We start from the raw sequence: 230,686 nt of genomic DNA on the forward strand, positions 1-230,686 counted from the left end.
GTCATCCTTCAGGAACTGCACCAGATCGGTTTCGCGGTTGATCAGAATCGGGGTAATGTGCTGGCGCAGGTACTGTTTAAAGTAGTGGCGCAGCCAGTTTTGTTGGTTAACGGAAAGCTGACGTTCGTTAATCAGGAAGATTTGATTGCGCGCCATCTCCAGCAGCAGTTCGTTATACAGGCCGTCAAATTCCTGATCGGCTTTCAGCACGCGGGACTGGATTTTGCCCAGCAGATGCCGCGAGTGCGAGTTTAAGCCCTGTTCTTCGCTGATGATGATGCGTCTTTTCAGCTCGGCAAAGCGAACCTTGTAGAACTCATCCAGGTTGTTGGAATAAATGCCTAAAAAACGCATGCGTTCGATCAGCGGGTTACTTTTGTCTGCCGCTTCCTGGAGTACACGTTCGTTAAATGCTAACCAGCTTAGCTCTTTCTCGATATATAACTTTTCCTGACCCATTACAGCTCACACTCCAGTTCAATCACAGGACGTGGTAAATCCGTCTCGTCCTTATTATGGCGAGCATTTCCACGATATGTCCAACAGTGCCAGAAAAGTATGACAGTTATTTTTTTTGTTGAGGAATTTAGCGGGTTGGGGGAGGGAATATCGGGTAAGCGAAGCGCCACCCGACATAGCAAACTACTCTTCGGCCGCATAACCCTGCGGGGGCAACTTCACGCCGTCCAGCCAGGCTGCGCCGTCGCGCATCTCCAGACGCCCGTCGACAAACCAGCTTACCACCAGCGGATAAATGGCGTGCTCCTGCGTCTGCACGCGTTCGGTCACGTCGTCTTCGTTGTCGCCGTCAAAGACCGGGACTTTCGCCTGCAGGATCACCGGGCCACCGTCCAGCTCGTCGGTCACGAAATGGACGGAGGTACCGTGCTCCTCGTCACCGTTTTCCAGCACCTGACGATGGGTATGCAGGCCGGGATATTTTGGCAGCAGGGAAGGGTGAATATTCAGCAGTCGACCGGCGTAGTGTTCGACGAAGGCCGGGCTCAGAATACGCATATAGCCCGCCAGCACCACGAGGTCGGGCGCGTAGGCGTCAATCTCCTGCACCAGCTCGCGGTCAAAGGCTTCACGTCCGGCGAACTGGCTGGCTTCCAGCGCGTGAGCGGGAATGTTCGCTTCCCGCGCGCGCTCAAGGCCGAACGCGTCGGCCTTGTTGCTGAAAACTGCCCGAATGGTGCCATTGATTTTCTTCTGTTTGCAGGCGTCAATGATGGCCTGCAAATTGCTTCCGTTACCGGAAATGAGCACCACGATGTTTTTCATTCAATGACCACACGCTGTTCGGAATCGGAGGCTTTAATCGTACCGATTTTCCACGCGTTTTCACCTTTCTCGGTCAGCAGCTTAACCGCTTTATCCGCTTCGCTTGCCGGCAGGGCGATAACCATGCCCACGCCGCAGTTAAAGGTGCGGTACATTTCGTGAGAGCTCACGTTGCCTGCAGTCTGCAGCCAGTTAAAGACGGCTGGCCACTGCCATGAGGATTCGTCGATCACCGCCTGGGTGTTGTCAGGCAGCACGCGCGGGATGTTTTCCCAGAAGCCGCCGCCGGTCAGGTGGGCAATGGCGTGCACGTCGACGTTCTCGATCAGTTCCAGCACGTTTTTCACGTAGATGCGGGTTGGGGCCAGCAGGTGGTCGGCCAGCGGTTTACCGTCCAGCTCGGTGGTCAGCGGGTCGCAGCCGCTTACTTCGAGGATTTTACGCACCAGAGAGTAGCCGTTAGAGTGCGGGCCGCTGGAGGCCAGCGCGATCAGCACATCGCCATCGGCCACTTTGCTGCCGTCGATAATTTCTGATTTTTCTACTACGCCGACGCAGAAGCCCGCGACGTCATAATCTTCGCCGTGGTACATGCCCGGCATTTCAGCGGTTTCACCGCCCACCAGCGCACAGCCGGACTGCAGACAGCCTTCGGCGATACCGTTAATGACGCTGGCTGCGGTATCCACATCAAGTTTGCCGGTCGCGTAGTAATCGAGGAAGAACAGCGGCTCTGCGCCCTGAACCACCAGGTCGTTCACACACATCGCAACCAGATCGATACCGATCGTGTCGTGACGTTTTAAATCCATCGCCAGGCGCAGCTTGGTGCCTACGCCGTCAGTACCCGAGACCAGAACAGGTTCACGATATTTTTGCGGCAGCGCGCACAGTGCGCCGAATCCACCCAGACCACCCATCACTTCCGGGCGGCGGGTTTTCTTCACCACACCTTTGATTCGGTCAACCAGCGCATTACCTGCGTCAATATCAACACCGGCATCTTTGTAGCTGAGAGAAGTTTTGTTGGTCACGGCTTAAATCCCCACGCGATTGCATAGCTAGTAAGAAAAATCGGCGCAATTCTAACAGTCCAGGCAAACGTTTGCGAGCCTATTCTGGACGTGGGGATCTTTTTTTCTGTATAGCCCGTAAATGCAGCCAAACTTGACTCCGTTCACGAAAATGAAACCGGTTTCGGCGATCTGCTTGCAACGAATATCCCCTTTGCACATCATCGAACTGAAACCGGTTTCTGTAATTGTTTTTGCAGAAAATAACGCAGAATGAGGGAAAGCGAATGTCAGGATTCAAAGCAGATTTTCTGTGGGGTGGGGCCGTTGCGGCGCACCAGCTTGAGGGCGGCTGGAAAGAGGGCGGTAAGGGCGTAAGCGTTGCCGACGTCATGACCGCGGGCGCCCACGGCGTGCCGCGTGAAATCACCAACGGCGTGCTGGAGGGGAAAAACTACCCTAACCATGAGGCTATCGATTTCTACCACCGTTATAAAGAAGACATCAAACTCTTTGCCGAGATGGGGTTCAAATGCTTCCGTACCTCTATCGCCTGGACGCGTATCTTCCCGAAAGGCGACGAGCTGGAGCCGAACGAGGCGGGCCTGAAATTCTATGACGATCTGTTCGACGAATGCCTGAAGTACGGCATCGAACCGGTTATCACGCTTTCCCACTTTGAGATGCCGTTCCACCTGGTGACGGAATACGGCGGCTGGCGCAACCGTAAGCTGATCGACTTCTTCGTGCGTTTTGCAAAGGTCGTTTTTGAGCGTTACCAGCACAAGGTGAAGTACTGGATGACCTTTAACGAGATCAACAACCAGGCTAACTTCCACGAAGACTTTGCGCCATTTACCAACTCCGGGCTGAAGTACGCGCCTGGTGAAGACCGCGAGCCGGTGATGTTCCAGGCGGCGCACTACGAACTGGTGGCCAGCGCCCTGGCGGTGAAGGCGGGCCGCGAGATTAACCCGTCGCTGCAGATCGGCTGCATGATTGCCATGTGCCCCATCTACCCGCTGACCTGTGCGCCGGACGACATGATGATGGCGATGAACGCCATGCACCGTCGCTACTGGTTTACCGACGTTCACGTGCGCGGCAAATATCCGCAGCATCTGCTCAACTACTTCGAACGTCGCGGCTTCGTGCTGGATATTACCGAAGAAGATAAGGCGGCGCTCACGCAGGGCTGCGTGGATTACATCGGGTTCAGCTACTACATGTCTTTCGCCACCAAAGCGACGGCAGATAACCCGGCGCTGGACTACGACGAGAGCAAGAGCCTGGTCTCCAACCCGTACGTGCAGAAATCCGACTGGGGCTGGCAGATTGATCCGGTCGGGCTGCGCTACTCCCTGAACTGGTTCTGGGATCACTATCAGCTGCCTCTGTTTATCGTTGAGAACGGCTTTGGCGCGATCGACGTGCAGGAGAGCGACGGCACGGTGAACGACCAGTACCGCATCGATTACCTTTCCGCACACATCCGCGAGATGAAAAAAGCGGTGGTGGAGGACGGCGTGGATCTGATGGGCTATACCCCGTGGGGCTGTATCGACCTGGTGTCTGCCGGAACGGGCGAAATGAAAAAACGCTACGGCTTTATCTTTGTCGATAAAGATAACGAAGGTAACGGCACCCTGAACCGCAGCAAGAAGAAATCGTTCGACTGGTATAAGCAGGTGATTGCGAGCAACGGCGACAACCTCTAATTGTCGGGTGGCGCTAACGCTTACCCGACCTACAATACACGTAGGCCAGCGTAAGCGCAGCGCCACCGGGCAAGACCCCGCACCCAAGCCGGAGCCCAGCCTCCGGTTTTTTTGTTTTTGATTGATATACGTCAAGCAAGTTGGGTATGGCGCAATCCGAAAAAAGCGGTATAATCCCGCGATTTTTTTGCGGATGCCACCTCAGAGGAGAAAGAGAATGAAGATTGTGGAAGTGAAACACCCACTCGTTAAACACAAGTTGGGCCTGATGCGTGAGCATGACATCAGCACGAAGCGTTTTCGCGAACTGGCTTCTGAAGTGGGCAGCCTGCTGACCTACGAAGCAACCTCCGATCTGGAAACGGAAAAAGTGACCATCGAAGGCTGGAACGGCCCGGTGCAGGTTGAGCAGATCAAAGGTAAGAAAATTACCGTAGTGCCTATCCTGCGTGCCGGTCTTGGCATGATGGAAGGCGTGCTGGAGCACGTACCGAGCGCGCGCATCAGCGTGGTCGGTATCTACCGTAACGAAGAGACGCTGGAGCCGGTACCTTACTTCCAGAAGCTGGTCTCTAACATCGACGAGCGCATGGCGCTGGTGGTTGACCCAATGCTGGCGACCGGCGGTTCAATGATCGCCACCATCGATCTGCTGAAAAAAGCGGGCTGCAGCAGCATTAAGGTGCTGGTTCTGGTTGCTGCTCCGGAAGGGATCGCGGCGCTGGAAAAAGCGCACCCGGACGTTGAGCTGTACACCGCCTCTATCGACCAGGGGCTGAACGAGCACGGGTACATCATCCCGGGGCTCGGCGATGCCGGCGATAAGATCTTTGGTACGAAATAATCGAATAACGATAAATAAGCCGACTTTGATAGTCGGCTTTTTTTTGAATAAAAACCAACAATACTACACAGAGGAAAACACTATGACGCGCCGTGCTATCGGGGTGAGTGAAAGACCGCCGCTTTTACAGACTATCCCGCTTAGTTTGCAGCACCTGTTCGCTATGTTTGGCGCAACCGTGCTGGTGCCAATCCTGTTTCACATTAACCCGGCTACCGTGCTGTTGTTCAACGGCATCGGTACGCTGCTGTACCTCTTTATCTGTAAAGGCAAAATCCCGGCGTATCTGGGGTCGAGCTTTGCTTTTATCTCGCCGGTGCTGCTGCTGTTGCCGCTGGGTTATGAGGTCGCGCTGGGCGGCTTTATCATGTGTGGCGTGCTGTTCTGCCTGGTCTCCTTCATTGTGAAGAAAGCCGGTACCGGCTGGCTGGACGTGATGTTCCCGCCTGCGGCGATGGGCGCCATCGTTGCCGTCATCGGCCTGGAGCTGGCAGGCGTGGCGGCGAATATGGCTGGTCTGCTGCCTGCTGATGGGCAGTCGCCGGACTCCAAAACCATTATCATCTCACTGGTGACGCTGGGCGTGACGGTATTTGGCTCCGTGCTGTTCCGCGGTTTTATGGCGATTATCCCGATCCTGATCGGCGTGCTGGCGGGCTACGCGCTCTCCTTCGTCATGGGCGTTGTGGATACCACCCCGATTGCCGAGGCGCACTGGTTCGCGCTGCCAACCTTCTACACCCCACGCTTTGAATGGTTCGCCATTTTCACCATTCTGCCTGCCGCGCTGGTGGTAATTGCGGAGCACGTTGGCCACCTGGTGGTGACGGCGAACATCGTGAAGCGCGACCTGATCCGCGACCCCGGTCTGCACCGCTCCATGTTTGCCAACGGTTTCTCCACCATCATCTCCGGTTTCTTCGGCTCCACGCCAAACACCACCTACGGTGAAAACATCGGCGTGATGGCGATTACCCGCGTCTACAGTACCTGGGTTATCGGCGGCGCGGCGATCATCGCCATTCTGCTCTCCTGCGTGGGCAAGCTGGCGGCAGCGATTCAGATCATTCCTGTGCCGGTGATGGGCGGCGTTTCTCTGCTGTTGTACGGCGTGATCGGTGCCTCCGGTATTCGCGTTCTGATTGAATCCAAAGTGGATTACAGCAAGGCGCAAAACCTGATCCTGACCTCCGTTATCCTGATCATCGGCGTGAGCGGCGCGAAGGTGCACATCGGTGCGGCCGAGCTGAAGGGCATGGCGCTGGCGACCATCGTGGGCGTGGGCCTGAGCCTGATTTTCAAGCTGATCTCGGTGATCCGCCCGGAAGAGGTGGTCCTGGACGCTGACGAAAGCGAAAAAGCCCCACACTGATCCATTAACTGGGCGAAGGATCGCCCGGTTCTCTCCTGGCGGGTTCCGTGTTAAACTCATCGCCGATTTTATGTAAGATCTCTGGTTGAGGTATTTCTGAACGGACCGGCACAGCTCTCTCTGCCACTCTATCTCCCTGACGACGAAACTTTTGCGAGTTTCTGGCCGGGTGATAACCCCTCTTTACTGGCTGCACTGCAAAACGTGCTGCGTCAGGATCACAGCGGATACATCTATATCTGGTCACGCGAAGGCGCGGGGCGCAGCCACCTGCTGCATGCCGCCTGTGCCGAGCTTTCGGCGCGCGGCGATGCGGTCGGCTATGTGCCGCTGGATAAACGTACCTGGTTTGTGCCTGAAGTGCTTGAGGGCATGGAACATCTCTCGCTGGTCTGCATCGATAATATCGAATGCGTGGCGGGGGACGAGCCGTGGGAAATGGCGATCTTTAACCTCTACAACCGCATTCTGGAGTCGGGCAAAACCCGGCTGCTGATCACCGGCGATCGTCCGCCGCGCCAGCTTAATCTTGGGCTGCCGGATCTGGCGTCTCGTCTGGACTGGGGACAAATCTACAAGCTCCAGCCGCTATCAGATGAAGATAAGCTGCAGGCGTTACAGCTGCGAGCAAAGCAGCGCGGCTTTGAGCTGCCGGAAGACGTGGGCCGTTTCCTGCTCAAGCGTCTGGACCGCGAGATGCGCACCCTGTTTGATACGCTCGATCAGCTCGATCGCGCCTCCATTACCGCCCAGCGCAAGCTGACCATTCCGTTTGTGAAAGATATTCTTAAGCTTTGAGTTTTTTGCCCGGTGGCGGCTACGCCTTACCGGGCCTACGAAAACCGCTCCCCTTGTAGGCCGGGTAAGGCGCAGCCGTCACCCGGCTAAAGATCCCCCAGCAAGTGCTCCACCAGCAGCGGAATCGGCCTTCCCGACGCCACGCTCCTGCCATTCTCGCGCCACAGCGCCGTGCCGCTGATGTCCAGATGCGCCCACGGGATCGTCTGCGGGCAAAAATGGTGCAGCAGCCACGCCGCCGACGCGCTGATTGCCGCGTTGTTTGTCGGGGTGTTGCACAGATCGGCAATCGCGCTGTCGGTCTGCTTTTTCAGCCGCGCGTCCAGCGGCAGGGACCACACTTCGTCACCGCTCCGCTTACCCGCCTGCGTCAGCGCGGCGCGCAGCGGCTCGTCCTGCGTCATCAGCCCGCTCAGCTCATACCCCAGCGCTTTCACCACCGCACCGGTTAAGGTCGCCATATCAATGATATAGCGCGCCTGCGGATGGCGCTGGCTGGCCCAGGCGATGGCATCCGCCAGCACCAGTCGGCCTTCGGCGTCGGTGTTGTTGATTTCAACCGTCATGCCGTTGCAGGCCGTTGCTACCGAGCCGGGCTGCATGGCGTCCGGTCCGATGGCGTTTTCCGCCAGCGCCAGCACGCCCATGATGCGTACGGGCAGCGCCAGCTCTGCTACGGTCAGCACCAGCCCCAGCACGTTGGCCGCACCGCACATGTCGTATTTCATGGTGTACATGCCTGCGCCTTCCTTCAGCCACAGGCCGCCGGTATCGAAGGTGATGCCTTTACCTACGTAGCAGCGCACCGGGCCGTCAGAAACGCCGTCATAATGAATAGCCAGCAGACGTGGCGGACAGGTCGCCCCTTTGCCGACGGCGTTCAGCAGCCCAAGACCTTGCTCAACAATAGCCTTTTCGTTCAGCACCTCGCAGCGCAGGGCAGGGTAGGCGGCACACAGTTTTTGCGCCTCTTCGACCATAAACTGCGGCGTACAGCGATCGGAGGGTATATCCGCCAGGCGACGCGCTGCGACCATGCCGTGAGCGATGGCCTGCTGCTGGCGGAAAATTGTTTCCAGCTTCGCCTGCTGTTCCGGCAGGCAGAGGGCGGTGATGTGCTTAATACGAACGCACTCACTGGTTTTTTTCAGCTGTAAATCGCTCAGCCTGTGCGCCTGATTAAAGAGAAAACGCAGCACCTGCGCCAGCACTACCTCGTCGATATTTGTTGCGTCCAGCACGATATCTGCGCTGACGGGAGAGGCAAACAGCGGTCGCAGGGCGGCAAGCAGGCCTTCAGTGAGCGCGTCATGCCAGAGCGCATCCGGCAGCAGGGTGATGCGCGCAAAGGGCGCGCAGCCAAAGCGGGTGTCTGCGATGCCGTCAGAGTCACGCATTTCCGCAACAAGCGCGGTTTGCGGCAACTGCGCACAGGAGACGCGGGCGATTAAATGGCTTCGCGGCTTCGCGTCAGAAAGCGCGGTGATAAACTGATACGCGATCATCATGACTCCTCAATCGGTGCGCGGATCCGCGCGGCGTAGGCCTGCATCCACTCTTCGTCCACGGCGTGATAGTGCGTTTTCTCCCGCTGGCGCTCGGTACGAAAAACGGTGATGGGCTGACGGGCCGTCGCCACCACAAACGAGAAGGTTTTGATGTTAGTGGCGGCGCCAAATTCGCCCCTGTTGTTCATGCACACCACGGAGAGATCGCCCACGCGACCGAAGCGCGACATCAGCTTGTCTTCCAGCTCGAACACCACGGAGTCTGCCGCCTGCTGCGGCGTCATACCCTGCGCCATGCGACGAACGATTTCGTAGCTCGTGCAGCCTTTCATCAGATCTTCACCGACGCCCGTAGCGGTGGCCGCGCCGGTTTCGCTGTCGCAGTAAAAGCCGGAGCCGATAATCGGCGAATCCCCAATGCGGCCGCGTTTTTTCATAAACAGGCCGCTGGTGGAGGTGGCAACGCTCATCGACCCCTGCTTATCGAGGCCGATAATGCCGACGGTGTCGTGTCCGTCGTACGGGCTTAAGCCCTTATCCAGCGTCTCGCGGCAGCGTTTGCGGTAGTGCTGTATAGCCCGTTCGGTAAGCATGCTTTTGTCGGCAAAGCCCTGACTTAGCGCCCATTCACGCGCGCCCTGGCCGACCAGCAGGCTGTTGTAGCGCTGGCGGCTGAGCGCGTGTGCCACGCGCACCGGGTTGGCGATATCCACCAGGTTCCCCACGGCACCGAACGCCAGCGTGTCGCCGTCCATGAATGCCGCGTCCAGCTCGACTTCGCCGTTTTCGGTCGGCAGTCCGCCGTAGCCGACGGATTTATAAAACGGAAAGTCTTCGACGGCGGCGACGGCATCAACCACCGCCGTAGCGACCGGTTTTCCCGCCGCCAGGGCAGACGCAGATTCCGTTACCCCTTCAAGCGCCATTCGCCAGGTTGCGATAATTCCCCACATGCTTTACTCCTGTTTTGCAAGGGTGGTGTCGGTTTGCGTAACGGTGGCAATTTCCGCCGCGCGGTACTGTTTGTCCACGATACGCATGAAAGGCAGGTACAGCATGGCGCCAATCAGCAGGTTGATCAGCTGCATCACGCTGCCGCTCAGGTGTCCGGTGACGATAAAACCGCTGATCACCGGCGGCAGCGTCCAGGGGATAAACACCCCGGTGGTGACGGCGACCGCGCCAATCTTCATCGCCGCATACTGCACGGTGACCAGCACCAGCGGCACCAGGTTGAACGGAATAAGCATGATCGGGTTCATGATCACCGGCAGGCCAAACAGAATCGGCTCGTTGATGTTAAACACCGACGCCCCGGCGCCGAGGCGCGCCACTTCGCGCATGTTTTTGCTGCGGGCGAAAATCAGCATCGCAATTACCAGCGACAGCGTGGCACCCGCGCCGCCCATCCAGATCATGTCAAAAAACTGTTCCGTGATAATGTGCGGCGGCGTCGTCCCCGCCTGGATCGCGGCGATGTTGTCGGTCTGGTTTTCCATCCACAGCGGACGAATGATGCCGTTAATCATCGAGCCGGAGTTAATGCCCACTGACCAGAGAATGGTGATGCTGAAGACGGTCATCAGCGCACCGAAATAGGAGGTGCCGTAGTGGCGCACCGGGGTAGCAACCACTTCATAAATAAACTGGTGGATGGTGTTGTAGTGAGTGTTTTCGAAGACGATGCGGATACCCAGTACCAGAATCATCACCAGCAGGGCGGGGATCAGCGCCGCGAACGACTCCTGCACCGCAGGAGGCACGCCGTCCGGCATTTTAATGACCAGATTTTTGCGCTTCAGCCAGCAGAACAGCTCCGTCCAGAGCAGCGAGCCGATCATCGCCACGAACAATCCTTTGCTGCCAATCCACTCCACCGGCATCACGGTAATCCCGCCATTTTCCGCCACCTTAATAAACGGCGTCAGGATCAGAAACGCGACCAGCGCCAGAATGCCGCAGGAGATGCGGTCCTCGCCGTAGTGTTCCGCCAGGCGGAAGGCGACCAGGAAGCTGATGAACAGCGACATGGTAGAGAACACCGCGTTGAATGGAATTTCAATAATCGCGCTCCAGCTCTCACCAAAGGCCTGAGACATAAACTGCTGATAGGCCTGGTTAGGGAAGGAGGAGATAACCAGCAGAATGGAGCCGACGATAATAAACGGCATGAATGACACGTAGGCACCGCGAATGGCCCCGAGATGACGCTGCTGGGCCGTTTTCGCCGCCAGGGGCATCAGTTTTGCTTCAAGAAATCCCAGAACATTGTTCATTGTGAACTCCGTACAAGATTGAGGGGTGTTGTTTATGTTATGTCTGTGGATTATCAGTGAAGCGCGGCGAGCGAAAGGTGAAATCGGTCACAAAGCAATCGCCTGTGTTATATAAATCTCATATGATTAGTTAACGGAATTGTTGCGATGGAAATTAAACTTCACGCCAATGCGACCACCACGCCGCGTATCCGCCGCTATCTGCAACAGTCAGATAAAAGCGACAGAGAGCTTGCTCTTGAGCTGGGGATCTCGGTCACCACCGTCAGGCGCTGGCGCAACCGCGACCAGGTTTCGGATAACCACACCACGCCAAAAGTGATACACAAAGCGTTGAGACAGGAGCAGGTGGCGCTGGTGAATGCGCTGCGCGACATCTCAGGGGCGCCGTTAGATGAACTGCTGCAGATGGTTAACGACGTGCTGGGGATCCGCGTTTCAAGGGCAACGCTGAATCGCTATCTCAAACCGGCCTCCGCGAAGCTAAAAGGGGGGCCGTTGCAGGGAATAAAAGCGCTGAAGGCTGGCATGCGGCCGCATACGCTGATGCTCTATCATCTGCCTTTATCCCTGCACATGGACGATGGGGGTGAACAACACCTGCTCTGGGCGCGCGAACCGGTGAGCGGCTGGTGTTATGCCCGGCTCTATGCGGGACTGTCGCCCCAGTTGCTCAATACCTGGACGCGGGCGCTGCTTGATGACTGTCCGGCTGATATACAATCTATTGAGACTTTTGGTTTTGAGCTGACGGAGGCTGCAAAAGATGTGGCTGTAAAAACGCATCCCCAAAAACACAACGCGCTTCAGGTAGCGGTGCCATTAGGCGATGTTATTCCTCGCGTGAATGATGAACCGGCGGGAGAGGTGTTGATCGCGCTGTGCGAGTTTTATAACCGGGGCAAAACGCAGAAAAAGCTGGGAGAGAGTACGCCGCAGGCGTTTCTGGAAGCGCTGCGGCGTAGGGACTAGAGAATTTCGAGCACATCTTCCGGCGGACGGCCAATGCGCGCCTTGCCGTTCGCCACCACAATCGGGCGCTCAATCAGCTTTGGATTGTCGACCATCGCCTGTACCAGCTCAGCCTCGGTGAGGCGGTTGTCATCCAGATTAAGCGATTTATACAGATCCTCTTTCTGACGCATCAGTTCGCGCGCGCTGCCCATCCCCAGCATGTGCAGCAGCTCGCGGATCGTCTGCGCGTCCGGCGGCGTCTCCAGATACAGCACCACTTCCGGGTCGATGCCGTTAGATTTCAGCAGGCTGAGGGTGTCGCGGCTCTTGGAGCAGCGAGGGTTATGGTAAATTTGTACCGCGTCTGTCATGACTTCTCCTTTATTACATCTTCTCGTACGGCTTAAAGCGTTGTTGCAGGCCGCGCAGCTGGTCGATACGCGCGTCGTAGCGGGCCTGCTGCAGGCTGCCGAGCTTCACCTGCGAGCTGGCGCTGCTGAGCAGGGAAATAGCCTGATCGAGACGGCCCGCCAGCGCCAGCCCTTCAGCACGCGCCGCCAGTTCCTGATCGCGGTTACCCAGTTGCCCCTGCGCCTGAGCGAGCAGCTCCCAGCCGTTCTGGTCGTCTTTATTGTTAAACGTGTAGCGGTTCAGAATGGTTACGGCCTGCGCAGGCTGACCGCCCTGCAAGTAAGCGTTCGCCAGGTTAAGCTGCAGCACCGGGTTGGTCCGTATGTCTTTCGCCCCTTTCAGGCGGTTAATCGCATCAGTGGCTTTCTTCTGCCCCAGATCGATATCCGTCGAGAGATCGAGATACCACGGATTGTTCGGGTCGGCTGCCAGCAGCGGCTGCAGCGCTTTACGCGCCTCGTCGTATTTACTGGCTTCCATCGCCTGTAGCGCCTGACTATACTGCGCGGCATTTTTTTCCCGCACGTTGCCTTTCGCCAGGGTATCCAGCAGATCGCTGGTGAGCTGGTTACGTCCGGAGTTGTACATGCCGAGCGTTCTTACTTTCGCCATGTAGAAGTCCAGCGAAGACTGCACGACCACCGGGCGCATCTGGTTGGCACGGTTGCGTGCATCCGAGAGACGGCTTTCCGGCAGCGGGTGGGTGAGCAAAATTTCCGGCGGACGGGAAGAATACCGTGCCTGGTCGAGCAGTTTTTCCAGGAAGCTCGGCATGGCCTGCGGGTCAAAGCCGGAGCGCTGTAAAACCTGAATGCCGATGCGGTCAGCTTCCTGCTCGTTTTGCTGGGTGAAGCTGATCATCCCCTGACGCGTTCCCGCAAGCGTACCGGTCAGGGCCGCCATCCCGGCCTGCGGGCTGGCCATCGCCAGCAGAATAGAGCCCAGTGCGCCCACCCAGGTGAGCGGGGCGTTACGCTTCTGGTCTTCCATTGCACGCGCGAGGTGGCGCTGGGTAACGTGCGAAATTTCGTGCGCCATTACCGAAGCCAGCTGGCTTTCGTTGTCTGAGTAACGGAATAACGCCGAATGCAGCACCACGTTTCCGCCGAAGAAGGCGAAGGCGTTGATTTCGTCGTTATTAATCAAATAGAAGTGGAAGGGCGTTTTTACCGAGTCGGCGTGCGCCACCAGGCGCATCCCCAGCCCGTTAATGTACTGCACCAGCAAAGGGTCGTTGATCAGCGGGGCGCTGCCGCGCAGCTGGCGCACATAGTAATCACCCATCTGCATCTCTTGCCCGATAGAGAGCGTGCTTCCTGCCGTGGTGCCCATGTCCGGCAATGAATCGGACGAGTCAGCGAAAGCGGGCAACACCTGACCGACCGTCACTGCGGAAATCAGTGTTGCAACCAGTGTTTTTCTCAACTGCCTGAACATAACCACTGTCCTGTATGTTGGAGGTGCTAATTTGACCGATGAACCGGCATATCGTTCATCTCTGCTGCCCTGCGAGTGTAGCCGTGTTGCCGCATGAAGAAAATCCCATTCATCAGGCTTTTGCGGATTGTGACAGGGATACAAAAAGCGAAAGTCTTTTTTGTGACAGTTAGATACAATTCACCGTCTCACTCCCGCCAATCGATTCAGGGAAGGGTTGTATGCTCGAAATGTTAATGCAGTGGTATCGGCGTCGGTTCAGTGACCCGGAAGCCATTGCTTTGCTGGTTATTCTGGTTGCCGGGTTCGGTATTCTGTTCTTCTTCAGCGGCCTGCTCGCCCCTCTGCTGGTGGCGATTGTGCTCGCATACCTGCTGGAGTGGCCAACGGCGCGCCTGGAACATATCGGCTGTTCGCGCCGCTGGGCAACGAGTATCGTGCTGGTGCTGTTTGTCGGCATTCTGCTGCTGATGGCATTTGTGGTGATGCCGGTTGCCTGGCAGCAGGGGATCTACCTGATCCGCGATATGCCCGGCATGTTGAACAAGCTGTCTGATTTCGCCGCCACGCTGCCGCGTCGTTACCCCGCGCTGATGGATGCTGGGATCATAGATGCGATGGCCGAAAACATGCGCGCCCGCATCATGACGATGGGCGATTCGGTGGTGAAATACTCTCTGGCCTCGCTGGTGGGTCTGCTGACGCTGGCCGTCTATCTTGTGCTCGTGCCGCTAATGGTGTTCTTCCTGGTCAAGGACAAAGAGCAGATGCTGAACGCGGTACGCCGCGTGCTGCCGCGCAATCGCGGGCTGGCCGGGCAGGTCTGGCAGGAGATGAACCAGCAGATCACCAACTACATTCGCGGCAAGGTGCTGGAGATGATAGTCGTGGGAGTCGCCACCTGGATTGGCTTCCTGATCTTCGGCCTGAACTACTCGCTGCTGCTGGCGGTGCTGGTCGGATTTTCGGTTCTGATCCCGTATATCGGCGCGTTTGTGGTGACCATTCCGGTGGTGGGCGTTGCGCTGTTCCAGTTTGGTCTGGGTACGGAGTTCTGGAGCTGCTTTGCGGTATACCTGATTATTCAGGGGCTGGACGGTAACCTGCTGGTGCCGGTGCTGTTCTCCGAGGCCGTGAACCTGCATCCGCTGGTGATTATCCTGTCGGTGGTGATTTTCGGCGGGCTGTGGGGGTTCTGGGGCGTGTTCTTTGCCATTCCGCTGGCGACGCTGATTAAAGCGGTGGTGCACGCGTGGCCGGATGTGCCTGCGGTGGAAGAGAAGTAGTTTTTGTGCGGCCTGATGCCCTCACCCCGACCCTCTCCCACAGGGAGAGGGGGAAAACACTAAAAACGGCAACCTGGGTTGCCGTTTTGCTGTTTATCAGGCGCTTTGTTTCAGCCAGTTCAACACCACGTCGTGGTGGTTGCTGGTTTTGAAGTCGTCAAACACATGTTCAACTTTACCGTCAGCGTCAATCAGGAAGCTGATGCGGTGAATGCCGTCGTAGGTTTTACCCATAAAGGTCTTTTCACCCCAGACGCCGAACTGCTCGCAGACCTGGTGGTCTTCGTCGGAAAGCAGCGTGAAGTTCAGCAGCTCTTTTTCCGCAAATCGTGACAGCTTTTCTGGTTTATCCGTGCTGATTCCCAGCACTTCCACGCCGACTTTCTTCAACTCGTCCATGTTGTCGCGTAAGCCGCAGGCCTGTACGGTGCAGCCGGGGGTCATGGCTTTCGGGTAGAAATAGACCAGAACACGCTGTCCCTGGAAGTCGGTCAAATTTACTTGCTCACCGTCTTGATCCGGTAAGCTAAATTTCGGTGCGATGTCACCGGCTTTCAGTGGATTCATTACTCAACTCCATCCTGTTCGTGCTGCGAATAATTGACGACGCTTATACTGCCCTGCGCGTTTAATTCTGTACAGAGGGCTTTGAACGCTTGCTCGATATTTGACGCATCCTGCGAGGCAGGGCTGTGTGCGGTAATTTGAATAAAGAGCGTGGGAACGGTGCTTTCGTCGCCCGGCTGCGTGCGGGAGACGAGTTCGGCAATGTTCATCTGATGGCTGTCGAACAGCGCGGTAAAGCGCTCAATCAGATGCGGAGAATCAGGGACTTCAACCTGCACCCAGACGGTCGCGGGCATGGCCGGACGCGGGCGCGCGGTGGTGCGCTTCATGACGATCAGCAAATCCAGCTCCGCGCCTTTCAGCGGCAGGGTGGATTCAATAAGGGTAATGGCATTCCATGTTCCGGACAGCAGCATGATAAACGTGAACTCTTCGCCGAGCATCGCCAGGCGGCTGTCTTCGATGTTACAGCCGCAGCTGCTCACGTGACGGGTGATGGTGTTCACGATACCCGGCCTGTCGGCACCCAGCGCGGTGATAACCAGGTAATGTTGTGATGAGGTTGTCAAACCTGTTCTTCCTTTGCATGGTTAAGTCTTCCTAAGGAAAGCATAAAAAAAACGTGCATACAACCGCCAGAGGGCCTCAGGTCGCTTGCTTTTATTACAGTTCCAAACGTACCATTGAGGCTCTTGTTCGCACAGAGGATGGCTCATGTTCACGGGAAGTATTGTCGCGCTTGTTACACCGATGGATGAAAAAGGTAATGTCTGCCGGTCCAGCATGAAAAAGCTGATTGATTACCATGTCGCCAATGGAACCTCGGCGATCGTTTCGGTAGGGACTACCGGTGAATCTGCAACGCTGAGCCACGAAGAGCACGGCGATGTGGTTATGCTGACCCTGGAACTGGCTGACGGACGTATTCCGGTCATTGCGGGGACAGGTGCTAATGCGACCGCAGAAGCGATCAGCCTGACCAAACGTTTTAACGACAGCGGCATCGTAGGCTGTCTGACGGTCACCCCTTACTACAACCGTCCTACTCAGGAAGGTTTGTTCCAGCACTTCAAAGCCATCGCTGAACATACTGACTTGCCACAAATTCTGTATAATGTGCCGTCCCGTACCGGCTGCGATATGCTGCCGGAAACCGTTGGTCGTCTCTCGGAAGTAAAAAATATTATCGGTATTAAAGAGGCGACAGGGAACTTAAGCCGCGTTCATCAGATCAAAGAGCTGGTTTCAGACGACTTTATCCTGTTGAGTGGTGATGATGCGACCTCGCTGGACTTTATGCAGCTTGGTGGTCATGGCGTGATCTCCGTAACGGCGAACGTTGCGGCGCGCGATATGGCTGAAATGTGCAAACTGGCCGCAGCCGGTCACTATAATGAAGCGCGTGTCATTAATCAGCGTCTGATGCCGTTGCACAATAAATTATTTGTCGAACCCAATCCGATCCCAGTGAAATGGGCGTGTAAGGAGTTGGGGCTTGTAGCATCCGATACGCTGCGTTTGCCAATGACACCGATTACCGACCACGGTCGCGACATCGTCAGGGCTGCGCTGAAGCATGCCGGTTTGCTGTAAAGTTTAGGGAGATTTGATGGCTTATTCAGTACAGAAGTCGCGCCTGGCGAAGGTTGCGAGTGTTTCGCTTGTTATGCTGCTCGCTGCCTGTAGTTCAGACTCGCGCTACAAGCGCCAGGTGAGCGGTGATGAATCCTATCTGGATGCGACCCCGCTTGCTGAACTTCATGCACCGGCTGGTATGATCCTGCCGATTCAAAACGGCGATTATAATATTCCCGTGACCAACGGCAGCGGCCTGGTTGGTAAAGCGCTTGATATTCGTCCGCCAGCACAGCCTCTGGCGCTGGTAAGCGGGGCGCGTACCCAGTTCACCGGTGATACGGCGTCTCTGCTGGTTGAAAGCGCGCGTGGAAGCAATCTGTGGCCACAGGTCGTCAGCGTTATTCAGGCGAAGAATTACACCATTGATAAGCGCGATGACGCCAGCCAGACGTTAACCACCGACTGGATCGAGTGGAACCGTCTTGATGAAGATCAGCAGTACCGTGGACGCTATCAGGTCTCCGTGAAACCACAGGGTTACCAGCAGGCAGTTAACGTTAAGCTGTTGAACCTGGAGCAGGCGGGTAAACCGGTTGCGGATGCCGCCTCTATGCAGCGTTACAGCACTGAAATGCTGAACGTGATCGCCGCAGGTCTGGATAAGACTGCTACCGATGCCGCCAACGCCGCGCAGAACCGTAACGGCGTCACTTACGACGTTCAGAGCGGCGCGGATGACACCGGCCTGCCAATGCTGGTGGTGCGTGCACCGTTTAACCAGACCTGGCAGCGCCTGCCAGCGACGCTGGAAAAAGTGGGCATGAAAGTGACCGACAGCACCCGTTCAACCGGCAGCATGACGGCGACCTATAAGCCGCTGTCCGACAGCGCGTGGCAGGAGCTGGGCGCCAAAGATCCTCAGCTTGCCTCCGGTGATTACAAGATTCAGGTAGGTGATCTCGATAACCGCAGCAGCCTGCAGTTTATCGATCCAAAAGGTCACACGCTGACCCAGGCGCAGAACGATGCGCTGGTCGCTGTCTTCCAGGCAGCATTCAGCAAATAAATACGAGGGCGGGTTAATCCCGCCCTTTTTATTTTCGTGCTACGCAAACGTGTGCGTGGCATAATATACCCCGTTTTGAACGCAAATTATCACACCAGGAGTAATGAAGATGCAGAAGCAAGCTGAGTTGTATCGTGGCAAAGCGAAGACCGTATACAGCACGGAGAACCCGGATCTGTTGGTGCTCGAGTTCCGCAATGATACGTCAGCAGGGGATGGCGCCCGCATTGAGCAGTTCGATCGTAAAGGCATGGTGAACAACAAGTTCAACCACTTCATTATGACCAAACTGGCCGAAGCGGGTATCCCGACCCAGATGGAAGCGTTGCTGTCCGATACGGAATGTCTGGTGAAAAAACTGGATATGGTTCCGGTTGAGTGCGTGATTCGTAACCGTGCGGCAGGCTCCCTGGTGAAGCGTCTGGGCATTGAAGAAGGTATCGAGCTGAATCCACCGCTGTTCGACCTGTTCCTGAAAAACGATGCCATGCACGACCCGATGGTCAACGAATCCTACTGCGAAACCTTCGGCTGGGTGAGCAAAGAGAACCTGGCGCGCATGCAGGAACTGACCTACAAAGCCAACGACGTGCTGAAAAAGCTGTTTGATGACGCGGGCCTGATCCTCGTCGACTTCAAGCTGGAGTTTGGTCTGTTCAAAGGTGAAGTGGTGCTTGGCGACGAGTTCTCCCCGGACGGCAGCCGCCTGTGGGATAAAGAAACCCTGGATAAAATGGACAAAGACCGTTTCCGTCAGAGCCTGGGTGGCCTGATTGAAGCGTACGAGGCGGTAGCTCACCGTTTAGGCGTTAAGCTCGACTAAGTTCCTCAGTTGCCAAAGGATGTTCGCATCCTTTGGCGTCTTACCTTTGTTTCCTATGGTAATCTTGCCGTTAACCGCCTACGATCATAGCTATTATTAATGGAATAGTTCGAGGTGGTTATGCGCTGGCAAGGGCGTCGTGAAAGTGACAATGTAGAAGACAGACGCAGTGATGGTGGCGGCGGTCCTTCAATGGGCGGGCCCGGCTTCCGCTTACCCAGCGGCAAGGGCGGTATCATCCTGCTGATTGTGGTGCTGGTCGCAGGTTACTACGGGGTCGACCTCACCGGTCTGATGACCGGTCAACCGCTGCAGCAGCAACAGTCTCAGCACTCCATCAGCCCGAACGAAGATGAAGCGGCCAAATTTACCTCCGTTATTCTCGCCACAACTGAAGACACCTGGAGTCAGCAGTTCGAGAAGATGGGGCGCACCTACCAGCAGCCGAAGCTGGTGATGTACCGGGGCGCAACCCGCACCGGATGCGGTACCGGGCAATCTGTTATGGGGCCGTTCTATTGCCCGGCAGACGGCACCGTCTATATCGATCTCTCTTTTTACGATGACATGAAACGCAAGCTTGGCGCTGACGGTGATTTTGCTCAGGGCTACGTTATCGCGCATGAAGTCGGCCATCACGTGCAAAAGCTGCTGGGGATTGAGCCCAAAGTGCGCCAGCTTCAGCAGAACGCGTCTCAGGCCGAAGTGAACCGCCTTTCCGTCAAAATGGAACTGCAGGCGGACTGCTTCGCGGGCGTCTGGGGCCACAGCATGCAGCAGCAGGGCGTGCTGGAATCCGGGGATCTTGAAGAGGCATTAAACGCGGCTGAGGCCATCGGCGATGACCGTTTGCAGCAGCAGAGCCAGGGCCATGTCGTGCCGGACAGTTTCACTCACGGTACGTCACAGCAGCGCTACAGCTGGTTCAAGCGCGGCTTTGACAGCGGCGATCCGGCCCAGTGTAATACCTTCGGCAAAGCCATGTGATGGTGTCGTTTGAACATCTGACGCGCGAGCTTGAGCGTACCGGGCACCGCCGTCTGGTGGTGCTCACTGGCGATGAACAATGGACGTTGAGCCAGGCGGCTGGCCTGCGTGATGCCTTGCCGGGAGACTGGCTGTGGCTGGAGGAGAATCCCTCAAAAGCCGTTAGCGGGCTGCTGGGACGCGAATACCTGCACGCCGTTTTTGACGCGCATGCCGGGTTTGATGTTTCAGCCTTTGCCGCACTCAGCGGGACGCTGCGCGCCGGAAGCCTGCTGGTGCTGCTGGTGCCGCCTCTCGCTGACTGGGCCGACAAGCCCGACGGCGATTCCGTGCGCTGGAGCGACAGCGCGGAACCCATCGCCACCCCGCGCTTCGTTCACCATTTTTGCCGGACCCTTGCCGCCGATGCGGATGCGATCGTCTGGCAACAGCATCGTCCTCTCTCTCTTCCCGCTGCGCCGGATTCGCCCGCCTGGCAGCCAGCCAGCGGCGAGCCGCAGCGCGAGCAGGCGGAGATCCTCGACGCGCTTCTGACCATGCCTGCGGGCGTCGCTGCCGTGACGGCGCCGCGGGGGCGCGGAAAGTCAGCCCTGGCGGGGATGCTGCTCAACAGCATTCAGGGGAGTGCGGTGGTCACTGCACCGGCCAAAGGGGCAACGGATGTCATTGCGCGCTTCGCTGGCGAGCGTTTTCACTTTATGGCCCCGGATGCGCTGCTGGCCTCCACGACAGAAGCCGACTGGCTGATTGTTGATGAAGCCGCAGCCATCCCCGGCCCGCTGCTGGACAAGCTGGTGTCGCGCTTTCCCCGCGTGTTGCTGACCACCACGGTCCAGGGTTATGAAGGCACGGGCAGGGGGTTTCTGCTTAAGTTCTGCGCCCGGTTCAGCGGGCTGCGGCGCTATACCTTAACCACCCCCATTCGCTGGGCGGCCGGGTGTCCGCTTGAGCGGATAGTGGCGAATACGCTGCTGTTTGACGACGCGCTTATCGAACGCAAACCGGAAGGTGACGTGCGTTTACGGTCGCTAGAGCCGCAGATGTGGGAGAGCGACCCGGCGCGCGTGGCAAGCGTGTATGAACTGCTGTGTGCCGCGCACTACCGGACGTCCCCGCTCGATTTACGCCGGATGATGGATGCCCCCGGCCAGCACTTTGCGGTTGCACACGCGGGTGCGGATATGGCGGGCGCGCTCTGGCTGGTGGAAGAGGGGGGATTGCCCTCCGATCTGAGCCGCGCGGTGTGGGCGGGCTTTCGTCGTCCTCGCGGGAACCTTGTGGCGCAGTCACTGGCGGCGCACGGCGGGTCGCCTCTCGCGGCGACGCTGAAGGGGCGGCGGATTAGCCGCATTGCGGTGCATCCCCACCGTCAACGGGAAGGCATCGGCCAGCGGCTTATTCGCAGCGTCAGCGGTGAAGATTATCTCTCGGTAAGCTTTGGCTATACCGACGAGCTGTGGCGTTTCTGGCGGCAGTGCGGGTTTGTGCTGGTGCGCATGGGCAGCCATCGGGAAGCCAGCAGCGGGTGCTACACGGCGATGGCCTTACTCGCGCTGAGCGAGGCCGGGCACCGCCTGTGCGCGCAGGAGCACCAGCGCCTGTGTCGCGATATGCGCGTTCTTTCGGCCTGGAACGGCGAAAAGATCCCGGTGACCGATGCCTGGGAAGCTACCCTTAATAGTGACGACTGGCTGGAGCTGGCGGGGTTTGCTTTTGCGCACCGGGCATTTTCAACCTCGGTTGCTGCCCTGACGCGGCTGGTGTTAGCCACAGACATGCCGCTCCCGGCGCTGCGCGGGAAAATAGAGGGTAAGACGGAGGAGATGGGGCGAAAAGCGCTGCTGGCTAAACTGCGGAGTGAAACCGCGCAAGCGCTTGAGAGCCTTGATTATTCCCGCTGCCAGCAGGTGAAAGCCGACATTTTGCAATGGCAATTTTTTCAATGACTTCTTCAGTAAAGTGGCATGGTCATTACCCCGCAGAGGCGTAAAATCCTGCTCATCAATTAAGGAGACCGCCATGAAACACGACCATTTTGTTGTTCAAAGCCCTGACAAACCGGCTAAACAGTTACTGCTCCTGTTTCATGGCGTGGGCGATAATGCCGTCAATATGGGACAGATTGGCCGCTGGTTTGCGCCCGTTTTTCCGGAAGCATTGATCGTCAGCATCGGCGGCGTGGAGCCGTGCGGTCCAGACGGACGGCAGTGGTTCCCGGTTCAGGGAGTGACGGAGGAGAACCGTCAGGCGCGCATTGATGCGATCATGCCCACGTTTATCGACATCGTGCGCTACTGGCAGCAGCAGAGCGGCGTAGGCGCTGACGCAACGGCGCTGATTGGCTTCTCGCAGGGGTCAATCATGTCGCTGGAAAGCGTAAAAGCGCAGCCCGGTCTGGCTTCACGCGTCATCGCCTTTAACGGGCGTTATGCAACGCTACCGACAAGCGCGACCACGCAGACCACCATCCATCTCATTCACGGTGGTGAAGATCGGGTGATTGAGCTTTCGCATGCGGTAGCTGCCCAGGAAGCGCTGGTGCGCGAGGGCGGGGATGTGACGCTGGATATTGTTGACGATCTGGGCCACGCGATCGACGACCGCAGCATGCAGTTTGCGCTCGACCATCTGCGCTATACCGTGCCGAAGCACTACTTTGATGAAGCGCTCAGCGGCGGTAAGCCGAATGATGATGATATTGTTGAGTTTATGTGAGGTTATCCCCTCTCCACAGGAGAGGGGATACAGACCGATTACTTCTTCTGGTCTTTCTTCGGCCAGTCGTCGTCATCGTCCCACTTGTCGTTAAAATCACGGTGCGGCGGGAGATCCGGCTTATTCGCGAGAAACTTTTTGTGGTCAACGCGCTTAAGGTCTTTAATCACGTTCAGCAGTACGCCGACCAGAAACACCAGCACCAGAATCCACCAGTACTTTGCAAGCCAATCCATTCGCTATTCCTCTCTGAGCGCTCGTCAGGCGACGAGTTGCTCCATAATACGTTGATACATGCGGGCCAGTAGTTGTAAATCGGCTGCGTTCACACACTCGTTGATTTTGTGAATCGTCGCGTTAACCGGACCCAGTTCGACAACCTGTGCACCCATGCGGGCGATAAAGCGTCCGTCTGAGGTGCCGCCCGTCGTCAGCAGCTGCGGCTTAATTTCATTATAGTGCTCAATGGCGTTCACCACCGCATCCACTAGCTTGCCGCGCTGCGTCAGGAACGGCTGGCCGGAAAGCCACCAGTCAACGGTGTAGCGCAGGTTGTATTTTTCCAGCAGAGCGACAACGCGCGCTTTGATCGTCTCGTCGGTCAGTTCGGTACTGAAGCGGAAGTTGAACTGGACAAAGAAATCTCCCGGGATGACGTTGTTGCTGCCGGTTCCGGCCTTGACGTTGGCGATCTGCATGCTGGTCGGCGGGAAGAACTCGTTGCCTTTATCCCACTCGATGCCTACCAGTTCGTTCAGCATTGGCGCGGCACGGTGGACCGGGTTATCGGCCAGATGCGGGTAGGCCACGTGCCCCTGAACCCCATGTATGGTCAGGTTACAGGTCAGCGAGCCGCGGCGACCATTTTTGACGACATCACCCACCACTTCGGTACTGGACGGCTCGCCGACCAGACAGTAGTCAAGACGTTCATTGCGCGCCATCAGCGCCTCAACGACCTTCACGGTACCGTTATGGGCGCTGGCTTCTTCATCGGAGGTGATCAAGAACGCGAGACGGTTTTTGTGGTTCGGATGCTGAGCCACAAAGCGCTCTGCCGCCACAACCATTGCCGCCAGCGAACCTTTCATGTCTGCCGCGCCGCGGCCGAAGAGCATGCCATCGCGGATGGTCGGCTCAAACGGCGGATTAATCCAGCGATCGGCGTCACCCGCGGGAACGACGTCAGTGTGCCCGGCAAAGGCCAGCGTTTCGCCCTGGCCACGCCACGCCCAGAAGTTCTGGGTGTCGCCAAAATCCATGCGCTCAACGGTAAAACCGATGGCGCGCAGGCGCTCAATCATTAATGCCTGACAACCTGCGTCGTCCGGGCTAAGGGAGGGACGGCGAATAAGCTGTTGAGTCAGCTCAATGACCGGGCATGACATACACTACACCTCTACGAAAAAGTCAGAATAAAGGGTTTCACTGAAACCCAGCAGCATAGGCTGACCTGGCTTGCAGAGCAATGGGCGTTTGATAATTGCCGGCATGTCGAGCATCAACTTTGCCGCGCTGTCGGCGTCTTTGATGCTGGCGCGCACGGATTCGTCCAGCTTACGCCAGGTGGTGCCGCGGGTGTTCAGCAGCGCTTCCCATCCCAGTTCGTTAATGGCGGTATGCAGAAATTCTGCATCAAGCCCGTCGGCACGATAATCGTGGAAGCGGTACTCGACGTTATTAGTTTCCAGCCAGCGGCGTGCTTTTTTGATGGTGTCGCAATTTTTAATGCCGTACATCACAACCATGTTGAATCCTTTTGCTCTTATGGCGATTAAACGTTCAGTAAATTCGAAGATATATCTTTAAGTGGAATATAACACACTCAGGAATGCTCTGGATTTACACTTCTTCTTAATTCAACTCACACTTGTACGCTGAATATACTTTCACCATTTAAGCATAGATGTCCACCGTGTTTAAATTCTGAATAAACTCAGCGCCTAAAATAAAACTCACCCGTTCGTAGGGTTATTTCAAAATATTGCTGGCCGTCACACAAAATTTAAACTCCTCCGTTCATATTTATCATAAATCCCCAACGGTGGCGGGGTACAATCACAGCGATTGGTTAAACAGTCTTCACAATGATGATACGTTTTCGTAGAATGCGCATAATAATAAGAGAGGTTGTTATGATTGAACGTGAACTGGGGAACTGGAAAGATTTTATCGAAGGCATGCTTCGTAAATGACATTCAGTAAGAATTGCAAGAGCACTAAAATAAGTAAAATAACCATAGTGTGAATTAATCACACAATAAAAAGGCGGCCGATTAAGCCGCCTTTTTTATGACTGCGGGTTATTCCTGTCGCTCCCGGAGCGGGAAGCGACGACGCACCAGCACAAAGAACAGCGGCACAAAATAAATCGCCAGGATGGTGGCCGAAATCATCCCACCCATGACGCCGGTACCCACCGCATGCTGGCTGCTTGAGCCTGCACCCGTGCTGGTTGCCATCGGCAGTACGCCAAAAATAAACGCCAGTGAGGTCATCAGGATCGGACGTAGGCGCTGGCGGCAGGCGTGCAGCGTGGCGGCCATCAGCTCGTGGCCTTTGGCATTCATCTCGTTGGCAAACTCAACGATCAGAATGGCGTTTTTCGCCGACAAGCCGATCACCGTAAGTAGCCCCACCTGGAAGTAAACGTCGTTCTCCAGGCCGCGCATCCAGGTCGCCAGCAGCGCACCGATAACCCCAAGCGGCACCACCAGCATGACCGAGAACGGAACCGACCAGCTCTCATACAGCGCGGCAAGGCAGAGGAAGACCACCAGCAAAGAAAGCGCATAGAGGGCAGGGGCCTGCGCCCCGGAGAGGCGTTCCTGGTAAGACATGGCCGTCCATTCCAGACCAAAACCGGCGGGCAACTGCTGCACCAGTTTTTCCATCGTGTCCATGGCGGTACCGGTGCTGACGCCCGGCGCGGCTTCCCCGACGATTTCAACTGCCGAATAGCCGTTATAGCGCTCCAGGCGCGGCGAACCGCTCTCCCAGCGCGAGGTGGCAAAGGCGGAGAAGGGGACCATTCCGCCAGAATTATTGCGTACAAACCAGCGGTTAATATCATCCGGCAACATGCGGAACGGCGCGGCTGCCTGGACATACACTTTTTTCACGCGGCCGCGATCCATAAAGTCATTTACGTAGCTTGAGCCCCATGCGGTTTGCAGGGTGTCGTTGATATCCTCGATCGACACGCCCAGCGCCTGCGCCTTACGCTGGTCGATATCCACCTGAAGCTGCGGGCTGTCGTCAAGACCGTTGTGACGAACGCGGGTCAGGCCGGGGTCTTTCCCTGCTAGTTCTAGCAGCTTATCGCGCGCGGCCATCAGGGCCGAGTGGCCCGCGCCGGCGTGATCCTGTAGCTCCATATCAAACCCGGCGGAACTGCCCAGGCCGCTGATCGCGGGCGGGCTGCTGGCAAAGACGCGCGCCTCTTTAATGCGGGCAAACGCTTTGGTTGCGCGTTCAATGATGGCGAACGAGGTTCCCGTTCTGGCATCGCGTTCGTCCCAGTCTTTCAGGCGGACAAACATGCGGGCAACGTTCTGCCCGTTCCCGCCCGGGCCGGAGCCGACGGTAGAGAAGACCGAAACAACGTTATTTTTCTCTTTGGTGAAGAAGTACTGCTCAACGTTCTGAACCACCTTCAGCGTCTGCTGCTGGGTGGATCCGCTCGGGAGCTGCACCGAGGTGATGAACATCCCCCGGTCTTCCTGCGGCAGGAACGAGGTGGGAAGATGCAGGAACAGCCACACCATGCCGCCCAGCAGCACAACGTAAATCATCATCCAGCGCAGGCTGCGGTGTAGCACTTTACCGACGGCAGATTCATACCGCTCGGCGTTGCGGTTGAACATGCGGTTAAACCAGCCGAAGAACCCTTTCTGGCCGTGATGTTCCCCTTTGTGCAGCGGCTTAAGCAGGGTGGCGCAGAGCGCGGGAGTGAGGATCAGCGCCACCAGTACGGAGAGCACCATCGCCGAGACGATGGTGATTGAGAACTGACGGTAAATCGCCCCGGTTGTACCGCCAAAGAAGGCCATCGGGATAAAGACCGCCGACAGCACCATCGCGATACCGACCAACGCCCCCTGAATTTGTCCCATCGATTTACGCGTCGCCTGACGCGGGGAAAGCCCCTCTTCGCTCATGATGCGCTCGACGTTTTCGACCACCACGATAGCATCGTCCACCAGCAGGCCAATCGCCAGCACCATAGCAAACATCGTCAGGGTGTTGATGCTGTAGCCGAACGCGTAAAGCACCGCAAAGGTGCCCAGCAGCACCACCGGGACGGCAATGGTGGGGATCAGCGTGGCGCGGAAGTTTTGCAGGAACAGGTACATGACCAGGAACACCAGGGCGATCGCTTCCAGCAGGGTTTTGACTACGTCCTCAATCGAGGCTTTAACGAAGGAGGTGGTTTCATAGGCGACCTTGTACTCCAGCCCGTGCGGGAAATACTGCGACAGCTCATCCAGACGGTCCAATACCAGCTTCGCCGTCGCCATTTCGTTTGCGCCGGAGGCCAGCTTAATTCCCAGTCCAGAGGCCGGGTTGCCGTTAAAGCGGCTCAGGTAATCGTATTTCTCCGCACCCATTTCCACCTTAGCAACGTCGCCCAGACGCACTTCTGAACCATCCTGATTCACGCGCAGGGTGATGTTGCGGAACTGGTCCGGGGTCTGAAGCAGAGATTGCGAATTAATGGTGGCGTTCAGGGCCTGTTTATCGACGGAAGGCGTGCCTCCCAGTTGCCCCACGGCAATTTGGGCGTTCTGTGCTTTGATGGCGTCCGTCACGTCGGTCGCCGTCATCTGATAGCTGTTCAGCTTGTTGGGATCGAGCCAGATACGCATCGAGTACTGTGAGCCATAGGCGTCGATATCCCCCACGCCGTTAATACGGCTGAGCGGGTCCTGAATATTACTGGCGACGTAGTCCGCAATGTCCTGTTTATCCATTGAGCCATCGGTGGAGACAAACGCGATGGTCAGAATGTTGGTATCACCGGTTTTACGCACGGTGACGCCCTGGTTCTGCACGGCCTGGGGCAGTTTACGCATGGCCGACTGCAGCTGGTTTTGTACCTGCTGCACCGCTTCGTCCGGGTCGGTGCCCGCCTCAAAGCTCAGGGTAACCGTAGCCTGTCCCGTGGCGCTGCTTTGGGAGGACATGTACATCAGATTATCCAGACCCGTCATGTTCTGCTCGATAACCTGCGTCACGGTATTTTCCAGCGTTTGTGCGGACGCGCCGGGGTAGTTTGCTGTGACACGCACGTTCGGCGGTGCCAGATCGGGATATTGCTCAACGGGAAGAGAAGTAATCGCCAGGACACCTGTCAGACACAACAGGATGGCAAGCACCCAGGCAAAAATGGGGCGATCGATGAAAAAATTCGCCATGAAAGTGTGACCTCGTTTTGCTGCACGTCATTATTGTTTATTGCCCGCATCACTTTAGCGGTAAGGCCCAGGCCAAACGTGGAGAAATAAAGGAGATAATGTAAATTATCATGCGCTTTTCCCGGCGCTTCACCCTTTACCGTTATTTACCTGTTAACGGCGCGGGTGCGGGGAACGTCACGCTGACCTGCGTGCCGCCGTTTTGCGGCTGCGAGAAGTGCAGCATTCCGCCGAGCCGTTGCGCGCGTTCTCGCATAATGTTCAGCCCGTAGTGTCCCGGCGGCTCGCTGGCCTCGCCAATCCCGATGCCGTTGTCGCGAATGCTGACGCTGTGCGTGCCGTCCACGGCGGTCACGCAACTGACGGTGATCTCGCTGGCCTGCGCGTGCTTAATTGCATTCAGGACGGCCTCCCGCACGATCTGCAGCAAATGCACTTGCTTCTGCGCGTCAAGCGCCAGGGTGGAGAGGCGGCAGTCGAGGTGCAGCTTCGCCTGCGTCTGGCTCTGCAGGGCATCGAGAGACTCCTGCAGCGCCGCGGGTAAATTCGCATGGTTTAGCGTCAGGCGGAAGGTGGTCAGCAGCTCGCGCAGCTGCTGCCAGGCGTTGTTCAGCTCGCGGGAGAAGTCGGTGATGATCGTCTGCGCGGAGGCATTTTCCGCCGGCACGGCGTGTTTAAGCAGCGTGAGCTGGATCCGCAAATAGGAGAGTACCTGCGCCAGCGAATCATGCAGCTCGCGGGCGATGGTGGCGCGCTCCTCCATCAGCAGCAGCTGCTGGTAATGCTTCTGCGCCTGGTTAAAGTACAGCCCACGCCCGAGCATGGTCGCCACGCTTCTCATCAGCGGAAGAGGAACGCTGCCCGTCTCGCTTTGCCAGCGCAGCTCGCCGTAGAGGGTATCCTGCATCAGCACCGGCAGGGTTTGCAGAGAAATGCCGCTCACCTCTGTTCCTTCACACAGCCGCCAGTCGTCGCTGGTGCGTAGCTCCAGGTAATTCATCTGCGTGTATTCATGCACAATCTGCAAAATATGCCGGAAGCACAGGCTGTCTATCTGCCCGGTATTCAGCGCCTGGGAGCATTTGAACAGCATGTCGAGCTGCTGGTGGGCTTCATGCAAATGCCGCGTCTTTTCCGCGACGGAGGCTTCGAGCGACCGATAGAGAGTATGTAGCTCGCCCGACATATGGTTGAAGGCGCGGGAGAGCTGGCCCAGCTCGTTGGGGAGCGCGGTGTCCGGCGCCGGGGTGGTAAATTCCCCTCGCTCAATGCGTTCGCTGGCGGCCACCAGGTTGTTCAGCGGCAACACCACCTGGCGACGGATGCGCCGCAGGGTAAACAGCGTCAGCAGCAGGATCCCGAGCGCGCCAGCCAGAGAGAGGAGCGTCACCGTCTGGATTTTATTTTCGGTGTAGTGCTGGAGGGCGAGCACAAAGGCATCAATACGGCCGACAAAATCCTCAATGTGAGCGTCATACCATGCGCTGTCGCCGCGGGCGATGTGCTTGTCCATGTCCAGCCAGGCCACATGCAGCTGCTGATAGCGCGCCTTGACGTTGTCCGGGACGTACCAGCGGTTCAGCTTCTCCAGGGAAGGCGCGCTTAACGTTCGCTGCCAGTTCTCACGATGCGCCATAAGGGAGGGGCTGTTGCGCTGCATCTCGTAGCCGAGGCGGTAGCTCTGCATGCGCAGCGATCCCGCAATGTTGATAGCTTCGGCGTCACGCTGGCTGCTGGCAAGCGTCAGCAGCGCGACGGTGCTGGTCAGCACGGACAGGGCAATGATCGAAAAGAAAGCCCAGGCAAGGCTTCCGGAAACGGGGCGTTTAACGGTCACGGAACGGATCTCTGCATAAAATGGCTCAGCCACAGGTCATGGGCAGTTGTACATTGCCTGATAACGCGGTGGCGAGCAAATAGCTTATTCATACTAAAGATAAGGTTATTGATCCAAAAGCCGCTTTGGGCATTAACCTGAAATCTGGCGAGAAGTAACGCGCCGCCTGAGCCGACGGACGACAAAGCGGGCTTCACGGGGTAGTATAAACAGACTCATTTAGCCGTGGAGCCCGTATGTCCCTGAACATTACCGTTATCAAAGACAAAATCCTTTCTGAAAATTACTTTGTCCTGCGTAACATCACTTACGATTTAACCCGTAAGAACGGTGACGTGATTCGCCACAAACGCGAAGTCTACGACCGGGGCAATGGCGCAACCATTCTGCTGTATAACCGTGAAAAGCAAAGCGTAGTGCTGATTCGCCAGTTTCGGGTCGCGACCTGGGTCAACGGCAATGCGGACGGGCGCCTGATTGAAACCTGCGCCGGCCTGCTTGATGACGATGAGCCGGAAGTCTGCATCCGCAAGGAGGCCGTTGAGGAGACCGGTTTTGAAGTGGGCGAGGTGCAAAAAGTCTTTGAGCTTTTCATGTCCCCTGGCGGGGTGACCGAGCTGGTCCATTTCTTCATTGCGGAATACACCGATGCCCAGCGCACGCATCGCGGCGGCGGCGTGGAGGATGAAGACATTGAAGTGCTGGAAATGCCTTTCACCCAGGCCGTTGAGATGGTGAAAAGCGGCGAGATCCGCGACGGTAAAGCGGTGATCCTGTTACAGTATCTGCAAACCAGCGGCGTAATGAACCCTAAACCGATGTCGTGATAAGGTGTATTTCAGATAAATCTATCCGATAAATCCGATTGAGCCCGCCCGCCCTGGGCACGAAGATACGCCCCAGATTGACCTTTTCGTTTCCGGGGCTGTGCCATTCATGCGCTACTGCGTTTTGCTTTTCTTCTTTTTCTGCGTGCTACCCGCACCTCTGGTGTGGGCTGCGCCCGCGCAGCAGTCTTTTTCAGACTGGCAGGTTACCTGCAATAACCAGAATTTTTGTGTTGCCCGGAATACCGGCGAGCATCGCGGTCTGGTCATGACGCTGAGCCGTAGCGCAGGCGCGAAAACGGACGCCAGCCTGCGCATCGATCTCGGCGGGCTTTCGGCCCCGCCGGTTAAAGAGCCTGACATTGCCCCGCGCCTGCTGCTCGACAACGTTCCGTTAAAGCTCAATTCGCAGCACTGGCAGTTAACCCCCTGGCATCTCAAAACTGACGATGCGGGTACCATCACCACGTTTCTGAAAACCATTCAGGAAGGGCAGGCGCTGACCCTGCGCGGGGGGAAGCAGACGATCTCGCTGGTCGGTCTGAAGGCGGCGCTGCTGTTTATCGACGCCCAGCAGAAGCGCGTTGGCAGCGAAACGGCATGGATTAAAAAAGGAGATAGCCCGCCGCTGAGCGTGCCTCCTGCACCGGCATTAAAAAAGGTGGCCGTGGTGAACCCGACGCCGACGCCGCTGACGCATAGCGAGCTGAACGATCTGCTGGATTATGGGACGTGGCGGATGAACAATAGCCAGTGCTCGCTGGATCCTAACCGTCGTGAAGTACGCGTCACTGCATTAACGGATGACAAAGCGCTGTTGATTGTCAGCTGTGAAGCGGGGGCCTATAACACGGTCGATCTGGCGTGGCAGGTCTCACGTAAAAAACCGTTCGCCGCCCGTAGCGTCAGGTTACGTCTGCCGTTCACCCCCTCCAGCCAGAGCAGCGACATGGAGCTGATGAACGCCCGCTTCGATGAGAAAACGCGCGAGCTGACGACGCTGGCGCTGGGACGCGGTATTGGAGACTGCGGGATCCAGACGCGCTGGCGTTTTGACGGCCAGCGCTTCCGCCTGGTGCGCTATGCGGAAGAGCCAAGCTGCGATAGCTGGAATGGGCCAGACGCCTGGCCCACGCTGTGGATCACTCGCTAGTTTTGCCGGATAGCGCTGTCGCACTACAACACGCTCAGCGCTTTCTCCACCACGTTCTCAACGGTAAAGCCGAAATACGGGAACAGTTTGTCGGCAGGAGCGGATTCACCGTAACCCCGCATGCCCACAATTGCCCCTTTCAGCCCCACGTACTTATACCAGTAGTCGGCAATACCCGCTTCCACCGCCACGCGCGCCGCAACGCTGGAAGGCAGCACCGATTCCCGATACGCCTCGTCCTGGGCGTCAAAAATATCCGTTGAAGGCAGAGATACCACGCGCACCGCGTGACCTTCGGCGATCAGCTTCTCCGCCGCTTTCACCGTGATTTCCACCTCGGAACCGGTGGCAATCAGGATCACGTCCGGCTTACCGCCGCTGTCCTTGAGAATATAGCCGCCGCGGGCGATGTTTTTTACCTGCTCCGGCGTGCGCTCGATCTGCGCCAGGTTCTGGCGCGACAGGATCAGCGCCGTAGGTCCGTTATGACGCTCAACGGCCAGCTTCCAGCCCACCGCGGCTTCGACCTGATCGCACGGACGCCAGGTGCTGAAGTTTGGCGTCAGGCGCAGGCTTGCCAGCTGCTCTACCGCCTGGTGCGTTGGGCCATCTTCCCCCAGCCCGATGGAGTCGTGGGTGTAGACCATGATCTGCCGGGCCTTCATCAGCGCCGCCATACGCGCCGCGTTTCGGGCGTACTCGACGAACATCAGGAAGGTGGCGGTGTAGGGTATGAAGCCGCCGTGATGGGCGATGCCGTTAGCAATCGCGGTCATCCCGAACTCGCGCACGCCGTAGTGGATGTAGTTCCCGGCAATGTCTTCCTTCAGGGATTTAGAGCCTGACCAGATGGTCAGGTTGCTTGGCGCCAGATCCGCCGAGCCGCCGAGCAGCTCAGGCAGGAGAGGGCCAATCGCGTTCAGGGTGTTTTGCGATGCCTTACGGGTAGCGATTTTCGCCGGGTTGGAATGCAGATTTTCTATCAGCGCCTGGGTTTTATCGTCCCAGTCTTCCGGCAGGCCACCGCTCATGCGGCGGGAAAACTCGGCGGCCAGCTCCGGGTGCGCTTTTTTGTAGGCGGCAAATTTTTCGTTCCAGGCCTGCTGCGCTTTTTCACCCGCTTCGCGCGCGTCCCATGCTCTGTAGATCTCTTTCGGGATCTCAAACGGCGGATATTTCCAGCCCAGTTTCTGGCGGGTCAGCGCCACTTCCTCTTCGCCCAGCGCCGCGCCGTGCGCCTCTTCTTTGCCCGCTTTGTTCGGCGAGCCGAAGCCAATGGTGGTACGGCAGATAATCAGGGACGGTTTGTCCTTCACGCTCTGCGCTTCCTGAATCGCTTTTTTTACCGCTTCCGGATCGTGGCCGTCAATCTCGTGCACCACGTGCCAGTGATAGGCCTCGAAGCGTTTTGCCGTGTCGTCGGTAAACCAGCCCTCGGTTTCGCCGTCGATGGAGATGCCGTTGTGGTCATAGAAGCCAATCAGCTTGCCGAGCCCCAGCGTGCCCGCCAGCGAGCAGACCTCGTGGGAGATCCCTTCCATCAGGCAGCCGTCGCCCATAAACACGTAGGTGTAGTGATCGACAATCTCGTGGTCGGGCTGGTTGAACTGCGCGGCCAGCGTACGCTCGGCAATTGCCAGGCCGACGGCATTCGCCAGCCCCTGGCCCAGCGGGCCGGTGGTCGTTTCCACGCCCGGCGTATAGCCGATCTCCGGGTGGCCCGGCGTTTTGGAGTGCAGCTGGCGGAAGTTTTTTAACTCCTCAAGCGGCAGGTCGTAGCCGGAAAGGTGCAGCAGGCTGTAGAGCAGCATCGAGGCGTGGCCGTTGGAGAGAATAAAACGGTCGCGGTCGTACCAGGTTGGGTCAGTGGGGTTGTGCTTCAGGAAGTCGTTCCACAGCACTTCGGCAATATCGGCCATCCCCATCGGGGCGCCAGGGTGGCCGGAATTGGCTTTTTGTACGGCATCCATGCTGAGGGCGCGAATGGCGTTGGCGAGCTCTTTACGGGACATAGTTCACTCCGTGGCAAGGTTAAAGTTTGGCGGCGAGAAGATCTTCGAGTTTGCGCTGGTCGACGGCGAACTGGCGGATGCCGTCCGCCAGTTTTTCCACGGCCATAGGGTCCTGATTATGCTCCCAGCGGAACTCCGCTTCGGTCATGGCTTTCGGTTTTGGCAGTACGGTAGAGGTCGGCACCAGCTTGCGGATCACCGTTTCGTCGCTCTCCTGCAGCTTTTTCAGCAGGTCAGGGGAGATGGTCAGACGGTCACACCCTGCGAGCGCCAGGATCTGCTCGGTGCGGCGGAAGCTGGCCCCCATCACAATGGTCTCGTAGCGGTGTTGCTTGTAATAGTCGTAGATATTACGCACCGACTTCACGCCAGGGTCTTCCTCTACCACGTACGGGTCCATCGGCTGTTTCGCCTGATACCAGTCGTAGATGCGCCCGACAAACGGCGAGATCAGGAACACGCCCGCTTCGGCACAGGCGCGCGCCTGGGCAAAGGAGAACAGCAGCGTCAGGTTGCAGTGGATCCCCTCTTTTTCCAGAACCTCTGCCGCGCGGATGCCTTCCCATGTGGACGCGAGCTTGATCAGAATGCGTGACTTATCGATCCCCTGTTCCTGGTAGAGCTCCACCAGGCGGCGCGCTTTGTTAATACTCTTTTCCTGATCGAATGAGAGGCGGGCATCTACTTCGGTCGACACGCGCCCCGGAATGCTTTTCAGAATTTCCGCACCAAAATTAACCGCCAGCTTGTCGCTGGCTTCAGCAACCTGCTGCTCCTGCGTTTTCCCGCGCTGTTTACCGTAGGCAATCGCGTCGTCAATCAGATGGCTAAAATGGGCAAGCCCCGCCGCTTTCAGAAGCAGCGAAGGGTTGGTGGTCGCGTCCTCTGGCTGATAGTGGCGAATCGACTCGATATCGCCGCTGTCTGCAACCACGGTGGTGAATTTTTTGATGCCGTCTAGCTGGTTCATAAATAATTACTCCTTGGAAATAAAAGAGTTAGATGAGTGCGTTAGTTCACACTTCTGAGAAAATCATGATGGACTTAGCAAAAAAGCATAGCAGACGGGGCAGGCATTGCTTTTGAGACGGGTAACATGGCTGTTATAAATTGATAACAATTTTTAATGTGTGATGGTGAGAGTTTGGCAGCCTTCAAAGTTTATGCGCTGCTCAGCGGCGATACTATCTGACCGATACGTAAAAGGAATAACAAGATGGACGATCAGTTAAAACAGAGTGCCCTCGATTTTCACGAGTTCCCTGTCCCCGGTAAAATTCAGGTCTCCCCAACCAAGCCGCTGGCGACCCAGCGCGATCTGGCGCTGGCCTACTCGCCGGGCGTGGCTGCGCCGTGTCTGGAGATCGAAAAAGATCCGCTGGCGGCCTACAAATACACCGCGCGCGGTAACCTTGTCGCTGTTATCTCTAACGGTACGGCGGTGCTGGGCCTGGGCAATATTGGTGCCCTGGCCGGTAAACCGGTGATGGAAGGGAAGGGCGTACTGTTCAAGAAATTCGCCGGTATCGACGTGTTCGATATCGAAGTGGACGAACTCGATCCCGATAAGTTCATCAACGTGGTGGCCGCGCTGGAGCCGACCTTCGGCGGGATCAACCTGGAAGACATCAAAGCGCCGGAATGTTTCTATATCGAGCAGAAGTTGCGCGAGCGTATGAACATTCCCGTGTTCCATGACGACCAGCACGGCACGGCGATTATCAGTACCGCTGCCATTCTCAACGGCCTGCGCGTGGTGGAGAAAAATCTCTCCGACGTTCGCATGGTGGTCTCCGGTGCGGGCGCGGCGGCCATCGCCTGTATGAACCTGCTGGTGGCGTTGGGCATGCAGAAACACAATATCGTGGTCTGCGACTCTAAGGGCGTTATCTACAAAGACCGCGAGCCGAACATGGCGGAAACCAAAGCGGCCTACGCGGTTGAAGACGACGGCAAGCGCACGCTTGAGGACGTGATTGACGGCGCGGATATCTTCCTCGGCTGTTCAGGCCCGAAAGTGCTGACCCAGGAAATGGTGCAGAAAATGGCGCGCGCGCCGATGATCCTGGCGCTGGCGAACCCGGAACCGGAAATCCTGCCGCCGCTGGCGAAAGCGGTGCGCGAAGACGCCATTATCTGTACCGGCCGTTCGGACTACCCGAACCAGGTGAACAACGTGCTCTGCTTCCCGTTCATCTTCCGCGGGGCGCTGGACGTTGGCGCGACGGCGATCAACGAAGAGATGAAGCTTGCCGCCGTTCACGCCATCGCCGAGCTGGCGCACGCTGAGCAGAGCGAAGTGGTCGCCTCCGCGTACGGGGATCAGGATCTGAGCTTTGGCCCGGACTACATCATTCCAAAACCGTTCGATCCGCGCCTGATTGTCAAAATTGCGCCAGCCGTTGCCAAAGCGGCGATGGACTCCGGCGTGGCGACGCGTCCGATTCAGGATTTCGACGCGTACGTCGATAAGCTCACCGAGTTCGTCTACAAAACTAACCTGTTTATGAAGCCGATCTTCTCTCAGGCTCGCGCAGACGCGAAGCGCGTGGTGCTGGCGGAAGGGGAAGAGGCGCGCGTGCTGCACGCCACCCAGGAGCTGATCACCTTAGGGCTGGCGAAGCCGATCCTGATTGGTCGTCCGAGCGTGATCGAGATGCGCATTCAGAAGCTGGGCCTGCAGATTAAGCCGGGCGTCGACTTCGAGATCGTTAACAACGAATCCGATCCGCGCTTCAAGGAGTACTGGAACGAATATTACGCGATCATGAAGCGTCGCGGGATCACCCAGGAACAGGCGCAGCGGGCGGTGATCAGCAATACTACGGTCATCGGCGCGATCATGGTCCATCGCGGCGAGGCAGATGCGCTGATCTGCGGCACCATCGGCGATTACCACGAGCATTTCAGCGTGGTGCAGGAGATCTTCGGCTATCGCGACGGCGTCCATACCGCCGGGGCGATGAACGCGCTGCTGCTGCCGAGCGGCAACACCTTTATTGCCGATACCTACGTGAACGACGATCCAACCCCGGACGAACTGGCGGAGATCACCGTGATGGCCGCCGAGACCGTGCGTCGCTTTGGTATTGAGCCGAAAGTGGCGCTGCTGTCGCATTCAAACTTTGGTTCGTCTAAATCCGCGGCGGCGTGCAAAATGCGCCAGACTCTGGAACTGGTGCGCGAGCGTGCGCCGGAGCTGATGATTGACGGGGAAATGCACGGTGATGCCGCGCTGGTGGAGAGCATCCGCAACGAACGTATGCCGGACAGCCCGCTGAAGGGATCGGCGAACATTCTGATTATGCCGAACGTGGAAGCGGCGCGTATCAGCTACAACCTGCTGCGCGTCTCCAGCTCTGAAGGGGTGACCGTAGGACCGGTGCTGATGGGCGTGGCGAAGCCGGTGCATGTGTTAACGCCGATTGCCTCCGTGCGCCGTATCGTGAATATGGTGGCGCTGGCGGTGGTTGAGGCGCAGACGCAGCCGCTGTAAGGGCGCGTGTGCTTACCCGACCTGGGGATTGAGTAGGCCGGATAAGCGCAGCGCCATCCGGCAGTTAAATCCAGTCGCGTACTTTAAGGAACTCACTCAAGGCAGCCTCCGGGCTGCCTTCTTTTGGCTCGTAGCTGTACTCCCAGCGCACCAGCGGCGGCATCGACATCAGAATCGACTCCGTGCGTCCGCCGGTCTGCAGGCCGAACAGCGTCCCGCGATCCCACACCAGGTTGAACTCCACGTACCGCCCGCGACGATAAAGCTGGAACTCACGCTCGCGCACGCCGTAGTCGGTGTTTTTACGGCGTTCGACAATCGGCAGGTACGCATCGGTGAACCCTTCACCCACCGCGCGCATAAAGCTAAATGCCGTATCAAAATCCGGCGTGTTGAGATCGTCAAAGAACAGCCCGCCGATGCCGCGCTGCTCGTCGCGGTGCTTCAGGTAAAAATAATCGTCGCACCACTTTTTATATTTCGGGTAAACGTCCTCGCCAAACGGCAGGCAAAGGTCCCGCGCGGTGGTGTGCCAGTGCACGGCATCCTCTTCGAAGCCGTAGTAGGGCGTCATGTCGAAACCGCCGCCAAACCACCAGACCGGATCGGCTCCTGGCTTCTCCGCGATGAAAAAGCGCACGTTGGCGTGGCTGGTCGGAACAAACGGGTTATGCGGGTGGATTACCAGCGAGACGCCCATCGCTTCGAAGCTGCGGCCCGCCAGCTCAGGGCGGTGCGCGGTAGCGGACGCGGGCATGGCGTCGCCGTGAACGTGGGAAAAATTCACGCCCGCCTGTTCGAAGATGCCGCCGTTACGCAGCACGCGGCTGCGCCCGCCGCCGCCCGCTTCGCGCTGCCAGCTATCTTCCTGGAATTCACCGCCGTCTGCGGCGGCCAGTTTCCGGCAAATCTCATCCTGCAGCTGCAGCAGGAACGTTTTGACCAGCTGTGCATTAGGTTTCATCAGCGTTTCCTGGAGTGCGCTTTCTGGTTATCGAACCAGTTGAAGTAACTGATAATGCCGGAGGCGATGGCGTTGGCGATCTTCTGGCGAAACGCCGTGGTGCCGAGCAGGCGCTCTTCTTCCGGATTGGTAATAAAGGACGTTTCCACCAGCACGGACGGGATAGACGGTGACTTCAGCACCACAAACGCCGCCTGTTCGGTGCTTTTACTGTGCAGACGGTGCACCGGCTTAATCCGCTTGAGGATATGCGAGCCGAGCGTCAGGCTGTTTTTGATGGTGTCCGTTTGCACGAGATCGAACAGCACCTGCTGCAAGAGATGATCTTTATCCGTGGCCTTCTTCCCGGCCACTTCATCCGCCCGGTTTTCGCGATCGGAAAGGTATTTCGCCATGGCGCTACTGGCGCCGCGGTTGGAGAGGGCAAACACCGACGCGCCCGCGGCGGAAGGGTTTGTGAAGCCATCCGCGTGGATCGACATAAACAGATCCGCGCCGTGCTTATGGGCGATCTCGACGCGGTCATACAGCGGAATAAACGTGTCGCCCGTACGCGTCAGGCGGGCGTCAATGCCGTTGCTGCGTAAAATCGATCGCACATTTTTTGCAATTGCCAGCACGACGTGTTTTTCTTTCGAACCGTTTCGGCCAATGGCACCGGTGTCGATTCCGCCGTGGCCCGGATCGAGCATCACCAGACGCTTTGCGCCCGGCTTTTTGGTTTTCGGTTTGCTGTGTCCGTTACTGGTTTTGAGCGTGCTCTCGTCTTTTGCCTGAGCCTGCTTAGCGATGCCCGTTAACGTTAAGGCCGCCAGCCCCGCTTTGAGAACCTGACGACGCGATGTGAGTGCTTTTAATGGTTTGAATGTGCTCATGCGGCCTGAATACTGAAAAATGGGGTCCTGGTGTTATATCGTATCGTGTTTCCCGTTACGACAGTCCTTATTGAGAATTGTTTTACTTTTCATTTCAATACGTGACAAAGTGACATTATGCCAAATTTTGGCGAGATTTTCCCCGGTTATTGGCTAAACGCCCCGTTCACGCCATAATCACTGTTTTTAAACCCGAAAAGGCGGTTAATACCATGGAGATACGCGTTTTTCGCCAGGAAGATTTCGAAGAGGTGATCACCCTTTGGGAGCGCTGCGATCTGCTGCGTCCGTGGAACGATCCGGAAATGGATATCGAACGTAAGGTGAATCACGACGTTAGCCTGTTTCTGGTCGCGGAAGTGAACGGCGAGGTGGTCGGGACGGTAATGGGTGGGTATGACGGCCACCGCGGCTCGGCCTATTATCTGGGCGTCCACCCGGAATACCGGGCGCGCGGCATCGCCAACGCGCTGCTCAATCGTCTGGAAAAGAAACTCATCGCCCGCGGCTGCCCAAAAATCCAGATCATGGTGCGGGAAGATAACGACGTGGTGCTGGGCATGTATGAGCGTCTGGGCTACGAGCACGCCGACGTGCTGACGCTGGGTAAGCGCCTGATCGAAGATGAAGAGTACTGAGATCCACCCGGCTGACTATGACGCGCAGGGCCGCGTCAGGCTGCCGTTTTTGTTCTGGTGCGTTTTGCTCCTCCAGGCCCGTACCTGGGTACTGTTTGTGATGGCCGGTGCGTCGCGCGGGCAGGGCGATACGCTGCTGAATCTCTTTTATCCCGACCATGATGCCTTCTGGCTCGGCTTACTGCCGGGCGTACCGGCGGTGGTGGCTTTTTTGTGCAGCGGTCGACGGCATGTAATCCCGCGTCTGTGGCGTGCGCTTCGCTGGCTGCTGATCCTCGCCCAGATCGCGCTGCTGTTCTGGCAACCCGTGCTCTGGTGGCTGGGTGAACCGCTTTCCGGTATCGGCATCGCGCTGGTGGTGGCGGATATTGTGGCGCTGATGTGGCTGCTGACGAATCCCCGCTTACGCGCCTGTTTTACGCATGAGTCAGATTAGCGCGGCACTTTTTGCCGATGCCGCACTCCAACAAGCGTTGATTTAATTAGAAAGGACGTTTCAATGAAATCGCTGCGTTTACTTTTATGCGCTCTCCCGCTGGCGTTAACCGGCTGTTCGACGCTCTCCTCCATTAACTGGTCCGCCGCGTATCCGTGGAACTGGTTTGGCTCTTCCACCGAAGTGACCGAGCAGGGCGTGGGAAAAATTACCGCGTCAACGGCGCTCGATCAGGACGCCATTCAGGATGCCCTGAGCAGTGACTATCGCCTGCGTAGCGGGATGAAAACCGAGAATGGCAACATTGTGCGTTACTTTGAAGCGCTAAAGGGTGACAAGCTGGCGCTGGTGATTAACGGTGATAAAGGGACGGTGAACCGCATTGCCGTGCTGGACGAAGATATTCCGACCGCCAGCGGCGTAAAGGTGGGCACCCCATTTAGCGATCTTTATAAACAGGCCTTTGGCAACTGCAGCAGCGCCCCTTCAGACGATGGCGTGGCGGTGGAATGTAAGGCGGAAGGCAGCCAGCACATCAGCTATGTCTTCACCGGAACCTGGAGCGGTCCGGAAGGATTGATGCCCTCTGACGACACGCTGAAGAGCTGGAAAGTGAGCAAAATACTCTGGAAGCAGTAATTTGCGCCTGAACAAACCGCCTCGCTGAAATCCGGGTATAATAGCCGCCATCAATGCCACGCTGACGTGGCATCTTTATTTCAGGAGGAGCGATGTCTCAGGTTCAGAGTGGCATTTTGCCAGAACATTGCCGCGCGGCGATTTGGATTGAAGCCAATGTTAAAGGGGACGTGGATGCCCTGCGCGCGGCCAGCAAAGTTTTCGTTGATAAACTGGCCACCTTCCAGGCCAAATTCCCGGACGCCCATCTGGGTGCCGTTGTCGCTTTCGGCAATAACGTCTGGCGTCAGCTGAGCGGCGGCGAAGGCGCGGAAGAGCTGAAGGACTTTATCCCTTACGGCAAAGGCCTGGCGCCAGCCACCCAATACGACGTGCTGATCCACATCCTCTCTCTGCGCCACGACGTGAACTTCTCCGTTGCTCAGGCGGCGGTTGAAGCGTTTGGCGACAGCATCGACGTGCAGGAAGAGGTTCACGGCTTCCGCTGGGTGGAAGAGCGCGATCTGAGCGGCTTCGTTGACGGCACCGAAAACCCTGCGGGTGAAGAGGTTCGTCGCGACGTGGCGGTCATCAAAGACGGCGTGGACGCGGGCGGCAGCTACGTGTTCGTTCAGCGCTGGGAGCACAACCTCAAGCAGCTTAACCGCATGAGCGTGCACGACCAGGAGATGATGATTGGCCGCACCAAAGAAGCCAACGAAGAGATCGACGGCGATGCGCGCCCGGTGACCTCGCACCTGTCCCGCGTTGACCTTAAGGAAGACGGCAAGGGGCTCAAAATTGTTCGTCAGAGCCTGCCGTACGGCACGGCAAGCGGCACGCACGGCCTCTACTTCTGCGCCTACTGCGCGCGGTTGCACAATATTGAGCAGCAGCTGCTGAGCATGTTCGGTGACACTGACGGCAAGCGCGACGCCATGCTGCGCTTCACCCGCCCGGTCACCGGCGGCTACTATTTTGCGCCGTCCGTTGAGCGCCTGCTGGCGCTGTAAAACGCTCCCCATACGTAGGCCGGGTAAGCGTTAGCGCCACCCGGCAATTTTCCCCGCACCCTTATTCCCTTTTCTGCTTGTAAATCACCAAACGGTATATAAAACCGTTACTCCTTTCATCCCCGTTATAAATATTATGACTATAAGATAGTCATCACATTTATAAGGGTGCGCAATGGCCGTTACTGTACTGAAAAAAGGAACTCTGGCGCTGGCAGGTTTACTGCTGGTGGCCCAGGCGCAGGCGACCGAGCTGCTGAACAGCTCGTATGATGTCTCCCGCGAGCTGTTTGCCGCCCTTAACCCACCGTTCGAGCAGCAGTGGGCGAAAGAAAACAATGGCGATAAGCTGACCATCAAGCAGTCCCACGCCGGTTCATCCAAGCAGGCGCTGGCGATCTTGCAGGGGCTGAAAGCAGATGTCGTGACCTACAACCAGGTGACTGACGTGCAGATCCTGCACGACAAGGGCAAGCTGCTCCCGGCTGACTGGCAGAGCCGCTTGCCAAACAATAGCTCGCCGTTCTACTCCACCATGGGCTTCCTGGTGCGTAAGGGCAACCCGAAGAACATCCACGACTGGAGCGACCTGGTGCGTTCCGACGTGAAGCTGATTTTCCCGAACCCAAAAACCTCAGGTAACGCGCGCTACACCTATTTAGCCGCGTGGGGCGCGGCAGACAAGGCTGACGGTAAGGATAAAGCGAAGACCGAGCAGTTCATGACCCAGTTCCTGAAAAACGTCGAAGTGTTTGATACCGGCGGCCGCGGCGCGACCACGACCTTCGCCGAGCGTGGTCTGGGCGACGTGCTGATCAGCTTTGAATCCGAAGTGAACAATATTCGCAAGCAGTACGAAGCGCAGGGCTTCGAGGTGGTTATTCCGAAAACCAACATCCTGGCCGAGTTCCCGGTGGCGTGGGTGGATAAAAACGTGCAGGCGAACGGCACCGAGAAAGCGGCAAAAGCCTATCTCAATTACCTGTACAGCCCGCAGGCGCAGACCATCATTACCGACTACTACTACCGCGTGAACAATCCGGACGTGATGAACAAGCTGAAAGATAAATTCCCGCAGACCGCACTGTTCCGCGTGGAAGATCATTTCGGCTCCTGGCCTGAGGTGATGAAAACGCACTTTGCCAGCGGCGGTGAGTTAGACAAACTGCTGGCGGCGGGGCGTAAGTAATGTTTGCAGTCTCGACTAAACGCGTGCTGCCGGGCTTTACCTTAAGCCTCGGGACCAGCCTGCTGTTCGTCTGCCTGATCCTGCTGTTGCCGCTCAGCGCGCTGGTGATGCAGCTTGCTCAGATGAGCTGGGCGCAGTACTGGGACGTAGTCACCAACCCGCAGGTGGTGGCGGCCTATAAGGTGACGCTGCTGTCGGCGTTTGTTGCCTCCATTTTTAACGGCGTGTTTGGCCTGCTGATGGCGTGGATCTTAACCCGCTATCGCTTCCCGGGCCGTACGCTGCTTGATGCCCTGATGGATCTGCCGTTTGCGCTGCCGACGGCGGTTGCGGGCTTAACCCTCGCGTCGCTCTTCTCCGTGAACGGGCTGTACGGCGAGTGGCTGGCGAAATTTGACATCAAGGTGACCTATACCTGGCTCGGGATCGCGGTGGCGATGGCCTTTACCAGTATCCCGTTTGTGGTGCGTACCGTGCAGCCGGTACTGGAAGAGCTGGGTCCGGAATACGAAGAAGCGGCGGAAACGCTGGGCGCCACGCGCTGGCAGAGCTTCCGCAAAGTGGTTCTGCCGGAGCTCTCTCCGGCGCTGATGGCGGGCGTCGCGCTGTCCTTTACCCGCAGCCTGGGTGAGTTTGGCGCGGTGATTTTTATCGCCGGGAACATCGCCTGGAAAACGGAAGTCACCTCGCTGATGATTTTCATCCGCCTGCAGGAGTTTGATTATCCGGCGGCGAGCGCGATTGCCTCGGTGATCCTGGCGGCCTCGCTGCTGCTGCTGTATTCGATAAACACTCTGCAAAGTCGCTTTGGTCGACGTGTGGTAGGTCACTGATGGCGGAAGTTACGCAATTGAAGCGATACGATGCGCCCCGCATCAACTGGGGTAAATGGTTTCTGATTGGCGTGGGCGTGCTGGTGTCCGCCCTCATTCTCGTCGTGCCGACGTTTTATATCTTCGTCCAGGCGTTCAGCAAGGGGCTGATGCCCGCGCTGGAGAACCTGGCGAACCCGGACATGCTGCACGCCATCTGGCTGACGGTGCTGATTGCGCTGATCACCGTGCCGGTGAACCTGGTCTTCGGTACGCTGCTGGCCTGGCTGGTGACGCGCTTTAACTTCCCGGGACGTCAGCTGCTGCTGACCCTGCTGGATATTCCGTTTGCCGTGTCGCCTGTTGTTGCCGGTCTGGTTTACCTGCTCTTTTACGGCTCCAACGGCCCGCTGGGCGGCTGGCTGGATGAACATAACCTGCAGATCATGTTCGCCTGGCCGGGCATGGTGCTGGTGACGATCTTCGTGACCTGCCCATTTGTGGTACGTGAGCTGGTGCCGGTGATGTTAAGCCAGGGGAGCAACGAAGACGAAGCGGCGGTGCTGCTTGGCGCATCCGGCTGGCAGATGTTCCGCCGCGTGACGCTGCCGAACATCCGCTGGGCGCTGCTTTACGGCGTGGTGCTGACCAACGCCCGCGCCATCGGTGAGTTTGGTGCGGTGTCGGTGGTATCCGGCTCGATTCGCGGTGAAACGCTGTCACTGCCGCTACAGATTGAATTACTGGAACAGGACTACAACACCGTCGGTTCCTTTACTGCCGCAGCGTTGCTGACGCTGATGGCGATTTTGACCCTGTTTTTGAAGAGTGTGGTGCAGTGGCGTTTAGAGAATCAGGAAAAACGTCAGCATCAGGAGGGAAATCATGAGCATTGAGATTGCCAATATTAAGAAGTCTTTTGGTCGCACCCAGGTGCTGAATGATATCTCACTGGATATCCCTTCCGGACAAATGGTGGCGCTGCTGGGGCCGTCTGGCTCGGGTAAAACCACGCTGCTGCGGATCATCGCCGGGCTTGAGCACCAGACCAGCGGGCACATCCGCTTCCACGGCACCGACGTGAGCCGCCTGCACGCCCGCGATCGTAAAGTCGGCTTTGTCTTCCAGCATTATGCGCTGTTCCGCCACATGACCGTTTTCGACAATATCGCCTTTGGCCTGACGGTGCTGCCGCGTCGTGAACGCCCGGATGCAGCAACCATTAAGGCGAAAGTAACCAAACTGCTGGAGATGGTGCAGTTGGCGCATCTGGCGGACCGTTTCCCGGCGCAGCTTTCCGGCGGGCAGAAGCAGCGCGTGGCGCTGGCGCGCGCGCTGGCCGTTGAGCCGCAAATACTGCTGCTGGATGAACCCTTCGGCGCACTGGATGCGCAGGTGCGCAAAGAGCTGCGTCGCTGGCTGCGCCAGCTGCATGAAGAGCTGAAATTCACCAGCGTCTTCGTGACCCACGATCAGGAAGAGGCGATGGAAGTCGCGGATCGCGTGGTGGTCATGAGCCAGGGTAACATTGAGCAGGTTGACGAGCCGGAACAGCTCTGGCGCGAGCCGGCGACCCGCTTCGTGCTGGAGTTTATGGGCGAGGTGAACCGCCTGCAGGGCACCATTCGCGGTGGACAGTTCCACGTCGGCGCGCACCGCTGGCCGCTGGGCTACACCTCCGCGCATCAGGGGCCGGTCGATCTGTTCCTGCGCCCGTGGGAAGTGGACGTCAGCCGCCGCACCAGCCTGGATTCCCCGCTGCCGGTGCAGGTGCTGGAAGCTAGCCCTAAAGGACACTACACCCAATTGGTGGTACAGCCGCTGGGCTGGTATACCGAGCCGCTGACCGTGGTCATGCGCGACGACGTCCCGCCGCACCGGGGTGAGCGCCTGTTTGTCGGGCTGCAGCATGCGCGCATCTATCACGGTAAGGAGCGCATTGAGACGCGCGAGGATATTGCTCTGGCGGAGTCAGCCTGATAGGTTATTGAGTATGTTTTTCGCCCGGTGGCGTGATGCTTACCGGGCTTTTTATTGAGTAAAAATCGTGAATACACTCGAACACACCATCGGCAACACCCCTCTGGTCAAACTTCAGCGCATGGGATGTGCCAACGGCAGCGAAATCTGGGTCAAACTCGAAGGCAACAACCCGGCAGGGTCGGTGAAAGACCGTGCGGCGCTGTCGATGATTGTCCAGGCCGAGAAACGCGGTGAAATTAAGCCAGGCGATGTGCTGATTGAAGCCACCAGCGGCAACACCGGTATCGCGCTGGCAATGATTGCGGCGCTGAAAGGCTACCGCATGAAGCTGCTGATGCCGGACAACATGAGCCAGGAGCGCCGCGCCGCGATGCGCGCCTACGGGGCCGAGCTGATTCTGGTGACCAAAGAGCAGGGGATGGAAGGGGCGCGCGACTTAGCGTTAGCGATGGCCGAGCGCGGCGAAGGTAAACTGCTCGATCAGTTCAATAACCCGGACAACCCGTACGCGCACTACACCACCACCGGGCCGGAAATCTGGCAGCAAACCGGCGGGCGCATCACCCATTTTGTCTCCAGCATGGGCACCACCGGCACCATTACCGGCGTGTCGCGTTTTTTGCGCGAGCAGGAGAAACCGGTCACCATTGTTGGTCTGCAGCCGGAAGAGGGGAGCAGTATTCCGGGCATTCGCCGCTGGCCTGCGGAGTATATGCCGGGCATCTTTAATGCGCAGCTGGTGGATCGGGTGCTGGATATTCATCAGCGCGAGGCGGAGAATACCATGCGTGAACTGGCCGTGCGTGAAGGCATCTTCTGCGGGGTCAGCTCGGGGGGCGCGGTAGCGGGGGCGTTGCGCGTGGCGCAGGCAAATCCCGGTGCGGTCGTGGTGGCGATTATCTGCGATCGCGGCGATCGCTATTTGTCTACCGGCGTCTTTGGTGAAGAGAGTTATTCGCAGGGGGCGGGGATTTAAGCGTCATGGAGATGATTCTATTCCGGGATAACACCCGGGCGCAGCAAACCGACATTGTCGCGGTGCAGTCGCAGGTGGTTTACGGCAGCGTGGGGAACAGCATTGCTGTGCCAAATATTCGTACCCACCGGCTGAACGTGACCGCCGTGCCGACGGTGCTGTTTAGCAACACGCCGCACTACGACACCTTCTACGGCGGGGTGATCCCCGACGAGTGGTTCAGCGGCTACCTGAAGGCGCTGGAAGAGCGCGAGATCCTGCGCGAGCTTAAAGCGGTCACTACCGGCTATATGGGCAGCGCCAGCCAGATCGCGCTGCTGGCGCAGTGGCTGAGGGCGGTCAAAGCGCAGCATCCTGACCTGCTGGTGCTGGTCGACCCGGTTATCGGCGATATCGACAGCGGAATGTACGTGAAGCCGGATATCCCGGAAGCGTACCGGGAACACCTGCTGCCGCTGGCGCAGGGGATTACGCCAAACGTCTATGAACTGGAAGTGTTAAGCGGTAAGCCGTGCCGGACGCCGGAAAGCGCTATTGCCGCCGCGCAGGGGTTGCTTTCTGACACTCTGAAATGGGTGGCGATCACCAGCGCGCCGGTGGCCGATGACCCGCAAAACATCCACGTGGTGCTGGTGACGCGTGAGGGCGTGACCGTCAGCGCGCATCCGCGCGTAGAAACCGATCTGAAAGGGACGGGGGATCTGTTCTGTTCAGAACTGGTGAGCGGAATTGTTGAGGGGAAAACCGTTGCCGACGCCATTCGCATGGCCGGCGATCGGGTGACTGACGTGATGCTTTATACCCAGTCGAAAGGCTACGACGAGCTTATCCTCCCTGCATAAACAAAAATGGCGCCCGAAGGCGCCATTTTTCTGTGCGGCAAGAATTACTTCTTGATGCGGATAACCGGGGTTTCGCCCACGGTGACGCTGCCAGACAGTTTGATCAGTTCTTTGATTTCGTCCATGTTGGAGATAACAACCGGCGTCAGGGTAGACTTGGCTTTTTCTTCCAGCAGTGGCAGATCGAATTCAATCACCGGGTCGCCAACTTTAACACGCTGGCCTTCTTCCGCGATACGCTTGAAGCCTTCGCCTTTCAGTTCAACGGTGTCGATACCGAAGTGAACGAACAGTTCGATACCGCTATCAGATTCGATAGAGAACGCATGGTTGGTTTCAAAAATTTTACCGATGGTGCCGTCAACTGGAGCAACCATTTTGTTGCCAGTTGGTTTGATAGCAATGCCATCACCAACGATTTTCTCAGCAAACACTACATCCGGCACGTCTTCGATGTTGACGATCTCGCCGGAGAGCGGAGCAACAATCTCAATAGTTCCGGAGTCTTTCTTATCATCAGAAACCAGAGATTTCAGTTTATCGAACAAACCCATGATCTTCTCCTAAGCAGTAATTTGGGCCGCATCTCGTGGATTAGCAGATTGTTTTTTCTTCAATGAACTTGTTAACCAGCGTCATTAACTCGTCCGTTGTCGGTTGAGCAAGAGCCTGCTCTGCTAACACCTTCGCATCTTCGAAGTTCGTGTTACGGATAATCTTCTTAATGCGCGGGATGGAAATGGCGCTCATAGAGAATTCGTCCAGACCCATACCCAGCAACAGAAGTGTAGCACGTTCGTCGCCTGCAAGCTCACCACACATGCCAGTCCATTTACCTTCTGCATGAGAAGCATCAATAACTTGCTTGATCAAGTTCAGTACGGACGGTGACATTGGCTGGTAGAGATGTGAAATCATATCATTACCACGGTCAACTGCCAGGGTGTACTGCGTTAAATCATTGGTACCGATACTAAAGAAATCAACTTCTTTGGCTAAATGACGCGCAATGGTCGCCGCTGCTGGTGTTTCCACCATCACGCCGATCTCAATTGACTCGTCAAATGCTTTACCTTCGTCGCGCAGTTCCTGTTTGTAGATTTCAATCTCTTTCTTCAGTGCACGCACTTCTTCAACAGAGATGATCATCGGGAACATGATGCGCAGCTTACCGAAAGCGGAGGCACGCAGGATAGCGCGAACCTGGTCACGCAGGATCTCTTTACGATCCATCGCGATACGCACGGCACGCCAGCCCAGGAACGGGTTCTCTTCTTTCGGGAAGTTCATGTACGGCAGCTCTTTGTCGCCACCGATGTCCATGGTACGGACGATAACCGCCTGTGAGCCACACGCTTCTGCGACGGCTTTATACGCAGCAAACTGCTCTTCTTCCGTAGGCAGCGCGTCGCGGTCCATGAACAGGAATTCTGTACGATAGAGACCAACACCTTCCGCACCGTTGCGCTCAGCGCCATCAACGTCGCGTACGGTACCGATGTTTGCGCACACTTCTACCTGATGGCCGTCCAGGGTGATGGCTGGCAGGTCTTTCAGCTTAGCGAGTTCCGCTTTTTCAGTCGCAACCTGCTCCTGAACCGCGCGCAGTTTTTCGATCTCTTCGTTAGTTGGGTTGACGTAAACCAGATTGTTTACGGCATCCAGAATCAGATAGTCGCCGTTTTTCACCTGAGAGGTGACGCTACCGGTGCCCACGATGGCAGGCAGTTCCAGAGAACGCGCCATGATTGAGGTGTGGGAGGTACGGCCACCCGCGTCGGTGATGAAACCGAGAACCTTTTTCAGGTTCAGCTGTGCGGTTTCAGACGGGGTGAGGTCAGCGGCAACCAGGATCACTTCATCCTGAATCGCGCTCAGGTCGATAATGGCCAGGCCCAGGATGTTGCGCAGCAGGCGCTTACCGATGTCACGTACGTCAGCCGCACGCTCTTTCAGGTATTCATCATCCAGCTCTTCCAGGGCAGTTGCCTGACCTTCGATAACTTCATGCGCAGCCGCGTCGGCCGTCATGCCTTTATCTTTAATCAGGGCTATGATTTCCTGCTCCAGCTCCTCATCTTCGAGCAGCATGATATGCCCTTCGAAGATGGCTTCTTTTTCTTCACCGAAAGTTTCGCCAGCTTTAGTTTTGATCGCTTCCAGTTGCGCAGATGCCTTGGCACGACCGCTCAGAAAACGTTCAACTTCCTGATCAACCTTGTCGGCAGAAATTTTTTTCCGGTCGATGACGATCTCGTCTTCTTTCAGCAGCAGTGCTTTGCCGAAAGCGATACCCGGGGATGCTAAAATGCCTGAAATCATAACCCTACCTTACTTGTGACTGATATTTAAAAGAACCCGGAAACTTACTCGAGCTCAGCCATCAGTTTAACCAGATGCTCAACTGCTTTCTGCTCGTCTTCACCTTCAGCAGAGATGGTAACAACGGTGCCCTGAGTCAGGCCCAGAGTCTGCAGTTTGAACAGGCTTTTTGCGCTAGCGCTTTTGCCGTTGGAAGTTACAGTGATTTCAGAAGTGAAGCCTTTCGCTTCTTTAACAAACTGAGCAGCAGGGCGGGTGTGCAGACCGTTCGGAGCGGTAATGGTAACTTCTTGCTGGAACATTGTATTTCCCCAACTTATAGGTTTAGTGTTGTGGAACTAAAGTCTAGCCTGGCGGCTTAACTTTAGCCTGTATTGTTAGCGCTGACGTTTCAATCGTCATTAAACATTATGCAGCGAAAGGAAGACTTGAACCAAATCATAAAATCGATTCAGCAAGGGTATTTCGTTCACTGATTAATTTCACGCTTCAAAATAATTGCTGGTTTAAATACCAGACACATCGGGGTGAAGCAATGCCAGGAGGGGCAAAAGTCTGAAGCAGGTCACAAAAAAGCACCCGAAAAGGTGCTTTTTTACGCGTTATTAACATACTGGCACTACTGTTGCAGCTCTTTTTCCGTGAACAGATCGGCAAACAGCGCGGTGCTCAAGTAACGCTCACCCGAGGAAGGAAGGATAACCACAATATTCTTATTGGTAAAGGCTTCATCTTCCTGAAGTTTGAGCGCTGCCGCAACGGCCGCACCGGAAGAGATACCCGCCAGAATGCCTTCTTCATCCATCAGACGACGCGCGGTAGAGATGGCTTCTTCGTTCGTGATGGCAACGACTTTATCGATCAGCTTCAGATCCAGGTTACCCGGAATGAAGCCAGCGCCAATCCCCTGAATTTTATGCGGGCCGGGCTTCAGCTCTTCCCCCGCCAGCGCCTGGGTGATAACCGGTGAGTCAGTCGGCTCAACGGCAACGGTAATCAGGTCATTTTTACCCTTTGTGCCTTTAATATAGCGTGACACGCCGGTCAGCGTACCGCCGGTACCCACGCCGGAGATAAAGACGTCAACCTGGCCGTCGGTATCTTCCCAGATTTCCGGGCCGGTGGTCTTCTCGTGAATTTCCGGGTTAGCCGGGTTGCTGAACTGCTGCAGCAGCAGGTATTTCGCCGGATCGCTGGCCACAATCTCTTCGGCTTTCTGAATGGCACCCTTCATGCCCTTCGCGCCTTCGGTCAGCACCAGGTTCGCGCCCAGCGCTTTCAGCAGCTTACGACGCTCGATGCTCATGGTTTCAGGCATGGTCAGCGTGAGCTTGTAGCCGCGCGCGGCAGCAACATAGGCCAGTGCGATCCCGGTATTGCCGCTGGTCGGTTCTACCAGCTCAACGCCAGGTTTCAGTACGCCACGTTTTTCAGCATCCCAAATCATGTTTGCACCGATACGGCATTTTACGCTGAAGCTCGGGTTACGTGATTCGACCTTCGCCAGGATGCGTCCATTACCGATACGGTTCAGTCGAACCAGGGGCGTATGACCGATAGTCAGCGAGTTGTCTTCATAAATCTTACTCATGGCCTGTCCTTAACTGTATGAAATTGGGATACCAACCCAGCATACCTGCTAAGCAGGTAGGGGGAAGTAAGGAATTCGCATATCTATATACTGCAAGGAAATAATGGGGATCAGTATGGAATAAGGGGCGGCATAAGCCACCCCTGTTTTACACATTTTTGCATTATTTCCATAACGCGTGCTTAGCACGGTAGCAGTCCACCCACATTGCCGTTGCGCCGCAAACGGCAACCGGCATGATGAACAGATTCAGGACTGGAATCAGGGTAAACAGGCTGGTCAGCGCCCCAAACTGCATATTGGCAACCTTCTGGCTGCGCAGGGCGGTGCGCATCTCTTTAAACGGCACCTTGTGGTTATCAAACGGATAGTCGCAGTACTGGATGGCCAGCATCCAGGCGCTGAAGAGGAACCACAGCACCGGTGCCACCGTCTGGCCAATGCCGGGCACAAAATAGAGGATAAGCAGCACAATCGCGCGGGGCAGGTACCAGGCAAACTTCTGCCACTCGCGCTTCATAATGCGAGGGAGATCTTTCATGATCCCCCATATGCCGGTGTCCGGCGGTGTTGCACCGGTAAGGCGCGCTTCCAGCTGTTCCGCCAGCAAACCGTTAAACGGTGCGGCTATCCAGTTTGCAATCGTTGAGAAGAAGTAGCCAAACACCAGCAGCACGGAAATCACCGCCACCGGCCATAGCAGGTAGTTAAGCCACTGCAGCCAGTCTGGCACATGGCTCATCAGCGACGGGATCCAGCTCTCCAGCTTTGTGAACAGCCACCAGAACGCGCCGCCCATCAGAATAATGTTGATCAACAGCGGCAGAATGACGAAGCGTCGAATCCCCGGCAGGGAGACCAGTTTCCAGCCCTGAGAAAAATACCAGACGCCGCTGCGCGTGGGGGAAGAAGATGTTGAAACCATAGTCAGGCTGTACTCCTTTTTACACAACCAGTGGAATTGCCCGCCTATATTATCCACTTACGAACCAATGACCAGTTCGGAAATGTTCGAAAAACCAGCAAAAAGCACGATTTCCTTCATCTTTATGCTGTGAATGCTCTGCACACACTTGCACTTGACGTAAACGGCAAATACTCTTAGTGAGTAAATGTTTGCCGTGGTGGCAAGGTGTTAGAACAACAGAGAATATAATGATGCAGGATTTGCGTCTGATATTAATCATTGTTGGCGCGATCGCCATAATCGCTTTACTGGTACATGGTTTCTGGACCAGCCGTAAAGAGCGTTCCTCGATGTTTCGCGATCGCCCACTGAAGCGCATGAAGTCCAGTCGTGATGATGATGACACTGAAGATGACATCACCGGTAGCGACGACGACGGCGTGGGTGAAGTTCGTGTTCATCGGGTCAATACTGCGCCCGGCGCGGCTCATGGGGAGCATGAAGCCCCCCGCGCTCCGCAGCACCAGTATCAACCGCCGTATGCCTCTGCCCAGCCGCGCCAGCCAGCGCCGCAGCCAGTGGAAGAACCTGTACGTCAGCCGCCGCAACCGCCTGTCCAACAGCAGCCCGCTGCGCCACAGCCGGTTCAACAGCAACCTGTGCAGCAGCCCGTGCAACAGCAACCTGCTCAGCAGCCGCAGCAGCCTGTTCATGTACAGCCTGCGCCGCAGCCCGCTCCGGCTCCGCACGTTGAGCCAGAGCCGGTCGCCGAGCCTGAACCGGTTGTTGAAAAGCCGCAGCGTAAGGAAGCGGTGATCATCATGAACGTGGCCGCGCATCACGGCAGCCATCTCAACGGTGACGTGTTGCTCAACAGTATTCAACAGGCAGGCTTCAAGTTTGGCGATATGAATATTTTCCATCGCCACCTGAGCCCTGACGGTAGTGGTCCGGCGCTGTTTAGCCTGGCCAATATGGTCAACCCAGGCACCTTTGACCCGGAAATGACCGGTGATTTCGTGACGCCAGGTGTCACTATCTTTATGCAGGTGCCGTCCTACGGCGACGAGCTGCAAAACTTCAAGCTGATGCTGCAGTCCGCTCAGCACATCGCTGATGAAGTGGGTGGTGTGGTGCTCGACGATCAGCGTCGAATGATGACCCCGCAGAAGCTGCGCGAGTATCAGGACCGCATCCGCGAAGTAAAGGAAGCCAACGCGTAATTGTCGCGTTTACTTCAACTCCTCCTCAACCCCCGCCTGTCGGGGGTTTTTTCTCATTGATGGTGCGATATGGACTCAATCGAACAACAACTCACTGAACTGCGAACCACGCTTCGCCATCATGAATATCTCTATCATGTTATGGACGCACCGGAAGTGCCGGATGCGGAGTATGACCGGCTGATGCGCGAGCTGCGCGAGCTGGAGGCGCAGCACCCGGAACTGATTACGCCAGATTCTCCGACCCAGCGCGTCGGCGCCGAGCCGCTGGGGGCTTTCAGCCAGGTGCGTCACGAAGTGCCGATGCTGTCGCTGGACAACGTCTTTGATGAAGAGAGCTTCCTCGCGTTTAACAAGCGCGTGCAGGACCGTCTGAAAAGCAGCGATTCCCTCACCTGGTGCTGCGAGCTGAAGCTCGACGGCCTGGCGGTCAGTCTTCTCTATGAAAACGGCGTGCTGGTGCGTGCCGCCACGCGTGGCGACGGTACGACGGGTGAAGACATCACCACCAACGTGCGAACCATCCGCGCGATCCCGCTGAAGCTGCAGGGAGACAACATTCCCGCGCGTCTGGAAGTGCGCGGCGAGGTGTTCCTGCCGCAGGCGGGATTCGAGAAAATTAACGAAGAGGCGCGTCGCACCGGCGGGAAAGTGTTTGCTAACCCGCGTAACGCGGCGGCAGGCTCTCTGCGCCAGCTTGACCCGCGCATCACCGCGAAGCGACCGCTTACTTTCTTCTGCTACGGCGTCGGTATTCTGGAAGGTGGTGAGTTACCGGATACGCACCTCGGGCGTCTGCTGCAGTTTAAAGCCTGGGGCCTGCCGGTGAGCAACCGCGTTCAGCTCTGCGACTCGCCGGAAGCGGTGCTGGCGTTCTACCACAAAGTGGAAGAGGACCGTCCGACGCTCGGCTTTGATATCGATGGCGTTGTCATCAAGGTCAATTCGCTGGCGCTGCAGGAGCAGCTGGGCTTTGTGGCGCGTGCACCGCGCTGGGCGGTGGCGTTTAAATTCCCTGCCCAGGAGCAGATGACCTTTGTCCGCGACGTGGAGTTTCAGGTGGGCCGTACGGGCGCTATTACCCCGGTCGCTCGACTGGAGCCGGTGCAGGTCGCAGGCGTGCTGGTGAGTAACGCTACGCTGCACAACGCCGATGAAATCGAACGCCTCGGCCTGCGCATCGGTGACAAAGTGGTGATTCGCCGCGCGGGCGATGTTATCCCGCAGGTGGTGAACGTTGTTGAGTCAGAACGTCCTGATGATACGCGCGAGGTCGTTTTCCCGACCCACTGCCCGGTATGCGGCTCTGACGTAGAGCGTGTGGAAGGCGAAGCGGTGGCCCGCTGTACGGGCGGCCTGATCTGCGGCGCGCAGCGTAAAGAGTCGCTTAAGCACTTTGTTTCCCGTCGCGCAATGGACGTTGACGGCATGGGCGACAAGATTATCGATCAGCTGGTTGAGAAAGAGTATGTCCATACGCCAGCGGATCTGTTCAGGCTCACGGCGGGCAAACTGACCGGTCTGGATCGCATGGGGCCGAAGTCAGCCCAGAACGTGGTTAACGCGCTGGAAGCAGCGAAAGAGACGACCTTCGCCCGCTTCCTGTACGCGCTGGGCATTCGTGAAGTCGGCGAAGCGACGGCGGCAGGTTTAGCCGCGTACTTTGGTACGCTGGAGGCGCTGGAAAAGGCAAGCATCGACGAGCTGCAGAAAGTGCCGGACGTCGGCATCGTCGTCGCCACGCACGTCTTTAACTTCTTTGCCGAAGAGAGCAACCGCGAGGTCATCGGCAAGCTGCTGGAAGAGGGCATTAAATGGCCTGCGCCGGTGGTGGTCAACGCCGAAGAAATTGATAGCCCATTTGCCGGTAAAACCGTGGTGCTAACCGGTAGCCTTAGCCAGCTTTCACGCGACGATGCAAAAGCGCGTCTGGTGGCGCTGGGGGCCAAAGTGGCGGGCAGCGTGTCGAAGAAAACCGACCTGGTGATTGCCGGCGAAGCTGCGGGTTCGAAGCTGGCGAAAGCCCAGGAGCTCGGCATTGAGGTTATCGACGAAGCGGAAATGATGCGCCTGTTAGGAGAGTAACGTGGAGAAAGAGCAGCTCGTTGAGATCGCCAATACGGAAATGCCGTTCGGTAAATATAAGGGCCGCAGGCTGATCGATTTGCCGGAGGAGTACCTGCTGTGGTTCGCCCGCAAGGACGAATTCCCCGCCGGGCGTCTGGGCGAGCTGATGGCTATCACGTTACTGATCAAAACCGAGGGGCTGACCCAGCTGGTGCAGCCCCTGAAGCGTCCTTAAGCCTTCGCGGCGCGGGTCTCTTCCTGCGCCAGCTTTTCCGTCTGGCGCTTGTAGCGACGCGCCAGCACCGCGCAGACCATCAGCTGGATCTGATGGAAAATCATCAGCGGCAGCACCATCATCCCGATCACCGAGGTGGGGAACAGAATGTTCGCCATCGGGATGCCGTTCGCCAGGCTCTTTTTGGAGCCGCAGAAGACGATAGTGATCTCATCGGCTTTGCTGAAGCCGCATTTGCGCGCCACAAAAACGTTCACCGCAATGACAATTGCCAGCAGAACGAGGCTGACCACCACGATAAACAGCAGCGAGCCTGCGCCCACCTTATGCCAGATCCCGTTTACGACCGCTTCGCTGAAGGCGGAATAGACCACCAGCAGAATCGACGACTGGTCGGTTTTGGAGATCCATTTCTTATGCTTCGCCACGAACGCCCCGGTCCACGGACGCGAGAGATGGCCCAGGACAAACGGCAGCAGCAGCTGCAGGCAGATTTTGCCGACTTGCTCAAGGTTACCTTCCGCGCCGTGCATGTTCATCAGCAGGCCCACCAGCAGCGGGGAGACGAATATCCCTAACAGGCTGGATGCCGAAGCGGAGCAGACCGCGGCTGCAACGTTCCCTCCGGCAAGAGAGGTAAAGGCAATGGCAGACTGCACGGTGGCCGGGAGAATACAGAGATACAGGAAACCGGTGTAGAGCGCCGGATCGACGTTAACCGGTGCCCACCAGGCAAACAGCACCCCGAGGATCGGGAACAGAATAAACGTGCTGCACATCACCCAGAGGTGCAGTCGCCAGTGGCTACCGCCAGCGATAATCGCTTCGCGGGAGAGCTTTGCGCCGTGCATAAAGAACAGCAGCGCGATGGCGGCTGTCGTCAGTCCCTCAAAAAGAGGGACGAAACCGCCGCGAGCAGGGAAGAACGAGGCCAGTAAAACGGTGGCCACCAGGGTAAGTGTAAACGGATCAAGAATACGAAATAGTTTCATAATGACTCCTGAAAACAGATGTCGCTATTGTGCTTTTTTCCATTTGAGAAATAAAATTGATTTATTGCATCCATTCATGAATTAAACAGATGAATTATTCCCTACGCCAGCTTCGCATTTTCGTCACCGTCGCCCATGCCCGCAGCTTTAGCCGGGCAGGTGAAATGATCGGCCTGAGCCAGTCGGCGGTCAGCCACAGCGTGAAGGAGCTGGAAAACCAGACCGGCGTTAGATTGCTTGACCGCACCACTCGCGAAGTGGTCCTGACCGAAGCCGGGCAGCAGCTGGCCCTGCGTCTTGAACGGCTGCTTGATGAGCTGAACAGCACGCTCAGAGACGTGGGGAGGCTGGGGCAGCAGCTGTCGGGCACCGTGCGGGTTGCGGCCAGCCAGACGATATCCGCGCACCTTATCCCGCAATGTATTGCTGAGGGTAACCATCGCTATCCTGATATTGATTTTGTCCTGCATGACAGACCGCAGCAGTGGGTGCTGGAGAGCATCCGCCAGGGGGATGTGGATTTTGGTATTGTGATCGATCCTGGCCAGGTGAGCGATCTGGAATGCGAAAGCGTTCTTTCTGAACCTTTTTTACTGCTCTGTCGTGACGACGACCCGCTGGCAGCGTTGCTCGAGGTCAGCTGGCAGTCCCTGCAGGGGGCGAACCTGGTTTTACAGGATTATGCCTCAGGCAGCCGCCCGCTGATTGATTCCGCGCTGGTGAATCAGGGCGTTAAGGCAACGATCGTGCAGGAGATTGGTCATCCGGCCACGCTGTTTCCGATGGTGGAAGCCGGAATTGGCATCAGCGTGTTGCCCGCTCTGGCGCTTCCCCTGCCGCAGGGAAGCCAGCTGGCGGTGAGGCGGCTGACGCCCGTTGTCGAACGAAAGCTGATGCTGGTGCGGCGAAAAAATCGTTCGCTCTCGGGTGCGGCGCAGGCCATCTGGGAAGTGGTGCGTATCCAGGCACAACGATTAACCGAGGCCCGCATACGCGATCCACTGTTTAACGCATCAGACGATTAGATGTAGATATCAATCTGATTAGTGTCTGACGGGCTATTCACGCCTTCTACTTTGCCCAGTTTTTGATCCTGCTTCTTCTGAGCTTCTTCGGCCTGCTGGCGCTGCAGTGCGGCGAGCTGCGCCTGCAGCACTTTGATCTGGGTCTGAATCAGTTCCTGCTGCTTCTTCTTCTCATCTGCACTGCCGGGGCTGTTTGCCAGCTCTTTTAACTGCTGGGTCAGCTTTTTGATCTTGTCGAGAATGCGGGTGATTTGCGCAGAGACATCGTTACTGCTCGAAGAGCCACTCGCGCCGCTGGTTTGAATCTGTTGGGTTGAAGCCTGAATGGTCGTCATACTTTTTCCTCGCGTTATAAAACAGAGGTATCGGCACCGACGGGATTAGCTTGAGGAAAATGCGGCAGGTTCACATTTTTATATCGCAGATAGCAAAAAAGCGCCTTTAGGGCGCTTTTTTACATTGGTGGGTCGTGCAGGATTCGAACCTGCGACCAATTGATTAAAAGTCAACTGCTCTACCAACTGAGCTAACGACCCGAAATGGTGGGCGATGACGGGCTCGAACCGCCGACCCCCTCCGTGTAAAGGAGATGCTCTACCAACTGAGCTAATCGCCCAATCTCAATTCTTATCTACACTGCGAGTCTACCGAAGTAGATGGTGGGTGATGACGGGCTCGAACCGCCGACCCCCTCCGTGTAAAGGAGATGCTCTACCAACTGAGCTAATCACCCCCGCTGTGTGGAGTCGCATTATAGGGAGAGTTGAAAATGAGTCAACGCATTTTCTAAAGTTTTTATTCGTTCGTCGTAAAATTAAACAAAACGATCGCAAAACGGGCGGTGGCGCATGATTTCTAAACAAAAACAGCAAACTCCGCCACGATAAAGGGATCGACATTGAGGAATCCCCCCACAGTGATAGAATATTGCCCATCGTTTTTTCCCCGGGATTTGCCGATTGCCGGCATCTTTATAACGTAAGGCCATTTCATGAAAATCAAAACTCGCTTCGCGCCGAGCCCGACAGGCTATCTGCACGTCGGTGGTGCTCGTACTGCTCTCTATTCCTGGCTTTTTGCACGCCACAACCAAGGTGAGTTCGTGCTGCGTATAGAAGATACCGATCTTGAGCGCTCCACGCCGGAAGCAATTGAAGCCATTATGGATGGTATGAACTGGCTGAACCTGCAGTGGGACGAAGGCCCGTATTTCCAGACCAAACGTTTTGACCGCTATAACGCTGTTATTGATGAGATGCTGGTCGCGGGCACGGCGTATAAGTGCTACTGCTCCAAAGAGCGTCTGGATGCGCTGCGTGAAGAGCAGATGGCGAACGGTGAAAAACCGCGTTATGACGGCCGCTGCCGCCACGACCACAGCGAGCATGCCGCTGATGAGCCATGCGTGGTGCGTTTTGCTAACCCGCAGGATGGCTCGGTGATTTTCGACGACCAGATCCGTGGCCCGATCGAATTCAGCAACCAGGAGCTGGACGATCTGATCATACGCCGTACCGACGGTTCCCCAACCTATAATTTCTGCGTCGTGGTTGATGACTGGGATATGGAAATTACCCACGTTATCCGTGGTGAAGACCATATCAACAATACCCCACGCCAGATCAACATCCTGAAAGCGCTGAATGCACCTGTTCCGGTCTATGCGCACGTCTCCATGATCAACGGCGACGACGGTAAAAAGCTGTCTAAACGTCACGGTGCGGTCAGCGTCATGCAGTATCGCGACGACGGCTATCTGCCGGAAGCGCTGCTGAACTATCTGGTGCGTCTGGGCTGGGCTCACGGCGACCAGGAGATCTTCAGCCGCGAAGAGATGATCGAACTGTTCTCTCTGAGCTCTGTGAGCAAATCTGCCAGCGCATTCAACACCGACAAGCTGCTGTGGCTCAACCATCACTACATCAATACCATGCCGCCGGAATATGTGGCGACTTACCTGCAGTGGCACATTGAGCAGGCAAACATTGATACCCGCACTGGCCCTGAGCTGGCGGACCTGGTAAAACTGCTCGGCGAGCGCTGCAAAACGCTGAAAGAAATTGCCGAAAGCTGCCGCTACTTCTATGAAGAGTTTGATGAGTTCGACGCTGACGCCGCGAAGAAGCACCTCCGCCCGGTTGCGCGTCAGCCGCTGGAAGTGGTGCGTGACAAGCTTGCTGCGCTCACCGAGTGGACCGCTGAAAATGTGCATCACGCCATTCAGGCGACCGCAGACGAACTGGAAGTGGGCATGGGCAAAGTCGGTATGCCGCTGCGCGTTGCGGTGACCGGCGCGGGTCAGTCTCCGGCTCTGGATGTGACTGTCCATGCCATCGGCAAGTCACGCAGCGTGGCGCGCATCAACAAGGCGCTGGATTTTATTGCAGAACGTGAAAATCAGCAGTAATTAAGCCATCTATAAGAAAAACGGCAGGGTATCCTGCCGTTTTTTTTGCCTTTTATTCGGCAATACCCAGACGAGCAAGAAAACCGCGTATGCCTTCGCGCTTCAGTAAGGTATCCAGACGCTGCTGTTCAAGCTCAGTCATACTCTCCAGCGTTTCGATAATGCCCGGACGCAGACGTGAAGGCTGTTCATTGTAGGATGAGGCCACCTCAGCCAGATGATAAACCGCCTGGCGGTTACGGATAGCCGGGAGGCTCATAATATGTTCCTTCACGCGTGCATCAACGTGAATGAGCCGCGCCCGACCGCCTTTTACGCCATTGAGTCCTTCGGTTTTCCACCCCTGCTGCCGTATCCAGCGATTTACCGTTTGTCTGGCAACACCCAAATTCTCCGCCAGCTCTTCCGTGGTCATTTTGCTACGTAGTCTTTTCATATTAATTCTGGTCGCGAATCCCTAAACGTTGCAACAAACCGGTAATCCCTTCCCGCAATAGCAGCGATGTCAACTGCTTCTGCTCTTCCGGCGTCATTTCATTGGCCAGCGTCAGGAGTAGGGTATGAAGTGAACCGTCAGTGCTGATGCCGTCAGGCACAGCGGATGTTTCCGTTGCCCGGCGTGCGCTGCGGATAAAGTCACGCACCTTTTCGTTCACATGCACCAGACGCGCTTTACCCCCCTGGACACCGGGCTTAGGCGACGTTATCCAACCCTCTTTGCGTACCCATTTATTGATGGTCTGTCGGCTATAGCCAGTGAGCAGGGCTAACTCTTCCGGCGTCATTCGTTCCTTGATCATGCAATTTCCTGAATATTCGTGGGGTTAATTAACGGCTCATTTTATAGCACCGTTTTACGTGAAAACGTGACAGGCTTAACTCATGACTGCGAGCAGGCTCGCAAAGTGATTCATTTGCATGATTTTTCGGCGATTGAACCGCGGCTATTGATTTTGCCGTTGACACTCCGCGGCGGAATTCATATTATGCCGCCCGTCAACATGACAGCTTTACGATGGGGCTATAGCTCAGCTGGGAGAGCGCCTGCATGGCATGCAGGAGGTCAGCGGTTCGATCCCGCTTAGCTCCACCAAACTCTGAACCCAACAGAGTGCGGTTAGTAAAGTAACATGTGGGGCTATAGCTCAGCTGGGAGAGCGCTTGCATGGCATGCAAGAGGTCAGCGGTTCGATCCCGCTTAGCTCCACCAAAATTTTAAACCCTCGTCAAAAGACGAGGGTTTTTTTTATGTTTTTGTAACACCCCTAAACGTATTTTGTTGCCAAAATGGTTTTTTTCCATATCCCACCTCAACCGAAATCAATAAATCAGTCTATAAATAGACTTCAACTTGATTCGCGTAATTAATAAACCTATTATCCATGCGGTCAATGATATGAATGGATAATAATCTCCCCAGCTTAATGAATAGAAAATCGTATAATAATGTAAAGATATTTATAATTGCTCTGGCGATCTGTCTGATTGCGGTTCCCGTTTCCCGTTATCTCTCCCCGCGTGCAATTGTTAATGAACACGACGTTTATTTAGCGTGGCTCCCGTTAAGCGTTATGCTGGCGATTATGCTGTTATTGGGGCGCCGCGGTATTCTGCCTATTCTGATAAGTTTTATGGTTGCTAATATATTTAACGTTAATTTAGCACCGCTACAATATTCAGTATTACTGTTCTGTCAGACTTTCTCCGTATTCGCTGCCTGCGGTGTTCTGCGCCTTCTGCTGGGCCGGCGCTGGCGCTACTGTATGCCCAACAGGCACATTGGGTTACGCATATTTTGGCTCGGCTTTATGGTGCCGATAGGCATTAAAATGTCGATGTATCTCGCTGGCTATTTCTTTGATTTTCCGGTCACAATCTCAACTTTCTTCGGCGAAGGAACGGTAATTTATAACGTTGTTGATATTCAAAGCCTGATATGCGCGGCGATGATTTTTACCATGATGTTCTATTATCCTTTAAGAATGATTATTAATCCTCGTTATGCCATCAAGTTCTGGCGGCGAAGTGTGAAGCCCGTGTTTTTACACAAGAAATCATTATATATATTCGTCTGGCTGATGCTGTTAATCGCCATCATCGCAATTTTATGTGCGCCTTTTGAGTCGCCTGTTATTGCGGGCTATTTGATGCCGATTATTTTCATTCTCTTTACGTTAGCGATTAGCCGTCTGAGCTACGCGCTTATCTCTCTGCTGTGGGCCACCTCTGCGCTTCTGCTGTTGACCTACAACTACAACTTTCTAAACGGAGTGGAGTCGGGCCATTCGCTCTCCTTTATCCTGTCGGTACTGATCTCTTTTGCTATCTGCCTGCTTTATATGTCGCGTATCTATCAGCGAAGCGAATGGTTGAAGCAGGGCTGGCAGGACAGAGCGCTCACCGATCCGCTGACCGGATTACCCAACATTCGTGCGCTGGAAGATTTTCTCCTCGACCACCCGGATGCCAAAGTGTGTTGCCTGAGAATGGATAATCTGGAGTTTTTAAGCCGCCATTACGGCATTCTCATGCGGGTGCACTGCAAACGAATGATCACGTCCTCTCTCCAGCCGCTGTTGCAAAAAGATGAGACGCTTTTCCAGCTGCCGGGAAGCGAGCTGGTGCTGGTATTGCTTGGGCAGGGAACGGCCGAGCGCCTCCAGCATATGGTTGATCGGCTGAACAGCCGTAAGATTTTCTGGAACAATACCGGGCTGGATATCGAATTTGGCGCGTCCTGGGGAATGGTCGAAAACGGTGAGAAACTGCACCACACGCTGGGGCAACTGAGCTGGCTGGCCGAGCAATCCTGCGGAGCGCACAACGTTCTTGCGCTGACGAATAGCCTGGAAGCTGCATCAGGACAAACAACGGAGCGTGTCCTGATGCTGGCGCGGATTAAGCACGCCCTGGAGGCGGGGCAGTTCCATTTGTATGCGCAGCCGATCCAGAAGGCGGACGGTAGCGGGTACTACGAAATTCTGGCGCGTATGGAGAGCGAGGGCGAGATCATCACCCCTGACCGCTTTATTCCGCTGATTGCCCAATTCAACCTCAGCCACCGGTTTGATATGTGCGTCATGGAAAAATTACTGCTGTGGCTGCGCGATCACCCAGCGACGCAGGCTGGCGCCCGTTTCTCTGTCAATCTGATGCCGCTTACGCTGATGCAAAATGAGGTGGCGACTGAGATTTGTGCGCTCTTTGAACGGTACGGCGTTGCGCCTCAGGCTGTCGTGATTGAGATCACCGAAGAGCAGGCCTTCTCCAATTCCGGCTGCAGCATCCACAATATTCAGCAGCTGCGGGATTACGGTTTCAGGATTGCCATCGATGATTTTGGTACCGGCTACGCCAACTACGAGCGTCTGAGACGCCTGCAGGCAGACATCATTAAAATTGACGGCTGCTTCGTGAAAGATATTTGTACTGATGATATGGACGCAATGATCGTCCAGTCGATATGTAATCTGGCGAAGACGAAATCACTGTGCGTGGTGGCCGAATATGTTGAGACGCCAGCGCAGCGGGAGATGCTGTTACGCTTCGGCGTGGACTATCTCCAGGGCTACCTGATAGGCAAACCCAAACCGCTGGAAGAATTGCGGGCATAAAAAAACCGGGAGCAAGTCTCCCGGTTTTTTTTACGGTAAACGTTACAGAACCAGCGCAGCAATAGAAGCTGACAGGACGCTCACCAGGGTGGAGCCGTAAACCAGTTTCAGGCCAAAGCGAGAAACCACGTTACCCTGTTCTTCGTTCAGGCCTTTAATCGCACCGGCGATAATACCGATGGACGAGAAGTTCGCGAAGGAGACCAGGAATACGGACAGAATGCCTTCCGCACGTGGAGAGAGCGTGCTGGCGATTTTCTGCAGATCCATCATCGCAACGAATTCGTTAGAAACCAGTTTGGTCGCCATGATACTGCCCACCTGCAGCGCTTCATGAGCCGGAACACCCATCACCCATGCGACAGGGTAGAAGATGTAGCCCAGGATGCCCTGGAAGGAGATGCCCAGCACTGCGGCGAACAGGGCGTTCAGTGCGGAGATCAGGGCGATAAAGCCGATCAGCATCGCGGCTACGATAATCGCCACTTTGAAACCGGCCAGGATGTACTCACCCAGCATTTCGAAGAAGCTCTGACCTTCGTGCAGGTTAGACATCTGGATGTTCTCTTCGCTGGCGTCAACGCGATACGGGTTGATAAGCGACAGAACGATAAAGGTGCTGAACATATTCAGAACCAGCGCTGCAACCACATATTTTGGCTCCAGCATGGTCATGTACGCGCCCACGATAGACATGGAAACGGTAGACATCGCGGTTGCCGCCATGGTGTACATGCGGTTACGGGACATTTTGCCGAGGATATCTTTATACGCGATGAAGTTCTCAGACTGACCGAGGATCAGGGAACTTACGGCGTTGAAAGATTCCAGCTTGCCCATGCCGTTTACTTTGGATAACAGGAAACCAATGCCACGAATAACGAACGGCAGAACGCGGATGTGCTGCAGAATACCGATCAGCGCGGAGATGAAGACGATTGGGCACAGTACCTTCAGGAAGAAGAATGCCAGACCTTCGTCGTTCATTTTACCGAAGACAAAGTTTGTCCCTTCGTTGGCAAATCCGAGCAGTTTTTCGAACATTTCGGAGAAGCCTTTCACGAAGCCGAGGCCTACGTTGGAGTTCAGGAAGAACCACGCAAGTAAAACTTCAATGACCAGCAGCTGGACAACATAACGAATACGAATTTTTTTGCGGTCTGTGCTGACCAGCAATGCGAGTGCAGTAACGACAACAAGTGCCAGGACAAAATGAAGGACGCGGTCCATATTTGCTCCAAATATGAGGCAGGTTTAATTTTCGTGCACATTCTATGTAACAACCGAAAAGAAAACGAGATCAGGGACACACTATAGTTACATCCTGTGACGAGTCTCAAAATTAGTGATCCACAATACATTTTTGTTATGTTAGGTAAATGAGTGAAAAGTTAAGTTTGTGTGCTACGCTTCACAAATGACCGCGCATTTTCACATTCTGTGATGTCGCACCACCTGCCCATCTATTGTTCTTAGCTATCAGAGAAATCATTTTAAACTCTCTAAATGATCTTGATAATCATTATCACTTTGATAGCATTAAACATAGCAAAGGCTATATTTCCAGAGGCAGATAATGACAAACAGTCGCGTAGAGGGTAGCAGTGGTAGAGCCGCGCGCAAGTTGCGGTTCGCATTAATGGGACCTGCTTTTATTGCTGCCATCGGCTATATCGATCCGGGTAATTTTGCGACCAATATTCAGGCCGGGGCCAGTTTCGGCTATAAGCTGCTGTGGGTGGTCGTCTGGGCAAACCTGATGGCGATGCTGATTCAGATGCTCTCTGCAAAACTGGGGATTGCCACGGGTAAAAACCTGGCGGAGCAAATTCGCGACCATTATCCTCGTCCGGCGGTGTGGCTCTACTGGGTTCAGGCGGAAATTATCGCCATGGCAACCGATCTCGCTGAATTTATCGGGGCAGCGATCGGCTTTAAGCTGATTCTGGGCGTGTCGCTGTTACAGGGAGCGGTGCTGACCGGGATTGCCACATTCCTGATCCTGATGTTACAGCGTCGGGGGCAAAAACCGCTGGAGAAGGTCATTGGTGGCCTGCTGCTGTTTGTTGCTGCGGCGTACATCGTCGAGCTGATTTTCTCACAGCCGAATCTGGCGCAGCTCGCAAAAGGCATGGTGATCCCAAGCCTGCCAACCTCGGAAGCGGTTTTCCTGGCCGCCGGGGTACTTGGGGCGACCATTATGCCGCATGTCATTTATTTGCACTCCTCGTTAACCCAGCATCTGCACGGCGGGACGCGTAAAGAACGCTACTCGGCAACCAAATGGGATGTGGCAATCGCCATGACCATCGCGGGTTTTGTGAATCTGGCGATGATGGCCACCGCAGCCGCCGCTTTCCACTTTAACGGTCATACTGGTGTCGCCGATCTCGACCAGGCTTACCTCACGCTGGAGCCGTTACTGAGTCATGCTGCTGCCACGATATTTGGTCTGAGCCTGGTTGCAGCCGGTCTCTCCTCCACGGTGGTGGGGACGCTGGCAGGGCAGGTGGTGATGCAGGGATTTGTTCGCTTCCATATTCCATTGTGGGTGCGTCGTTTTATCACCATGCTTCCGTCGTTTATCGTGATTCTGATGGGGCTCGATCCAACGCGAATTCTGGTGATGAGCCAGGTGCTGCTGAGCTTTGGTATTGCGCTGGCGCTGGTGCCGCTGCTGATTTTCACCAGCAATAAAACTCTGATGGGCGAACTGGTTAATACGACGCTGGTGAAACGGGCCGGGTGGGCCATCGTGGTGGTCGTCGTGGCGCTGAACTTGTGGTTGTTGGTGGGAACCGCGCTGGGTCTTTAACAAAAAAGGAGCCGCAGGGGCTCCTTTTGGATTAGTGATGATGGCCGTGACCATGACCTTTGCCGCGACCCCAGCCGCGACGGTCGTCACGATCCCGCCAGCCTTCACGGTAACCGCGCTCATAGGCGTTGTCTTTATACCAGCCGCGGTGTCTGCCGTTGTCATGTTTCCACCAGCGATCGCCGCGCCACTCATAGTGACGATGCCAGTAATCACGGTCGCGCCAGTAGCCACCGTCCCAGTATCTGCCGTAGTCGTCACGATCGCCAATTTGTAATTTTACTGATGGCAACAGGGTGATTTCGCCAGCAGTGGCGACCAGCGGGGCTGAAGCCAGTAATACCGCTGCAAGAATCAGTGACCTGAACATACTCTTTCTCCTTCACGATCGGGGCCTTCGTGGGGCCTGTTAACGCAATATTACGAGTTGGTAAAGGCTCGTTTCATCGCCTCAACTCCGAATTCCCGAGGAAGAGCACTTTTTGCTAAAAGTGGTTTTATTTTGAACTGCTCAGGATCTGGTCAATTAGAGAAAGTTCTTCTGCGGTAAACTGGCGGTTTTCCAGCATACCCACGGCATCATCAATCTGAGCCGTTTTGCTGGCCCCGATTAGCACCGACGTGACCTCCTCATGGCGTAACACCCAGGCAAGCGCCATCTGCGAGAGTTTCTGGCCGCGGCTTTCTGCCAGGGCGTTTAGCTGGCGCACCTTCTCAAGCTTCTCTTCGGTGATCTGTTCAGGGTTAAGGAATTGACTGCCGCTTGCCGCACGGGAATCGGCGGGAATACCATTAAGATACCGGTTGGTCAACTGTCCCCCTGCCAGCGGCGAGAAGGGAATACAGCCGACCCCTTTTTCCTGCAGAACATCCAGCAAACCCTCTTCCGGCGCACGTTCGAACATCGAGTATTTCGGCTGGTGGATCAGGCAGGGCGTGCCCAGGTCATTCAGGATATCAATCGCTTTTCGCGCCAGCTCGGCAGGATAGTTGGATAACCCGACATACAGGGCTTTGCCCTGGCGCACCAATTGGTCAAGCGCTTTCATGGTTTCCTGCAGCGGTGTTTCCGGGTCAGGACGGTGATGATAGAAGATATCGACATATTCCAGCCCCATACGCTTCAGGCTTTGATCGAGGCTTGCCAGCAGATATTTGCGCGATCCCCAGTCGCCATAAGGGCCGTCCCACATGGTATATCCCGCTTTCGTGGAGACGATCAGTTCGTCGCGCCAGGGCAGGAAATCCTCCTGTAAAATACGGCCGAAATTACGCTCGGCGGACCCCGGCGGGGGACCATAGTTATTGGCAAGGTCGAAATGCGTAATACCCAGATCGAACGCGCGCTGTAAAAGTTGACGGCTATTTTCGATAAGCGTGGCGTCACCAAAGTTATGCCACAGCCCCAGCGAGACCGCGGGCAACCTGATTCCGCTTCGCCCACAGCGGCGATACTCCATTGTCTGATAACGATTTTTGTCCGGCTGATAACCCATTCGTATGACCTCTCGTGCTGAAGAGAAAAATCAGTGTATACGTTTACATTAACGTGAAAAAAAGCAGCATAGCCCAGCATTTTTTGTAAAGCATTCTTTCCATATCCTTCTTATCACCAATTCTGGACAGCCATCACGCTTATTTAATACTCAAAGTGAGGTCAACATCAGAAGGATACCTGTTTATGCGTACCCCGTACTGCGTCGCCGATTACCTGCTGGACCGTCTTACAGATTGTGGAGCCGATCATCTGTTTGGCGTGCCGGGCGACTATAACCTGCAGTTTCTCGACCACGTAATAGACAGCCCGGATATCTGCTGGGTGGGCTGTGCCAACGAGTTAAACGCCTCTTATGCCGCTGACGGATATGCCCGCTGTAAGGGCTTCGCCGCGCTGCTGACGACGTTTGGCGTCGGCGAATTAAGTGCCATGAACGGCATTGCGGGCAGCTATGCCGAGCACGTTCCGGTGCTGCATATTGTTGGCGCGCCGGGTATGGCGTCTCAACAAAGGGGGGAACTGCTGCACCATACGCTGGGCGATGGTGAGTTCCGTCATTTTTACCAAATGAGCGAGCCGATCACCGTTGCACAGGCGATCCTGACCGAACAAAACGCCTGTTATGAAATCGACCGGGTACTGACGACGATGCTCCGGGAACGTCGCCCCGGCTATTTGATGTTACCTGCCGATGTGGCAAAAAAAGCCGCTACGCCGCCTGTAAACGCTCTCACGCTCAGGAATGCCCATGCCGATAGCGCCTGCCTGAAAGCGTTCCGGGATGCTGCGGAGCGTCAACTGGCAGCGAGTAAACGTACCGCGCTGTTAGCGGATTTTCTTGTCCTGCGCCATGGGCTGAAGCACGCGCTGCAGAAGTGGGTGAAGGATGTGCCGATGGCGCATGCCACGATGCTGATGGGCAAAGGCATATTCGACGAACGTAACGCCGGTTTTTACGGTACATACAGCGGTTCAGCCAGTGCCGGTCCGGTAAAAGAGGCGATAGAGGGAGCGGATACGGTGCTGTGCATCGGCACGCGTTTTACCGATACTCTGACGGCCGGGTTTACCCATCAGTTAACGCCTGCACAGACGATAGAAGTCCAGCCTCATGCCGCCCGCGTCGGCGATATCTGGTTTACCGGCATCCCGATGGCCCAGGCCATTGAAGCGCTGCTGGAGCTGTGCAAACAGCATATTCACGATAAGCCTGTCCCGGCATCGCACAGCGCGATGAATTTCCCTCAGCCGGACGGCTCGCTTACTCAGGAGAATTTCTGGCAAACGCTGCAAACGTTTATTCGCCCGGGAGACATCATCCTGGCCGATCAGGGCACCTCGGCCTTCGGCGCGATTGACCTGCGTTTGCCTGCCGACGTGAATTTTATCGTCCAGCCGCTGTGGGGCTCGATCGGCTACACCCTGGCCGCGGCGTTCGGTGCGCAAACGGCATGCCCGAACCGGCGGGTGATTGTGCTGACGGGGGATGGCGCGGCACAGCTGACCATCCAGGAGCTCGGGTCAATGTTGCGTGATAAACAACATCCCATCATTCTGGTGCTCAACAACGAAGGATACACGGTTGAAAGGGCAATTCACGGGCCGGAACAGCGTTACAATGACATTGCGCTATGGAACTGGACGCAAATCCCGCAGGCCCTGAGCCTCGATCCTCAGGCCCAGTGCTGGCAAGTCAGTGAAGCGGAGCAGCTGGCGGACGTGCTGGAAAAAGTGGCGCATCACGAGCGGCTCTCGCTAATTGAGGTGATGCTGCCAAAAGCCGATATCCCGCCGCTGCTGGGGGCGATTACCAAAGCGCTGGAAGCGCGCAATAGCGCCTGATTATTTGTCGTTTCGCCAGGCCATCATCATCGGTTTGCCCGCCAGCAGGAGCCAGGCGGGCAACATCACGATGCAGAGCAGCGGGAACAGCGTCGAATCCGGCACCACCACCGCCGCCATAAACAGGCTCAGCCATGCATCGCGCGTCACCACCAGTACCAGCCCCAGAATAGAGCAGGATACGGTAATCGCCGCCGGAACCGCGTCGACATGCTCGTGCAGCATCAGCCCCAGCGCCACGCCGACAAACACCGCCGGGAAGATACGCCCGCCGCGGAAACCGCACGCTGCAGCAACGACAAGCGCCGCCAGCTTGATGACGGCAAACAACAGGTAATCGGACACGCTAAACACCTGGCTGAAGGCCAGCTGCTGCATTTCGTCCAGACCTTTGAACAGGGTCACCGTTCCGCCAATTGCGCCTAAAACACCGAGGATTAGCCCCCCTGTTCCCAGAATCAATACCGGATGTTTGAGTTTATGCACCAGCCGGTGCAGGCGCGGAAGACACCATACCGCCACCATGCCCAGCGCGATGGCGATCGCGACGACGATGGCGCCGCTGAATATATCTGCAATCTGCATCTCTCCGTAGTGCGGCAGAGAGAGGGAAAAATGGGGATGGAAAAACAGGCTTGTCGTCAGCGCGCCGGCAGCCGCGGCCATCAGTGGAGCGAACAGCTTATCCCAGAGCGGGACGTCGTTATCACTTGCCAACGTCTGAGAAAAGATCAGGGCAGCAGCGACAGGCGTGCCAAAAAGCGCCCCGATGGTGCCTGCGGAGGCGAGGATGGTCCAGTCCAGCGCGCCGACGCGAGGCAGAATGCGTGCGCCGAGGAACACCGCCAGGCCAATATTCACCGCCATAATCGGATGCTCGGGACCCAGGCTGACGCCGCCCGCCAGGCCCACGATCAACGCGACGATCAGCCCCGGCAGTGCAGAGGGGGGAACCGGAGCGCCAATCAGGGGTTCCAGCGCCGGGTCCGGTCCGGCGTGGCCGGGACTGAAACGGATCGCCAGACCCACCGCAATACCGGTTAACGTCAGCATCAGGATGATCCACGCCGAAGAATCCGCGGTGACCCCCAGTTTTGCCGGAAGCGCTGTCCATAAGAGAGTTTGCAGCACCGACGCGATTTTCATCACGACGATAAGGACCAGGCTTGAGGCCACGCCAATGATCAGCGCCGGAATTGCCAGCAACAGCATGGTTCTGGCTCGCGGGTGGAGCATGATGATTTCCTTGTACAAAATGCAATGACGTTACTTTGCATATTAAGCCTTATGGCAATAGTGCAAAAGGTGCTGAAACGGTAAAGTTATTCTGTGACGAAGATCGATAATCCACGGGCATTCACCTTCCGGTCGTTGTTGTTATCACGCCTTGAATTTACAGTGTCCGAAAGATTTATTCTGACTTTAGCGGAGCAGTAGAAGAATGACAAAGTATGCTTTGGTAGGCGATGTGGGCGGCACGAACGCGCGTCTCGCATTATGCGATGTAAGTAGCGGTGAAATTTCTCGGGCGAAGACCTACTCAGGGCTGGATTACCCAAGCCTTGAGGCCGTTGTTCGCGTCTATCTGGAAGAGCATCAGGTGAGCGTCGAAGACGGCTGCATCGCCATTGCCTGCCCGATAACCGGCGACTGGGTCGCAATGACCAACCATACCTGGGCATTCTCCATCGCAGAGATGAAAAAGAATCTCGGTTTTGCGCATCTGGAAATCATCAATGACTTCACCGCGGTGTCCATGGCGATCCCGATGCTGAAGCCGGAGCACCTGATTCAGTTTGGCGGCGCTGAACCGGTCGAAGGCAAGCCGATTGCGGTTTACGGCGCCGGTACCGGCCTGGGCGTGTCGCACCTGGTGCATGTTGCTCAGCGCTGGGTGAGCCTGCCGGGTGAAGGCGGCCATGTGGACTTTGCGCCAAACAGCGAAGAAGAGGGCATTATCCTCGAAGAGTTACGCGCGGAGATCGGCCACGTTTCCGCCGAGCGCGTCCTGTCAGGGCCGGGGCTGGTGAACCTGTATCGTGCGATTGTGAAATCGGACGGTCGTCTGCCGGAAAACCTGCAGCCGAAAGACGTCACTGAACGCGCGCTGGCGGACAGCTGCATCGACTGCCGTCGCGCTCTTTCGCTGTTCTGCGTTATTATGGGACGGTTCGGCGGCAACCTGGCGCTAACGCTGGGCACCTTTGGCGGGGTCTATATTGCGGGCGGGATCGTGCCGCGCTTCCTCGACTTCTTTAAAGCCTCCGGTTTCCGCGGCGGGTTTGAAGATAAAGGGCGTTTCAGAAGCTACGTACAGGACATTCCCGTTTATCTCATCGTGCATGATAACCCAGGCCTGCTGGGTTCGGGTGCTCATCTGCGTCAGGTTCTCGGTCAAATTCTCTGATGTATCATTACCCTCTCCCGCGGGAGAGGGCTCTTTCGTTACAGGTGCATCAGCTGGCGGAATTCTTTCACTTTGCTGCGGCTCACCGGCACCTGAAAATCCAAATCCTTAAGGCGCAAAATATAGGTGTTGTTAAACCACGGTTCGATCTCGCGGATCTTATTTAAATTGACGCAAAACGAACGGTGGCAGCGGAAAAAGTGGGCTGCCGGAAGCTTGCTGCAGAATTCGGTAATGTTCATCGCCATGACATACGATTCCCGCCGCGTATAGACAAACGTCATCTTTTCGTGCGCTTCGGCGTAGTAGATATCGTTGACCGGGGTCACGATGATGCGCTCATCTTTGACCAGATTAATGGTGTCGTTTTCCCGTATCGTCGGGCTGGCGGTAGCCGGAGCGCTCTGTTGCTGCCATGCGGCCTCCAGCTTTTGCAGCATGCTGACAATTCGCGACTCCTGGTAAGGCTTCAGAATATAGTCAAATGCCTCCAGCTCGAAGGCTTCCACGGCATGCTCTTTCCATGCGGTAACGAACACAATAAACGGCTTATGGGCAAACTGATTGATATTTTGCGCCAGCAGCACGCCGTCCAGCGAGGGAATATTGATATCCAGAAAAATCGCGTCAACCCGGTTATGCTGCAGAAACTTCAGCACGTCCAGACCATCATCAAACGTACCCACAATCTCCATCTGGCTGTGGGTTTTGATAAGCCAGGTTAGCTCCTGTTGAGCCAGGAATTCATCTTCAACGATGATGACTTTCATATTACTCACCCTGAGGTAATAAAGATGTCGACGCATGAACAGGGGAGCGCTCATTCGGGACGTAAAAAGCGATTTCAGTGCCTGGTTCAAGACGATGAATATGCAGCCCGTCGCCGTAGAGAAGCTTGACTCTGTGGTGCACGTTCAGCAGCCCGATTTTATTCCCGGGCATCTCGTTAGACTCCACGCGCTCAATGACTTTTGGGTCAATCCCGTGGCCGGTATCGCGTACCGCAATTCGCACCCGGTTGCCGCTTTCGGTGATGCTGATGGTGACCACACCTTTGCCTTTACAGGGCTGAATACCGTGAACAATCGCGTTTTCAACCAGCGGCTGGATCAGCAGGCTCGGGATCACGCAGTTGACCTCTTCATCAATATCGTAAATCACCGTGAGCTTGTCGCCAAAGCGCGCCTGTTCAATCGCGATATAGTCTTTGATCTGATAAAGCTCTTTTTTAATGTCGATCTGCTCGTCATCTTTCAGTTCGATGTTGTAGCGCAGATAGCGCGACAGGTTAAAAATCAGCTGGCGCGCGGTGTCCGGATTCAAACGAATGGAAGAGGAGATAGCGTTGAGCGCGTTAAACAGGAAATGGGGATTAATTTTGCTCTGCAGCGCGCGCAGCTCTGCCTTATTTGCCATCTCACGCAGCTGTTCTGCCCGGGAGACCTCAAGCTGAGTAGAGATAATCTGCGACAGGCCAATGGCCATCTCCTGCAGCGTGGAGGTGATCTGATGCGCGTGGCAGTAATAAATTTTCAGCGTGCCCGTCACAACGCCTTTTTCCCATAGCGGGATCACCAGCATCGAGTGAATTTCCGGCGTTCGGTGAGCTTCATCATTGTTTTTAATGATGATTTTTCCGTAGTTAATCGCCTGTCTGGTGGTCGGACTAATGGTGTCATCACTGTCGCGATAGTTGTGCTCCCCGACGCCTACGTAGGCCAGCACGTGGTCGATATTGGTGATGGCGACGGCGTCAGCGTGAATGTCGTGGCGGATAATCTCGCAGACCTGGCGCAGCGACTCCGCGTTAACGTGGCGAAAGAGCGGCAGCGTTTTGTTGGCAATATCCAGCGCCAGCTTGGCCTGACGGGCGGCGCTGGCCTCTTTTTCCCCTTCAACGCTCTGCACCAGCAACACGATAAAACCGATGCAGACGCTGCCCAGGATCATGGGAATACCGATTTTCGAGACGATATCCAGCCCCAGCGCGGTGGTGGGGGCCCAGACGACGACCAGGATCATGGTCAGCGTTTCGCACACCATGCCCGCAGCAATCCCGGCGCGCCAGCGCTGTTTTTTGGGGATCTTGCGGCCGATCCAGCCGGAAAGCACCCCGGCGATAATGCTGGTGATAAAGCATGGCACTGCCGTTACGCCACCGATATCAATCAGGTAGCGATGGGTCCCGGCAATCACGCCGGTGATGACACCCACCCACGGGCCAAACAAAATTCCGCCGGACATGACGGCGATAATGCGCACGTTAACCAGCGAACCCTCTACCGGCACCCCGGACCAGGTGCTGAACAGTGCGAACAGGGAAAAGATGGCGGTAACCGCCAGCAGCTCTTTCGGCGAGTGTGCGGATTTATGCAAAAGCTCGCGAAACAGGCGAATGCGAATCAGGAAGAACAGGCAAATCAGCATTAATGCCGCACGGTCAAAAACCGCCAGCAGCATAGTGAATATCTCGTGCACGGAGCAGACCTGGGCAAACGGGAAAGAACCATGATAAAAAACCTGGGGCGTATTGACCAGCTATCCGTCGGGTTTATCAAATGAGGAAAAACCATAGTTTACAAAGGGGATTGTCAGGTGAGGATTGATGCTACCCGATTTTTTCTCAGCGCCAAATCACCAGGTAACTGTTTTGATATCATTGTGTTAAATAACGGCTAACGGAAAGCCAATATCAGAACCCTGTTTCCATTTTCAGGCATTGCAGTGTTCCGGTTTTCACGCGGGCGCTTTTTTTTCATTTCCCTCTCGACAGGGTGTTTTTTTTCAGGTTATTTTCTAAGCACGCCACATCGGTGGCAGCGTCGCTCGGACGGTCCGGGCGCTAACGTTAATCTGAGGAATCTATGGCTGAATTCAGTCCTGAACGCCGTTTTACGCGTATCGATCGTCTCCCCCCTTATGTTTTCAATATCACTGCTGAACTGAAGATGGCTGCGCGTCGGCGCGGCGAAGATATTATCGATTTCAGCATGGGTAACCCTGACGGCCCAACGCCACCGCATATCGTTGAAAAGCTCTGCACGGTTGCCCAGCGTCCGGATACGCACGGCTACTCAACCTCGCGCGGTATTCCCAGGTTACGTCGCGCGATCTCGCGCTGGTATCAGGATCGTTATCAGGTTGATATCGATCCTGAAAGTGAGGCGATTGTCACCATCGGCTCGAAAGAAGGGCTGGCACATCTGATGCTGGCCACGCTGGATCACGGTGATACGGTGCTGGTACCCAATCCAAGTTACCCAATCCATATCTACGGCGCGGTGATTGCCGGGGCGCAGGTTCGCTCTGTTCCGCTGGTGGAAGGCGTCGATTTCTTTAACGAACTGGAACGTGCCATTCGCGAAAGCTACCCGAAACCCAAGATGATGATCCTCGGTTTCCCGTCGAACCCAACGGCCCAGTGCGTGGAGCTTGATTTCTTCGAGAAAGTTGTCGCTCTGGCCAAGCGTTATGACGTGCTGGTGGTTCATGATTTAGCCTACGCCGATATCGTCTATGACGGCTGGAAAGCCCCGTCGATAATGCAGGTTCCCGGGGCGCGTGACGTGGCGGTGGAGTTCTTTACCCTGTCGAAAAGCTACAACATGGCGGGCTGGCGTATTGGCTTTATGGTGGGTAACAAAACGCTGGTAAGTGCACTGGCGCGCATCAAGAGTTACCACGATTACGGTACCTTCACGCCGCTGCAGGTTGCCGCTATTGCCGCTCTGGAGGGCGATCAGCAGTGCGTTCACGACATTGCTGCTCAGTATAAACGTCGCCGCGACGTACTCGTAAAAGGGTTACATGAGGCTGGCTGGATGGTGGAGATGCCGAAAGCGTCCATGTACGTCTGGGCGAAAATTCCGGAACCGTACGCAGCGATGGGTTCGCTGGAGTTTGCTAAAAAGCTGCTGCAGGACGCGAAGGTGTGTGTGTCCCCGGGTATCGGCTTTGGTGATTATGGCGATACCCACGTGCGCTTTGCTTTAATCGAAAACAGCGACCGTATTCGTCAGGCGGTGAGGGGCATCAAGAGTATGTTCCGGGCCGATGGCCTGCTCTCAGCAAAGAGCGTTGCTGAAAACCCCGTGTCCTCATGACAAAAAAACAGGAGCCAAATGGCTCCTGTTTTTTTGACTGCATGTTCTCACTAGATCATCAGGGCAAAGGTTCCGGCCCAGACTAAAACGATCACCGAAATGCCCATAAAGAAATATTTCACGTTTCATCGCTCCGCGTATCTTGTGGTACGCATTTAAAAACAGAGTCCAACTGATTATAGAGAACTGAAATCCCGGCTAAACAGAAATGAGAATTTTCCCGTTACGCCGATGATTCCCGCTCAGAATTCTGTGCTTTCCTGGTGCCAGACGGCGCTAATGTACGCTTAAAAATGAGGGGTGACAAGAGGGATTTTTTTAAATAATTTCCGCCACTTACGAGTGTCGTGGAACGGCGACAGTTTGATTTCACAGCGCAATAAATTCACTTTGGGCGACGCCATCAAAGACGGTTTTGCAGTGAGATGACAGGTGGTTGAAAAGGCTAGTTTCTTAGCGAAACTAACCTTCATGCAGGGCTTAAATATAGAGGGAGGCTTCACCAAGAGGACGCGTTTTGAAACGGCGATGCATCCAGAGATATTGCTCCGGTGCGCGCATGATTTCAGTTTCGATGACCTTATTGATAAACGCTGCCGCTTCACACTCGTTTTCCGGATAGTTAGCCATTTCCGGAGAGATGTGCAGACGGTAGCCTGACTTATCCGCTTTTCTCACCATCGTCACGGTCAGCATGGAGGCACCTGACAAACGCGAAATGACGAAAGTCCCGTTGGTCGTCGCTACATCCTTCACGGCAAAGAAGGGGGCAAAGCTGCTGCCTTTGCGTCCGTAATCCTGGTCAGGAGCAAACCAGACGGCCTCACCTTTCTTCAGGGCACCGACCATACCGCGCAGGTTGTTACGGCTGATCATCGCTTTATTGGAGCGCATGCGGCCTCGCGTCTGAACCCACTCCATCAGTGCACTGTTGTGCGGTCTGTAGGTCGCCATCATCGGCTGACAAAGGCCCATCACGCGCCCGCCCAGCTCCAGCGACATAAAGTGCACGCCAACAACCATCACGCCGCGTTTTTGCAGCTGAGCGCGTTTAAGGTTGTCCAGTCCTTCTACATCAAACCACTTGCGGACGCGTTCATCCGGCCAGAACCAGGCCATGCCGGTTTCAAGCAGCGCCATGCCGATGGATTTAAAGTTTTCAGAGATCAGTTTTTCGCGCTCTTCAGCATTGTACTGAGGAAAGCAAAGCTCGATGTTTTTACGCGCGATAGATTCGCGACGCTTCAGGAAATAGCGGGATGCGCTGCCCAGTTTCGACCCCAGCATACGCAGCACAGGGTAGGGGAGCTGTACCAGCAGCCAGAGAACGCCAAGACCAAACCATGTAAACCAGTAACGCGGGTGTAAAAACGCGCGTTGAAATTTGGATTGAGACAAAATAGAGAAACCTATGTGAAGCCTGTAAAGGTAGCGCAGCGTGTGCGATACGACGTGCCGATAAGACCGTTCTTCAAGGTGATGGTTGCAGGCTTTACCGAACTTTACGGCGTTACCTGGCCACTGCTGATTTGGGTGGGCGGCGTAATGTAGCACCGTTATACGTTATGTGCTATGACTCGTTTTTGATTAAAAAAGCGACGATTCAGGAGGTGTTTGATTTTACAGATTTTATAAACAGCCGCATTGAGAGCACCCCTCCTTCTTGCGCGGCGAGCAGAAGCCTCTGCGCAAGGATAAAGTCAATTCACGAACAAGCACGGTATTAATGATTGACGACTCCTTAAGTATCCGAAAATGAATTTTTTACTACATATAATAAATAAGAATTTTCATAAGGAAAAATCTTATATATTATTCATGCCATCAATAAAATATTCACTTTTCATACTTCTTTCGTCTCTTCTTTTTTGCGTCCCTCAATAGCTTCTTTCAGTTAATTCATGCTTTTTTGACAAAGTGTCGTGATGCAAATCAAAATAAGTTGTTTTTATAAGTATCTCACTGGCTGCGATCCTTTTAACGACATAAATATTTGGTTTGCTCGTAAAGAGTAGTTTCTTTTTCTGGCTTGGCAGGGCATTACACAATAATGGTTTAGCGGAAAATTCTTAAGAAATTTCTCATTGCGGGTTAATGATCTGCGTATTTGATTTTCTGTCGATCATTATTCTATGATTGCGCATCAACGCGATACCGTGAAGTTGGCATAGCAAAACCAAAGAGGGATGATGAGATGGCTGACAGTTTTCAGAATGAAGTGCCTAAGGCACGTATTAACCTAAAGCTTGACCTGCATACTGGCGGAGCAAGCAAGAAAATGGAATTACCATTGAAATTGCTTGTTGCGGGTGATTTTAGTAATGGGCAGGACACAGCGCCAATATTTGAGCGCGAAAAGGTTAATATCACGAAGAACAATTTTGATAGCGTTCTTTCCGAATATTCCCCAAAAGTTAATCTGACCGTTAAAAATACGCTGGCTGATGATGGCGGTGAGGACAACATTCAGCTGACTTTCCAGAGCATGAAAGATTTCACGCCAGAGCAGGTGGCAGCTCAGATACCGCAACTGAAGGCGATGCTGGCGATGCGCAACTTGCTCCGTGATTTGAAAGCCAACCTTTTGGACAACCAGACTTTCCGAAAAGAGCTGGAAAAAATCGTTCTTGACCAGTCGCTTAGCGCTGAGTTGCGAAATGAATTATCCGCACTGGCGTCAAAAAAATCCTAACCATCAGGCTGTTTTAACGGATTAATCAAGGAATGCTCATGTCTGTACAAAATAATATTACTGGCGGTGAAAGCGTGGTGCTGGAGCGCCCAGCAGCGGGTGGGGTTTACGCTTCCCTGTTTGAGAAAATCAATCTGAGCCCGGTCTCTGAGCTGAGCGCGCTGGATATCTGGCAAGATGCGCAGGCGATGTCGGATGCCACCGCCGATGAACGTCTGACTGCAGGTATGCAGGTCTTTCTGGAGTGTCTGACCAAAGCAGGCTCGAAAGTCGAAAAACTGGATAAAAGCCTGATTGATCACCATATCGCTGAGCTTGATTTTCAGATCAGCCGCCAGCTGGACGCTGTAATGCACCATGATGAATTTCAGGCGGTTGAGAGCCTGTGGCGCGGTGTGAAGTCGCTGGTGGATAAAACCGATTTTCGCCAGAATGTGAAAATTGAGCTTCTGAGTATGTCTAAAGAAGACCTGCGCCAGGACTTTGAAGACTGTCCGGAGGTGATCCAGAGTGGTCTGTATAAACACACCTACATCGACGAATATGATACCCCGGGCGGCGAGCCGATTGCGGCGCTGATTTCCGCTTACGAGTTCGACGCTTCAGCGCAGGATGTCGCTCTGCTGCGCAATATCTCTAAAGTCTCTGCTGCGGCACATATGCCGTTTATCGGCTCGGCAGGCCCGAAATTCTTCCTCAAGGAGTCAATGGAAGACGTTGCGGCGATTAAAGATATTGGTAACTATTTTGACCGCGCCGAGTACATCAAGTGGAAATCGTTCCGCGATACGGACGACGCGCGCTACATCGGTCTGGTGATGCCCCGCGTACTGGGTCGTTTGCCGTATGGTCCGGATACCGTTCCGGTTCGCAGCTTCAATTATGTCGAAGAAGTCAAAGGTCCGGATCACGACAAATACCTGTGGACCAACGCATCGTTTGCTTTTGCGTCCAACATGGTGCGCAGCTTTATCAATAATGGCTGGTGTGTACAGATCCGTGGGCCACAGGCTGGTGGTGCGGTTCAGGACCTGCCTATCCATCTGTACGATCTCGGTACTGGCAATCAGGTAAAAATCCCGAGCGAAGTGATGATTCCTGAAACCCGTGAATTCGAATTTGCGAATCTGGGCTTCATTCCTTTGTCCTACTACAAAAACCGCGACTATGCCTGCTTCTTCTCGGCTAACTCCACGCAGAAACCGGCGCTGTATGACACCGCAGATGCAACGGCGAACAGCCGCATCAATGCGCGTCTTCCGTACATCTTCCTGCTGTCGCGTATCGCCCACTACCTGAAGCTGATTCAGCGCGAAAACATTGGCACCACTAAGGATCGCCGACTGCTTGAGCTGGAACTGAATACCTGGGTCCGCAGCCTGGTGACCGAAATGACCGATCCGGGCGATGAACTTCAGGCGTCTCACCCACTGCGTGACGCGAAGGTAGTGGTGGAAGACATTGAGGACAACCCGGGCTTCTTCCGCGTGAAATTGTACGCTATCCCGCACTTCCAGGTGGAAGGGATGGACGTCAATTTGTCGCTGGTTTCCCAGATGCCGAAAGCGAAATCGTAAAAACAGGCAGGAAGCCGATGAAAACGGAACAACCGTTATGGGGTAGGGGCATTATGGTTTCTCCCCAGCATTTTCAGCAACAGGTCGCGTATGCGGCCTGGTCTGCCGAATGTATTGCCCGGCTGGGACTCATCTCACCCTGGGGGGTCATTGACGCCACTTTCGAACCGGAATCTCTCAAGCTTGGACGTCTCCAGGCCCGTCATCTGCATGTCCGTTTTCAGGACGGAACGCTGATTGATACAGACAATGCAGATTCTCTGCCGCCTGTGTTGTCGCTTGAAAGTGAATCGCAGGAAGTGACGGTGATGCTGGCGCTTCCGCTTCTGCGGGCGAATGGCGGTAACTGCCTTAAACCCGATGAAGTGGCCGAGCGCCCGGTGCGTTATCGCCAGCGCTGGCGGGATGTGCGCAATGCATTTGGGGAAGACACCCGTCAGATTGCGGTGATGCAACCGGAACTGACGCTGCGTTTTGACCATCAGAACAACAGCGATTATCTGACTTGTCCGGTCGCCCGCCTGCAGCAAGATTCGCAGGGTGCATGGCAATTAGATGAGACGTTTCTCCCCCCTCTGTTGACCATTCATGGCAGCCGCTGGCTGGTGACGCAACTGGAACAGCTAATGACCCAACTGCGGGCTCGACTCTGTCGTCTGATGGCAATGCGGCGCGAAAGCAATGAGCGTATGGCTGACTTTGCCGTGGCAGATGTATCGCTTTTCTGGCTACTCAACGCGCTGAACAGCGCAGAGCCCGTGCTTGGTCAGTTCCAGCGTAACCTGCAAAGCCCACCGGAACGTCTGTATCCGGAGCTTTCTCGCCTGGCGGGGAGCTTGCTGACATTTTCTCTGGAGCACCAGGTGAACGCCATTCCGGTCTGGCATCATGAGCAACTCAACGCGGTATTTCCGCCGTTGTTTGATTTACTTAGCGATCTGCTTGAAGCCAGTCTGCCGTCCCGCGTGGTGGCTCTGACGCTCGACTATGACCCACGACTGCACTTCTGGCAGGCTCGCCTGCATGACCCGCGTCTGCGCGAAGGAGCGGATTACTATCTTTCTGTACGGTCGCCGATACCGGTGGCGCAGTTGCAGGAACAGTTCCCGCGCCAGTGTAAAGTGGGCAGTCCTGACCATGTGCGTGGGATCGTCAACTCATCCCGCGTGGGTGTACCGCTGATGCCGCTGCGTCATGTGCCAGCCGCCATTCCGCTGCGCCTGGAAAATCAGTATTTCAGTCTCGACCTCTCGCATCCTTTGGCGGCCGAAATGCTCCAGAGCGGGACATGCATGTTTTACGTCCCGGGCATGCTTGGTGAGCCTGAACTTGAACTCTTTGCGGTACTGAGAACATGAGTGAGCGTAAACGCGGCATTGCCGTGCCTGTTGATATTGACGCACTGCTGCAGGATACCTGGCTTCAGGTCATCAGCCTTCGCCATGGCCCGCTGTTTCAGGAAGGTGAAGGTCGGGTCTTATGGGAACGCTGTATCGCTGATGTAGAGCGCGTTCAGCGTGAACTAAAAGCGAGTGAGCTCGATGAAGCCAGCTGTAGGCATATCCTCACTGCACAATGTGCATTGCTTGATGAAGCGGTAAAAGGCCGCGGTGTAGAGGATGATGCCTGTGTGCAGTGGTATGACATTCCTTTGCAGGGACACTTCCTCGGCACGATGGATGCCGGTGACACCTTGTGTGACAGGATGCGCGATGTGCTGCGTGAACCTGCACCAGACAATGCCGTACTGACCTGCTTTCAGCGGGTAATGATGCTCGGTTTTCTGGGTAGTTACCGCTCGCTAAGCGATCCTGAGCGTCAGAAGCTGGTCAGCGCCCTCAATGAACGTGTTACGCCGTTCAGCTATCCGCAGACTCACCCTGTTCTGGCAGAGAGTCGCACCGGACGGGGGACGGGAGGCTGGCTGGCGTCATGGCCCGCTCGTATCGGCCTGAGCGTGATTGTTCTTGCCGCGCTCTGGTGGGGACTGGATCAATGGCTCGATCAGATGCTGCTGACCCTGTTGCCGGGAGTCATAAAATGAGTCCTGTACAACAGCGCGGGCTTGCGCTGTGGGCCGCCCTGCTGAGTGCTGTGGTATGCCTGGCTTTTTTGCCGTTATCCCGGCTGGCTTCAGTGCTCGTTCTGCTGGCGATGATCGGGGTTATCGTCGCGTTCTGGTATATCGCCAGACCTCGTGCGGAGCATGACGCCAGCCTGCGTCTGGATGACCTTCCTGAAACCACTTACCGTCAACCTGTGGTGCTGGTTTGTGGTGATATGCCTCTGACCTGGCCGCAACAGTCACCGGTACTGACCGTCACGCAGGGATGCTGGATCCGCGTTGAGGATCATCAGGATCTGGAGCAGGTGGCCCGTCAGGTACTGTTGCAGCGCCCGGACTGGGGGCGTCAGCTGTCGGTGATGGTCAGTGTCTGTCCGCAGAAACATGTCGACAGCGAAGCCCTGACAAGTCGTCTGTTGGCTTTGCGCTGGCAAATTAGTCAGTTGCGTAAAGAAACGGGACATTCTGTGCCATTGATTCTGAATGGTCAGATAGGCAGTGCGATGACGGATGACATGCTCTGGCAGGCCGCTATTCCGGGTGAAGGGTGGACTGTCTGGCGTGAGTCGAATGCGCCTTGTTCAATTGCCGCATGGGTCACCACCGGCGGTGCGCCTGTGATGCAGCAGCAGGTGCTGATGAATAGCCTGATGAGTTGGTTCCATCAGCATGTCCAGGCGGTATTCATCGATGATAATCCTGATGTTCCGGCCATTGCACCTGCAGCAATGCTGTGGGGAATGGGGCCGATTCTTGCCGGAAGCCTTGCGTCATCGGCCTGGACGGCGTGGTTGTCGCGTCATACCGCCATGCAGCAGGTGTCTGGCTGGCACCCAGTGGGAACGGACAGTACGGTGATCTCCCCACTTCCGGATTTCATCCTGCCACAGCTACCGGAAGGGGGAGGACTCACTCCCCGTGCCCGGACCTGGCGCTGCGTCCTTGGCATTTTCACCCTGGCTGCTATCACCGCGCTGCTTTGTAGTGGCTGGAATAATCGCCAGCTATTGCATCGCGTGAGCTTCGATATTGTCCGTTACGATCGCATTTCTATGGATGACTACGGTCCGAAAGCCGACGCCGTTGCCGTCCTGCACAAGGATGCGGCATTGCTGGATGACCAGGCGCGTAACGGCGTACCGGCCCGATTAGGCCTGGGGCTTTATCAGGGGGAGCGACTCCGGATGCCGGTGCTGGAGGCCATCCGTTCGTATGTTCCTCCGCCCCCCAAACCTCAGCCGCAGCCCAAACCAGTACCGAAAATTGTGCGCCTCGACAGCATGTCGCTGTTCGATACCGGCAGATACGACCTTAAACCCGGTTCGACGAAGCTGCTGGTCAATTCCCTGGTCGGTATCAAAGCAAAACCGGGCTGGCTGATTGTTGTGTCAGGGCATACCGATAACACCGGCAATCCACAACTGAACCAGACGCTGTCCCTGAAACGTGCCGAAGCGGTACGCAACTGGATGCGTGACACCGGCGACGTGCCGGAAAGCTGTTTTGCGGTACAGGGCTATGGCGAAAGCCGTCCTGCCGCAACCAACGACACTCCGGAAGGGCGGGCGCTCAACCGTCGTGTCGAAATCAGTCTGGTACCGCAGGCCAATGCCTGTCAGATACCCGGCAAACACCCGGCGTCATCGCAGGATGATGGCGTCTCAGAAAATAAAACGGAGTAATTAACATGGCAATTCCTGTTTATCTTTGGCTGAAGGACGACGGCGGCGCGGACATTAAAGGGTCTGTGGACGTTCAGGATCGTGAAGGCAGCATCGAAGTGGTGGCACAGCAGCACAACCTGTACATCCCGACCGATAACAACACCGGCAAGCTGACCGGGACCCGTATCCACACGCCGTTCCTGTTCACTAAGGAAATCGACTCCTCCAGCCCGTACCTGTACAAGGCGGTGACCACGGGTCAGACCCTGAAATCCGCTCAGTTCAAGTGGTACAAAATCAACGATGCGGGCCAGGAAGTGGAGTACTTCAACACCAAACTTGAAAACGTCAAGGTGGTGAAAGTGAACCCGGTAATGCACGACATCAAGGATCCTTCTTTCGAGAAGCATAACCACCTTGAGCAGATCGAGCTGCGTTACGAAAAAATCACCTGGACCTACAAAGACGGCAACATCATTCATTCCGATTCCTGGAACGAACGCGCCACCGCGTAATCCTGATGCGGGCAGGTTTTTCCTGCCCGCAGTTTTTTGCTGAGCGCCTGAGACGCGGGCGCTCAGCAAAGAAAATACAACCTGCCTGCCTGACCTTATGCGCTTTGGTGAACAGCGAGGGGCGGTAGCGTGTCCAGGAACCGACAAAGAGAGAATCTCATGGAAAATCCAGCCATCCTGTTACGTCGTCTGAACCCTTACTGCGCCCGCGCGATGGAAGGGGCGGCATCGCTCTGCCAGACCCGTGCCCATGCCGAAATTCTGCCGGAGCACTGGCTGCTGAAGCTGCTGGAGCAAGGCGAGGGGGATCTCACTGTGCTGGCACGCCGCTACGAGTGGGATATGGATGGCATCTGGCAGGATCTGCTCGGCTGGCTGGATAAACAACCTCGTTCCGTGCGCCATCGGCCCCAGCTCTCAGAAGACATCCAGACTCTGATGCAGCAAGCCTGGCTACTGGCCTCACTCAATGGTGAAGAGCACATTCGCAGCGTCCATCTGCTGATGGCGCTGGTGGAAAAACCAAAACTGGCTCGTTGTGACGGCCTCTGGCCGTTGTTAACGCTTGGGCAGAGCCAGCTGGAGCGCCTGAGACCGTTGCTGGATGCGCAATCGGATGAGCGTCCGGAAATGCAGCGCGAAGCTGAACTGGCACAGAACCACGGCGGTGAGGTGGAGTTTGTCGGGCGTCCGGCTGGTGAGGAAATGGAAGAGGGGGAACTGAGTCCTGCGCTGCAGAACGCGCTGGATAAATTCACCCTTGATGTCACCGCCAAAGCGAAGGAAGGAAAGATCGATCCTGTGTTTGGCCGTGACACAGAAATCCGCCAGATGGTAGACATCCTCTCTCGTCGCCGCAAAAACAACCCGATTCTGGTCGGCGAGCCGGGCGTGGGGAAAACCGCACTGGTTGAAGGTCTGGCATTGCGTATTGCCGAGGGCAATGTGCCTGAATCCCTGAAAACGGTCACTCTGCGTACCCTCGACCTGGGCCTGCTACAGGCCGGCGCGGGCGTGAAAGGTGAGTTTGAACAGCGCCTGAAAAACGTCATTGATGCTGTGCAGCAATCGCCTGTGCCTGTCCTGCTCTTTATTGATGAAGCGCATACCATCATTGGCGCAGGCAACCAGGCAGGCGGCGCCGATGCAGCGAACCTGCTGAAACCAGCGCTGGCGCGTGGCGAACTGCGGACCATCGCGGCCACCACCTGGAGTGAGTACAAGCAGTACTTTGAACGCGATGCCGCACTGGAGCGCCGCTTCCAGATGGTAAAAGTGGATGAGCCCGACGATGACACCGCCTGCCTGATGCTACGCGGTCTGAAATCCCGCTACGCCGAGCACCATAGCGTGCACATTACCGACGATGCGGTGCGCGCGGCAGTTACGCTTTCTCGCCGCTATCTGACGGGTCGCCAGCTGCCGGACAAGGCAGTTGACCTGCTCGACACCGCCGCAGCGCGCGTCCGCATGAGCCTCGACACCGTGCCGGAGCAGCTGACCTGCATTCGCTCGCAGATCACCTCTCTTGAAATGGAGAAGCAGGCACTGCTGGAAGATATTGCTGTCGGCAATCAGAGCCATGGTGAACGCCTGACCGTCATTGAGCAGGAAGAGAACGATCTTATCGTTGTTCTCGACGAGCTTGAAACTCAATACGGGCAGGAACTGAAACTCACCGAACAACTGCTGGAAAGCCGCCAGGACATCTCCCGTCAGAGCGAGACGCACGCGCTGCAGCAGGAACTGCACGGCATGCAGCACAGCAACCCGCTGCTCTCGCTAGATGTGGATGTGCGCACCGTTGCCAATGTGATTGCTGACTGGACAGGCGTTCCGCTGTCATCACTGATGAAAGATGAGCAGACCGAACTGCTTACCCTGGAAGATGAAATTGGCAAACGTGTGGTCGGGCAGGATGTGGCGCTCGCGGCCATCGCGCAGCGCCTGCGTGCGGCAAAAACGGGTCTCACCTCCGAGAATGGCCCTCAGGGCGTGTTTCTGCTGGTGGGCCCGAGTGGGGTGGGGAAAACCGAAACCGCCCTGGCTCTGGCGGACGTGATGTACGGCGGTGAAAAATCACTGATTACCATCAACTTGTCCGAGTACCAGGAGCCTCATACTGTTTCCCAGCTGAAGGGCTCCCCTCCGGGCTACGTTGGCTACGGTCAGGGCGGTATTCTCACCGAAGCCGTGCGTAAGCGACCGTACAGCGTGGTGTTGCTGGATGAGGTGGAGAAGGCGCACCGCGACGTGATGAACCTGTTCTACCAGGTGTTCGACCGTGGCTTTATGCGTGATGGCGAAGGGCGTGAAATCGACTTCCGTAACACCGTTATTCTGATGACCTCCAACCTCGGCAGCGACCATCTGATGCAGCTGCTGGACGAACAACCTGAATCCACCGAAGGCGATCTGCACGAACTACTGCGTCCGATCCTGCGTGACCACTTCCAGCCCGCGTTGCTGGCCCGCTTCCAGACCGTGATTTACCGTCCGCTGGCGGAAGCGGCCATGCGTACCATCGTGGAAATGAAGCTGTTACAGGTTAGCAAGCGCTTGCATCGCCACTACGGCCTGACCACGCAGATTAATGAGAGCCTGTATGACGCCCTGACCGCCGCCTGCCTGCTGCCGGATACCGGGGCGCGCAATATCGACAGCCTGCTGAATCAACAAATTCTGCCGGTGCTGAGCCAGCAGTTGCTGACCCGTATGGCCGACAGACAAAAACCACGGTCGTTACACCTGAGCTGGAGCGAAGAAGAGGGCATTGGCCTGGAATTTGACGTTCAGGAGGGAGTGGACGCATGAGTAATAATCCTCCGTTAAGGTTCAGCCATAACCACCACCTGCTGGCGGTGAAAGGCTGTGAGTCCGCGCTCGACGTGCTGGCGTTTGAAGGCGATGAAGCCCTGAGCACACCGTTCCGCTACCGTATTGAATTCACCAGCGGTAACCACGCCATCAGCAAAGAGATGATGCTGATGAAAGGGGCTTCCCTGACGCTGCAGGCCCCGGTAGACCAGGGTTACGGCATCAGAGTGCAGCAGGCCGTGCGCACCCTTCAGGGGGTGGTGACCGGCTTTGAACGCCTCAGCACATCAAAAGACGAAACCCGTTATGCCCTGACGCTCCGGCCACGCCTGGCGCTGCTCGACCGCTCGCACCAGAACGCCATTTACCAGGACATGTCGGTCCCGCAAATCGTGGAAAAAATCCTGCGCGAACGTCACGGTATGCGCGGCCAGGATTTTCTGTTCTCGCTCACTAAAGAGTATCCGCGCCGTGAGCAGGTGATGCAGTACGGCGAGAATGACCTGCACTTTATCACCCGCCTGCTGGGTGAGGTCGGTATCTGGTTCCGCTTCACCACCGACACGCGCCTGAACATCGACGTGGTGGAGTTTTACGACAGCCAGCAGGGGTACGAGAAAGGCCTGACCCTGCCGTCGGTGCCGCCGTCAGGCCAGCACTCGCATGGCGTGGATTCGGTGTGGGGGATGGAGAGCCATCACAACGTGGTGCAGAAGCAGGTCAGCACCCGGGACTACAACTACCGTCAGGCCACAGAGGATATGAATACGCTGGTTGACGTCACCCGGGGGGACGCGACCACGTACGGAGAAGCGTATCACTATGCCGACAATTATCTGACGCCGGGTAGCGCGTATGAGCGTAATCCGGCACCCGAGTCCGGGGCGTTTTATGCCCGCATCCGGCACGAGCGCTACCTGAACGGCCAGACGCGGACCCGGGCCATCACCAGCAGTCCGGCGCTCTCTCCGGGGATGCTGCTCAAAGTCACCGGCGGGTATGAAGTGGCGGAGGTATTTGCGCAGGGCGTGGTCATCACGGCGATGCAGACCCACGCGCGGCGGGATGAAGACTTCAGCCTTCGTTTTGACGGTATTCCGGACAGCCCGGATTTCAGCTTCCGCCCCGAGCCGGGAGAACGTCCGGTGATGGCCGGTACGCTGCCGGCCCGCGTCACCAGTACCACTGAAAATGACACCTACGGCCATATCGATAAGGACGGGCGCTACCGCGTCAACATGCTGTTTGATCGTGACAGCTGGGAGACGGGATTCGAAAGCCTGTGGGTGCGCCAGTCACGCCCGTATGCCGGGGACACTTACGGCCTGCACCTGCCGCTGCTGGCGGGCACCGAGGTAGCGGTCGGCTTTGAGGACGGCAATCCGGACCGGCCGTACATTGCCGGCGTGCTGCATGACTCGGCGCACGGCGACCACGTCACTATCCAGAATTACAAACGCAACGTCCTGCGCACCCCGGCGAACAACAAAATCCGCCTCGATGATGAGCGCGGAAAAGAGCATATCAAGGTCAGCACGGAGTACGGTGGCAAGAGCCAGCTGAATCTGGGTCACCTGGTCGACAGCGAAAAACAGCAGCGCGGTGAGGGGTTTGAGCTCCGGACGGACAGCTGGGGTGCCATCCGTGCGCAGAAAGGGATATTCATTTCGGCGGACGGTCAGACGAAGGCGCAGGGCCAGGTGCTGGATATGGCAGCGGTTAAGCGCCAGCTATCCGACGCCCTGTCTTTGGCTGAATCACTCTCCAGTCTCCTGGAAACTGCAAATATCGATTCACTGGATAATGACACACAACAAAGTTTCTTACAGCAAAGTGTGGATACCCTGCAACAGCCTGTGATTGTGGCGGGTGCACCAGCGGGAATTGCACTTTCCACGCCTCAGCATATTCAGTTCAGTGCTAACCAGAATCAGATATTAACTGCAGGTGGGAATACGGAAATATCAGCGCTAAAACGTATTGCCTTAGTTGCTAAAAAAGCAGTGGTGGTGTTTGCACATGAGATGGGAATGAAACTGATTGCGGCGGCAGGGAAAATCGAAATGCAGGCCCAAACTGACGGGGTTGAAATTACAGCAGCGAAAGGATTAACCATTACCAGTACAGAAGATGAAATCCTTATCTCGGCGAAAAAGAAAATTACCGTGCAGTGCGGTGGTTCTTATCTGACGATTGAACCGGCCAAAATTGAACACGGCACCAATGGTTGCTTTAAAGTAAAAAGTGCTGATTTTGACTATGCGGGGCCAGCGAAACTGGACGTTCCCTATCCGAAATTTACCGCCTGCGAATCCATGGCTTCAGAAGCTTCAGGCAAGGGTGATGCGACCATACCGTTGAGCTAAGGACGACTGATGATTAATTACCTGGAGCAGCCTTTGCAATTGGCGGACCATCAATATGCAGTTATTGACCGTATGCGGGTGCCAGAACTGCCGGAAAGCTGGCCGCTTATCGAACTGGTTTCGCCGATGCTGGCACCACAAGCCCATCTTTACCCGTGGCTGATACCGTTGCATGAGCTTCCATCTGTTGAGTGGAGGACGTTGATGGCTGACCTTTCGCGATGCGCAGATCCAACTTCACCGCCGACGAGTGTCCTTTTACTGTCCAGCCCACGCCCAACAAATATTGTACGTAATCTGCTGGTGAATGCGCTGTTTTTAAAGGATACAAACCAACAGGGACATATCCTGCGTTATTACGATCCACGAGTGTTGTTTCATCTGCACTGGATGTTGAGCCCATGGCAATTGTTTAACCATCTACCCGCCCAGGAAATACCGTACTGGACATTCTGGCTGGAGGGAGAGTGGCACACACTGGCTTTCCCGGCTCGAGTTTCTTGCCAGCCCGGAGACCAAACAGAAATTCCGCTGGCGCAATTACAGCGTTGTGGGCAGATAAACCTTGCCCTGGAAAAATTGCCACCCAATGTCGATATGGCGCAGCGCCAGGAGAGCAGTCGCAAAATAGATGCATTGCTTGTGCAGGCGATGATATGTGGACTGCCGACCCAGGAAGATCGTATTGCATTTGCGCTGCATGGATTAGTGCAGCCAGAAGGTTTCTGGATGGCTCCGAAGATGGCTGCATTCCTGGCACTGTCCCAACAGGCTCCTGACTATTATCGTGATGTAACCAGTAACTGGGATGAAAATCTCTGGCAGGAGATGACCCAAATGCAGCCCTATAATAATGCATGGAACAATTAATATGAGTACACAAAAAGGCTGTAAATTCTGTATTCGCTATGGGTTGCCAATTTTACCCGTTCGCCCGGCGGTTGTGGCAAAGGATGATGCATTACCTCTTTTGCCAGGTAGCGTCACCCTACCTGCAGTAGCAAAGGGCGAAACTGCATGGACGGGACGCTTGCTGCGTGAGGGCTATTTATACATCTGGTCTGAGTCAGGTAACCGCTGGATAAATTATTTTGTCACTTGCGAAGGATATTATTACCCTCTGCCTGAAAATGGAGATGTGCCTCCTGATATTGCAAATGGCAAGTCTAAGCCATGCGTTACTCAGCCAGAAGAACTGGCGAGTGCATCACTGATAACGCTACCGGTAAAGCCCTTAGGTATGAAAAACGGCGTGTTCTGGTTCTGCTGGTCCGAAGTGGAATGGACACCTGCGGTTCGCACAAAACATGAAGATGTGTCATATCGCATCCAGTATATGCAACGTTTTGACATGGATGCCTGGATTAATAGCGGCAAGGCTGACCAGACTATTGCAATGTCAGCGCTGACAGAAACAGTGGCGGAATACAGTAAATCAGGAGAAAGCTGCAGTGCCAGAATATGGTCCCGCGCCCCCTGGAAAGCGGCCACGACATTTGAAGCCCGTTTAATCAAAAAATCGGCGGACAAGCTTTACCCAAATAAAGGCGCAATGATAGTGCTGCAGGATCCACCTGCAGTGTTGCAGGATCTCTCCGCCCTTATAGACTATGAGCTGCATAAAAATATCTATAAAAATGCGAAATATCAACGGGAGCTTGCTCTGGCTTCTGCAATTACTGGTTTGAAAGAATCGATGAATCGCCAGTTTGAGCGGGACTCTATAGAGAAGAGTGAGAGCGAAGAGCGTGTGGCGCTTTATGGTCCCTTTGGCTACGCCGGGAATAGCGATGTTCCGGATAATATGTACACTTCGATCGGCGACAAAAAAATGAAGTCTGAAGCAGCCAGGAAGTGGGCGAAGTATGAACAATACTATGAACCATCAAAAGTAGCTGACTTTCAGAAGAAATTTAATAAAATTTTACAGCAATATAACGACAGTGTCGTAAGTCCACGCACCGAAATGTATCTTGAGTGGATAAAGGGCAGCGTATTGCTCGAATATTTTAAGCATAATTTTGATACCCAGGAATTGAAAAGCGGTATTGAATATGTCCAGACGCTGAATTACTGCATTGCCGGGATGCAGGACAAAGTGGGGGTCATTCGTCATTTTAATGATTTGTTGTCAGGGACACCTACAGATGTAAAAAATATACTGGCTCGTGCTTTAATATTAAATCAGGATGTTCTGGCTGAAAAGTTAGCTAAAGCTACTGAAGGCTTTTCGGACTGGTTTGCCATTCCCTGGAATGGGATCGCCGATGCCTTTAAAGATGGTATCGAAAAAATGCGTGATAATGCTGCCGGAGTGGCAGGAATATTCATTGGGTTACTTTCAGGTATATTAACAAAACAGATCGCACAGGCATTAGAATCAAACAAAGTCTACGGCTGTTTAGTTGCGATGGGTGCAATAACAAATAAAGCACTGGTTCCTTTAGAAAAAACAGGGAAATATAAAGAGTTTGTTTCTGAAGTGGTCACGCAATTGGCTAAGGAAAGCGGACTGGACAGCAGAGCAAATAAAGACAGCTTACGACATTATGTCAGACGGGAGTTAAGACGACTCAGAATCGACGGGTTGCCAATGGAAGTTGAGGAAACAAAAAAATTTCTGGTCATGGTTGATATTGACAAAGTACACGAGATGGCATCGCTGCCACCCAAAGAGCGTGCTATTGCAATGAGTAAATTACTTCGAACCTCGGCAGATGTTGAGGCTCAGCAATTTAGCCGCTGGCAGGGGGCTGTCCAGCGTGGAGTCACAAAAGCCGGACAGGCTATGCCATTTACATTGGGGGTATGTTCCGGGATTCTTCAGGTTGCAGCACTTTTTATTTCTGCTGATATTCACAATAAAAAAACGCTCACTGCCGATCAGGGAGAAGCGCATTCCCGATTTTGGGCGGGCGTATTAGGTCTTGGAAGCACGACATTAGGCATTATCGAGACCGGTATTAAACAGTTTCAGTTATTTGCCAATGCTGCGTCGAGGCTCCGGGTTTTCAGCTCCGAAACCTTTCGTAGATGGGTGTTTGGTTACCTGGGGAAAGCGTTAGGCGTGGTGGCAGGTGTGATTGCTGTAGGATATGACTTATATCATGCCCTTAACGAATTTAATAAAGGACATACAGGGTTGGCTATTGCTTACGGTCTTTCCGCAGCGGCTGGTGTCTGGTTAGCGGTGGCAGTAGTTGCCGCTATACCTGTCGTAGGAACGTTTATTGCAGTTGTGTTTTTAATTGGTACAGCACTTTATCTGGCATTTCACAATCGCGATAACATTCAAAAATGGCTGGTGCAGTGTTTATGGCGAAGAATACCTGTTGATATAGATGAACCAAAGGTAGAACAAGAAAAATATAAGATGATAGAGGCTGCCGAACTGCCTATATGGCCAACCATGAAAATGGAAATGGATGAACTTAAATTAGCGTTGGGAGTGGAGGGATAAAATGGATTATTACGGTCTTTTCCCTAAATTTAAATTAAACCGGTTTCTTAGTGATGAAGAGAGAACGCATCAGCTAAAAAAAGACGAGACAACTGAACTGGATGGACAATCTTTAGTTCCTGATATGAAAGTGATAACACTAAATTCCCATTATCTGGAGTTGGTTGACAAATATTACTCAGCAAAAGGATTTCTTAGTTTAATCGCTGCATTTGCTTTTTTTGGATTTTCATTGCTCTATGTTACTGTGCTAATTAAGAGTGTTCCCTATATTGATTGGAAATTTTCGACTAGTGAAAAAATGTTTCTGTCGATGAGTTTGATTTGTATTCCAACCATTATAATGACATTCAAAGTCCTTAAAACAGAATGGTTTGCCTGGACACATTACCCCATTCGCTTTGACAGAAAAAACAGACTGGTGCACGTATTCCGGTTAAATGGTTCAGCCTACAGCGTTCCCTGGGATAGCGTTTTTTTCACCACAGGACTGAGCCACAGAAAAGATGCGAACAAAGACTACTACATCAGCGGTCATGTGCTGGCGGATGATAATGAAACCGTGATTGACACCTTCTGTCTGCCGGCCACGCATTCGGACAGGAAACAGCTTGAAAGGCACTGGGAGTTTGTCCGACGTTACATGGAGGAAGGGCCCGAGTCCGTCATTGGGGTTGTTGATTTTTGCCTGCCCATCGCAAAAAAACGCGAGGGCTATCGCTTTGGTCTGCTCTATCTTTTATCCGGCTTTAACGGCGCACCGTTATTTCTGTTCCCGCTCCTGTTTGTGCTGTCCTTTATTTTCAGCGTTCCGCGCTACCTGGCGATGGTGACAAGCAGGTTGCCCGTCTGGCCCGAGAGTATTGAGTCACTGTGCCGGGTTGATAAAGATGACCCTTATCGGGTCGATGCTTCTGGTAATCCTGAACATCTATGGCGGAATCTTTTCAGGAAACCATCAGCAAACAACAGGAAATAAAGATGAAAGGTATAGTGGAAATGGATGACCATAACTTAGCTCCGGGAGCTATGAAGGATAGTGCTGTTCCTGTGCTTTTCATGGCTATAATTATAGTTGCAAGCTAACATCATTACTGAATGATGCAACAACAAATAAATAATGAGTTCTGTATAAACACTGGCGAATGGCTGTAACCAAAAATGAAAACACAAAAAGGCTGCAAATTCTGTATACGCTATGGGTTACCATTTTTACCCGTTCGTCCGGCGGTTGTAGCAAAGGACGACGCATTACCTCATTTGCCTGACAGCATCACTGTACCTGTAGTAGCAAAAGGTAAAACTGCATGGACGGGGCGCTTGTTGCGAGAAGGCTATTTATATATCTGGTCTGAGTCAGGTAACCGCTGGATTAATTATTTTGCCACTGGTGAGGGATATTATTACCCGCTGCCAGAAAATGGAGATGCGCCTCCTGATATTGCAAATGGCAAGGTTAAGCCATGTAATACTCATCCAGAAGAGCTGGCGAATGCGTCACTGATAACGCTGCCGGTAAAACCCTTAGGTATGAAAAACGGTATATTCTGGTTCTGCTGGTCCGAAGTGGAATGGACACCTGCGGTCCGCGCAAAGCATGAAGACGCGTCTTATCGCATCCAGTATATGCAACCTTTTGACATGGATGCCTGGATTAATACCGGTAAGGCTGACCAGGTTATTGCAATATCAGCGCTGACTGAAACTGTGGCGGAATACTGCCAGGGTGCGTACAGCAGTGGTGTCCGCCACTGGTCCCCATCGTACTGGAAGAGGGCAAAGGCGCTGGACGGTTCGAATCTGGTGCTGGCAGCAGAGGCGCTGTCCCCGGGTAAGGGCGGGATTATTATTTTGTCAGACCCAGTGGCGGTAGCGCAGGAACTGAGTGCGTTAGTCAACTATCGCCTGAAAACCCGCTTTGCCGAAGATCCTGAATTTTCCCGTGGCATCGCGTTATCTGCAACGTTGTCTGGTCTTAAACAGGCCATGACCGAACAATTCAGAAGAGATCTAATTGCTGAAGATAAAACAACGGAACAATGGCCAAAGACGGTGGGAAGCAGGGTTATCGCAGGTATCCCGGTGCCATCGGAAAATGCTGAACAGGAAGCAGAAGAGGCGAAAGACTGGCATAACCGCACTTTTGATGAACGGTTTGAAGTCCGGGCGAAGCAGCGATGGGATAATTATGAAAAATATATTGACCGGGATAAAGAGAAAGCGTTCCTGACGAAATTAGATGCGGCCGTAAATACATACAACGAAAGCGTCATTATTCCGATGACAGAAATGTATCTTGCCTGGCTACAGAGCGAAGCACTTCCCACTTACTTTGAACATAACTTCGACACAAAAAATATCCCATGCGGGGCATTCTATCTGCAAAGCGTAACTGACTGTCTGGAAGGTATGCAGGATCAGAAGTTGGTGTCACAGTGGCTTTATAGTCAGCTCGTTGCGGAGGCTTTCAGTGCTAATAACTATATACTCCAGGCTCTGGTTTTTAATAACGATGAAATAGCGAAGCAGATCCAGGAAAAAGTCAGCAAGGTTTCTGTGGTTGATGCTATTTCGTGGGAAAATCTGATGGATGGCATCAAAGACGCCACTGAGGATTACAGTAAGGTACTGTCTGTAAAGATGGAGAGCTACCTGAGCTGCATCAGTAGTGGTTTTGTGCGCCTCTTGCAGGATATGGCATATAGCAAACCAGCAATCAGTATTGTCGCGATGGTTGCGAACAGCGGCTATGGGTTAAAAACGGTGGTGCTGACGGGTAAGCGCAAATATTTTCTTCGGGCGACTTTGCGTGAAGTCGCCCGGATGACAGATATTCATGATCGTGTTTCACAGGACAAGCTGCACCATCATCTGGATACGGCAATGCGGCGAATGGAGCTGGATGGGGTTCCGATGGAGGACACGCAGGAGCGGCGATTTATGGTGCTGATAGACCGTAATGAAGCCAGAAGAATCAGCGCATTGCCAAAAGATGTGCGTATTCAGGAAACTACCCGGTTTCTTCGTTCTGCTGACGATGTGACAGGCAGTGTGTTCCCTCGTTTTTACAGTACGAATATGTCGGGTCTGAGAGGGGCTACGGTGAATCGCCTTGCGGACACGGCGGGAGGAAGCATCCCGTTTGCAGGGTGTATGGCTTCGTTGATTTTTCAGGGGGGCGCATTAATCGGCGCGGCAGGCGAAAAAGATCTGCTGACCTGGGAAAAAGGTACACGCTTTGGTGCGAATGTGGTGGGGGCATTTGGGACTTCGCTGGAGGTGGCGGAGCGGGCGCTGAATGATCTGAGGGTGCTGAGGCTGAAGGCGATTATACGCAGTAACTTGGGAGCAAATGCGCTCAGAAAGACGACCGGGTTTATTAGTCAGGGGATTAAGGTGTGCTCAAGGGCGGCAATGATTGGTGTTTTTTGGGATGGATTAAATGGTATTAATTATTTTTTCCAAGATAATTATGGAATGATGATAGCCAGTTTTGGTTCTGCTATTGGTGGAGCGTTATTGTCTGGTATTATCACCGGTTTAGTTTTGGGGCCATTAGGAATAGCCTGGGCGTTGGTGCTGGTTTTTGGTTGTGCTATTTATATGGCGTTAAAAGGGGGTAACGATATTCAGAAATGGCTGAAAAGTTGTCTCTGGCGGAAAGTCCCGGAAGGGTTGTATGGTGCCCCAGCTATTTATCCTACCGGGATAATGGAAATGGACGCATTTAATGATGCGATTAAGTCAGAGGATGACTGAATATGACAATGTATGGCCTGTATCAGCCTTATAAAGTAAATCGTTTGTTGACTAGAGAAGATAAAAATAACCGGCTCAGGCAGGGGGGGGGCAAAAAAGTTAAATATTTTAACTGCGCGAGGTCTGTAATTCGCATGAATTCGACTTATCTTGAAACTGTGGATAAGTTCTATAAAAATAAGGGGGTGGACAGTCTTTGGGCTCTGATGATTTTTGTGGGGTTTATTGGAATTCTACTATATGTGATTTTTAGAGGGGTTACAGATTTAATTGCTATACATGGACTGGGTAAATTTTCTCTTGCTTGTTTGATGGTTCTTCCGTTTATAGCTTTTGGTGGTTATTTTGTCTTTAAAGAATGGTTTAAATGGACACATTATCCCATTCGTTTTAACCGCTGGAATGGAATGGTTTATGTATTCCGTACAAACGGAACGGTGTTATGTGCTCCCTGGAAGGAGATATTCTTTACTCAGGAGAAAGAACCGGGTCCCCTGCGTGAATGGTGCATCCGTGGGCACATTCTGGACAAGGATGGGGAAACGGTACTGGAAACCTTCAGTCTGGGATTTTGTGAAAATAAAGCATCATTGCCGGAGTATTGGGAGTTCATCCGTTGTTATATGGAAGAAGACTGCGTTGAGGATCTGGCTGAACTGGTAGTCATTTGCCCACCAGTCGAGAACAGAAAAGAAGGTTTTGTCTTTGGTCTTCAGAATCTGTTTTATATGGAGTCCCGGCTGGAGTGGTTATTTTTGCCCGTAACGCTGCTTCTGAATATTGATGGCAGCGTTGCTCGTTATATTGCGATGCAGACCAGTAAAATCCCGCAATGGCCGCAGGAGGTACAGGATGCCTGTAAGCCTGATATTGATGACTCCGTGAATGTCAGCGCTGATAACAATCCGAAAGATATGTGGCGACTGATATTTGCGAATCAGAAGTATGAAGACTGGAAAACACTGTATGACAAAATGGAAAGTGCAACGAACAGAATTCATGCGGCGCTGGCGGAACGTTATAGCGTGTGAATAAATTTTATAAAAAAATGACAGGATAATGTAGAGCGGGAGTATGGATTTCATTCTACCCTCCTGAAGAGGGGATAAAAGCAATGCTGACTGCATATTATGAGGGAAGAAATGGATAATGATATAATTGAACTATGGGAAAAAATAGAACAGCATTCTGTCAATGATAAAGAAAAGTCAATTAATGACTTCCTTGAAAAATTTACACTTACGGAATTCTGGGTTGAGTGTGAAGAATATGGTGAGAAGTTAGGTTTTGTGCTTAATGAAGCAACTGAAGATGATCTGAAATCGTTGCTATTTGTATATCCAGTGGATGGAGAAGAACCGCCGGATATGTTAACTAATGCAATAAATAAAGGAGGTAGAAAATTTCATAAATTTGATGGCGCTTCATTGTTGGGGATTTTACATGGTATTGGATGCTCTTTGATGATTGTATCCTCGGCACGGAAATTTGTTTGTATTAAGAAAGATATTATAAATAAATTTTATATTACTTTGACCGGTAATGTGAATTCTGGAAATAGTACTGGTGGTATACCCAAGAAATGGTTTTGGGTTGGTGTCGCTGCAATTGTATTGCTGTGTATCCTGGGGGGGAGGTTTTATCAGAAAAATTACTCCCAGGTATCAATGACTAATTTATCTGAGATATCGTGGCGAACAGTAAAAATTGACATTGCAAAAGGTAATTTCTCGGTAGATCTACCATTTAATTATGAAACTGATAGCTGGAAGAAAGATTTGGCTTATGAACTTCAGTCAGGAAATGTCTTTAGAGTCTATAAGAGCAACGATGCTGTCTTTCGTAATCATATTATTAATATTGGTTTTATCCCCTCCGGAACATCACTTTCTGAATCAATGACTGATTTGGATGCTGAAACCAGTTTGATGCTGTCTGCAATGCAGAAAAGATTGGGAGAAATAAAAATAAGCAGCAGAGAACATGTTGATATTAACAATAAAGATATGCTTATGGTTAAGGGGAATATGAAAGTAAACGGCGATGATGCGAGACTTACTACTGTTGTTGCGTTAACAGGGATGGGGGTTATGTGGATACAAGTGATCTCTATAAGAGGAGATTCTGAAGAACATGACTTTTTTGCAAATAAAATAATTAACAGTGTTGAGATAATGAAATGAAAGGCATTATCCGTAAAAACGACAAACTTTCCAGCGGTGGTTATGTCGCAGTAGGTTCTGAAACTATGAAATTTGGTGGTATCGGTGTGGCGCATAAGGACGACCCGGTGAGTTGCCCACTGAAGGGGCACAGTCCTTCTTTTATTGCAGAAGGCCATCCGACATTTAGGGATAATGGCAGACAGGTTGCCTTTCACGGCTATAAATGTACCTGCGGATGTACACTGATCGCTTCTTTAAGTAATGCTACTACGAGTAAATAATGCCCGTTGATCTTACCTGTATTCCACCACGTGCAAAACGACGATCTGCACCTGCTTTTAAGCGCTGGGTGATACTCCTGGTTGTACTTATTATGGCCGGAGCGGGGATCACCGCCTTTTTCTGGCCTACCAGTTCGCCCACTCATACGGCTACGTTCTGGTTTTGTTTTCTTGGAATCCCCTCAGTCATTGGTGGGGTTGCATTTGCGTTTCGCTGGCTGATTTATCTTGCTGGGGAATGGCTGGCAGATGGCTGGGATGCGACCAGGGAGTGGGATCTTGCTCAGGACATTCGGTCCGGTCAGCGTAGTCTCGGTATGTTAGGTTACGTAGTTCACCTGCCGCATGTCATTTCCTCTGAATCCATTTCGCAACAGATGCAAGTACCTGAAGGTATTATATTGCCTACAAAGGTGGACGAGAATAGCGAGTTGCTTATCCACCACGCCAGTTTTAGCGATATGGGATTGCCTGTACTGGTGAGAGTAAAAGAACGGATAAACTCCTTGCTAAGGGAGACTGCGCTACAAAACGTATTTCAACGTATGCCCCAAAAGTCCCCCCTGGCTGTGTTATTTCAGTTCAGCCCGGATATATCTTTATTACCCGAAGAGCTCGCCGTGATAAAGCAATTGGTGCAAAACAGCATTGGTTTCCCTTTCAATATTACTTTTATCAGCGGGGAAGGATTACAGGCGATTGATGCGTGGCTTGATAGGCCAGATGCGATGCAGACCCTGCTTGTTATTACTCTGAACCTTACTGAAAAAATCATAGATGGTACCGGGGAAGCGGCGGCAGCACTATTGATGAGTTCACCTGAAAGACCTGAGGTAAACCGGAACGTTGTGGCTCAGGTCCATCGACCTGAACAGATGAAGACTACGCAAGATATGAGTAGCGCGCTTATGCAGTCATTACACTGGGGAGAGTCTGCTCCAGAAGAGATAAAACACGTCTGGTTAACGGGCACGGGTGTCAGCAATAAAGCAACAGCCTTGCTCTCAACCTCTGGTGTTCGATTTCCTGTTGCCGGACAACCATGTGATATTGATTTAAAAACAGGACTGACGAGGAATGTTTCACCCTGGCTTGCGATAGCTGTTGCCGCTGACCAGGCTGGACAGTCTGAATCATCACAGCTTGTTATGTACGTTCCGGACGAAAGTAAATATCCCTGGTTTATGATTGTTTGCCCTGTAGCGAAATAACTCACCAGCATTATCCATTGTCTGTGAACCGATGAGTTTACTTTCGGTTCCAGTTTTCCCACGACTGATAAAACTGCCATCAGCTTTTTGATCGGAGTGCACTGAAGTGACGCGTCTTTTGGCAATATTTAAAAATACAACGTTCCAGCTATGGCTGATTCTTTTGTTTCTTTTTGTAGTGGGAACGACAGTTTTCTGGTTACTTGAATTCTCTCCCGAAACGCTGGGAGTGACGGACGGCTCTGTACAGCAAGGATATTGGCTTTTTACCTGTGCGTTGCTGACTGGTGGTTTGGTGTTATTTATTATTCTATTTTTTATTGTCACTCGCCTGTTCGGTGAGAAAAACTATAAAGCTATTAAGGCTGCTTCAACCGGAAAAGAAGTAATGGCTCAGGTTGAAAAGAAAAAGGATAATACATACTGGAATGAGTATTTAACTCTCAGAACCTCCCTCCGCCGTAGATATACCTTCTTCTGGCACCATAAAATCCGTCTCTTGCTAATCTCTGGTGATGATGCCGCGATCGAACAGCTTGTTCCAGGCCTGCAACAGCAGCAGTGGCTTGAAGGCAACCGTACCGTGCTGATTTACGGCGGAAGTCTGACCTCTGAGCCTGACCGAGAGAAATACACCGCGCTACGTAAACTGCGCCGCGGACGCCCGCTGGACGGGATTGTTAGGGTGATGCCCCAGTCGCTTAATCTGACTCCACAAATCAGCGATAACGATTTACGCGGGCTTGAAAAAATCAGCGAACTGCTGCGCTATTCCGCGCCGGTTTGGTTATGGCAATTTTGCGACAGTAAATGGTCGCAGGCTAAACGCACTGAACAGCCGGTCGGGGCCAGTTTCCCGATCCGTGCCAGAGCCGACGACATTACCCGACAGCTTGAAATGATGCTGCCCGAACTGCGGGCGCAGGGCGTGAACCAGATACTGGAGAATAACAACCACGATTTCCTGCTGCGTCTTGGCCAGCATCTCAAAGACGGCGGTATCGCCCGCTGGGCTCAGCAACTGCTGCCATGGCTCTACGACGCTCAGCAGCGCGTTCCGCTGCGCGGCCTGATGTTCAGCCTGCCGGAGAATAAATCTGCTGATACGTCAGGGGGAAAAGCCGACGCTGAGAAATATGTTCCGGAGTCACAACGCCATGCCCTGACTCTGCCGGTGACATGGCAGGGGATCGTTGACGACTGCACCCGTATACGTGGCCGCCGGGTCGGTATGGCATGGGAACAGACGCTCGCCTGGACGCTGGCGGCCATCATTGGTCTCTGGGGGGCGGGGCTGTTGATCTCGTTTATGCTGAACTATGGACAAATTACCTCTGTAGCAGGAAAAGCCCGCAACCTGGTTGAACATCCTTCGGTATCCGACTATCAGCTGACGGCGCTGCATGCACTGCGAAACGACGCCGGGCGCATGTTGCACAATATTCAGGAAGGCACGCCCTGGTATCAGCGCTTCGGTCTTGACCATAATCAGCAACTGCTAAACGCGATGCTGCCCTGGTACGGCGTGGCGAACAACCGGCTCATAAGCGACCCGGCAAATGCTGCCCTGGCGCAAAAGCTCACAGCGCTGGTCAGTTCAGCGCCAAACAGCGACCAGCGGGCGCAGCTGGCGAAACCGGGTTATGACCAGCTGAAAGCCTGGCTGATGATGGCTCATCCGGATAAAGCCGACGGTGCATTTTACGCGCAAGCGATGAAAACCGTGCAGCCGACGCGTATGGGCATCTCAACCGGGCTATGGCAGAGTCTGTCGCCGGATTTATGGGCCTTCTACATCTCTGAACTGCCAAAGCAGCCACAGTGGAAAATCACCCCTGAGGCGCAGCTGGTCAGCCAGAGCCGTCAGGTGCTATTGCAGCAGATTGGCCGCCGCAACGCAGAAAGCACGCTGTACGAAAACATGCTCAAATCTGTACGCCGTAACTTTGCCGATGTGTCTCTGGAGGACATGACCGGCGGTACCGATGCCCGTCGCCTGTTTACCACCGATGAAGTCGTACCGGGCATGTTCACCCGCCAGGCATGGGAGGGGGGGATTCAGCAGGCCATTGAGAAAGCGGCAAGCTCGCGCAAGGATGAAATTGACTGGGTATTGAGCGATTCCCGCAAAGCCGTATCGGCGGATCTCTCTCCGGAAGCGCTCAAAGCGCGCCTGACAGAGCGTTACTTTACTGACTTTGCCGGCAGCTGGCTGAACTTCCTCAACAGCCTGCGATTAAATCCAACAAACAATATTGCCGATGTCACCGACCAACTGACGCTGATGAGCGATGTCCGCCAGTCGCCGCTGATTGCCCTGATGAATACCGTCGCCTGGCAGGGGCAGACCGGCCAGAAAAGCGAAGGCCTTTCGGACTCCATCATCAAATCGGCTAAAGACCTCGTAGGCGGGAAAGACAAACCGGCGATTGACCAGTCAGCGTCAGGCCCACAGGGACCTCTGGATGAAACCTTCGGCCCGCTGCTTCAGCTTCTGGGTAAAAACAACGGCAGTAACGTCATGTCGGCTGACAACTCTCTGAGCCTGCAGACCTATCTGACCCGTATTACCCGCGTGCGCCTGCGCCTGCAGCAGGTGGCCAGCGCCTCAGACCCGCAGGAGATGATGCAGACCCTGGCGCAAACCGTATTCCAGGGCAAAAGCGTGGATCTGACCGACACCCAGCAGTACGGCAGCCTCATTTCGGCAAGCCTTGGCGAAGAGTGGAGCGGTTTTGGCAGCACGATGTTTGTGCAGCCTTTGACCCAGGCCTGGGAGACCGTGCTTCAGCCGTCGGCAGCAAGTCTGAATGACAAATGGAGTCGCTCAGTTGTGGCTAACTGGCATACGGCATTTGACGGGCGCTTCCCGTTCGCCGCGAGCAAGAGTGATGCCTCTTTGCCCATGCTGGCCGAATTTATACGTAAGGACAGCGGGCGTATTGAACGCTTCCTGACGACTGAACTCAGCGGTGTGCTGCATAAAGAGGGCAGTCAGTGGGTACCGGATAAGGTTAACAGCCAGGGGTTGAGCTTTAACCCAACGTTCCTGCGGGCGATTAATCAACTGAGCGAGCTGTCAGACATTCTGTTTACCGATGGCAGTCAGGGCATTAGCTTCGAGCTGCAGGCGCGCCCGGCACCGCAGGTAGTGGAAACTCAGTTGACCATTGATGGTCAAAAGCTGCACTACTTTAACCAGATGGCCGACTGGCAGTCCTTCCGCTGGCCGGGAGACACATACAAACCAGGAACAATGCTGACCTGGACCTCGGTCAACGCCGGAGCGCGTCTGTTTGGGGATTACAGCGGGACCTGGGGCTTTATTCGCTGGCTGGATCAGGGCAAGCGGCAGCAGCTTGACCGCAGCCAGTGGATGGTAAGTTTCACCGCCCCGGATGGTCGTACTCTGCAATGGGTACTGCGTTCACAGCTGGGCAGCGGGCCGCTGGCATTACTGGCACTGCACGGCTTCACGCTGCCGGATCAGATCTTCAGCGTCGACAGCGCGGCTACGGCTCAGGCGCTGATGGCCAACACGGAAAATAGTGACATGGATGGAATCGAATAATGACCACTCTTCAGAATCTGGTTGCCGCCTGCCAGGCGGACGAAATTGAACTACGACAGCAGGCGCAGGTACGAACAGAAAGCTGGCGGCCCTGGCTTGCCCCTGTCAGCGACACCAATCCTACAGGGGAAGATCCGGGTTATGACGATGATTTCCAGCGTATCAGAGAGGAGGTGAATAAACTCTCCGGCATCGATACCGGGCTGATTTGTACGCTTGCCGAAAAACTGCTGACCACCACCGCCAAAGATATCCGGATTGCCACCTATTACTGCTGGGCGCGTCTGCACCAGGACGGGGAAACCGGCTTTGCCGAAGGGCTTGAACTGCTGGCAGGATTGCTGCAGCGCTACGGAGTGCAGCTTCATCCGCAGCGGGAGCGAAGCCGTAAACCGGCGCTGGAGTGGCTCGCAGGCTCTCGTCTGCTCGATAGCCTCTCCCTCTGGCCGGAAGTAGTGCGCAGCGATGCTCAGCGCACTGCCGGTGCGCTGTTGCTCATCCGCGACAGTCTGGAGACAGAGCCGGAAACGTCACGGCCAGAACTGAATGCGCTGTTCAGCGCGCTGGAATCCCGCTTGATGAAGGCTGGTGGCGTAGATGCTTTGGTTCCTCAGAACGCCAGTGACTCGTCTCAGCCACAGATCTTATCGCACGTGACAGAACATGATGCGCCCGTCCTGAGCCGCATTTCGTCCGGTCAGGATTTATTGGCTCAGGCCCGTACCCTGGCAGGGTATTTGCGTGAACAACCGGATGGATGGCTTCCCGCACACCGGCTGATGAAAAGCCTGCGGCATGACACGCTGAGCGCTATCCCGGCTCCTGATGCAGAAGGGAAAACGCGCATCGAACCGCCGCGGGCTGACCAGCGGGCCATGCTCAAACGCCTTTACCTGCAGCAGAGTTGGCTGGAGATACTGGAGCACGCGGACAGCACCTTCTCGCGTGGCGCCAACCACCTCTGGCTGGATTTGCAGTGGTATATCCATCAGGCCCTGGTGAAATTGGGTCAGAATGTGCTGGCCGACATCATCGCCTCCGACCTGAAAGGGCTACTGCGTCGCCTCACCGGGCTTGAAACGCTGGCCTTTAATGACGGTACGCCGTTTGCTGATGAGGTCACGCTGAACTGGATAAATCAGAGCGTGCTGGACGATATGTCCTGCTGGCGTGATGAGCGAGTCAGTACTGCCAGTGAGGAGGACAACGATATTCTGACCCTCGAACAGGAAGCGCTTGAGAAGGCGGACACGGATGGCCTGGATGCCACGCTTCACTGGCTGCAGACTCTCCCGGGCAACGACTCCACGAAAGAAAAATGGCTGCTGCGCCTGCTAATGGCCCGCGTGGCGGAACAAAAGGGTAAGAACGAACTGGCCCTGCATCTGCTGGGGGAACTCGATGGCGCTGCACAGTCCATCACCCTCACGCAGTGGACCCCAGCGCTGCTATTTGAAGTCAAATCGCGCCGTCTCAGACTGCTGCGCATGAAAGCCACCCGCAGCGAAACCGATAAATCTCGGCTTCAGCCCGAGATGGATCAGCTTCTGGCCGGTCTGATTGCGCTCGATCCGGCAAGCAGCGCGGTGCTCTGCGGGTAAAACGCCTGGCCTACCTTTAAAATTCATCTATTCAGGTTTTTATGGACGATTTAACCCTGCGTTACTACGACGCTGAAATGCGCTACCTGCTTGAAGCCGGCGAAGAGTTTGCCCGCGCGCACCCCGAGCAGGCAGCAATGCTCAACCTCGATAAAGCGGGCGCGCGCGACCCGTACGTGGAACGCCTGTTCGAGGGCTTTGCCTTCCTGATGGGGCGATTGCGTGAAAAGCTTGATGACGACCTGCCTGAACTGACAGAAGGGCTGGTCAGCCTGCTCTGGCCGCATTACCTGCGCACCATTCCGTCGATGTCGGTGGTGGAGTTCACCCCTGACTGGCGCGAGATGAAAGAGCAGATGCGTATCGTCAAAGGCTTTGAGGTGAACTCAAGGCCGATTGGTGAGAAGGGCGCGCGCTGCCGGTATACCACAACCAAAGAGATTACTCTCCAGCCGTTGTCGCTTGAGCACGTCCGCCTGTCGACTGACCCTGACGGACGTTCGGTTATTAGTCTGCGGTTTAACTGCAGCCATCTCGCCGACTGGAGCCGTATCGATCTCAGCCAGCTCCCGTTCTACTTCAACGCAGATGCGCCGCTCGCCTGCGCCATGCATGAAGCCTTTACTATGAACACGGCGCGCCTGTGGCTGCGGATGCCGGGTGATATAGACAGAAGACCGTTTGACGGCTATTTCGCCGTGCTGGGATTTGACGATGATGACGACCTTTGGCCGAAGGGGAGCAGTAGTTTTAGCGGCTATCAGCTGCTGCTGGAGTACTTCACCTTCCGTGAGAAATTCATGTTTACCGGCCTGCGTGGGCTGGAGACCGTAGTCTTTCCGGCTGAACTCCCTTGGTTTGAAATCGACGTGGTGCTGGCAGAACGCTGGGAACATGATTTCAGCTTTACCGAAAAGCATCTGCGCCTGAACTGTGTGCCGGTGATCAACCTGTTCCCGCTGGAATCTGACCCGCTGACGCTCAACTCCCTGCAGACCGAATACATGCTGCGACCGATGCGGGTGCAGGACGGCCATACTGAGATTTACTCTGTGGACTCGGTAATGTCATCCAGCCAGCATACCTACGTGCCGTTCTCGAGCTTCCGTCACAAAGGCGGCATGATGCGTCATGAAGCCCCGGAATATTATTATCACACTCGTGTGCGGCGCGGCCCGTCAGGTCTGTACAACACCTGGCTTATTCTGGGCGGTGAAGCCTTTGATAACCACACAGTACCAGTAGATGAAAGTCTGTCCCTGACGCTCACGGGCACAAACGGCCAGCTCCCGCGGCGAGCGCTGCAGAGCACCGTGCTCGATACAGTGATGAAAACGACTTCAGCCAGTATTGCCGTGCGCAACCTGTGTGCGCCAACGCTGCCCTGTTATCCCCCGGCACAGGACCGTTTTCACTGGCGTGTGCTGAGCCACCTCGGCAGCGGGTTCCTGTCAATGATGGATAACGCCGACGTGCTGCGCGGCACGCTGGCGCTGTACGAGTGGACTGACAGCGAGATGAACCGCCGTCGTCTGGAGGCGATTATCGACGTGAAGCACAGTGAAACCGAACGCTTTGAGCAGGGGTACCTGGTACGCGGGGTGCAGATTGAGGTGACGCTGGACAGCCACGGTTTTGCCGGGCGCGGCGACATCTGTCTCTTCGGCGAGATGCTGAGCCGCTTCTTCGCGCTCTACACCGATATCTATCTGTTTAACCGCCTGATTATTATCCTGCAACCGACCGGAGAACGCCTGGAATGGGAAGAGAAGCACAACCGCCGTATTCCCGGCTGACCCCGCGGCTGGAGGCCGATCTTCATCGCATTAACTTTTACCGTTTATGTCAGCTGCTGGAGAAACGCAATCCTGGAAGGCCGCTGATGGGCTCAACCAGTCACCCCTCCGATGACCCGGTACGCTTTGCGCCGCATCCGGGGATGGGGTTTCCGGTTAGCGAACTGAGGGCTGTCGAGTATGACGAAGACGATGACGGCAAGCCGCCGGTTATCCGCACCACCTTTATGGGGATGTACGGCGTCGACTCACCACTGCCGACAGCCTATCTCGATGACATCACCCAGCGCCGGGAAGGGCATGAGGCGCTGCAGGGCTTTCTGGATATTTTCAGCCATCGCATCCTGACGCAGTTTTACCGCATCTGGCGCAAATACTCCTATCCCGCAACGTTTGAGCCGGGAGGAACAGACACCATTTCGCAGTCGCTGCTGGGTCTGGTGGGGCTGGGCATACCGGGCACTGCGAACCACATTGCCACACCGGTGTCCCGCTTTCTGGCGCTGCTGGGTGTGCTGCAGCAGCCGGGCAAAACCCAGGAGGGAATGCAGGCCCTGGTGACACTGCTGGCCCCGGATACTCTCGTGAAGGTCAGTCCATACTGCCTTCGACCGGTGGAGGTCAGTCAGCAACTGGGCTTCTACGGTGATGACGATTTTCAACTGGACGGCAATACCCCGCTGGGTGACGAAGCAATGGATGCCAGCAGCCAGCTGCTGATTGCCCTGTCCACCGAAAACGAACAGGAATCGCAGGGCTGGAAACCGGACGGTCTGCTGTATCAGGACTTTCTGGTGATGCTGCGTGTCTACCTCGGCTGGCGTTTTAAGGCAAAGATCACCCTCACCACTCTGACCCGCCTGCTGGCCGCTCCGCCGCTCGGCGAAGGACCTTTCTGGCTGGGCATGAACGGCGTGCTGGGTGCCGAGGCCGAGGGGGATAGCCTTCCGGATGATTTACCTGAAACCTTCACGACAGAGCTGGGTTATTACAGCGGGCTGGAGCCTGCGAAACCGCAACAAGGAAACCGACGTGTTACGTACAAGTTTAAATAAAGCCACGCGCTGGCTAATGCCTCTGATGGCGCTCATTTTGACAGGCTGCGGGGTGACCCAAAGCGTCACCGACGGCACCAAATCGGCGTTTACTTCTGTGTTCTATAAAAAAATTAAAATCCTGCATCTGGATTTCACCGCGCGTGAGGCGCTGAACACCGACTCCCGCGAAAATAACTCACTGTCTGAGCCTGTTGTGGTGCGGGTTTATCAGCTTAAAGACCGCAAAACTTTTGATCAGACGGTTTACCAGCAACTGCTACAGGATGATGCCAGCATTCTGAAAGACGACATGCTGGCCAGTCGTGACGTCGTGGTGAAGCCGGGCGGGGATGCAAGCCTTGATATGCCGATGGAAGAAGAAGCGCAGTTTGTTGCTGTAGTGGGGCTGTTCCGCCGTCCGGACATGACTAACGACACCTGGAAGCAGGTTATCAAGCGCAGCGATCTGGATCCGGATAAACCGCGCATTCTGGAAGCCGGCGATAACCATCTGACGCTGCAACCGCTTAAGGACGACTGATGCCCCAGGAACATAACACACCTTCGCTCTATGAAATGCTAACCGGAAATTTTACCGGCGGCCTAGAGCTTAACCAGGTCAGTGAGCAGAACCAGGTGATTTTATCGGTACTTGATAACATGCAGCGCGTTCTCAACTGTCGCGCCGGCACGCTGGCGCATCTGGCCGACTACGGGCTGCCTGATATGACGAAAATTCTGCAGGGTATGCCTGGAACGGCCCATGAGCTTATGGGCACATTGTCTGCCGTCCTGCTCAAATATGAACCCCGACTGAAAAAAATAGATGTGGTTTTGCTGGAGCAGGACGTACCCGGCGAACTGCGCTATGCCATTGACGCTGAACTTAAAGGGGTTGGGCTGGTGCGCTACGGCACCGAGTTTATGCCTGAAGGACGGGTTCTGTTGAGGCACCTCAGGCAACAGCAGTATCTCGACACGTCAACGCGTATATGAGGTCAGTTAGCACAATGTCAATAAAATCACAGTTCTTGAAAAAATTGCAGGCCAGACAACCTGCGCCGGCTTTGCCTTGCAGCAAGAGTCAGATAGACATAGCTGAGTTTCGCCAGCGAATGGAGCGACTTCAGACGCAGATGGATGAGTGGCTGACAGGTACCGGACTGAACGTGGAGCCGCTGGCGGCATCCGTTTCGGACCTGCTGGTGGAGGGAGGGGCTTTCGAGATTTCCGGTATCGTTCTGCGTTATGACAACCGGGCAGTAAAATTTATGCCGGTATTTTTGTATGGTCAGGGCGTGGCTGGCTGTGTCGAGATAACATTCTGTTCCGGGAAAAATGTTATTTCTCAAGGCCGCCTGTTCATGCGGGTTAGGGGAGTGAGTAACTGGACTTATAGTCCCCCTGATACATCGCCTGAGTCTGGACAACGATTTGATGAAGCTATTTTTTTCGGTCTGATTTTAGCGCTGTTGCCATAGCGTTAATATTCATCCCCTTTATTAGTTACTCAGCACTGGACCGCGAAACAATCATGGAAGCAATAATGAAAAAACTCAGCCTCTTTCTAATGTTGAGTGTGTTTTTTACCTTACAGGCTGAGGCTGCACGAGGAAGACAGCCCTGTTCAGGTTCAAAAGGAGGAATTGCACATTGCACCTCGGATGGTCGTTTTGTCTGTAACGACGGCAGTTTTAGCCAGTCGAAGCGATTCTGCTCCGGGTACGGTAACGCCATAACTCACCAGCAGGAAAAGCCTTCCCTTCCCGCCAGTAAAACACGGACGAAAAAGACGGTAACTCAGAAAAAGAAGGAGCAACAGGCCCTGGCAGAAAGCGACGAGCCGGTCAGTACGCAACCCCGTCAGCCCACATGCGCTCCTCTCTATATGGCAAACAAACCCGGCTTCACCCATTTACCGATTTGTTCAGGGAATCAGTATTAATCCATGTGAAAGAGATTCTTTGCCACGGTGTGGATTGAATAAACTGGATTGCAAGAAGAAAGGAAATAAATAAAAATGGCACGAAGAAAAAAAGATAACAATGCCGCGGGAATTATTCTGGTTATTATTGGTGTAATTGCGTGGGGTATTTATGTCGCAGTAAGAGCATTAATTAATTTGAATGAGCGATTTATTGAATCTGTGTCGAATCCAGCAGGGATAATCGCTCTGTTCTTTGGCTTGCTGATAGCCGTTGCATTGATAATACGGATTTTCATTTACCGGGGCTTCCGTAATAGAACAGCGGAGCTTGAACGGGCCGTGTTTGACCTGGCACAGAAAGAGAAAGCCTTTGAAGAAACGGTCAGTACTGAAGTGGCTCGCGGCCTGTATCAGGAAAAGAAACAGCTTTCGGGTCAGTGGGAGGAATTTCACAATGCCAGAAAAAAAGCCTCTCGGGCACTGCAGCGTATTGTGGACACAGCATATAAATTCAAAGTCAAAACACTGCTCTCCGGCACCACGGTAAATAACTGGCAAAGCAAGTACGACCAGCTCAGGAAGGAGAGAGAGGCTTACTCAGCTATCAGTGAAAAAATCAATTTTCTCGAGCTTGAGGATAACGCCGACTGGGAAAGCGTAAAACAGCAATTTCTGGATAAGGTCGCCCTGCTGGAAAAAGCGCAGGAAGAAAAAGAATTTCAGGCCGAGCTCAACCGTCAGATGCGAGAAGAAAAGCAGCGTCAGGACGAACTGGACAGGCAGCAGCACGAAGCGGAAGAGGAAGAGCAACGCCTTGCTGAACAACAGCGTTTACTGGAGGAAGCTCTACTTGCCGCTGAAGGTGCTCACAGGGAAGAACTGGAAAGACAGCGCCTGGAGTTGGAGCAGAAAATTCAGGACGTCCACCAGCAGTATGAACGCGCCAAATCCATGGCCCAGCTTACAAAACAGGGACATGTGTATGTGATTTCGAATATCGGCTCTTTCGGTGAAAACGTCTTCAAAATCAGTATGACCCGACGACTGGAGCCCATGGAGCGCGTAAAAGAACTGAGTGGTGCCGCCGTGCCTTTTGATTTTGACGTTCACGCCATGATTTCCTGCGATGACGCCCCCGCGCTTGAAAAGACGCTGCATGACCATCTGGAAAGCTACCGGATTAACAGAATTAACCTGCGTAAGGAGTTTTTCCGTGTCGAGCTCAGCAAAATTATCGATGAGGTAGAACGTCACCATGGTCAGGTTGAATATATTGCAGACCCTGTTGCCCTACAGTATCTGCAAAGTCTTGAATATGCAGAAAGCGAAGCAGCATAAACGATAATTCGGCATAGTTCCTCAAGTAAAAGGAATACCTGGTCATGAATGACATCACCCCGCGTAAAATAAAAACCGGCGGCGACCCGCGCACGCTTCCGGAATATACCTCCCTTCGTAATGAATTGAATAAACTAAGCCATCCAGCGCGCCCGGATGTCAACTGGGTATACGTTGAAAAACGCTGCCTTTCATTATTCGAGCAAAACGGCGTTGAGTTGCAGACCGCAGCCTGGTACACCCTTGCCCGTACGCACCTGTCTGGATTAGCTGGTCTGAATGAAGGGCTCGCTATCCTGGAGGCGCTGATTAGTCGTCAGTGGGATGTTCTCTGGCCGCAGTCGCTGCAGGTTCGTATGGAAATCCTTAGCAGCCTGAGCCAGCGACTGCAGCAGCACATGCGTATGCTTCCATTAAATAACGGTAATCTTCGCGAACTTTATAGCGCTGAAGCGTTGCTTACACGCCTGGGCGAGGTGCTTCAGCGCCTTGAGCTCAAACACCTTAGCCAGTTTGATACGTTACGAATGGTGATACATTCAAGCGCAGCAAGGCTGGAAACCAGTACAGGCATGACAGACTTGAATGGGAGCGGGCCCGGCAGTGAATCGCCTCCGGAGAGGACAGAGCCGATCGAAGCGGTGAAATGGGTCTATGTTGCGCAGCAGGAAACCGAGCCGAAGAGTGAGGACCGTATGGCGGCTCACGGGTCTGTCAGACCATGGAAACCTTTTGTCGCTGGGGCGTGTTCTGCGCTGCTGGCCTGCGTCGCCGTAGCGTGGGGAGGGGGCTTTCTGTCCAGACCCGATCCCTTAACGACTCAAGCCATTGCCTCGCTGGCGCCGTTACCTGAAGTGCTTACACCTGTTCAGCAAGACGCGTTAACGCAGCGAGGAACGTTACCGTCTACGTTTATCTCAGATACGCAGCAGCAGCTTGCACGGCTGGATAAACTGTCTCCTGACTGGAATATTTCCTACAGCCTACAGCTGTTAAAGCAGCTCCAGACATTACGGCCCGAAGAGGCTAAAGCGCTGATAATACAGTGGCAAAAAAAGTTTAACGCGACGGCGTTGCCCGTAGACGCAATGAACAGCTGGTATCAGGGGATGATGACGCTTCAGCAACTGAGTGATCGGCTGAGTCGTCTGGATGAGCAAAAAGGAAAATATATAACCGTGAGTGAGCTAAAATCCGTGGTTTTTTCGACTATACAGTCATTTAATCATGCGATACCCGCTGAAGAGCAGCTCAGGCGCCTGTCGCAGTACCCTGCAGGAAGTGCGCTCCCTGAAGCAGAAAAGACCCAACTTGAGCTTCACCTAAAGCAACTGGCAACGCGTTATGCTCAAATAAAGCAGGATGCTTCTGCTCAATGAGTTTTTGCAGCGAACAGACTAATTTGGGTTAAAAACAGAGGAAGATAAAAGTGTCCCCTGCAGGAATCGAACCTGCAACTAGCCCTTAGGAGGGGCTCGTTATATCCATTTAACTAAGGGGACGAGGCGGCACGAGTATAGCGTTATTTACACTTTGCGTTAAGCGCGTGGCCGCCTGACTGCTCAAAGAGTCACCATTCAGGTTGATTTTTTTGCTGCTTTATCCTTTTCTGCCTGCGCCTTAAGCTCGGCTTTGCGTTTATTCGACATGTCGTTACGGATTTGGGCATGGCTTAACAGCGCGAAGATAAACGTTCCGCCGCAGATATTCCCCGCCAGCGTCGGAATGGCGAACGGCCAGAAAAAATCGCTCCAGTGAAGCGTACCGTTAAAGACCAGGTAAAGTATCTCAACGGTACCGACCACGATATGCGTGGTATCCGCCAGCGCAATTAGCCATGTCATGAGTATGATCACCACGATTTTAGCGCTACCGGCAGAAGGGAACATCCACACCATTGTGGCGATAATCCACCCAGAGATAATGGCATTAGAAAACATTTCGACCGGCGTGTTTTTCATCACATCCATGCCAATTTTCACAAACGCGTCCCGGGTGGGTTCATCAAATATCGGCATATATTCAAATGCCCAGGCCGCGATGCCCGTGCCGATGATATTTCCCAGCAGAACCACGCTCCAGAGCCTCATCAATAAACCAAAATTGCCGAGGGTGGGGTTTTGCATCACCGGCAGTACGGCGGTCACCGTGTTCTCCGTAAACAGCTGCTGGCGTGCCATGATGACGATAATAAAGCCGAAGGTGTAGCCGAGGTTCTCCAGTAAAAATCCGCCGGGCACGCCCTCCAGCTGCACATGAAATATCCCTTTAGCAAGCAGCGAGGCGCCCATTGACAGTCCAGCCGCGATAGCTGACCAGAAGAGGGCCATGGCATCGCGCTCCATCTCCTTTTCCCCGTCCTGGCGTATATGTTCGTGAATTGCCATCGCGCGGGAGGGGAGGCGATCCTCATCAATCACTATCTCCTCCCCGCGCGCTTTCTCCTCGCTTTCAATTTCATGTTCCTCATTACTTTCGCCAATTTTGTCTTCACCCACTTCTTTCATATCTGCTCCCGGAGGTTGATCTTTCTTTTAAGCGTAGCGGCTTTTATCGGGATGCCTGTGGGGATGCTCTTAAATTGACGGGAATGACAACAAAGGTGATACATCTTGTTCAAAGACATTATAAAATTGCCAGCGAAACGAATTCCAAAAGTCAGGCTATGCTGAGATCAGAGTCACGGTGATTACTGCCCGTAACTGTACTCATAGACATCGGTAAACGTGCTGTTACAATCACTTGCACGTTTTCAGACGGAGCGCCAGATGCTCCGTTACGGATGGCAATCAACGATAGCCATACTGAACAGGGAGATATTTATGAAACTTCGGCTGTCGGCGCTTGCGCTGGGCGCGACGATGCTTGTGGGCTGCGCCAGCTCCGGGGAGCAAACGGGACGCTCCGATCCTCTCGAAGGATTTAACCGCTCTATGTATAGCTTCAACTACAACGTGCTGGACCCGTATGTGGTTCGCCCGGTGGCAGTAGCATGGCGCGATTACGTTCCACAGCCCGCGCGTAACGGGTTAAGCAATTTTACCAGCAACCTCGAAGAGCCTGCGGTGATGGTCAACTATTTCCTGCAGGGCGATCCTTATCAGGGGATGGTGCACTTTACCCGCTTCTTCCTGAACTCCATTCTGGGGATGGGTGGTTTTATTGATGTTGCAGGTATGGCAAACCCGAAACTGCAGCGTGAACAGCCGCACCGTTTCGGCAGTACGCTGGGGCATTATGGTGTCGGTTACGGTCCTTACGTCCATCTGCCGTTCTATGGCAGCTTCACCGTGCGTGATGATGGCGGCGATATGGTCGATACGCTGTATCCGGTTCTGTCGTGGCTGACCTGGCCGCTGTCGGTGGGTAAATGGACGGTGGAAGGGATTGAAACCCGTGCGCAACTGCTCGATTCAGACGGTCTGCTGCGCCAGTCGTCCGATCCGTACATTATGGTGCGTGAAGCGTACTTCCAGAATCATGACTTTATCGCCAACGGCGGCAAGCTGAAGCCGGAAGATAATCCAAACGCGAAGGCAATTGAAAACGAACTCAAAGATATTGATTCGGAATAAATAAAAAAGGTGAGCAACGCTCACCTTTTTTGATCCCTGCGCGATTAGAACGCGTAGTTGAAGTTAGTACCGAACAGCCAGGCTTTACCTTCAGAGGTAAATTCGTACGGGCCTTCCTTGAAGGTCACTTTCTGGCCATGCATATAAGATACGCCCGCATCGACAGAAGCATTCTCGTTGAACGCGTAGGTTGCACCAGCACTCACCCAGAAGCGGTCCTGATCCGGAATGGAAATGGAGCGCTTATCAGCCGGGACCGGGCTGTCGTCGAATGCGATACCGGTACGGAATGTCCAGTTATCATCCATATAATAGGTGGTACCCAACGCAATGCGATAGGCGTCGTGGAAGCTCTCGTCCTTATAGAACAGCGTTTGACCGTTGGTGCCGGTCGCTTTCAGCTCCTGGAACTGGCTCCAGCTGGTATAGGCCAGGCTATAGTGAATAGCCCACTGTGGCGCTACGCGGTTGTAACCCGAGACTTCCCACATTTCTGGCAGATGCAGTGACAGTGAGCCAGGAACAGTTTGACCGGAAGTCCCCCACGGGATAGTGGTACCCGCACCAGGGACCAGGCTGTTGACCGGCGTCAGGATGCCGCTCTTGTAATCGCCGTCGAAGTCAATTTTTACTTCGGAACGATAGGTCAGGCCCCAGCGGTTGTTTTTGTCCAGCTCGTACAGAATACCGGCGTTCCAGCCATAGCCCCACTCATCGCCCTTCAGGCTGGCAATTTTGTTGCTGTTTTTCGGCAGGCGAGCCGTTTGTTCACCGGCGTAACGCTCAATTTTTGCATCGGCGTAGACGGCATCAAAGCCCAGACCGAAGCTCCAGCTGTCGTTCAGACGATAAGCACCGCTCAGGTTCAGGTTTAGCGTTGTCAGGTCTGTTTTACCGCCGTATTCGCCTGCCGGGTAGTTGTTATTGAACTCGGTAGCAAGGCCATAGTTAGACGTGACGGATGCGCCCCAGCCAAATTGTTCATTGATTGGTGCAACGAAGTGCAGGTTAGGTACCCACGCCGTTGGCGCAATGTTATCTGCTTTCAGGCTCGCACCAGAAGGTGACGTGCCGGAAATGTTGACATCAGGATCGATATACACCGCACCAGCAGAGAAGGTCGGGCGATCGAACATCATGATTAATGCAGGGTTACGGCTTGCGTTACCCGCATCATCAGCGATTGCACCTTCCCCTGAATACGCACGGCCAAGGCCAGAGGAAGAAAATTCGTTTAGCTGAAAGCCCGCTGACCAGGCGGAAGTAGAGACGATTGCCACTGCGACTGCCAGCGCAGTCTTGTTGAACAGGGTTTTCTGGCTCATGACCATAACCTCATTGAGTTATTTTTATTCAATAATTGTTACATACCGTAACAGGAGCGCGAAGTGTAGGGTCTGAGGTATGACAGACAAATCAGACCAGTGGCCAGAGTATAGGTCCGACCAGCCTGAATGTTGCAAGTTTGTTTATTAATATTTTCAAACATGTTTCTTGAAACGAGATCTGGTTGGCAAAATTGTGACCATCGCGGCTCACCCAAAAGGGTGGTTTTTGTTTTAGATCATTTTTTAGTGTGATATCGGTCACTTATCCGATTTTGCGCCATTAACGGCTGGAGAGAGCCAGCGCTGGGGCGTAAAATATCAGCATCGTGTTTATCTCGCGCGCTGCGCGAATACAGAGGAAATTGAGCTATGAGTAAATGCAGTGCTGATGAAACCCCGGTTTGCTGCTGTATGGATGTTGGCACCATCATGGACAACACCGATTGCACCGCGTCTTACAGCCGTGTCTTCACCAACCGCGCCGAAGCCGAAGAAACGCTGGCCGCGCTGAGCAAGCGCGCGCGTGATGTGGAGTCCGATCCGTGTGAAATCAAATCTACCTTCACGGAAGTGGACGGCGGCGTGAAGCTGGATATCGACTTTGTGTTTGCCTGCGAAGCTGAAACGCTGATTTTCCAGCTCGGTCTGCGTTAATCCTTTTTGCCCGGCGGCGCTTCGCTTGCACGGGCCTACGATCGTGTAGGCCGGGTAAGGCACCGTCGCTACCCGGCAACAAACCGCACAATTGCCTCTGCCATGCAGGGGCATTTTCTTTTTCTTCTCTGTGTTTTACCTCGCATTTTTAAGCTTCCCCGATTGGCTGAATGTAAAAAAATGGTTAAGACTGTTATCAGGTCAGACCACTTTATAGTCATGTAAAATTTTTCACAGGGGAAGGTTATGAGTCAGGCATTACCGCTAATCACCCGACAAGGTGACCGCATTGCCATTGTCAGCGGTCTGCGTACGCCGTTTGCACGTCAGGCGACGGCGTTTCACGGTATACCGGCTGTCGATCTGGGGAAAATGGTAGTGGGGGAAATGCTGGCTCGCAGCGAAATTCCGCCTGAGGTCATCGAACAGCTGGTCTTCGGCCAGGTGGTACAGATGCCTGAAGCCCCTAACATTGCGCGGGAGATTGTTCTCGGTACCGGCATGAACGTTCATACCGATGCCTACAGCGTCAGCCGCGCGTGCGCGACCAGCTTCCAGGCGGTAGCAAACGTGGCGGAAAGCCTGATGGCGGGCACCATTCGCGCTGGGATTGCAGGTGGCGCCGATTCTTCCTCCGTACTGCCGATTGGCGTCAGTAAAAAGCTGGCCCGCATTCTGGTGGATGCCAATAAAGCCCGGACCACCGGTGCGAAGCTCAAACTCTTCTCGCGTTTACGCCTGCGCGATCTCATGCCCGTGCCACCTGCCGTCGCGGAATACTCGACTGGCCTGCGAATGGGCGATACCGCCGAGCAGATGGCCAAAACCTACGGCATCACCCGCGAGCAGCAGGATGCGCTGGCGCATCGCTCGCATCAGCTGGCAGCGAAAGCCTGGTCGGAGGGCAAACTCACCGACGAGGTCATGACCGCCTACACGCCTCCCTATCGAGAGCCTCTTACTGAAGACAACAATATTCGTGGCACCTCGACGCTGGCGGATTACGCCAAACTGCGCCCGGCGTTTGACCGCAAGCACGGCACCGTGACGGCGGCCAACAGTACGCCGCTGACCGATGGTGCTGCTGCGGTGATCCTGATGACGGAGTCGCGTGCAAAAGAACTGGGCATCACGCCGCTGGGCTATTTGCGCAGCTATGCCTTTACCGCCATTGATGTCTGGCAGGACATGCTGTTAGGTCCGGCGTGGTCCACGCCGCTGGCGCTGGATCGCGCGGGGCTAACCCTGGCGGATTTAACCCTGATTGATATGCACGAAGCCTTTGCCGCGCAAACCCTGGCAAACGTGCAGCTGCTGGCAAGCGAGCGTTTTGCACGCGACGTGCTGGGCCGCGCCCATGCCACCGGCGAAGTGGATCAGAGCAAATTCAACGTGCTGGGTGGGTCGATCGCCTACGGCCATCCGTTTGCGGCCACGGGTGCGCGAATGATCACCCAGACACTACACGAACTCCGTCGCCGCGGCGGCGGGTTTGGTCTCGTCACCGCCTGCGCGGCGGGCGGCCTTGGGGCAGCAATGGTTCTGGAGGCTGAATAATGGATATGCCATCTGCATTTAATCTGACGGTTCGCCTCGATAACGTCGCGGTTATCACTATTGATGTGCCTGATGAAAAGATGAATACCCTGAAGGCTGAATTCGGCACTCAGGTTCGCGCCATGCTCAAGCAGATCCGCGAAAATAAAGCGATTCGTGGTCTGGTCTTTATCTCGGCTAAGCCGGATAACTTTATTGCCGGGGCCGATATCAACATGATCGCCCGAGCGAAAAGCGCGCAGGAAGCTGAAGATCTGGCGCGTCAGGGACAGCAGGTGATGGCTGAAATCAACGCTCTGCCGATTCCGGTTATTGCCGCGATCCACGGTGCCTGCCTGGGCGGCGGGCTGGAGCTGGCGCTGGCCTGTCACAGCCGTATCTGCACTGACGATCCGAAAACCGTTTTAGGGTTGCCAGAAGTGCAGTTAGGCCTGCTGCCGGGATCGGGTGGAACACAGCGTCTGCCGCGTCTGGTTGGGGTTAGCACCGCCCTGGAGATGATCTTAACCGGCAAGCAGCTACGCCCCCGTCAGGCACTGAAAGTAGGGTTGGTTGACGACGTCGTTCCGCACACCATTCTACTGGACGCTGCCGTTGAGCTGGCGCTGAAGGGACGTCAGGCAAAACGTCCTCTCCCCGTACGCGAGCGCGTGCTGGCAGGGCCACTGGGGCGCGCGCTGCTGTTCAACATGGTAGGCAAAAAAACCGAGCAAAAAACCAAAGGCAACTACCCGGCGGCAAAGCGCATTCTGGAAGTGATGGAAACCGGGTTGTCGCAGGGCAGCAGCAGCGGCTATGCCGCTGAAGCCAAAGCCTTTGGCGAACTGGCGATGACGCCGCAGTCGCAGGCGTTGCGCAGCATCTTCTTCGCCAGTACTGAGGTGAAAAAAGATCCGGGCTGCGAGGCAGAGCCTGCTCCGCTGCGCGCCGTTGGCGTGCTGGGCGGTGGGCTGATGGGCGGCGGAATCGCGTTTGTTACCGCCAGCAAAGGCAAATTGCCCGTGCGTATCAAAGACATCAGCGCAAAGGGCATCAACCACGCGCTGCAGTACAGCTGGCAGAACCTTGATCGGAAGGTCAAACGCCGCCATATCAAGGCAAGCGAACGTGATAAAACCCTGGCGACGATCTCCGGCACGACGGATTACAGCGGTTTTGCGCACCGGGACCTGGTGATTGAAGCCGTATTTGAAGACCTGGCGCTTAAGCAGCAGATGGTGGCTGACGTGGAGCAGCACTGCGCGCGGCACACTATTTTCGCCTCAAACACCTCGTCTTTACCGATTGGCGATATCGCGGCGAAAGCTGCTCGTCCGGAGCAGGTCATTGGTCTGCACTTTTTCAGTCCGGTCGAAAAAATGCCGCTGGTGGAGGTGATCCCGCACGCCACGACCAGCCCGCAGACCATCGCCACCGTGGTGAAGCTGGCGAAAAAACAGGGTAAAACCCCGATCGTGGTCGCGGACAAGGCTGGCTTCTACGTCAACCGTATTCTGGCTCCCTATATCAACGAAGCGATGCGGCTGCTGACGGAAGGGGAGAAAATCGAGCACGTTGACGAGGCGCTCGTAAAGTTTGGCTTCCCCGTCGGTCCAATCCAACTTTTGGATGAGGTGGGAATAGACACCGGCACTAAAATTATACCTGTGCTGGAAGCGGCTTATGGCGATCGTTTTACCCCGCCTGCAAACATTGTTTCTGCAATTTTGAAGGACGATCGCAAAGGCAGAAAAAATGAACGCGGTTTCTATCTTTACGGCGCGAAAGGGCGTAAAAGCAAGAAACAGGTCGACCCTTCGGTTTATGGGCTTATTTCGGCCACCGGTCAGGGAAAACTGTCTGCCGTTCAGTGCGCAGAACGTTGCGTCATGATGATGCTCAATGAAGCGGCGCGCTGCTTTGGTGAAGAGGTGATCAAGAGCGCACGCGATGGCGACATCGGCGCGGTATTTGGTATTGGTTTCCCGCCGTTCCTTGGCGGCCCGTTCCGTTACATGGATACGCTCGGTGCGGGTGAAGTGGTTGTCATTTTGCAACGTCTGGCCTCGCAATACGGTCCGCGGTTTACACCGTGTGACGAATTATTGCAGATGGCGGAGCGGGGCCAGACATTCTGGCCTGCAAGGGAAACTGATTTCGTAAACTGAAGTCAAAGAAGGGTAAATCCTGAGGTGAATGAACCTGTTCTGGCGATTTTGTAAACAGAGATTGACTATACTTACGCCATTGAGGTAAAAAACAGCGTTTCATTCACCGAATGGATCAGGCACAATGCCCGGCCATCGGGTTTTCTACCTCAGAGCATTAATCGCGGGTAGTTAACGCCGGTGATTCTGGTTAACAAAAGCGGTGCAATATGCAAGTTTTTATCATGCGTCACGGCGACGCGGCACTCGATGCCGCCAGTGACTCAGTACGTCCTTTAACCGTCTGTGGCTGTGACGAATCCCGTCAAATGGCGACGTGGCTTAAAGGTCAAAAAGTGGACATTGAACGTGTTCTGGTGAGTCCGTTCCTGCGTGCAGAACAGACGCTGGACGTGGTAGGGGAGTGTATGAACCTGCCATCCAGCGTGGACGTTCTCCCTGAGCTGACGCCATGCGGCGATGTCGGTCTTGTCAGCGCTTACCTTCAGGCGCTGTGCAATGAAGGTGTTGCTTCCGCACTGGTCATTTCCCACCTGCCGCTGGTCGGCTATCTGGTATCTGAGCTGTGCCCGGGCGAAACGCCGCCAATGTTCACCACTTCCGCCATTGCCAACGTCACTCTCGACGAAACCGGCAAAGGGGTCTTCAACTGGCAAATGAGCCCGTGCAACCTGAAGATGGCAAAAGCCATCTGACGTGACGTGTGACAGGGCGGGGGTACTACGTGTTTCCCGCCCTTCTGTCAGGGCAACTCTGGCGGCTGCCACTCCTCAACTTCAATCAACACCAGCAATGCAGCATCGCCGCCGTACTCTTTCGGTGCCTGATGAAACGCCATCACGTGCGGGTGCTGAGCCAGCCACAGCGGCGTCTGTTGCTTCAGAATGTGTTTACCGTGGCCGTGCATCACGCAGGCGCAAAAAACGTGTTCGCGGCGACAGGCGGCAATCAACGCCCCCAGCTCCTGTTTCGCCTGCATCTGCGTTAAGCCGTGCAGATCGAGAAACAGCTCCGGCGAATAATCTCCGCGTCCTAACTTTTTCAGCTCAAAATGGCTGACGTCTTCGCGCACGTACTTCACAGCCCCTTGCGTATTGAGCAGCGGCTGAAATTCATCTGAAAAATAGTGGCTGTTATCCGCCTGCTCCTGGAGCAGCCGTTTGACCGGAACTTCGCTGATTTTTTTACGCTGCGGACGGTGGACAATCGTGTCCTGCGCGATTTTACGCGTCCCGGTCATCAGCTGGCGGAAGAGAGCCTGATCCTCCTCGCTGAGCGATGTTTTCTTTTTCATTCGTCATTCTCATCTCGTATTTCCGATAGTGTACCCGACTAAACGCATTTTTTAACCTCAAGCGGTACGCGTCATTGCTGATTTATCGCCGTCTTCATGGCAAACTAGCCGCCGAAAATTATGCGAGCATGCCCTGGAGGAAAGAGTGGATAAAATATTTGTCGATGAAGCAGTAAACGAGCTGCATACCATACAGGACATGTTGCGCTGGTCGGTTAGCCGCTTCAGCGCCGCCAATATCTGGTACGGTCACGGTACCGATAACCCGTGGGACGAGGCCGTTCAGCTGGTGCTGCCGTCTCTTTACCTGCCGCTGGACATTCCGGAAGACATGCGCACCGCGCGCCTGACCTCCAGCGAAAAACACCGCATCGTTGAGCGCGTGATCCGTCGCGTAAACGAGCGCATTCCGGTCGCCTATCTGACCAACAAAGCCTGGTTCTGCGGCCACGAGTTTTACGTCGATGAACGCGTGCTGGTACCGCGCTCGCCGATTGGTGAGCTGATCAACAACCACTTTGAAGGCCTGATTAACCATCAGCCGCAGCACATTCTCGATATGTGCACCGGCAGCGGCTGCATCGCTATTGCCTGCGCCTACGCTTTCCCTGAAGCGGAAGTGGACGCCGTCGATATCTCCACCGACGCGTTGGCCGTGACCGAACACAACATTGAAGAGCACGGCCTGATCCATCACGTCACGCCAATCCGCTCTGACCTGTTCCGCGACCTGCCGACGCTGCAATACGATCTGATCGTCACTAACCCGCCGTACGTCGATGCAGAAGACATGTCCGATCTGCCGAACGAATACCGTCACGAGCCGGAGCTGGGCCTGGCGTCGGGCTCGGACGGCCTGAAGTTGACCCGCCGCATTCTGGCCTGCGCGCCGGATTATCTGACCGACGACGGCGTTCTGATTTGTGAAGTGGGCAACAGCATGGTACATCTGATAGAGCAGTACCCGGATGTGCCGTTCACCTGGCTTGAGTTCGACAACGGCGGTGACGGCGTCTTTATGCTGACCAAAGCGCAGCTGCTCGACGCGCGCGAGCATTTCAGCATCTATAAAGATTAATCCAGCGGGCTTCGGCCCGTTTCACAACGCTCAAACACAAACAACAACATCGGAGCCGTGATGGCAGGAAACAGTATTGGACAGTTATTCCGCGTGACCACCTTTGGCGAGTCGCACGGGCTGGCGCTGGGCTGTATCGTTGATGGCGTACCGCCAGGCATCGAACTGACCGAAGCAGATTTACAGCACGACCTTGACCGCCGTCGTCCGGGCACCTCTCGCTACACCACGCAGCGTCGCGAGCCGGACCAGGTCAAAATTCTCTCCGGCGTTTTTGAAGGCCGCACCACCGGCACCAGCATTGGTCTGCTGATTGAAAACACCGATCAGCGCTCTCAGGACTACGGTGCTATCAAGGACGTGTTCCGCCCAGGCCATGCCGACTACACCTACGAGCAAAAGTACGGCTTTCGCGACTATCGCGGCGGCGGACGCTCTTCCGCGCGTGAAACCGCGATGCGCGTGGCCGCTGGCGCTATTGCAAAAAAGTATTTGCAGCAGAAATTTGGCATCGTCATTCGCGGCTGTCTGACCCAGATGGGCGACATTCCGCTGGCGATCAAGGACTGGGATCAGGTCGAACAAAACCCGTTCTTCTGCGCCGATGCCGATAAGCTTGACGCGCTGGACGAACTGATGCGCGGCCTGAAAAAAGAGGGCGACTCCATTGGCGCGAAAGTCACCGTGGTGGCAGATGGCGTCCCGGCTGGCTGGGGCGAGCCGGTATTTGACCGTCTCGACGCCGATATCGCCCACGCGCTGATGAGCATCAACGCGGTGAAGGGCGTCGAGATTGGCGACGGCTTCGACGTGGTGGCGCTTCGCGGCAGCCAGAACCGCGACGAAATCACGAAAGCGGGCTTCCAGAGCAACCATGCGGGCGGCATTCTCGGCGGTATCAGCAGTGGACAGCAGATTATTGCCAACATCGCGCTGAAGCCGACCTCAAGCATCACCGTGCCGGGCCACACGATTAACCGCTCAGGCGAAGAAGTTGAGATGATCACCAAAGGTCGTCACGATCCGTGCGTGGGGATCCGCGCGGTGCCGATCGCGGAAGCGATGCTGGCGATCGTGCTGATGGATCACTTCCTGCGCCAGCGCGCGCAGAACGCGGACGTGACGACCACCATTCCACGCTGGTAAACATGAAAAAAACCGCAATTGCTCTGCTGGCGCTGCTGGCCAGTGGAGCCAGTCTGGCCGCCACGCCGTGGCAAAAAATCACCCATCCGGTGGCGGGAAGCGCGCAGTCCATCGGCGCCTTCTCTAACGGCTGTATCGTGGGCGCGCAGGAGCTGCCGCTGCAATCAGATACCTATCAGGTGATGCGTACCGACCAGCGTCGTTACTTCGGCCACCCTGATCTGGTGCTGTTCATTCAGCGACTGGGGAACCAGGTGCATAACCTGGGGCTGGGGACGATGCTGATTGGCGATATGGGGATGCCTGCCGGTGGTCGCTTTAACGGCGGGCACGCCAGCCACCAGACGGGACTGGATGTCGACATCTTCCTGCAGCTGCCGAAAACGCGCTGGACGTCTGCGCAGCTGCTGAAGCCGCAGGCGCTGGATCTGGTGTCGCGCGACGGCAAAAGCGTGGTGCCATCACTGTGGTCACGGGATATTTCGAGCCTGATCAAGCTGGCGGCGAAAGATAACGACGTCACGCGGATTTTCGTCAACCCGGCGATCAAGCAGCAGCTTTGCCTGGATGCGGGGACGGATCGCGACTGGCTGCGCAAAGTGCGCCCGTGGTTCCAGCATCGTGCGCATATGCACGTGCGTCTGCGTTGCCCGGCGAACAGCCTTGAATGTGAAGATCAGCCGCTACCGCCGCCAGGCGATGGCTGTGGTTACGAACTGCAAAGCTGGTTTGAGCCGGCAAAACCTGGAACCTCTAAGCCTGAGAAGAAGACACCGCCTCCGTTGCCGCCTTCCTGCCAGGCGCTACTGGATGAGCATGTACTTTAATGGATAACTTCGTCGATCTGTTTATGGTGTCACCGCTGCTGCTGGTGGTGCTGTTCTTTGTGGCCATGTTGGCCGGTTTTATCGATGCGCTCGCGGGCGGCGGCGGGCTGTTAACCGTGCCCGCGCTGCTGGCGGCGGGCATGAGCCCGGCGCAGGCGCTTGCCACCAATAAGCTGCAGGCCTGCGGCGGCTCGCTTTCGGCGTCGCTCTATTTTATCCGCCGCAAGGTGGTGAATCTCGCCGACCAGAAGCTCAATATCCTGATGACCTTTATCGGCTCAACGTCGGGCGCGCTGCTGGTGCAGCACGTGCAGTCGGATATTTTGCGCCAGATCCTGCCGATTCTGGTTATCTGCATCGGTCTCTATTTCCTGCTGATGCCTAAGCTCGGTGAGGAAGACCGGGCGCGGCGGCTGCACGGCCTGCCGTTTGCGCTGATTGCCGGTGGCTGCGTCGGCTTTTACGACGGCTTCTTTGGCCCGGGGGCAGGCTCGTTTTACGCGCTGGCGTTCGTGACCCTGGCCGGCTTTAACCTCGCCAAATCCACCGCCCACGCCAAGGTGCTGAATGCGACCTCGAACGTCGGCGGCCTGCTGCTGTTTATCATTGGCGGCAAGGTTATCTGGGCAACCGGGTATGTGATGATGGCAGGGCAGTTTTTGGGCGCGCGCGCAGGCTCGCGTCTGGTATTAAGCAAAGGGCAAAAGCTGATCCGCCCGATGATTGTTGTCGTCTCGGCGGTGATGAGCGCCAAACTTCTTTATGACAGCCATGGACAGGAGATCCTCACCTGGTTGGGGATGAACTAATGAACAGTACGCATAAATACGAACAGCTGATTGAGATCTTCGATAGCTGTTTTGCTGATGATTTTAATACCCGTCTGATTAAAGGCGACGACGAACCGATCTATCTTCCTGCTGATGCAGAGGTTCCGTACAACCGCATCGTCTTTGCCCACGGCTTTTACGCCAGCGGTTTGCACGAGATTTCGCACTGGTGCATCGCGGGGAAAGCGCGTCGCGAGCTGGTGGACTTCGGTTACTGGTACTGTCCGGACGGGCGCGACGCCGCCACCCAAGGCCAGTTTGAAGACGTGGAAGTGAAGCCGCAGGCGCTGGAATGGCTGTTCTGCGTGGCGGCGGGCTTCCCGTTCAACGTGAGCTGTGACAACCTTGAAGGTGACTTTGAGCCAGACCGTATCGTCTTCCAGCGCCGCGTGCATGCGCAGGTGATGGAGTATCTTGAGAAAGGCATCCCGGAACGTCCGGCGCGCCTGATCGAGGCTTTACAGAATTATTACCACACGCCGGAGATCACGGCGGAATGCTTCCCTTGGCCGGAAGATCTTTAACAGAGGAAAGAAGATGATCGCAGAATTTGAATCACGCATTCTGGCGTTAATTGATGACATGGTGGAACACGCCAGTGATGATGAGCTGTTCGCCAGCGGTTATCTGCGTGGTCACCTGACGCTGGCGGTAGCCGAGCTGGAAGCAGGTGACGATCACTCTGCCGACGCCGTTCACGCTGAAGTCACGCGCAGCCTGGAAAAAGCCATTCTGGCCGGGGAGCTCTCTCCGCGCGACCAGTCTCTGGTGCTGGGGATGTGGGACAATTTATTCCAGCAGGCTAAACGCTAAGCCGCTGTCCACTCTTCCCTCTCCCCTTTGGGGAGAGGGGATTCGACCGCACCATACTTAACCATTTTCCCCTTCAGCAGTTTCCTTACCCACAACCGGTTCGGATTCAGCCCCGCGAGCGTAACCCTGTCCAGAGGAACCGGCTCATCGCTCATTTGCGCAGCAAGCACCTCTGCCAGCAACGGCGCGGAGCACAATCCTCGCGATCCTAATCCGCCCAGCATGAACAGTTCAGGATAAACCGGGGCACTTACCGCCGTTTCCTTGTTTTCTGCCAGATCCTGATAGAGTTCAAGCGTGGCTTCATAGTCCGGCACGTTTCCCGCCATCGGCAGGTGATCGCGGGTCGCGCAGCGCACGCCGCAGCGCGCTTCGCCCTCGCTAACGTCAACCTCTTTCGCCCACGCCGCGTCCGGGAAGCAGTCAATCAGGCGCTGGCGGTTTTGCTGCTGATCCGCTTCGCTGTAGCGCATATCCGCTTCGCCACGATGATAGCTGGCGCCGATGCAGTGATGTCCGTTAGACGGATTTTGTGGCGTCAGATAGCCGTCATAGCACAGCACCTGGCGCAGCTTGCTCAGTTCGGGCGCGGTTGGGATATGGCTTACCTGGCCGCCGACCGGATAAACCGGCAACGTCTCGGTCTGGATAAACTGGCTGATGTTATGTCCGTTTGCCAGCACAACGCTGGCATGGTGTGCCGCTTTGCCATCAGCAAAATGCAGAGTCCACCGTTCTGACCGGCTAAGCGATTCAACCTTATGAGAATAATGCACCCTCAGCCCGCGTGACTGCGCCAGGCTAATCGCCGCCGCGGTCAGTTCAGCCGGGCACAGCCAGCCGCCGAGCGGATATTGAATGCCGCCACAGCCGGTTTCCACGCCCGCCATGTCTGCCACCTCTTGCGCACTGACCGCGCGGGCAATCTCCTCCGGCAGACCCAGCGACAGCATCTGGGCGATTTTTTGCTGGCTTTTTTCATCCCAGCCGAGCTGCGTCACGCCGCACCAGTCATGGTCGAATGCCACCGGAATGGAATCATACAGGCGGCGAGCGAAGGTAAACGCTGCCGGGAAAAACTGGAACAGGGCCGGGTCGTGCGCGCTTAAAAGCGGGTAAAGCGCGCCCTGGCGGTTGCCGGACGCGCCGTTGGCTGGTGCCTCGTCAGCGCAGTAGAGCGTCACCTGCCAGCCCCGGTGCAGCAGCGCGAGAGAGAGCAGGGCGCTGGCGATCCCTCCGCCAACGATCGCCACTTCGCGCGATGCGCTGGCGCTGCGCGCAAACCAGGGAGCCCGAGCGGGAATGTCCAGCGTCCGTTCCATCGTGCCGACCAGCATGTCGCGCTTGCGGCCAAAGCCTTTGGTCTTCTGCATGGTAAAGCCCGCGTCCTGCAGGCCGCGGCGAACAAAGCCGGCCGAGGTAAAGGTGGCGAGCGTTGCGCCGGGACGCGCCAGCCTGGCCATCGCGCTAAACAGATGCTGGCTCCACATGTCCGGGTTCTTGGCGGGCGCAAAGCCGTCAAGGAACCACGCGTCCACCGTCTGGTTCATCGCGTCGTCAAGCGTATCGGTCAGGTCGTTAATGTCGCCTAGCCATAAATCCAGCGTCACCCGTCCGCCGTCCAGAATCAGACGGTGGCAGCCGCCGATATGCGGCGGCCACTGCGCCTGAAGCTGCTCCGCCCAGGCTGCAAGCTCCGGCCAGCGCTGGTGGGCGAGCCGCAGATCGTGCGCGGTAAGCGGAAATTTTTCGAAACTGATGAAATGTAATCTTTGTAGCGTAGCCTCGGGTTGTGCAGCGCGAAATCGATCGAACGCCTGCCAGAGAGTCAGAAAATTTAGTCCGGTTCCGAAGCCGCTTTCCGCAACAACGAACAGACTGCGCGGGTGCGCAGGGAAGCGGGCGCTGAGCTGGTTTCCCTCGAGGAAAACATAGCGGGTTTCTTCGAGTCCGTTATCATTAGAAAAGTAGACGTCATCAAAATCTCGGGAAACAGGTGTACCCTCAGCGTTGAATTCGAGGTTGGCGGGTTGTATAGCGTTTTGTTTCACGTAAGTTACTCGTCTGACAGGCAGTGGCACGATCTTAACGATGTGAGTCCATCGGTGCAAATTTCCGCAGAAAATGTCTGATCGGACTTGTTCGGCGTACAAGTGTACGCTATTGTGCGACTCGAAACTTTTTATAGTGCGACTTACAGAGGTATTGAATGAAACGTGCAGTGATTACTGGCCTGGGCATTGTTTCCAGCATCGGTAATAACCAGCAGGAAGTCCTGGCATCTCTGCGTGAAGGACGCTCCGGGATCACTTTCTCTGAAGAGTTTAAAGATTCAGGTATGCGTAGCCACGTATGGGGTAACGTCAAACTGGACACCACCGGTTTGATTGACCGCAAAGTGGTTCGTTTCATGAACGATGCCTCTATTTATGCTTATCTCTCCATGCAGGAAGCGATCAAAGATTCTGGCCTGAGCGAAGAGGTTTATCAGAACAACCCGCGCGTGGGCCTGATTGCCGGTTCCGGCGGTTCCTCTAAAGCGCAGGTATTCGGTGCTGACGCCATGCGCAGCCCGCGTGGTCTGAAAGCGGTAGGTCCGTACGTGGTGACTAAAGCCATGGGTTCTGCGGTTTCCGCGTGCCTGGCGACCCCGTTCAAAATTCACGGTGTGAACTACTCCATCAGCTCCGCGTGTGCGACTTCCGCACACTGTATCGGCAACGCGGTTGAGCAGATCCAGCTGGGCAAACAGGACATCGTATTTGCTGGCGGCGGCGAAGAGCTGGGCTGGGAAATGGCCTGTGAGTTCGACGCGATGGGCGCACTGTCCACCAAGTACAACGAAACCCCAGACAAAGCCTCCCGTACTTATGACGCGCACCGTGACGGTTTCGTTATCGCGGGCGGCGGCGGTATGGTTGTGGTTGAAGAGCTGGAGCACGCGCTGGCGCGCGGCGCGCACATCTACGCTGAGATCGTGGGCTACGGCGCAACGTCCGACGGCGCCGACATGGTTGCTCCGTCCGGCGAAGGCGCGGTGCGCTGCATGAAGATGGCGATGCACGGCGTTGATACCCCAATCGACTATCTGAACTCCCACGGTACCTCTACTCCGGTAGGTGACGTGAAAGAGCTGGGTGCGATCCGCGAAGTGTTCGGCGACAACAGCCCGGCTATCTCTGCCACCAAAGCCATGACCGGTCACTCTCTGGGTGCGGCGGGCGTGCAGGAAGCGATCTACTCTCTGCTGATGCTGGAAAACGGCTTTATCGCCCCAAGCATCAACATCGACGAGATGGACGAGCAGGCGGCTGGCCTGAACATCGTGACCAAACCAACGGAAGCGACGCTGACCACCGTGATGTCCAACAGCTTCGGCTTCGGCGGCACCAACGCCACACTGGTTATGCGCAAGCTGAAAGCATAAGCGTTTGAATGTATAATAGAAGGGAGCCGAAAGGCTCCCTTTTTTTATGCCTGAACACGGAGTTATGCATGAAGGCTGTTACCCCCGAGAAGGGCACTCCTTCCGGGAACCTTTCTCTTTTCCGCATCGCCTTTGCGGTATTCCTGACCTACATGACCGTTGGCCTGCCGCTGCCGGTGATCCCGCTGTTCGTTCATCAGGAACTCGGCTATGGCAACACCATGGTCGGCATTGCTGTGGGCATTCAGTTTTTAGCCACGGTATTAACCCGCGGCTACGCAGGACGATTGGCCGATCAGCGCGGTGCAAAACGCTCGGCGCTGCAGGGCATGTTTGCCTGCGGTCTGGCGGGGGGCGCGTGGCTGCTGGCCGCTCTCCTGCCGGTCGACGCCGCGTATAAATTTGCGCTGCTGGTGGTGGGCCGTTTAATCCTTGGCTTCGGTGAAAGCCAGCTGCTGACCGGTACCCTGACCTGGGGGATGGGGCTGGTGGGGCCTGCGCGCTCCGGCAAAGTGATGTCATGGAACGGGATGGCGATTTATGGCGCACTGGCTGCAGGCGCGCCGCTGGGTTTGCTGATCCACAGCCAGTTTGGTTTTGCGGTACTGGCAGCAACCACCATGATATTACCGCTGCTGGCGTGGGCTTTTAACGGTTCGGTACGCAAGGTACCCGCCCATAAAGGCGAACGTCCTTCGCTGTGGAGTGTGGTGGGGCAAATCTGGCAGCCAGGGCTGGGGCTGGCGCTTCAGGGAGTAGGCTTCGCGGTGATTGGTACCTTCGTCTCCCTCTATTTCATGAGCCGCGGCTGGGCAATGGCGGGCTTTACGCTGACGGCCTTTGGCGGCGCGTTTGTCCTGATGCGTGTCCTGTTCGGCTGGATGCCGGATCGCTTTGGCGGCGTGAAGGTGGCGGTGGTGGCGCTGGTGATTGAAACCGTTGGGCTGGTGTTGCTCTGGCAGGCGCCGGTCGCCTCCGTTGCGCTGCTGGGTGCGGCGTTAACCGGCTGCGGCTGCTCGCTGATCTTTCCGGCGTTGGGCGTTGAGGTGGTGAAGCGCGTGGCGCCGCAGGTCCGCGGTACGGCGCTGGGCGGCTATGCGGCGTTTCAGGATATCTCATACGGCGTAACCGGGCCGCTGGCGGGTCTGTTAGCCACCTCGTTTGGCTACCCGTCCGTCTTCCTGGCCGGCGCGGTTTCTGCGGTGGTGGGGATCGTGGTGACGCTGGTGGCGTTTCGCAGAAATTAACTGTTGTCGCCGGGGGGCGGCTGCGCCTTACCCGGCCTACGGTTCGAGCCGTTGTAGGCCCGGTAAGCGTAGCGCCACCGGGCAAATCCTCAGGCAACCAGCCAGAAAATCGCCAGCGCAATCAATAATGCAATCAACATTAATCCCGGACGGGCAGAGAGCGTTCTGAACGTCTCCGCAACGGGCGCAAACAGCGGGCTGTAGATCGGCTGAACGTTTCTTACCTCCGGCACGCCGCCTTCCCGCTCGGCGCGGCGAACAAAGATCTGATTCAGCACATCCTGCACCTGCGCGGTGGTCAGTACCGTTTGCGGCGTGGCCTGCCAGTTCTGCTGGGCGTAATCCCGAATCACCTCGAACTCGTGCGGTTCCAGCGGCTGTTTAAGCGCCGCCTGAACGGTATGCAGGGTAGGGGCGCTCTGGGTGCTGAGCGTCTGGCGCGCCTGGAGCCAGGTCACCAGATGGGTAAACTGTTTGGCCGGAATCAGCTCGCCCGCCTTCACTCCGGACAGTTCCAGCATGGATTGCCAGATAAGCTTCGTCGACTCGCCGGTGGCGGCGGCCAGTTTGGTCACCATCTGGTTCAGCGTGTTGTGCTCGGCAGGCTGCAGCGGGCGCTCGGTTGAGGGGCGCACCTGAGGCTGCGGAATAGACAACTGATTGTTCTGCAACAGCGTCAGCACGGTTTTAAGCTGGTCTGGCGTCAACTGGCTCAGGGCGGTCTGGCCATACTGCTGACGGATAAAGTCACTGACAGCCTGACGGTTATTTCCCTGGCCCAGCAGCTCGGTCAACTGCGTGACAATCTGACGCGTGGTGTGGTTCTGCTGCGCGGTCGTAATACGCTGGTTGAGATTTTGCTCGGCGGCAGGGAAATGGCGCGACTGCAGCGGTGCGTCGTTCCTCACGCCTAAATCATGCTTTACCCCGGCCCAGACTTCCGCGTTTTGCTGCGAAGTCAGCGCTATCAGGCGCGTGATCAGTCGCTCCAGCACGGTGCGCTGTTGCGTGGATAGTGGCTGTTCACCGGCAACGTTTGGCGTGACAGGGCCTTCACCCGGAGGGCGTGGCGGCGTACCTGAAATGGGCTGCATCGTCAAAAATCCTTAAAGTCAAAACTCAGCGTAAACCCGGCATACGTATATGCCTGGCGGCCAGATTATGGCACACTTGGCAGGTTTTCTTCCTCTCAAACAGGTACTCAGACGTGAAAATCCTCGTTGATGAAAATATGCCTTACGCCCGCGAGCTGTTTAGCCGCCTCGGTGACGTTAAGGCTGTCCCTGGCCGCCCGATCCCGGTTAACGAACTGGATGACGCAGACGCGCTGATGGTGCGCTCGGTGACCAAAGTAAATGAGGCGTTGCTTGCCGGTAAAGCGATTAAGTTTGTCGGAACCGCAACGGCAGGGACCGATCATGTGGATGATCAGTGGCTGAAGCAGGCCGGAATCGGTTTTTCCGCCGCGCCGGGCTGTAACGCCATTGCCGTCGTGGAATACGTTTTCTCCTCGCTGCTGATGCTGGCCGAGCGCGATGGTTTTGCGCTGAAAGACCGCACCGTGGGGATTGTCGGCGTGGGTAACGTCGGCGGGCGTCTGCAAAAGCGCCTTGAAGCGTTAGGTATCCGCACGCTGCTGTGCGATCCGCCGCGTAAAGACAACGGTGACGACGAGGATTTCCGCGCGCTGGATGAGCTGGTTGAACAGTGCGATGTGCTGACGTTCCACACGCCGCTGTTTAAAGAGGGGCCGTATAAGTCCCTGCATCTGGCGGACGAGGCGCTGATTCGCCGTCTGAAGGCTGGCACTATTCTGATTAATGCCTGCCGTGGCCCGGTGGTGGATAATGCCGCGCTGCTGAAATGTCTGAATGAAGGACACGATCTCAGCGTGGTGCTGGACGTCTGGGAGCCGGAGCCGGATCTCAACGTTGAGCTGCTGAACAAGGTTGACGTTGCCACCGCGCATATTGCGGGCTATACGCTTGAAGGCAAAGCGCGCGGCACGACGCAGGTGTTTGAAGCCTACAGCGCCTTTATCGGCCATCCGCAGCAGGTGGCGCTTGATACTTTACTCCCCGCGCCTGAATTTGGCCGCATTACCCTGCATGGCCCGCTCGATCAGGCAACGCTGAAAAGGCTGGTGCATTTGGTGTATGATGTGCGCCGCGACGATGCGCTGCTGCGTAAGGTGGCGGGGATCCCGGGTGAATTTGATAAGCTGCGCAAGAATTACGTTGAGCGCCGCGAGTGGTCTTCCCTGTATGTGATGTGCGACGACGCAGCGGCTGCGACGTTGCTCAAGAAACTGGGTTTTAACGCCGTTCATCACCCGGCGCATTAATGTCTTCTTAATGCTCCCTGTCGGATACGCCGACAGGGACGCTGTTTTATTTCTGGAGTAAACCACCATGTCTGAAGGCTGGAACATTGCCATTTTAGGTGCCACGGGTGCCGTGGGCGAAGCCCTGCTCGAAACTCTTGCCGAGCGTCAGTTCCCGGTGGGAGATATCTATGCGCTGGCGCGCACCGACAGCGCGGGCGAACATCTGCGTTTTGGCGGTAAATCCGTGATGGTTCAGGATGCGGCCGCGTTTGACTGGACCCAGGCGCAGCTGGCGTTTTTTGCCGCAGGTGCTGAAGCCACGGCGTCTTACATTGAAGAGGCGACCAATTCGGGCTGTCTGGTGATCGACCTGAGCGGTCTGTTCTCCCTGGAGCCGGACGTGCCGCTGGTGGTCCCGGACGTCAATCCGTTTGTGCTGGCTGACTACCGCAACCGTAACGTTATCGCGGTACCGAACAGCCTGACCAGCCAGCTGCTGACCGCGCTGAAGCCGCTGATTGACGACGGCGGCCTGTCGCGCATTACCGTCACCAGCCTGCTGTCCGCGTCGGCGAACGGTAAAAAGGCCGTTGACGCGCTGGCCGGGCAGAGTGCGAAGCTGCTGAATGGCATCCCGATCGACGAAGATGATTTCTTTGGCCGCCAGCTGGCGTTCAACATGCTGCCGCTGCTGCCGGATCGTGAAGGTTCCGTGCGCGAAGAGCGTCGTCTCGTCGACGAAGCGCGCAAGATTCTGCAGGACGAGGGGCTGATGATTTCCGCCAGCGTCGTGCAGTCCCCGGTCTTCTACGGCCACGCGCAGATGGTTGGTTTTGAAGCCCTGCGCCCGCTGGCGGCAGAGGAAGCGCGCGACGCGTTTGGCCGCGGTGAAGATATCGTCCTTTCCGAAGAGAGCGAGTTCCCGACCCAGGTGGGCGACGCCACCGGCAGCGCGCATCTTTCCGTTGGCTGCGTGCGTAACGACTACGGTATGCCGGAGCAGGTACAGTTCTGGTCCGTTGCCGATAACGTTCGCTTTGGCGGCGCGCTGATGGCGGTCAAGATCGCCGAGAAGCTGGTGCAGGAGTATCTGTACTGATGTCCGAAGTGGATCAAAAGCCGGTTCATAAAATTGCCCTCGGTATTGAGTACGATGGCAGTAAATATTATGGCTGGCAGCGTCAGAATGAGGTGCGCAGCGTTCAGGAAAAGCTGGAGAAAGCGCTCTCTCAGGTGGCAAACGAGCCGATTAACGTCCTGTGCGCGGGGCGTACGGACGCGGGTGTTCATGGCACGGGGCAGGTGGTTCACTTTGAAACCACCGCCGTGCGTAAGGATGCCGCCTGGACGCTGGGTGTAAATGCGAATTTACCTGGTGACATCGCGGTGCGTTGGGTGAAAGCTGTGCCGGATGATTTTCACGCGCGCTTCAGCGCAACGGCGCGTCGCTATCGCTATGTCATCTACAACCAGCGTCTGCGCCCGGCGGTGTTAAGCCAGGGTGTGACGCATTTTTATGAACCGCTCGATGCAGAACGTATGCATCGCGCGGCGCAGTATCTGATTGGTGAAAATGACTTTACGTCGTTTCGTGCGGTGCAGTGTCAGTCCCGTACGCCGTGGCGTAACGTCATGCACATTAACGTCAGTCGTTATGGCGCGTATGTGGTGGTGGATATCAAAGCCAATGCCTTTGTACATCATATGGTGCGGAATATTGTAGGCAGCCTGATGGAAGTGGGCGCCGGACACCAGCCGGAGAGCTGGATTGCAGAACTGCTGGCAGCGAAGGACAGAACGCTTGCGGCAGCAACGGCGAAAGCGGAAGGGCTTTATCTGGTCTCGGTAGACTATCCGGATCGGTTTGACCTGCCAAAACCGCCAATGGGCCCGCTGTTTTTAGCGGACTAAACAAAGGTGCAATTAAGGCTTAGACAATATGGACGTAATACGTTTTCTGATTGATTTCATTCTGCATATTGATGTTCACCTGGCGGAGCTGGTCGCGCAGTACGGCGTCTGGGTTTACGCCATTCTGTTCCTGATTCTGTTCTGTGAAACCGGTCTGGTCGTTACCCCGTTCCTGCCGGGAGACTCGCTGCTGTTTGTGGCCGGTGCGTTGTCGGCGCTGCCCACCAATGATTTGAACGTGCATCTGATGGTCGTGTTGATGGTGATTGCCGCGATTGTCGGGGATGCGGTCAACTATACGATTGGCCGGGTGTTCGGTGAGCGGTTGTTCAGTAATCCGGACTCGAAAATTTTCCGCCGCAGCTATTTAGACAAGACCCATGCCTTCTATGAACGTCATGGTGGAAAAACCATTATCCTTGCGCGTTTTGTGCCTATTGTGCGCACATTTGCGCCTTTTGTGGCGGGAATGGGCCATATGTCCTATCGTCATTTTGCAATGTATAACGTGGTGGGCGCACTGCTTTGGGTGTTGCTCTTTACCTATGCTGGCTACCTGTTTGGCGACTTGCCAGTGGTTCAGGAAAACCTTAAGTTACTGATTGTAGCGATTATTGTGCTTTCCGTTCTGCCGGGTGTTATCGAAATCATTCGTCACAAACGCGCGGCAGCAAAGCAAGCGAAGTAAATGCACGCTGGCGGTTCGACCACTTTTTTATCCAAAGTTTCGGGCTGTTATGTTTTAATGTGCAACATTCATGGTCTGTTGGAGGCAAAAATGGCATTATTCGCCTCTTATAGCAAAACTGGCATACGACCAGGTTCAGGCAGAAAGGTTATCAATGAGCTGGATTGAACGAATTAAAAGCAACATTACCCCGACGCGCAAAGCGAGCATTCCTGAAGGGGTATGGACGAAGTGTGATAGCTGCGGCCAGGTTCTGTATCGCGCAGAGCTGGAACGCAATCTCGAGGTGTGTCCGAAGTGTGACCACCACATGCGTATGTCGGCGCGCAACCGCCTGCATAGCCTGCTGGACGAAGGTTCTCTGGTAGAACTGGGCAGCGAACTGGAGCCAAAAGATGTGCTCAAGTTCCGCGACTCCAAAAAATACAAAGATCGTCTGGCCTCTGCACAGAAAGAGACCGGCGAGAAAGACGCGCTGATCGTCATGAAAGGCACCCTGCACGAGATGCCGGTGGTTGCCGCTGCGTTTGAGTTCTCCTTTATGGGCGGCTCAATGGGCTCCGTGGTCGGCGCGCGTTTCGTGCGTGCCGTTGAGCAGGCGCTGGAAGACAACTGTCCGCTGATCTGCTTCTCCGCCTCCGGTGGTGCACGTATGCAGGAAGCGCTGATGTCCCTGATGCAGATGGCGAAAACCTCTGCGGCGCTGGCGAAAATGCAGGAGCGCGGTCTGCCGTACATCTCGGTGCTGACCGACCCAACCATGGGTGGCGTCTCCGCAAGCTTCGCGATGCTGGGTGACCTGAACATCGCTGAGCCAAAAGCGCTGATCGGCTTTGCCGGTCCTCGCGTCATCGAGCAGACCGTTCGTGAAAAACTGCCGCCGGGCTTCCAGCGCAGTGAGTTCCTCATTGAGAAAGGCGCTATCGATATGATCGTCCGCCGTCCGGAAATGCGCCTGAAACTGGCCAGCATTCTGGCGAAGCTGATGAATCTGCCAACGCCTAACCCGGATGAGCCGCGCGAAGGCGTGGTGGTACCGGATCAGGAACCCGAGGCCTGATAACTGAAAAGGGCAGGGCCAGATGGCGCTGCCCTTTTGCTTTATAACCTGTTAATGACAACCGGGCATTATGGAAAATAAAAGCATTCCCCAAGCCACGTCGCCCCTGGCCACGTGGCTTTCTTATCTGGAAAACCTGCACAGTAAAACCATCGATATGGGCCTTGAGCGCGTAAGCCAGGTTGCCGCGCGTCTCGACGTGCTGAAACCGGCTCCGTTCGTGTTCACCGTTGCAGGTACTAACGGTAAAGGGACGACCTGCCGCACGCTGGAGTCAGTCCTGATGGCGGCGGGGTACAAGGTTGGCGTTTACAGCTCACCGCATCTGGTGCGCTATACCGAGCGCGTGCGGGTGCAGAACACCGAGCTGGCGGAATCTGCCCATACGGCGTCGTTCGCGGCTATCGAAGCGGCGCGCGGGGAAACCTCATTAACCTATTTTGAATACGGCACCCTGTCGGCGCTGTGGCTGTTCAAACAGGCGCAGTTGGACGTGGTGATCCTGGAAGTGGGGCTGGGCGGACGTCTGGATGCCACCAATATGGTGGATGCGGACGTGGCGGTGGTCACCAGCATCGCGCTGGATCATACCGACTGGCTGGGCCCGGACCGTGAAAGCATTGGCCGCGAAAAGGCCGGTATTTTCCGGGCGAATAAGCCTGCCGTGGTGGGCGAGCCGGACATGCCGCATACCATTGCCGACGTGGCGAAAGAGAAGGGCGCACATCTGTTGCGCCGAGGCGTTGACTGGCAGTATGAGGTGCAGGGCAACGGCTGGCGCTTCAGCGATGCGCAGGGCGTGCTGGAGAATCTGCCGCTGCCGCAGGTGCCACAGCCTAACGCGGCAACCGCGCTGGCGGCACTGCGCGCCAGCGGATTAGCTGTAAGTGAGCAGGCGATCCGTGACGGCATTCAGAATGCGCTGCTGCCGGGGCGTTTCCAGATAGTCAGCGAGTCACCGCGTCTGATTCTGGACGTGGCGCACAACCCACATGCGGCGGCGTATCTCGCAGGACGTCTCAAATCGTTACCAAAAACCGGGCGCGTGCTGGCGGTTATCGGTATGCTTCATGATAAAGATATCGGCGGCACGCTGGCCTGCATGGAGAGTGTGGTCGATAGCTGGTATTGTGCTCCTCTGGAGGGGCCGCGCGGTGCGACTGCTGAGCAGTTGATGGAACATCTCGGCAAAGGTGCAATCTACAGTAGCGTGGCGCAGGCCTGGCATGCCGCGATGGCGGATGCTAAACCAGAAGATACCGTGCTGGTGTGTGGCTCTTTCCACACGGTAGCACATGTCATGGAAGTGATGGACGCGGGGAGAACCGGTGGCGAGTAAGTTTCAGAACCGTTTAACAGGAACCATTGTGCTGGTCGCGCTCGGGGTGATTATTCTTCCCGGGCTGCTCGACGGGCAGAAAAAACATTATCAGGACGAGTTTGCAGCCATTCCGCTGGTGCCGAAGCCGGGCGACCGCGATGAGCCGGATATGCTGCCTGCGGCGACTCAGGCGCTGCCTGCTCAGCCGCCTGAAGGGGCGGCGGAAGAAGTTCGCGCGGGCGATGCCGCTGCACCGTCACTCGACCCGTCGCGTCTGGCGGCGAATAACAACATCGAGATCGATCCGGTACCGGTAGAGAAGCCTAAGCCTGTTGAAAAACCGAAGCCGGTAGAGAAACCGCAGCCGAAGCCTCAGCAACAGCGAGATAAAGCAGCAGAGCAGCTGGCTGCAGCGTCTGAAACCCCACCACCGGCGAAGCAAGACGCAGCGCCGACCGGCAAAGCCTACGTTGTGCAGCTGGGGGCGCTGAAAAACGCCGATAAAGTCAACGAGGTTGTGGGTAAACTGCGCAGCGCGGGCTATCGCGTTTACACTTCACCTTCCACGCCGGTGCAGGGTAAAATCACCCGTATCCTCGTGGGGCCGGAGGCGTCGAAAGACAAGCTGAAAGGGTCGCTGGGCGAGCTGAAGCAGATCTCCGGGCTGAGTGGTGTGGTGATGAGCTACAGCGCGAACTAAGTACGACCTGCTCCTTTAGAGAGAGGCGATAAGCCACGGCGTTGAACATTTTTTCAGCGCCTTTTTTATTTACGCGCGGGAAGGAAATCCCTACGCAAACGTTTTCTTTTTCTGTTAGAATTCGCCCCGAACTGGATGACAGGGCGTTTAATCGTGGGACACATATGGTCTGGATTGATTACGCCATCATTGCGGTGATTGGTTTTTCCTGTCTGGTTAGCCTGATCCGTGGCTTTGTTCGTGAAGCGTTATCGCTGGTAACCTGGGGTTGTGCTTTCTTTGTTGCCAGTCATTACTACACTTACCTGTCTGTCTGGTTCACGGGCTTTGAAGATGAACTGGTCCGAAATGGAATCGCCATCGCGGTGCTGTTTATCGCGACGCTGATTGTCGGCGCTATCGTGAATTACGTGATAGGTCAGCTGGTCGAGAAAACCGGTCTGTCAGGAACGGACAGGGTACTCGGGATCTGTTTCGGGGCATTACGAGGCGTGCTGATTGTGGCCGCGATCCTGTTCTTCCTGGATACCTTCACCGGGTTCTCCAAAAGCGAAGACTGGCAAAAATCGCAGCTCATTCCAGAGTTCAGCTTCATCATCAGATGGTTCTTTGACTATCTGCAAAGCTCGTCGAGTTTTTTGCCCAGGGCATAAACCCTGAGATGTGGCTTAACGAGGAAAAGACGAATGTGCGGTATTGTCGGTATCGCCGGTTTCATGCCGGTAAACCAGTCGATTTATGACGCGTTAACGGTGCTTCAGCACCGTGGGCAGGATGCTGCGGGTATCATCACCATTGATGCAAACAACTGCTTCCGTTTACGTAAGGCCAATGGCCTGGTAAACGATGTATTTGAAGCCCGCCATATGCAGCGTCTGCAAGGTAATATGGGGATCGGTCACGTTCGTTATCCTACTGCTGGCAGTTCCAGCGCCTCTGAGGCACAGCCTTTCTACGTCAACTCACCGTATGGCATCACGCTTGCCCATAACGGCAACCTGACCAACGCTCATGAGCTGCGTAAGAAGCTGTTCGAAGAGAAACGTCGCCACATTAACACCACCTCTGATTCAGAAATCCTGCTCAATGTGTTCGCCAGCGAGCTGGATAACTTCCGTCACTACCCGCTGGAAGCAGACAATATCTTCGCTGCCATTGCCGCGACCAACCGCCAGATCCGCGGTGCGTACGCCTGCGTGGCGATGATCATCGGTCACGGCATGGTCGCCTTCCGCGATCCAAACGGCATTCGTCCGCTGGTGCTGGGCAAGCGCGACCTCGGCGATGGCCGTACCGAATATATGGTTGCCTCTGAGAGCGTGGCGCTGGATACCCTGGGCTTCGAATTCCTGCGCGACGTTGCGCCGGGCGAAGCGGTGTATATCACCGAGAAGGGCCAGTTGTTCACCCGTCAGTGTGCCGACAACCCGGTCAGCAACCCGTGCCTGTTTGAATACGTCTATTTTGCCCGTCCGGATTCGTTCATCGACAAGATTTCCGTCTACAGCGCGCGCGTCAATATGGGCACGAAGCTCGGCGAGAAGATTGCCCGCGAGTGGGACGATCTCGACATTGACGTAGTTATTCCTATCCCGGAAACCTCCTGCGATATCGCCCTGGAGATCGCCCGCATTCTGGACAAGCCGTACCGTCAGGGCTTCGTGAAGAACCGCTACGTTGGCCGCACGTTTATCATGCCGGGCCAGCACCTGCGCCGTAAGTCCGTGCGCCGCAAGCTGAACGCCAACCGCGCGGAATTCCGCGACAAGAACGTTCTGCTGGTGGATGACTCCATCGTTCGCGGCACCACCTCTGAGCAGATTATCGAGATGGCGCGCGAAGCGGGTGCGAAGAAAGTCTACCTGGCGTCTGCCGCGCCGGAGATTCGCTTCCCGAACGTGTACGGCATTGATATGCCAACCGCCAACGAGCTGATTGCTCACGGCCGTGAAGTGGATGAGATTCGCCAGATCATCGGGGCCGACGGCCTGATTTTCCAGGATCTGAACGATCTCATCGACGCGGTGCGCGCCGAGAACCCGGAGATTCAGCAGTTCGAATGCTCCGTGTTCAATGGCGTCTACGTGACGAAAGACGTTGACCAGCAGTACCTCGACTACCTTGATTCGCTGCGCAACGACGATGCGAAAGCCGTTCAGCTGCAAAACGATCTCGAAAGCTTAGAGATGCACAACGAAGGTTAATCTCTCAGCAGGTGAGGGCGCTCGCCCTCACTTGCAACTCCCCGCAAAATCCTGCACAGTCAGCCCAGAATTCAGCAAGGGCGAAATCATGAAACGACTCATAATAGGCATCAGCGGTGCCAGCGGCGCGATTTACGGCGTACGCCTGCTACAGGTTTTGCGTAACGTGGCAGAAGTGGAAACGCATCTGGTGATGAGCCAGGCGGCGCGGCAAACCCTTTCCCTTGAAACGGATCTCTCCCTGCGCGATGTCCAGGCGCTGGCGGACGTGGTTCACGATGCCCGCGATATCGCCGCCAGCATCTCCTCAGGCTCGTTTAAAACCGCCGGTATGGTGATCCTGCCCTGTTCAATCAAAACGCTCTCCGGGATTGTGAACAGCTATACCGACACGCTGGTAACGCGCGCGGCGGACGTGGTGCTGAAGGAGCGCCGCCCGCTGGTGCTCTGCGTGCGGGAAACGCCGCTGCACCTGGGCCATCTGCGCCTCATGACCCAGGCCGCCGAACTGGGCGCAGTGATCATGCCGCCGGTGCCGGCGTTCTATCACCGACCGCAGTCGCTGGACGATGTGATTAATCAGACCGTCAATCGCGTGCTGGATCAGTTTGACATCGACCTGCCCGAAGACCTCTTCACCCGCTGGCAGGGAGCCTGATTCTGTGCACAAATGCTGTGCATGAAAAGAGACGTTGCCCTGTTTCAGGGCAATTATGCAACGGCGATCATATCCTCGACATTTAATTCGCTTTTTCCCTTTTTCTCTTTCCGGTTCGTTCGGCAGACCTGCTATCTTTCACCATTAAGGCAATATCGCAACGTTTTATTAACATATTTAACGTCGAACTTTTGACCAGACGGCAATGTGGCATAAGACCTGCAAGAGAAGCCTGCAACACAACACACAACACAATACATAATAAAATCACGGTACTTGAGGGTAAATGTATGAAGAAGACGGTTCTGGCTCTGTCTTTGCTGGTGGGGTTAAGTGCGGCGGCAGGTAGCTACGCAGCGCTTCCACAGACGGTTCGTATCGGTACAGACGCAACCTACGCGCCATTCTCTTCCAAGGATGCGAAAGGCGATTTCGTGGGGTTTGATATCGATCTGGGAAATGAAATGTGCAAACGTATGGAAGTGAAATGCACATGGGTGGGCAGCGACTTCGACGCGTTAATCCCGTCGCTGAAGGCAAAGAAAATCGACGCCATTATCTCTTCTCTCTCCATCACCGAAAAACGCCAGCAGGAGATTGCCTTCTCTGACAAGCTCTACGCTGCGGATTCGCGTCTGATTGCCGCGAAAGGTTCCCCGATCCAGCCGACCATCGACTCGCTGAAAGGCAAGCATGTGGGTGTGCTCCAGGGCTCGACCCAGGAAGGATACGCGAATGCCAACTGGCGCGAGAAGGGCGTCGACGTGGTGGCTTACCAGAACCAGGATCTGATCTACTCTGACCTGGCGGCAGGCCGTCTGGATGCCGCGTTCCAGGATGAAGTCGCGGCGAGCGAAGGCTTCCTGAAGCAGCCGGCCGGTAAAGATTACGCCTTTGCGGGCCCGTCCGTGAAAGACAAAAAATACTTTGGTGACGGCACCGGCATCGGCCTGCGTAAGGACGATAAAGAGCTGAAAGCCGCCTTTGACAAAGCATTCACGGAGCTGCGCAAAGACGGTACCTACGACAAACTGGCGAAGAAATACTTCGACTTCAACGTCTACGGTGACTAACGCACCAGCGTGGTGCGTAGCGGGTGTGGATGATTCAATATGGTGCAATTTGTGCACCATATTGGGTCGCTACGTGCATACTTAAGCATTTATAATGCAAAAATTCCCGTCTGAAAGGCATTATTCTTTGCCTGACAGCGTGGATTAATGGCACATTAACCCCACCCCGTCGTCGTAAAAAAACCGTATGAAGACAGTTTGTTGAGGACAAATATGAAAAAACTCGTGTTGTCATTATCTCTGGTACTGGCCTTTTCCAGCGCCACCGCGGCCTTCGCAGCCATTCCGCAGAAAATTCGTATTGGCACCGATCCAACCTACGCGCCGTTTGAATCGAAGAATTCAAAGGGTGAACTGGTGGGTTTTGACATCGATCTGGCCAATGAGCTGTGCAAACGCATCAAAGCACAGTGTACTTATGTAGAGAACCCGCTGGATGCGCTGATCCCTTCACTGAAAGCAAAAAAAATAGACGTGATTATGTCCTCGCTTTCCATCACCGAGAAACGTCAGCAGGAGATTGCCTTCACCGACAAGCTCTATGCGGCCGATTCACGTCTGGTGGTGGCTAAGTCTTCTGACATTCAACCGACCCTCGAGTCGCTGAAGGGCAAACGCGTGGGCGTGCTGCAGGGCACCACGCAGGAAACCTACGGTAACGAACACTGGGCGCCGAAGGGGATCGAAATCGTCTCCTATCAGGGCCAGGAAAATATTTACGCAGACCTGACGGCAGGCCGTATTGATGCGGCATTCCAGGATGAAGTCGCGGCAAGCGAAGGTTTCCTGAAAACGCCGGTGGGTAAAGATTATAAGTTCGGCGGTCCGTCCATTAAGGACGAGAAGCTCTTTGGCGTGGGTACCGGTATGGGCCTGCGTAAGGAAGACAACGAACTGCGTGAGGCGCTGAACAAAGCGTTTGCTGAAATGCGCGCTGACGGCACCTACGACAAGCTGGCGAAAAAGTACTTCGATTTCAATGTGTACGGCGGCTAATCGCTCCGTCAAATAACGTGCGGCCCCTCCCGCTGGGGGAGGGGATAAGACACGGTTTACCACTCACGATACGACAGGGCTCGCGGTATGCTGTACGGATTTTCTGGCGTTATTTTACAGGGCGCGCTTGTCACCCTTGAGCTGGCTATCAGCTCCGTGGTGCTGGCGGTGCTGATAGGTCTGGCGGGCGCAGGGGCGAAGCTTTCGGCTAACAAACCGCTGGCGCTCATTTTCGAAGGCTATACCACGCTCATTCGCGGCGTACCCGATCTGGTGCTGATGCTGCTTATTTTTTACGGCCTGCAGATTGCCCTGAACAGCGTGACGGATGCGATGGGCATGGGACAAATTGATATCGACCCGATGGTGGCCGGTATTATCACCCTCGGTTTTATCTACGGTGCCTACTTCACGGAAACCTTCCGTGGCGCTTATATGGCGGTTCCCAGAGGACACATTGAAGCGGCAACCGCATTTGGTTTTACCTCTTCACAAACGTTTCGCCGGATTATGTTCCCGGCCATGATGCGCTATGCGCTGCCGGGCATCGGTAACAACTGGCAGGTTATCCTCAAAGCGACGGCGCTGGTCTCGCTGCTCGGTCTGGAAGACGTCGTGAAAGCGACTCAGCTGGCGGGCAAGAGCACCTGGGAGCCGTTCTACTTTGCGGTGGTCTGCGGCGCGATCTATCTGGTCTTTACGACCGTCTCCAATGGTGTGCTGCTTCTGCTCGAGCGTCGCTACTCCGTGGGTGTGAAGAGGGCTGACCTGTGATTGAGATTATTCAGGAATACTGGAAATCCCTGCTGTGGACGGATGGCTACCGCTTTACCGGCGTGGCGATCACGCTCTGGCTGCTGATTTCTTCCGTGGTGATGGGCGGCATTCTGGCGGTGTTTCTCGCCATCGGTCGCGTGTCGAACAATAAATTTATTCAGTTCCCGATTTGGCTGTTTACCTATGTGTTTCGCGGCACGCCGCTGTACGTGCAGCTGCTGGTGTTCTATTCGGGGATGTATACGCTGGAGATCGTAAAAGGCACGGAAATGCTGAATGCGTTCTTCCGCAGTGGCCTGAACTGTACGGTGCTGGCGCTAACGCTCAATACCTGCGCCTATACCACCGAGATTTTCGCCGGGGCCATTCGTTCCGTGCCGCACGGTGAGATCGAGGCCGCGCGCGCGTACGGCTTCTCCTCGGTGAAGCTTTACCGCTGCATTATTCTGCCGTCGGCGCTGCGCATTGCGCTACCGGCCTACAGCAACGAAGTGATTTTGATGCTGCACTCCACCGCGCTCGCCTTTACCGCCACGGTGCCGGACCTGCTCAAAATCGCGCGCGATATCAACTCCGCCACCTATCAGCCGTTTACCGCGTTTGGCATTGCGGCGGTGCTCTATTTAATTATCTCTTATGTTCTGATTAGCCTGTTCCGTAAGGCTGAAAAACGCTGGTTGCAGCATATAAAACCTTCTTCGACGCACTGAGAAAGATGATGGCTGAGAACAAATTAAACGTTATTGATTTGCACAAACGCTACGGCGAACATGAAGTGCTGAAAGGGGTGTCGCTGCAGGCTAACGCAGGCGACGTAATCAGTATCATCGGTTCATCCGGCTCGGGTAAAAGTACCTTCCTGCGCTGCATTAACTTCCTCGAAAAGCCGAGCGAAGGCTCGATTGTGGTGAGCGGGCAGAACATCAACCTGGTGCGTGACAAAGACGGCCAGCTGAAGGTGGCGGATAAGAATCAGCTGCGCCTGCTGCGTACGCGCCTGACGATGGTGTTCCAGCATTTCAACCTCTGGAGCCACATGACGGTGCTGGAGAACGTGATGGAAGCGCCGGTTCAGGTGCTCGGCCTAAGCAAGCAGGAAGCCCGGGAACGCGCGGTGAAATACCTGGCGAAAGTGGGGATCGATGAGCGCCAGCAGATGAAGTATCCGGTACACCTCTCCGGCGGCCAGCAGCAGCGTGTCTCCATCGCCCGCGCGCTGGCGATGGAGCCGGAAGTGCTGCTGTTCGACGAACCGACCTCCGCGCTGGACCCGGAACTCGTAGGCGAAGTGCTGCGCATCATGCAGAAGCTGGCCGAAGAGGGCAAAACGATGGTGGTGGTGACGCACGAGATGGGCTTCGCCCGTAACGTCTCGAACCACGTGATTTTCCTGCATCAGGGGAAAATTGAAGAGCAGGGGCACCCGGACGAGGTGCTGGCAAACCCGCAGAGCCCGCGTTTGCAGCAGTTCCTTAAAGGATCTCTGAAATAAAGAGGGCATCAGCCCGCAGTGCAGCCCAATCGCCCGGTGACGCTTCGCTTACCGGGCCTACAAAACCCCAGGCCGGGCAAACGCAGTGCCGCCCGGCATTCAGGCCGCACCACACTCCAGGCGATACACCCAGTCGTCATACCGCACGCCGTCAATCTCATACGCCTTTTCAAGCACCTGCGTGCGCACAAACCCGGCTTTCTCAAGCACCCGCACAGACCCGCCGTTGTCCGCCAGTACGTACGCGTTAATCGCCTTCACGCCGGTCTGGTTAAACGCGTAGTCACATACCGCGCGCAGCGCCTCGCTGGCGATGCCTTTTCCCTGCGCGGCAGGCACAACCGTGTAGCCGATGTCCGCCTCTTCACGATTCTCAGGGCTGATTTGCAGGCCGATATCGCCGAGTGGCGTATCTTCATTCAGAAAGCGGATCACGAAGACATGCTCCGCCATCAGGCGTGCGGCAAACACGCGTCGGGTCTCTTTCTCAGGCGCAATCGCGGCCATATAGCGCATAATGTCGCGGTTTTCGCGCAGCGAGCGGAAGAACGCCCAGTCAGAGGGTTCGAAAGGGGTGAGATGAAGCCGGGGAGTGGTGATGGTTGCCATTGTTACGCCATTTCATCGGAACATGGCATATCACTGTAACATATTCAGCGTACCACATCCCCCAGTGCCTCTTCTAAGTCATACCAGCGAAACGCAAACCCGGCCGCCTCCAGCCGTTTTGGCAGCGCGCGCTGACCGCCCAGTACCAGAACAGACGCTTCGCCCATCAACAAGCGAATCGCCGTCGCAGGCACGCGTAATATCGCCGGGCGATGCAGGGCATGGCCCAGCGCGTGGGCAAACTGTTCATTTCGCACCGGATACGGCGCAACCATGTTAAACGGCCCGCGCAGATCGTTATCCAGCAGCCAGATAATGCCGTTCACCATATCATCGATATGGATCCAGGCCAGGTACTGTCGCCCGTTGCCGATCGGCCCGCCGAGCCCCAGCCTGAAGGGCGGAAGCATTTTACCCAGAATGCCGCCTTTCGGCGCAAGCACCACGCCGGTACGCAGCAGGCAGACGCGGGTATTATCGCTTTGCGCCGCGCAGGCGATGCGCTCCCACTGGGCGCAGAGTTTATGGGTGAACTCGTTGTGGGGCGGCTCTTCCTCGGTCACCACCACTTCGCCGAGATCGCCGTAATAGCCCGTCGCAGAGCCTGAAATCAGCACCGACGGCGGGGTCTGGCTGTTGCGAATCAGCTCAACCAGCTTCTCGGTGATGTTCCAGCGGCTGCTGCACAACCGCTGTTTCTGCTCTTCGGTCCAGCGCTTATCGGCGATGGGTTCGCCCGCAAGGTTGATGACGGCGTCGAAGCCGTCCAGATTCTGCCGATCGGCCAGCCCTTTCCAGATATCGACTCCCGCGCCCAGCACCTGGCGCGCTTTCTCCGGGCTGCGGGTCACTACGGTAATGTCGTGATGCAGCGCCTGCAAACGCGCAATGAGATGGCGCCCAATCAGGCCTGTACCGCCGGTCAGCAGAATCTTCATACAACCTCCAGGTTTACGCCTGGCGTCGCCAGCTTAACGTCATGGAGACGGAGTCGGCATAGCGCAGGGCGTGAAGTTTATCGATCTCTACTTCAGCATAAGTGACCCAGTGATGATCGCGTGCGATATCGAGCACATCCTGAGTTAATTTCTCCAGCAGCGAGAAGCGGTTGTTTTCCACGTACTGGATGATGTTTTTGGTTATCGTGCGATAGTTCAGCGCGTCATTGATGTCTTCACTGGCCCGCGCTTTGTCTGCCGGGTAGTGAATCACCACATTAATGACAATATCCTGACGGTTGGCAATCTCTTCCTCTTTGATACCAATGAACGTGCGCAAGCGTAAATTTTTTATACGAATAATAGCGTCTGGCTGTGACATTGCAGGTCTTCTCCGTGTCAGTATTTCCCGCCCATAATACATGAGAGCCTCTCAGCCACCCAGCCTCATAGGTGATTAAACCTGCTGGATTTTTTGCATTGCGCGTTCGGTGGCCGGGCGGGTCCGGATACGCTCAAACCAGTTGTTCACCGCCGGGTAAGACGCTAAGTCAATCCGGTGTTTATCATGCGTATTTACCCACGGCCAGCAGGCGATATCGGCAATGCTGTAATGGTCGCCCCCGAGCCACGGCGTTTTCTCCAGCCGCTGGTTCAGAACACCGTAAAGACGCTGGGTTTCAACCTGATATCGCTCAATGGCGTAAGGAATAGTCTGCGGCGCGAAGGCGGTGAAGTGGTGGTTCTGCCCCAGCATCGGCCCAAAGCCGCTTGACTGCCAGAAAAGCCACTGCAGAGTGTGGTGACGCTCGCGCAGTTCACCGCTCAGCAGCTTGCCGGTTTTCTCTGCCAGATAAAGCAAAATTTCACCGGATTCAAACAGGCTTAATGGCCTGCCTCCGTCCGCTGGCTGGCTATCAATAATGGCCGGAATTTTATTGTTGGGCGAGATAGCCAAAAACACAGGGTTGAACTGTTCGCCTTTGCTGATATCCACGCGGATGATTCTGTAATCCAGTTCGGTTTCTTCGAGAAAGAGGGTGATCTTATGGCCGTTTGGGGTAGGGGCGTAATAAAGGTCAATCATTCTCAACTCCTGTCCATGCGAATAGTGGTGCCATGACAAATGAGTATAGGTGCTTGTTGTAAATCGTGAGTTTTCATCAAGTGACAGCGAAGCAAAGAGATTATATTTTGAGTAAAAACCGATCAGCCGATGAGGATGTTATGAACCAGCCCGTAATTACGTTGTGGTCCGATGCAAATTTCTTTTCTCCCTATGTTATGAGCGTTTACGTCGCGCTGGCCGAAAAGGGGCTCTCTTTTACGCTGAAGACCGTCGATCTCGACGGTGGTGAACACCTCAAACCCCAGTGGCAGGGTTACGACCTGACGCGACGCGTGCCGGTGCTGGAACTGGATGGTTTTGCACTGAGCGAATCTTCGGCGATCGATGAATATCTGGAAGATCGTTTTGCGCCGCCGGAATGGGAGCGCATCTATCCTCACGATCTGCAAAAGCGCGCCCGCGCCCGGCAGATCCAGGCGTGGCTGCGTAGCGACCTGGTGCCGATTCGCGTCGAGCGCTCCACGGATGTCGTATTTGCCGGTGTGAAAAAGCCAGCGCTCAGCGCAGAAGGCGTCGACAGCGCGCAAAAGCTGATTGAAACTGCAGCCTCGCTGCTCGCTCACGGCAACCCGAACCTGTTCGGTGAATGGTGTATTGCCGATACCGATCTGGCGCTGATGCTGAACCGTTTGATCCTCAACGGCGATGAGGTCCCTCAACTGCTGGTGGACTATGCGGCGTTCCAGTGGCAGCGAGCCTCCGTACAGCGCTATGTGGCACTCTCCGCTAAGCGCGCGGGCTGATAAGCCCTGACGCTTCAGGTATGATAAGGGGAGTTTTTTTACCAGGGAGTGACGGATGAAACTGATGTTTGCGTCAGATATCCATGGATCGCTGCCCGCGACCGAGCGAGTGCTTTCTCTGTTTTCGCAAAGCGGGGCCCAATGGCTGGTGATTCTGGGGGATGTGTTAAATCATGGTCCGCGTAATGCGCTGCCGGAAGGCTATGCCCCGGCGCAGGTGGCGGAAAAGCTTAACCCGTTTGCCTCGCGCATTATCGCCGTTCGCGGTAATTGCGACAGCGAAGTCGACCAGATGCTGCTGCATTTTCCCCTTACCGCGCCATGGCAACAGGTTCTGCTGGAAAACAGCCGCCTGTTTCTGACCCACGGACACCTTTTCGGCCCGGATAATCTCCCGGCGCTCGCGGCTGGCGATGTCCTGGTTTACGGCCATACTCATATTCCGGTGGCTGAAAAACGCGGTGAGATTTACCATTTTAACCCGGGGTCGGTCAGCATTCCGAAAGGCGGATATCCTGCGAGCTATGGCCTGCTGGATGGAAATACCCTGAGCGTTATCGCACTTAATGATCAGCAAGTTATTGCGCAGGTAGCGATTAATCCGTAAGTTACACCACAACTGCAAACGCGCCGAAAGAGCGCTTAGACGAGAAGGTTTCCCGATGGTGGAGCAGAATCATTTGGCAAGTACTGAATGGGTTGACATTGTCAGCGAAGAAAATGAAGTGATCGCGCAGGCGAGCCGCGAACAAATGCGTGCAGAGCGCCTGCGTCACCGTGCAACGTACATCGTTGTGCATGACGGCATGGGCAAGATTCTGGTCCAGCGCCGCACGGACACCAAAGATTTTCTTCCGGGCATGCTTGATGCCACCGCAGGCGGCGTCGTGCAGGCCGATGAAGTGCTGCTGGATTCCGCACGTCGTGAAGCGGAAGAAGAGTTAGGTATCGCCGGGGTGCCGTTTGCCGAGCACGGGCAGTTCTATTTCGAAGACGAACATTGCCGCGTCTGGGGTGGACTGTTTAGCTGCGTTTCCCATGGGCCTTTCGCCCTGCAGGAAGAGGAAGTGAGCGAAGTCTGCTGGATGACGCCGGAAGAGATTACCGCCCGCTGCGACGAGTTCACGCCGGATTCGTTAAAAGCGCTGGCGCTGTGGATGACCCGCAACGCCAAAAACGAATCCGCTAAGCCGGAAAACAAAGCGGAAAAAGAGGAAGAGGCTGAGTAAGCCTTAACAGCTTTCCCGCAGGCACAGGCTGGACGCGATGGGTTTTTGGTCGCGCCAGTCTCCGTCATTCAGACGTTCCAGTAGCGCTTTACCTGCCTCAATCCCAATCTTTCGATGCGGTACCGCCATCGTCGTCAGCGGCGGCTGGCAGACGCGGCTCACATCGCTATCGCCAAAGCCCACGACAGCCAGATCGTCCGGCACTTTAATGCGTCGACGCTGACACTCATACAGCGCGCCGCAGGCCAGCTCATCTGATACGCACACCAGCGCATCCAGCTCCGGCCACGCCAGCAAGAACTCTGGCAGCTGTGCCGCGCCGGTCGAGAAGCTCGGCGGCATCGCCGCGTTAATCACCCGGTTCGGCGACAGATGATGGCGCAGCATCGCCTTGTACCAGCCCTGCAAATGCTGCTGGAAAATCCACTGCTCCTGGTTGGCGCACAGCAGGCCGATATTCTGGTAGCCGCGCCTAATCACCATTTCCGTCAGCTCGTACATGGCCGCCACGTTATCGATCCCGATATTCATATCGATCGGATCGGCGCGCATCGCACCCATCTCCATTACCGGAATCGAGGCGTTTTTCAGCCAGTGGCGAACGGTGTCGGTGTGCTCGACGCTGAGCAAAATCGCGGCGGCGATATTTGACGCCAGCAGGGTCTCAAGCAGCTTCTCTTCCTGCTCAAGCCGATGCTGGGACTCTGCCAGCATAATCTGGTATCCGGCGGGCTGCAGCACCTGCTGTAGGCCCGCAAACATTTCAGAGCAACCGGCTTCGGAAAGGTTGGGAACAACCATCGCAATCGTCCATGAGGACGCGGATGCCAGTGCGCTGGCGGCGAGATTGGGCATATAACCCAGCTCCTGCACCGCAGCTTCAATTTTTTCACGCAGTTTATCGGAAACCTGTTCGGGCGTGCGGAGCGCACGGGAGACGGTCATCGTGCCGACTCCGGCAAGCTGCGCGACATCAGCGAGCGTGACTTTTCCGGTACTGCGCCGTTTTCGGGTTAAAGACATACACCTTCCTGCTGACCAGACGCGTTCTTTTTTCCTTCATTTCAGGTGACAGGCAGTATACGCCTTAAATCCCTTTTTTTGCTGTGATTTCACACCATGATTACATTTTGATAGCGCTATCACATTTCTGCATGTTGGTAATTGGTAGCGCTATCTTTGTGATCGCGATCGCAGTCAATGATTGATGGGTTGAATAAAGTTTGCCCATCTTTAGCGTTTGACGGGAGGGAAAATGCTCAAAAATTGGATATATGATACAACCATCACGCTGCAGGATAGCGTGGAAAGCTGGCCACAGGCGCTGGAGATATGCGCGAAACCGCTGCTGGATCTGCAGGTGATTGCACCGGAATACGTGACGGCAATCATTCAGCAGCACCATACGTTAGGACCCTATTATGTGCTGGCACCAGGGCTAGCCATGCCGCATGCGCGGCCGGAGGAAGGCGCCAAAGGACTGGGCTTGTCATTATTAAAACTAAAACAGGGCGTCTCTTTTGGTGCCGGAGAGTTTGACCCTGTCGATCTGATTATTATGCTCGCGGCACCAGATAAACATAGCCATATCGAAATGATATCCGCGCTCGCTGAATTATTTTCTAGCGACGAAGATATGGAGAAATTACATCAGGCGAATACCCTGGAGGACATTAAAGCCATTATTGACCGCTTCTGATTTAATTTTTTTTAATCCGATTATTCACAACATTACGCGCCAGCGTGATGGGGCGTGCTCTACTCAAAATAAGGGGACAACAATGAAAATCATGGCTATTTGCGGTTCTGGCCTGGGCAGCAGTTTTATGGTCGAAATGAACATTAAAAAAGTGCTTAAAAAGCTGGACATTGAGGCCGAGGTTGAACACTCCGATCTCTCCTCCGCCACGCCGGGCGCGGCGGACCTGTTCGTGATGGCGAAAGACATTGCGGCCAGCGCCAGCGTGCCGGAAAGCCAGCTGGTGGTGATCAACAACATCATTGATATCAACGAACTCGAAGCGCAGCTGCGCGCCTGGTTCGACAGACAATAACCCTGATAAGGCGAGGTGGATATGTTTATCCTTGAAACGCTGAATTTCGTTGTCGATATTTTAAAAGTCCCTTCGGTGCTGGTGGGTTTAATTGCGTTAATTGGTCTGGTCGCGCAGAAAAAAGCATTTTCTGATGTCGTAAAAGGCACAATTAAAACGATTCTCGGCTTTATTGTACTGGGCGGTGGCGCCACGGTGCTGGTGGGGTCGTTAAACCCTTTAGGCGGCATGTTTGAGCACGCTTTTAATATCCAGGGCATTATTCCAAACAATGAAGCGATTGTGTCGATCGCGCTGGAAAAATACGGTGCCTCGACCGCGCTGATCATGGCCTTCGGCATGGTGGCGAACATTGTCGTCGCGCGCTTTACCCGCCTGAAGTACATCTTCCTGACCGGGCACCACACCTTCTACATGGCGTGCATGATCGGCGTGATCCTGACGGTCGCAGGCTTCGAGGGAGTAGGGCTGGTCTTTACCGGTTCACTGATCCTCGGCCTGATTATGGCCTTTTTCCCGGCGATTGCGCAGCGCTATATGAAGCGTATTACCGGCAACGATGAGATCGCCTTCGGTCATTTCGGTACGCTGGGCTACGTGCTGTCCGGCTGGATTGGCAGCAGGGTCGGCAAAGGCTCGCGCTCCACCGAAGAGATGAACCTGCCGAAAAACCTCAGCTTCCTGCGCGACAGTTCGATCTCCATCTCCCTGACCATGATGATTATCTACCTGATCATGGCGGTAAGCGCCGGGCGTGAGTACGTGGAATCCACCTTCAGCGGCGGACAAAACTACCTGGTCTACGCCATCATCATGGCGATCACCTTCGCGGCGGGCGTGTTCATCATCCTGCAGGGCGTGCGCCTGATTCTGGCGGAAATCGTCCCGGCCTTTACCGGCTTCTCGGAAAAACTGGTGCCGAACGCGCGTCCGGCGCTGGACTGCCCGGTGGTCTACCCGTATGCGCCAAACGCGGTGCTGATTGGCTTCCTGTTCAGCTTCCTCGGGGGAATTGTGGGGTTGTTGATCTGCGGTCAGTTTAGCTGGGTGCTGATCCTGCCGGGCGTAGTGCCGCACTTCTTCACCGGCGCAACGGCAGGCGTGTTCGGTAACGCCACCGGTGGACGCCGCGGGGCAATGATAGGCGCCTTTGCTAACGGCCTGCTGATTACCTTCCTCCCGGTCCTGCTGCTGCCGGTACTGGGTGCGATTGGCTTTGCTAACACCACCTTCTCGGACGCCGACTTCGGCGCAGTCGGGATTGTGCTGGGCAACCTGGCGCGCTTCCTGTCACCGCTTGCCATCACCGGGCTGGTTGTGGCGCTGTTCGCGCTGCTGGTGGCCTACAACATCTTCGCGAAAAACAAACCTGCGGGTAGTAACGCGCAGGAAAATACCGGAGCCAAATCATGAATGAGAACGAGATAACCGAACTGGCGCGTCAGATCCGTCTTGAAACCCTCAAATCCCTGACGCAGCTGGGCTTTGGGCACTACGGCGGCAGCATGTCCGTGGTGGAAACCCTGGCGGTGCTGTACGGCGCCGTGATGAAGATCGACCCGGCGGATCCGGACTGGCCTGAGCGCGATTACTTTGTGCTGTCGAAAGGTCATGCAGGCCCGGCGCTCTACAGCACCCTGGCGATTAAGGGCTACTTCCCGGTTGAAGAGCTGAGCACGCTGAACCAGAACGGCACGCGTCTGCCCAGCCACCCGGACCGCCTGAAAACGCGCGGCGTGGATGCCACCACCGGCTCGCTGGGGCAGGGGATCTCCATTGCGGGCGGTATGGCGCTCTCGCACAGGCTGGTCGGGCGACCGAATCGGGTCTTCTGCATCGTCGGTGACGGCGAGCTGAACGAAGGCCAGTGCTGGGAAGCGTTCCAGTTTATCGCTCACCATCGTCTGAACAACCTGACCGTGTTCGTGGACTGGAACAAACAGCAGCTCGACGGCGAACTGGACGAAATCATCTGTGCCTTTGACCTGGAGGGCAAATTCCGCGCCTTTGGCTTTGACGTGGTGACGGTCAAAGGGGATGACATTCCGGCACTGCTGAAGGTGACTTCAAGGGTACCGGAGGCCGATGCGCGTCCGCGGGTGGTGATCCTCGACAGCATCAAAGGGCAGGGGGTGCCGTACCTGGAACAGCTCAGCAACTCGCACCACCTGCGATTGACCGCGGAGAGCAAAGCGGCCCTCAATGAGACGATTCGCCAACTGGAGGCTTCACATGATTAAGGTTGCACCGGCAGGACAGAAAGACGCCGTTGAGATGCGCAAGGTCTACGCGGGCTTTGTGGCAAAGCAGATTGAGGCCGGCAGCGAGATTATCGCCCTGGAAGCGGACCTGATGAGCTCAATGGCGATGGACGGCGTAGCGCGCGATTATCCGCAGCACGTGATTAACTGCGGCATCATGGAGGCCAACGTCATCGGTACTGCGGCGGGGCTGTCGCTCACCGGCCGTAAGCCGTTCTTGCACACTTTCACCGCGTTTGCCAGCCGCCGCTGCTTCGACCAGCTGTTTATGTCCCTGGACTACCAGCGCAACAACGTGAAGGTGATTGCCTCGGATGCGGGCGTGACGGCCTGCCACAACGGTGGGACGCACATGTCCTTCGAGGATATGGGCATCGTGCGCGGTCTGGCGCATTCGGTGGTGCTGGAAGTTACCGATGCGGTGATGTTCGAGGATGTGCTGCGTCAGCTTATCGATCTCGAAGGCTTCTACTGGGTGCGCACCATCCGCAAGCAGGCGCCGAGCGTCTATGCGCCGGGCTCAACCTTCACCATTGGCAAAGGCAACGTGTTGCGCGAGGGAAGCGATATCACGCTGATTGCCAACGGCATCATGGTGGCGGAAGCGCTGGAGGCGGCGCGCCAGCTGGAACAGGAGGGGGTAAGCGCAGCGGTCATCGACATGTTTACCCTGAAGCCCATCGATCGGATGCTGGTGAAAAACTATGCCGAGAAAACCGGGCGTATTGTGACCTGCGAAAACCACAGTATTCACAACGGTCTCGGGTCAGCGGTGGCGGAAGTGCTGGTGGAGACCTGCCCGGTGCCGATGCGTCGCGTGGGCGTGAAGGAGCGTTACGGCCAGGTGGGCACACAGGACTTCCTGCAAAAAGAGTATGGCCTGACGGCGCATGACATTGTGTCGGCGGCGCGGGAGCTGCTGTAATAAAAAAAGGCGACCGTGTGGTCGCCTTTTTGTTGCCCGGTAAGCGCCAGCGCCACCGGGCAAAACATTACTGCTGCTGCGAAGACTGAATCGCCGTCAGCGCGATGGTGTAGACGATATCGTCAACCAGCGCACCACGGGACAGGTCGTTCACAGGCTTGCGCATGCCCTGCAGCATTGGCCCGATGGAGATCAGGTCGGCTGAACGCTGTACCGCTTTATAAGTGGTGTTACCGGTGTTCAGATCCGGGAAGATGAACACGGTCGCACGACCGGCAACCGGCGAGTTCGGCGCTTTGGATTTCGCCACGTCAGCCATTACCGCGGCGTCGTACTGCAGCGGGCCGTCGATCATCAGATCGGGACGTTTTTCCTGCGCAATACGGGTCGCTTCACGGACTTTCTCTACGTCGCTACCTGCACCCGAGGTGCCGGTGGAGTAGGAGAGCATCGCTACGCGTGGTTCAATACCGAAGGCAGTCGCGGAGTCCGCAGACTGGATAGCGATTTCTGCCAGCTGTTCTGCGGTAGGATCCGGGTTGATCGCGCAGTCGCCGTAAACGTAAACCTGTTCAGGCAGCAGCATGAAGAACACGGAGGAGACCAGCGAGCTGCCCGGTGCGGTTTTGATCAGCTGCAGCGGTGGACGGATGGTGTTCGCGGTGGTGTGAACCGCACCGGAAACCAGACCGTCAACTTCGTCCTGCTCCAGCATCAGCGTGCCCAGCACGACGTTGTCTTCCAGCTGCTCGCGCGCAACGGCTTCGGTCATGCCCTTGTTCTTACGCAGCTCAACCAGACGGGCAACGTAGCTTTCGCGAACCACTTCCGGGTCAACGATTTCAATGCCAGCACCCAGCTCAACGCCCTGAGACGCCGCAACGCGGTTGATCTCGTCCGGGTTACCCAGCAGCACGCAGGTCGCGATACCGCGCTCTGCACAGATGGCCGCCGCTTTAACGGTACGTGGCTCGTCGCCTTCTGGCAGAACCACACGTTTGCCCGCTTTACGCGCCAGCTCGGTCAGCTGGTAGCGGAAGGCTGGAGGAGACAGACGGCGGCTGCGCTCGGAGGTCGCGGTCAGGGATTCGATCCAGTCTGCGTCGATGTAGCCCGCAACGTATTCCTGAACTTTCTCGATACGCTCGTGGTCATCAACCGGCACTTCCAGGTTGAAGCTTTGCAGGCTCAGAGAGGTCTGCCAGGTGTTGGTGTTCACCATGAAGACTGGCAGGCCTGTCGCGAACGCACGTTCGCACAGCTTGCTGATGCGCGCGTCCATTTCGTAGCCGCCGGTCAGCAGAATTGCACCGATTTCCACGCCGTTCATCGCCGCCAGGCAGGCAGCAACCAGCACGTCCGGACGGTCTGCGGAGGTCACCAGCAGGGAACCTGCGCGGAAGTGCTCCAGCATGTGCGGAATGCTTCGCGCGCAGAAGGTCACGGACTTCACGCGGCGGGTGTTGATATCGCCTTCGTTAACGATGGTCGCGTTCAGGTGACGCGCCATATCGATTGCACGGGTGGCAATCAGATCGAAGCTCCATGGCACTGCGCCGAGTACAGGCAGCGGGCTGGATTCCTGCAGCTTTGCCGGATCAACCTTGATGACTTTCGCTTTGGAAGAGTCGTCGAAGATTTCGGACAGGTCAGGGCGCGTACGGCCCTGTTCATCAACCGGTGCGTTCAGTTTGTTAACGATCACGCCGGTGATGCTGGTGTTTTTCGCACCACCGAAGCTGCTGCGCGTCAGTTCGATACGCTCTTTCAGCTGCTCTGGGGTATCAGTACCCTGAGACATCACGAAAACGATCTCTGCGTTCAGGGTTTTCGCGATTTCAAAGTTCAGGGACTGGGCAAACTGGTGTTTGCGGGTCGGGACCAGGCCTTCAACCAGCACCACTTCCGCGTCCTGCGCGTTAGCGTGGTAGTTGGCGATGATCTCTTCCATCAGCACGTCTTTCTGGTTGCTGGAGAGCAGAGACTCAACGTGGCTCATCTTCAGCGGTTCAGCCGCAGGAAGATTAGAGTTCTTACGCACGATGGTGGTGGTCTGGTCTGGCGCATCGCCACCGGCACGAGGCTGGGCAATAGGCTTAAAGACGCTCAGACGAACGCCTTTGCGTTCCATAGCGCGGATCACGCCGAGGCTGACGCTGGTCAGGCCGACGCTGGTTCCGGTAGGGATCAGCATAATAGTACGGGACACGGTTTATCCTCTTTCGTTACCGCCGCGTTGGGCGGGTTACAAAACAGCACCGCCAGCATTGCTGGCGGTGTGGAATCAGGCAGTCAGGCGGCACGCGTCTTGCGCGATGACCAGCTCTTCGTTAGTTGGGATAACGATAGCCGGGCGGGTGCCTTCTTTGTTGATGAAGCCAGACTTGCCGAAGCGGGCAGCCAGGTTACGCTCGTGATCGACTTCGAAGCCCAGTACGCCCAGTTTGCCCAGGGACAGTTCACGTACCATTGCCGCGTTCTCACCGATGCCGCCGGTGAAGATAACCGCGTCCAGACGACCATCCATCAGCGCGGTGTAAGAACCGATGTACTTCGCCAGACGGTGGCAGTAAACGTCCATTGCACGCTTCGCGTCTTCTTTGCTGTCGTAGTTGTCTTCAACGTAACGGCAGTCGCTGGTGACTTCGGTCAGACCCAGCAGGCCAGACTCTTTGGTCAGCATTTTGTTGATGTCGTCAACGCTCATGCCCAGTGTGTCGTGCAGGTGGAAGATGATCGCCGGGTCGATGTCACCGGAACGGGTACCCATCACCAGACCTTCCAGCGGGGTCAGACCCATAGAGGTATCAACACATTTACCGTTGCGGATAGCAGAAACAGAACCACCGTTGCCCAGGTGGCAGGTGATGATGTTGACTTCTTCAACCGGCTTGTTCAGGACTTTTGCGGCTTCCTGAGTCACATAGAAGTGGCTGGTGCCGTGCGCGCCGTAGCGACGTACGCCGTGCTCTTTGTACAGGCTGTACGGCAGGGCATAGAGGTAAGACTCTTCCGGCATGGTCTGATGGAACGCGGTGTCAAACACGGCCACGTTTTTGTCTTTCAGATTCGGGAAGGACTTCAGCGCTTCAGCTATACCGATCAGGTGCGCCGGGTTATGCAGCGGAGCAAAAGAGGCAGAGTCTTTGATGCCCTGGATAACTGAGTCGTCGATGACAACGGAGCTGGTGTATTTTTCGCCGCCGTGGACGATACGGTGACCAATCGCAGTCAGCTGAGCAGACAGTTCTGGTTTTTGTGCCAGAATAGTGTTAACGATAAAGTTCAGCGCTTCACTGTGAGCGGCGCCTGCACCTAAAGCCGCTTCTTGTTTGCTGCCGTCCATCTTCCACTTGATACGTGCTTCAGGCAGATGGAAACATTCGGCCAAACCAGAGAGGTACTCGTCACCGTTGAGCGCATCGATGATGGCGAATTTCAGTGAAGAGCTACCGCAGTTCAGAACCAGTACTAACTTACTCGACATGGAAGTACCTATAATTGATACGTGGCTAAAAAAACGTCAATGAGCCTAAAAGCGTAACGCAAGCTGACCCAGACGTTTATGATTAACATCATGCCAAACGAACATTCTGGCAGGATGGAAGAAATACCTATGATTTTAAGCCATTTTGAACATTTTTCAGACAATGGCATAATATGCGATAATTTGACGAGTTAACGCTTCTCGTCTACGGCCCTATCAGGCTGGCACAGAATACCCGATACGGGGTAGCGATGACAAAATATTTTGAACGTTGTCATAGCCTGTTGTGGTTTTGCACAAAAATTTTAATTTTTATATGTGAAGTTGAGGTACAGCCATGTCGACACCCGAAATCCCGTCCGTGAGCTTTTTCAGTCTGTTTCGTCGGGGACAGCATTACGCAAAGACGTGGCCAATGGAAAAGCGCCTTGCGCCGATGTTTATTGAGAATCGCACGATCCGCACCACGCGCTATGCGATTCGCTTTATGCCTCCGGTCGCTATCTTTACTCTGTGCTGGCAAATCGCCCTCGGTGGGCAGCTTGGTCCTGCCGTCGCAACGGCGCTCTTCGCGTTAAGCCTGCCGATGCAGGGGCTGTGGTGGTTAGGCAAACGCTCTATTACGCCGCTTCCGCCTTCTATTTTACACTGGTTTTATGAAGTGCGTGGAAAACTGGAGGAGGCCGGGCAGGCGCTGGCCCCGGTTGAAGGCAAGCCGGATTACCAGGCGCTGGCGGACACGTTAAAGCGTGCTTTTAAGCAGCTGGATAAAACATTCCTCGATGACTTGTGATTGATCATCGAAACGACTAACAAAAGAAGGCACAGTAACACACCGTTACCGTGTCTTTTTTTTACAGTGCAATGCGCTACAGGAGTCGAAAGATGGAAATGACCCATGCTCAACGTCTGATTTTGTCTAACCAGTACAAGATGATGACTATGCTTGATCCCGATAACGCTGCGCGCTACAGCCGCCTGCAAACCATCGTCGAACGCGGTTTTGGTTTGCAAATGCGCGAACTGGACCGCGAGTTTGGCGAGCTGAAAGAAGAAACCTGCCGCATCGTGATCGACATTATGGAGATGTATCACGCTCTGCACGTCTCCTGGACGAATCTCAAAGACCAGCAGACCATTGACGAACGTCGCGTGACCTTTTTAGGCTTTGATGCCGCGACGGAAGCGCGCTATCTGAGCTATGTTCGCTTTATGGTGAACACCGAAGGGCGCTACACCCATTTTGATGCGGGAACGCACGGCTTCAACGCCCAAACCCCCATGTGGGATAAATATCAACGTATGCTGAGCGCGTGGCACGCCTGCCCGCGTCAGTACCATTTAAGCAGCAACGAAATTCAACAAATCATTAATGCCTGACGGAGGTGCGTGTGCAGTGTAAAGGTTTTCTGTTTGATCTGGACGGTACGCTGGTGGATTCGCTGCCGGTGGTGGAGCGTTCTTGGTGCCACTGGGCCGACCGGCACGGCATCGACCATCAGGACGTGCTGAATTTTATCCATGGCAAACAGGCCATTACCTCATTGCGGCACTTTTTAGCGGGGCGTTCTGAGGAAGAGATCCAGGCGGAGTTCAAATACCTGGAGCAGATTGAGGCCACCGACACCGAGGGCATTACCGCGCTGCCCGGGGCGCGCGAACTGCTTGAGCATCTGAATGAAGCGCAAATCCCGTGGGCTATCGTCACCTCCGGCTCTGTTCCGGTCGCGCATGCCCGCCATAAGGCGGCCGGTTTACCGAAGCCTGAGGTGTTCATTACGGCTGAGCGCGTTAAACGCGGCAAGCCGGAGCCGGATGCGTTTCTGCTTGGTGCAGAAATGCTGGGCTTCGCGCCTGCAGAGTGTGTGGTGGTGGAAGATGCGGCCGCTGGCGTGCTGGCCGGGCTGAACGCCGGGAGCCACGTCATTGCCGTTAACGTTCCGGCGGGATCTCCACGCCTGGACGAGGCGGACTTTGTGATTCATTCCCTGACGGCGCTGGCGGTGTCAAAAGCGCCCGACGGAGTTGTAACCGTCTCGCTAAAAATGTAATCCCATGATATAGCCCCACGCTGCTGGGGCTTTTTTATGGCAAAATTTCTCATCTTCCACTGACAAGGATAGGTTGTGAACGGTGAACTGATCTGGGTTCTGAGCCTGCTTTTAATCGCCATTATTCTCTTCGCCACAGGCAAGGTGCGCATGGATGCCGTCGCCCTGTTTGTCATCGTCGCGTTTGTGCTGAGCGGCACGCTCACGCTACCGGAAGCCTTCTCCGGGTTCAGCGACCCCAACGTTATCCTTATAGCTGCCCTGTTTATCATCGGCGACGGTCTTGTTCGCACCGGCGTGGCGACCATCATGGGCGCGTGGCTGGTTAAGGTGGCCGGCAGCAGTGAAACCAAAATGCTGATCTACCTGATGCTGACGGTCGCCGGGCTGGGGGCGTTTATGAGCTCAACGGGCGTGGTCGCTATTTTTATCCCGGTGGTGCTGAGCGTTTCAATGCGGATGCAGAGCTCGCCGTCGCGCCTGATGATGCCTCTGAGCTTTGCCGGTTTGATCAGCGGAATGATGACGCTGGTGGCGACGCCGCCGAACCTGGTTGTCAACAGCGAGCTGATTCGTGAAGGGTTTCAGGGCTTCAGCTTTTTCAGCGTCACCCCGCTTGGACTGGTGATTCTGGCGATGGGCGTGGTCTACATGCTGCTGACCCGTTTTGCCCTCAAAGGCGACAAACAGGATAAGAATAAAGAGGGGTGGAAGCGACGTACCTTCCGCGATCTGATCAAAGAGTACCGCCTCACCGGGCGGGCGCGCCGTCTGGCCATTCGCCCCGGCTCGCCGATGGTCGGCCAGCGGCTCGACGACCTTAAGCTGCGCGAGCGTTATGGCGCGAACGTGATCGGGGTTGAGCGCTGGCGTCGTTTTCGTCGGGTGATCGTTAACGTGAACGGGGTATCAGAGTTCCGCGCGCGTGATGTCCTGCTGATTGATATGTCAACGGCGGACGTGGATCTGCGAGAGTTCTGTAGCGAGCAGCTGCTGGAGCCGATGGTGCTACGCGGCGAGTATTTCTCCGACCAGGCGCTGGATGTGGGGATGGCCGAAGTGTCGCTGATACCGGAATCGGAACTGCTGGGTAAAACCGTGCGTGAAATGGGTTTCCGTACCCGCTATGGCCTGAACGTAGTGGGGCTGAAGCGTGATGGCGTGGCGATGGAAGGGGCCGTCGTCGATGAGCCGATCCTGCTGGGAGATATCTTCCTCGTGGTCGGCAACTGGAAGCTGATAAGCCAGCTCGGGCAAAAAGGGCGTGATTTTGTGGTGCTCAACATGCCGGTCGAGGAGAGCGATGCCTCCCCGGCGCACAGCCAGGCGCCCCATGCGATTTTCTGTCTGGTACTGATGGTGGCGCTGATGCTGACCGATGAAATCCCTAATCCGGTCGCAGCCATTATCGCCTGCCTGCTGATGGGGAAATTCCGCTGCATTGACGCCGAAAGCGCGTATAAAGCCATTCACTGGCCGAGCATTATTCTTATCGTCGGGATGATGCCCTTTGCCCTGGCACTGCAAAAAACCGGCGGGGTGGATCTGATCGTAAAAGGCTTGATGGACGTGGGCGGCGGGTATGGACCGTACATGATGATGGTCTGTCTGTTTGTCATGTGCGCCACGATAGGGTTATTTATCTCGAATACCGCGACGGCGGTGCTGATGGCGCCCATTGCGCTGGCGATGGCGAAATCTATGGGCGTGTCGCCGTACCCGTTTGCGATGATGGTCGCGATGGCGGCATCCGCGGCGTTTATGACGCCGGTTTCATCGCCGGTGAACACGCTGGTGCTGGGGCCGGGGAATTATAAGTTCAGCGATTTCGTGAAGCTGGGCGTGCCGTTCACCGTGCTGGTGATGGTGGTGTGCGTGGTGTTAATTCCGGTGTTATTCCCGTTTTAGCGTGAGCGCAGAAACGTAGGCCGGGTAAGGCGAAGCCGCCACCCGGCTAAAATTACAACGGTGAATCCTGGCTAATCTCGTCCAGCGATAGATGGAAGCTCGGCACAAATACCTGCATGAAGTAGTCCATCTCTTCGCTGCGGCGGGATTCTAGCGTTTTTTCCAGACGCGTTTTTGCCAGTAAAAACTCATTATTGCCCGCAGACAGCTCTTCCAGACACTTCAGATAGGCGCACAGCGCGTCGGCCTGTTTGACCAGCGACTTTTCATCTTCCGTATACTGATGCTCGTCGATGAGCGGTTCAAAGATATCGCGTAGCTCTTCGGGCACCATCTCGATAAGCTTCTGCTGGGCAATCTTCTCGATAGCCTTATATTCCTGAGCAATCTGAGAATTGAAATATTTCACTGGCGTAGGCAGGTCGCCGGTCAGCACCTCTGATGCGTCGTGGTACATCGCCAGCAAAGCGATGCGCTCGGCATTCACCTGCCCGTTAAATTTGCGATTCTTAATGGCAGCCAGCGCATGAGCAACCATAGCAACCTGAAGACTATGCTCAGACACGTTCTCTGTACGCACGTTGCGCATCAGCGGCCAGCGGTTGATCAGTTTCAGGCGGGAGAGGTGGGCAAAGAAATGGCTCTGACTCATAGGTTACCTTTTGTCTTCACTGCGACAGGACTTCATTGTGCGGGGAGGGGAGGGAAGATGCAAATCAGGCTACCGAAGTAGCCTGATTTTAAGATTACTGATGGTATCCAGAGAGGAATCGCCCGAAGCGGCTGATAGCCATTTCGAGATCGTCTTCACGTGGCAGGGTCACGATACGCACGTGGTCCGGCCACGGCCAGTTAAACGCCGTCCCCTGAACCAGCAGCACTTTTTCCTGCAACAGGAAATCGAGCACCATTTTCTGATCGTCGTGGATATTGAAGCGCTTCGCGTCAATTTTCGGGAACATATACAGCGCCCCGTTCGGCTTCACGCAGGAGACGCCCGGGATATCGTTGATCAGTTCCCATGCGCGGTTACGCTGTTCGTACAGGCGACCGCCAGGGACGATAAACTCGCTGATGCTCTGGTAGCCGCCCAGCGCCGTCTGGATCGCGTGCTGAGCAGGCACGTTGGCGCAAAGACGCATCGACGCCAGCATCTCAAGCCCTTCAATATAGCCTTTTGCGTGCTTTTTCGGGCCGTTCAGCACCATCCAGCCCTGACGGAAACCGGCCACGCGGTAGGTTTTAGACAGTCCGTTAAAGGTGACGGTAAGCAGGTCGGGCGCCAGCGCGGCGATAGAGTGGTGCTGCGCCGCGTCGTAAAGGATCTTGTCGTAGATTTCGTCAGCGAAGATGATCAGGTTGTGCTGGCGGGCGATCTCCACGATCTCCATCAGCAGCTCTTTTGAATAGACCGCGCCCGTCGGGTTGTTCGGGTTGATGATCACAATCCCACGCGTGCGAGGCGTGATTTTCGCGCGAATGTCGTCCAGATCCGGGAACCAGTCAGAGGATTCGTCGCAAAGATAATGTACCGCTTTACCGCTGGAGAGCGATACGGCAGCGGTCCACAGCGGATAGTCCGGCGCGGGAACCAGCATTTCGTCACCGCTGTTCAGCAGCGCCTGCATGGCCTGAACAATAAGTTCGGAGACGCCGTTGCCGATATAGATATCTTCGACGGTAACGTCACGCATACCGCGCGCCTGGTAGTGCTGCATAATGGCTTTACGGGCGGAGTAAAGTCCCTTTGAGTCACAATAGCCTTGTGCCGTAGGCAGGTTGCGGATCACATCAACCAGAATTTCATCCGGCGCTTCAAAACCAAATGGCGCGGGGTTGCCGATGTTGAGCTTCAGAACCTTGTTGCCTTCTTCTTCAAGGCGTTTTGCCTCTTTCAGAACCGGGCCACGGATGTCATAACAGACGTTATCTAGCTTGCTGGATTTTTCGATAGGGGACATGAACCTTTAACCTTTTCGCTATTATTGCCACTCCCTGCCGTGGAAGTCAGCACGGAATAATGTACTCCCCCCACGCTTCGTTTTGAAGGGTGTGCAGAAGAAGATTTTGTGCCCATAGCGAAAATGTGATGAATCTTTTTAACTATTGACTGACGCTTTCACTGCCTTAACGTAATGTACAAACCATAAATAAAGGTTGATTGTGCTGCACATTTATGTGAATGATGCATATTGTTCTGATGGAAAATAAAAGACGCGCAGACAACAAGCAGAAGTTACGCTGGGTGACATTTCGTAAAACCTGAGTGTTGAAGGGACCTTGCAGTAATAGCCCGGAGCGGCTAAAAGTTAATCATGTGAAATTAATGTTAAGTGTTATTAATGAATGACCATAATCTAAATTAAAATTTATTTATTATTAACCAACAAAATGCAACTTTAGTTAATTCTAATAAAATTAGTTTAGAAGCTTAACAAACCTCTTTAATCCTTAATATTGCAATAAGACTTATAAATAAAGTGGATTTGGGTTAAGATGTCTATACGGAAAGCAGTAGAAAGATGCAGTGGTTTTGCATTTTTGAAACTGATTTTCCGGTTTAATTGATTGTTATTGTTGGAGTTATCTCTGGCTGGAATGTGTCAAACATCTCCTGCTACGTTGACAGCGCTGCGAAAAAGATGGCAGAAAAAGTGTTACGCCTTTAATGTAATTTACATAACCCTGCGTACATCTAAATATCCTGAACGTTTAAGAGAATAAAAATAACGTCATGAAACGTGCTTTCTGACTGTTGATATAAAGCAGCACAATAACTATCTGTCAGGCAGTCTGCCGGGCCGGGATGCGAGGGAAAACCTTCAGAAGGAATTGCTTAACTGTTACACACAGCTTCAACCCGGGCAGCTCCGCACGAGCAACCTGAAAGTGAATAGATATGATAAATGCAAATCGTCCGATAATGAATCTCGACCTCGATCTGCTGAGAACGTTTGTTGCGGTCGCCGATCTCAACACTTTTGCAGCAGCTGCTGCCGCCGTCTGCCGAACTCAGTCCGCCGTTAGCCAGCAAATGCAGCGGCTGGAGCAACTGGTTGGGAAAGAGCTTTTTGCCCGTCACGGGCGTAATAAGCTCTTAACGGAACACGGTATTCAGCTACTGGGTTATGCCAGGAAAATTCTTCGCTTTAATGATGAAGCATGTATGTCATTAATGTTTAGCAACCTTCAGGGGGTGTTAACCTTAGGGGCATCTGATGAGTCAGCGGATACAATATTGCCGTTTCTTCTCAACCGAATTAGCTCGGTTTATCCGAAGCTTGCGCTGGATGTGAGCGTAAAGCGTAATGCCTTTATGGTTGAGATGTTAAATGAGAACAAGGTCGACCTGGTGGTCACGACGCATCGTCCCGGACAGTTTGATTGTCTGACCTTGCGCACATCGCCAACGCACTGGTATTGCGCAGCGGAATACGTGTTGCAAAAAGGGGAACCCGTACCGCTGGTTTTACTGGACGATCCGAGTCCTTTCCGGGATATGGTGCTTACGGCGTTAAATGAAGCCAACATTCCGTGGCGTCTGGCCTATGTAGCGTCCACGCTGCCCGCGGTGCGTGCCGCCGTGAAAGCGGGTCTTGGCGTAACGGCCCGTCCGGTAGAGATGATGAGCCCCGATCTGCGCGTTCTCGGTAAATCTGATGGTCTCCCAGCGCTGCCGGATACCGAGTATCTGCTTTGCCATAACGCGTCCAGTCATAACGAGCTGGCGAAGGTGGTGTTTGAGGCGATGGAAAATTACCATAACCCATGGCAGTTCGAGCATGTTACCTCCGAAGGGGGGGATGATTCCCTGATCGTTGAAGGTGACTTTGAGTGATCAAAAGCTCAAAATTCTGGTAACAAATTGTAAGTGTAAAAAAAAGCCACTCGTGCCGTTTTCGCACGCAGTGGCTTTTTTTTGCCATTATTATCCTCTTTCGTTACAGGGTTTTCATAAATAAAACATACATATCAAGGGAATAAATGCTTCTGCTTAAATCTTGTTCACTTTCCGGTCTAACTTCATCCATAACCCCTTGATGTTAAAAAAGCAGCAAATATGTTGCCGGTTTTTTGGGTGAATTAACAAAAGCGTGTCTCAGATCAAGAAAATACTCCTATTTGGGGGGAGGAATCGTTGGCAAATCCTGTCAAAATAGGAGGGTTATTTTTTTTACTTCCAAAACGGACACGATTCAACAACATGCATTTGACGAAAAGTCAGGTAACCACCAGGGTTAAAGGGCACCAAATGTTAATGAGAATCGCTCGATGTAATTTAATGTGAAGAAACCTTTGTTAAAGTTGACAATAGGTTATAGAAAGGAGTAAAAAACCCCATCATTTTGCTGTCTACGTCTCATTTCAGACAGTTAGTGTAAGGTTATTTGTTCCTCCCCATGAATCGATGTGATGCCCATCTGCCAGCAAGAGCAGTGTCGTCGGTATCACTTTTGATGAGTAAGCAATGAGTATGTCAACATCCACAGAAGTCATCGCTCATCACTGGGCATTCGCAATCTTTCTTATTGTAGCCATTGGCCTGTGCTGCCTGATGTTAGTCGGCGGCTGGTTCCTGGGCGGTCGCGCCCGTGCAAGGCACAAAAACACACCTTTCGAATCAGGTATTGATTCAGTAGGGTCCGCTCGCTTACGCCTGTCTGCCAAGTTCTATCTGGTAGCGATGTTCTTCGTCATCTTCGACGTGGAAGCGCTTTACCTGTTCGCATGGTCGACCTCCATTCGCGAAAGTGGTTGGGTGGGCTTTGTCGAGGCCGCAATTTTCATTTTAGTGCTACTGGCCGGTCTGGTTTATCTGGTGCGTATTGGCGCGCTTGACTGGACGCCTGCGCGTTCACGTCGTGAACACATCAACCCGGAAAACAGTATCTCTAATCGTCAGCAGTAACAGCGAGGCAATAAGATGGATTATACGCTCACCCGCATAGATCCTAACGGTGAGAATGACCGTTACCCCCTGCAAAAACAGGAGATCGTAACCGACCCCCTGGAGCAAGAAGTCAATAAAAGCGTGTATATGGGCAAACTCGAACATGCCATGCACGATATGGTCAACTGGGGTCGTAAGAACTCCATCTGGCCATACAACTTTGGCCTTTCTTGCTGCTACGTTGAAATGGTGACGTCATTCACTGCGGTGCATGACGTTGCGCGTTTTGGGGCCGAGGTACTGCGTGCTTCCCCACGTCAGGCTGACCTGATGGTGGTGGCCGGTACCTGCTTTACCAAAATGGCACCTGTTATTCAGCGTCTGTATGACCAGATGCTGGAGCCAAAATGGGTTATTTCCATGGGCGCATGTGCAAACTCCGGCGGTATGTACGACATTTATTCCGTTGTGCAGGGCGTTGATAAGTTCATTCCGGTGGATGTTTACATCCCGGGCTGCCCGCCGCGCCCAGAAGCCTATATGCAGGCGCTGATGCTGCTGCAGGAGTCTATCGGTAAAGAACGTCGCCCACTCTCATGGGTTGTTGGCGATCAGGGTGTCTATCGCGCGAACATGCAGTCCGAGCGCGAGCGTAAACGTGGTGAACGTATTGCCGTCACCAACCTGCGTACGCCTGACGAAATTTAATTTGCGCCTGTAGGCCTGGAGAAAACCTTCGCATATCACTACTCAAATAGCGCGAAGCCAGGCTTAACAGTCACCACGGACCATTTGCAATGGTGAACAATATGACCGACTTAACCGCGCAAGAAGCCGCCTGGCAGACCCGGGATCATCTTGATGACCCCGTTATTGGCGAACTGCGCAACCGTTTTGGGCCGGATGCCTTTACCGTTCAGGCGACCCGCACCGGGGTACCCGTTGTTTGGGTGAAGCGTGAACAATTGCTGGAAGTTGTCGATTTCCTCAAGAAATTGCCAAAACCTTACGTCATGCTGTTTGACTTACACGGCATGGACGAACGTCTGAGAACGCACCGCCAGGGTCTCCCTGCTGCGGATTTTTCCGTTTTCTACCACCTGATCTCAATAGACCGCAACACGGATATCATGCTCAAGGTGGCATTGTCTGAAAACGACATGCATCTGCCGACGATCACCAAACTTTTCCCGAACGCTAACTGGTATGAGCGTGAAACCTGGGAAATGTTCGGCATGACCTTCGACGGCCACCCGCACCTGACGCGCATCATGATGCCGCAGACCTGGACCGGCCACCCGCTGCGTAAAGACTACCCGGCACGTGCGACCGAATTCGATCCGTTTGAGCTGACCAAAGCCAAGCAGGATCTGGAGATGGAAGCGCTGACCTTCAAGCCGGAAGACTGGGGCATGAAGCGCGGTACTGAAAACGAGGACTTCATGTTCCTCAACCTCGGTCCGAACCACCCGTCTGCGCACGGTGCATTCCGTATTATTCTTCAGCTTGATGGCGAAGAGATTGTCGACTGCGTTCCTGACATCGGCTACCACCACCGCGGTGCTGAGAAGATGGGCGAGCGTCAGTCCTGGCACAGCTACATTCCGTATACCGACCGTATCGAGTACCTCGGCGGCTGCGTAAACGAAATGCCATACGTGCTGGCCGTTGAGAAACTGGCAGGCATCACCGTACCGGATCGCGTTAACGTGATTCGCGTTATGCTGTCTGAACTGTTCCGCATCAACAGCCACCTGCTGTACATCTCCACGTTCATTCAGGACGTCGGCGCGATGACCCCGGTCTTCTTCGCCTTTACCGACCGTCAGAAAATCTACGATCTGGTGGAAGCGATTACCGGCTTCCGTATGCACCCGGCTTGGTTCCGTATTGGCGGTGTGGCGCACGATCTGCCGCGCGGCTGGGACCGCCTGCTGCGTGAATTCCTCGACTGGATGCCGAAGCGTCTGGCGTCTTACGAGAAAGCCGCGCTGCGCAACACCATCCTGAAAGGCCGTTCCCAGGGCGTTGCTGCCTACGGCGCGAAAGAAGCGCTGGAGTGGGGTACCACAGGTGCAGGTCTGCGTGCGACCGGTATTGATTTCGACGTGCGTAAAGCCCGTCCTTACTCTGGCTACGAGAACTTCGACTTTGAAGTCCCGGTTGGCGGCGGTGTTTCCGACTGCTACACCCGCGTGATGCTGAAAGTGGAAGAGCTGCGCCAGAGTCTGCGCATCCTTGAGCAGTGCCTCAACAACATGCCGGAAGGCCCGTTCAAGGCGGATCACCCGCTGACGACGCCGCCGCCGAAAGAGCGCACGCTGCAGCATATCGAAACCCTGATCACCCACTTCCTGCAGGTTTCCTGGGGCCCGGTCATGCCGGCGCAAGAATCCTTCCAGATGATTGAAGCGACCAAGGGTATTAACAGTTACTACCTGACCAGTGACGGCAGCACCATGAGCTACCGTACCCGCGTGCGTACGCCGAGCTTTGCGCACCTGCAGCAGATCCCGTCCGCCATCCGCGGCAGTCTGGTCTCTGACCTGATTGTGTATCTGGGTAGTATCGATTTTGTTATGTCAGATGTGGACCGCTAATTATGCACGAGAATCAACAACCACAAACCGAGGCTTTTGAGCTGAGTGAAGCAGAGCGTGCCGCCATTGAGCACGAGATGCACCACTACGAAGACCCGCGTGCGGCGTCCATTGAAGCGCTGAAAATCGTACAGAAACAGCGTGGTTGGGTGCCGGATGGGGCGATTTACGAGATCGCAAAAGTGCTGGGCATTCCGGCAAGTGACGTAGAGGGCGTAGCTACGTTCTACAGCCAGATCTTCCGTCAGCCGGTAGGCCGCCATGTGATCCGCTACTGTGACAGCGTCGTCTGCCACATTACCGGCTATCAGGGCATTCAGGCTGCGATTGAGAAAAAGCTCAATATCAAGCCGGGCCAGACCACGTTCGATGGACGCTTTACTCTGCTGCCAACCTGCTGCCTGGGTAACTGCGACAAGGGGCCGACCATGATGATTGATGAGGACACTCACAGCCATCTGACGCCGGAAGCGATTCCTGACCTGCTGGAGCAGTACAAATGAAAACTGTAATTCGTACTGCTGAGACGCATCCGCTGACCTGGCGTCTGCGCGATGACAAACAGCCGGTATGGCTCGACGAATACCAGAGCAAAAACGGCTATGCCGGTGCGCGTAAAGCCCTCGGCGGCATGGCGCCGGACGACATCGTTAATGCGGTGAAAGATTCCGGCCTGAAAGGCCGCGGCGGCGCGGGCTTCTCCACCGGTCTGAAGTGGAGCCTGATGCCAAAAGACGAATCCATGAACATCCGTTACCTGCTGTGTAACGCCGATGAAATGGAGCCAGGCACCTATAAAGACCGCCTGCTGATGGAGCAGCTGCCGCACCTGCTGGTGGAAGGCATGCTGATCTCCGCGTTTGCGCTGAAAGCGTACCGTGGCTACATCTTCCTGCGCGGTGAGTACATCGAAGCGGCAGAAAACCTGCGTCGCGCGATTGCCGAAGCCACCGAAGCCGGCCTTCTGGGTAAAAACATCCTGGGTACCGGGTTTGACTTCGAACTGTTCGTGCACACCGGTGCCGGGCGTTACATCTGCGGTGAAGAAACTGCGCTGATTAACTCCCTGGAAGGCCGCCGTGCGAACCCGCGTTCCAAGCCACCGTTCCCGGCAAGCTCCGGCGTGTGGGGTAAACCGACCTGCGTAAACAACGTCGAAACCCTGTGTAACGTCCCGGCTATCCTCGCCAACGGCGTGGAGTGGTATCAGGGCATCTCCTCAAGCAAAGATGCCGGTACCAAACTGATGGGCTTCTCCGGTCGCGTTAAAAACCCTGGCGTCTGGGAACTGCCGTTCGGTACCACCGCACGCGAAATTCTTGAAGACTACGCCGGCGGCATGCGCGATGGCCTGAAATTTAAAGCCTGGCAGCCGGGCGGGGCAGGGACGGACTTCCTGACCGAAGCCCACCTTGACCTGCCGATGGAATTCGAAAGCATTGGTAAAGCAGGCAGCCGTCTGGGTACGGCGCTGGCGATGGCCGTCGACCACGAGATCGGCATGGTCTCGCTGGTGCGTAACCTGGAAGAGTTCTTTGCCCGTGAGTCCTGCGGCTGGTGTACACCGTGCCGTGACGGTCTGCCGTGGAGCGTGAAGATCCTGCGTGCAATCGAGCGCGGCGAAGGCCAGCCTGGCGATATCGAGACGCTTGAGCAACTGTGTCGATTCTTAGGGCCAGGTAAAACCTTCTGCGCCCACGCACCGGGTGCCGTCGAGCCGCTGCAGAGCGCGATTAAATATTTCCGCGACGAATTCGAAGCAGGCATCAAGCAGCCGTTCAGCAATACCCATTCGATCAATGGTATTCAGCCGAACCTGCTGAAAGCGCGCTGGTAACGACAAGAATTTTGATTAACGCTCGGTTTCGACTGAGCCAACTGGAAGCATGCTAATGGCTACGATTCATGTAGACGGCAAAGAATACGAAGTCAACGGGGCGGACAACCTGCTGGAAGCTTGTCTGTCTCTTGGCCTCGATATTCCGTACTTTTGCTGGCATCCGGCGCTGGGCAGCGTCGGTGCTTGCCGCCAGTGTGCGGTGAAGCAATATCAAAACGCGGAAGACACGCGTGGTCGCCTGGTGATGTCCTGTATGACGCCAGCCACCGAAGGCACTTTTATTTCGATTGATGACGAAGAAGCCAAACAGTTCCGCGAAAGCGTGGTGGAGTGGTTGATGACCAACCACCCGCACGACTGTCCGGTTTGTGAAGAGGGCGGTAACTGCCACCTTCAGGATATGACCGTGATGACCGGTCACAGTTTCCGTCGCTATCGCTTTACCAAGCGTACCCACCGTAACCAGGATCTGGGGCCGTTCATCTCTCACGAAATGAACCGCTGCATCGCCTGCTACCGCTGCGTGCGTTACTACAAAGACTATGCAGATGGTCAGGATCTGGGCGTCTATGGCGCGCACGACAACGTCTACTTCGGCCGTCCGGAAGACGGCGTGCTGGAGAGCGAATTCTCCGGTAACCTGGTAGAAATCTGTCCGACCGGCGTATTCACGGATAAAACCCACTCCGAGCGTTACAACCGTAAATGGGACATGCAGTTTGCGCCAAGCATCTGCCAGCAGTGTTCCCTCGGCTGTAACACCAGCCCGGGTGAGCGCTACGGCGAACTGCGTCGTATCGAAAACCGTTACAACGGTACCGTAAACCACTACTTCCTGTGCGACCGCGGTCGTTTCGGCTATGGCTATGTGAACCTGAAAGACCGTCCGCGTCAGCCGGTTCAGCGCCGTGGCGACGACGTCATTACCCTGAACGCTGAACAGGCGATGCAGGGCGCGGCAGATATTCTGCGCCAGTCGAAGAAAGTGATCGGTATCGGCTCCCCGCGCGCCAGCATCGAAAGCAACTTCGCGCTGCGCGAGCTGGTTGGAGCGGAAAACTTCTACACCGGCATCGCCCAGGGCGAGCAGGAACGTCTGCAGCTGGTACTGAAAGTGCTGCGTGAAGGTGGTATCCATACCCCTGCGCTGCGCGAAATTGAATCCTATGATGCGGTTCTGGTGCTGGGTGAAGACCTGACGCAGACCGGCGCCCGCGCGGCCCTGGCGGTTCGTCAGGCGGTGAAGGGTAAAGCACGTGAAATGGCAGCGGCGCAGAAAGTGGCTGACTGGCAGATTGCGGCGATCCTCAACATCGGCCAGCGCGCGAAGCACCCTCTGTTTGTGACCAACGTCGACAACACCCGTCTGGACGATATCGCCGCGTGGACCTACTGCGCGCCGGTTGAAGACCAGGCGCGTCTTGGCTTTGCCATTGCCCACGCGCTGGACAACAGCTCACCGGCCGTTGAGCTGGATCGCGACCTGCAAAACAAGGTCGACGTGATTGTTCAGGCCCTCGCAGGTGCGAAGAAACCGCTGATTATCTCCGGAACCAACGCCGGAAGCGCGGAGATCATTCAGGCCGCCGCGAACGTTGCCAAAGCCCTGAAAGGCCGCGGTGCAGACGTTGGCGTGACCATGATTGCCCGTGCGGTAAACAGCATCGGTCTGGGCATGATTGGCGGCGGCTCGCTGGAAGAAGCGTTAAGCGAACTGGAATCCGGTGCCGCTGACGCCGTTGTGGTGCTGGAAAACGATCTGCACCGCCACGCGTCTGCCGCTCGCGTTGACGCTGCGCTCTCCAAAGCGCCGCTGGTGATGGTGATTGACCATCAGCGCACCGCGATCATGGACAAAGCGCATCTGGTGCTCTCTGCGGCAAGCTTTGCAGAAAGCGACGGTACCGTTATCAACAACGAAGGCCGCGCGCAGCGTTTCTTCCAGGTTTACGACCCGGCATATTACGACAGCAACACCGTGATGCTGGAAAGCTGGCGCTGGCTGCACTCCCTGCACAGCACCGTGCAGAGCCGTGAAGTGGACTGGACGCAGCTCGACCACGTTATCGACGCGGTGGTGGAAAAACTGCCTCAGCTGGCAGGCATTAAAGATGCCGCGCCTGAAGCCAGCTTCCGCATTCGCGGCCAGAAGCTGGCGCGTGAACCGCACCGCTACAGCGGCCGTACCGCTATGCGCGCCAACATCAGCGTACACGAACCGCGCCAGCCGCAGGATAAAGACACCATGTTCGCCTTCTCCATGGAAGGGAACAACCAGCCGTCTGCCCCGCGTTCGCAAATCCCGTTCGCATGGGCTCCGGGCTGGAACTCCCCGCAGGCGTGGAACAAGTTCCAGGCTGAAGTGGGCGGCTCCCTGCGCCACGGCGATCCGGGCGTGCGTCTGATTGAAGCTTCCGAAACCGGTCTGGACTTCTTCACCACCGTCCCGGCGAGCTTCCAGGCTCAGGATGGTCAGTGGCGTATTGCCCCGTACTACCATCTGTTCGGTAGCGACGAGCTGTCCCAGCGTTCACCGGTCTTCCAGACCCGTATGCCGCAGCCTTACATCAAGCTTAACCCGGCGGATGCCGCGAAGCTTGGCGTTAACGCGGGCGCGAACATCGCCTTTAGCTATGACGGCCAGACCATCAGCCTGCCGCTGATTATTTCTGAAAATCTGACAGCAGGGCAGGTCGGTCTGCCGATGGGTATGCCTGGCATCGCGCCGGTTCTGGCGGGTGCGCGTCTTGATAATCTGCAGGAGGCAAAAGCATGAGTTGGTTAACGCCGGATCTTATCGACATCCTGCTGAGCATTCTGAAAGCGATTGTTATCCTGCTGGTGGTGGTCACCTGCGGCGCGTTCATGAGCTTTGGTGAACGTCGTCTGCTCGGTCTGTTCCAGAACCGTTACGGACCGAACCGCGTGGGCTGGGGTGGTTCACTCCAGCTGGTCGCGGACATGATCAAGATGTTCTTTAAAGAGGACTGGATCCCTCGCTTCTCGGATCGCGTGATCTTTACTCTGGCACCGATGATCGCCTTCACCTCGCTGCTGCTGGCGTTTGCTATCGTTCCGGTCAGCCCGACCTGGGTGGTCGCTGACCTGAACATCGGCATTCTGTTCTTCCTGATGATGGCAGGTCTCGCGGTTTACGCGGTCCTGTTCGCAGGCTGGTCCAGTAACAACAAATACTCGCTGCTGGGTGCGATGCGTGCTTCCGCGCAGACGCTGAGCTACGAAGTGTTCCTGGGACTCTCCCTGATGGGCGTGGTGGCGCAGGCCGGTTCATTCAACATGACCGACATCGTCAACAACCAGGCCGACATCTGGAACGTTATCCCGCAGTTCTTTGGGTTTATTACCTTTGCTATCGCGGGCGTGGCCGTGTGTCACCGTCACCCGTTTGACCAGCCGGAAGCCGAACAGGAACTGGCCGACGGTTACCACATTGAATATTCCGGCATGAAGTTCGGTCTGTTCTTTGTGGGCGAGTACATCGGTATCGTCACCATTTCCGCGTTGATGGTAACGCTGTTCTTTGGTGGCTGGCATGGCCCGTTCTTACCGCCGTTCATCTGGTTCGCGCTGAAAACCGCGTTCTTCATGATGATGTTCATTTTGATTCGCGCAGCGTTACCGCGTCCACGTTATGACCAGGTAATGTCCTTCGGCTGGAAAGTGTGCCTGCCGCTGACGCTCGTCAACTTGTTGGTAACGGCAGCTGTCATTCTCTGGCAGCAGCCATAAGGGGCTATAGACCATGACCTTAAAAGAATTACTGGTAGGTTTCGGTACCCAGGTACGCAGTATCTGGATGATCGGCCTGCACGCGTTTGCTAAACGCGAAACCCGGATGTACCCGGAAGAGCCGGTATATCTGCCGCCGCGCTACCGTGGCCGTATCGTGCTGACGCGAGACCCGGACGGTTCCGAGCGCTGCGTTGCCTGTAACCTGTGTGCGGTAGCGTGTCCGGTCGGCTGTATCTCTCTGCAGAAAGCCGAGACGGTAGACGGCCGCTGGTACCCTGAGTTCTTCCGCATCAACTTCTCACGCTGCATCTTCTGCGGTCTGTGTGAAGAAGCGTGCCCAACCACGGCGATTCAGCTGACTCCAGACTTTGAGCTGGGTGAGTACAAGCGTCAGGACCTGGTGTACGAGAAAGAGGATCTGCTGATTTCCGGTCCGGGCAAATACCCGGAATATAACTTCTACCGGATGGCGGGTATGGCAATCGACGGCAAAGATAAGGGCGAAGCAGAGAACGAAGCTAAGCCTATCGACGTCAAGAGCCTGTTACCGTAAGGAGAGGGCAATGGAATTCGCTTTTTATATCTGTGGCCTTATCGCCATCCTGGCTACGCTGCGAGTGATTACGCACACCAATCCGGTGCATGCGCTGCTGTACTTAATCATTTCGCTGCTGGCTATTTCCGGGGTGTTCTTCGCGCTGGGCGCGCACTTCGCCGGTGCGCTGGAAATCATCGTTTACGCCGGGGCCATCATGGTGCTGTTCGTGTTCGTCGTGATGATGCTGAACCTGGGCGGCTCTGAAATTGAGCAGGAACGTCAGTGGTTAAAACCGCAGGTGTGGATTGGCCCGGCAATTTTGTCGGCCATCATGCTGGTGGTGATCGTTTACGCCATTCTGGGCGTGAACGATCAGGGCATCGACGGCACGCCAATTGGTGCGAAAGAGGTGGGTATCACGCTCTTTGGCCCATACGTTCTGGCGGTGGAACTGGCCTCTATGCTGCTGCTGGCAGGCCTGGTTGTGGCTTTCCACGTTGGCCGCGAAGAGCGTGCTGGCGAGGTGCTGAGCAACCGCACTGACGACCGCGCGAAAAGAAAAACGGAGGAGCGCGCATGATCCCCTTAACACATGGACTGATCCTCGCTGCGATTTTATTCGTTCTGGGTCTGACCGGTCTGGTTATCCGCCGTAATCTGCTGTTTATGCTGATCGGCCTGGAAATCATGATTAACGCCTCCGCGCTGGCCTTCGTGGTCGCCGGAAGCTACTGGGGCCAGACCGATGGTCAGGTGATGTACATTCTCGCCATCAGCCTCGCGGCTGCTGAAGCGAGTATTGGCCTGGCGCTGTTGCTGCAGCTCCATCGTCGCCGCCAGAATCTGAACATCGATTCAGTAAGTGAGTTGCGTGGATGAATATGCTTGCCTTAACCATTATTTTTCCGCTGATTGGCTTCGTGCTGCTGGCGTTTTCTCGCGGCCGCTGGTCTGAGAATCTGTCCGCGACCGTTGGCATGGGCTCTGTCGGCCTGGCCGCGCTGGTCACAGCGTATGCGGGTATCGACTTCTTTAACAACGGACGCCAGCCTTTCAGCGTGCCGCTGTGGACCTGGATGTCGGTCGGTGATTTCAACATCGGTTTCAACCTGGTGCTGGACGGTCTCTCGCTGACCATGCTCTCCGTGGTCACCGGCGTCGGCTTCCTGATCCACATGTTTGCCTCCTGGTACATGCGCGGTGAAGAGGGTTACTCCCGCTTCTTCGCCTACACCAACCTGTTTATTGCCAGCATGGTGGTTCTGGTGCTGGCCGATAACCTGCTGCTGATGTATCTGGGCTGGGAAGGCGTGGGCCTGTGCTCTTACCTGCTGATCGGTTTCTACTATACCGATCCGAAGAATGGCGCAGCGGCCATGAAAGCGTTCGTCGTGACCCGCGTGGGTGACGTCTTCCTCGCGTTCGCGCTGTTCATTCTCTACAACGAACTGGGCACGCTGAACTTCCGCGAGATGGTGGAACTGGCGCCAGCACACTTCGAGGCAGGCAATAACATGCTGTGGTGGGCAACGCTGATGCTGCTGGGTGGTGCCGTGGGTAAATCCGCGCAGCTGCCGCTGCAGACATGGCTGGCCGACGCGATGGCGGGTCCAACCCCTGTCTCCGCGCTGATCCACGCCGCGACCATGGTCACCGCCGGTGTTTACCTGATTGCGCGTACTCATGGCCTGTTCCTGATGACTCCGGAAATTCTGCATCTGGTGGGTATCGTCGGTGCGGTCACGCTGGTGCTGGCAGGCTTTGCCGCGCTGGTTCAGACCGACATCAAGCGCGTTCTCGCGTACTCCACCATGAGCCAGATTGGTTACATGTTCCTGGCGCTGGGTGTTCAGGCGTGGGACGCGGCCATTTTCCACCTGATGACGCACGCGTTCTTCAAAGCGCTGCTGTTCCTCTCATCCGGTTCGGTGATTCTGGCCTGCCATCACGAGCAGAACATCTTCAAGATGGGCGGACTGCGTAAGTCCATCCCGCTGGTCTATGTCTGCTTCCTGGTGGGCGGCGCGGCGCTGGCGGCACTGCCGCTGATCACCGCGGGCTTCTTCAGTAAGGACGAAATCCTTGCGGGTGCTATGGCGAATGGTCATATCAATCTGATGGTTGCGGGTCTGGTCGGTGCGTTCATGACCTCCCTGTATACCTTCCGTATGATTTTCATCGTATTCCACGGTAAAGAACAAATTCACGCTCACGCAGGGAAGGGGATTACCCACCACCTGCCGCTGATTGTGCTGCTGGTACTGTCCACCTTCGTTGGCGCGATGATTGTGCCACCGCTGCAGGGCGTACTGCCAGACACCACCGAGCTTGAGCACGGTCGCGTTCTGACGCTTGAAATCACCTCCGGTGTGGTCGCTATCGCGGGTATCCTGATTGCGGCATGGCTGTGGCTGGGCAAACGTACGCTGGTCACTGCCGTGGCCAACAGTGCGCCGGGCCGCCTGCTGGGCACCTGGTGGTACAACGCGTGGGGCTTCGACTGGCTGTACGACATGATCTTCGTTAAGCCGTTCCTGGGCGTTGCGTGGCTGCTGAAGCGCGACCCGCTGAACAGCCTGATGAACATCCCGGCGATCCTCTCCCGCTTTGCAGGTAAAGGCCTGCTGTACAGCGAGAACGGTTACCTGCGTTGGTATGTGGCGTCCATGAGCATCGGTGCGGTTGTGGTGCTGGCGCTGCTGATGGTATTGCGTTGATCGTTAAGTGAATTTTATTCGAATTCGTTGAAAATCAGGCCCCTGCTGGGGGCCTTAAAAAGGAATGTAAATCGCCATGTTACTACCCTGGCTAATATTAATTCCCTTCATCGGCGGCTTCCTGTGCTGGCAGACCGAACGCTTTGGCGTGAAGATGCCGCGCTGGATCGCGCTGATCACCATGGGATTGACGCTCGCGCTTGGCCTGCAACTGTGGTTGCAGGGCGGTTACTCACTGACCCAGTCTGCGGGCATTCCGCAGTGGCAGTCTGAGTTCATCCTGCCGTGGATCCCGCGTTTCGGCATTACGATCCACCTGGCGATTGACGGTCTGTCGCTGCTGATGGTGGTGCTGACCGGTCTGCTCGGCGTTCTGGCGGTACTCTGCTCCTGGCGAGAAATCGAAAAATACCAGGGCTTCTTCCACCTGAACCTGATGTGGATCCTGGGCGGCGTGATCGGCGTGTTCCTTGCCATCGACATGTTCCTGTTCTTCTTCTTCTGGGAGATGATGCTGGTGCCGATGTACTTCCTGATCGCGCTGTGGGGCCACAAGGCGTCCGACGGTAAAACGCGTATCACGGCGGCAACCAAGTTCTTCATCTATACCCAGGCGAGCGGTCTGGTAATGCTGATTGCCATTCTGGCGCTGGTGTTCGTTCATCACAACGCAACCGGCACCTGGACCTTCAACTACGAAGACCTGCTGAAGACCCCGATGTCACACGGCGTTGAATACCTGCTGATGCTGGGCTTCTTCATTGCCTTCGCGGTGAAAATGCCGGTGGTTCCTCTGCACGGCTGGCTGCCAGACGCGCACTCCCAGGCACCAACGGCGGGTTCCGTTGACCTGGCGGGCATCCTGCTGAAAACGGCGGCCTACGGTCTGCTGCGTTTCGCACTGCCGCTGTTCCCGAATGCCTCCGCGGAGTTCGCTCCGATTGCCATGTGGCTGGGTGTGATCGGTATCTTCTACGGTGCCTGGATGGCCTTCACGCAATACGACATCAAGCGTCTGATTGCTTATACCTCCGTTTCCCACATGGGCTTCGTGCTGATTGCTATCTACACCGGCAGCCAGCTGGCGTACCAGGGCGCGGTGATCCAGATGATTGCGCACGGTCTGTCCGCAGCCGGTCTCTTCATCCTGTGCGGCCAGCTGTATGAACGTCTGCACACCCGCGACATGCGTATGATGGGTGGCCTGTGGAGCAAAATTAAATGGCTGCCAGCGCTCTCCATGTTCTTCGCGGTGGCTACCCTGGGGATGCCGGGCACCGGTAACTTCGTCGGCGAATTCATGATTCTGTTCGGCAGCTTCAAAGTGGTACCGGTGATTACCGTGATCTCCACCTTTGGTCTGGTGTTCGCTTCCGTGTACTCGCTGGCGATGCTGCACCGCGCTTACTTCGGTAAAGCGAAGAGCGAAATTGCTGCACAAGAACTGCCGGGGATGTCGCTGCGTGAGCTGTTCATCATCCTGCTGCTGGTCGTACTGCTGGTGCTGTTGGGCTTCTTCCCGCAGCCGATTCTGGATACCTCGCACAGCGCGATGGGCAATATCCAGCAGTGGTTTGTTAATTCTGTTTCTACTACAAGGCCGTAATTCGCCATGACAATAACTCCACAACAACTGATCGCGCTGCTACCGCTGCTGATCGTCGGATTGACGGTGGTGGTTGTGATGCTCTCCATTGCGTGGCGACGCAATCACTTCCTGAATGCCACGCTGTCGGTCATCGGCCTGAATGCCGCGTTAGTCTCACTCTGGTTTGTTGGCCAGGGCGGGGCGATGGACGTCACGCCGCTGATGCGCGTTGACGGTTACGCCATGCTGTATACCGGGCTGGTGCTGCTGGCGAGCCTGGCAACCTGTACCTTTGCTTACCCGTGGCTTGAAGGCTACAACGACAACAAAGAAGAGTTTTACCTGCTGGTACTGATTGCCGCGCTGGGCGGCATTCTGCTGGCGAATGCCAACCATCTGGCCGCGCTGTTCCTCGGTATTGAGCTGATCTCTCTGCCGCTGTTCGGCCTGATTGGTTACGCCTTCCGTCAGAAGCGCTCTCTGGAAGCGAGCATCAAGTACACCATTCTGTCTGCTGCCGCGTCATCCTTCCTGCTGTTTGGTATTGCGCTGCTGTACGCTCAGTCCGGTAACCTCTCCTTCATGGCGCTCGGCAAGAGCCTCGGCGACGGCATGCTGCATGAGCCGCTGCTGCTGGCGGGTCTGGGCATGATGATCGTTGGCCTCGGCTTCAAGCTCTCTCTGGTTCCGTTCCACCTGTGGACGCCAGACGTATACCAGGGTGCGCCTGCACCGGTCTCTACCTTCCTGGCGACGGCGAGCAAAATCGCTATCTTCGGTGTGGTCATGCGTCTGTTCCTGTACGCCCCGGTGGGTGATAGTGAAGCCGTTCGCGTGGTGCTGGGCATCATCGCGTTCGTCTCCATCATCTTCGGTAACCTGATGGCGCTGAGCCAGACCAACATCAAGCGTCTGCTGGGCTATTCGTCCATCTCTCATCTGGGCTACCTGCTGGTGGAGCTGATTGCGCTGCAGAGCGGTGAGATGTCGATGGAAGCCGTAGGCGTGTATCTGGCCGGTTACCTGTTCAGCAGCCTCGGCGCCTTCGGCGTGGTGAGCCTGATGTCCAGCCCGTACCGTGGTCCGGATGCCGATTCACTGTTCTCCTACCGTGGTCTGTTCTGGCACCGTCCAATTCTGTCCGCGGTAATGACCGTGATGATGCTCTCTCTGGCGGGTATCCCGATGACGTTGGGCTTTATCGGTAAGTTCTACGTGCTGGCCGTCGGTGTGCAGGCGCACCTGTGGTGGCTGACTGCCGGTGTCGTTATCGGCTCCGCGATTGGCCTCTACTACTACCTGCGCGTGGCCGTGAGCCTGTACCTGAGCGCGCCTCAGCAGCTCAACCGTGATGCTCCAGGCAACTGGCAGTACAGCGCCGGTGGTATCGTAGTGCTTATCTCCGCGCTGCTGGTGCTGATCTTCGGTATCTATCCGCAGCCGCTGATTGATATCGTGCAGCGAGCGATGCCATTAATGTAAAAACAAAAAACCCGCCTCGGCGGGTTTTTTATGGTTTGCGCCCTCTCCCTGTGGAAGAGGGATGGGGTGAGGGCACCAGCCCGCACAGAACCTAAGCCAGCTGCTTCCTGCTTATAAGCGGCCCGCCAATCTTCTTCATCGAACGATCCAGCACTTCCTCAATCACCGACGACAGCTCGTTCAGCTCAAACTTCGCCACGTACCCGTCCGCCTTCACCTTGCGAATATGATCTTCGTTGGCGTTGCCGGAAAGGGAGGAGTGGATCACTACCGGAATATCCTTCAGAACCGGGTCGGTTTTGATTTTGCGCGTCAGCGTAAATCCGTCCATCTCCGGCATTTCGAGGTCGGTCAGCACCAGAGCGATCTTATCGGTGATCGGCACGCCCTCAGCCTGTGCCTGTTCGGCCAGCACGCCAATTTTTTCCCACGCGTCTTTGCCGGTGATGTGCAGCTGCGCTGGGATCTCCATCGCCTGCAGACCTTTCTCCAGCATCGAACGCGCCACTTTGGAATCTTCCGCCACAATCGCGACTGCGCCCGGCTTGATGTTGAACTTGGTGGTTTTCAGATTGGTGGCGTGCAGATCGTGGTTGGCCGGGGTGATGTCATAGAGGATCTGCTCAACGTCCAGCACCATCGCCAGATCGTTGGTATCCGTTTTCTCATCCAGGCAGGCAATGCTGGTGATATAGCGGCCGCTGACGGCGGTCTCCGCGGCGTGCACCTGCTTCCAGTCCAGACGCATGATGTTTTCAACCGACTCCACGGCAAAGGCCTGTACGCTGCGGGCATATTCGGTGATAAGCAGGATGTTCAGCCCGGTGGTAGGCTTACAGCCCGCCACGGCGGCCAGATCGATCACCGGGATCACCTGATCGCGAATATTCACCATCCCCATCAGCGGTGATTTCATCCCGGCGGGTTTTGTGAATTCCGGCATCGGCACAATCTCACGCAGCTTAAAGACGTTAATGCCAAACAGCTCGGATTTATTTTCGTTCAGAGAGGTGCCAAGACGGAACAGCAACAGTTCAAAACGGTTCGACAGGGTGAGATTCGCCCTGTCATCAATATCTTTCTGGAAATTATCCATTCTACCCTCGAGAGAAATGCTGACCTTTTAATCGTTATCGGCATCCTGAGAGAAAAATGAAGGGCTAAACGCTGACCTTAGCGAAATCTTCGGCCAGCTCACACGCCGGGAACACCGCCAGGCACTCTGCCAGCAGGCTTGCACACCCCCGCGCGTCGTAGCGGGAACTGACGTGAGTGACGATCAGCCTTCCGACGCCTGCGTCGCGGGCAAGCTGCGCCGCCTGACGCGTTGAGCTATGGCCGCGGCCGTTGGCTTTCTCTTCCATCGCCGTTTCCAGTGTGGCTTCGTGCACCATCACGTCAACGCCCCGGGCAAGCTGAAGGGCGGCAGGGCACGGGGCCGTGTCGCCAAAGATAGCCAGCTTCTTGCCCGGCTCGGGCGCGGCGAGATAATCCTGACCGTTGATGACACGACCGTCCTCCAGCGTGACGGTCTCGCCGTGCTTCAGGCGCTGGAACAGCGGTCCGGGTTTTACGCCCGCGGCCATCAGCGCGGCGGCGTCCAGCGCGCCGGGTTTGTCATGCGCTTCAATGCGATAGCCATAGCACTCAACGGGATGATTCAGCGGCTGAGCGCTCACCTTATAATCACCGTCATCGAAAACCAGGCCTTCGCTAATCTCAACGATCTCCAGCGGATAATCCGTCCATGACCCGCTCAGGCGCAGCGCGGTTTCAACAAATTCACGCACACCCGCAGGCCCGTAAATCGTCAGCGGATTGGCGTTGCCGGCCATGGAGCGGCTGCACAGCAGGCCCGGCAGGCCAAACAGATGGTCGCCGTGCAGGTGAGTAATAAAAATTTTATCCAGCTTGCCGGGGTGATACGCGGTGTGCAGCAGCTGATGCTGCGTCCCTTCACCGCAGTCAAACAGCCACAGCCCGCCGCGGGTGGGGTGCTTAAGATCCAGCAGAATTGCCGTCACGTTTCGTGAGCGGGTTGGCACGCCAGCGGACGTACCCAGAAAAATCAGTTCCATAACGCAATCAGCCCTTTGCCGAACGGGGAGGGGTTTAGTATAACGTGGTGAACCCCAGGAAGGAGAAAGAGATGATCCAGTGGCAAGATTTACATCATAGTGAGCTCACCGTTCATTCGCTCTACGCGCTGCTTAAACTGCGCTGCGAAGTGTTTGTGGTTGAACAGACGTGCCCGTATCAGGACATCGACGGCGATGACCTCGTTGGCGAAAACCGCCATATCCTCGGCTGGAAGGATAACGAGCTGGTGGCGTATGCGAGGATTCTGAAAAGCGAGGACGATGTCGAGCCCGTGGTGATAGGCCGGGTCATTATCAGCGGTCACGCGCGGGGTGAGAAACTGGGCTATCAGCTGATGGAAAAAACGCTGGAGTCATGCCAGAAACAGTGGCCTGACAAGGCGTTATACCTGGGCGCGCAGGCGCACCTGCAATCCTTCTACGGTCATTTCGGTTTTATGCCGGTCACAGACATCTACGACGAAGACGGTATTCCGCACATCGGCATGGCGCGGGAAGCGAAACAGGCGTAATGGCGCGTCGTTGTCTATAGTTAGCGGACTGGTGTACTAACATGGAGAAAAATATGTCATTTCAATCCTGGGATACCCGTATCGACGACGACCTGACCTTACTGAGCGAAACGCTGGAAGAGGTGTTACGTTCCTCGGGCGACCCTGCCGATCAGAAATATATCGAGCTGAAAGCCCGTGCCGAGCAGGCGCTCCACGACGTAAAAAACCGCGTCAGCCATGCGTCTGATACTTACTACTACCGCGCCAAAAAAGCGGTTTATCGTGCCGATGATTACGTCCATGAAAAACCGTGGCAGGGCATTGGGGTGGGCGCAGCCGTAGGGCTGGTGCTGGGTCTGCTGCTGGCCCGTCGTTAAGCCGTTTAACCACTCCCTATACGTGGGTACTGATATTTCTTATGGTACCCCGTATAATATGAGGTTTTAACAGGGAGAGGTTCGCGTGAATTCGATTTTCCTCGCGCTGGAACAATTGCGTAGCCATCTTTCGCAAGCGTTACCTGCCACATCCGGCCTGCGTCATTTCGACGTCTCTTTCCCGTTAAACGATGCCTTCGATCCCCTCGCCTGGCTGGGCGAGCAGCAGTGCTATCCCCAGTTTTACTGGCAACAGCGTAACGGCGATGAAGAGCTGGCCGCGCTGGGAGCGGTGGTCCAATTCTCCTCTCTGGCGTTAGCCTCGCAGTTTTTAAGTGCGCAACACGCCCCTGAAGATACCCGTATCTGCGGCCTGAACGCGTTTAACCCGGAGCAGGGCAGCCTCTTTTTACCGCGTCTGCTGTGGCGACGTACCGCTGGCAACGCCACGTTGCGTCTGCAGCTGTGGAGCGACAGCTCGCTTGAGGACGATGCCGACACCGCGCGGGCGTTCTTACAGCAACTGCTTCCCGCCAGACCGATCCGTCCGCTCTCCGTGCAGGTTGAGCGCGAAACCCATCACCCGGAAAAACCGCAATGGCTTAGCCTTATCGGCAAAGCGACAGAGACGATTGCACGCGGTGATTTCGAAAAGGTCGTTCTCGCCCGAGCCACCGACCTGCAGTGTAAACAGCGCGTTAACCCCGTCGCGCTGATGGCCGCCAGCCGCGCCCTGAATTTAAACTGCTATCATTTCTGCATGATATTCGACGCCAGCAACGCGTTTCTCGGCTCCACGCCCGAGCGTCTCTGGCGGCGGCGCGGCAAGCTGCTGCGCACCGAAGCGCTGGCGGGCACCGTCGCCAGCCATACTGACGATAAACAGGCGCAGCGTCTGGGCGAGTGGCTGTTGAATGACGATAAAAACCAGCGCGAAAATATGCTGGTGGTGGAAGATATCTGCCAGCGTCTTCAACACCATACGCAGACGCTTGAGGTGTTGCCGGCTCAGGTCATCCGCCTGCGCAAAGTGCAGCACTTACGCCGCTGTATCTGGACCGAGCTCAAGCAGGCCGACGATGAGCTGTGCCTGCACGTGCTACAGCCGACGGCGGCGGTTGCCGGGCTTCCGCGACAGCCAGCGCGCGAGTTTATTCAGCACGTTGAACCCTTTAACCGCGAGTGGTACGCCGGTTCGGCCGGGTATTTATCCCCCGAACAAAGCGAATTCTGCGTGGCGCTGCGCTCGGCGCGCGTACAGGAAGACGCTCTGCGGCTTTACGCCGGAGCGGGCATTGTCAGCGGCTCTGACCCGGAGCAGGAGTGGCAGGAGATCGAAAACAAAGCCGCCGGATTGCGCTCTCTGCTCCTAAGGGATTAATACTGATTCGCGCAATCCCGATTCATATCAAAATTCCAATTTTTTCTATTATTTATACTGTGTCGCATTCTTGATACCGGACAATCTCATGTCAGTAAGTTCTTTTAACCGACGCTGGGCGGCGGTGATCCTTGAAGCCCTGACGCGCCATGGCGTCAGGCACGTGTGTATTGCACCGGGTTCTCGCTCAACGCCGCTGACGCTGGCGGCGGCTGAAAACCGGGCGTTTGTTCACCACACCCACTTTGACGAGCGAGGTCTGGGACATCTCGCGCTCGGGCTGGCGAAGGTCAGCAAAGAACCCGTGGCGGTGATTGTCACTTCCGGTACCGCCGTGGCGAACCTCTATCCGGCCCTGATTGAAGCCGGGTTAACCGGTGAAAAACTGATCCTGCTGACGGCCGACCGTCCGCCTGAGCTAATCGACTGCGGCGCCAATCAGGCCATTCGCCAGCCCGGACTTTTTTCTACGCACCCTTCGCAGACGGTTTCGTTACCGCGTCCCACCCAGGATATTCCTGCAAGCTGGCTGGTCTCCACCGTCGATCACGCCATGGCGACATTGCGCAGCGGGGCGCTGCATATCAACTGCCCGTTTGCCGAGCCGCTGTACGGCGAGCTGGACGATACCGGCCTTGACTGGCAGCGGTCGCTCGGCGAATGGTGGCAGAGCGAAAAGCCGTGGCTGCGCGAGCAGACGCATCTTGAGAGCGCGAAACAGCGCGACTGGTTCTTCTGGCGGCAGAAGCGAGGCGTGGTCATCGCCGGGCGCATGAGCGCCGCCGAAGGCAGGCTGGTCGCCGAATGGGCGCAAACCCTCGGCTGGCCGCTGATTGGCGACGTGCTTTCCCAGACCGGCCAGCCGCTGCCGTGCGCCGATCTCTGGCTGGGTAACGCGAAAGCGGTTACTGAGCTTTCGCAGGCGCAGATTGTGGTCCAGATCGGCGCAAGCCTGACCGGAAAACGTCTGCTGCAGTGGCAGGCGACCTGCACGCCGGAAGAGTACTGGGTGGTGGACGCGCTGGAAGGGCGGCTCGACCCGGCGCACCATCGCGGCCGTCGTCTGGTGAGCAAAATTGATAGCTGGCTGGAACTGCACCCGGCGGAAAAACGTCAGCCCTGGGCGGTGGCGATCCCTGAGCTGTCGCGTCAGGCGTGGGAAATCACCAAAGCGCGCTGTGAGACATTCAGCGAGGCCGGGCTGGCGCACCGTATTCGCCAATACCTGCCAGAACAGGGGCAGCTGTTTGTCGGTAACAGCCTGGTCGTGCGGCTGATCGATGCCTTTTCGCAGCTGCCGGTGGGCTACCCGGTGTACAGCAACCGCGGTGCCAGCGGCATCGACGGGCTGATCTCGACGGCGGCGGGGGTGCAGCGCGCCAGCGCGAAATCGACGCTGGCGATCGTGGGCGATCTCTCCGCGCTCTACGATCTTAACGCGCTGGCGCTACTGCGTCAGGCGTCCGCGCCGTTTGTGATGATTGTGGTCAACAACAACGGCGGGCAGATTTTCTCCCTGTTGCCAACGCCCCAGAGCGAGCGCGAGCGCTTCTACCTGATGCCGCAGAACGTGCAGTTTGAACACGCCGCGGCGATGTTCAGCCTGAAATACCATCGCCCGGAAAGCTGGGAACAGCTGGAAGCGGCGTTAAGCACCGCCTGGAAGCAGCCGGGCGCGACGCTGATTGAGCTGGTGGTGAACGAGGCCGACGGCGCGCAGACCCTGCAAAGCCTGCTGGCGCAGGTGAGCCAGCTGTGATCCTATCGGGTGTGCAGCAGGCCGGAACACCGGGCTATCCCTGGCTGGTCTTTTTGCACGGTTTTTCCGGCGACTGCCGCGAGTGGCAGTCTGTCGGGAAGCCACTCGGCGAGTATTCCCGGCTCTATCTTGACCTGCCGGGCCACGGTGCGTCCGGGGATATTGCCGTGACGGGGTTCGACGAGATGAGCACGTTACTTACCCGAACTCTGCTTAGTTACAACATACTGAACTACTGGCTGGTGGGGTACTCCCTCGGCGGCCGCATTGCGATGTTTCATGCCTGCCAGCAGCCAAAGGGGCTGCTGGGGGTGATCGTTGAAGGTGGACATCCGGGCCTGCAGGATGAGGATGAGCGTCACGCGCGGTGGACATCCGACCGCCGCTGGGCGACGCGTTTTCGCACCGAACCGCTGGAAAAGGTCTTTACCGACTGGTATCAACAGCCGGTATTTGCTTCCCTCACTGACCACCAGCGCAAGGCGCTTATCGCCCTGCGCAGCCAGAACAACGGCGCGACGCTGGCGAAGATGCTCGAAGCAACGTCGCTGGCCGTGCAGCCCGATTTGCGTGCCGCGATTAGCGTATGCAATTTCCCTTTTGACTATCTCTACGGTGAACGTGACCAGAAGTTCGCGGCCCTGGCCGCTGAACTGGACGCCGTTCGCCATGCGATTCCAAACGCCGGACACAACGCCCACCGGGAAAACCCCGACGCGGTTGCCGCGAGTCTGGCTCAGATACTGCGTCTTCGAATAAAGGACACTCTATGATCTATCCTGATGAACACATGCTTTATGCGCCGGTTGAATGGCAGGACTGCTCCGAAGGCTACACCGACATTCGTTACCACAAATCCGCCGACGGCATTGCCAAAATCACCATCAACCGTCCGCAGGTGCGTAACGCCTTCCGTCCGCTGACCGTCAAAGAGATGATTCAGGCCCTGGCGGATGCGCGCTACGACGACAGTATCGGCGTGATCGTGCTGACCGGTGAAGGCGAGAAGGCCTTCTGCTCCGGTGGCGATCAGAAGGTGCGCGGCGACTACGGCGGATACCAGGACGATGCGGGTACGCACCACCTGAACGTCCTCGATTTCCAGCGCCAGATCCGCACCTGCCCGAAACCGGTGGTGGCGATGGTGGCGGGCTATTCCATCGGCGGCGGCCACGTGCTGCACATGATGTGCGACCTGACCATCGCTGCTGAAAACGCCATCTTCGGCCAGACCGGCCCGAAAGTGGGCTCCTTCGACGGCGGCTGGGGTGCCTCTTACATGGCGCGCATCGTCGGGCAGAAAAAAGCCCGTGAAATCTGGTTCCTGTGCCGCCAGTACAACGCACAGGAAGCGCTGGATATGGGCCTGGTGAATACCGTGGTGCCGCTTGCCGATCTCGAAAAAGAGACCGTGCGCTGGTGCCGCGAGATGCTGCAAAACAGCCCGATGGCGCTGCGCTGCCTGAAAGCGGCACTTAATGCCGACTGTGACGGTCAGGCGGGTCTGCAGGAGCTGGCGGGTAACGCCACCATGCTGTTCTACATGACCGAAGAGGGTCAGGAAGGACGCAACGCGTTTAACGAAAAACGCCAGCCGGACTTCAGCAAATACAAACGGAACCCGTAATGCGTCGCGCGCAGGTTTACCGCTGGCAGATACCGATGGACGCGGGCGTGGTGCTGCGTGAACGGCGTTTAAAAACCCGTGACGGCTTCTTCGTGCATTTGCAGCAGGACGAGCAGGAAGGCTGGGGCGAGATTTCGCCTCTGCCGGGCTTTAGCCTGGAGTCGCTGGATGAGGCGCAGTCTGCATTGCTGACGTGGGTAAAGGCGTGGCGTGAGGGCGCAAACCCGGCATTACCGGACGCGCCTTCCGCCGCCTTTGGCATCAGCTGCGCGCTGGCGGAGCTGGACGGTAGCCTGCCGGAAGAGGCTAACTATCGCGCGGCACCGCTCTGCACGGGCGACCCGGACGAGCTGTTCGCGCTGCTCGCCGCCATGCCGGGCGAGAAAGTGGCGAAAATCAAAGTCGGTCTCTACGAAGCGGTGCGTGACGGCATGGTCGCCAACCTGCTGCTGGAAGCAATCCCCGATCTGCACCTGCGTCTGGATGCCAACCGCGCGTGGACGCCGCTTAAGGCGCAGCAGTTCGCCAGGTACGTCAACCCGGCGTACCGCAGCCGCATTGCCTTCCTTGAAGAACCGTGCAAAACCCGCGATGATTCGCGCGCCTTTGCCCGCGAAACGGGGATCGCCATCGCCTGGGATGAAAGCCTGCGCGAGGACGATTTTGAATTTGTCGCCGAGCCCGGCGTCAGCGCGGTGGTGATTAAGCCGACGCTAACCGGCAGCCTGGCGAAGGTGCGCGAGCAGGTCTCGGCGGCGCACGCGCTGGGGCTGAAGGCGGTGATCAGCTCGTCGATAGAGTCCAGCCTGGGGCTGACCCAACTGGCGCGCATTGCCGCCTGGTTAACGCCGGACACGGTTCCCGGCCTCGACACGCTGAACCTGATGCAGGCTCAGCTTCTCCGCGAGTGGCCTGCCAGCACGCTGCCGTGCCTCGACGCAGAGGCGCTGGAGCCGTTGCTATGAGTTTTACCGACTGGCCCTGGCGTCACTGGCGCGCGCTTTTTGCCGATAAACCGGCCCTGAGGCTGAATGATGAAGCGCTTACCTGGCAGCAGTTGTGCGCGCGCGTCGAGCGCCTTGCGGCAGGGTTTCACCAGCAGGGTGTGGCGGAGGGCGACGGCGTACTGCTGCTGGCCTATAACCACCCGCAAACGCTGCTGGCATGGCTGGCGCTGCTTCAGTGCGGGGCACGTATTCTTCCCGTTAATCCGCAGCTGCCGCGCCCGCTGCTCGACGTGCTGATCCCGCAGATGACGCTGCGCTTTGCGCTGGTGCTGGACGGCAGCTACGACGGCCTTCATGGCCTGAGCATGTGCGAGCCAGCGGATGCGTACTGCGCTGCGTGGCAGCCGTCGCGGCTGGCCACCATGACGCTCACCTCCGGCTCCACCGGGCTGCCGAAGGCGGCGGTGCATACCTGCGCCGCCCATCTTGCCAGCGCCCGCGGCGTGCTGTCGCTGATGCCCTACGGGGATAATGACGACTGGCTGCTTTCGCTGCCGCTGTTTCACGTTTCCGGCCAGGGAATTTTATGGCGCTGGCTGCAGGCCGGTGCGCGCTTAACCGTGCGCGAGAAGCAGCCACTGGAACAGGCGCTACGCGGCTGCACCCACGCCTCGCTGGTGCCGACCCAGCTCTGGCGTCTCCTGAATAGCGAAAGCCACATCGCACTGAAAGCGGTGCTGCTCGGCGGGGCGGCCATTCCCGTGACGCTGACGCAAAAGGCCCGGGAACAGGGCGTTCGGACGTACTGCGGCTACGGCCTCACCGAGTTTGCCTCTACCGTCTGCGCAAAAGAGGCTGACGGCGATCCGGACGTGGGCCGTGCGCTGCCGGGCAGAGAGGTGCAGGTCGTTAACGGTGAAGTCTGGATCAAAGCGCAGAGCATGGCTTCCGGCTACTGGCGGGACGGCGCGCTGATACCGCTGACCAACGCGCAGGGCTGGTTTGCCACTCGCGATCGCGGGGAATGGCATGGCGATCGTCTGACGATTTTAGGCCGCATGGACAATCTCTTTTTCAGCGGTGGAGAGGGGATCCAGCCGGAATCGCTGGAGCGCGTTATCGCCGCGCATCCGCAGATTAATCAGGTGTTCATCGTCCCGCTGGATGACGCCGAGTTTGGACAGCGTCCGGTGGCGGTGGTGGAGTGCGAGCCGGGAACGGATATCACCCGTTTCCCGACCTGGGTACAGGGCAGGCTGGCGCGCTTTGAGCAGCCCGTTCACTGGCTGGTGCTGCCGGCTGAGCTAAAAAATGGCGGGATTAAGATCTCCCGCCAGGCGTTAAAGCAGTGGGTCAATGCCCAGCTGTCCGTATAGTTAGCCGATATCCGGCTCCGGTTTGCGCTGGCGACGACGCAGCAGGCGCAACACCGGCGGCACCACAATAACCATGACCGCGAGCGCTAACAGAACCTTCGCGACGCTGCTGTCCCACAGTATCGACACATTACCGTTGCTGATGGACAGGGCGCGGCGCAGGTTCTGCTCCAGCATCTCACCCAGCACAAAGCCCAAAATCAGCGGAGACATTGGGAAGTGCATTTTTCGCAAGATGTAGCCGAACACGCCGAGGACCACCATGAGCACCAGGTCAAACGTGGTGCTGTGCACCGCGTAAACCCCCACCGCAGAGACGGCGGCAATGGCGGGCACCAGGAACCACAGCGGAATCGTCAGCATGCGGGTGAACAGCCCAATCAGCGGGATATTCATCACCAGCAGCATCACGTTAGCGATCAGCAGCGCGGCAATCAGCCCCCAGACAATATCAGGCTGCTCGGTAAACATCGCCGGGCCGGGCGTAATGTTATAGAGCGTCAGCGCGCCCATCATCACCGCCGTGGTGCCGGATCCCGGCACGCCCAGGGTCAGCATCGGGATAAACGAGCCGCAGGCCGAGGCGTTATTGGCCGCCTCAGGCGCGGCGACGCCGCGAATATCGCCTTTACCAAAGCTGTCGCTATTGCCGCTGAGCTTCTTCTCGGTCATGTAGGTGATGGCGCTGGCGATAGTGGCCCCGGCGCCCGGCAGGATGCCGACGAAGAAGCCAATCACCGACGAGCGCAGCGTGGCGCCGATGCACTGCGCGCCCTCTTTAGCGCTAAAGAGCATCCGGCCGGTTTTGCGCACCAGCGTCTGCCCGCTGCTGGTATGCTCCAGCATCAGTAAGATCTCAGAGACAGAGAACAGGCCGATCACGACGACAATGAACTGCACGCCATCGGACAGGTGAACGCTGTCGAAGGTAAAGCGATAGACCCCGGTGTTGGCATCCACGCCGACGGTGGCTAACCCTAAGCCAATCAGCGCGGATAAAAACGACTTCAGCGGATTTTGCGCCATCATGCTGCCGAGGCAGGCAATGGCGAACACCATCAGGGCAAAATATTCTGCCGGACCAAACGCCAGCGACCACTGGGCCAGCGCAGGAGCGAACAGAATGATGCCGCCAATGGCAATCAGTGAGCCAAAGAATGAACTGACCGCAGAGATGGAGAGCGCCACGCCGCCGCGTCCCTGCCGCGCCATTGGGTAGCCGTCCAGCGCGGTCATGATCGCTGCCGCATCCCCCGGCACGTTAAGCAGGATCGACGAAATGCGTCCGCCATATTCACAGCCGATGTAGACCGTTGCCAGCAGGATCAGCGCCGATTCCGCAGGCAGATGCAGGGCAAACGCCAGCGGGAGTAAAATCGCCACGCCGTTGATCGGCCCAAGGCCCGGCAGCAGGCCGACAATCGTGCCCACGAAACAGCCGATCAGGGCGATCACCAGGTTTTCCGGGGTCATCGCCACGGCGAACCCCTGCGAGAGGTAAATCCAGGTATCCATAGCGTGCTCCGTTAATTAAGCCAGGCGCCGAGCGGTAACGTCACGTCCAGCAGGCGGTCAAAGGCGTACCACAGTAAAATCCCCATCACCACGCCTGAGATCCCCGCCGCGGGGAGGGTGGCGTTAAACAGCATGCCGATGACCATCGCCAGAATGGTGGTCGCCACCGGGAAGCCGAGCCACTCAAAGCCCCAGGCATACATCAGCAGGACAATCACCATCACCAGCAGACGCTGCAGAATGCGACGCGGCGGCCACTCGACGGTATCAGGGTGGCGAAGCAGCAGCGCCACCGAGCAGAGCAGCATCAGGCCGACGATGCCCATCGGGAAGGGGCGGGGTCCCACGGGTTCATAGCTGTATTCGCTGTGGATCTGCCAGGCGACAAACATCCCGCCAACGCAGAGCAGCAGCCATATCCCGGCAAAAATACGATCGCTCATAGCGCCTCCGGTTATTTCGCCAGGCCAAAGGCTTTCGCCTGTTCGCGGTAGCCATTCACCTGTTTTTTGACGTACTCATCCAGTGGCTTACCGGTCAGGTTAAACTCAAACAGTCCGCGCAGATCGCGCTGTTTCTTAAACTCTTCGGTCTGCTGGAGCTTGTTGAACGCGTCGACCCACCACTGGTACTCGGCGTCGGTCACTTTTGGCCCGACGAAGAAGCCGCGGATGATCGGCCAGACCAGGTTATAACCCTGTTCTTTGGCGGTCGGGACGTTCGCCAGCTGGCCCGGCAGACGGTTTTCCGAGAAGACCGCCAGCACGCGGATTTTATCCCCGCTCAGGTACGGCACCATCTCGCTGAGATCGCCGGAAACGGCCTGAACGTGGTTGCCCATCAGCGCCGTGACCGGTTCGCCGCCGCCCTCAAAGGCCACGTAGCGCATCTTGTGCGGGTCAACCTTCGCCTGCTGGGCGAGAAGGGCCGCTTTCATCCAGTCCTGGCTGCCGATAGACGCCCCTGCGCCAATCACCACGCTGTTCGGATCTTTTTCCATAGCGGTCAGCAGATCTTTCAGGGATTTCCACGGGGAATCGGCACGCACGGCAATCATTCCGTAGTCGGTGCCGACGGTCGCCAGCCAGCGCACGTCGTCCACACCGTAGCGGCCAAACTTGCCCTGCGACAGGTTCAGCAGCGAGCCGCCGGAGAAGGCCACCACCGTTCCCGCTTCCGCCGGACGTTGCGCGACTATCGCGTTATAGGCCACCGCGCCCACGCCGCCTGGCATGTAGGTGACGCGCATCGGTTTCTCAATGGCCTTCGTCTCCAGCAGGCTGACCTGAATAAGCTTGCAGGTGAGATCGAAACCGCCGCCCGGTTTGGCCGGGGCGATACATTCGGTACGGGACGGAGCGTCCTGGGCCTGAACGACAGAGGTACTCAACAGCAACACGCTTGCAGCAAGGGTAGAAAGTAATTGTTTTTTCATCGTTTATCCTCACGCCGGGGGTACGGGTCTTTTTTTCTGATTATGTGAACCACCTTGTAGCGGTTCCGTTGCGTGATTGTTAAAACAATAACCTTTCATTTCCCTTTCAACGGGACACCAACTTTACAGGATGTGACATGCGTCTCTTACTCGCAGAAGATAATCGTGAGCTGGCTCACTGGCTGGAGAAAGCGCTGGTGCAGGAAGGCTTTGCCGTGGACTGCGTCTCCGACGGACGTGCCGCCGACCATCTGCTGCAGGGTGAAAACTACGCGGTCGCTATTCTGGACATCGGCATGCCCGGTTTTGACGGCCTGGAAGTGGTCCACCGCCTCAGAAAACGGGGGCAGACGCTGCCGGTGCTGTTTCTTACCGCCCGCAGCAACGTGGCGGATAGGGTGAAGGGACTTAACGCCGGGGCAGATGACTATCTGCCAAAACCGTTTGAGCTGGAGGAGCTTGACGCGCGTCTGCGCGCCCTGTTGCGCCGAAGCGAGGGTCGAACGCAGGAGCGCCAGCGCCTTGGGGAGCTGGAGTATGACGACGAGGGCTTTTTCCTGCTGCGCGATGAACCGCTTTCCCTGACGCCGCGGGAGCTCTCCCTGCTGAAAGTGCTGATGCACCGCCGGACCCGTCCGGTTTCACGACAGCAGCTTTTCGACCAGGTGTTCAGCCTGAACGACGACGTCAGCCCTGAAAGCATCGATCTCTATATTCACCGGCTGCGTAAGAAGCTGACCGGCAGCGGCGTGCGGATCACCACCCTTCGGGGGCTTGGGTACGTGCTGGAGTGCGGCGATGAGGTGGGTTAAGCCGCAGTCGCTCTATCTGCAGCTGCTGCTTTTCCTGGGTCTGCCGCTGCTGCTGCTGTGGGGATTGTCGGCCTTTAACAGCTACGTTAGCGCGCTCCAGGCGGCCACGCAAGCCTACGATCGCACGCTGTTATCCTCTGCCCGCACCATCTCCGAGCGGCTGGAGGTGCGCAACGGCAGGCTGGCGGTCGACGTGCCCTGGGTGGTGCTCGACAGCTTTGAGCTCAACATGAACGACCGGCTCTACTATAAGGTGGTCGACCCCGACGGACGGGTGATCTCCGGCTATGACGATCTGCCGAAGATGCCGCCTGCGACGTCGCGCACCACGCTCTATCCGGCGCTGGCCTGGTTTTACCACACCGAATATCGCGGCCAGGCGATTCGGGTGGCGCGCCTGCTGCAGCCCGTCAATGAAGATAATGTTTTTGGCATGGCGGAGATTTACGTCGCCGAGACGCTCCAGTCCCGCCGCTATCTCGCCAGCCAGCTGCTCTTTTCATCCTGGGTTTCACAGGGGTTGCTGGTGCTGCTGACGCTGGTGCTGACCGCATGGCTGCTGCGCCGCGCGCTGCGCCCAATGCGCCAGCTTTCGTCACTGATGGTGCGGCGCGAGCCGGGCCTGCTCGCACCGCTGCCGGAGCTGCTGCCCTGGTCCGAGACCCGGCTGCTCATAGTCGCCTTTAACCGCTATATCGACCGGCTGCGCGGCGTGCTTTCGCGTCAGGAACGCTTTAACGCGGATGCGTCGCACCAGCTCAAAACGCCGCTGGCGGTGCTTAAAACCCAGGTCTCCGTGGCCCTCGCGCGTCAGGATCCCGCCCTGTGGCAGGAGAGCCTGCGGGCAATGAATGTCACCCTGGACGACACTATCGTACTCACCGAGCGGCTGCTGCAGCTTTCAGCGGTGAAGGGAAAAGAGCAGGGGGATCGTCATTTTACGCCTGTGGATCTGGTTCAGGTGGTGCAGAACTGCTGTTTTTCCCGGCTGGCGCAGGCGCGGAGCAAGGCGATCGATTTGGGATATGACGGTGTACAGCAGCCGGTCACGATCGAAGGCGATGACGTTCTGCTGGGCGAGCTGTGCGCCAACCTGCTGGAGAACGCGATTAAATATACGCCTGCAGGCGGGACCGTGACCGTTTTCCTGCGCGTGGATGGCGGCGCCGTTGAGCTGAGCGTTGAGGACAGCGGCCCCGGCATTGAAGAGGATCAGATCTACCAGGCGATGCAGCCTTTCCACCGTCTGGACAACGTCGGGAACGCCGCCGGTTCCGGGATTGGGCTGGCGCTGGCGGCGGATATCGCCCGGCTGCACCGCAGCCATTTGCAGCTGACTCGCAGCGAAACGCTGGGTGGCCTTTGCGTCAAAATGCGCTTTCTGCTGCTTACGTAAAAAAGCCGGGGGTTTCAAATCGTTACAATCTTCCTGTCCGCCGCACGCAGAGTGCTTGATCCCCCGGAGACTCAGGTTAAAATCTCGCGGTTTTGGGGACTTCTCTATAATTATGCAGGATCGCGACAATGAAAAAAGTGGCATTACTGGGCCTCGGCCTGATGGTTGTATCTGCGGCGGCTAACGCCATTAGCATTAATGGTTCGGCGGGTCAGGACTATACCCACCTCGGTTTTGGCATGGGTACTGACACCTCCGGTCTGGCAATGACCGGCGGCTGGACGCACAACGATGACGACGGCGACGCGGCAAGCCTCGGCCTCGGTCTGAATATTCCTCTTGGCCCATTCCTGGCCACCGTTGGCGGTAAAGGTATCTACACCAACCCAAATGACGGTGATGAAGGGTACGCAGCGGCAGTGGGCGGCGGCCTGCAGTGGAAAATTGGCGACAGCTTCGGCCTGTTTGGCGAGTACTACTACTCTCCGGATTCCCTCTCCAGCGGTATCGACAGCTATGAAGAAGCCAACGCCGGCGCGCGCTGGACCATCATGCGTCCGATTACCATCGAAGCGGGCTACCGTTATCTGAACCTGGCCGGTAAAGACGGCAACCGCGATAACGCGCTGGCTGACGGCCCGTACGTGGGCGTGAGCGCAGGCTTCTAATCGTTCCGGCGCGGCGTTCCGTCGCGCCAGTTTCTCTCATCTCCACCCCGCGTTTGCGCTATAGTGTTTTGACCAAATAAGCGGGAGAACACAATGATTAACGTGGAGATGTTATCCACCGGCGACGAAGTGCTGCACGGACAGATTATTGATACCAATGCTGCCTGGCTTGCCGATCTTTTCTTTGAGCAAGGATTACCGTTAACGCGCCGCAATACCGTGGGCGACAATCTGGAGTCACTGGTCGCTGTTCTGCGCGAGCGCAGTGAACAGTGCGACGTGCTGATCGTGAACGGCGGGCTCGGCCCCACCGGTGACGATCTCAGCGCGCTGGCCGCCGCGACCGCAAAAGGCGAAGGGCTGGTGCTGCACGAGGCGTGGCTTTCGCAGATGGAACGCTTCTTCTCCGAACGTGGCCGCGTCATGGCCCCCAGCAACCGCAAGCAGGCTGAAATTCCCGCCAGCGCCGAGCTGGTTGATAACCCGGTCGGTACCGCCTGCGGGTTTGCCATGCAGCTGAACCGCTGCCTGATGTTCTTCACGCCGGGCGTGCCTTCCGAATTTAAGGTGATGGTTGAGCAGCAGATCCTGCCGCGCCTTCGCCAGCGTTTTACTCTGCCTGAACCTCCGCTGTGCCTGCGCCTGACCACCTTTGGCCGCTCGGAAAGCGATCTGGCCCAGAGCCTTGACCACCTTCCGCTGCCGCCGGGCGTCTCCATGGGTTATCGCTCCTCTATGCCGATCATTGAACTCAAATTAACAGGACCGGCCACGCAGAAAGAGGCGATGCTGGCCCTGTGGCCTGAGGTGCAGCGCGTGGCGGGCGAAAGCCTGATTTTTGAAGGGACGGAAGGGTTGCCTGAGCAGATTGCAAAACATCTGCAGACTCGCCAGCTCAGCGTGACCTTAAGCGAGCAGTTCACCGGTGGCCTGCTGGCGCTGCAATTGTCGCGCGTCAACGCCCCGCTGCTCGCCAGCGAAGTTGTTCCGTTTCAGCAGGAGACCCTGGCGCAAACCGCCCGCTGGGCTTCCGAAAGAAGGGTGAAGCATTTTGCCGGTCTGGCGCTGTTTGTCGGCGGGCTGGATGAGGATTACCTCAACTTCGCGCTGGCGACGCCGGAAGGCACCTGGGCGCTGCGGGTAAAAATGAGCATCACCCGCCACAGCCTGGCGGTGCGTCAGGAGGTGTGCGCCATGATGGCGCTGAATATGCTGCGCCGCTGGCTCAACGGCAAAGAGGTCGCCAGCGAGCACGGCTGGATTAACGTTGTCGAGTCGCTGTTCGTTGAGTAATGCCTGTGCCGGGGTCTTTCGCCCCGGCAACGTTCAGCCCAGCGCTTTCGCCAGCAGGGTAATCGGATGTTCGCAGCGCTTGCTGGTGGACATCTCAATCTGCCATTTACAGGTTTCGCAGTCCGTCACCACGATATCCGCGCCGCTCTCTTCAATCTGGCGGAACAGCGGGGCGCCAATTGCCTGCGAGGTTTCGTAGTTTTCACGCTTAAAGCCGTAGGTGCCTGCGATGCCGCAGCAGCGCGAATCCAGCACCGTCAGCTCCAGCCCCGGAATTAACCGCAGCAGCTCCAGCGTATAAAGCGACCAGCCCATTTTCTCCATATGACACGGGGTGTGATAGACCACCTTCAGCGGCAATGTTCCCAGCGGCAACGTCTTTCCGCTGTCCAGCTTGCGCCAGAGGAAGCGCGTCGCCAGCTCGATATGCTCGCGCAGTCCGGCGTTATCCACGTCCAGCAGGTGCGGATACTCATCGCGCAGGGTGAAGGTGCAGGTGGACGACGTCGCCAGCACCGGCATGCCTTTATCGACAATCGCTTCGCGCAGGGAGGTGACGTTGCTTTTGGCCTGCCTGCGCGCTTTATCGGTAAACCCGTTGGCAATCAGCGGCACGCCGCAGCACTTCTCTTTGCTAAGCAGCTGTACGCCGGTTCCCATGGCGTTGAGCACCTTCAGCAGGTCTTTTCCCAGCTGCGGGTGGTTGTAGTTCACATAGCAGCCGTGGAAAAAGGCTACCCGATCGTCGTACTGCGCCTGCTGCTCCGCGACGGTTTTATACCAGCGACGGAAGGTGCCGTGAGAATATTTTGGCAGGCTGCGGTGATGGTCTATTTTAAGCGTGGCATCCAGCAGCTGACGCACCGGCTTGAGTGAGGTTGCGGCATTCACCAGCGGGGCAAACGGCGTGGAGACGCTGCCCATCAGATCGGTATGGCTCAGGATCGCATCGCGCAGTGTCGGCTTTTGCGTGCTGTAGCGCGCCCGGGCGCGCTGGATGATGTCGCCGATTTTCACGTCCGACGGGCAGGCGACCTCGCAGCGCTTGCAGTTGATGCAGTATTTCAGCGCCTCGTCGTACAGCCTGCCGTCCTTCAGGCGCAGGCGCTCGCCGTCAGGCCCGGCCTGCTTTGGCCCCGGGTAGCGCGGGTTTACGCCGCTGACCGGGCAGACGGTGGTACAGACCGTGCATTTAATGCAGCTTTCGAAACGGGTGTCGTTCATTGTTCAGCCTCCACGCGCTGGATAATCTGCTCGGCTACATACAGCGCCGTGACGGCGCAAACCCCGCCGCCGCATCCCTGGGGGATCGGATCGTATCCGCCCAGCAGCGAGCCGATGGCAAAAAGATTACCGACGGGCATACCGGAAAGCTGCGGATGTAGCCGGTTATCGACAATTACGCCAAACTGCTGCCAGGGCTGCGGCGTGAAGAAATCACACTGATACCAGTCCGCGCGGGAAGCGGTTTGCCGCACATCCAGCCCCATAATCGCTTCCCGGATGCCCTCCCGGCTGCTCAGCAGCCCGTTGCTGAAGAAGCTCCCGCTCGCCAGCACCGTATAGCGGGCGCGAAGCGGAATATCCTCGTGGTTGCGCGTCCAGATTTCGTTCACCGCGCCGTCGGTCAGGGTGATTTTTTTCACCTCGTCACCCGCCATCCACACGCCGCCCTGCGCAACAAACTGGCGCTGAAGCTGGGTGTGCAGACGAATGCCGGGTACGGAAGGGGGAAGCGTCGGCAGTAAACCGAGAGTGCAGGGCAGACGATCTGAGAGCCAGCGCCAGAGCCGGTTGTCGTTTAAACCAAAGCAGGCGGGCATTAACAGGGCATCGCAGGTTTCACCGAGCGGCCTGAGCGCGTCATACAGCAGCGGCCATTTGTCCTCGTTATCCAGAAAACGGGCGATATTCACCGCGCGAAACTCGCTCGGGTTATCGCGCAGGATATCCAGCTCGGGCAGCTCTATTTCTGCCGTGTCGGCGTTGATGCCCTGGCGACAGAGCGAGGCCGCCGCGAGATGGGGTTGAAAATCCAGAAAGCCGCTGATACCCACCACCCGCACTCGTCCCGCGCTGACGGGGGCCACGGGGACTTCCTCCGGGCTGAGCCACGCGGAGCGCAGGGTGCCGAGCGGCGTGATGCGCTGGTGATTTTGCCTGGCGCTTCCCTTCAGACGCGCGCCGCAGCCCGCCAGCAGCGCTTCGGCTTCCAGCGCAAAGCGGTCAATATGCTGCGCGCCAACCAGGTGATAGGGGTGCTCCGGCGGCAGCCTGTCGCGGTACGCTTCGTCCACCAGATCCAGCGATCCCGACGAGAAGTGCAGGGCGCTCTGGCCGCGGGTGATAATGGCGCAGCGCAGCCCCTGCTTCGTGAGTTTGATGCCGCAGAGCAAGCCTGCCAGCCCGCCGCCGACGATTACGGTATCAAATTTCATCGTGTTGCTCCTTCTCCAGGCCGCAAAGCGCCTGATAGACCCAGCGGGTAAATTCGCTTTCGCGCAGGGCATCGCCCCAGGCGACAGGCTGAATGCCTTTCCAGCGCTCGTTCAGAAACGCGCTGAGCTGATCGAGCGACTGGGTGGCGGTGGTGGTATGAAAACGCTGCAGCAGCCCGGCGGCACGGCAGGCGCACAGCTCGCCCTGACAGGTCCCCATTCCGACGCGGGTGCGGCGGCGGAGATCCAACAGGCTGTTGACCGTCAGGTTCTCTACCGCGTACTGCACTTCGCCTGCGGTAACGGCTTCGCACTCGCACACCAGGCTGCGGCTCAGTCGTACTTCACCGAGCCACTGCGGCGTTCTGTCGCCGTGGCGGTAGATGGCCGAACCGCGCAGCGGCGCGGGCAGGGAGATGATTTTTTGCAGCGTTTTTTCGGTAGACTGGCGCGATCCCGGCAACGGCTGTTCTGCGGTAACGCACGGTTCGGTATTTCCGAGCTTGCGGCAGACGGCATCGGTCGCCCACTCGGCCATCAGCCGGTAGGTCATCAGCTTGCCGCCGGTAATGGTGATAAACCCGTCCATGCCGTCGCGCTCGGCGTGATCGAGCAGCACGATGCCCCGGCTGACGTTACGTCCGCTCGGATCGTTATCGCTGGCGACAAGGGGACGCACGCCCGCGTAGGCGCGCAGGATACGCGTCTGCGCCATCACCGGCGCCAGCTTTTCCCCTTCGCGCAGCAGAATATCCACTTCTTCGGCGGTGACCCGGTTGACGTCAATGTCGCTGTAGTCAACGTGCGTTGACGTCGTACCGATGAGCGAAATGGTGTCGCCCGGCACCAGAATGTCGGCGTCAGACGGTTTGCGGCAGCGGTTGATGACGTGGTTATTGATGCGGTGGTCAAGGATCAGCAGCGAACCTTTGGCCGGGAACATGCGGATGGATAAGTCGGCGTATTCCGCGATGCGCTGGCCCCAGATCCCCGCCGCGTTGACCACCACGGCGGCGTGCAGCTCGCTGTGCTCGTTGTACTGTGTATCAAACACCCGCACGCCGCAGATGCGATGACCCTCGCGGATAAGCCCGGTCACTTCATGTCCGGTCAGAATGCGCGCGCCATGCTCGCGGGCGTCCAGCATGTTGGCGGCGGTCAGGCGGAACGGATCGACGGTGCCGTCAGGCACCTTCACCGCGCCGATCATTGTCGGGTTCACCGACGGCTCCAGCCGCCGGGCCAGCGCCGGATCCATAGCCTCAGCCTGAATGCCCGCTGCAGTACAGGCGGTTATGAAGGTTGACTGAAAGGCGAGGTCATCTTCGGGAAGGGTAATAAAGAGGCCGTCGGTCGGCTCTATGCAGTGTCGGGCGATACGCTTGAGGATCTGGTTTTCAGCGATACATTCGCGCGCGGATTCACCGTCGGTGACCGCATACCGCGCGCCGCTGTGCAGCAGGCCGTGGTTACGTCCCGTCGCGCCGGTGGCGATATCGTGGCGCTCCAGAAGCGTGACGCTTAAGCCGCGAAGGGCGCAGTCGCGTGCGATGCCGGCGCCGGTTGCGCCACCGCCAATGATAATCACATCGCTGTAGCGTGGATCGTGAATTGTCATTGCCTTTCCTCTATGTTCGTTTTTTAGCATTTAGCCACATAGATCGTGTGGTTTGTTTGATTTCGAACATAAACGCGCGAAATTCGAAACTGAAACGTGATTTCATGCGCTTTTTTGCGCATTCTGTCATATTTCTGTAACAATCTGTGCGTTGATTCACAGTAACAAACCGCATGTTTTTTTAACATCCCCGCCTCTGTAACCGGGCGCGAGATGCCTGGTCATTTTTTGAAAGGCCACGGAGGCTGTTATGCTCAGTATCTTCAAACCTGCGCCACATCGGGCGCGACTGCCAGAGGCAGAGATCGATCCTCTCTACCGCCGTCTGCGTTGGCAAATCTTCCTCGGGATCTTCTTCGGGTATGCGGCGTACTATCTTGTACGTAAAAACTTTGCGCTCGCCATGCCGTATCTGGTGGAGCAGGGCTTCTCTCGCGGCGACCTGGGCTTCGCGCTGTCGGGGATCTCCATCGCCTACGGTTTTTCTAAATTCATCATGGGTTCCGTGTCGGACCGTTCGAATCCGCGCGTGTTCCTGCCCGCCGGTCTGATCCTCGCGGCAGCGGTCATGCTGTTCATGGGCTTTGTGCCGTGGGCGACGTCCAGCATTGCCATCATGTTCGTGCTGCTGTTCCTCTGCGGCTGGTTCCAGGGGATGGGGTGGCCACCGTGCGGACGTACCATGGTGCACTGGTGGTCGCAGAAGGAGCGTGGCGGCATTGTGTCGGTGTGGAACTGCGCGCATAACGTCGGGGGCGGGCTTCCACCTCTGCTGTTCCTGCTGGGGATGGCCTGGTTCAACGACTGGCACGCGGCGCTCTACATGCCTGCCTTTGGTGCTATTCTGGTGGCGATTATTGCCTTCGCCCTGATGCGCGACACGCCGCAGTCCTGCGGGCTGCCGCCAATCGAAGAGTACAAAAACGACTATCCGGATGACTACAGCGAGAAGCACGAAGAAGAGCTGACCGCGAAACAGATCTTCATGAAGTACGTGCTGCCGAACAAGCTGCTGTGGTACATCGCGGTGGCGAACGTGTTCGTATACCTGCTGCGCTACGGCATCCTTGACTGGTCCCCGACCTACCTGAAAGAGGTGAAGCACTTCGCGCTGGATAAATCCTCCTGGGCGTACTTCCTGTATGAATATGCCGGGATCCCGGGCACGCTGATTTGCGGCTGGATGTCGGACAAAGTGTTTAAAGGCAACCGCGGCGCAACGGGCGTGTTCTTTATGACCCTGGTGACCATCGCGACTGTCGTTTACTGGCTTAACCCGCCGGGTAACCCATCAGTAGACATGGCCTGTATGATCATTATCGGCTTCCTGATTTACGGCCCGGTGATGCTGATCGGTCTGCACGCGCTTGAGCTGGCGCCGAAAAAAGCGGCGGGCACGGCGGCAGGCTTTACCGGTCTGTTTGGCTACCTCGGTGGTTCCGTCGCGGCGAGCGCTATCGTGGGCTACACCGTTGACTTCTTCGGCTGGGACGGCGGCTTTATGGTGATGATCGGCGGCAGCGTGCTGGCGGTTCTGCTGCTGGTTGTTGTGATGATCGGCGAGAAACGTCACCACGCGGAAGTGCTGGCGCGTCGTCAATAAGGAGCATTGCGATGAAATTAACTCCATTAACCACCGGCCTGCTGCTGGCAGGCCTGATGACTGGCTCTGCCCTGGCGGCCGATAAAATCGTTATCGCCCACCGCGGTGCCAGCGGCTATCTGCCGGAGCATACGCTGCCGGCGAAAGCGATGGCCTATGCCCAGGGGGCGGATTACCTGGAGCAGGATCTGGTGATGACGAAGGACGACCAGCTGGTCGTCCTGCATGACCACTATCTTGACCGCGTCACGGACGTGGCGGAGCGTTTCCCGGACCGCGCGCGCAAAGACGGTCGTTACTACGCCATCGACTTTACCCTGGATGAAATTCGCTCTCTGAAGTTTACCGAAGGCTTTGAGATTGAAAACGGCAAGAAGGTGCAGGTCTACCCGGGACGCTTCCCGATGGGCAAATCTGACTTCCGGATCCATACCTTCCAGGAAGAGATTGAGTTTGTTCAGGGGCTGAACCACTCGACCGGTAAAAATATCGGTATCTACCCGGAAATCAAAGCGCCGTGGTTCCACCATCAGGAAGGGAAAGACATCGCCGCGAAGACGCTGGAGGTGCTGAAACAGTACGGCTACACCAGCAAGAAGGACAAAGTCTACCTGCAGTGTTTTGATGCCGCCGAGCTGAAGCGCATCAAAACCGAGCTGGAGCCAAAGATGGGGATGGATATCAATCTGGTGCAGCTGATTGCCTACACCGACTGGAATGAAACCCAGGAGAAGCAGCCGGACGGGAAGTGGGTGAACTACAGCTACGACTGGATGTTTAAGCCGGGTGCGATGAAGCAGATTGCGCAGTATGCCGACGGCATCGGGCCGGATTATCACATGCTGGTGGCGGAAGGCTCAACGCCTGGCCACGTGAAGCTGACGGCGATGGTGAAAGAGGCGCACGCCAGCAAGATGCAGGTGCATCCGTACACGGTGCGTGCCGACCAGCTGCCGCCATATGCCACCGATGTGAATCAGCTTTACGAGGTGTTGTATAAGCAGGCGGACGTGGACGGGCTGTTTACGGATTTCCCGGATAAAGCGGTGACGTTCTTAAAATAGAAAAAGGGCCGTAAGGCCCTTTTTTACATCTCAATCTCAATATCGCCTTTTGCCCGGCAGCAGCAGGGCAAAATTTCCCCTTCACTGATAAAGGCCAGCGGTTCGGTCAGCCAGTCCACCTGGCCTGCGACCAGACGGCAGCGGCAGGAGCCGCAATAGCCTTCACGACACTGGTACTCTACCTCCACCTGATGCGCTTCAAGCGCCACCAGCAGGGAAGGGTGCTCTTCCTGGCACAGCACTTCGGTGCCAGAAAGGCTCAGCGTTACGCGCGTCATCAGAGCTGGAAGTCGCTCAGGTCGTCGGTGTTGACTTCAGAATCAATCTGACCGACCAGATAAGAGCTCACTTCCACTTCCTGCGGCGCAACCTGCACGTTATCGGATACCAGCCAGGTGTTGATCCACGGAATCGGGTTAGAGCGCGTCTGGAACGGCAGGTCCAGACCAACCGCCTGCATGCGGATGTTGGTGATGTACTCCACGTACTGGCACAGAATATCTTTGTTCAGGCCAATCATGGAGCCATCGCGGAACAGGTAGTCTGCCCACTCTTTCTCCTGCTGAGCCGCCAGCACGAACAGGTCGTAGCACTCCTGCTTGCACTCTTCAGCGATTTCCGCCATCTCCGGGTCGTCCGTACCGCTGCGCAGCAGGTTCAGCATGTGCTGGGTGCCGGTCAGGTGCAGGGCTTCGTCACGAGCGATCAGACGGATGATTTTGGCGTTGCCTTCCATCAGCTTGCGCTCGGCAAAGGCGAAGGAGCAGGCGAAGCTCACGTAGAAGCGGATCGCTTCCAGGGCGTTAACGCTCATCAGGCAGAGGTACAGCTGCTTTTTCAGCGCGCGCAGGTTCACGGTAACGGTTTTGCCGTTCACGCTGTGGGTGCCTTCGCCCAGCAGATGCCAGTAGCTGGTCATCTCGATCAGCTCGTCGTAGTAGTGCGCAATGCCTTCCGCGCGCTTCTGGATCTGCTCGTTAGTGACGATATCGTCAAACACCACCGCCGGATCGTTCACGATGTTGCGGATGATGTGGGTGTAAGAGCGGGAGTGGATCGTCTCAGAGAACGCCCAGGTTTCCACCCAGGTTTCCAGCTCAGGAATCGAGATCAGCGGCAACAGCGCCACGTTCGGGCTACGGCCCTGAATGGAGTCCAGCAGCGTCTGGTACTTCAGATTGCTGATGAAAATATGCTTTTCGTGATCCGGCAGCGACTGGTAATCAATACGGTCGCGGGAAACGTCAACTTCTTCCGGACGCCAGAAGAAGGAGAGTTGCTTTTCAATCAGCTTTTCGAAGATGTCATATTTTTGCTGATCGTAGCGTGCCACGTTGACCGGCTGGCCGAAGAACATTGGCTCTTTGAGCTGGTCGTTTTTCGTCTGTGAAAAGGTGGTATATGCCATGAGTGTGTCCTGTCTTACGAAATAAAGGCGGGGATATCCCCGCCCTTCATTAGATCTTACATGCGCCGCTTTCGCAGCCATCGTCCTGAATTGACGGTACCAGGTCGTCCTGCGCGTCTTCTGCACCGTCACGGGTGTTGTGATAGTACAGCGTTTTCACGCCAAATTTGTAGGCGGTCAGCAGGTCTTTCAACAGCTGCTGCATTGGTACCTTGCCGGACGGGAAGCGCGTCGGGTCGTAGTTAGTATTGGCAGAGATCGACTGGTCGATAAACTTCTGCATGATACCCACCAGCTGCAGGTAGCCGTCGTTGTTTGGCATCTCCCACAGCAGTTCGTAGTTGTTGCCCAGCGTTTCGTAATCCGGCACCACCTGACGCAGCACGCCGTCTTTCGACGCTTTAATGCTGACGTGGCCGCGCGGTGGCTCGATGCCGTTGGTGGCGTTGGAGATCTGCGAAGAGGTCTCGGACGGCATCAGGGCAGAGAGCGTGGAGTTACGCAGGCCGTGCGTTTTGATGGACTCGCGCAGGCCTTCCCAGTCCAGGTGCAGCGGCTCGCTGACGATCGCATCCAGGTCTTTCTTATAGGTGTCGATCGGCAGAATGCCTTTTGCATAGGTGGTTTCGTTGAACCACGGGCACGCGCCTTGCTCTTTCGCCAGCTCGTTAGAGGCTTTCATCAGGTAGTACTGAATCGCTTCGAACGTCTGGTGCGTCAGGTTGTTAGCGCTGCCGTCGGAGTAACGCTTGCCGTTTTTCGCCAGCCAGTAGGCGAAGTTGATCACGCCGATACCCAGGGTACGACGGCCCATTGCGCCGCGTTTAGCGGCCGGGATTGGGTAATCCTGGTAGTCCAGCAGGGCATCCAGCGCACGTACCGCCAGCACGGCCAGCTCTTCCAGCTCGTCCAGACTTTTAATCGCACCCAGGTTGAACGCGGAGAGCGTACACAGGGCGATTTCGCCGTTTTCGTCGTTCACGTCTTCCAGCGGTTTGGTTGGCAGGGCGATCTCCAGGCACAGGTTAGACTGGCGCACTGGCGCAACCGCCGGATCAAACGGGCTGTGGGTATTGCAGTGGTCAACGTTCTGGATGTAGATACGGCCGGTAGAGGCGCGCTCCTGCATCATCAGGGAGAACAGGTCTACCGCCTTCAGGCGCTGTTTACGGATGCTGTCGTCTTTTTCATATTTGGTGTACAGACGCTCGAACTCGTCCTGATCGGCGAAGAACGCGTCATACAGGCCCGGGACGTCGGACGGGCTGAACAGGGTGATGTCTTCCCCTTTCAGCAGACGGGTGTACATCAGCTTGTTGATCTGCACGCCGTAGTCCATGTGACGCACGCGGTTGCCTTCCACGCCGCGGTTGTTTTTCAGTACCAGCAGGCTTTCCACTTCCAGGTGCCACATTGGGTAGAACAGGGTCGCTGCGCCACCGCGCACGCCGCCCTGAGAGCAGGATTTTACCGCCGTCTGGAAGTGCTTATAGAACGGGATACAGCCGGTGTGGAACGCTTCACCGCCGCGAATCGGGCTGCCCAGCGCGCGGATGCGACCGGCGTTGATGCCGATACCGGCACGCTGGGAGACGTATTTCACGATGGCGCTGGAGGTGGCGTTGATGGAATCCAGGCTGTCACCACACTCGATCAGTACGCAGGAGCTGAACTGACGGGTAGGAGTGCGCACGCCAGACATGATCGGCGTTGGCAGAGAAATTTTGAACGTCGATACCGCATCGTAGAAACGCTTCACGTAGTCCAGACGGGTGTCGCGCGGATAGTTTGAGAACAGGCAGGCAGCCACCAGAATATAGAGGAACTGGGCGCTTTCGTAGATCTCACCGGTCACACGGTTCTGAACCAGGTATTTGCCTTCGAGCTGCTTCACCGCCGCGTAGGAGAAGTTCATGTCGCGCCAGTGATCGATAAACCCGTTCATCTGCTCGAACTCTTCTTCCGTATAGTCTTCCAGCAGATGCGTGTCGTATTTGCCCAGCTCAACCATTTTCACCACGTGATCGTAAAGCTTCGGCGGCTCGAACTGGCCGTAGGCTTTCTTACGCAGGTGGAAAATCGCCAGACGCGCAGCGAGGTACTGATAATCCGGTGCGTCGCGGGAGATCAGATCCGCCGCTGCTTTGATAATGGTTTCGTGGATATCAGACGTTTTGATGCCGTCGTAGAACTGAATGTGAGAACGCAGTTCAACCTGGGATATAGATACGTTATTCAGTCCTTCTGCTGCCCAGTCGAGAACTCGATGGATTTTGTCCAGATTGATACGCTCGGTAGTACCGTCGCGCTTTGTCACCAGCAGACTCTGATTCATGTGGGTTTTACCTGTCCGTGAAATAAAAAATATCCCCCGCTTATCCACAGATCCGTCTTGTGACTAACTCTGTGGATAAATACTACATATAGGGGGTTTGCGATAAGAAAAACGCTATATGGTGAGTATTCTAGTATCGAATCTTTTCAGCACAAGGGTTGATTTTGAGGTTAAATTGAGGTTGTGAAAGGGTAAAAAAGCGTAAGTCCTCGTACCGTAAGGCCTGGAAGAGATGTCAATAATTAAGAAAAAAAATTCAAAATTTGATCGAGTGCTGATTTCTTCAACGGGCGGTCAGAATTGCGCAACATGATGTCGCGCAATCTTTATAAGAATAACGAATGACGTTAGTCGTTTTTGGCGGTTGTGTGCAACATATAGTTAACATCTACGCCCGGTGCGAGTTTGAATTTATCCGTTAGCGGGTTGTAGTGCAGGCCCGTGATGTGCTGCTCCTTAAGCCACGTCTGGTCAACCCAGCCCAGCAGTTCAGCAGGCTTGATAAACTTCTTCACGTCGTGCGTCCCTTTCGGCACCATGCGCAGCACATATTCTGCGCCGACCACGGCCATCAGCCAGGCTTTACCGTTGCGGTTAATTGTCGAGAAGAAGACCTGGCCGCCCGGTTTCACCAGTTTTGCACAGGCGTTTACCACGGACTGCGGATCCGGAACGTGCTCCAGCATCTCCATGCAGGTCACCACATCATACTGGTGGGCATGTTTTGCCGCGTGCTCTTCCACGGTTTCCTGCACATATTCCACCTGTATACCGGACTCCAGCGCATGAAGACGGGCAACCTGTAGAGGCTCGAAGCCCATGTCCAGGCCGGTGACGGTGGCCCCTTCGCGCGCCATGCTCTCCGCCAGGATGCCGCCGCCGCAGCCGACGTCGAGCACTTTCTTACCGAACAGACCGCCGGAACGCTCCGCGATATAGCCCAGACGCAGCGGGTTAATGCGATGCAGCGGTTTGAACTCACCTTCGAGATCCCACCAGCGGGACGCCACCGCTTCAAATTTGGCAATCTCTTCGTGGTCAACGTTGTGTGCCACCGGGGATTTTTCGGCATTCATGGGCGCTTTTACTCCTTATTTAGCAAGACAAATGAGTATATCAGGCAATCCCTGTGAATAAAGCGTATAGGTTTACCTGTATCACCGCGGCTGTGTTATAATTTGCGACCTTTGAATCCGGGATACAGTAGAGGGATAGCGGTTAGATGAGCGACCTTGCGAGAGAAATTACACCGGTTAACATCGAGGAAGAGCTGAAAAGCTCCTATCTGGACTATGCGATGTCGGTCATTGTTGGCCGTGCGCTGCCGGACGTCCGCGATGGCCTGAAGCCGGTACACCGTCGCGTACTATACGCCATGAACGTATTGGGCAATGACTGGAATAAAGCCTACAAAAAATCTGCCCGTGTCGTTGGTGACGTAATCGGTAAATACCATCCCCATGGTGATTCCGCGGTGTACGACACCATTGTCCGTATGGCGCAGCCGTTCTCGCTGCGTTACATGCTGGTAGATGGTCAGGGTAACTTTGGTTCTATCGACGGCGACTCCGCCGCGGCAATGCGTTATACGGAAATCCGTCTGGCGAAGATTGCCCATGAGCTGATGGCCGACCTGGAAAAAGAGACGGTTGATTTCGTTGATAACTACGACGGCACGGAAAAAATTCCTGACGTTATGCCAACGAAGATCCCTAACCTGCTGGTGAACGGCTCGTCCGGTATTGCCGTGGGTATGGCGACCAACATTCCGCCGCACAACATCACGGAAGTGATCAACGGCTGCCTGGCCTATATCGACGATGAAGACATCAGCATTGAAGGGCTGATGGAACACATCCCGGGCCCGGACTTCCCGACGGCGGCGATCATCAACGGTCGTCGCGGCATTGAAGAAGCGTACCGCACCGGTCGCGGCAAGATTTACATCCGTGCCCGCGCCGAAGTAGAAGCGGACGCCAAAACCGGCCGTGAAACTATCATTGTTCACGAGATCCCGTATCAGGTGAACAAAGCGCGTCTGATTGAAAAAATCGCCGAGCTGGTAAAAGAGAAACGCGTTGAAGGCATCAGCGCGCTGCGTGACGAGTCTGACAAAGACGGTATGCGCATCGTGATTGAAATCAAGCGCGACGCGGTGGGTGAGGTTGTGCTGAACAACCTGTACTCCCAGACTCAGCTTCAGGTCTCCTTCGGTATCAACATGGTTGCGCTGCACCATGGTCAGCCGAAGATCATGAACCTGAAAGAGATCCTGAGCGCGTTCGTGCGTCACCGCCGCGAAGTGGTGACCCGTCGTACCATCTTCGAACTGCGCAAAGCGCGCGATCGTGCTCATATCCTTGAAGCGCTGGCGGTTGCGCTGGCGAACATCGACCCGATCATCGAGCTGATCCGTCGTGCGCCGACGCCGGCAGAAGCGAAAGCGTCGCTGGTTGCGCGTCCGTGGGATCTGGGCAACGTGGCGGCGATGCTGGAACGTGCGGGCGATGACGCCGCGCGTCCTGAGTGGCTCGAGCCTGAATTCGGCGTGCGTGACGGTCAGTACTACCTGACTGAACAGCAGGCCCAGGCGATTCTGGATCTGCGCCTGCAGAAGCTGACCGGCCTTGAGCATGAAAAACTGCTCGACGAGTACAAAGAGCTGCTGGAGCAAATTGCTGAGCTTCTGCACATCCTGGGTAGCGCCGAGCGCCTGATGGAAGTGATCCGCGAAGAGCTGGAGCTGGTCCGCGATCAGTTCGGCGACGAGCGCCGCACCGAAATCACCGCCAACAGCTCTGATATCAACATTGAAGATCTGATCAACCGCGAAGACGTGGTAGTGACCCTGTCTCACCAGGGCTACGTGAAGTATCAGCCTCTGACCGACTACGAAGCACAGCGTCGTGGCGGTAAAGGTAAATCTGCGGCACGTATTAAAGAAGAAGACTTCATTGACCGTCTGCTGGTGGCTAACACCCACGATACGATCCTCTGCTTCTCCAGCCGTGGCCGTCTGTACTGGATGAAGGTCTATCAGCTGCCGGAAGCGAGCCGTGGCGCGCGTGGACGTCCAATCGTCAACCTGTTGCCGCTGGAAGCGAACGAACGTATCACCGCCATCCTGCCGGTACGCGAGTACGAAGAGGGCGTGAACGTCTTTATGGCGACCGCCAGCGGTACCGTGAAGAAAACCGCGCTGACCGAGTTCAGCCGTCCGCGTTCTGCCGGTATTATTGCGGTGAATCTGAACGAAGGCGACGAGCTGATCGGTGTGGATCTGACCTCTGGTTCTGATGAAGTGATGCTGTTCTCTGCGGCTGGTAAAGTGGTGCGCTTCAAAGAGAACGCCGTGCGCGCAATGGGTCGTACGGCGACCGGCGTGCGCGGTATTAAGCTGGCGGGTGAAGACTCCGTTGTTTCCCTGATCGTTCCACGTGGCGAAGGCGCAATCCTGACTGTCACCCAGAATGGCTACGGTAAACGTACGGCGGAAAGCGAATACCCGACCAAGTCACGCGGCACGCAGGGCGTTATCTCCATCAAGGTAACCGAGCGCAACGGTTCTGTTGTGGGCGCGGTGCAGGTGGACGATGCCGACCAGATCATGATGATCACCGATGCCGGTACGCTGGTGCGTACGCGCGTATCCGAGATCAGCGTGGTGGGCCGTAACACCCAGGGCGTTATCCTCATCCGTACGGCGGAAGATGAAAACGTGGTCGGTCTGCAACGCGTTGCTGAGCCGGTGGACGACGAAGAGCTCGATTCCATCGACGGCAGCGTCGCGGAAGGTGATGATGAAATCGCACCGGAAGCAGAGAGCGACGACGACGCAGCGGATGACGCTGACGAGTAATCTCTTCTGACGCATAAAGGGCCGGATTCCGGCCCTTTTCTTTTGCAGATGCAGATACGTGAACGTTGCGACAAGCCGCGTTTACCGCTACCTTAACCACATTCTTTTGACCCCGACGGCGGAGCCTCGCCCCTTTGAAATACCTCGTCTCCTTTCGTACCACGCTGAAAGTTTCTCGCTATCTGTTCCGGGCGCTGGCGCTCCTGCTTTGGCTGCTGGTGGCCTTGCTGTCGGTGTTTTACATCGTCAATGCGCTGAACCAGAAAGAAGCGGAGATCCGCCAGGAGTTTAATTTAAGCTCCGATCAGGCCCAGCGCTACATTCAGCGAACGTCTGACGTGATGAAGGAGCTGAAGTATATTGCCGAAAATCGGCTGACGGCAGAAAACGGTATCCTTGCCCTGCGCGGGCGCAATGACAAAACCGAAGTGCCGGACTTCCAGCCGCTGTTCCCGGACTCTGATTGCTCCACCATGAGCAGCACCTGGCGCGGGTCGCTGGAATCTCTCGCCTGGTTTATGCGCTACTGGCGCGACAACTTCTCCGCCGCCTACGACCTTAACCGCGTATTCCTGATTGGCAGTGAAAACCTCTGCATGGCTGACTTTGGCCTGCGCGATGTGCCCGTCGAGCGCGATGATGCGCTGAAAAGCCTGCACGAGCGTATTGTGAAATATCGCAATGCGCCGCAGGACGAGCGCGGGAACAACATTTTCTGGATTAGCCAGGGGCCGCGCATGGGCGTGGGCTATTTCTACGCGCTGACGCCGGTCTACCTGGGCAATCGTCTGCAGGCGCTGCTGGGGATTGAGCAGACCATCCGCATGGAAAACTTCTTCACGCCGGGCAGCCTGCCGATGGGCGTGACCATTCTGGATGAAAACGGGCATCAGCTGATCTCACTCGCCGGGCCGGATAAAAGTTTGAACGTCGATCCGCACTGGATGCAGGAACGCTCATGGTTTGGCTACACCTCCGGCTTCCGCGAGCTGGTGCTGAAAAAAAGCCTGCCGCCATCGTCGCTGAGCATTGTTTACTCGCTGCCGGTGGATATGGTCCTTGAGCGGATACGCATTCTTATTATGAATGCGATCCTGCTGAACCTGCTGGTGGGTGGGGCGCTGTTTACGCTGGCGCGGATGTATGAGCGGAGAATCTTTATTCCCGCCGAAAGTGACGCCCAGCGTCTGGAGGAGCACGAGCAGTTCAACCGCAAGATTGTCGCTTCGGCTCCGGTGGGGATCTGCATTCTTCGTACCCAGGACGGGACCAACATCCTGAGTAACGAGCTGGCGCACAACTACCTGAACATGCTGACGCACGAGGACCGGCAAAGGCTGACGCAAATCATCTGCGGCCAGCAGGTGAATTTTGTCGACGTGCTCACCAGCACCCACACTAACCTGCAGATCAGCTTTGTACATTCCCGCTATCGCAATGAAAACGTAGCGATTTGCGTGCTGGTGGATGTCTCCGCGCGCGTGAAGATGGAAGAGTCGCTGCAGGAGATGGCGCAGGCCGCGGAGCAGGCCAGCCAGTCGAAATCCATGTTCCTGGCTACCGTCAGTCACGAGCTACGTACACCGCTGTACGGGATTATCGGTAACCTCGATCTGCTGCAGACGAAGGAATTGCCGAAAGGCGTCGACCGGCTGGTAACGGCGATGAACAACTCCTCCAGCCTGCTGCTGAAGATCATCAGCGATATTCTCGACTTCTCTAAAATTGAGTCTGAGCAGCTGAAAATTGAGCCGCGTGAGTTTTCGCCGCGTGAGGTCATGAACCACATCAGCGCCAACTATCTGCCGCTGGTGGTGCGTAAACAGCTGGGGCTCTACTGCTTCATTGAACCGGACGTGCCGCTGACGCTGCACGGCGACCCGATGCGCCTGCAACAGGTCATCTCTAACCTGCTCAGCAATGCCATCAAATTCACCGATATCGGCTGCATTGTGCTACACGTCTGCCGGGCGGGAGATTACCTCAGCATCCGCGTGCGCGACACGGGGGTGGGCATACCGGCCAAGGAGGTGGTGCGTCTGTTCGACCCGTTCTTCCAGGTCGGCACCGGCGTGCAGCGTAACTTCCAGGGCACCGGTCTGGGGCTGGCGATTTGCGAGAAGCTCGTCAGCATGATGGACGGCGACATTTCCGTGGATACCGAGCCCGGCATGGGCAGCCAGTTCACGATCCGCATTCCGCTCTATTCCGCGCAGTATCCGGCAAAAGCCACGGTTGACGGGCTGAACGATAAGCGCTGCTGGCTGGCGGTCAATAATGCCTCTCTGAATGACTATCTGACGGCGCTGCTCGCCCATAGCGGCGTGAGGGTCTGCCGCTATGAAGGCCAGACGCCGGACGTGGACGATGTGCTCATCGCCGACGAGATGCCGGAACAGCCGTGGCAGGGGAGAGGAACGGTGCTCTTCTGCCGTCGCCACATTGGCATACCGGTTGAACGTGCGCCGGGGGAATGGGTGCACAGCGTCGCAACGCCGCATGAGCTGTTGAGCCTGCTGGCCCGTATCTATAAAGTTGAGCTGGAAGAGAACGACGGTGCAGTCGCGCTGCCGTCACCGGAAGGTCTGGCGTCAGTGAATGACGATATGATGATTCTGGTGGTGGATGACCATCCGATTAACCGCCGCCTGCTGGCTGACCAGCTCGGATCGCTGGGCTATCAGTGCAAAACCGCCAATGACGGCGTGGATGCGCTGAATGTGCTGAGTAAAAATCATATTGATATCGTGCTGAGCGACGTCAACATGCCTAACATGGACGGCTACCGGCTGACGCAGCGCATCCGACAGCTTGGCCTGACGCTGCCGGTCGTGGGCGTAACGGCGAACGCGCTGGCGGAAGAGAAACAGCGCTGTCTGGAGTCAGGCATGGACAGCTGCCTGTCGAAACCGGTGACGCTGGACGTGCTCAAACAAACGCTGTCTGTTTATGCGGATCGCGTGAGAAAAACCAGAATATAAAAAAGGCCCGTAAGGGCCTTTTTTATTTGCCCGGCGGCGCTGCGCTTGCGAGTGCCTACGGGTTCTGTAGGCCGGGTAAGCGTGAGCGCCATCCGGCATTTACAGTGGGGGATCAATCCTTATCCGATGCGCTCAGCGTAACGGAGGAGAGATAGTTCAGCAGGGCAATATCGTTGTCCACGCCCAGCTTCATCATTGCTGATTTTTTCTGGCTGCTGATGGTTTTAATGCTGCGGTTCAGCTTCTTGGCAATCTCGGTCACCAGGAAACCTTCGGCGAACAGGCGCAGAACTTCGCTCTCTTTCGGCGACAGGCGTTTGTCACCGTAGCCACCCGCGCTGATTTTTTCCAGCAGACGAGAGACGCTCTCAGGCGTGAACTTCTTGCCTTTCTGCAGCGCAGCCAGCGCTTTTGGCAGATCGGTCGGGGCGCCTTGCTTCAGCACAATCCCTTCGATATCCAGATCCAGCACGGCGCTCAGGATCGCCGGGTTGTTGTTCATGGTCAGAACAATAATCGAGATGTCCGGGAAGTGACGTTTAATATATTTGATGAGCGTGATCCCATCACCGTATTTGTCTCCAGGCATAGAGAGATCGGTAATGAGCACGTGCGCATCAAGCTTTGGGAGGTTATTGATCAGTGCTGTAGAGTCTTCAAATTCACCGACTACATTCACCCACTCGATCTGTTCAAGTGATTTGCGAATACCGAACAGTACAATCGGATGGTCATCGGCAATAATTACGTTCATATTGTTCATGTATAAGGCTACCTTGCTACAGCAAGCTTTTGACGTAGGCGTCAATGTCGCTGATGTATTTTTCAATGCCAGAGGCATCTTTCTCACGAATTAGATGTTCCAGCGTTTCACATAACTGCTTGCCGGGAACCAGATTAAGCATGGCAAACACCCCTTTAAGCCGGTGTGCTGTCTGTGCCAGCGCTGCAAAATCATTCGCAGCGGACTCAGTATACAACCGCTTCACATCATCTGGTACTGTATCAACAAAGAGGGAATAGTATCCGCTGGCGTGAAGCTCGGCATTTTCATTACCGCCTAACGGGGATTCCGTTATCTCTTCCTGCGCCAGCTGCTCTTCTATTAGTTGTAGTACAGCTTCCTGCATCGCATTGCTTATATTAAAGTTGACGCGCAGCTGGCCAGGGCCGATTTTCCGCACGCGTGACTCATCATCGCTTAAAAGCAAGCCCGAGGCAGTAAGATTAGACGGATTATCAGTTAAAAACAGATCAAATTCTTGACTTGCCAGCCTTTCATCCGGCGTGATGCAGGCCGCGCCCCAGTTTTCGAGCTGACGAACCACAATATTGCGGATCTCGTTTGAGGTCACATCCACCATCACCACGACGTCATCCAGCAGGCGTTCTTCATCTTCTTCCTGCGGATTGGCGGCCATTTTCACGTGGAGAGAGTAACGGGTGCCGAGCGATTCACGGGCCTTGATATTCAGATGGCCGCCGAGCTTACGCGCCAGCTGATCGCACAGCCAGAAGGTCAGGGCGTTAGCCTTGCCGTAATGATCGCTTTGCGTGTCATTCAGGAACGGGAAGTGCAGATTATCAATTTCACTCGCCGTCACGCCTTCCCCGGTGTCCAGAATGCGGAACGTCAGGCGATCTTCCGCCGACTCGTCGGTGCTCACTTCAAGGGTGATCTTGCCGATCTGCGTGGTGGTCACGGCGTACTGAATAATCATCAGCAGAATACGACGCAGCGCCTCGCGGTCGCCGTGACGTTCGTCATTGGCGGCTAAATGGTTGTTGATTAGCAGCTGCAGCCCTTTGCGCTTAATTACGGGCAGGACTTCGGGAACCACTTCATCGATCAGATCCTGAATGGAGAAGAGAGAAGGGGTGCCTTTCCAGAAATCATTCTCCAGCATGTTTGCCAGCTGGATCTCATCCACCATGCGGACCAGCGAGTCGGCCTGGCAGGCGAGCTGGTGGCTTTCAGACGTGTTTAACGCCGCCGCCTGGGTCGCCAGCGTTTTTAACGGCTGCTTGAAGGCATCGCCAATATTCTGCATGAATGCCGCGCGCCCCTGCTGGTTCTTCTCATACAGCCTTTGCGCCTGCTTGAGCTTTTTATTCACCAGCACTTCGCGATCCTGATCGCGAATGATGAAGATTTGCGTACGCGGTGCCACCTGGCTGCGGAACTGACGGATCTCGTACAGTTCATTGTTAATGGTGGCCTGAATAACCCCCTGGTGCTGATCCGCCATAGTGGTGATGTTTTGCAGGTTAAGGTGCGGCAGCAGATGGTCAGCAATTTTATTGCTCATCACCGTGCGATTCGCTTCCTGATCGTGAACTAACACCCCTAGCGGTAGCACGGAGACAATCTCTTCATTGAGCGCGCGCAATACGCGCAGCTCGTTGGTGTTGCCTGCGGAGACCGCAGACGCGTCGCTCTGGCGTCCCGGCTGGAAGCGGAATGTGCTGTAGCCAAACAGGGCCAGCGCCAGCAGACCAATATTCAGCAGCAGCGGCAGCAGAATATTTTGCAGGGTATCAAGCAGTAGCGTGCCGAACGGTACCTGCCACACCAGACGCATGCCGGTTGAGTTCAGCGACGAGGCAATTTCAATTTTCGAGCCGTTAAAGGAGATGGTGACGCTCTCTGCGGCCTCTTTGTCGGACGCCGCACGCATGTTCTGGGTGCTGCTGTCCGGCTCCAGACGGAAGCTGTCGAGCGGCATATCCGGCGGGATCAAATCATTAATGGGTAAATCGAAGGCCACGACCGTCGCCAGATGGCCCGGCTGGTTAAAGGTGGTACGCAGGGTAAAATAGTGACCATTCTGCCAGGCCAATCGGCGCAGCGATGAGAAGCTCTCACGTTCATCAAGGGCGTTGGCCTGCTGCAGCATTTCTGCCCGGCGGGAGTCGACAATGCTGCCGACCGTCGTCTCTTTAAATCCGGAAGAGAGATCTTTCAACGGCAGCGTCGAGATCAGGATCATGCTGTTGTCCTGACCGTTCAGATAGTACATCGACCACGGCACCGTTTCGGCGCCCCAGAGGGTATCCAGGTAGGTCGAAATACGCTGCGTCATCTCAAGGGTCGCGCTGTCGTGAGAGCCAAAGATAAGCGCTTCAGTCTTACGCTGCGGTTTTTCGAGATAGTAGACATCCTGCTTCAGCCGCGTCTCCTGAAGTCCATCTCCGGATGAGCTGGCAGGCGCTGCCGCAATGTTGTCATAAATCTGCCAGGTGGCGTAGCGCCAGGTATCAATGCGCTTGTGTACGGCGTGGGTAATATCCACCACCTGATAGCTCTTATCCTTCAGCCAGGCGTTAACCGCGCTCTGCACCATCACGCCCATTGTGACTAACAGCACCACGATCAAAAGAAGAAAGAAACGGGTGATGCTCCCGGGCAGAAGGGAGAATTTGCTTTGGGCGGTAGTTTCAGTCTGACTCATTGATATCTTTAACCCGTGATGGTCGTGCTCTGTGGCGATAGGGCAGTATAAAGGGTAATAACTGAATTTCCAGCGCCACTGTCCTTGAACAAGCGACTTTTTCGATGGCCCGTGCGAGAGAGGAAGTACGTCTTAAATGTGTACAAGAGCATAATGCATGTACAAATAAAAAATGCATTTCGTCAGAAAATAGCACGAATTAACAAGAAATTAAGTTTTGAGCGAATTTTTCCGTTATGTACAGGGGCGAGCGTGAATTTAGTTAATAGTCGTTACAATTACGCGGCGGTAGCACAAAAAAGGAAAAGTTACGTAAAGAAGGGTAAAAAAAAACCGAATGCGACGCATCCGGTTGAATTAGGGATAAACAGACATTCAAAGCTGAATGACGGTAATAAATAAAGTTAATGATGATAGCGAGAGTTATTTTAGAGACTGGAGTCGATCTTGTTTTGTCATTCAGTGCGGTAACGTTTTTTATTTTAACTCTTTGATATGTATTGGGTCATTTTTCGTTTTGATTATAAGTGCTAAATTTATAAGCTTTTTGTGCTTTGTAAAAGTTCCTTCTCATTTACATTTTGAAACATGTTGATGGATAAATGAAACATCTTCAAAGTTTTCGTATCATATTCGCATTGGATTATTCTGTAATTTTGCGGAGAATGAATTTGCCGACTGGTTAATGAGGGTTAACCAGTAAGCAGTGGCAATTATAAGGCATATAACAGAGGGTTAATAAAATGAAAGTTAAAGTACTGTCCCTCCTGGTACCAGCACTGCTGGTAGCAGGCGCAGCAAATGCGGCCGAAATTTATAATAAAGATGGCAACAAATTAGATCTGTACGGCAAAGTTGATGGTCTGCACTATTTCTCTGACGACAAGAGTGCTGACGGCGACCAGACCTACATGCGTCTTGGCTTCAAAGGCGAAACTCAGGTTAACGATCAGCTGACCGGTTACGGCCAGTGGGAATACCAGATCCAGGGCAACACGACTGAAAGCGACAACCAGTCCTGGACACGTGTGGCGTTTGCTGGTCTGAAATTCGCTGAAGCGGGCTCTTTCGATTACGGTCGTAACTACGGCGTGATCTACGACGTAACTTCCTGGACTGACGTTCTGCCAGAATTTGGCGGCGATACCTACGGCTCAGACAACTTCCTGCAGTCTCGTGCTAACGGCGTGGCGACCTATCGTAACCAGGACTTCTTTGGTCTGGTGGATGGCCTGAACTTTGCGCTGCAGTATCAGGGTAAAAACGGTAGCGTAAGCGGTGAAAACGTCGGTGGACGCAGCCTGCTGAAACAGAACGGCGACGGCTACGGTGCATCCGTAACCTATAACCTGGGCGAAGGCTTCAGCGTGGGTGGTGCGATGTCGTCCTCCAAACGTACCGCTGACCAGAACGCACCGGGCGTTTATGGTAACGGCGATCACGCAGAAGTCTATTCTGGCGGCCTGAAATATGATGCCAACAACATCTACCTGGCTGCGCAGTACTCTCAGACCTACAACGCAACCCGCTTCGGTACCTCTAACGGCAGCAGCCCGACTACCGCTTACGGTTTTGCTAACAAAGCGCAGAACTTCGAAGTAGTTGCTCAGTACCAGTTCGATTTCGGCCTGCGTCCATCCGTGGCTTACCTGCAGTCCAAAGGCAAAGACATCGAAGGTTACGGCGATCAGGATCTGCTGAAATATGTTGATGTGGGTGCGACTTACTACTTCAACAAAAACATGTCCACCTACGTGGATTACAAAATCAACCTGGTTGATGAAAATGAGTTCACCCGTCAGGCTGGTATCGGCACTGATGATATCGTCGCGCTGGGTCTGGTTTACCAGTTCTAATCGCGTCATCGTGTGACTAAGGGGCCTGAAGGCCCCTTTTTTGTGCTTTTTTTTGGCCTCACAATGCAACCGTTTTGGTGTACTCTTGCCGCCCTGGCATGAGGATAATAATGAATGGACATGACTTTTTTACGCGCCAGCTTTCTGGCTATGCTTTTTTTCCTGACCGCGTGTGACGATTCCGCGCCCGTGGCGAAAACCGATGCACCCGCCGCGACGGTGCTCGAAGGCAAAACGATGGGCACCTTCTGGCGCGTCAGCGTGATGGGCCTGGATAAAACGCGCGCTGATGAACTTCGCGGTAAAATCCAGTCTCAGCTGGACGCCGACGACCAGCTGCTCTCAACCTATAAAAATGACTCGGCGCTGATGCGCTTTAATCTTTCCACCAGTACCTCCCTGTGGCCGGTGAGCGAAGCGATGGCTGATATCGTCACCGAATCAATGCGCGTGGGATATAAAACCAACGGCGCGATGGATGTCACCGTCGGGCCTCTGGTCAATCTCTGGGGATTTGGCCCGAACAAACAGCCGGATACCACACCCGATCAGGCGGCCATTGATGATGCCCGCGCCCGGACAGGGCTAAAGCATCTGACGGTGATCAACCAGTACGGCCAGCAGTATCTGCAGAAAGATATCCCCGATCTGTTTGTCGATCTGTCGACGGTAGGTGAAGGTTACGCGGCGGATCACCTTGCCGCGCTGATGACGCAGGAAGGGATATCGCGCTACCTGGTCTCCGTGGGCGGCGCGTTAGTCAGCCGGGGCATGAACGCCAGCGGTAAACCGTGGCGCGTGGCGATTCAAAAACCGACCGATCGCCAAAACGCCGTACAGGCCATTGTGGATATTAACGGGCACGGCATCAGCACTTCCGGGAGCTACCGTAACTATTACGAGCTCGACGGGAAGCGTATTTCGCACGTGATCGATCCGCTGACCGGACGTCCCATCACGCATAACCTGGTCTCGGTGACCGTGATTGCGCCGACTGCGCTGGAAGCCGACGCCTGGGATACCGGATTAATGGTTCTCGGTCCGGAAAAAGCCAAAGAGGTGGTTCGTCAGGAAGGGCTGGCGGTTTATATGATCACTAAAGAGGGCGACGGGTTCAAAACCTGGAGCTCGCCGCAGTTCAACAGCTTCCTGGTGAGCGACAAAAATTAAAAAGCAAGGTTGCGGGTTTTTTATCACTGGCACTCGGGCACGCTAAAGGTATGCTTGTAAGAGGAGCTGATGATGAAAAATCCAACCTATATGAATGATGAGGATCGCTGGCAGGCCGTTCTGGCTCGCGATCCGCGCGCTGACGATCGGTTTGTCTTTGCCGTGCAGACGACGGGGATTTTCTGCCGCCCGTCATGCCGCGCCCGTCACGCGCTGCGTAAAAACGTCTGCTTTTATCCCGATGTCCAGCATGCCGTTCAGGCAGGGTTTCGCCCGTGCAAGCGCTGCATGCCGGACAAACGCGATCCGAATCAGCAAAAGCTGGCGAAAGTGGAGCACGCCTGTCGCCTTCTGGAGCAGGATCCCGCGCTGACGCTTGAAGGTCTGGCGCAGCAGGTCGCCATGAGTCCTTTCCATTTCCATCGGCTGTTTAAGTCCGTCACCGGGATGACCCCAAAATCCTGGCAGCAGGCGGCGCGGGGGCAGCGTCTGCGCGCGGCGCTTGCGCAGGGAAACAAAATTACCGATGCCGTGCTGGCGGCAGGGTTTCCCGACAGCAGCAGCTATTACCGCAAAGCTAACGATGCGCTGGGCATGACGGCGAAGCAGTACCGCAAAGGCGAGGTGGCGGTGCGTTACGCCATCGGCGACTGTTCGCTGGGACGCTGCCTGGTTGCGGAAAGCGAGCGGGGGATTTGCGCGATACTGCTGGGCGACAACGATACCAAACTGGCAGAAGAATTTGCGACGCTGTTTCCAAACGCGGAGCCTGCCCCGCAGGAAGATGCCTTTGCCCAGCGTATCAGACAGGTCATTGCCAGTATTGATAACCACGCGGTGCCGCTGGCGCTGCCGCTGGATATACGCGGCACCGCGTTCCAGCAGCGGGTCTGGCAGGCCCTTCGTGACATCCCCTGCGGGGAAACGGCCAGCTATCAGCAGGTGGCGAAGGCGATTGGCCAGCCCAACGCGGTGCGTGCCGTCGCGGGTGCCTGTGCGGCAAACAGGCTGGCGATTGTGATCCCCTGTCACCGCGTGGTCCGCACCGACGGCGCGCTGTCGGGCTATCGCTGGGGGGCGGCGCGAAAAGCGCTATTACTGAAACGTGAGGCGAAACGCCGGGAGGGATAATGCTCGATCTTTTTGCGGATGCTGAACCGTGGCAGGAGCCGCTTGCGCCCGGGGCAGCGATCCTGCGCCGCTTTGCACTCTCCCGTGCGGCGGCATTGCTTGCCGGTATTGAAGAAGTCACGGCGGTTTCACCGTTTCGCCATATGGTGACGCCGGGCGGCTACACCATGTCGGTGGCCATGGCCAACTGCGGCGAACTGGGGTGGGCGACGAACGAACGTGGGTATGTGTATGCCCCGAACGATCCCACGACCGGCCGGCCGTGGCCTCCCATGCCTGCGGTGTTTCAGGCGCTTTGTCACGAGGCTGCCGTTGCAGCAGATTACCCTGACTTCCGGCCGGATGCCTGCCTGATTAACCGCTACGCCATCGGCGCGAAGCTCTCCCTGCATCAGGACAAAGATGAGCCCGATCTGCGCGCGCCCATCGTCTCGGTATCGTTGGGTCTGCCCGCCGTCTTCCAGTTTGGCGGATTGCGCCGCAACGATCCGCTCAGGCGCATTATGCTGGAGCACGGCGACGTGGTGGTGTGGGGCAGGGAGTCACGGCTGTACTATCACGGCATTCAGCCCCTGAAGCCCTGGGTTCATCCCCTCACTGGCGAGTACCGCTATAATCTGACTTTCCGTCAGGCGGGATTGAACAAACAAAAATAAGAATTATTCTTGATGTCCGCTCAGGGCAGTTTACACTGCTGGCTGATTTTTATTGTCCGGATTGCCTGCATGCAACTACTTCTTCTTGTCTGGCGTCAGTACCGCTGGCCCTTCATTGCCGTAATGGCCTTAAGCCTTGCCAGCGCGGCGCTGGGTATTGGCCTGATCGCGTTTATAAACGTGCGGCTGATCGAAATGGTCGATACCTCACTCTCGGTTCTGCCGGAGTTTCTCGGCCTGCTGCTGCTGTTGATGGCGGTTACGCTCGGCTCTCAGCTGGCGCTGACCGCGCTTGGTCACCATTTCGTTTTCCGCCTGCGCAGCGAGTTCATCAAGCGGATCCTCGACACGCAGGTTGAGCGCGTGGAGCAGCTCGGCAGCGCCTCCCTGCTGGCGGGGCTGACCAGCGACGTGCGCGCGATTACCATCGCGTTTGTCCGCCTGCCGGAGCTGGTGCAGGGGATCATCCTGACCTTTGGCTCGGCGGCCTATCTCGCCTGGCTTTCGACCAAAATGCTGGCGGTGACCGCGGTGTGGATTGCCATCACCATCTGGGGCGGTTTCATGCTGGTGTCGCGCGTCTATAAACACATGGCGGTTCTGCGCGAAACGGAAGATAAGCTCTATAACGATTACCAGACGGTGCTGGAAGGGCGCAAAGAGCTGACCCTCAACCGCGAGCGTGCCGAGCATATCTTCAATAACCTCTATATCCCGGACGCACGCGAATACCGGCACCACATTATTCGCGCCGATACCTTCCACCTGAGCGCGGTGAACTGGTCCAACATTATGATGCTGGGCGCCATTGGCCTGGTATTCTGGATGGCGAACAGCCTGGGCTGGGCGGACACCAACGTGGCGGCGACCTACTCGCTGACCCTGCTGTTCCTGCGTACGCCGCTGCTCTCGGCCGTCGGCGCATTGCCCACCTTGCTAAGCGCACAGGTGGCGTTTAACAAGCTTAAGAAGTTCGATCTGGCGCCATTTAAGGCTGAATTCCCGCGCCCGCAGGCCTTCCCGAACTGGCAGACCCTGGAGCTGCGCGACGTGACGTTCCGCTATCAGGACAACGCCTTCTCCGTAGGACCGGTCAACCTGACGATTCACCGCGGCGAACTGCTGTTCCTCATCGGCGGCAACGGTAGCGGAAAATCCACGCTGGCGATGTTGCTCACCGGACTTTACCAGCCGCAGTCGGGCGAGATCCTGCTGGACGGTAAGGCGCTGAGCGCGGAGAAACCCGAGGATTACCGCAAGCTTTTCTCAGCGGTATTCACCGATGTCTGGCTGTTTGACCAGCTGCTGGGGCCGGAAGGGCAGCAGGCCAATCCGGCTCTGGTTGAGAAATGGCTTGCGCAGCTGCAGATGTCGCACAAGCTGGAGCTCCAGGACGGCAAAATCCTGAACCTCAAGCTCTCTAAGGGTCAGAAGAAGCGCGTGGCGCTGCTGCTGGCGCTGGCGGAAGAGCGTGACATCATCCTGCTGGATGAATGGGCGGCGGATCAGGACCCGCACTTCCGTCGCGAGTTTTATCAGGTGCTGCTGCCGCTGATGCAGGAGATGGGCAAGACCATTTTCGCCATCAGCCACGACGATCATTACTTCATTCACGCCGACCGTCTGCTGGAGATGCGCGACGGCAGGCTGAGCGAGCTGACCGGCGACGAGCGCGATGCGGCGTCGCGTGACGCGGTGGCGCGCACGGCCTGATGCCCTCACTCTAACCCTCTCCCACAGGGAGAGGGGATAATCGTGGCCTTAATGCCGCTTTTTTCTCCATCCCGCCTCGCTGTTTATTCTTATTTACATATCCTCGCGCTATGCTTAGTCTCAACTCATTTAATGGATTTATGATTGATGTCGGTATTAAAGAAAAACAGCGCCAGGCAGCGTGACCAGGAACGTGCGCGACTCATCTGGCTTCTCACGACCGATAAAGCGGTCACGTCTACGCTATTAGGCAAACTGACCCTGGCTGAGCAATATGATGTCGGCACCTTAGCCGACGATATTGCTGAGGTAGGTGCGCTGGTTGCTCATTTACCGCCGCCGGATCTGGCGGATACCCTGGAAGCGCTTCCTTCGGAAGAACGTCACGCCCTATGGCGCCTGGTACAGGATCACGAGCGCGGCCAGGTTCTGCTTGAAGCCTCGGAAAACGTCTGGGATGACCTGATCGACGAGATGAGCGATCGGGATATCCTCGACGCCCTGCAAACCCTGGATATCGACGAGCAGATTTACCTTGTACAGCATCTGCCGCGTAACCTGACCGGCCGCCTGCTGGCCTCTCTGCCTGCCGATGAACGCGCGCGCGTGCGCCAGGTGATGCACTACGAGAAAAACAGCGTCGGCGCGATCATGGAGTTCGGCGTTATCACGGTACGTCCGGACGTCACGCTCGGTACCGTGCAGCGCTATCTGCGCCGCCTGGGCAAAATGCCGGACAACACCGATAAGCTGTTTGTCACCTCGCGGGATAAAACCCTGCTTGGCGAGCTGGAGCTGAAAACCATCCTGCTCAACAGCGCCCAGCAGCGGGTGAGCGAGGTGATGGAAAACGAGCCGATGGTCTTCTCCCCGGAAGACGATGCGGAAAAAGCGGCGCGTACCTTTGAACGTGATGACCTTGTGAGTGCGGCGGTCGTAGACTCCGTTGGCAAGCTGATGGGCCGTCTGACCATCGATGAAATCGTTGACGTGGTTTATGAAGAGACCGATAACGACCTGCGCGCGCTAGGCGGGATCAGCGCCGAAGATGACGTCCACGCCTCCGTCGGTAAGGCGGTGAAAACCCGCTGGGCCTGGCTGGCTATTAACCTGTGTACCGCCTTCATCGCCTCCCGTGTGATTGACGGCTTTGAACACACCATTTCGCAGCTGGTGGCGCTGGCCTCGCTGATGCCGATTGTGGCCGGAATTGGCGGCAACACCGGAAACCAGACCATCACCATGATCGTCCGCGCGCTGGCGCTGGAAAATATTCAGCCCGGTAACTTCGCCTTTCTGATCTTCAGGGAAATGGGCGTGGCGCTGATTAACGGCCTGGTATGGGGCGGCATTATGGGCGGCATCACATGGTGGCTGTATGACGATATGGCCTTAGGCGGCGTGATGATGCTGGCGATGGTGCTGAATTTGCTGGTGGCATCGATGATGGGCGTCATTATCCCGCTGACGATGACCAAACTGGGGCGCGACCCCGCGGTGGGGTCGAGCGTGATGATCACCGCCATCACCGATACCGGCGGTTTCTTTATTTTTCTTGGGCTGGCAACGATTTTTCTGCTTTAACCCGACGCTTAATGCGGGCGGGGATCAGTGCCATGACGATAATCCCGCCCAGCACGCCAACCGCCAGATTGCCGGTTGATACCGTGGCGGCTACCGTCACCAGCATCACCACCGTTTCGGCAACCGGGGCATTTTTTATCGTGGCGGGCTGA

Annotated in this window: 204 protein-coding genes, 6 tRNA genes and 1 pseudogene (2 of these 211 only partly in view); 142 read left to right on the plus strand and 69 right to left on the minus strand. The window is 55.9% G+C overall.

From position 1 onward, the window contains the following. The 3 genes from ppk1 to purM all read right to left on the minus strand — a co-directional run. Positions 1-459, minus strand: partial view of a polyphosphate kinase 1 gene (gene ppk1, locus IM291_RS06750; protein WP_028014033.1) — the 5' end (the start) only. 1,602 nt of this gene lie to the left of the window's left edge; 459 of the gene's 2,061 nt are visible here — the first part of the coding sequence; it begins with the start codon at positions 457-459; its stop codon lies off the left edge, out of view. A 183-nt stretch (positions 460-642) separates the two neighbouring features. After that, entirely contained in the window at positions 643-1,284 is a 642-nt protein-coding gene (purN, locus tag IM291_RS06755; protein ID WP_028014032.1) for a phosphoribosylglycinamide formyltransferase, read from the minus strand. Then, a complete protein-coding gene (gene purM / locus IM291_RS06760; protein ID WP_008501643.1) occupies positions 1,281-2,318 on the minus strand; it encodes a phosphoribosylformylglycinamidine cyclo-ligase in 1,038 nt (345 codons plus the stop codon). The genes purN and purM overlap by 4 nt, the downstream gene beginning before the upstream one ends. 266 nt (positions 2,319-2,584) lie before the next feature. Here purM and IM291_RS06765 point away from each other — a divergent pair, with 266 nt between their 5' ends. The 4 genes from IM291_RS06765 (at position 2,585) to IM291_RS06780 (ending at position 7,029) form a co-directional block, all read left to right on the plus strand. Continuing rightward, positions 2,585-4,015 carry a 6-phospho-beta-glucosidase gene (locus IM291_RS06765; RefSeq protein ID WP_192971219.1) on the plus strand — a complete coding sequence of 477 codons (1,431 nt, stop codon included), beginning with the start codon at positions 2,585-2,587 and terminating at the stop codon, positions 4,013-4,015. A gap of 217 nt (positions 4,016-4,232) precedes the next feature. Further along, complete coding sequence (gene upp / locus IM291_RS06770; RefSeq protein WP_008501641.1) at positions 4,233-4,859, plus strand: uracil phosphoribosyltransferase; 627 nt, start codon at positions 4,233-4,235, stop codon at positions 4,857-4,859. Positions 4,860-4,941: 82 nt separating this feature from the next. Further along, positions 4,942-6,231, plus strand: a complete 1,290-nt coding sequence (gene uraA, locus IM291_RS06775; protein ID WP_017692944.1) for a uracil permease — start codon at positions 4,942-4,944, stop codon at positions 6,229-6,231. A 96-nt stretch (positions 6,232-6,327) separates the two neighbouring features. Then, positions 6,328-7,029 carry a DnaA inactivator Hda gene (locus IM291_RS06780; protein WP_211438414.1) on the plus strand — a complete coding sequence of 234 codons (702 nt, stop codon included), beginning with the start codon at positions 6,328-6,330 and terminating at the stop codon, positions 7,027-7,029. A gap of 86 nt (positions 7,030-7,115) precedes the next feature. On the opposite strand, the gene IM291_RS06785 is transcribed toward IM291_RS06780, so the two are convergent. The 3 genes from IM291_RS06785 to celB are packed head-to-tail and all read right to left on the minus strand — an operon-like array spanning position 7,116 to position 10,813. Further along, complete coding sequence (locus IM291_RS06785; RefSeq protein ID WP_192971376.1) at positions 7,116-8,534, minus strand: M17 family metallopeptidase; 1,419 nt, start codon at positions 8,532-8,534, stop codon at positions 7,116-7,118. Further along, on the minus strand, positions 8,534-9,490 hold the full coding sequence (locus IM291_RS06790) for a N(4)-(beta-N-acetylglucosaminyl)-L-asparaginase (protein ID WP_192971220.1): 957 nt from the start codon (positions 9,488-9,490) through the stop codon (positions 8,534-8,536). The genes IM291_RS06785 and IM291_RS06790 overlap by 1 nt, the downstream gene beginning before the upstream one ends. A 3-nt stretch (positions 9,491-9,493) precedes the next feature. Next, a complete protein-coding gene (gene celB / locus IM291_RS06795; RefSeq protein ID WP_045261167.1) occupies positions 9,494-10,813 on the minus strand; it encodes a PTS cellobiose transporter subunit IIC in 1,320 nt (439 codons plus the stop codon). A 147-nt stretch (positions 10,814-10,960) separates the two neighbouring features. Between celB and IM291_RS06800 the strand changes: the two genes are divergently transcribed. Then, entirely contained in the window at positions 10,961-11,785 is an 825-nt protein-coding gene (locus IM291_RS06800; RefSeq protein ID WP_192971221.1) for an XRE family transcriptional regulator, read from the plus strand. Here IM291_RS06800 and arsC read toward each other — a convergent pair. Together arsC and bepA are read right to left on the minus strand one after the other, a co-directional pair. Next, complete coding sequence (gene arsC / locus IM291_RS06805; RefSeq protein WP_047368071.1) at positions 11,782-12,138, minus strand: arsenate reductase (glutaredoxin); 357 nt, start codon at positions 12,136-12,138, stop codon at positions 11,782-11,784. The genes IM291_RS06800 and arsC overlap by 4 nt on opposite strands. 13 nt (positions 12,139-12,151) lie before the next feature. Continuing rightward, positions 12,152-13,615, minus strand: coding sequence for a beta-barrel assembly-enhancing protease (gene bepA / locus IM291_RS06810; RefSeq protein ID WP_192986436.1), 1,464 nt, complete (start codon positions 13,613-13,615; stop codon positions 12,152-12,154). 221 nt (positions 13,616-13,836) lie between these two features. Between bepA and IM291_RS06815 the strand changes: the two genes are divergently transcribed. Continuing rightward, positions 13,837-14,901 carry an AI-2E family transporter gene (locus tag IM291_RS06815; RefSeq protein WP_028014023.1) on the plus strand — a complete coding sequence of 355 codons (1,065 nt, stop codon included), beginning with the start codon at positions 13,837-13,839 and terminating at the stop codon, positions 14,899-14,901. Positions 14,902-14,997: 96 nt separating this feature from the next. On the opposite strand, the gene bcp is transcribed toward IM291_RS06815, so the two are convergent. After that, complete coding sequence (bcp, locus tag IM291_RS06820) at positions 14,998-15,468, minus strand: thioredoxin-dependent thiol peroxidase (RefSeq protein WP_014171119.1); 471 nt, start codon at positions 15,466-15,468, stop codon at positions 14,998-15,000. Beyond that, positions 15,468-16,037, minus strand: coding sequence for a glycine cleavage system transcriptional repressor (locus tag IM291_RS06825; protein WP_028014022.1), 570 nt, complete (start codon positions 16,035-16,037; stop codon positions 15,468-15,470). Before IM291_RS06825 ends, bcp begins: the two co-directional genes overlap by 1 nt. 145 nt (positions 16,038-16,182) lie before the next feature. Here IM291_RS06825 and dapA point away from each other — a divergent pair, with 145 nt between their 5' ends. The 6 genes from dapA (at position 16,183) to ypfH (ending at position 22,637) form a co-directional block, all read left to right on the plus strand. Beyond that, entirely contained in the window at positions 16,183-17,061 is an 879-nt protein-coding gene (gene dapA / locus IM291_RS06830; RefSeq protein WP_028014021.1) for a 4-hydroxy-tetrahydrodipicolinate synthase, read from the plus strand. A 16-nt stretch (positions 17,062-17,077) separates the two neighbouring features. Then, positions 17,078-18,112, plus strand: coding sequence for an outer membrane protein assembly factor BamC (gene bamC, locus IM291_RS06835; RefSeq protein ID WP_028014020.1), 1,035 nt, complete (start codon positions 17,078-17,080; stop codon positions 18,110-18,112). A gap of 109 nt (positions 18,113-18,221) precedes the next feature. Beyond that, a complete protein-coding gene (gene purC / locus IM291_RS06840; protein ID WP_023332985.1) occupies positions 18,222-18,935 on the plus strand; it encodes a phosphoribosylaminoimidazolesuccinocarboxamide synthase in 714 nt (237 codons plus the stop codon). Between the two features lie 120 nt (positions 18,936-19,055). After that, positions 19,056-19,922 carry a neutral zinc metallopeptidase gene (locus IM291_RS06845; RefSeq protein WP_028014019.1) on the plus strand — a complete coding sequence of 289 codons (867 nt, stop codon included), beginning with the start codon at positions 19,056-19,058 and terminating at the stop codon, positions 19,920-19,922. Next, on the plus strand, positions 19,922-21,868 hold the full coding sequence (locus IM291_RS06850) for a tRNA(Met) cytidine acetyltransferase TmcA (protein WP_048999952.1): 1,947 nt from the start codon (positions 19,922-19,924) through the stop codon (positions 21,866-21,868). Before IM291_RS06845 ends, IM291_RS06850 begins: the two co-directional genes overlap by 1 nt. A 73-nt stretch (positions 21,869-21,941) precedes the next feature. Then, positions 21,942-22,637, plus strand: coding sequence for an esterase (gene ypfH / locus IM291_RS06855; RefSeq protein ID WP_028014017.1), 696 nt, complete (start codon positions 21,942-21,944; stop codon positions 22,635-22,637). Positions 22,638-22,675: 38 nt separating this feature from the next. On the opposite strand, the gene IM291_RS06860 is transcribed toward ypfH, so the two are convergent. The 3 genes from IM291_RS06860 to IM291_RS06870 are packed head-to-tail and all read right to left on the minus strand — an operon-like array spanning position 22,676 to position 24,385. Then, on the minus strand, positions 22,676-22,873 hold the full coding sequence (locus tag IM291_RS06860; RefSeq protein WP_013098222.1) for a YpfN family protein: 198 nt from the start codon (positions 22,871-22,873) through the stop codon (positions 22,676-22,678). A 24-nt stretch (positions 22,874-22,897) separates the two neighbouring features. Next, entirely contained in the window at positions 22,898-24,025 is a 1,128-nt protein-coding gene (gene dapE, locus IM291_RS06865) for a succinyl-diaminopimelate desuccinylase (protein WP_028014016.1), read from the minus strand. Between the two features lie 3 nt (positions 24,026-24,028). Then, positions 24,029-24,385 (minus strand): ArsC family reductase, encoded by a 357-nt coding sequence (locus tag IM291_RS06870; protein WP_028014015.1) that lies wholly within the window; start codon positions 24,383-24,385, stop codon positions 24,029-24,031. 387 nt (positions 24,386-24,772) lie between these two features. Here IM291_RS06870 and ypfM point away from each other — a divergent pair, with 387 nt between their 5' ends. Next, on the plus strand, positions 24,773-24,832 hold the full coding sequence (gene ypfM / locus IM291_RS06875; RefSeq protein ID WP_015572204.1) for a protein YpfM: 60 nt from the start codon (positions 24,773-24,775) through the stop codon (positions 24,830-24,832). Positions 24,833-24,940: 108 nt separating this feature from the next. Here the strand turns inward: ypfM and acrD are convergent, their stop codons facing one another. Next, the gene (gene acrD, locus IM291_RS06880; RefSeq protein ID WP_048999955.1) at positions 24,941-28,054 is read right to left on the minus strand and encodes a multidrug efflux RND transporter permease AcrD; all 3,114 of its coding nucleotides are present in this window, start codon (positions 28,052-28,054) and stop codon (positions 24,941-24,943) included. A 142-nt stretch (positions 28,055-28,196) separates the two neighbouring features. After that, positions 28,197-29,891: a nitrate/nitrite two-component system sensor histidine kinase NarQ gene (narQ, locus tag IM291_RS06885; RefSeq protein ID WP_028014013.1), complete on the minus strand. Its 1,695-nt coding sequence runs from the start codon at positions 29,889-29,891 to the stop codon at positions 28,197-28,199. Between the two features lie 236 nt (positions 29,892-30,127). Here narQ and nudK point away from each other — a divergent pair, with 236 nt between their 5' ends. Then, positions 30,128-30,718, plus strand: coding sequence for a GDP-mannose pyrophosphatase NudK (gene nudK / locus IM291_RS06890; RefSeq protein WP_048999957.1), 591 nt, complete (start codon positions 30,128-30,130; stop codon positions 30,716-30,718). A gap of 109 nt (positions 30,719-30,827) precedes the next feature. Further along, positions 30,828-31,871 carry a DUF1176 domain-containing protein gene (locus IM291_RS06895; protein ID WP_048999959.1) on the plus strand — a complete coding sequence of 348 codons (1,044 nt, stop codon included), beginning with the start codon at positions 30,828-30,830 and terminating at the stop codon, positions 31,869-31,871. 23 nt (positions 31,872-31,894) lie between these two features. Here the strand turns inward: IM291_RS06895 and tkt are convergent, their stop codons facing one another. Both tkt and tal read right to left on the minus strand, forming a co-directional pair. Continuing rightward, positions 31,895-33,883 carry a transketolase gene (tkt, locus tag IM291_RS06900; protein ID WP_048999960.1) on the minus strand — a complete coding sequence of 663 codons (1,989 nt, stop codon included), beginning with the start codon at positions 33,881-33,883 and terminating at the stop codon, positions 31,895-31,897. A 19-nt stretch (positions 33,884-33,902) separates the two neighbouring features. After that, complete coding sequence (tal, locus tag IM291_RS06905; RefSeq protein ID WP_192971225.1) at positions 33,903-34,853, minus strand: transaldolase; 951 nt, start codon at positions 34,851-34,853, stop codon at positions 33,903-33,905. A 246-nt stretch (positions 34,854-35,099) separates the two neighbouring features. On the opposite strand from tal, the gene maeB reads away from it, so the two are divergent. Then, complete coding sequence (gene maeB, locus IM291_RS06910; protein ID WP_028014008.1) at positions 35,100-37,379, plus strand: NADP-dependent oxaloacetate-decarboxylating malate dehydrogenase; 2,280 nt, start codon at positions 35,100-35,102, stop codon at positions 37,377-37,379. 64 nt (positions 37,380-37,443) lie between these two features. Here the strand turns inward: maeB and hemF are convergent, their stop codons facing one another. Together hemF and amiA are read right to left on the minus strand one after the other, a co-directional pair. Then, positions 37,444-38,343, minus strand: coding sequence for an oxygen-dependent coproporphyrinogen oxidase (gene hemF, locus IM291_RS06915; RefSeq protein ID WP_047368064.1), 900 nt, complete (start codon positions 38,341-38,343; stop codon positions 37,444-37,446). Continuing rightward, positions 38,343-39,218 carry an N-acetylmuramoyl-L-alanine amidase AmiA gene (gene amiA, locus IM291_RS06920; protein ID WP_028014006.1) on the minus strand — a complete coding sequence of 292 codons (876 nt, stop codon included), beginning with the start codon at positions 39,216-39,218 and terminating at the stop codon, positions 38,343-38,345. Before amiA ends, hemF begins: the two co-directional genes overlap by 1 nt. A 212-nt stretch (positions 39,219-39,430) precedes the next feature. On the opposite strand from amiA, the gene IM291_RS06925 reads away from it, so the two are divergent. The 10 genes from IM291_RS06925 (at position 39,431) to pdxK (ending at position 47,725) form a co-directional block, all read left to right on the plus strand. Beyond that, positions 39,431-39,856 (plus strand): GNAT family acetyltransferase, encoded by a 426-nt coding sequence (locus tag IM291_RS06925; RefSeq protein ID WP_003861292.1) that lies wholly within the window; start codon positions 39,431-39,433, stop codon positions 39,854-39,856. After that, positions 39,843-40,292 carry a DUF2919 domain-containing protein gene (locus IM291_RS06930; protein WP_192971226.1) on the plus strand — a complete coding sequence of 150 codons (450 nt, stop codon included), beginning with the start codon at positions 39,843-39,845 and terminating at the stop codon, positions 40,290-40,292. Before IM291_RS06925 ends, IM291_RS06930 begins: the two co-directional genes overlap by 14 nt. A gap of 63 nt (positions 40,293-40,355) precedes the next feature. Next, on the plus strand, positions 40,356-40,931 hold the full coding sequence (locus tag IM291_RS06935; protein ID WP_048957147.1) for an RpoE-regulated lipoprotein: 576 nt from the start codon (positions 40,356-40,358) through the stop codon (positions 40,929-40,931). Between the two features lie 92 nt (positions 40,932-41,023). Then, on the plus strand, positions 41,024-41,923 hold the full coding sequence (locus tag IM291_RS06940; RefSeq protein ID WP_047368060.1) for a Dyp-type peroxidase: 900 nt from the start codon (positions 41,024-41,026) through the stop codon (positions 41,921-41,923). 175 nt (positions 41,924-42,098) lie between these two features. Next, the gene (locus tag IM291_RS06945; RefSeq protein ID WP_048959906.1) at positions 42,099-43,112 is read left to right on the plus strand and encodes a sulfate ABC transporter substrate-binding protein; all 1,014 of its coding nucleotides are present in this window, start codon (positions 42,099-42,101) and stop codon (positions 43,110-43,112) included. After that, positions 43,112-43,945 carry a sulfate/thiosulfate ABC transporter permease CysT gene (gene cysT / locus IM291_RS06950; RefSeq protein ID WP_004123378.1) on the plus strand — a complete coding sequence of 278 codons (834 nt, stop codon included), beginning with the start codon at positions 43,112-43,114 and terminating at the stop codon, positions 43,943-43,945. The genes IM291_RS06945 and cysT overlap by 1 nt, the downstream gene beginning before the upstream one ends. Beyond that, positions 43,945-44,820, plus strand: coding sequence for a sulfate/thiosulfate ABC transporter permease CysW (gene cysW, locus IM291_RS06955; RefSeq protein WP_192971227.1), 876 nt, complete (start codon positions 43,945-43,947; stop codon positions 44,818-44,820). The genes cysT and cysW overlap by 1 nt, the downstream gene beginning before the upstream one ends. Then, a complete protein-coding gene (gene cysA / locus IM291_RS06960) occupies positions 44,810-45,904 on the plus strand; it encodes a sulfate/thiosulfate ABC transporter ATP-binding protein CysA (RefSeq protein ID WP_008501607.1) in 1,095 nt (364 codons plus the stop codon). Before cysW ends, cysA begins: the two co-directional genes overlap by 11 nt. Positions 45,905-45,971: 67 nt before the next feature. After that, entirely contained in the window at positions 45,972-46,883 is a 912-nt protein-coding gene (gene cysM / locus IM291_RS06965) for a cysteine synthase CysM (protein ID WP_028013998.1), read from the plus strand. Positions 46,884-46,888: 5 nt separating this feature from the next. Next, positions 46,889-47,725, plus strand: coding sequence for a pyridoxine/pyridoxal/pyridoxamine kinase (gene pdxK, locus IM291_RS06970; RefSeq protein ID WP_028013997.1), 837 nt, complete (start codon positions 46,889-46,891; stop codon positions 47,723-47,725). A gap of 44 nt (positions 47,726-47,769) precedes the next feature. Here the strand turns inward: pdxK and crr are convergent, their stop codons facing one another. From crr to cysZ, 5 genes are all read right to left on the minus strand, one after another. Further along, positions 47,770-48,279, minus strand: coding sequence for a PTS glucose transporter subunit IIA (gene crr / locus IM291_RS06975; RefSeq protein WP_003861316.1), 510 nt, complete (start codon positions 48,277-48,279; stop codon positions 47,770-47,772). Between the two features lie 40 nt (positions 48,280-48,319). Continuing rightward, positions 48,320-50,047 carry a phosphoenolpyruvate-protein phosphotransferase PtsI gene (gene ptsI, locus IM291_RS06980; RefSeq protein ID WP_008501604.1) on the minus strand — a complete coding sequence of 576 codons (1,728 nt, stop codon included), beginning with the start codon at positions 50,045-50,047 and terminating at the stop codon, positions 48,320-48,322. A 44-nt stretch (positions 50,048-50,091) separates the two neighbouring features. Beyond that, the gene (gene ptsH / locus IM291_RS06985; protein WP_000487600.1) at positions 50,092-50,349 is read right to left on the minus strand and encodes a phosphocarrier protein Hpr; all 258 of its coding nucleotides are present in this window, start codon (positions 50,347-50,349) and stop codon (positions 50,092-50,094) included. Between the two features lie 317 nt (positions 50,350-50,666). Beyond that, complete coding sequence (cysK, locus tag IM291_RS06990; RefSeq protein ID WP_192971228.1) at positions 50,667-51,638, minus strand: cysteine synthase A; 972 nt, start codon at positions 51,636-51,638, stop codon at positions 50,667-50,669. A gap of 163 nt (positions 51,639-51,801) precedes the next feature. Then, positions 51,802-52,563, minus strand: a complete 762-nt coding sequence (cysZ, locus tag IM291_RS06995; protein WP_192971229.1) for a sulfate transporter CysZ — start codon at positions 52,561-52,563, stop codon at positions 51,802-51,804. 230 nt (positions 52,564-52,793) lie between these two features. On the opposite strand from cysZ, the gene zipA reads away from it, so the two are divergent. The 3 genes from zipA to IM291_RS07010 all read left to right on the plus strand — a co-directional run bounded on the left by zipA (position 52,794) and on the right by IM291_RS07010 (position 56,070). Continuing rightward, complete coding sequence (gene zipA, locus IM291_RS07000) at positions 52,794-53,768, plus strand: cell division protein ZipA (RefSeq protein WP_048999323.1); 975 nt, start codon at positions 52,794-52,796, stop codon at positions 53,766-53,768. A 69-nt stretch (positions 53,769-53,837) separates the two neighbouring features. Beyond that, positions 53,838-55,853, plus strand: a complete 2,016-nt coding sequence (ligA, locus tag IM291_RS07005) for an NAD-dependent DNA ligase LigA (protein ID WP_028013993.1) — start codon at positions 53,838-53,840, stop codon at positions 55,851-55,853. Position 55,854: 1 nt separating this feature from the next. Then, positions 55,855-56,070, plus strand: coding sequence for a DUF3820 family protein (locus IM291_RS07010; RefSeq protein WP_003861328.1), 216 nt, complete (start codon positions 55,855-55,857; stop codon positions 56,068-56,070). Here the strand turns inward: IM291_RS07010 and IM291_RS07015 are convergent. Continuing rightward, on the minus strand, positions 56,067-57,062 hold the full coding sequence (locus IM291_RS07015) for a bile acid:sodium symporter family protein (RefSeq protein ID WP_192971230.1): 996 nt from the start codon (positions 57,060-57,062) through the stop codon (positions 56,067-56,069). The two genes, IM291_RS07010 and IM291_RS07015, sit on opposite strands and share 4 nt — an antisense overlap. Before the next feature lie 89 nt (positions 57,063-57,151). Here IM291_RS07015 and IM291_RS07020 point away from each other — a divergent pair, with 89 nt between their 5' ends. Then, on the plus strand, positions 57,152-58,087 hold the full coding sequence (locus tag IM291_RS07020; protein WP_192971231.1) for a LysR family transcriptional regulator: 936 nt from the start codon (positions 57,152-57,154) through the stop codon (positions 58,085-58,087). On the opposite strand, the gene IM291_RS07025 is transcribed toward IM291_RS07020, so the two are convergent. From IM291_RS07025 to IM291_RS07040, 4 genes are all read right to left on the minus strand, one after another. Beyond that, complete coding sequence (locus IM291_RS07025) at positions 58,084-58,422, minus strand: FlxA-like family protein (protein ID WP_192971232.1); 339 nt, start codon at positions 58,420-58,422, stop codon at positions 58,084-58,086. The two genes, IM291_RS07020 and IM291_RS07025, sit on opposite strands and share 4 nt — an antisense overlap. 125 nt (positions 58,423-58,547) lie before the next feature. Beyond that, positions 58,548-58,623: transfer RNA gene (locus tag IM291_RS07030), tRNA-Lys, on the minus strand. 4 nt (positions 58,624-58,627) lie between these two features. Further along, positions 58,628-58,703 (minus strand) — tRNA-Val (locus IM291_RS07035). 41 nt (positions 58,704-58,744) lie between these two features. Beyond that, positions 58,745-58,820: transfer RNA gene (locus IM291_RS07040), tRNA-Val, on the minus strand. 258 nt (positions 58,821-59,078) lie between these two features. Here IM291_RS07040 and gltX point away from each other — a divergent pair. Then, positions 59,079-60,494 carry a glutamate--tRNA ligase gene (gltX, locus tag IM291_RS07045; RefSeq protein ID WP_045631029.1) on the plus strand — a complete coding sequence of 472 codons (1,416 nt, stop codon included), beginning with the start codon at positions 59,079-59,081 and terminating at the stop codon, positions 60,492-60,494. Between the two features lie 52 nt (positions 60,495-60,546). Here the strand turns inward: gltX and IM291_RS07050 are convergent, their stop codons facing one another. Both IM291_RS07050 and IM291_RS07055 read right to left on the minus strand, forming a co-directional pair. Beyond that, the gene (locus IM291_RS07050; RefSeq protein WP_032644902.1) at positions 60,547-60,930 is read right to left on the minus strand and encodes a YfeC-like transcriptional regulator; all 384 of its coding nucleotides are present in this window, start codon (positions 60,928-60,930) and stop codon (positions 60,547-60,549) included. Between the two features lies 1 nt (position 60,931). Beyond that, positions 60,932-61,294 (minus strand): YfeC-like transcriptional regulator, encoded by a 363-nt coding sequence (locus IM291_RS07055; RefSeq protein ID WP_047368054.1) that lies wholly within the window; start codon positions 61,292-61,294, stop codon positions 60,932-60,934. Positions 61,295-61,511: 217 nt separating this feature from the next. Between IM291_RS07055 and IM291_RS07060 the strand changes: the two genes are divergently transcribed. The 3 genes from IM291_RS07060 (at position 61,512) to IM291_RS07070 (ending at position 64,108) form a co-directional block, all read left to right on the plus strand. Next, positions 61,512-61,587: transfer RNA gene (locus IM291_RS07060), tRNA-Ala, on the plus strand. 41 nt (positions 61,588-61,628) lie between these two features. Further along, positions 61,629-61,704 (plus strand) — tRNA-Ala (locus tag IM291_RS07065). Between the two features lie 214 nt (positions 61,705-61,918). Beyond that, positions 61,919-64,108: an EAL domain-containing protein gene (locus IM291_RS07070; RefSeq protein ID WP_045631031.1), complete on the plus strand. Its 2,190-nt coding sequence runs from the start codon at positions 61,919-61,921 to the stop codon at positions 64,106-64,108. Positions 64,109-64,150: 42 nt separating this feature from the next. Here IM291_RS07070 and IM291_RS07075 read toward each other — a convergent pair whose 3' ends face one another. Beyond that, the gene (locus tag IM291_RS07075) at positions 64,151-65,338 is read right to left on the minus strand and encodes a NupC/NupG family nucleoside CNT transporter (protein ID WP_008501591.1); all 1,188 of its coding nucleotides are present in this window, start codon (positions 65,336-65,338) and stop codon (positions 64,151-64,153) included. A gap of 346 nt (positions 65,339-65,684) precedes the next feature. Between IM291_RS07075 and IM291_RS07080 the strand changes: the two genes are divergently transcribed. Then, positions 65,685-66,923 (plus strand): Nramp family divalent metal transporter, encoded by a 1,239-nt coding sequence (locus tag IM291_RS07080; protein WP_192971233.1) that lies wholly within the window; start codon positions 65,685-65,687, stop codon positions 66,921-66,923. Positions 66,924-66,954: 31 nt separating this feature from the next. Here IM291_RS07080 and IM291_RS07085 read toward each other — a convergent pair whose 3' ends face one another. Both IM291_RS07085 and mgrA read right to left on the minus strand, forming a co-directional pair. Then, positions 66,955-67,293 (minus strand): DUF2502 domain-containing protein, encoded by a 339-nt coding sequence (locus IM291_RS07085; RefSeq protein ID WP_041908820.1) that lies wholly within the window; start codon positions 67,291-67,293, stop codon positions 66,955-66,957. Positions 67,294-67,420: 127 nt separating this feature from the next. After that, positions 67,421-68,419, minus strand: coding sequence for an L-glyceraldehyde 3-phosphate reductase (mgrA, locus tag IM291_RS07090; RefSeq protein WP_192986437.1), 999 nt, complete (start codon positions 68,417-68,419; stop codon positions 67,421-67,423). A gap of 185 nt (positions 68,420-68,604) precedes the next feature. Here mgrA and ipdC point away from each other — a divergent pair, with 185 nt between their 5' ends. Further along, entirely contained in the window at positions 68,605-70,263 is a 1,659-nt protein-coding gene (gene ipdC, locus IM291_RS07095) for an indolepyruvate decarboxylase (protein ID WP_192986439.1), read from the plus strand. Here ipdC and IM291_RS07100 read toward each other — a convergent pair whose 3' ends face one another. Next, the gene (locus IM291_RS07100) at positions 70,264-71,499 is read right to left on the minus strand and encodes an ion channel protein (RefSeq protein WP_192986441.1); all 1,236 of its coding nucleotides are present in this window, start codon (positions 71,497-71,499) and stop codon (positions 70,264-70,266) included. A gap of 205 nt (positions 71,500-71,704) precedes the next feature. Here IM291_RS07100 and glk point away from each other — a divergent pair, with 205 nt between their 5' ends. Next, the gene (gene glk / locus IM291_RS07105) at positions 71,705-72,670 is read left to right on the plus strand and encodes a glucokinase (protein WP_028013981.1); all 966 of its coding nucleotides are present in this window, start codon (positions 71,705-71,707) and stop codon (positions 72,668-72,670) included. A gap of 38 nt (positions 72,671-72,708) precedes the next feature. On the opposite strand, the gene IM291_RS07110 is transcribed toward glk, so the two are convergent. Both IM291_RS07110 and IM291_RS07115 read right to left on the minus strand, forming a co-directional pair. After that, positions 72,709-73,440: a LytTR family DNA-binding domain-containing protein gene (locus tag IM291_RS07110; RefSeq protein ID WP_028013980.1), complete on the minus strand. Its 732-nt coding sequence runs from the start codon at positions 73,438-73,440 to the stop codon at positions 72,709-72,711. 1 nt (position 73,441) lies between these two features. Next, positions 73,442-75,148 carry a sensor histidine kinase gene (locus IM291_RS07115; RefSeq protein ID WP_192986443.1) on the minus strand — a complete coding sequence of 569 codons (1,707 nt, stop codon included), beginning with the start codon at positions 75,146-75,148 and terminating at the stop codon, positions 73,442-73,444. 386 nt (positions 75,149-75,534) lie between these two features. Here IM291_RS07115 and alaC point away from each other — a divergent pair, with 386 nt between their 5' ends. Then, entirely contained in the window at positions 75,535-76,773 is a 1,239-nt protein-coding gene (alaC, locus tag IM291_RS07120; RefSeq protein WP_028013978.1) for an alanine transaminase, read from the plus strand. Positions 76,774-76,823: 50 nt separating this feature from the next. Here the strand turns inward: alaC and ypdK are convergent, their stop codons facing one another. After that, on the minus strand, positions 76,824-76,895 hold the full coding sequence (gene ypdK, locus IM291_RS22090; protein ID WP_099458937.1) for a membrane protein YpdK: 72 nt from the start codon (positions 76,893-76,895) through the stop codon (positions 76,824-76,826). A gap of 358 nt (positions 76,896-77,253) precedes the next feature. Beyond that, positions 77,254-78,174, minus strand: a complete 921-nt coding sequence (gene lpxP / locus IM291_RS07130; RefSeq protein ID WP_028013977.1) for a kdo(2)-lipid IV(A) palmitoleoyltransferase — start codon at positions 78,172-78,174, stop codon at positions 77,254-77,256. Between the two features lie 12 nt (positions 78,175-78,186). On the opposite strand from lpxP, the gene IM291_RS07135 reads away from it, so the two are divergent. The 28 genes and pseudogenes from IM291_RS07135 to IM291_RS07265 all read left to right on the plus strand — a co-directional run bounded on the left by IM291_RS07135 (position 78,187) and on the right by IM291_RS07265 (position 113,994). Beyond that, positions 78,187-78,324, plus strand: coding sequence for a hypothetical protein (locus tag IM291_RS07135; protein ID WP_162196518.1), 138 nt, complete (start codon positions 78,187-78,189; stop codon positions 78,322-78,324). Between the two features lie 643 nt (positions 78,325-78,967). Beyond that, the gene (gene tssB, locus IM291_RS07140; RefSeq protein WP_041908834.1) at positions 78,968-79,465 is read left to right on the plus strand and encodes a type VI secretion system contractile sheath small subunit; all 498 of its coding nucleotides are present in this window, start codon (positions 78,968-78,970) and stop codon (positions 79,463-79,465) included. Positions 79,466-79,497: 32 nt separating this feature from the next. After that, positions 79,498-81,042, plus strand: coding sequence for a type VI secretion system contractile sheath large subunit (gene tssC, locus IM291_RS07145; RefSeq protein WP_049000936.1), 1,545 nt, complete (start codon positions 79,498-79,500; stop codon positions 81,040-81,042). A gap of 17 nt (positions 81,043-81,059) precedes the next feature. Continuing rightward, positions 81,060-82,400, plus strand: a complete 1,341-nt coding sequence (tssK, locus tag IM291_RS07150) for a type VI secretion system baseplate subunit TssK (protein WP_049000934.1) — start codon at positions 81,060-81,062, stop codon at positions 82,398-82,400. Continuing rightward, positions 82,397-83,086, plus strand: coding sequence for a type VI secretion system protein TssL, short form (gene tssL / locus IM291_RS07155; RefSeq protein ID WP_041908837.1), 690 nt, complete (start codon positions 82,397-82,399; stop codon positions 83,084-83,086). Before tssK ends, tssL begins: the two co-directional genes overlap by 4 nt. Continuing rightward, positions 83,083-84,789, plus strand: coding sequence for an OmpA family protein (locus tag IM291_RS07160; protein WP_048959739.1), 1,707 nt, complete (start codon positions 83,083-83,085; stop codon positions 84,787-84,789). The genes tssL and IM291_RS07160 overlap by 4 nt, the downstream gene beginning before the upstream one ends. A gap of 5 nt (positions 84,790-84,794) precedes the next feature. After that, positions 84,795-85,286 carry a type VI secretion system effector Hcp gene (gene hcp / locus IM291_RS07165; protein WP_192971236.1) on the plus strand — a complete coding sequence of 164 codons (492 nt, stop codon included), beginning with the start codon at positions 84,795-84,797 and terminating at the stop codon, positions 85,284-85,286. Between the two features lie 159 nt (positions 85,287-85,445). After that, entirely contained in the window at positions 85,446-88,100 is a 2,655-nt protein-coding gene (gene tssH, locus IM291_RS07170; RefSeq protein WP_049000925.1) for a type VI secretion system ATPase TssH, read from the plus strand. Beyond that, positions 88,097-89,816, plus strand: a pseudogene (gene vgrG, locus IM291_RS07175) (type VI secretion system tip protein VgrG); the annotation flags it as partial. The gene tssH and the pseudogene vgrG, both read left to right, overlap by 4 nt. After that, positions 89,813-90,469, plus strand: coding sequence for a DUF2345 domain-containing protein (locus tag IM291_RS22095; protein ID WP_370528517.1), 657 nt, complete (start codon positions 89,813-89,815; stop codon positions 90,467-90,469). The pseudogene vgrG and the gene IM291_RS22095, both read left to right, overlap by 4 nt. A gap of 9 nt (positions 90,470-90,478) precedes the next feature. Beyond that, the gene (locus tag IM291_RS07180; RefSeq protein ID WP_192986447.1) at positions 90,479-91,339 is read left to right on the plus strand and encodes a DUF4123 domain-containing protein; all 861 of its coding nucleotides are present in this window, start codon (positions 90,479-90,481) and stop codon (positions 91,337-91,339) included. A 1-nt stretch (position 91,340) separates the two neighbouring features. After that, on the plus strand, positions 91,341-93,929 hold the full coding sequence (locus tag IM291_RS07185) for a T6SS effector BTH_I2691 family protein (RefSeq protein WP_192986448.1): 2,589 nt from the start codon (positions 91,341-91,343) through the stop codon (positions 93,927-93,929). Position 93,930: 1 nt separating this feature from the next. After that, positions 93,931-94,908, plus strand: a complete 978-nt coding sequence (locus tag IM291_RS07190) for a DUF6708 domain-containing protein (protein WP_192971240.1) — start codon at positions 93,931-93,933, stop codon at positions 94,906-94,908. A gap of 182 nt (positions 94,909-95,090) precedes the next feature. Then, a complete protein-coding gene (locus tag IM291_RS07195; RefSeq protein WP_192986450.1) occupies positions 95,091-97,688 on the plus strand; it encodes a T6SS effector BTH_I2691 family protein in 2,598 nt (865 codons plus the stop codon). Between the two features lie 2 nt (positions 97,689-97,690). After that, positions 97,691-98,719 (plus strand): DUF6708 domain-containing protein, encoded by a 1,029-nt coding sequence (locus IM291_RS07200; protein ID WP_049000916.1) that lies wholly within the window; start codon positions 97,691-97,693, stop codon positions 98,717-98,719. Between the two features lie 111 nt (positions 98,720-98,830). Beyond that, the gene (locus IM291_RS07205) at positions 98,831-99,871 is read left to right on the plus strand and encodes a hypothetical protein (protein WP_192986451.1); all 1,041 of its coding nucleotides are present in this window, start codon (positions 98,831-98,833) and stop codon (positions 99,869-99,871) included. Continuing rightward, positions 99,868-100,134, plus strand: coding sequence for a PAAR domain-containing protein (locus IM291_RS07210; RefSeq protein ID WP_075206567.1), 267 nt, complete (start codon positions 99,868-99,870; stop codon positions 100,132-100,134). The genes IM291_RS07205 and IM291_RS07210 overlap by 4 nt, the downstream gene beginning before the upstream one ends. Then, the gene (locus IM291_RS07215) at positions 100,134-101,345 is read left to right on the plus strand and encodes a hypothetical protein (protein WP_192986453.1); all 1,212 of its coding nucleotides are present in this window, start codon (positions 100,134-100,136) and stop codon (positions 101,343-101,345) included. Before IM291_RS07210 ends, IM291_RS07215 begins: the two co-directional genes overlap by 1 nt. A 388-nt stretch (positions 101,346-101,733) precedes the next feature. Further along, positions 101,734-104,916 (plus strand): ImcF-related family protein, encoded by a 3,183-nt coding sequence (locus IM291_RS07220; protein WP_370552179.1) that lies wholly within the window; start codon positions 101,734-101,736, stop codon positions 104,914-104,916. After that, positions 104,916-106,517, plus strand: coding sequence for a type VI secretion system protein TssA (gene tssA / locus IM291_RS07225; protein WP_192986455.1), 1,602 nt, complete (start codon positions 104,916-104,918; stop codon positions 106,515-106,517). The genes IM291_RS07220 and tssA overlap by 1 nt, the downstream gene beginning before the upstream one ends. A gap of 41 nt (positions 106,518-106,558) precedes the next feature. Next, positions 106,559-108,313, plus strand: coding sequence for a type VI secretion system baseplate subunit TssF (gene tssF / locus IM291_RS07230; protein WP_088204751.1), 1,755 nt, complete (start codon positions 106,559-106,561; stop codon positions 108,311-108,313). After that, positions 108,277-109,368, plus strand: coding sequence for a type VI secretion system baseplate subunit TssG (tssG, locus tag IM291_RS07235; RefSeq protein WP_126326740.1), 1,092 nt, complete (start codon positions 108,277-108,279; stop codon positions 109,366-109,368). Before tssF ends, tssG begins: the two co-directional genes overlap by 37 nt. After that, positions 109,346-109,891 carry a type VI secretion system lipoprotein TssJ gene (tssJ, locus tag IM291_RS07240; RefSeq protein ID WP_192986457.1) on the plus strand — a complete coding sequence of 182 codons (546 nt, stop codon included), beginning with the start codon at positions 109,346-109,348 and terminating at the stop codon, positions 109,889-109,891. The genes tssG and tssJ overlap by 23 nt, the downstream gene beginning before the upstream one ends. Beyond that, the gene (tssE, locus tag IM291_RS07245) at positions 109,891-110,346 is read left to right on the plus strand and encodes a type VI secretion system baseplate subunit TssE (protein ID WP_126300726.1); all 456 of its coding nucleotides are present in this window, start codon (positions 109,891-109,893) and stop codon (positions 110,344-110,346) included. The genes tssJ and tssE overlap by 1 nt, the downstream gene beginning before the upstream one ends. Before the next feature lie 14 nt (positions 110,347-110,360). Next, positions 110,361-110,831 carry a hypothetical protein gene (locus IM291_RS07250; protein ID WP_126300727.1) on the plus strand — a complete coding sequence of 157 codons (471 nt, stop codon included), beginning with the start codon at positions 110,361-110,363 and terminating at the stop codon, positions 110,829-110,831. A gap of 65 nt (positions 110,832-110,896) precedes the next feature. Further along, positions 110,897-111,295 carry a hypothetical protein gene (locus tag IM291_RS07255; RefSeq protein ID WP_167401636.1) on the plus strand — a complete coding sequence of 133 codons (399 nt, stop codon included), beginning with the start codon at positions 110,897-110,899 and terminating at the stop codon, positions 111,293-111,295. Between the two features lie 75 nt (positions 111,296-111,370). Further along, positions 111,371-112,615: a GIY-YIG nuclease family protein gene (locus tag IM291_RS07260; protein ID WP_192986459.1), complete on the plus strand. Its 1,245-nt coding sequence runs from the start codon at positions 111,371-111,373 to the stop codon at positions 112,613-112,615. A 44-nt stretch (positions 112,616-112,659) separates the two neighbouring features. Beyond that, positions 112,660-113,994, plus strand: coding sequence for a VasL domain-containing protein (locus IM291_RS07265; RefSeq protein WP_192986461.1), 1,335 nt, complete (start codon positions 112,660-112,662; stop codon positions 113,992-113,994). A 51-nt stretch (positions 113,995-114,045) separates the two neighbouring features. Here the strand turns inward: IM291_RS07265 and IM291_RS07270 are convergent. Together IM291_RS07270 and IM291_RS07275 are read right to left on the minus strand one after the other, a co-directional pair. Continuing rightward, positions 114,046-114,117, minus strand: a tRNA-Arg gene (locus IM291_RS07270). A 75-nt stretch (positions 114,118-114,192) separates the two neighbouring features. After that, on the minus strand, positions 114,193-115,122 hold the full coding sequence (locus IM291_RS07275) for a formate/nitrite transporter family protein (RefSeq protein ID WP_192971250.1): 930 nt from the start codon (positions 115,120-115,122) through the stop codon (positions 114,193-114,195). 315 nt (positions 115,123-115,437) lie between these two features. Between IM291_RS07275 and mlaA the strand changes: the two genes are divergently transcribed. Further along, positions 115,438-116,190, plus strand: a complete 753-nt coding sequence (mlaA, locus tag IM291_RS07280) for a phospholipid-binding lipoprotein MlaA (protein WP_028013975.1) — start codon at positions 115,438-115,440, stop codon at positions 116,188-116,190. 44 nt (positions 116,191-116,234) lie between these two features. Here the strand turns inward: mlaA and fadL are convergent, their stop codons facing one another. Next, positions 116,235-117,515 carry a long-chain fatty acid transporter FadL gene (gene fadL / locus IM291_RS07285; RefSeq protein ID WP_041908871.1) on the minus strand — a complete coding sequence of 427 codons (1,281 nt, stop codon included), beginning with the start codon at positions 117,513-117,515 and terminating at the stop codon, positions 116,235-116,237. A 372-nt stretch (positions 117,516-117,887) separates the two neighbouring features. Here fadL and IM291_RS07290 point away from each other — a divergent pair, with 372 nt between their 5' ends. The 4 genes from IM291_RS07290 to sixA all read left to right on the plus strand — a co-directional run bounded on the left by IM291_RS07290 (position 117,888) and on the right by sixA (position 122,571). Further along, positions 117,888-118,172, plus strand: a complete 285-nt coding sequence (locus tag IM291_RS07290; RefSeq protein WP_028013973.1) for a YfcZ/YiiS family protein — start codon at positions 117,888-117,890, stop codon at positions 118,170-118,172. A 246-nt stretch (positions 118,173-118,418) separates the two neighbouring features. Then, complete coding sequence (fadI, locus tag IM291_RS07295; RefSeq protein ID WP_041908875.1) at positions 118,419-119,729, plus strand: acetyl-CoA C-acyltransferase FadI; 1,311 nt, start codon at positions 118,419-118,421, stop codon at positions 119,727-119,729. After that, on the plus strand, positions 119,729-121,876 hold the full coding sequence (gene fadJ, locus IM291_RS07300; protein WP_192986462.1) for a fatty acid oxidation complex subunit alpha FadJ: 2,148 nt from the start codon (positions 119,729-119,731) through the stop codon (positions 121,874-121,876). Before fadI ends, fadJ begins: the two co-directional genes overlap by 1 nt. A 209-nt stretch (positions 121,877-122,085) precedes the next feature. Further along, on the plus strand, positions 122,086-122,571 hold the full coding sequence (gene sixA, locus IM291_RS07305) for a phosphohistidine phosphatase SixA (RefSeq protein ID WP_003861375.1): 486 nt from the start codon (positions 122,086-122,088) through the stop codon (positions 122,569-122,571). 47 nt (positions 122,572-122,618) lie between these two features. On the opposite strand, the gene smrB is transcribed toward sixA, so the two are convergent. Next, on the minus strand, positions 122,619-123,170 hold the full coding sequence (gene smrB / locus IM291_RS07310; RefSeq protein WP_192986464.1) for an endonuclease SmrB: 552 nt from the start codon (positions 123,168-123,170) through the stop codon (positions 122,619-122,621). 145 nt (positions 123,171-123,315) lie between these two features. On the opposite strand from smrB, the gene prmB reads away from it, so the two are divergent. The 6 genes from prmB to IM291_RS07340 are packed head-to-tail and all read left to right on the plus strand — an operon-like array spanning position 123,316 to position 127,864. Beyond that, positions 123,316-124,248, plus strand: coding sequence for a 50S ribosomal protein L3 N(5)-glutamine methyltransferase (gene prmB, locus IM291_RS07315; RefSeq protein ID WP_023312578.1), 933 nt, complete (start codon positions 123,316-123,318; stop codon positions 124,246-124,248). 60 nt (positions 124,249-124,308) lie between these two features. After that, a complete protein-coding gene (aroC, locus tag IM291_RS07320; RefSeq protein WP_028013970.1) occupies positions 124,309-125,394 on the plus strand; it encodes a chorismate synthase in 1,086 nt (361 codons plus the stop codon). A gap of 2 nt (positions 125,395-125,396) precedes the next feature. Next, the gene (mepA, locus tag IM291_RS07325; protein WP_041908880.1) at positions 125,397-126,221 is read left to right on the plus strand and encodes a penicillin-insensitive murein endopeptidase; all 825 of its coding nucleotides are present in this window, start codon (positions 125,397-125,399) and stop codon (positions 126,219-126,221) included. Then, positions 126,221-127,030 carry a sulfite exporter TauE/SafE family protein gene (locus tag IM291_RS07330; protein WP_192986466.1) on the plus strand — a complete coding sequence of 270 codons (810 nt, stop codon included), beginning with the start codon at positions 126,221-126,223 and terminating at the stop codon, positions 127,028-127,030. The genes mepA and IM291_RS07330 overlap by 1 nt, the downstream gene beginning before the upstream one ends. Then, the gene (locus tag IM291_RS07335; protein ID WP_045259677.1) at positions 127,030-127,575 is read left to right on the plus strand and encodes an elongation factor P hydroxylase; all 546 of its coding nucleotides are present in this window, start codon (positions 127,030-127,032) and stop codon (positions 127,573-127,575) included. Before IM291_RS07330 ends, IM291_RS07335 begins: the two co-directional genes overlap by 1 nt. Before the next feature lie 13 nt (positions 127,576-127,588). After that, positions 127,589-127,864, plus strand: a complete 276-nt coding sequence (locus IM291_RS07340) for a YfcL family protein (RefSeq protein ID WP_028013966.1) — start codon at positions 127,589-127,591, stop codon at positions 127,862-127,864. On the opposite strand, the gene mnmC is transcribed toward IM291_RS07340, so the two are convergent. Then, positions 127,861-129,915 carry a bifunctional tRNA (5-methylaminomethyl-2-thiouridine)(34)-methyltransferase MnmD/FAD-dependent 5-carboxymethylaminomethyl-2-thiouridine(34) oxidoreductase MnmC gene (mnmC, locus tag IM291_RS07345; RefSeq protein WP_192986468.1) on the minus strand — a complete coding sequence of 685 codons (2,055 nt, stop codon included), beginning with the start codon at positions 129,913-129,915 and terminating at the stop codon, positions 127,861-127,863. The two genes, IM291_RS07340 and mnmC, sit on opposite strands and share 4 nt — an antisense overlap. Before the next feature lie 158 nt (positions 129,916-130,073). Here mnmC and fabB point away from each other — a divergent pair, with 158 nt between their 5' ends. After that, complete coding sequence (gene fabB / locus IM291_RS07350; protein ID WP_023336433.1) at positions 130,074-131,291, plus strand: beta-ketoacyl-ACP synthase I; 1,218 nt, start codon at positions 130,074-130,076, stop codon at positions 131,289-131,291. 68 nt (positions 131,292-131,359) lie between these two features. Next, a complete protein-coding gene (locus IM291_RS07355) occupies positions 131,360-132,538 on the plus strand; it encodes an MFS transporter (RefSeq protein ID WP_192986470.1) in 1,179 nt (392 codons plus the stop codon). An 89-nt stretch (positions 132,539-132,627) separates the two neighbouring features. Here IM291_RS07355 and flk read toward each other — a convergent pair whose 3' ends face one another. Next, positions 132,628-133,632 carry a flagella biosynthesis regulator Flk gene (gene flk, locus IM291_RS07360; protein WP_059357082.1) on the minus strand — a complete coding sequence of 335 codons (1,005 nt, stop codon included), beginning with the start codon at positions 133,630-133,632 and terminating at the stop codon, positions 132,628-132,630. Positions 133,633-133,745: 113 nt separating this feature from the next. Here flk and pdxB point away from each other — a divergent pair, with 113 nt between their 5' ends. From pdxB to hisP, 15 genes are all read left to right on the plus strand, one after another. Further along, positions 133,746-134,882 carry a 4-phosphoerythronate dehydrogenase PdxB gene (pdxB, locus tag IM291_RS07365; protein ID WP_045631484.1) on the plus strand — a complete coding sequence of 379 codons (1,137 nt, stop codon included), beginning with the start codon at positions 133,746-133,748 and terminating at the stop codon, positions 134,880-134,882. Between the two features lie 67 nt (positions 134,883-134,949). Next, on the plus strand, positions 134,950-135,963 hold the full coding sequence (locus IM291_RS07370; RefSeq protein ID WP_028013962.1) for an aspartate-semialdehyde dehydrogenase: 1,014 nt from the start codon (positions 134,950-134,952) through the stop codon (positions 135,961-135,963). Beyond that, complete coding sequence (truA, locus tag IM291_RS07375) at positions 135,963-136,775, plus strand: tRNA pseudouridine(38-40) synthase TruA (RefSeq protein WP_192986472.1); 813 nt, start codon at positions 135,963-135,965, stop codon at positions 136,773-136,775. Before IM291_RS07370 ends, truA begins: the two co-directional genes overlap by 1 nt. 28 nt (positions 136,776-136,803) lie before the next feature. Next, the gene (locus tag IM291_RS07380) at positions 136,804-137,463 is read left to right on the plus strand and encodes a DedA family protein (RefSeq protein WP_008502599.1); all 660 of its coding nucleotides are present in this window, start codon (positions 136,804-136,806) and stop codon (positions 137,461-137,463) included. 154 nt (positions 137,464-137,617) lie between these two features. Next, positions 137,618-138,523, plus strand: a complete 906-nt coding sequence (accD, locus tag IM291_RS07385; protein WP_047053266.1) for an acetyl-CoA carboxylase, carboxyltransferase subunit beta — start codon at positions 137,618-137,620, stop codon at positions 138,521-138,523. Between the two features lie 70 nt (positions 138,524-138,593). Further along, positions 138,594-139,862, plus strand: a complete 1,269-nt coding sequence (gene folC, locus IM291_RS07390) for a bifunctional tetrahydrofolate synthase/dihydrofolate synthase (protein ID WP_192986474.1) — start codon at positions 138,594-138,596, stop codon at positions 139,860-139,862. Further along, the gene (dedD, locus tag IM291_RS07395; protein ID WP_045259684.1) at positions 139,852-140,544 is read left to right on the plus strand and encodes a cell division protein DedD; all 693 of its coding nucleotides are present in this window, start codon (positions 139,852-139,854) and stop codon (positions 140,542-140,544) included. The genes folC and dedD overlap by 11 nt, the downstream gene beginning before the upstream one ends. Positions 140,545-140,708: 164 nt before the next feature. Beyond that, a complete protein-coding gene (gene cvpA, locus IM291_RS07400) occupies positions 140,709-141,197 on the plus strand; it encodes a colicin V production protein (protein ID WP_000262116.1) in 489 nt (162 codons plus the stop codon). Between the two features lie 33 nt (positions 141,198-141,230). Beyond that, the gene (gene purF, locus IM291_RS07405) at positions 141,231-142,748 is read left to right on the plus strand and encodes an amidophosphoribosyltransferase (protein ID WP_014884664.1); all 1,518 of its coding nucleotides are present in this window, start codon (positions 141,231-141,233) and stop codon (positions 142,746-142,748) included. An 88-nt stretch (positions 142,749-142,836) separates the two neighbouring features. Beyond that, a complete protein-coding gene (locus IM291_RS07410; RefSeq protein ID WP_048958028.1) occupies positions 142,837-143,406 on the plus strand; it encodes a UbiX family flavin prenyltransferase in 570 nt (189 codons plus the stop codon). A 290-nt stretch (positions 143,407-143,696) separates the two neighbouring features. After that, positions 143,697-144,479 (plus strand): lysine/arginine/ornithine ABC transporter substrate-binding protein ArgT, encoded by a 783-nt coding sequence (gene argT, locus IM291_RS07415; RefSeq protein ID WP_028013956.1) that lies wholly within the window; start codon positions 143,697-143,699, stop codon positions 144,477-144,479. A 213-nt stretch (positions 144,480-144,692) separates the two neighbouring features. After that, a complete protein-coding gene (hisJ, locus tag IM291_RS07420; RefSeq protein WP_028013955.1) occupies positions 144,693-145,475 on the plus strand; it encodes a histidine ABC transporter substrate-binding protein HisJ in 783 nt (260 codons plus the stop codon). An 87-nt stretch (positions 145,476-145,562) separates the two neighbouring features. Further along, complete coding sequence (locus IM291_RS07425) at positions 145,563-146,249, plus strand: histidine ABC transporter permease HisQ (RefSeq protein ID WP_028013954.1); 687 nt, start codon at positions 145,563-145,565, stop codon at positions 146,247-146,249. Next, positions 146,246-146,962, plus strand: coding sequence for an ABC transporter permease (locus IM291_RS07430; RefSeq protein WP_028013953.1), 717 nt, complete (start codon positions 146,246-146,248; stop codon positions 146,960-146,962). Before IM291_RS07425 ends, IM291_RS07430 begins: the two co-directional genes overlap by 4 nt. An 8-nt stretch (positions 146,963-146,970) precedes the next feature. Further along, positions 146,971-147,744 (plus strand): histidine ABC transporter ATP-binding protein HisP, encoded by a 774-nt coding sequence (gene hisP, locus IM291_RS07435; RefSeq protein ID WP_028016220.1) that lies wholly within the window; start codon positions 146,971-146,973, stop codon positions 147,742-147,744. A gap of 99 nt (positions 147,745-147,843) precedes the next feature. Here the strand turns inward: hisP and IM291_RS07440 are convergent, their stop codons facing one another. From IM291_RS07440 to yfcG, 4 genes are all read right to left on the minus strand, one after another. Beyond that, positions 147,844-148,353, minus strand: coding sequence for a GNAT family N-acetyltransferase (locus tag IM291_RS07440; RefSeq protein WP_047367996.1), 510 nt, complete (start codon positions 148,351-148,353; stop codon positions 147,844-147,846). 44 nt (positions 148,354-148,397) lie between these two features. Continuing rightward, positions 148,398-149,291 (minus strand): TIGR01777 family oxidoreductase, encoded by an 894-nt coding sequence (locus IM291_RS07445; RefSeq protein WP_047367995.1) that lies wholly within the window; start codon positions 149,289-149,291, stop codon positions 148,398-148,400. Between the two features lie 13 nt (positions 149,292-149,304). Beyond that, positions 149,305-149,673 carry a dihydroneopterin triphosphate 2'-epimerase gene (gene folX, locus IM291_RS07450; protein WP_028013950.1) on the minus strand — a complete coding sequence of 123 codons (369 nt, stop codon included), beginning with the start codon at positions 149,671-149,673 and terminating at the stop codon, positions 149,305-149,307. 75 nt (positions 149,674-149,748) lie between these two features. After that, positions 149,749-150,378 (minus strand): GSH-dependent disulfide bond oxidoreductase, encoded by a 630-nt coding sequence (gene yfcG / locus IM291_RS07455; protein ID WP_192986476.1) that lies wholly within the window; start codon positions 150,376-150,378, stop codon positions 149,749-149,751. Positions 150,379-150,518: 140 nt separating this feature from the next. Between yfcG and yfcF the strand changes: the two genes are divergently transcribed. From yfcF to yfcD, 3 genes are read left to right on the plus strand one after another with little or no spacing between them, the layout of a single operon-like run. Continuing rightward, positions 150,519-151,163: a glutathione transferase gene (gene yfcF / locus IM291_RS07460; RefSeq protein ID WP_047367994.1), complete on the plus strand. Its 645-nt coding sequence runs from the start codon at positions 150,519-150,521 to the stop codon at positions 151,161-151,163. 55 nt (positions 151,164-151,218) lie between these two features. Further along, positions 151,219-151,770: a phosphodiesterase gene (gene yfcE, locus IM291_RS07465; protein ID WP_028013947.1), complete on the plus strand. Its 552-nt coding sequence runs from the start codon at positions 151,219-151,221 to the stop codon at positions 151,768-151,770. Between the two features lie 55 nt (positions 151,771-151,825). Continuing rightward, positions 151,826-152,392 carry an NUDIX hydrolase YfcD gene (yfcD, locus tag IM291_RS07470; protein WP_006811396.1) on the plus strand — a complete coding sequence of 189 codons (567 nt, stop codon included), beginning with the start codon at positions 151,826-151,828 and terminating at the stop codon, positions 152,390-152,392. A gap of 3 nt (positions 152,393-152,395) precedes the next feature. On the opposite strand, the gene IM291_RS07475 is transcribed toward yfcD, so the two are convergent. Then, positions 152,396-153,415 (minus strand): LacI family DNA-binding transcriptional regulator, encoded by a 1,020-nt coding sequence (locus IM291_RS07475; protein WP_041908911.1) that lies wholly within the window; start codon positions 153,413-153,415, stop codon positions 152,396-152,398. A gap of 232 nt (positions 153,416-153,647) precedes the next feature. Between IM291_RS07475 and IM291_RS07480 the strand changes: the two genes are divergently transcribed. From IM291_RS07480 to IM291_RS07500, 5 genes are all read left to right on the plus strand, one after another. Continuing rightward, on the plus strand, positions 153,648-154,091 hold the full coding sequence (locus tag IM291_RS07480; protein ID WP_059357079.1) for a PTS sugar transporter subunit IIA: 444 nt from the start codon (positions 153,648-153,650) through the stop codon (positions 154,089-154,091). 82 nt (positions 154,092-154,173) lie between these two features. Beyond that, complete coding sequence (locus IM291_RS07485) at positions 154,174-154,446, plus strand: PTS sugar transporter subunit IIB (RefSeq protein WP_041908914.1); 273 nt, start codon at positions 154,174-154,176, stop codon at positions 154,444-154,446. A 21-nt stretch (positions 154,447-154,467) separates the two neighbouring features. Beyond that, entirely contained in the window at positions 154,468-155,859 is a 1,392-nt protein-coding gene (locus tag IM291_RS07490; RefSeq protein WP_045631476.1) for a PTS ascorbate transporter subunit IIC, read from the plus strand. Further along, positions 155,856-156,686, plus strand: a complete 831-nt coding sequence (locus tag IM291_RS07495; protein ID WP_192986478.1) for a transketolase — start codon at positions 155,856-155,858, stop codon at positions 156,684-156,686. Before IM291_RS07490 ends, IM291_RS07495 begins: the two co-directional genes overlap by 4 nt. Continuing rightward, positions 156,679-157,632, plus strand: coding sequence for a transketolase family protein (locus IM291_RS07500; RefSeq protein WP_192986480.1), 954 nt, complete (start codon positions 156,679-156,681; stop codon positions 157,630-157,632). The genes IM291_RS07495 and IM291_RS07500 overlap by 8 nt, the downstream gene beginning before the upstream one ends. 67 nt (positions 157,633-157,699) lie before the next feature. Here IM291_RS07500 and pta read toward each other — a convergent pair whose 3' ends face one another. Both pta and ackA read right to left on the minus strand, forming a co-directional pair. Further along, positions 157,700-159,841: a phosphate acetyltransferase gene (gene pta / locus IM291_RS07505; protein WP_047363549.1), complete on the minus strand. Its 2,142-nt coding sequence runs from the start codon at positions 159,839-159,841 to the stop codon at positions 157,700-157,702. A 75-nt stretch (positions 159,842-159,916) separates the two neighbouring features. Next, entirely contained in the window at positions 159,917-161,119 is a 1,203-nt protein-coding gene (gene ackA / locus IM291_RS07510; RefSeq protein WP_041908924.1) for an acetate kinase, read from the minus strand. Positions 161,120-161,456: 337 nt separating this feature from the next. On the opposite strand from ackA, the gene yfbV reads away from it, so the two are divergent. From yfbV to IM291_RS07530, 4 genes are all read left to right on the plus strand, one after another. Beyond that, the gene (gene yfbV / locus IM291_RS07515) at positions 161,457-161,912 is read left to right on the plus strand and encodes a terminus macrodomain insulation protein YfbV (RefSeq protein WP_192986482.1); all 456 of its coding nucleotides are present in this window, start codon (positions 161,457-161,459) and stop codon (positions 161,910-161,912) included. Positions 161,913-162,004: 92 nt separating this feature from the next. Beyond that, positions 162,005-162,499, plus strand: coding sequence for a YfbU family protein (locus IM291_RS07520; protein WP_003861461.1), 495 nt, complete (start codon positions 162,005-162,007; stop codon positions 162,497-162,499). An 11-nt stretch (positions 162,500-162,510) separates the two neighbouring features. Beyond that, complete coding sequence (locus IM291_RS07525; RefSeq protein ID WP_041908926.1) at positions 162,511-163,170, plus strand: sugar phosphatase; 660 nt, start codon at positions 162,511-162,513, stop codon at positions 163,168-163,170. Between the two features lie 75 nt (positions 163,171-163,245). Then, the gene (locus IM291_RS07530) at positions 163,246-165,078 is read left to right on the plus strand and encodes an SLC13 family permease (RefSeq protein ID WP_028013936.1); all 1,833 of its coding nucleotides are present in this window, start codon (positions 163,246-163,248) and stop codon (positions 165,076-165,078) included. Positions 165,079-165,130: 52 nt separating this feature from the next. Here IM291_RS07530 and yfbR read toward each other — a convergent pair whose 3' ends face one another. Continuing rightward, positions 165,131-165,730: a 5'-deoxynucleotidase gene (gene yfbR, locus IM291_RS07535; protein ID WP_028013935.1), complete on the minus strand. Its 600-nt coding sequence runs from the start codon at positions 165,728-165,730 to the stop codon at positions 165,131-165,133. A gap of 94 nt (positions 165,731-165,824) precedes the next feature. Beyond that, positions 165,825-167,039 (minus strand): alanine transaminase AlaA, encoded by a 1,215-nt coding sequence (gene alaA, locus IM291_RS07540; RefSeq protein ID WP_003861471.1) that lies wholly within the window; start codon positions 167,037-167,039, stop codon positions 165,825-165,827. Between the two features lie 938 nt (positions 167,040-167,977). Between alaA and lrhA the strand changes: the two genes are divergently transcribed. The 14 genes from lrhA (at position 167,978) to nuoN (ending at position 184,487) form a co-directional block, all read left to right on the plus strand. Further along, a complete protein-coding gene (gene lrhA, locus IM291_RS07545) occupies positions 167,978-168,916 on the plus strand; it encodes a transcriptional regulator LrhA (RefSeq protein WP_028013934.1) in 939 nt (312 codons plus the stop codon). 630 nt (positions 168,917-169,546) lie between these two features. Then, complete coding sequence (nuoA, locus tag IM291_RS07550) at positions 169,547-169,987, plus strand: NADH-quinone oxidoreductase subunit NuoA (protein WP_014171000.1); 441 nt, start codon at positions 169,547-169,549, stop codon at positions 169,985-169,987. A gap of 15 nt (positions 169,988-170,002) precedes the next feature. Continuing rightward, the gene (gene nuoB, locus IM291_RS07555) at positions 170,003-170,677 is read left to right on the plus strand and encodes an NADH-quinone oxidoreductase subunit NuoB (protein WP_003861482.1); all 675 of its coding nucleotides are present in this window, start codon (positions 170,003-170,005) and stop codon (positions 170,675-170,677) included. Positions 170,678-170,766: 89 nt separating this feature from the next. Continuing rightward, positions 170,767-172,569, plus strand: coding sequence for an NADH-quinone oxidoreductase subunit C/D (nuoC, locus tag IM291_RS07560; RefSeq protein ID WP_028013933.1), 1,803 nt, complete (start codon positions 170,767-170,769; stop codon positions 172,567-172,569). 2 nt (positions 172,570-172,571) lie between these two features. Further along, positions 172,572-173,072: an NADH-quinone oxidoreductase subunit NuoE gene (nuoE, locus tag IM291_RS07565; RefSeq protein WP_006176513.1), complete on the plus strand. Its 501-nt coding sequence runs from the start codon at positions 172,572-172,574 to the stop codon at positions 173,070-173,072. Then, positions 173,069-174,406: an NADH-quinone oxidoreductase subunit NuoF gene (gene nuoF / locus IM291_RS07570; RefSeq protein WP_006811381.1), complete on the plus strand. Its 1,338-nt coding sequence runs from the start codon at positions 173,069-173,071 to the stop codon at positions 174,404-174,406. Before nuoE ends, nuoF begins: the two co-directional genes overlap by 4 nt. 55 nt (positions 174,407-174,461) lie before the next feature. After that, positions 174,462-177,185, plus strand: a complete 2,724-nt coding sequence (gene nuoG, locus IM291_RS07575; RefSeq protein WP_192986484.1) for an NADH-quinone oxidoreductase subunit NuoG — start codon at positions 174,462-174,464, stop codon at positions 177,183-177,185. Further along, positions 177,182-178,159: an NADH-quinone oxidoreductase subunit NuoH gene (nuoH, locus tag IM291_RS07580; protein ID WP_008500211.1), complete on the plus strand. Its 978-nt coding sequence runs from the start codon at positions 177,182-177,184 to the stop codon at positions 178,157-178,159. The genes nuoG and nuoH overlap by 4 nt, the downstream gene beginning before the upstream one ends. Positions 178,160-178,172: 13 nt before the next feature. Beyond that, the gene (nuoI, locus tag IM291_RS07585) at positions 178,173-178,715 is read left to right on the plus strand and encodes an NADH-quinone oxidoreductase subunit NuoI (RefSeq protein ID WP_003861491.1); all 543 of its coding nucleotides are present in this window, start codon (positions 178,173-178,175) and stop codon (positions 178,713-178,715) included. 10 nt (positions 178,716-178,725) lie between these two features. Next, the gene (nuoJ, locus tag IM291_RS07590; RefSeq protein ID WP_008500212.1) at positions 178,726-179,280 is read left to right on the plus strand and encodes an NADH-quinone oxidoreductase subunit J; all 555 of its coding nucleotides are present in this window, start codon (positions 178,726-178,728) and stop codon (positions 179,278-179,280) included. Next, positions 179,277-179,579, plus strand: a complete 303-nt coding sequence (gene nuoK / locus IM291_RS07595; RefSeq protein WP_003861496.1) for an NADH-quinone oxidoreductase subunit NuoK — start codon at positions 179,277-179,279, stop codon at positions 179,577-179,579. The genes nuoJ and nuoK overlap by 4 nt, the downstream gene beginning before the upstream one ends. After that, positions 179,576-181,417 (plus strand): NADH-quinone oxidoreductase subunit L, encoded by a 1,842-nt coding sequence (nuoL, locus tag IM291_RS07600; protein WP_028013930.1) that lies wholly within the window; start codon positions 179,576-179,578, stop codon positions 181,415-181,417. Before nuoK ends, nuoL begins: the two co-directional genes overlap by 4 nt. A 76-nt stretch (positions 181,418-181,493) precedes the next feature. Further along, on the plus strand, positions 181,494-183,023 hold the full coding sequence (gene nuoM / locus IM291_RS07605) for an NADH-quinone oxidoreductase subunit M (protein ID WP_008500214.1): 1,530 nt from the start codon (positions 181,494-181,496) through the stop codon (positions 183,021-183,023). A 6-nt stretch (positions 183,024-183,029) separates the two neighbouring features. Next, a complete protein-coding gene (gene nuoN / locus IM291_RS07610; RefSeq protein ID WP_192986485.1) occupies positions 183,030-184,487 on the plus strand; it encodes an NADH-quinone oxidoreductase subunit NuoN in 1,458 nt (485 codons plus the stop codon). 91 nt (positions 184,488-184,578) lie between these two features. On the opposite strand, the gene IM291_RS07615 is transcribed toward nuoN, so the two are convergent. Together IM291_RS07615 and rbn are read right to left on the minus strand one after the other, a co-directional pair. Continuing rightward, positions 184,579-185,583 (minus strand): chemotaxis protein, encoded by a 1,005-nt coding sequence (locus IM291_RS07615; protein ID WP_192986487.1) that lies wholly within the window; start codon positions 185,581-185,583, stop codon positions 184,579-184,581. A 64-nt stretch (positions 185,584-185,647) separates the two neighbouring features. After that, positions 185,648-186,565, minus strand: a complete 918-nt coding sequence (gene rbn, locus IM291_RS07620) for a ribonuclease BN (RefSeq protein WP_028013926.1) — start codon at positions 186,563-186,565, stop codon at positions 185,648-185,650. Between the two features lie 71 nt (positions 186,566-186,636). Between rbn and IM291_RS07625 the strand changes: the two genes are divergently transcribed. The 8 genes from IM291_RS07625 to menE all read left to right on the plus strand — a co-directional run bounded on the left by IM291_RS07625 (position 186,637) and on the right by menE (position 194,547). Further along, a complete protein-coding gene (locus IM291_RS07625; protein ID WP_069733486.1) occupies positions 186,637-187,098 on the plus strand; it encodes a GNAT family N-acetyltransferase in 462 nt (153 codons plus the stop codon). A 53-nt stretch (positions 187,099-187,151) separates the two neighbouring features. Continuing rightward, the gene (elaB, locus tag IM291_RS07630) at positions 187,152-187,457 is read left to right on the plus strand and encodes a stress response protein ElaB (protein WP_028013924.1); all 306 of its coding nucleotides are present in this window, start codon (positions 187,152-187,154) and stop codon (positions 187,455-187,457) included. Positions 187,458-187,542: 85 nt separating this feature from the next. Continuing rightward, a complete protein-coding gene (gene menF, locus IM291_RS07635; RefSeq protein ID WP_192986489.1) occupies positions 187,543-188,838 on the plus strand; it encodes an isochorismate synthase MenF in 1,296 nt (431 codons plus the stop codon). An 88-nt stretch (positions 188,839-188,926) separates the two neighbouring features. Continuing rightward, complete coding sequence (menD, locus tag IM291_RS07640) at positions 188,927-190,597, plus strand: 2-succinyl-5-enolpyruvyl-6-hydroxy-3-cyclohexene-1-carboxylic-acid synthase (RefSeq protein ID WP_192986491.1); 1,671 nt, start codon at positions 188,927-188,929, stop codon at positions 190,595-190,597. Beyond that, a complete protein-coding gene (gene menH / locus IM291_RS07645) occupies positions 190,594-191,370 on the plus strand; it encodes a 2-succinyl-6-hydroxy-2,4-cyclohexadiene-1-carboxylate synthase (RefSeq protein ID WP_192986493.1) in 777 nt (258 codons plus the stop codon). The genes menD and menH overlap by 4 nt, the downstream gene beginning before the upstream one ends. After that, positions 191,367-192,224, plus strand: a complete 858-nt coding sequence (menB, locus tag IM291_RS07650; protein ID WP_028013920.1) for a 1,4-dihydroxy-2-naphthoyl-CoA synthase — start codon at positions 191,367-191,369, stop codon at positions 192,222-192,224. Before menH ends, menB begins: the two co-directional genes overlap by 4 nt. Then, a complete protein-coding gene (gene menC / locus IM291_RS07655; protein ID WP_192986494.1) occupies positions 192,224-193,189 on the plus strand; it encodes an o-succinylbenzoate synthase in 966 nt (321 codons plus the stop codon). The genes menB and menC overlap by 1 nt, the downstream gene beginning before the upstream one ends. Further along, on the plus strand, positions 193,186-194,547 hold the full coding sequence (gene menE / locus IM291_RS07660) for an o-succinylbenzoate--CoA ligase (RefSeq protein ID WP_192971268.1): 1,362 nt from the start codon (positions 193,186-193,188) through the stop codon (positions 194,545-194,547). Before menC ends, menE begins: the two co-directional genes overlap by 4 nt. Here the strand turns inward: menE and IM291_RS07665 are convergent, their stop codons facing one another. From IM291_RS07665 to IM291_RS07675, 3 genes are read right to left on the minus strand one after another with little or no spacing between them, the layout of a single operon-like run. Beyond that, positions 194,548-196,062: a tripartite tricarboxylate transporter permease gene (locus IM291_RS07665; protein ID WP_041908947.1), complete on the minus strand. Its 1,515-nt coding sequence runs from the start codon at positions 196,060-196,062 to the stop codon at positions 194,548-194,550. It abuts the gene before it with no gap. 11 nt (positions 196,063-196,073) lie between these two features. Continuing rightward, complete coding sequence (locus tag IM291_RS07670; protein WP_192986496.1) at positions 196,074-196,505, minus strand: tripartite tricarboxylate transporter TctB family protein; 432 nt, start codon at positions 196,503-196,505, stop codon at positions 196,074-196,076. 11 nt (positions 196,506-196,516) lie between these two features. Further along, entirely contained in the window at positions 196,517-197,497 is a 981-nt protein-coding gene (locus IM291_RS07675; protein ID WP_028013916.1) for a tripartite tricarboxylate transporter substrate binding protein, read from the minus strand. Between the two features lie 137 nt (positions 197,498-197,634). Here IM291_RS07675 and tctD point away from each other — a divergent pair, with 137 nt between their 5' ends. The 4 genes from tctD (at position 197,635) to IM291_RS07695 (ending at position 201,666) form a co-directional block, all read left to right on the plus strand. Further along, the gene (gene tctD / locus IM291_RS07680; RefSeq protein ID WP_028013915.1) at positions 197,635-198,309 is read left to right on the plus strand and encodes a transcriptional regulator TctD; all 675 of its coding nucleotides are present in this window, start codon (positions 197,635-197,637) and stop codon (positions 198,307-198,309) included. Next, positions 198,296-199,705, plus strand: a complete 1,410-nt coding sequence (locus IM291_RS07685) for a sensor histidine kinase (protein ID WP_192986498.1) — start codon at positions 198,296-198,298, stop codon at positions 199,703-199,705. Before tctD ends, IM291_RS07685 begins: the two co-directional genes overlap by 14 nt. A gap of 128 nt (positions 199,706-199,833) precedes the next feature. Continuing rightward, positions 199,834-200,373, plus strand: coding sequence for a YfaZ family outer membrane protein (locus IM291_RS07690; RefSeq protein WP_028013913.1), 540 nt, complete (start codon positions 199,834-199,836; stop codon positions 200,371-200,373). A 93-nt stretch (positions 200,374-200,466) separates the two neighbouring features. Then, positions 200,467-201,666 (plus strand): nicotinamide mononucleotide deamidase-related protein YfaY, encoded by a 1,200-nt coding sequence (locus IM291_RS07695; RefSeq protein WP_041908955.1) that lies wholly within the window; start codon positions 200,467-200,469, stop codon positions 201,664-201,666. Positions 201,667-201,699: 33 nt separating this feature from the next. Here IM291_RS07695 and glpC read toward each other — a convergent pair whose 3' ends face one another. From glpC to glpA, 3 genes are read right to left on the minus strand one after another with little or no spacing between them, the layout of a single operon-like run. Beyond that, the gene (gene glpC, locus IM291_RS07700; RefSeq protein WP_049000405.1) at positions 201,700-202,890 is read right to left on the minus strand and encodes an anaerobic glycerol-3-phosphate dehydrogenase subunit GlpC; all 1,191 of its coding nucleotides are present in this window, start codon (positions 202,888-202,890) and stop codon (positions 201,700-201,702) included. Further along, complete coding sequence (gene glpB, locus IM291_RS07705) at positions 202,887-204,104, minus strand: glycerol-3-phosphate dehydrogenase subunit GlpB (RefSeq protein ID WP_192986500.1); 1,218 nt, start codon at positions 204,102-204,104, stop codon at positions 202,887-202,889. The genes glpC and glpB overlap by 4 nt, the downstream gene beginning before the upstream one ends. Beyond that, positions 204,094-205,722, minus strand: a complete 1,629-nt coding sequence (gene glpA / locus IM291_RS07710; protein WP_192986502.1) for an anaerobic glycerol-3-phosphate dehydrogenase subunit A — start codon at positions 205,720-205,722, stop codon at positions 204,094-204,096. Before glpA ends, glpB begins: the two co-directional genes overlap by 11 nt. Before the next feature lie 250 nt (positions 205,723-205,972). On the opposite strand from glpA, the gene glpT reads away from it, so the two are divergent. Continuing rightward, on the plus strand, positions 205,973-207,325 hold the full coding sequence (gene glpT, locus IM291_RS07715) for a glycerol-3-phosphate transporter (protein ID WP_049000399.1): 1,353 nt from the start codon (positions 205,973-205,975) through the stop codon (positions 207,323-207,325). Between the two features lie 11 nt (positions 207,326-207,336). Beyond that, positions 207,337-208,389, plus strand: a complete 1,053-nt coding sequence (gene glpQ / locus IM291_RS07720) for a glycerophosphodiester phosphodiesterase (RefSeq protein ID WP_192986503.1) — start codon at positions 207,337-207,339, stop codon at positions 208,387-208,389. Between the two features lie 23 nt (positions 208,390-208,412). Here glpQ and yfaE read toward each other — a convergent pair whose 3' ends face one another. The 4 genes from yfaE to ubiG all read right to left on the minus strand — a co-directional run bounded on the left by yfaE (position 208,413) and on the right by ubiG (position 213,208). Further along, positions 208,413-208,667 (minus strand): class I ribonucleotide reductase maintenance protein YfaE, encoded by a 255-nt coding sequence (gene yfaE / locus IM291_RS07725; RefSeq protein WP_010433414.1) that lies wholly within the window; start codon positions 208,665-208,667, stop codon positions 208,413-208,415. Continuing rightward, positions 208,667-209,797 carry a class Ia ribonucleoside-diphosphate reductase subunit beta gene (gene nrdB / locus IM291_RS07730; protein ID WP_041908962.1) on the minus strand — a complete coding sequence of 377 codons (1,131 nt, stop codon included), beginning with the start codon at positions 209,795-209,797 and terminating at the stop codon, positions 208,667-208,669. The genes yfaE and nrdB overlap by 1 nt, the downstream gene beginning before the upstream one ends. A gap of 49 nt (positions 209,798-209,846) precedes the next feature. Beyond that, positions 209,847-212,132: a class 1a ribonucleoside-diphosphate reductase subunit alpha gene (gene nrdA / locus IM291_RS07735; protein ID WP_028013905.1), complete on the minus strand. Its 2,286-nt coding sequence runs from the start codon at positions 212,130-212,132 to the stop codon at positions 209,847-209,849. A gap of 347 nt (positions 212,133-212,479) precedes the next feature. After that, entirely contained in the window at positions 212,480-213,208 is a 729-nt protein-coding gene (gene ubiG / locus IM291_RS07740; RefSeq protein ID WP_020690665.1) for a bifunctional 2-polyprenyl-6-hydroxyphenol methylase/3-demethylubiquinol 3-O-methyltransferase UbiG, read from the minus strand. Positions 213,209-213,354: 146 nt separating this feature from the next. Between ubiG and gyrA the strand changes: the two genes are divergently transcribed. Both gyrA and rcsC read left to right on the plus strand, forming a co-directional pair. Beyond that, positions 213,355-215,991 (plus strand): DNA topoisomerase (ATP-hydrolyzing) subunit A, encoded by a 2,637-nt coding sequence (gene gyrA / locus IM291_RS07745; protein WP_028013903.1) that lies wholly within the window; start codon positions 213,355-213,357, stop codon positions 215,989-215,991. A gap of 134 nt (positions 215,992-216,125) precedes the next feature. Beyond that, entirely contained in the window at positions 216,126-218,972 is a 2,847-nt protein-coding gene (rcsC, locus tag IM291_RS07750) for a two-component system sensor histidine kinase RcsC (protein ID WP_047367976.1), read from the plus strand. Positions 218,973-219,084: 112 nt separating this feature from the next. Here rcsC and rcsB read toward each other — a convergent pair whose 3' ends face one another. Both rcsB and rcsD read right to left on the minus strand, forming a co-directional pair. Then, positions 219,085-219,735: a response regulator transcription factor RcsB gene (rcsB, locus tag IM291_RS07755; protein ID WP_006176468.1), complete on the minus strand. Its 651-nt coding sequence runs from the start codon at positions 219,733-219,735 to the stop codon at positions 219,085-219,087. A 16-nt stretch (positions 219,736-219,751) separates the two neighbouring features. Beyond that, on the minus strand, positions 219,752-222,424 hold the full coding sequence (gene rcsD / locus IM291_RS07760; RefSeq protein WP_192986505.1) for a phosphotransferase RcsD: 2,673 nt from the start codon (positions 222,422-222,424) through the stop codon (positions 219,752-219,754). A 743-nt stretch (positions 222,425-223,167) separates the two neighbouring features. Between rcsD and IM291_RS07765 the strand changes: the two genes are divergently transcribed. The 6 genes from IM291_RS07765 to mgtE all read left to right on the plus strand — a co-directional run bounded on the left by IM291_RS07765 (position 223,168) and on the right by mgtE (position 230,534). After that, on the plus strand, positions 223,168-224,280 hold the full coding sequence (locus tag IM291_RS07765) for a porin OmpC (protein ID WP_028013899.1): 1,113 nt from the start codon (positions 223,168-223,170) through the stop codon (positions 224,278-224,280). A gap of 114 nt (positions 224,281-224,394) precedes the next feature. Further along, positions 224,395-225,450: an FAD:protein FMN transferase ApbE gene (gene apbE / locus IM291_RS07770; protein ID WP_045629880.1), complete on the plus strand. Its 1,056-nt coding sequence runs from the start codon at positions 224,395-224,397 to the stop codon at positions 225,448-225,450. Positions 225,451-225,522: 72 nt separating this feature from the next. Further along, complete coding sequence (gene ada, locus IM291_RS07775) at positions 225,523-226,581, plus strand: bifunctional DNA-binding transcriptional regulator/O6-methylguanine-DNA methyltransferase Ada (protein WP_192986638.1); 1,059 nt, start codon at positions 225,523-225,525, stop codon at positions 226,579-226,581. Then, positions 226,581-227,237: a DNA oxidative demethylase AlkB gene (gene alkB / locus IM291_RS07780; protein ID WP_192986507.1), complete on the plus strand. Its 657-nt coding sequence runs from the start codon at positions 226,581-226,583 to the stop codon at positions 227,235-227,237. The genes ada and alkB overlap by 1 nt, the downstream gene beginning before the upstream one ends. Before the next feature lie 69 nt (positions 227,238-227,306). Then, the gene (locus tag IM291_RS07785) at positions 227,307-228,950 is read left to right on the plus strand and encodes a multidrug ABC transporter permease/ATP-binding protein (RefSeq protein WP_192971277.1); all 1,644 of its coding nucleotides are present in this window, start codon (positions 227,307-227,309) and stop codon (positions 228,948-228,950) included. Between the two features lie 147 nt (positions 228,951-229,097). After that, complete coding sequence (gene mgtE / locus IM291_RS07790) at positions 229,098-230,534, plus strand: magnesium transporter (protein ID WP_028013894.1); 1,437 nt, start codon at positions 229,098-229,100, stop codon at positions 230,532-230,534. Here the strand turns inward: mgtE and IM291_RS07795 are convergent. Then, on the minus strand, positions 230,497-230,686 hold the 3' portion of the coding sequence (locus tag IM291_RS07795) for a SulP family inorganic anion transporter (protein WP_192986639.1). 1,100 nt of this gene lie beyond the right edge of the window; only the last 190 of its 1,290 coding nucleotides appear in the window; the start codon falls outside the window, past its right edge; the stop codon is at positions 230,497-230,499. The genes mgtE and IM291_RS07795 overlap by 38 nt on opposite strands.

The sequence above is a fragment of the Enterobacter cloacae complex sp. P27C genome, from assembly GCF_014895705.1.
Lineage (GTDB): Bacteria > Pseudomonadota > Gammaproteobacteria > Enterobacterales > Enterobacteriaceae > Enterobacter > Enterobacter bugandensis.

Bases quoted from the DNA above. Each gene is read 5' to 3' on its own strand.
- IM291_RS07445 (WP_047367995.1), bottom strand. From the start codon at position 149,291: ATGAAGATTCTGCTGACCGGCGGTACAGGCCTGATTGGGCGCCATCTC.
- mlaA (WP_028013975.1), top strand. From the start codon at position 115,438: ATGAAACTTCGGCTGTCGGCGCTTGCGCTGGGCGCGACGATGCTTGTG.
- nuoL (WP_028013930.1), top strand. From the start codon at position 179,576: ATGAATATGCTTGCCTTAACCATTATTTTTCCGCTGATTGGCTTCGTG.
- dapE (WP_028014016.1), bottom strand. From the start codon at position 24,025: ATGTCATGCCCGGTCATTGAGCTGACTCAACAGCTTATTCGCCGTCCC.
- IM291_RS07160 (WP_048959739.1), top strand. From the start codon at position 83,083: ATGAGTCCTGTACAACAGCGCGGGCTTGCGCTGTGGGCCGCCCTGCTG.
- yfaE (WP_010433414.1), bottom strand. From the start codon at position 208,667: ATGACGCGCGTAACGCTGAGCCTTTCTGGCACCGAAGTGCTGTGCCAG.
- IM291_RS07370 (WP_028013962.1), top strand. From the start codon at position 134,950: ATGTCTGAAGGCTGGAACATTGCCATTTTAGGTGCCACGGGTGCCGTG.
- glpC (WP_049000405.1), bottom strand. From the start codon at position 202,890: ATGAACGACACCCGTTTCGAAAGCTGCATTAAATGCACGGTCTGTACC.
- fabB (WP_023336433.1), top strand. From the start codon at position 130,074: ATGAAACGTGCAGTGATTACTGGCCTGGGCATTGTTTCCAGCATCGGT.
- elaB (WP_028013924.1), top strand. From the start codon at position 187,152: ATGTCATTTCAATCCTGGGATACCCGTATCGACGACGACCTGACCTTA.
- cysA (WP_008501607.1), top strand. From the start codon at position 44,810: ATGAGCATTGAGATTGCCAATATTAAGAAGTCTTTTGGTCGCACCCAG.
- gyrA (WP_028013903.1), top strand. From the start codon at position 213,355: ATGAGCGACCTTGCGAGAGAAATTACACCGGTTAACATCGAGGAAGAG.
- IM291_RS07080 (WP_192971233.1), top strand. From the start codon at position 65,685: ATGACAAACAGTCGCGTAGAGGGTAGCAGTGGTAGAGCCGCGCGCAAG.
- IM291_RS07290 (WP_028013973.1), top strand. From the start codon at position 117,888: ATGAGTAAATGCAGTGCTGATGAAACCCCGGTTTGCTGCTGTATGGAT.
- IM291_RS07260 (WP_192986459.1), top strand. From the start codon at position 111,371: ATGGCACGAAGAAAAAAAGATAACAATGCCGCGGGAATTATTCTGGTT.
- acrD (WP_048999955.1), bottom strand. From the start codon at position 28,054: ATGGCGAATTTTTTCATCGATCGCCCCATTTTTGCCTGGGTGCTTGCC.
- IM291_RS07355 (WP_192986470.1), top strand. From the start codon at position 131,360: ATGAAGGCTGTTACCCCCGAGAAGGGCACTCCTTCCGGGAACCTTTCT.
- IM291_RS07495 (WP_192986478.1), top strand. From the start codon at position 155,856: ATGAATGAGAACGAGATAACCGAACTGGCGCGTCAGATCCGTCTTGAA.
- IM291_RS07625 (WP_069733486.1), top strand. From the start codon at position 186,637: ATGATCCAGTGGCAAGATTTACATCATAGTGAGCTCACCGTTCATTCG.
- IM291_RS07195 (WP_192986450.1), top strand. From the start codon at position 95,091: ATGAAAACACAAAAAGGCTGCAAATTCTGTATACGCTATGGGTTACCA.
- celB (WP_045261167.1), bottom strand. From the start codon at position 10,813: ATGAACAATGTTCTGGGATTTCTTGAAGCAAAACTGATGCCCCTGGCG.
- IM291_RS06895 (WP_048999959.1), top strand. From the start codon at position 30,828: ATGCGCTACTGCGTTTTGCTTTTCTTCTTTTTCTGCGTGCTACCCGCA.
- purC (WP_023332985.1), top strand. From the start codon at position 18,222: ATGCAGAAGCAAGCTGAGTTGTATCGTGGCAAAGCGAAGACCGTATAC.
- IM291_RS07340 (WP_028013966.1), top strand. From the start codon at position 127,589: ATGATCGCAGAATTTGAATCACGCATTCTGGCGTTAATTGATGACATG.
- aroC (WP_028013970.1), top strand. From the start codon at position 124,309: ATGGCAGGAAACAGTATTGGACAGTTATTCCGCGTGACCACCTTTGGC.
- dapA (WP_028014021.1), top strand. From the start codon at position 16,183: ATGTTCACGGGAAGTATTGTCGCGCTTGTTACACCGATGGATGAAAAA.
- IM291_RS22095 (WP_370528517.1), top strand. From the start codon at position 89,813: ATGGCAGCGGTTAAGCGCCAGCTATCCGACGCCCTGTCTTTGGCTGAA.
- IM291_RS07200 (WP_049000916.1), top strand. From the start codon at position 97,691: ATGACAATGTATGGCCTGTATCAGCCTTATAAAGTAAATCGTTTGTTG.
- nuoJ (WP_008500212.1), top strand. From the start codon at position 178,726: ATGGAATTCGCTTTTTATATCTGTGGCCTTATCGCCATCCTGGCTACG.
- truA (WP_192986472.1), top strand. From the start codon at position 135,963: ATGTCCGAAGTGGATCAAAAGCCGGTTCATAAAATTGCCCTCGGTATT.
- bcp (WP_014171119.1), bottom strand. From the start codon at position 15,468: ATGAATCCACTGAAAGCCGGTGACATCGCACCGAAATTTAGCTTACCG.
- cysK (WP_192971228.1), bottom strand. From the start codon at position 51,638: ATGAGTAAGATTTATGAAGACAACTCGCTGACTATCGGTCATACGCCC.
- IM291_RS06850 (WP_048999952.1), top strand. From the start codon at position 19,922: ATGGTGTCGTTTGAACATCTGACGCGCGAGCTTGAGCGTACCGGGCAC.
- nuoF (WP_006811381.1), top strand. From the start codon at position 173,069: ATGAAAACTGTAATTCGTACTGCTGAGACGCATCCGCTGACCTGGCGT.
- upp (WP_008501641.1), top strand. From the start codon at position 4,233: ATGAAGATTGTGGAAGTGAAACACCCACTCGTTAAACACAAGTTGGGC.
- IM291_RS07050 (WP_032644902.1), bottom strand. From the start codon at position 60,930: ATGAAAAGACTACGTAGCAAAATGACCACGGAAGAGCTGGCGGAGAAT.
- mgrA (WP_192986437.1), bottom strand. From the start codon at position 68,419: ATGGGTTATCAGCCGGACAAAAATCGTTATCAGACAATGGAGTATCGC.
- tssB (WP_041908834.1), top strand. From the start codon at position 78,968: ATGGCTGACAGTTTTCAGAATGAAGTGCCTAAGGCACGTATTAACCTA.
- IM291_RS07055 (WP_047368054.1), bottom strand. From the start codon at position 61,294: ATGATCAAGGAACGAATGACGCCGGAAGAGTTAGCCCTGCTCACTGGC.
- IM291_RS07500 (WP_192986480.1), top strand. From the start codon at position 156,679: ATGATTAAGGTTGCACCGGCAGGACAGAAAGACGCCGTTGAGATGCGC.
- glk (WP_028013981.1), top strand. From the start codon at position 71,705: ATGACAAAGTATGCTTTGGTAGGCGATGTGGGCGGCACGAACGCGCGT.
- IM291_RS07380 (WP_008502599.1), top strand. From the start codon at position 136,804: ATGGACGTAATACGTTTTCTGATTGATTTCATTCTGCATATTGATGTT.
- hisJ (WP_028013955.1), top strand. From the start codon at position 144,693: ATGAAAAAACTCGTGTTGTCATTATCTCTGGTACTGGCCTTTTCCAGC.
- IM291_RS07335 (WP_045259677.1), top strand. From the start codon at position 127,030: ATGAACAGTACGCATAAATACGAACAGCTGATTGAGATCTTCGATAGC.
- nuoC (WP_028013933.1), top strand. From the start codon at position 170,767: ATGGTGAACAATATGACCGACTTAACCGCGCAAGAAGCCGCCTGGCAG.
- hisP (WP_028016220.1), top strand. From the start codon at position 146,971: ATGGCTGAGAACAAATTAAACGTTATTGATTTGCACAAACGCTACGGC.
- yfcF (WP_047367994.1), top strand. From the start codon at position 150,519: ATGAACCAGCCCGTAATTACGTTGTGGTCCGATGCAAATTTCTTTTCT.
- IM291_RS07100 (WP_192986441.1), bottom strand. From the start codon at position 71,499: ATGCTCCACCCGCGAGCCAGAACCATGCTGTTGCTGGCAATTCCGGCG.
- alkB (WP_192986507.1), top strand. From the start codon at position 226,581: ATGCTCGATCTTTTTGCGGATGCTGAACCGTGGCAGGAGCCGCTTGCG.
- IM291_RS07490 (WP_045631476.1), top strand. From the start codon at position 154,468: ATGTTTATCCTTGAAACGCTGAATTTCGTTGTCGATATTTTAAAAGTC.
- IM291_RS07690 (WP_028013913.1), top strand. From the start codon at position 199,834: ATGAAAAAAGTGGCATTACTGGGCCTCGGCCTGATGGTTGTATCTGCG.
- nudK (WP_048999957.1), top strand. From the start codon at position 30,128: ATGTCCCTGAACATTACCGTTATCAAAGACAAAATCCTTTCTGAAAAT.
- IM291_RS07110 (WP_028013980.1), bottom strand. From the start codon at position 73,440: ATGAAAGTCATCATCGTTGAAGATGAATTCCTGGCTCAACAGGAGCTA.
- tkt (WP_048999960.1), bottom strand. From the start codon at position 33,883: ATGTCCCGTAAAGAGCTCGCCAACGCCATTCGCGCCCTCAGCATGGAT.
- IM291_RS06845 (WP_028014019.1), top strand. From the start codon at position 19,056: ATGCGCTGGCAAGGGCGTCGTGAAAGTGACAATGTAGAAGACAGACGC.
- IM291_RS06945 (WP_048959906.1), top strand. From the start codon at position 42,099: ATGGCCGTTACTGTACTGAAAAAAGGAACTCTGGCGCTGGCAGGTTTA.
- glpT (WP_049000399.1), top strand. From the start codon at position 205,973: ATGCTCAGTATCTTCAAACCTGCGCCACATCGGGCGCGACTGCCAGAG.
- ligA (WP_028013993.1), top strand. From the start codon at position 53,838: ATGGACTCAATCGAACAACAACTCACTGAACTGCGAACCACGCTTCGC.
- crr (WP_003861316.1), bottom strand. From the start codon at position 48,279: ATGGGTTTGTTCGATAAACTGAAATCTCTGGTTTCTGATGATAAGAAA.
- IM291_RS07485 (WP_041908914.1), top strand. From the start codon at position 154,174: ATGAAAATCATGGCTATTTGCGGTTCTGGCCTGGGCAGCAGTTTTATG.
- tssL (WP_041908837.1), top strand. From the start codon at position 82,397: ATGAGTGAGCGTAAACGCGGCATTGCCGTGCCTGTTGATATTGACGCA.
- fadI (WP_041908875.1), top strand. From the start codon at position 118,419: ATGAGTCAGGCATTACCGCTAATCACCCGACAAGGTGACCGCATTGCC.
- nuoB (WP_003861482.1), top strand. From the start codon at position 170,003: ATGGATTATACGCTCACCCGCATAGATCCTAACGGTGAGAATGACCGT.
- nrdA (WP_028013905.1), bottom strand. From the start codon at position 212,132: ATGAATCAGAGTCTGCTGGTGACAAAGCGCGACGGTACTACCGAGCGT.
- IM291_RS07330 (WP_192986466.1), top strand. From the start codon at position 126,221: ATGGATAACTTCGTCGATCTGTTTATGGTGTCACCGCTGCTGCTGGTG.
- fadJ (WP_192986462.1), top strand. From the start codon at position 119,729: ATGGATATGCCATCTGCATTTAATCTGACGGTTCGCCTCGATAACGTC.
- arsC (WP_047368071.1), bottom strand. From the start codon at position 12,138: ATGACAGACGCGGTACAAATTTACCATAACCCTCGCTGCTCCAAGAGC.
- IM291_RS07615 (WP_192986487.1), bottom strand. From the start codon at position 185,583: ATGGATAATTTCCAGAAAGATATTGATGACAGGGCGAATCTCACCCTG.
- IM291_RS07695 (WP_041908955.1), top strand. From the start codon at position 200,467: ATGATTAACGTGGAGATGTTATCCACCGGCGACGAAGTGCTGCACGGA.
- ptsH (WP_000487600.1), bottom strand. From the start codon at position 50,349: ATGTTCCAGCAAGAAGTTACCATTACCGCTCCGAACGGTCTGCACACC.
- tssH (WP_049000925.1), top strand. From the start codon at position 85,446: ATGGAAAATCCAGCCATCCTGTTACGTCGTCTGAACCCTTACTGCGCC.
- IM291_RS07220 (WP_370552179.1), top strand. From the start codon at position 101,734: ATGGCTCAGGTTGAAAAGAAAAAGGATAATACATACTGGAATGAGTAT.
- IM291_RS07670 (WP_192986496.1), bottom strand. From the start codon at position 196,505: ATGAGCGATCGTATTTTTGCCGGGATATGGCTGCTGCTCTGCGTTGGC.
- IM291_RS06940 (WP_047368060.1), top strand. From the start codon at position 41,024: ATGTCTCAGGTTCAGAGTGGCATTTTGCCAGAACATTGCCGCGCGGCG.
- IM291_RS07250 (WP_126300727.1), top strand. From the start codon at position 110,361: ATGTCAATAAAATCACAGTTCTTGAAAAAATTGCAGGCCAGACAACCT.
- IM291_RS07685 (WP_192986498.1), top strand. From the start codon at position 198,296: ATGAGGTGGGTTAAGCCGCAGTCGCTCTATCTGCAGCTGCTGCTTTTC.
- nuoI (WP_003861491.1), top strand. From the start codon at position 178,173: ATGACCTTAAAAGAATTACTGGTAGGTTTCGGTACCCAGGTACGCAGT.
- rcsB (WP_006176468.1), bottom strand. From the start codon at position 219,735: ATGAACAATATGAACGTAATTATTGCCGATGACCATCCGATTGTACTG.
- IM291_RS07475 (WP_041908911.1), bottom strand. From the start codon at position 153,415: ATGTCTTTAACCCGAAAACGGCGCAGTACCGGAAAAGTCACGCTCGCT.
- folC (WP_192986474.1), top strand. From the start codon at position 138,594: ATGGAAAATAAAAGCATTCCCCAAGCCACGTCGCCCCTGGCCACGTGG.
- ackA (WP_041908924.1), bottom strand. From the start codon at position 161,119: ATGTCGAGTAAGTTAGTACTGGTTCTGAACTGCGGTAGCTCTTCACTG.
- tssG (WP_126326740.1), top strand. From the start codon at position 108,277: ATGGGAAGAGAAGCACAACCGCCGTATTCCCGGCTGACCCCGCGGCTG.
- ubiG (WP_020690665.1), bottom strand. From the start codon at position 213,208: ATGAATGCCGAAAAATCCCCGGTGGCACACAACGTTGACCACGAAGAG.
- purF (WP_014884664.1), top strand. From the start codon at position 141,231: ATGTGCGGTATTGTCGGTATCGCCGGTTTCATGCCGGTAAACCAGTCG.
- tssF (WP_088204751.1), top strand. From the start codon at position 106,559: ATGGACGATTTAACCCTGCGTTACTACGACGCTGAAATGCGCTACCTG.
- apbE (WP_045629880.1), top strand. From the start codon at position 224,395: ATGGACATGACTTTTTTACGCGCCAGCTTTCTGGCTATGCTTTTTTTC.
- IM291_RS07020 (WP_192971231.1), top strand. From the start codon at position 57,152: ATGAATTATTCCCTACGCCAGCTTCGCATTTTCGTCACCGTCGCCCAT.
- argT (WP_028013956.1), top strand. From the start codon at position 143,697: ATGAAGAAGACGGTTCTGGCTCTGTCTTTGCTGGTGGGGTTAAGTGCG.
- yfcD (WP_006811396.1), top strand. From the start codon at position 151,826: ATGGTGGAGCAGAATCATTTGGCAAGTACTGAATGGGTTGACATTGTC.
- hcp (WP_192971236.1), top strand. From the start codon at position 84,795: ATGGCAATTCCTGTTTATCTTTGGCTGAAGGACGACGGCGGCGCGGAC.
- menE (WP_192971268.1), top strand. From the start codon at position 193,186: ATGAGTTTTACCGACTGGCCCTGGCGTCACTGGCGCGCGCTTTTTGCC.
- IM291_RS06925 (WP_003861292.1), top strand. From the start codon at position 39,431: ATGGAGATACGCGTTTTTCGCCAGGAAGATTTCGAAGAGGTGATCACC.
- IM291_RS07180 (WP_192986447.1), top strand. From the start codon at position 90,479: ATGATTAATTACCTGGAGCAGCCTTTGCAATTGGCGGACCATCAATAT.
- tal (WP_192971225.1), bottom strand. From the start codon at position 34,853: ATGAACCAGCTAGACGGCATCAAAAAATTCACCACCGTGGTTGCAGAC.
- IM291_RS06935 (WP_048957147.1), top strand. From the start codon at position 40,356: ATGAAATCGCTGCGTTTACTTTTATGCGCTCTCCCGCTGGCGTTAACC.
- IM291_RS07190 (WP_192971240.1), top strand. From the start codon at position 93,931: ATGGATTATTACGGTCTTTTCCCTAAATTTAAATTAAACCGGTTTCTT.
- nuoE (WP_006176513.1), top strand. From the start codon at position 172,572: ATGCACGAGAATCAACAACCACAAACCGAGGCTTTTGAGCTGAGTGAA.
- tssC (WP_049000936.1), top strand. From the start codon at position 79,498: ATGCTCATGTCTGTACAAAATAATATTACTGGCGGTGAAAGCGTGGTG.
- purN (WP_028014032.1), bottom strand. From the start codon at position 1,284: ATGAAAAACATCGTGGTGCTCATTTCCGGTAACGGAAGCAATTTGCAG.
- IM291_RS07075 (WP_008501591.1), bottom strand. From the start codon at position 65,338: ATGGACCGCGTCCTTCATTTTGTCCTGGCACTTGTTGTCGTTACTGCA.
- cysT (WP_004123378.1), top strand. From the start codon at position 43,112: ATGTTTGCAGTCTCGACTAAACGCGTGCTGCCGGGCTTTACCTTAAGC.
- hemF (WP_047368064.1), bottom strand. From the start codon at position 38,343: ATGAAACCTAATGCACAGCTGGTCAAAACGTTCCTGCTGCAGCTGCAG.
- nuoA (WP_014171000.1), top strand. From the start codon at position 169,547: ATGAGTATGTCAACATCCACAGAAGTCATCGCTCATCACTGGGCATTC.
- cvpA (WP_000262116.1), top strand. From the start codon at position 140,709: ATGGTCTGGATTGATTACGCCATCATTGCGGTGATTGGTTTTTCCTGT.
- IM291_RS07425 (WP_028013954.1), top strand. From the start codon at position 145,563: ATGCTGTACGGATTTTCTGGCGTTATTTTACAGGGCGCGCTTGTCACC.
- yfbV (WP_192986482.1), top strand. From the start codon at position 161,457: ATGTCGACACCCGAAATCCCGTCCGTGAGCTTTTTCAGTCTGTTTCGT.
- rbn (WP_028013926.1), bottom strand. From the start codon at position 186,565: ATGGAACTGATTTTTCTGGGTACGTCCGCTGGCGTGCCAACCCGCTCA.
- nuoK (WP_003861496.1), top strand. From the start codon at position 179,277: ATGATCCCCTTAACACATGGACTGATCCTCGCTGCGATTTTATTCGTT.
- tssE (WP_126300726.1), top strand. From the start codon at position 109,891: ATGCCCCAGGAACATAACACACCTTCGCTCTATGAAATGCTAACCGGA.
- IM291_RS07025 (WP_192971232.1), bottom strand. From the start codon at position 58,422: ATGACGACCATTCAGGCTTCAACCCAACAGATTCAAACCAGCGGCGCG.
- IM291_RS07480 (WP_059357079.1), top strand. From the start codon at position 153,648: ATGCTCAAAAATTGGATATATGATACAACCATCACGCTGCAGGATAGC.
- yfcE (WP_028013947.1), top strand. From the start codon at position 151,219: ATGAAACTGATGTTTGCGTCAGATATCCATGGATCGCTGCCCGCGACC.
- yfbR (WP_028013935.1), bottom strand. From the start codon at position 165,730: ATGAGTCAGAGCCATTTCTTTGCCCACCTCTCCCGCCTGAAACTGATC.
- alaC (WP_028013978.1), top strand. From the start codon at position 75,535: ATGGCTGAATTCAGTCCTGAACGCCGTTTTACGCGTATCGATCGTCTC.
- pdxK (WP_028013997.1), top strand. From the start codon at position 46,889: ATGGAGATGATTCTATTCCGGGATAACACCCGGGCGCAGCAAACCGAC.
- ipdC (WP_192986439.1), top strand. From the start codon at position 68,605: ATGCGTACCCCGTACTGCGTCGCCGATTACCTGCTGGACCGTCTTACA.
- ada (WP_192986638.1), top strand. From the start codon at position 225,523: ATGAAAAATCCAACCTATATGAATGATGAGGATCGCTGGCAGGCCGTT.
- gltX (WP_045631029.1), top strand. From the start codon at position 59,079: ATGAAAATCAAAACTCGCTTCGCGCCGAGCCCGACAGGCTATCTGCAC.
- IM291_RS07070 (WP_045631031.1), top strand. From the start codon at position 61,919: ATGAATAGAAAATCGTATAATAATGTAAAGATATTTATAATTGCTCTG.
- bepA (WP_192986436.1), bottom strand. From the start codon at position 13,615: ATGTTCAGGCAGTTGAGAAAAACACTGGTTGCAACACTGATTTCCGCA.
- IM291_RS06930 (WP_192971226.1), top strand. From the start codon at position 39,843: ATGAAGAGTACTGAGATCCACCCGGCTGACTATGACGCGCAGGGCCGC.
- zipA (WP_048999323.1), top strand. From the start codon at position 52,794: ATGATGCAGGATTTGCGTCTGATATTAATCATTGTTGGCGCGATCGCC.
- ypfH (WP_028014017.1), top strand. From the start codon at position 21,942: ATGAAACACGACCATTTTGTTGTTCAAAGCCCTGACAAACCGGCTAAA.
- IM291_RS07675 (WP_028013916.1), bottom strand. From the start codon at position 197,497: ATGAAAAAACAATTACTTTCTACCCTTGCTGCAAGCGTGTTGCTGTTG.
- alaA (WP_003861471.1), bottom strand. From the start codon at position 167,039: ATGTCCCCTATCGAAAAATCCAGCAAGCTAGATAACGTCTGTTATGAC.
- IM291_RS07785 (WP_192971277.1), top strand. From the start codon at position 227,307: ATGCAACTACTTCTTCTTGTCTGGCGTCAGTACCGCTGGCCCTTCATT.
- menB (WP_028013920.1), top strand. From the start codon at position 191,367: ATGATCTATCCTGATGAACACATGCTTTATGCGCCGGTTGAATGGCAG.
- nuoH (WP_008500211.1), top strand. From the start codon at position 177,182: ATGAGTTGGTTAACGCCGGATCTTATCGACATCCTGCTGAGCATTCTG.
- glpQ (WP_192986503.1), top strand. From the start codon at position 207,337: ATGAAATTAACTCCATTAACCACCGGCCTGCTGCTGGCAGGCCTGATG.
- IM291_RS07210 (WP_075206567.1), top strand. From the start codon at position 99,868: ATGAAAGGCATTATCCGTAAAAACGACAAACTTTCCAGCGGTGGTTAT.
- IM291_RS07765 (WP_028013899.1), top strand. From the start codon at position 223,168: ATGAAAGTTAAAGTACTGTCCCTCCTGGTACCAGCACTGCTGGTAGCA.
- sixA (WP_003861375.1), top strand. From the start codon at position 122,086: ATGCAAGTTTTTATCATGCGTCACGGCGACGCGGCACTCGATGCCGCC.
- IM291_RS06790 (WP_192971220.1), bottom strand. From the start codon at position 9,490: ATGTGGGGAATTATCGCAACCTGGCGAATGGCGCTTGAAGGGGTAACG.
- mepA (WP_041908880.1), top strand. From the start codon at position 125,397: ATGAAAAAAACCGCAATTGCTCTGCTGGCGCTGCTGGCCAGTGGAGCC.
- IM291_RS07085 (WP_041908820.1), bottom strand. From the start codon at position 67,293: ATGTTCAGGTCACTGATTCTTGCAGCGGTATTACTGGCTTCAGCCCCG.
- IM291_RS07520 (WP_003861461.1), top strand. From the start codon at position 162,005: ATGGAAATGACCCATGCTCAACGTCTGATTTTGTCTAACCAGTACAAG.
- amiA (WP_028014006.1), bottom strand. From the start codon at position 39,218: ATGAGCACATTCAAACCATTAAAAGCACTCACATCGCGTCGTCAGGTT.
- tssK (WP_049000934.1), top strand. From the start codon at position 81,060: ATGAAAACGGAACAACCGTTATGGGGTAGGGGCATTATGGTTTCTCCC.
- IM291_RS07275 (WP_192971250.1), bottom strand. From the start codon at position 115,122: ATGAAAGAAGTGGGTGAAGACAAAATTGGCGAAAGTAATGAGGAACAT.
- accD (WP_047053266.1), top strand. From the start codon at position 137,618: ATGAGCTGGATTGAACGAATTAAAAGCAACATTACCCCGACGCGCAAA.
- bamC (WP_028014020.1), top strand. From the start codon at position 17,078: ATGGCTTATTCAGTACAGAAGTCGCGCCTGGCGAAGGTTGCGAGTGTT.
- nrdB (WP_041908962.1), bottom strand. From the start codon at position 209,797: ATGGCATATACCACCTTTTCACAGACGAAAAACGACCAGCTCAAAGAG.
- mgtE (WP_028013894.1), top strand. From the start codon at position 229,098: ATGTCGGTATTAAAGAAAAACAGCGCCAGGCAGCGTGACCAGGAACGT.
- IM291_RS07665 (WP_041908947.1), bottom strand. From the start codon at position 196,062: ATGGATACCTGGATTTACCTCTCGCAGGGGTTCGCCGTGGCGATGACC.
- IM291_RS07215 (WP_192986453.1), top strand. From the start codon at position 100,134: ATGCCCGTTGATCTTACCTGTATTCCACCACGTGCAAAACGACGATCT.
- nuoM (WP_008500214.1), top strand. From the start codon at position 181,494: ATGTTACTACCCTGGCTAATATTAATTCCCTTCATCGGCGGCTTCCTG.
- smrB (WP_192986464.1), bottom strand. From the start codon at position 123,170: ATGAAAAAGAAAACATCGCTCAGCGAGGAGGATCAGGCTCTCTTCCGC.
- tssA (WP_192986455.1), top strand. From the start codon at position 104,916: ATGACCACTCTTCAGAATCTGGTTGCCGCCTGCCAGGCGGACGAAATT.
- cysW (WP_192971227.1), top strand. From the start codon at position 43,945: ATGGCGGAAGTTACGCAATTGAAGCGATACGATGCGCCCCGCATCAAC.
- IM291_RS07265 (WP_192986461.1), top strand. From the start codon at position 112,660: ATGAATGACATCACCCCGCGTAAAATAAAAACCGGCGGCGACCCGCGC.
- rcsD (WP_192986505.1), bottom strand. From the start codon at position 222,424: ATGAGTCAGACTGAAACTACCGCCCAAAGCAAATTCTCCCTTCTGCCC.
- folX (WP_028013950.1), bottom strand. From the start codon at position 149,673: ATGTCACAGCCAGACGCTATTATTCGTATAAAAAATTTACGCTTGCGC.
- uraA (WP_017692944.1), top strand. From the start codon at position 4,942: ATGACGCGCCGTGCTATCGGGGTGAGTGAAAGACCGCCGCTTTTACAG.
- tctD (WP_028013915.1), top strand. From the start codon at position 197,635: ATGCGTCTCTTACTCGCAGAAGATAATCGTGAGCTGGCTCACTGGCTG.
- IM291_RS06785 (WP_192971376.1), bottom strand. From the start codon at position 8,534: ATGATCGCGTATCAGTTTATCACCGCGCTTTCTGACGCGAAGCCGCGA.
- glpA (WP_192986502.1), bottom strand. From the start codon at position 205,722: ATGACAATTCACGATCCACGCTACAGCGATGTGATTATCATTGGCGGT.
- IM291_RS07255 (WP_167401636.1), top strand. From the start codon at position 110,897: ATGAAAAAACTCAGCCTCTTTCTAATGTTGAGTGTGTTTTTTACCTTA.
- maeB (WP_028014008.1), top strand. From the start codon at position 35,100: ATGGACGATCAGTTAAAACAGAGTGCCCTCGATTTTCACGAGTTCCCT.
- IM291_RS07410 (WP_048958028.1), top strand. From the start codon at position 142,837: ATGAAACGACTCATAATAGGCATCAGCGGTGCCAGCGGCGCGATTTAC.
- glpB (WP_192986500.1), bottom strand. From the start codon at position 204,104: ATGAAATTTGATACCGTAATCGTCGGCGGCGGGCTGGCAGGCTTGCTC.
- IM291_RS06860 (WP_013098222.1), bottom strand. From the start codon at position 22,873: ATGGATTGGCTTGCAAAGTACTGGTGGATTCTGGTGCTGGTGTTTCTG.
- lrhA (WP_028013934.1), top strand. From the start codon at position 167,978: ATGATAAATGCAAATCGTCCGATAATGAATCTCGACCTCGATCTGCTG.
- IM291_RS06870 (WP_028014015.1), bottom strand. From the start codon at position 24,385: ATGGTTGTGATGTACGGCATTAAAAATTGCGACACCATCAAAAAAGCA.
- fadL (WP_041908871.1), bottom strand. From the start codon at position 117,515: ATGAGCCAGAAAACCCTGTTCAACAAGACTGCGCTGGCAGTCGCAGTG.
- yfcG (WP_192986476.1), bottom strand. From the start codon at position 150,378: ATGATTGACCTTTATTACGCCCCTACCCCAAACGGCCATAAGATCACC.
- menC (WP_192986494.1), top strand. From the start codon at position 192,224: ATGCGTCGCGCGCAGGTTTACCGCTGGCAGATACCGATGGACGCGGGC.
- IM291_RS06815 (WP_028014023.1), top strand. From the start codon at position 13,837: ATGCTCGAAATGTTAATGCAGTGGTATCGGCGTCGGTTCAGTGACCCG.
- IM291_RS07015 (WP_192971230.1), bottom strand. From the start codon at position 57,062: ATGAAACTATTTCGTATTCTTGATCCGTTTACACTTACCCTGGTGGCC.
- cysZ (WP_192971229.1), bottom strand. From the start codon at position 52,563: ATGGTTTCAACATCTTCTTCCCCCACGCGCAGCGGCGTCTGGTATTTT.
- IM291_RS07205 (WP_192986451.1), top strand. From the start codon at position 98,831: ATGGATAATGATATAATTGAACTATGGGAAAAAATAGAACAGCATTCT.
- IM291_RS06800 (WP_192971221.1), top strand. From the start codon at position 10,961: ATGGAAATTAAACTTCACGCCAATGCGACCACCACGCCGCGTATCCGC.
- flk (WP_059357082.1), bottom strand. From the start codon at position 133,632: ATGCAGCCCATTTCAGGTACGCCGCCACGCCCTCCGGGTGAAGGCCCT.
- nuoN (WP_192986485.1), top strand. From the start codon at position 183,030: ATGACAATAACTCCACAACAACTGATCGCGCTGCTACCGCTGCTGATC.
- nuoG (WP_192986484.1), top strand. From the start codon at position 174,462: ATGGCTACGATTCATGTAGACGGCAAAGAATACGAAGTCAACGGGGCG.
- IM291_RS07185 (WP_192986448.1), top strand. From the start codon at position 91,341: ATGAGTACACAAAAAGGCTGTAAATTCTGTATTCGCTATGGGTTGCCA.
- menD (WP_192986491.1), top strand. From the start codon at position 188,927: ATGTCAGTAAGTTCTTTTAACCGACGCTGGGCGGCGGTGATCCTTGAA.
- IM291_RS06765 (WP_192971219.1), top strand. From the start codon at position 2,585: ATGTCAGGATTCAAAGCAGATTTTCTGTGGGGTGGGGCCGTTGCGGCG.
- IM291_RS07440 (WP_047367996.1), bottom strand. From the start codon at position 148,353: ATGGCAACCATCACCACTCCCCGGCTTCATCTCACCCCTTTCGAACCC.
- ptsI (WP_008501604.1), bottom strand. From the start codon at position 50,047: ATGATTTCAGGCATTTTAGCATCCCCGGGTATCGCTTTCGGCAAAGCA.